This is a genomic window from Variovorax sp. ISS6 (genome assembly GCF_056523145.1).
This window is the reverse complement of sequence record NZ_JAWRZC010000002.1, coordinates 396,588-621,032: the sequence shown is the minus strand read 5'-3', so window position 1 is coordinate 621,032 and position 224,445 is coordinate 396,588. Positions and strand designations below refer to the sequence as shown.

The 224,445-nt window shown below is 70.6% G+C and carries 201 protein-coding genes and 2 pseudogenes (2 of these 203 running past the window's edge); 127 read left to right on the top strand and 76 right to left on the bottom strand.

All coding sequences use genetic code 11. The features are described from left to right. From AC1HIL_RS34495 to AC1HIL_RS34475, 5 genes are all read left to right on the top strand, one after another. Positions 1-2,323: the 3' portion of an efflux RND transporter permease subunit gene (locus AC1HIL_RS34495; RefSeq protein ID WP_479668997.1), read on the top strand. Its footprint begins 773 nt before the window's first position; only the last 2,323 of its 3,096 coding nucleotides appear in the window; its start codon lies off the left edge, out of view; the stop codon is at positions 2,321-2,323. A 15-nt stretch (positions 2,324-2,338) separates the two neighbouring features. Next, complete coding sequence (locus AC1HIL_RS34490) at positions 2,339-3,835, top strand: efflux transporter outer membrane subunit (protein ID WP_261217617.1); 1,497 nt, start codon at positions 2,339-2,341, stop codon at positions 3,833-3,835. Next, positions 3,832-4,203, top strand: a complete 372-nt coding sequence (locus AC1HIL_RS34485) for a RidA family protein (protein WP_057595081.1) — start codon at positions 3,832-3,834, stop codon at positions 4,201-4,203. Before AC1HIL_RS34490 ends, AC1HIL_RS34485 begins: the two co-directional genes overlap by 4 nt. Further along, a complete protein-coding gene (locus AC1HIL_RS34480) occupies positions 4,203-4,556 on the top strand; it encodes a hypothetical protein (protein WP_261217614.1) in 354 nt (117 codons plus the stop codon). The genes AC1HIL_RS34485 and AC1HIL_RS34480 overlap by 1 nt, the downstream gene beginning before the upstream one ends. A 61-nt stretch (positions 4,557-4,617) precedes the next feature. Further along, positions 4,618-6,222 carry a glycosyltransferase family 39 protein gene (locus AC1HIL_RS34475; protein WP_261217613.1) on the top strand — a complete coding sequence of 535 codons (1,605 nt, stop codon included), beginning with the start codon at positions 4,618-4,620 and terminating at the stop codon, positions 6,220-6,222. A gap of 8 nt (positions 6,223-6,230) precedes the next feature. On the opposite strand, the gene AC1HIL_RS34470 is transcribed toward AC1HIL_RS34475, so the two are convergent. From AC1HIL_RS34470 to AC1HIL_RS34450, 5 genes are all read right to left on the bottom strand, one after another. Further along, a complete protein-coding gene (locus tag AC1HIL_RS34470; RefSeq protein ID WP_261217611.1) occupies positions 6,231-7,622 on the bottom strand; it encodes a sensor histidine kinase in 1,392 nt (463 codons plus the stop codon). Continuing rightward, positions 7,622-8,323 carry a response regulator gene (locus AC1HIL_RS34465; RefSeq protein ID WP_261217609.1) on the bottom strand — a complete coding sequence of 234 codons (702 nt, stop codon included), beginning with the start codon at positions 8,321-8,323 and terminating at the stop codon, positions 7,622-7,624. The genes AC1HIL_RS34470 and AC1HIL_RS34465 overlap by 1 nt, the downstream gene beginning before the upstream one ends. A gap of 64 nt (positions 8,324-8,387) precedes the next feature. Further along, positions 8,388-9,953, bottom strand: a complete 1,566-nt coding sequence (locus AC1HIL_RS34460) for an efflux transporter outer membrane subunit (RefSeq protein ID WP_261217607.1) — start codon at positions 9,951-9,953, stop codon at positions 8,388-8,390. A gap of 16 nt (positions 9,954-9,969) precedes the next feature. Next, complete coding sequence (locus tag AC1HIL_RS34455; RefSeq protein WP_261217605.1) at positions 9,970-13,104, bottom strand: efflux RND transporter permease subunit; 3,135 nt, start codon at positions 13,102-13,104, stop codon at positions 9,970-9,972. Continuing rightward, on the bottom strand, positions 13,104-14,300 hold the full coding sequence (locus AC1HIL_RS34450; protein WP_261217598.1) for an efflux RND transporter periplasmic adaptor subunit: 1,197 nt from the start codon (positions 14,298-14,300) through the stop codon (positions 13,104-13,106). Before AC1HIL_RS34450 ends, AC1HIL_RS34455 begins: the two co-directional genes overlap by 1 nt. A gap of 108 nt (positions 14,301-14,408) precedes the next feature. On the opposite strand from AC1HIL_RS34450, the gene AC1HIL_RS34445 reads away from it, so the two are divergent. The 14 genes from AC1HIL_RS34445 to AC1HIL_RS34380 all read left to right on the top strand — a co-directional run bounded on the left by AC1HIL_RS34445 (position 14,409) and on the right by AC1HIL_RS34380 (position 29,311). Then, positions 14,409-14,846: a hypothetical protein gene (locus AC1HIL_RS34445; protein WP_296736031.1), complete on the top strand. Its 438-nt coding sequence runs from the start codon at positions 14,409-14,411 to the stop codon at positions 14,844-14,846. Between the two features lie 265 nt (positions 14,847-15,111). Continuing rightward, positions 15,112-15,891, top strand: a complete 780-nt coding sequence (locus AC1HIL_RS34440) for a sulfite exporter TauE/SafE family protein (RefSeq protein ID WP_296736033.1) — start codon at positions 15,112-15,114, stop codon at positions 15,889-15,891. A 165-nt stretch (positions 15,892-16,056) separates the two neighbouring features. Then, a complete protein-coding gene (locus tag AC1HIL_RS34435) occupies positions 16,057-17,547 on the top strand; it encodes an ATPase domain-containing protein (protein ID WP_296736034.1) in 1,491 nt (496 codons plus the stop codon). 10 nt (positions 17,548-17,557) lie between these two features. Next, positions 17,558-19,273: a response regulator gene (locus AC1HIL_RS34430; protein WP_296736036.1), complete on the top strand. Its 1,716-nt coding sequence runs from the start codon at positions 17,558-17,560 to the stop codon at positions 19,271-19,273. 57 nt (positions 19,274-19,330) lie between these two features. Beyond that, positions 19,331-20,347, top strand: coding sequence for an AraC family transcriptional regulator (locus tag AC1HIL_RS34425; protein ID WP_479668998.1), 1,017 nt, complete (start codon positions 19,331-19,333; stop codon positions 20,345-20,347). 61 nt (positions 20,348-20,408) lie between these two features. Next, positions 20,409-20,993, top strand: a complete 585-nt coding sequence (locus AC1HIL_RS34420) for a carboxymuconolactone decarboxylase family protein (protein WP_479668999.1) — start codon at positions 20,409-20,411, stop codon at positions 20,991-20,993. Continuing rightward, positions 20,983-22,059, top strand: coding sequence for an acyl-CoA dehydrogenase family protein (locus AC1HIL_RS34415; protein WP_479669000.1), 1,077 nt, complete (start codon positions 20,983-20,985; stop codon positions 22,057-22,059). The genes AC1HIL_RS34420 and AC1HIL_RS34415 overlap by 11 nt, the downstream gene beginning before the upstream one ends. After that, the gene (locus AC1HIL_RS34410) at positions 22,056-22,919 is read left to right on the top strand and encodes an ABC transporter ATP-binding protein (protein WP_479669001.1); all 864 of its coding nucleotides are present in this window, start codon (positions 22,056-22,058) and stop codon (positions 22,917-22,919) included. Before AC1HIL_RS34415 ends, AC1HIL_RS34410 begins: the two co-directional genes overlap by 4 nt. Further along, positions 22,916-24,178 (top strand): ABC transporter substrate-binding protein, encoded by a 1,263-nt coding sequence (locus tag AC1HIL_RS34405; RefSeq protein ID WP_479669003.1) that lies wholly within the window; start codon positions 22,916-22,918, stop codon positions 24,176-24,178. Before AC1HIL_RS34410 ends, AC1HIL_RS34405 begins: the two co-directional genes overlap by 4 nt. 1 nt (position 24,179) lies before the next feature. Then, complete coding sequence (locus AC1HIL_RS34400; protein ID WP_296736052.1) at positions 24,180-24,926, top strand: ABC transporter permease; 747 nt, start codon at positions 24,180-24,182, stop codon at positions 24,924-24,926. A gap of 163 nt (positions 24,927-25,089) precedes the next feature. After that, on the top strand, positions 25,090-26,286 hold the full coding sequence (locus tag AC1HIL_RS34395; RefSeq protein ID WP_296736055.1) for a Fic family protein: 1,197 nt from the start codon (positions 25,090-25,092) through the stop codon (positions 26,284-26,286). Between the two features lie 186 nt (positions 26,287-26,472). Then, positions 26,473-26,703 carry an antitoxin gene (locus AC1HIL_RS34390; RefSeq protein ID WP_296736057.1) on the top strand — a complete coding sequence of 77 codons (231 nt, stop codon included), beginning with the start codon at positions 26,473-26,475 and terminating at the stop codon, positions 26,701-26,703. Further along, complete coding sequence (gene vapC / locus AC1HIL_RS34385; RefSeq protein WP_296736058.1) at positions 26,704-27,108, top strand: type II toxin-antitoxin system tRNA(fMet)-specific endonuclease VapC; 405 nt, start codon at positions 26,704-26,706, stop codon at positions 27,106-27,108. A gap of 70 nt (positions 27,109-27,178) precedes the next feature. Next, positions 27,179-29,311, top strand: coding sequence for a tripartite tricarboxylate transporter substrate-binding protein (locus AC1HIL_RS34380; RefSeq protein ID WP_296736061.1), 2,133 nt, complete (start codon positions 27,179-27,181; stop codon positions 29,309-29,311). A 51-nt stretch (positions 29,312-29,362) separates the two neighbouring features. Here AC1HIL_RS34380 and AC1HIL_RS34375 read toward each other — a convergent pair whose 3' ends face one another. Continuing rightward, positions 29,363-30,454 (bottom strand): NADH:flavin oxidoreductase/NADH oxidase, encoded by a 1,092-nt coding sequence (locus AC1HIL_RS34375; protein ID WP_296736064.1) that lies wholly within the window; start codon positions 30,452-30,454, stop codon positions 29,363-29,365. A 100-nt stretch (positions 30,455-30,554) separates the two neighbouring features. Between AC1HIL_RS34375 and AC1HIL_RS34370 the strand changes: the two genes are divergently transcribed. Beyond that, positions 30,555-30,875, top strand: a complete 321-nt coding sequence (locus tag AC1HIL_RS34370) for an ArsR/SmtB family transcription factor (RefSeq protein ID WP_093345369.1) — start codon at positions 30,555-30,557, stop codon at positions 30,873-30,875. A 10-nt stretch (positions 30,876-30,885) separates the two neighbouring features. On the opposite strand, the gene AC1HIL_RS34365 is transcribed toward AC1HIL_RS34370, so the two are convergent. The 19 genes from AC1HIL_RS34365 to AC1HIL_RS34275 all read right to left on the bottom strand — a co-directional run bounded on the left by AC1HIL_RS34365 (position 30,886) and on the right by AC1HIL_RS34275 (position 48,914). Next, positions 30,886-31,170, bottom strand: coding sequence for a putative quinol monooxygenase (locus AC1HIL_RS34365; protein ID WP_296736069.1), 285 nt, complete (start codon positions 31,168-31,170; stop codon positions 30,886-30,888). Between the two features lie 21 nt (positions 31,171-31,191). Then, positions 31,192-32,280 carry a Gfo/Idh/MocA family protein gene (locus AC1HIL_RS34360; protein ID WP_479669004.1) on the bottom strand — a complete coding sequence of 363 codons (1,089 nt, stop codon included), beginning with the start codon at positions 32,278-32,280 and terminating at the stop codon, positions 31,192-31,194. After that, positions 32,273-33,379 carry an isocitrate/isopropylmalate dehydrogenase family protein gene (locus AC1HIL_RS34355; RefSeq protein WP_296736075.1) on the bottom strand — a complete coding sequence of 369 codons (1,107 nt, stop codon included), beginning with the start codon at positions 33,377-33,379 and terminating at the stop codon, positions 32,273-32,275. Before AC1HIL_RS34355 ends, AC1HIL_RS34360 begins: the two co-directional genes overlap by 8 nt. Continuing rightward, complete coding sequence (locus AC1HIL_RS34350) at positions 33,376-34,443, bottom strand: hypothetical protein (RefSeq protein WP_296736077.1); 1,068 nt, start codon at positions 34,441-34,443, stop codon at positions 33,376-33,378. The genes AC1HIL_RS34355 and AC1HIL_RS34350 overlap by 4 nt, the downstream gene beginning before the upstream one ends. Before the next feature lie 8 nt (positions 34,444-34,451). Continuing rightward, entirely contained in the window at positions 34,452-35,435 is a 984-nt protein-coding gene (locus AC1HIL_RS34345; protein ID WP_296736081.1) for a Bug family tripartite tricarboxylate transporter substrate binding protein, read from the bottom strand. 54 nt (positions 35,436-35,489) lie between these two features. Further along, on the bottom strand, positions 35,490-36,185 hold the full coding sequence (locus AC1HIL_RS34340; RefSeq protein ID WP_479669006.1) for a GntR family transcriptional regulator: 696 nt from the start codon (positions 36,183-36,185) through the stop codon (positions 35,490-35,492). Further along, positions 36,182-37,171, bottom strand: coding sequence for an SMP-30/gluconolactonase/LRE family protein (locus AC1HIL_RS34335; protein WP_479669007.1), 990 nt, complete (start codon positions 37,169-37,171; stop codon positions 36,182-36,184). Before AC1HIL_RS34335 ends, AC1HIL_RS34340 begins: the two co-directional genes overlap by 4 nt. 132 nt (positions 37,172-37,303) lie before the next feature. Continuing rightward, on the bottom strand, positions 37,304-37,990 hold the full coding sequence (locus tag AC1HIL_RS34330) for a DUF2894 domain-containing protein (protein WP_479669008.1): 687 nt from the start codon (positions 37,988-37,990) through the stop codon (positions 37,304-37,306). Further along, positions 37,983-38,657: an OmpA family protein gene (locus AC1HIL_RS34325; protein ID WP_413765235.1), complete on the bottom strand. Its 675-nt coding sequence runs from the start codon at positions 38,655-38,657 to the stop codon at positions 37,983-37,985. Before AC1HIL_RS34325 ends, AC1HIL_RS34330 begins: the two co-directional genes overlap by 8 nt. Then, positions 38,657-41,173, bottom strand: a complete 2,517-nt coding sequence (locus AC1HIL_RS34320) for a DUF802 domain-containing protein (RefSeq protein ID WP_479669009.1) — start codon at positions 41,171-41,173, stop codon at positions 38,657-38,659. Before AC1HIL_RS34320 ends, AC1HIL_RS34325 begins: the two co-directional genes overlap by 1 nt. A gap of 10 nt (positions 41,174-41,183) precedes the next feature. Continuing rightward, a complete protein-coding gene (locus AC1HIL_RS34315) occupies positions 41,184-41,915 on the bottom strand; it encodes a DUF3348 domain-containing protein (protein WP_296736100.1) in 732 nt (243 codons plus the stop codon). A 167-nt stretch (positions 41,916-42,082) separates the two neighbouring features. Further along, entirely contained in the window at positions 42,083-42,736 is a 654-nt protein-coding gene (locus AC1HIL_RS34310) for an aspartate/glutamate racemase family protein (protein ID WP_479669010.1), read from the bottom strand. Then, the gene (locus AC1HIL_RS34305) at positions 42,733-43,443 is read right to left on the bottom strand and encodes a GntR family transcriptional regulator (protein WP_057590138.1); all 711 of its coding nucleotides are present in this window, start codon (positions 43,441-43,443) and stop codon (positions 42,733-42,735) included. Before AC1HIL_RS34305 ends, AC1HIL_RS34310 begins: the two co-directional genes overlap by 4 nt. Beyond that, positions 43,440-44,366 carry a polysaccharide deacetylase family protein gene (locus tag AC1HIL_RS34300; protein WP_296742424.1) on the bottom strand — a complete coding sequence of 309 codons (927 nt, stop codon included), beginning with the start codon at positions 44,364-44,366 and terminating at the stop codon, positions 43,440-43,442. Before AC1HIL_RS34300 ends, AC1HIL_RS34305 begins: the two co-directional genes overlap by 4 nt. Before the next feature lie 2 nt (positions 44,367-44,368). Beyond that, entirely contained in the window at positions 44,369-45,163 is a 795-nt protein-coding gene (locus tag AC1HIL_RS34295) for an ABC transporter permease (RefSeq protein WP_093345404.1), read from the bottom strand. 61 nt (positions 45,164-45,224) lie between these two features. Further along, positions 45,225-46,091, bottom strand: coding sequence for an ABC transporter permease (locus AC1HIL_RS34290; protein WP_296742429.1), 867 nt, complete (start codon positions 46,089-46,091; stop codon positions 45,225-45,227). Then, on the bottom strand, positions 46,088-47,179 hold the full coding sequence (locus AC1HIL_RS34285; protein ID WP_296742432.1) for an ABC transporter ATP-binding protein: 1,092 nt from the start codon (positions 47,177-47,179) through the stop codon (positions 46,088-46,090). The genes AC1HIL_RS34290 and AC1HIL_RS34285 overlap by 4 nt, the downstream gene beginning before the upstream one ends. Positions 47,180-47,189: 10 nt before the next feature. Continuing rightward, on the bottom strand, positions 47,190-48,230 hold the full coding sequence (locus tag AC1HIL_RS34280; protein WP_296742434.1) for an extracellular solute-binding protein: 1,041 nt from the start codon (positions 48,228-48,230) through the stop codon (positions 47,190-47,192). A 174-nt stretch (positions 48,231-48,404) separates the two neighbouring features. Further along, positions 48,405-48,914 carry a DinB family protein gene (locus tag AC1HIL_RS34275; RefSeq protein WP_296742437.1) on the bottom strand — a complete coding sequence of 170 codons (510 nt, stop codon included), beginning with the start codon at positions 48,912-48,914 and terminating at the stop codon, positions 48,405-48,407. A 227-nt stretch (positions 48,915-49,141) separates the two neighbouring features. Here AC1HIL_RS34275 and AC1HIL_RS34270 point away from each other — a divergent pair, with 227 nt between their 5' ends. From AC1HIL_RS34270 to AC1HIL_RS34210, 13 genes are all read left to right on the top strand, one after another. After that, on the top strand, positions 49,142-50,182 hold the full coding sequence (locus tag AC1HIL_RS34270) for a VWA domain-containing protein (RefSeq protein ID WP_261216763.1): 1,041 nt from the start codon (positions 49,142-49,144) through the stop codon (positions 50,180-50,182). Between the two features lie 76 nt (positions 50,183-50,258). Further along, complete coding sequence (locus tag AC1HIL_RS34265) at positions 50,259-51,272, top strand: LysR substrate-binding domain-containing protein (protein ID WP_296742441.1); 1,014 nt, start codon at positions 50,259-50,261, stop codon at positions 51,270-51,272. A 294-nt stretch (positions 51,273-51,566) separates the two neighbouring features. Further along, entirely contained in the window at positions 51,567-52,052 is a 486-nt protein-coding gene (locus AC1HIL_RS34260; RefSeq protein WP_296742444.1) for a thioesterase family protein, read from the top strand. Then, positions 52,049-53,371, top strand: coding sequence for a phenylacetate--CoA ligase family protein (locus tag AC1HIL_RS34255; protein WP_479669011.1), 1,323 nt, complete (start codon positions 52,049-52,051; stop codon positions 53,369-53,371). The genes AC1HIL_RS34260 and AC1HIL_RS34255 overlap by 4 nt, the downstream gene beginning before the upstream one ends. 42 nt (positions 53,372-53,413) lie before the next feature. Further along, a complete protein-coding gene (locus AC1HIL_RS34250; RefSeq protein ID WP_296736128.1) occupies positions 53,414-54,172 on the top strand; it encodes an enoyl-CoA hydratase/isomerase family protein in 759 nt (252 codons plus the stop codon). Between the two features lie 14 nt (positions 54,173-54,186). After that, entirely contained in the window at positions 54,187-54,873 is a 687-nt protein-coding gene (locus AC1HIL_RS34245; protein ID WP_203207648.1) for an HAD family hydrolase, read from the top strand. A gap of 33 nt (positions 54,874-54,906) precedes the next feature. Then, a complete protein-coding gene (locus AC1HIL_RS34240; protein ID WP_479669012.1) occupies positions 54,907-56,037 on the top strand; it encodes a branched-chain amino acid ABC transporter substrate-binding protein in 1,131 nt (376 codons plus the stop codon). Between the two features lie 124 nt (positions 56,038-56,161). Further along, positions 56,162-57,919: a sigma-54 interaction domain-containing protein gene (locus AC1HIL_RS34235; protein WP_479669013.1), complete on the top strand. Its 1,758-nt coding sequence runs from the start codon at positions 56,162-56,164 to the stop codon at positions 57,917-57,919. Between the two features lie 121 nt (positions 57,920-58,040). Continuing rightward, on the top strand, positions 58,041-58,895 hold the full coding sequence (locus tag AC1HIL_RS34230; RefSeq protein ID WP_296736139.1) for an HTD2 family dehydratase: 855 nt from the start codon (positions 58,041-58,043) through the stop codon (positions 58,893-58,895). 22 nt (positions 58,896-58,917) lie between these two features. Beyond that, positions 58,918-60,081, top strand: a complete 1,164-nt coding sequence (locus AC1HIL_RS34225; protein ID WP_296736141.1) for an acyl-CoA dehydrogenase family protein — start codon at positions 58,918-58,920, stop codon at positions 60,079-60,081. A 5-nt stretch (positions 60,082-60,086) separates the two neighbouring features. Next, positions 60,087-61,283, top strand: a complete 1,197-nt coding sequence (locus AC1HIL_RS34220) for a CaiB/BaiF CoA transferase family protein (RefSeq protein WP_479669014.1) — start codon at positions 60,087-60,089, stop codon at positions 61,281-61,283. 13 nt (positions 61,284-61,296) lie between these two features. After that, positions 61,297-62,673, top strand: coding sequence for an MmgE/PrpD family protein (locus AC1HIL_RS34215; protein WP_296736147.1), 1,377 nt, complete (start codon positions 61,297-61,299; stop codon positions 62,671-62,673). A gap of 46 nt (positions 62,674-62,719) precedes the next feature. Then, entirely contained in the window at positions 62,720-63,646 is a 927-nt protein-coding gene (locus tag AC1HIL_RS34210) for a LysR family transcriptional regulator (RefSeq protein WP_296736150.1), read from the top strand. Between the two features lie 50 nt (positions 63,647-63,696). On the opposite strand, the gene AC1HIL_RS34205 is transcribed toward AC1HIL_RS34210, so the two are convergent. Further along, positions 63,697-64,539, bottom strand: a complete 843-nt coding sequence (locus tag AC1HIL_RS34205; protein WP_422099309.1) for an HpcH/HpaI aldolase/citrate lyase family protein — start codon at positions 64,537-64,539, stop codon at positions 63,697-63,699. A 252-nt stretch (positions 64,540-64,791) separates the two neighbouring features. On the opposite strand from AC1HIL_RS34205, the gene AC1HIL_RS34200 reads away from it, so the two are divergent. The 7 genes from AC1HIL_RS34200 (at position 64,792) to AC1HIL_RS34170 (ending at position 71,623) form a co-directional block, all read left to right on the top strand. After that, the gene (locus AC1HIL_RS34200) at positions 64,792-66,081 is read left to right on the top strand and encodes an aspartate aminotransferase type Ic (protein ID WP_413765251.1); all 1,290 of its coding nucleotides are present in this window, start codon (positions 64,792-64,794) and stop codon (positions 66,079-66,081) included. Positions 66,082-66,117: 36 nt separating this feature from the next. Continuing rightward, entirely contained in the window at positions 66,118-67,038 is a 921-nt protein-coding gene (locus AC1HIL_RS34195) for an amino acid ABC transporter substrate-binding protein (RefSeq protein ID WP_296736177.1), read from the top strand. 117 nt (positions 67,039-67,155) lie between these two features. After that, positions 67,156-68,634, top strand: coding sequence for an aldehyde dehydrogenase (locus AC1HIL_RS34190; RefSeq protein WP_479669015.1), 1,479 nt, complete (start codon positions 67,156-67,158; stop codon positions 68,632-68,634). A gap of 45 nt (positions 68,635-68,679) precedes the next feature. Further along, positions 68,680-69,198, top strand: coding sequence for a thiamine pyrophosphate-binding protein (locus AC1HIL_RS34185; RefSeq protein ID WP_296742232.1), 519 nt, complete (start codon positions 68,680-68,682; stop codon positions 69,196-69,198). Positions 69,199-69,206: 8 nt separating this feature from the next. Next, the gene (locus AC1HIL_RS34180; RefSeq protein WP_296742234.1) at positions 69,207-69,812 is read left to right on the top strand and encodes a thiamine pyrophosphate-dependent enzyme; all 606 of its coding nucleotides are present in this window, start codon (positions 69,207-69,209) and stop codon (positions 69,810-69,812) included. A 22-nt stretch (positions 69,813-69,834) separates the two neighbouring features. Beyond that, positions 69,835-70,527 (top strand): carbonate dehydratase, encoded by a 693-nt coding sequence (gene can / locus AC1HIL_RS34175; RefSeq protein WP_057590185.1) that lies wholly within the window; start codon positions 69,835-69,837, stop codon positions 70,525-70,527. A 91-nt stretch (positions 70,528-70,618) separates the two neighbouring features. After that, positions 70,619-71,623: a Bug family tripartite tricarboxylate transporter substrate binding protein gene (locus tag AC1HIL_RS34170; RefSeq protein WP_296742240.1), complete on the top strand. Its 1,005-nt coding sequence runs from the start codon at positions 70,619-70,621 to the stop codon at positions 71,621-71,623. 158 nt (positions 71,624-71,781) lie between these two features. Here the strand turns inward: AC1HIL_RS34170 and AC1HIL_RS34165 are convergent, their stop codons facing one another. The 5 genes from AC1HIL_RS34165 to AC1HIL_RS34145 all read right to left on the bottom strand — a co-directional run bounded on the left by AC1HIL_RS34165 (position 71,782) and on the right by AC1HIL_RS34145 (position 80,481). Then, positions 71,782-73,629: a tannase/feruloyl esterase family alpha/beta hydrolase gene (locus AC1HIL_RS34165; RefSeq protein ID WP_296742242.1), complete on the bottom strand. Its 1,848-nt coding sequence runs from the start codon at positions 73,627-73,629 to the stop codon at positions 71,782-71,784. Positions 73,630-73,823: 194 nt separating this feature from the next. After that, positions 73,824-74,468, bottom strand: a complete 645-nt coding sequence (locus AC1HIL_RS34160) for a Rossmann-fold NAD(P)-binding domain-containing protein (protein WP_296742245.1) — start codon at positions 74,466-74,468, stop codon at positions 73,824-73,826. A gap of 45 nt (positions 74,469-74,513) precedes the next feature. Beyond that, positions 74,514-77,534, bottom strand: a complete 3,021-nt coding sequence (locus AC1HIL_RS34155) for a bifunctional diguanylate cyclase/phosphodiesterase (protein WP_296742249.1) — start codon at positions 77,532-77,534, stop codon at positions 74,514-74,516. Then, the gene (locus AC1HIL_RS34150) at positions 77,531-78,592 is read right to left on the bottom strand and encodes a TRAP transporter substrate-binding protein (protein ID WP_261214669.1); all 1,062 of its coding nucleotides are present in this window, start codon (positions 78,590-78,592) and stop codon (positions 77,531-77,533) included. Before AC1HIL_RS34150 ends, AC1HIL_RS34155 begins: the two co-directional genes overlap by 4 nt. Beyond that, a complete protein-coding gene (locus AC1HIL_RS34145) occupies positions 78,592-80,481 on the bottom strand; it encodes a diguanylate cyclase domain-containing protein (protein ID WP_479669017.1) in 1,890 nt (629 codons plus the stop codon). Before AC1HIL_RS34145 ends, AC1HIL_RS34150 begins: the two co-directional genes overlap by 1 nt. Before the next feature lie 254 nt (positions 80,482-80,735). Between AC1HIL_RS34145 and AC1HIL_RS34140 the strand changes: the two genes are divergently transcribed. Then, the gene (locus AC1HIL_RS34140) at positions 80,736-81,854 is read left to right on the top strand and encodes a Fic family protein (protein ID WP_296723221.1); all 1,119 of its coding nucleotides are present in this window, start codon (positions 80,736-80,738) and stop codon (positions 81,852-81,854) included. A 3-nt stretch (positions 81,855-81,857) separates the two neighbouring features. Here AC1HIL_RS34140 and AC1HIL_RS34135 read toward each other — a convergent pair whose 3' ends face one another. Then, positions 81,858-82,802, bottom strand: a complete 945-nt coding sequence (locus AC1HIL_RS34135) for a LysR family transcriptional regulator (protein WP_296723223.1) — start codon at positions 82,800-82,802, stop codon at positions 81,858-81,860. Between the two features lie 175 nt (positions 82,803-82,977). On the opposite strand from AC1HIL_RS34135, the gene AC1HIL_RS34130 reads away from it, so the two are divergent. The 5 genes from AC1HIL_RS34130 to AC1HIL_RS34110 are packed head-to-tail and all read left to right on the top strand — an operon-like array spanning position 82,978 to position 88,532. Next, complete coding sequence (locus AC1HIL_RS34130) at positions 82,978-83,937, top strand: alpha/beta hydrolase (protein ID WP_422099305.1); 960 nt, start codon at positions 82,978-82,980, stop codon at positions 83,935-83,937. Next, positions 83,934-84,758, top strand: a complete 825-nt coding sequence (locus AC1HIL_RS34125) for a VOC family protein (RefSeq protein WP_422099304.1) — start codon at positions 83,934-83,936, stop codon at positions 84,756-84,758. Before AC1HIL_RS34130 ends, AC1HIL_RS34125 begins: the two co-directional genes overlap by 4 nt. A 5-nt stretch (positions 84,759-84,763) precedes the next feature. Further along, positions 84,764-86,395: a bifunctional 3-(3-hydroxy-phenyl)propionate/3-hydroxycinnamic acid hydroxylase gene (locus tag AC1HIL_RS34120; RefSeq protein WP_479669018.1), complete on the top strand. Its 1,632-nt coding sequence runs from the start codon at positions 84,764-84,766 to the stop codon at positions 86,393-86,395. Next, complete coding sequence (locus tag AC1HIL_RS34115) at positions 86,392-87,243, top strand: fumarylacetoacetate hydrolase family protein (RefSeq protein ID WP_413765258.1); 852 nt, start codon at positions 86,392-86,394, stop codon at positions 87,241-87,243. Before AC1HIL_RS34120 ends, AC1HIL_RS34115 begins: the two co-directional genes overlap by 4 nt. Next, positions 87,240-88,532: an FAD-dependent oxidoreductase gene (locus tag AC1HIL_RS34110; protein ID WP_413765259.1), complete on the top strand. Its 1,293-nt coding sequence runs from the start codon at positions 87,240-87,242 to the stop codon at positions 88,530-88,532. The genes AC1HIL_RS34115 and AC1HIL_RS34110 overlap by 4 nt, the downstream gene beginning before the upstream one ends. A gap of 22 nt (positions 88,533-88,554) precedes the next feature. On the opposite strand, the gene AC1HIL_RS34105 is transcribed toward AC1HIL_RS34110, so the two are convergent. The 13 genes from AC1HIL_RS34105 to AC1HIL_RS34045 form a co-directional block, all read right to left on the bottom strand. Beyond that, positions 88,555-89,508, bottom strand: coding sequence for an ABC transporter substrate-binding protein (locus AC1HIL_RS34105; protein ID WP_296723231.1), 954 nt, complete (start codon positions 89,506-89,508; stop codon positions 88,555-88,557). A 37-nt stretch (positions 89,509-89,545) separates the two neighbouring features. Next, complete coding sequence (locus AC1HIL_RS34100; protein ID WP_413765261.1) at positions 89,546-90,340, bottom strand: ABC transporter permease; 795 nt, start codon at positions 90,338-90,340, stop codon at positions 89,546-89,548. Positions 90,341-90,347: 7 nt separating this feature from the next. After that, on the bottom strand, positions 90,348-91,118 hold the full coding sequence (locus AC1HIL_RS34095; protein ID WP_413765262.1) for an ABC transporter permease: 771 nt from the start codon (positions 91,116-91,118) through the stop codon (positions 90,348-90,350). Continuing rightward, positions 91,115-91,975 (bottom strand): ABC transporter ATP-binding protein, encoded by an 861-nt coding sequence (locus tag AC1HIL_RS34090; protein WP_422099302.1) that lies wholly within the window; start codon positions 91,973-91,975, stop codon positions 91,115-91,117. The genes AC1HIL_RS34095 and AC1HIL_RS34090 overlap by 4 nt, the downstream gene beginning before the upstream one ends. Next, a complete protein-coding gene (locus tag AC1HIL_RS34085; RefSeq protein ID WP_413765264.1) occupies positions 91,972-93,492 on the bottom strand; it encodes an amidase family protein in 1,521 nt (506 codons plus the stop codon). Before AC1HIL_RS34085 ends, AC1HIL_RS34090 begins: the two co-directional genes overlap by 4 nt. A gap of 18 nt (positions 93,493-93,510) precedes the next feature. Further along, the gene (locus AC1HIL_RS34080) at positions 93,511-93,894 is read right to left on the bottom strand and encodes a DUF1330 domain-containing protein (RefSeq protein WP_208512796.1); all 384 of its coding nucleotides are present in this window, start codon (positions 93,892-93,894) and stop codon (positions 93,511-93,513) included. A 126-nt stretch (positions 93,895-94,020) separates the two neighbouring features. Then, a complete protein-coding gene (locus AC1HIL_RS34075) occupies positions 94,021-94,794 on the bottom strand; it encodes an SDR family NAD(P)-dependent oxidoreductase (RefSeq protein WP_413765265.1) in 774 nt (257 codons plus the stop codon). Further along, complete coding sequence (locus AC1HIL_RS34070; protein WP_413765266.1) at positions 94,791-95,585, bottom strand: SDR family oxidoreductase; 795 nt, start codon at positions 95,583-95,585, stop codon at positions 94,791-94,793. Before AC1HIL_RS34070 ends, AC1HIL_RS34075 begins: the two co-directional genes overlap by 4 nt. Continuing rightward, positions 95,582-96,973, bottom strand: coding sequence for a transaminase (locus AC1HIL_RS34065; RefSeq protein ID WP_479669019.1), 1,392 nt, complete (start codon positions 96,971-96,973; stop codon positions 95,582-95,584). The genes AC1HIL_RS34070 and AC1HIL_RS34065 overlap by 4 nt, the downstream gene beginning before the upstream one ends. Next, on the bottom strand, positions 96,970-97,653 hold the full coding sequence (locus AC1HIL_RS34060; RefSeq protein WP_296723246.1) for an HAD-IA family hydrolase: 684 nt from the start codon (positions 97,651-97,653) through the stop codon (positions 96,970-96,972). The genes AC1HIL_RS34065 and AC1HIL_RS34060 overlap by 4 nt, the downstream gene beginning before the upstream one ends. Continuing rightward, entirely contained in the window at positions 97,650-98,894 is a 1,245-nt protein-coding gene (locus AC1HIL_RS34055; RefSeq protein WP_413765268.1) for a Tm-1-like ATP-binding domain-containing protein, read from the bottom strand. The genes AC1HIL_RS34060 and AC1HIL_RS34055 overlap by 4 nt, the downstream gene beginning before the upstream one ends. After that, a complete protein-coding gene (locus AC1HIL_RS34050) occupies positions 98,891-100,261 on the bottom strand; it encodes an aminotransferase class III-fold pyridoxal phosphate-dependent enzyme (RefSeq protein WP_261214642.1) in 1,371 nt (456 codons plus the stop codon). Before AC1HIL_RS34050 ends, AC1HIL_RS34055 begins: the two co-directional genes overlap by 4 nt. Continuing rightward, complete coding sequence (locus AC1HIL_RS34045) at positions 100,258-101,700, bottom strand: NAD-dependent succinate-semialdehyde dehydrogenase (protein WP_261214640.1); 1,443 nt, start codon at positions 101,698-101,700, stop codon at positions 100,258-100,260. The genes AC1HIL_RS34050 and AC1HIL_RS34045 overlap by 4 nt, the downstream gene beginning before the upstream one ends. Positions 101,701-101,825: 125 nt before the next feature. On the opposite strand from AC1HIL_RS34045, the gene AC1HIL_RS34040 reads away from it, so the two are divergent. Next, entirely contained in the window at positions 101,826-102,323 is a 498-nt protein-coding gene (locus AC1HIL_RS34040) for a MarR family winged helix-turn-helix transcriptional regulator (protein WP_057590108.1), read from the top strand. A 5-nt stretch (positions 102,324-102,328) separates the two neighbouring features. On the opposite strand, the gene AC1HIL_RS34035 is transcribed toward AC1HIL_RS34040, so the two are convergent. After that, positions 102,329-102,808, bottom strand: a complete 480-nt coding sequence (locus tag AC1HIL_RS34035; RefSeq protein ID WP_057590107.1) for an SRPBCC family protein — start codon at positions 102,806-102,808, stop codon at positions 102,329-102,331. Between the two features lie 175 nt (positions 102,809-102,983). Between AC1HIL_RS34035 and AC1HIL_RS34030 the strand changes: the two genes are divergently transcribed. From AC1HIL_RS34030 to AC1HIL_RS33990, 9 genes are all read left to right on the top strand, one after another. Beyond that, positions 102,984-103,967: a helix-turn-helix domain-containing protein gene (locus tag AC1HIL_RS34030; protein ID WP_422099299.1), complete on the top strand. Its 984-nt coding sequence runs from the start codon at positions 102,984-102,986 to the stop codon at positions 103,965-103,967. 104 nt (positions 103,968-104,071) lie between these two features. After that, a complete protein-coding gene (locus tag AC1HIL_RS34025; protein ID WP_296723262.1) occupies positions 104,072-105,529 on the top strand; it encodes an amidase in 1,458 nt (485 codons plus the stop codon). A 41-nt stretch (positions 105,530-105,570) separates the two neighbouring features. Then, positions 105,571-106,554, top strand: a complete 984-nt coding sequence (locus AC1HIL_RS34020) for a Bug family tripartite tricarboxylate transporter substrate binding protein (protein WP_057598043.1) — start codon at positions 105,571-105,573, stop codon at positions 106,552-106,554. Positions 106,555-106,658: 104 nt separating this feature from the next. Further along, entirely contained in the window at positions 106,659-107,966 is a 1,308-nt protein-coding gene (locus AC1HIL_RS34015; protein WP_064262180.1) for an ABC transporter substrate-binding protein, read from the top strand. Positions 107,967-107,977: 11 nt separating this feature from the next. After that, positions 107,978-108,727: an ABC transporter ATP-binding protein gene (locus tag AC1HIL_RS34010; protein WP_057590103.1), complete on the top strand. Its 750-nt coding sequence runs from the start codon at positions 107,978-107,980 to the stop codon at positions 108,725-108,727. Continuing rightward, positions 108,714-109,412 (top strand): ABC transporter ATP-binding protein, encoded by a 699-nt coding sequence (locus AC1HIL_RS34005; protein ID WP_057590102.1) that lies wholly within the window; start codon positions 108,714-108,716, stop codon positions 109,410-109,412. Before AC1HIL_RS34010 ends, AC1HIL_RS34005 begins: the two co-directional genes overlap by 14 nt. 10 nt (positions 109,413-109,422) lie before the next feature. After that, positions 109,423-110,289 (top strand): branched-chain amino acid ABC transporter permease, encoded by an 867-nt coding sequence (locus tag AC1HIL_RS34000; protein ID WP_057590101.1) that lies wholly within the window; start codon positions 109,423-109,425, stop codon positions 110,287-110,289. Between the two features lie 6 nt (positions 110,290-110,295). Continuing rightward, a complete protein-coding gene (locus AC1HIL_RS33995; protein WP_057590100.1) occupies positions 110,296-111,354 on the top strand; it encodes a branched-chain amino acid ABC transporter permease in 1,059 nt (352 codons plus the stop codon). Continuing rightward, positions 111,326-112,438: a class II histone deacetylase gene (locus AC1HIL_RS33990; protein ID WP_261214618.1), complete on the top strand. Its 1,113-nt coding sequence runs from the start codon at positions 111,326-111,328 to the stop codon at positions 112,436-112,438. Before AC1HIL_RS33995 ends, AC1HIL_RS33990 begins: the two co-directional genes overlap by 29 nt. Positions 112,439-112,472: 34 nt before the next feature. Here AC1HIL_RS33990 and AC1HIL_RS33985 read toward each other — a convergent pair. Beyond that, a pseudogene (locus AC1HIL_RS33985) lies at positions 112,473-113,029 on the bottom strand (helix-turn-helix domain-containing protein); the annotation flags it as partial. A gap of 285 nt (positions 113,030-113,314) precedes the next feature. After that, a pseudogene (locus tag AC1HIL_RS33980) lies at positions 113,315-113,623 on the bottom strand (molybdopterin cofactor-binding domain-containing protein); the annotation flags it as partial. Positions 113,624-113,862: 239 nt separating this feature from the next. On the opposite strand from AC1HIL_RS33980, the gene AC1HIL_RS33975 reads away from it, so the two are divergent. The 9 genes from AC1HIL_RS33975 to AC1HIL_RS33935 all read left to right on the top strand — a co-directional run bounded on the left by AC1HIL_RS33975 (position 113,863) and on the right by AC1HIL_RS33935 (position 122,602). Then, positions 113,863-114,921 (top strand): porin, encoded by a 1,059-nt coding sequence (locus AC1HIL_RS33975; RefSeq protein WP_057590097.1) that lies wholly within the window; start codon positions 113,863-113,865, stop codon positions 114,919-114,921. Between the two features lie 210 nt (positions 114,922-115,131). Next, positions 115,132-116,373, top strand: coding sequence for an MFS transporter (locus AC1HIL_RS33970; protein ID WP_057590096.1), 1,242 nt, complete (start codon positions 115,132-115,134; stop codon positions 116,371-116,373). Further along, on the top strand, positions 116,370-117,281 hold the full coding sequence (locus tag AC1HIL_RS33965) for a dihydroorotate dehydrogenase electron transfer subunit (protein WP_261214615.1): 912 nt from the start codon (positions 116,370-116,372) through the stop codon (positions 117,279-117,281). The genes AC1HIL_RS33970 and AC1HIL_RS33965 overlap by 4 nt, the downstream gene beginning before the upstream one ends. Next, positions 117,274-118,224 carry a dihydroorotate dehydrogenase gene (locus AC1HIL_RS33960; protein ID WP_057590095.1) on the top strand — a complete coding sequence of 317 codons (951 nt, stop codon included), beginning with the start codon at positions 117,274-117,276 and terminating at the stop codon, positions 118,222-118,224. The genes AC1HIL_RS33965 and AC1HIL_RS33960 overlap by 8 nt, the downstream gene beginning before the upstream one ends. A gap of 14 nt (positions 118,225-118,238) precedes the next feature. After that, the gene (locus AC1HIL_RS33955) at positions 118,239-119,495 is read left to right on the top strand and encodes a hydantoinase/carbamoylase family amidase (protein WP_057590094.1); all 1,257 of its coding nucleotides are present in this window, start codon (positions 118,239-118,241) and stop codon (positions 119,493-119,495) included. Positions 119,496-119,503: 8 nt separating this feature from the next. Continuing rightward, complete coding sequence (pyrC, locus tag AC1HIL_RS33950) at positions 119,504-120,574, top strand: dihydroorotase (protein WP_057590093.1); 1,071 nt, start codon at positions 119,504-119,506, stop codon at positions 120,572-120,574. 89 nt (positions 120,575-120,663) lie between these two features. After that, positions 120,664-121,569, top strand: a complete 906-nt coding sequence (locus AC1HIL_RS33945) for a helix-turn-helix domain-containing protein (protein WP_057590092.1) — start codon at positions 120,664-120,666, stop codon at positions 121,567-121,569. A gap of 17 nt (positions 121,570-121,586) precedes the next feature. Then, entirely contained in the window at positions 121,587-122,279 is a 693-nt protein-coding gene (locus tag AC1HIL_RS33940) for an orotate phosphoribosyltransferase (RefSeq protein ID WP_057590091.1), read from the top strand. After that, positions 122,276-122,602 (top strand): hypothetical protein, encoded by a 327-nt coding sequence (locus tag AC1HIL_RS33935; protein WP_057590090.1) that lies wholly within the window; start codon positions 122,276-122,278, stop codon positions 122,600-122,602. Before AC1HIL_RS33940 ends, AC1HIL_RS33935 begins: the two co-directional genes overlap by 4 nt. Before the next feature lie 47 nt (positions 122,603-122,649). Here AC1HIL_RS33935 and AC1HIL_RS33930 read toward each other — a convergent pair whose 3' ends face one another. Together AC1HIL_RS33930 and AC1HIL_RS33925 are read right to left on the bottom strand one after the other, a co-directional pair. Next, the gene (locus tag AC1HIL_RS33930) at positions 122,650-123,600 is read right to left on the bottom strand and encodes a PDR/VanB family oxidoreductase (protein ID WP_057590089.1); all 951 of its coding nucleotides are present in this window, start codon (positions 123,598-123,600) and stop codon (positions 122,650-122,652) included. Positions 123,601-123,637: 37 nt separating this feature from the next. Beyond that, positions 123,638-126,001, bottom strand: a complete 2,364-nt coding sequence (locus tag AC1HIL_RS33925; RefSeq protein WP_057590088.1) for a molybdopterin-containing oxidoreductase family protein — start codon at positions 125,999-126,001, stop codon at positions 123,638-123,640. A gap of 93 nt (positions 126,002-126,094) precedes the next feature. On the opposite strand from AC1HIL_RS33925, the gene AC1HIL_RS33920 reads away from it, so the two are divergent. The 9 genes from AC1HIL_RS33920 to AC1HIL_RS33880 all read left to right on the top strand — a co-directional run bounded on the left by AC1HIL_RS33920 (position 126,095) and on the right by AC1HIL_RS33880 (position 135,395). After that, positions 126,095-126,760: a GntR family transcriptional regulator gene (locus tag AC1HIL_RS33920; RefSeq protein WP_057590087.1), complete on the top strand. Its 666-nt coding sequence runs from the start codon at positions 126,095-126,097 to the stop codon at positions 126,758-126,760. Between the two features lie 60 nt (positions 126,761-126,820). Further along, on the top strand, positions 126,821-127,183 hold the full coding sequence (locus AC1HIL_RS33915; RefSeq protein WP_082321667.1) for a DUF2946 family protein: 363 nt from the start codon (positions 126,821-126,823) through the stop codon (positions 127,181-127,183). A gap of 155 nt (positions 127,184-127,338) precedes the next feature. Beyond that, entirely contained in the window at positions 127,339-129,525 is a 2,187-nt protein-coding gene (locus tag AC1HIL_RS33910) for a TonB-dependent receptor (RefSeq protein ID WP_409976571.1), read from the top strand. Positions 129,526-129,538: 13 nt separating this feature from the next. Next, positions 129,539-131,077, top strand: a complete 1,539-nt coding sequence (locus AC1HIL_RS33905; RefSeq protein ID WP_261214609.1) for a PepSY domain-containing protein — start codon at positions 129,539-129,541, stop codon at positions 131,075-131,077. Continuing rightward, on the top strand, positions 131,074-131,688 hold the full coding sequence (locus AC1HIL_RS33900; protein WP_057590083.1) for an SCO family protein: 615 nt from the start codon (positions 131,074-131,076) through the stop codon (positions 131,686-131,688). Before AC1HIL_RS33905 ends, AC1HIL_RS33900 begins: the two co-directional genes overlap by 4 nt. 91 nt (positions 131,689-131,779) lie before the next feature. Then, the gene (locus tag AC1HIL_RS33895; RefSeq protein ID WP_064262181.1) at positions 131,780-132,181 is read left to right on the top strand and encodes a RidA family protein; all 402 of its coding nucleotides are present in this window, start codon (positions 131,780-131,782) and stop codon (positions 132,179-132,181) included. A gap of 4 nt (positions 132,182-132,185) precedes the next feature. Continuing rightward, on the top strand, positions 132,186-133,205 hold the full coding sequence (locus AC1HIL_RS33890; RefSeq protein ID WP_057590179.1) for a pyridoxal-phosphate dependent enzyme: 1,020 nt from the start codon (positions 132,186-132,188) through the stop codon (positions 133,203-133,205). Positions 133,206-133,314: 109 nt separating this feature from the next. Next, on the top strand, positions 133,315-134,298 hold the full coding sequence (locus tag AC1HIL_RS33885) for a tripartite tricarboxylate transporter substrate-binding protein (protein ID WP_422099295.1): 984 nt from the start codon (positions 133,315-133,317) through the stop codon (positions 134,296-134,298). Further along, positions 134,298-135,395, top strand: coding sequence for a M14 family metallopeptidase (locus AC1HIL_RS33880; RefSeq protein ID WP_296729330.1), 1,098 nt, complete (start codon positions 134,298-134,300; stop codon positions 135,393-135,395). The genes AC1HIL_RS33885 and AC1HIL_RS33880 overlap by 1 nt, the downstream gene beginning before the upstream one ends. Before the next feature lie 12 nt (positions 135,396-135,407). On the opposite strand, the gene AC1HIL_RS33875 is transcribed toward AC1HIL_RS33880, so the two are convergent. Next, positions 135,408-136,310 carry a LysR family transcriptional regulator gene (locus tag AC1HIL_RS33875; RefSeq protein WP_261214602.1) on the bottom strand — a complete coding sequence of 301 codons (903 nt, stop codon included), beginning with the start codon at positions 136,308-136,310 and terminating at the stop codon, positions 135,408-135,410. A gap of 155 nt (positions 136,311-136,465) precedes the next feature. Here AC1HIL_RS33875 and AC1HIL_RS33870 point away from each other — a divergent pair, with 155 nt between their 5' ends. The 4 genes from AC1HIL_RS33870 to AC1HIL_RS33855 all read left to right on the top strand — a co-directional run bounded on the left by AC1HIL_RS33870 (position 136,466) and on the right by AC1HIL_RS33855 (position 140,126). Next, the gene (locus AC1HIL_RS33870; protein ID WP_261214601.1) at positions 136,466-137,254 is read left to right on the top strand and encodes an aldolase; all 789 of its coding nucleotides are present in this window, start codon (positions 136,466-136,468) and stop codon (positions 137,252-137,254) included. 19 nt (positions 137,255-137,273) lie between these two features. Beyond that, the gene (locus tag AC1HIL_RS33865) at positions 137,274-138,179 is read left to right on the top strand and encodes an amino acid ABC transporter substrate-binding protein (RefSeq protein WP_261214599.1); all 906 of its coding nucleotides are present in this window, start codon (positions 137,274-137,276) and stop codon (positions 138,177-138,179) included. A gap of 14 nt (positions 138,180-138,193) precedes the next feature. Continuing rightward, the gene (locus tag AC1HIL_RS33860) at positions 138,194-138,925 is read left to right on the top strand and encodes an aspartate/glutamate racemase family protein (RefSeq protein WP_296729513.1); all 732 of its coding nucleotides are present in this window, start codon (positions 138,194-138,196) and stop codon (positions 138,923-138,925) included. 109 nt (positions 138,926-139,034) lie between these two features. Further along, a complete protein-coding gene (locus AC1HIL_RS33855) occupies positions 139,035-140,126 on the top strand; it encodes a hypothetical protein (RefSeq protein WP_261214597.1) in 1,092 nt (363 codons plus the stop codon). A 115-nt stretch (positions 140,127-140,241) separates the two neighbouring features. Here the strand turns inward: AC1HIL_RS33855 and AC1HIL_RS33850 are convergent, their stop codons facing one another. From AC1HIL_RS33850 to AC1HIL_RS33840, 3 genes are all read right to left on the bottom strand, one after another. Next, complete coding sequence (locus AC1HIL_RS33850; RefSeq protein WP_057590075.1) at positions 140,242-141,699, bottom strand: catalase; 1,458 nt, start codon at positions 141,697-141,699, stop codon at positions 140,242-140,244. Between the two features lie 163 nt (positions 141,700-141,862). Next, positions 141,863-142,429, bottom strand: a complete 567-nt coding sequence (locus tag AC1HIL_RS33845) for an NADPH-dependent FMN reductase (RefSeq protein WP_479669020.1) — start codon at positions 142,427-142,429, stop codon at positions 141,863-141,865. Between the two features lie 43 nt (positions 142,430-142,472). Further along, positions 142,473-143,453, bottom strand: coding sequence for a Bug family tripartite tricarboxylate transporter substrate binding protein (locus AC1HIL_RS33840; RefSeq protein ID WP_296729345.1), 981 nt, complete (start codon positions 143,451-143,453; stop codon positions 142,473-142,475). Between the two features lie 190 nt (positions 143,454-143,643). Between AC1HIL_RS33840 and AC1HIL_RS33835 the strand changes: the two genes are divergently transcribed. Next, positions 143,644-144,627, top strand: coding sequence for a helix-turn-helix domain-containing protein (locus tag AC1HIL_RS33835; RefSeq protein WP_261214592.1), 984 nt, complete (start codon positions 143,644-143,646; stop codon positions 144,625-144,627). A 9-nt stretch (positions 144,628-144,636) separates the two neighbouring features. Here AC1HIL_RS33835 and AC1HIL_RS33830 read toward each other — a convergent pair whose 3' ends face one another. Then, the gene (locus AC1HIL_RS33830) at positions 144,637-145,659 is read right to left on the bottom strand and encodes a tyrosine-type recombinase/integrase (protein ID WP_057590072.1); all 1,023 of its coding nucleotides are present in this window, start codon (positions 145,657-145,659) and stop codon (positions 144,637-144,639) included. Positions 145,660-145,958: 299 nt separating this feature from the next. On the opposite strand from AC1HIL_RS33830, the gene AC1HIL_RS33825 reads away from it, so the two are divergent. From AC1HIL_RS33825 to AC1HIL_RS33805, 5 genes are all read left to right on the top strand, one after another. Continuing rightward, entirely contained in the window at positions 145,959-146,585 is a 627-nt protein-coding gene (locus AC1HIL_RS33825; protein ID WP_057590071.1) for an ATP-dependent DNA ligase, read from the top strand. 196 nt (positions 146,586-146,781) lie between these two features. Next, a complete protein-coding gene (locus AC1HIL_RS33820) occupies positions 146,782-147,105 on the top strand; it encodes a hypothetical protein (protein WP_261214587.1) in 324 nt (107 codons plus the stop codon). A 5-nt stretch (positions 147,106-147,110) separates the two neighbouring features. Further along, positions 147,111-147,356, top strand: coding sequence for a hypothetical protein (locus AC1HIL_RS33815; protein ID WP_261214585.1), 246 nt, complete (start codon positions 147,111-147,113; stop codon positions 147,354-147,356). A gap of 90 nt (positions 147,357-147,446) precedes the next feature. Beyond that, entirely contained in the window at positions 147,447-147,794 is a 348-nt protein-coding gene (locus AC1HIL_RS33810; protein WP_261214584.1) for a type II toxin-antitoxin system Phd/YefM family antitoxin, read from the top strand. Then, on the top strand, positions 147,794-148,465 hold the full coding sequence (locus tag AC1HIL_RS33805) for an ATPase (protein WP_261214582.1): 672 nt from the start codon (positions 147,794-147,796) through the stop codon (positions 148,463-148,465). Before AC1HIL_RS33810 ends, AC1HIL_RS33805 begins: the two co-directional genes overlap by 1 nt. 1 nt (position 148,466) lies before the next feature. Here the strand turns inward: AC1HIL_RS33805 and AC1HIL_RS33800 are convergent, their stop codons facing one another. Together AC1HIL_RS33800 and AC1HIL_RS33795 are read right to left on the bottom strand one after the other, a co-directional pair. Further along, complete coding sequence (locus tag AC1HIL_RS33800; protein ID WP_479669021.1) at positions 148,467-149,477, bottom strand: transketolase family protein; 1,011 nt, start codon at positions 149,475-149,477, stop codon at positions 148,467-148,469. 16 nt (positions 149,478-149,493) lie between these two features. Beyond that, a complete protein-coding gene (locus tag AC1HIL_RS33795) occupies positions 149,494-150,360 on the bottom strand; it encodes a transketolase (protein ID WP_261214579.1) in 867 nt (288 codons plus the stop codon). Positions 150,361-150,593: 233 nt separating this feature from the next. On the opposite strand from AC1HIL_RS33795, the gene AC1HIL_RS33790 reads away from it, so the two are divergent. The 8 genes from AC1HIL_RS33790 to AC1HIL_RS33755 are packed head-to-tail and all read left to right on the top strand — an operon-like array spanning position 150,594 to position 158,704. Then, a complete protein-coding gene (locus AC1HIL_RS33790; RefSeq protein ID WP_479669022.1) occupies positions 150,594-151,664 on the top strand; it encodes an ABC transporter substrate-binding protein in 1,071 nt (356 codons plus the stop codon). Between the two features lie 11 nt (positions 151,665-151,675). Then, positions 151,676-152,959, top strand: a complete 1,284-nt coding sequence (locus AC1HIL_RS33785) for an ABC transporter permease (RefSeq protein WP_479669023.1) — start codon at positions 151,676-151,678, stop codon at positions 152,957-152,959. Positions 152,960-152,978: 19 nt separating this feature from the next. After that, on the top strand, positions 152,979-153,809 hold the full coding sequence (locus AC1HIL_RS33780) for an ABC transporter permease (RefSeq protein WP_057590063.1): 831 nt from the start codon (positions 152,979-152,981) through the stop codon (positions 153,807-153,809). Then, entirely contained in the window at positions 153,806-154,741 is a 936-nt protein-coding gene (locus AC1HIL_RS33775) for an aminotransferase class IV (protein ID WP_479669024.1), read from the top strand. The genes AC1HIL_RS33780 and AC1HIL_RS33775 overlap by 4 nt, the downstream gene beginning before the upstream one ends. Then, positions 154,738-155,490 carry an SDR family NAD(P)-dependent oxidoreductase gene (locus tag AC1HIL_RS33770; RefSeq protein ID WP_296729360.1) on the top strand — a complete coding sequence of 251 codons (753 nt, stop codon included), beginning with the start codon at positions 154,738-154,740 and terminating at the stop codon, positions 155,488-155,490. Before AC1HIL_RS33775 ends, AC1HIL_RS33770 begins: the two co-directional genes overlap by 4 nt. A gap of 32 nt (positions 155,491-155,522) precedes the next feature. Continuing rightward, on the top strand, positions 155,523-156,560 hold the full coding sequence (locus AC1HIL_RS33765) for a histone deacetylase family protein (RefSeq protein WP_479669025.1): 1,038 nt from the start codon (positions 155,523-155,525) through the stop codon (positions 156,558-156,560). Positions 156,561-156,605: 45 nt separating this feature from the next. Then, positions 156,606-157,649, top strand: a complete 1,044-nt coding sequence (locus AC1HIL_RS33760; protein WP_479669026.1) for an ABC transporter substrate-binding protein — start codon at positions 156,606-156,608, stop codon at positions 157,647-157,649. A gap of 11 nt (positions 157,650-157,660) precedes the next feature. Further along, entirely contained in the window at positions 157,661-158,704 is a 1,044-nt protein-coding gene (locus AC1HIL_RS33755) for a histone deacetylase family protein (RefSeq protein WP_479669027.1), read from the top strand. Between the two features lie 13 nt (positions 158,705-158,717). Here the strand turns inward: AC1HIL_RS33755 and AC1HIL_RS33750 are convergent, their stop codons facing one another. From AC1HIL_RS33750 to AC1HIL_RS33735, 4 genes are all read right to left on the bottom strand, one after another. Further along, the gene (locus AC1HIL_RS33750) at positions 158,718-159,413 is read right to left on the bottom strand and encodes a GntR family transcriptional regulator (protein WP_057590058.1); all 696 of its coding nucleotides are present in this window, start codon (positions 159,411-159,413) and stop codon (positions 158,718-158,720) included. Positions 159,414-159,422: 9 nt separating this feature from the next. Further along, positions 159,423-160,511, bottom strand: coding sequence for an ABC transporter ATP-binding protein (locus tag AC1HIL_RS33745; protein WP_057590057.1), 1,089 nt, complete (start codon positions 160,509-160,511; stop codon positions 159,423-159,425). After that, a complete protein-coding gene (locus AC1HIL_RS33740; RefSeq protein WP_479669028.1) occupies positions 160,508-161,938 on the bottom strand; it encodes an aminotransferase in 1,431 nt (476 codons plus the stop codon). The genes AC1HIL_RS33745 and AC1HIL_RS33740 overlap by 4 nt, the downstream gene beginning before the upstream one ends. 313 nt (positions 161,939-162,251) lie before the next feature. Next, positions 162,252-162,608, bottom strand: a complete 357-nt coding sequence (locus AC1HIL_RS33735; RefSeq protein ID WP_296783416.1) for a hypothetical protein — start codon at positions 162,606-162,608, stop codon at positions 162,252-162,254. 653 nt (positions 162,609-163,261) lie between these two features. Here AC1HIL_RS33735 and AC1HIL_RS33730 point away from each other — a divergent pair. After that, positions 163,262-163,471, top strand: a complete 210-nt coding sequence (locus AC1HIL_RS33730) for a hypothetical protein (RefSeq protein WP_261214553.1) — start codon at positions 163,262-163,264, stop codon at positions 163,469-163,471. Positions 163,472-163,495: 24 nt separating this feature from the next. On the opposite strand, the gene AC1HIL_RS33725 is transcribed toward AC1HIL_RS33730, so the two are convergent. Further along, positions 163,496-164,179: a GntR family transcriptional regulator gene (locus AC1HIL_RS33725; protein WP_057590053.1), complete on the bottom strand. Its 684-nt coding sequence runs from the start codon at positions 164,177-164,179 to the stop codon at positions 163,496-163,498. Between the two features lie 92 nt (positions 164,180-164,271). Here AC1HIL_RS33725 and AC1HIL_RS33720 point away from each other — a divergent pair, with 92 nt between their 5' ends. The 18 genes from AC1HIL_RS33720 (at position 164,272) to AC1HIL_RS33635 (ending at position 183,919) form a co-directional block, all read left to right on the top strand. Continuing rightward, the gene (locus AC1HIL_RS33720) at positions 164,272-165,345 is read left to right on the top strand and encodes a BMP family ABC transporter substrate-binding protein (protein ID WP_261214551.1); all 1,074 of its coding nucleotides are present in this window, start codon (positions 164,272-164,274) and stop codon (positions 165,343-165,345) included. Between the two features lie 9 nt (positions 165,346-165,354). Then, complete coding sequence (locus AC1HIL_RS33715) at positions 165,355-166,041, top strand: Rieske 2Fe-2S domain-containing protein (protein WP_479669029.1); 687 nt, start codon at positions 165,355-165,357, stop codon at positions 166,039-166,041. Further along, on the top strand, positions 166,034-167,848 hold the full coding sequence (locus tag AC1HIL_RS33710) for a 2Fe-2S iron-sulfur cluster-binding protein (RefSeq protein ID WP_479669030.1): 1,815 nt from the start codon (positions 166,034-166,036) through the stop codon (positions 167,846-167,848). The genes AC1HIL_RS33715 and AC1HIL_RS33710 overlap by 8 nt, the downstream gene beginning before the upstream one ends. 9 nt (positions 167,849-167,857) lie before the next feature. Continuing rightward, a complete protein-coding gene (locus AC1HIL_RS33705) occupies positions 167,858-168,502 on the top strand; it encodes a glutathione S-transferase family protein (protein WP_479669031.1) in 645 nt (214 codons plus the stop codon). A 137-nt stretch (positions 168,503-168,639) separates the two neighbouring features. Then, positions 168,640-169,767: a Gfo/Idh/MocA family protein gene (locus AC1HIL_RS33700; protein WP_057590048.1), complete on the top strand. Its 1,128-nt coding sequence runs from the start codon at positions 168,640-168,642 to the stop codon at positions 169,765-169,767. A gap of 50 nt (positions 169,768-169,817) precedes the next feature. Then, a complete protein-coding gene (locus AC1HIL_RS33695) occupies positions 169,818-170,729 on the top strand; it encodes a sugar phosphate isomerase/epimerase family protein (RefSeq protein ID WP_093345684.1) in 912 nt (303 codons plus the stop codon). After that, positions 170,726-171,898, top strand: coding sequence for an aldose 1-epimerase family protein (locus AC1HIL_RS33690; protein ID WP_479669032.1), 1,173 nt, complete (start codon positions 170,726-170,728; stop codon positions 171,896-171,898). Before AC1HIL_RS33695 ends, AC1HIL_RS33690 begins: the two co-directional genes overlap by 4 nt. A 72-nt stretch (positions 171,899-171,970) precedes the next feature. Then, positions 171,971-173,032 carry a LacI family DNA-binding transcriptional regulator gene (locus AC1HIL_RS33685; protein ID WP_057590045.1) on the top strand — a complete coding sequence of 354 codons (1,062 nt, stop codon included), beginning with the start codon at positions 171,971-171,973 and terminating at the stop codon, positions 173,030-173,032. Positions 173,033-173,073: 41 nt separating this feature from the next. Continuing rightward, complete coding sequence (locus AC1HIL_RS33680; RefSeq protein ID WP_296729389.1) at positions 173,074-173,835, top strand: SDR family NAD(P)-dependent oxidoreductase; 762 nt, start codon at positions 173,074-173,076, stop codon at positions 173,833-173,835. Between the two features lie 201 nt (positions 173,836-174,036). Continuing rightward, positions 174,037-175,293, top strand: a complete 1,257-nt coding sequence (locus AC1HIL_RS33675; protein ID WP_479669033.1) for an ABC transporter substrate-binding protein — start codon at positions 174,037-174,039, stop codon at positions 175,291-175,293. Positions 175,294-175,315: 22 nt separating this feature from the next. After that, positions 175,316-176,266 carry a carbohydrate ABC transporter permease gene (locus AC1HIL_RS33670; RefSeq protein ID WP_296729392.1) on the top strand — a complete coding sequence of 317 codons (951 nt, stop codon included), beginning with the start codon at positions 175,316-175,318 and terminating at the stop codon, positions 176,264-176,266. After that, on the top strand, positions 176,266-177,096 hold the full coding sequence (locus tag AC1HIL_RS33665; protein WP_057590042.1) for a carbohydrate ABC transporter permease: 831 nt from the start codon (positions 176,266-176,268) through the stop codon (positions 177,094-177,096). Before AC1HIL_RS33670 ends, AC1HIL_RS33665 begins: the two co-directional genes overlap by 1 nt. Before the next feature lie 170 nt (positions 177,097-177,266). Further along, positions 177,267-178,448 carry an ABC transporter ATP-binding protein gene (locus AC1HIL_RS33660; RefSeq protein ID WP_057590041.1) on the top strand — a complete coding sequence of 394 codons (1,182 nt, stop codon included), beginning with the start codon at positions 177,267-177,269 and terminating at the stop codon, positions 178,446-178,448. A 35-nt stretch (positions 178,449-178,483) separates the two neighbouring features. Continuing rightward, a complete protein-coding gene (locus tag AC1HIL_RS33655) occupies positions 178,484-179,689 on the top strand; it encodes a CaiB/BaiF CoA transferase family protein (protein WP_057590040.1) in 1,206 nt (401 codons plus the stop codon). Then, positions 179,686-180,828, top strand: coding sequence for a carbohydrate ABC transporter substrate-binding protein (locus AC1HIL_RS33650; RefSeq protein ID WP_479669034.1), 1,143 nt, complete (start codon positions 179,686-179,688; stop codon positions 180,826-180,828). The genes AC1HIL_RS33655 and AC1HIL_RS33650 overlap by 4 nt, the downstream gene beginning before the upstream one ends. 32 nt (positions 180,829-180,860) lie before the next feature. Continuing rightward, the gene (locus AC1HIL_RS33645) at positions 180,861-181,628 is read left to right on the top strand and encodes an enoyl-CoA hydratase/isomerase family protein (protein WP_479669035.1); all 768 of its coding nucleotides are present in this window, start codon (positions 180,861-180,863) and stop codon (positions 181,626-181,628) included. Between the two features lies 1 nt (position 181,629). Next, a complete protein-coding gene (locus tag AC1HIL_RS33640) occupies positions 181,630-182,826 on the top strand; it encodes a fumarylacetoacetate hydrolase family protein (RefSeq protein WP_479669036.1) in 1,197 nt (398 codons plus the stop codon). A 46-nt stretch (positions 182,827-182,872) separates the two neighbouring features. Further along, entirely contained in the window at positions 182,873-183,919 is a 1,047-nt protein-coding gene (locus tag AC1HIL_RS33635) for a LacI family DNA-binding transcriptional regulator (protein WP_398493623.1), read from the top strand. A gap of 101 nt (positions 183,920-184,020) precedes the next feature. On the opposite strand, the gene AC1HIL_RS33630 is transcribed toward AC1HIL_RS33635, so the two are convergent. Together AC1HIL_RS33630 and AC1HIL_RS33625 are read right to left on the bottom strand one after the other, a co-directional pair. After that, positions 184,021-188,379: a hypothetical protein gene (locus AC1HIL_RS33630; protein WP_479672803.1), complete on the bottom strand. Its 4,359-nt coding sequence runs from the start codon at positions 188,377-188,379 to the stop codon at positions 184,021-184,023. A 294-nt stretch (positions 188,380-188,673) separates the two neighbouring features. Continuing rightward, positions 188,674-190,113 carry a short-chain fatty acyl-CoA regulator family protein gene (locus tag AC1HIL_RS33625; RefSeq protein WP_479669038.1) on the bottom strand — a complete coding sequence of 480 codons (1,440 nt, stop codon included), beginning with the start codon at positions 190,111-190,113 and terminating at the stop codon, positions 188,674-188,676. 123 nt (positions 190,114-190,236) lie between these two features. Here AC1HIL_RS33625 and AC1HIL_RS33620 point away from each other — a divergent pair, with 123 nt between their 5' ends. The 6 genes from AC1HIL_RS33620 (at position 190,237) to AC1HIL_RS33595 (ending at position 197,664) form a co-directional block, all read left to right on the top strand. Beyond that, positions 190,237-190,632, top strand: coding sequence for an acyl-CoA thioesterase (locus AC1HIL_RS33620; protein WP_208513781.1), 396 nt, complete (start codon positions 190,237-190,239; stop codon positions 190,630-190,632). A 5-nt stretch (positions 190,633-190,637) separates the two neighbouring features. Further along, on the top strand, positions 190,638-191,795 hold the full coding sequence (gene prpC, locus AC1HIL_RS33615) for a bifunctional 2-methylcitrate synthase/citrate synthase (RefSeq protein ID WP_172705295.1): 1,158 nt from the start codon (positions 190,638-190,640) through the stop codon (positions 191,793-191,795). A 120-nt stretch (positions 191,796-191,915) separates the two neighbouring features. Further along, positions 191,916-192,899 carry a tripartite tricarboxylate transporter substrate binding protein gene (locus AC1HIL_RS33610; protein WP_296729407.1) on the top strand — a complete coding sequence of 328 codons (984 nt, stop codon included), beginning with the start codon at positions 191,916-191,918 and terminating at the stop codon, positions 192,897-192,899. A gap of 56 nt (positions 192,900-192,955) precedes the next feature. Then, positions 192,956-195,580 carry a Fe/S-dependent 2-methylisocitrate dehydratase AcnD gene (gene acnD, locus AC1HIL_RS33605; protein ID WP_479669040.1) on the top strand — a complete coding sequence of 875 codons (2,625 nt, stop codon included), beginning with the start codon at positions 192,956-192,958 and terminating at the stop codon, positions 195,578-195,580. Positions 195,581-195,593: 13 nt separating this feature from the next. Continuing rightward, positions 195,594-196,787 (top strand): 2-methylaconitate cis-trans isomerase PrpF, encoded by a 1,194-nt coding sequence (gene prpF / locus AC1HIL_RS33600; RefSeq protein WP_479669041.1) that lies wholly within the window; start codon positions 195,594-195,596, stop codon positions 196,785-196,787. A gap of 16 nt (positions 196,788-196,803) precedes the next feature. Further along, positions 196,804-197,664, top strand: coding sequence for an isocitrate lyase/PEP mutase family protein (locus AC1HIL_RS33595; RefSeq protein ID WP_479669042.1), 861 nt, complete (start codon positions 196,804-196,806; stop codon positions 197,662-197,664). On the opposite strand, the gene pdxR is transcribed toward AC1HIL_RS33595, so the two are convergent. Then, complete coding sequence (gene pdxR, locus AC1HIL_RS33590) at positions 197,655-199,109, bottom strand: MocR-like pyridoxine biosynthesis transcription factor PdxR (protein ID WP_479669043.1); 1,455 nt, start codon at positions 199,107-199,109, stop codon at positions 197,655-197,657. The two genes, AC1HIL_RS33595 and pdxR, sit on opposite strands and share 10 nt — an antisense overlap. A gap of 82 nt (positions 199,110-199,191) precedes the next feature. Between pdxR and AC1HIL_RS33585 the strand changes: the two genes are divergently transcribed. Then, a complete protein-coding gene (locus AC1HIL_RS33585; protein WP_413765303.1) occupies positions 199,192-199,815 on the top strand; it encodes an FMN-binding negative transcriptional regulator in 624 nt (207 codons plus the stop codon). On the opposite strand, the gene AC1HIL_RS33580 is transcribed toward AC1HIL_RS33585, so the two are convergent. Beyond that, positions 199,816-200,700: a LysR family transcriptional regulator gene (locus AC1HIL_RS33580; protein WP_057592609.1), complete on the bottom strand. Its 885-nt coding sequence runs from the start codon at positions 200,698-200,700 to the stop codon at positions 199,816-199,818. 107 nt (positions 200,701-200,807) lie between these two features. Between AC1HIL_RS33580 and metE the strand changes: the two genes are divergently transcribed. Further along, positions 200,808-203,099, top strand: coding sequence for a 5-methyltetrahydropteroyltriglutamate--homocysteine S-methyltransferase (gene metE, locus AC1HIL_RS33575; RefSeq protein ID WP_479669044.1), 2,292 nt, complete (start codon positions 200,808-200,810; stop codon positions 203,097-203,099). A gap of 22 nt (positions 203,100-203,121) precedes the next feature. Here metE and AC1HIL_RS33570 read toward each other — a convergent pair whose 3' ends face one another. After that, positions 203,122-204,474 carry an LLM class flavin-dependent oxidoreductase gene (locus AC1HIL_RS33570; protein ID WP_296729418.1) on the bottom strand — a complete coding sequence of 451 codons (1,353 nt, stop codon included), beginning with the start codon at positions 204,472-204,474 and terminating at the stop codon, positions 203,122-203,124. Between the two features lie 205 nt (positions 204,475-204,679). Here AC1HIL_RS33570 and AC1HIL_RS33565 point away from each other — a divergent pair, with 205 nt between their 5' ends. From AC1HIL_RS33565 to AC1HIL_RS33555, 3 genes are read left to right on the top strand one after another with little or no spacing between them, the layout of a single operon-like run. After that, positions 204,680-205,777, top strand: a complete 1,098-nt coding sequence (locus AC1HIL_RS33565) for a putative FMN-dependent luciferase-like monooxygenase (RefSeq protein WP_413765305.1) — start codon at positions 204,680-204,682, stop codon at positions 205,775-205,777. Continuing rightward, on the top strand, positions 205,774-206,406 hold the full coding sequence (locus AC1HIL_RS33560; protein ID WP_413765306.1) for a CMD domain protein: 633 nt from the start codon (positions 205,774-205,776) through the stop codon (positions 206,404-206,406). Before AC1HIL_RS33565 ends, AC1HIL_RS33560 begins: the two co-directional genes overlap by 4 nt. 5 nt (positions 206,407-206,411) lie before the next feature. Then, a complete protein-coding gene (locus AC1HIL_RS33555; RefSeq protein ID WP_422099286.1) occupies positions 206,412-207,014 on the top strand; it encodes an alkylhydroperoxidase domain protein in 603 nt (200 codons plus the stop codon). Positions 207,015-207,017: 3 nt separating this feature from the next. Here the strand turns inward: AC1HIL_RS33555 and AC1HIL_RS33550 are convergent, their stop codons facing one another. Then, positions 207,018-207,959: a CysB family HTH-type transcriptional regulator gene (locus tag AC1HIL_RS33550; RefSeq protein ID WP_422099285.1), complete on the bottom strand. Its 942-nt coding sequence runs from the start codon at positions 207,957-207,959 to the stop codon at positions 207,018-207,020. Positions 207,960-208,245: 286 nt separating this feature from the next. Here AC1HIL_RS33550 and AC1HIL_RS33545 point away from each other — a divergent pair, with 286 nt between their 5' ends. After that, positions 208,246-209,724, top strand: coding sequence for a SidA/IucD/PvdA family monooxygenase (locus AC1HIL_RS33545; RefSeq protein ID WP_479669045.1), 1,479 nt, complete (start codon positions 208,246-208,248; stop codon positions 209,722-209,724). 151 nt (positions 209,725-209,875) lie between these two features. Here the strand turns inward: AC1HIL_RS33545 and AC1HIL_RS33540 are convergent, their stop codons facing one another. Then, positions 209,876-210,895 carry a tripartite tricarboxylate transporter substrate binding protein gene (locus AC1HIL_RS33540; protein ID WP_422099283.1) on the bottom strand — a complete coding sequence of 340 codons (1,020 nt, stop codon included), beginning with the start codon at positions 210,893-210,895 and terminating at the stop codon, positions 209,876-209,878. 189 nt (positions 210,896-211,084) lie between these two features. On the opposite strand from AC1HIL_RS33540, the gene AC1HIL_RS33535 reads away from it, so the two are divergent. From AC1HIL_RS33535 to AC1HIL_RS33520, 4 genes are read left to right on the top strand one after another with little or no spacing between them, the layout of a single operon-like run. Further along, positions 211,085-213,337, top strand: coding sequence for a rhodanese-like domain-containing protein (locus AC1HIL_RS33535; protein WP_422099282.1), 2,253 nt, complete (start codon positions 211,085-211,087; stop codon positions 213,335-213,337). Next, positions 213,334-214,317 carry an ABC transporter permease gene (locus AC1HIL_RS33530; RefSeq protein ID WP_093345771.1) on the top strand — a complete coding sequence of 328 codons (984 nt, stop codon included), beginning with the start codon at positions 213,334-213,336 and terminating at the stop codon, positions 214,315-214,317. Before AC1HIL_RS33535 ends, AC1HIL_RS33530 begins: the two co-directional genes overlap by 4 nt. 43 nt (positions 214,318-214,360) lie before the next feature. Continuing rightward, the gene (locus AC1HIL_RS33525; RefSeq protein ID WP_422099281.1) at positions 214,361-215,341 is read left to right on the top strand and encodes an ABC transporter permease; all 981 of its coding nucleotides are present in this window, start codon (positions 214,361-214,363) and stop codon (positions 215,339-215,341) included. 1 nt (position 215,342) lies between these two features. Further along, positions 215,343-217,073 carry an ABC transporter ATP-binding protein gene (locus AC1HIL_RS33520; RefSeq protein ID WP_479669046.1) on the top strand — a complete coding sequence of 577 codons (1,731 nt, stop codon included), beginning with the start codon at positions 215,343-215,345 and terminating at the stop codon, positions 217,071-217,073. A gap of 183 nt (positions 217,074-217,256) precedes the next feature. On the opposite strand, the gene AC1HIL_RS33515 is transcribed toward AC1HIL_RS33520, so the two are convergent. The 7 genes in view from AC1HIL_RS33515 to AC1HIL_RS33485 are tightly spaced (at most 55 nt apart) and all read right to left on the bottom strand, a layout consistent with a single transcriptional unit that may run on beyond the window. Beyond that, entirely contained in the window at positions 217,257-217,673 is a 417-nt protein-coding gene (locus AC1HIL_RS33515; RefSeq protein ID WP_422099279.1) for a type II toxin-antitoxin system VapC family toxin, read from the bottom strand. Further along, positions 217,670-217,936: an antitoxin gene (locus tag AC1HIL_RS33510; protein WP_422099278.1), complete on the bottom strand. Its 267-nt coding sequence runs from the start codon at positions 217,934-217,936 to the stop codon at positions 217,670-217,672. Before AC1HIL_RS33510 ends, AC1HIL_RS33515 begins: the two co-directional genes overlap by 4 nt. Before the next feature lie 55 nt (positions 217,937-217,991). Then, positions 217,992-218,402 (bottom strand): VOC family protein, encoded by a 411-nt coding sequence (locus AC1HIL_RS33505; protein ID WP_422099277.1) that lies wholly within the window; start codon positions 218,400-218,402, stop codon positions 217,992-217,994. Between the two features lie 26 nt (positions 218,403-218,428). Continuing rightward, positions 218,429-220,036, bottom strand: a complete 1,608-nt coding sequence (locus AC1HIL_RS33500) for an ABC transporter substrate-binding protein (protein ID WP_422099276.1) — start codon at positions 220,034-220,036, stop codon at positions 218,429-218,431. Between the two features lie 40 nt (positions 220,037-220,076). After that, the gene (locus AC1HIL_RS33495; protein ID WP_479669047.1) at positions 220,077-221,795 is read right to left on the bottom strand and encodes a hydantoinase B/oxoprolinase family protein; all 1,719 of its coding nucleotides are present in this window, start codon (positions 221,793-221,795) and stop codon (positions 220,077-220,079) included. After that, a complete protein-coding gene (locus tag AC1HIL_RS33490; RefSeq protein WP_422099274.1) occupies positions 221,792-223,516 on the bottom strand; it encodes a hydantoinase B/oxoprolinase family protein in 1,725 nt (574 codons plus the stop codon). The genes AC1HIL_RS33495 and AC1HIL_RS33490 overlap by 4 nt, the downstream gene beginning before the upstream one ends. Continuing rightward, a protein-coding gene (locus tag AC1HIL_RS33485; protein ID WP_422099273.1) for a hydantoinase/oxoprolinase family protein crosses the window boundary here: on the bottom strand, positions 223,513-224,445 show its 3' portion. 1,227 nt of this gene lie beyond the right edge of the window; the window shows 933 of its 2,160 coding nt (coding positions 1,228-2,160); the start codon falls outside the window, past its right edge; it ends in the stop codon at positions 223,513-223,515. Before AC1HIL_RS33485 ends, AC1HIL_RS33490 begins: the two co-directional genes overlap by 4 nt.

Genomic DNA, 224,445 nt, shown 5'->3' with positions numbered 1-224,445 from the left:
GCGGCTGCAGTTCGGGCACCAGGAGCGCGGCGGCATCCTCGGCAAGAACACCGACCCCGACACGATCGAGGGCATCGTGCTGATGCTCAAGTACGAGAACCCCTCGCGCGTGCTCGAGGGCGTGCACCGCAAGATCGACGCGCTGCAGGCCGAGCTCGCCCCGCTGGGCGTGCGCATCGTGCCCTACATCGACCGCGACGACCTCGTGAAGCTCACGGTCGACAAGGTGACGCGCACCGTGCTCGAGGGCATGGCGCTGGTGTGCTTCGTGCTCATCCTGTTCCTCGGCAGCCCGCGCAGCGCGGTGGTCGCGGCGATGGCCATCCCGATGTCGCTGGTGACGGTGTTCATCGTGATGCACTTCACGCGCATGCCGGCCAACCTGTTCTCGCTCGGCGCGATCGACTTCGGGATCATCGTGGACGGCGCCATCGTGGTGATGGAGGCGATCCTGCGGCGGCGCGAGGAGGAACCGGACGCCACGCTCACCGAGGGCAACATCCTCGAGACCGTGAGCCACGTCTCGGGGCCGATCTTCTTCGCCACGCTGATCATCATCACGGCCTACTTCCCGCTGTTCGCCTTCGAGCGCGCCGAGGGCAAGCTGTTCCGGCCGATGGCCTTCACCGTCGGCTACGCACTCGTGGGCGCGCTGCTGTGCGCGCTCACGCTGATCCCGAGCCTGGCCTACGTGGCGCTGCGCAAGCCGCAGCGTCCCTTCGTCAACCGGCCGCTGCTGTGGCTCACCGCGGCCTACCGGCGTGCGCTCGACCTGCTGCTGGGCATGCCCGCCATCGCCTACGGCCTGGGCGTGGCCGCGCTGCTGGCGGTGGCCGTGCTCGGCGCCACGGCCGGGCGCGAGTTCCTGCCCGACATCGACGAGGGCGCGCTGTGGCTGCAGGTGCAGCTGCCCTCGGGCCTGTCGCTCGACAAGGCCAGCGAGATGGCCACCGAGCTGCGCCACGTGCTGCTCGAGTACCCGGAGGTTTCGTACGTGGTGACGCAGCTCGGGCGCAACGACGACGGCACCGACCCCTGGACGCCCTCGCACATGGAGGTGCCGGTGGGCCTCAAGCCCTACGCCGAATGGCCCGCGGGCATGCACAAGGCCGACTTCGTGCGCATGCTGGGCGAGCGCTTCGCGCGCATGCCGGGCTTCGACGTGGGCATCAGCCAGCCGATCATCGACGGCGTGAACGATGCCGTCGGCGGTGCCCACAGCCCGCTGGTGCTGCGCATCTACGGCGACGACCTCGCCAAGAGCCGGCGCATCGGCAACCGCATCGTCGAGCTGCTGGGCACGGTGCGCGGCACGGCCTCGGCCTCGCTGCTCCAGGAGCCGCCGATCCCGCAGGTGGTGATCCGGCTCGACCGCGAGGCGGCCGCGCGCCGCGGCGTGAGCGCGGCCGACGTCGCGAGCCTGGTGCAGACCGGCATCGGCGGCGCGCCGGTCATCACGGTGTACGAGGGGGCGCGCACCTACAACGTGTCGGTGAAGCTGCCGCGCAGCGCCAAGGGCGGCACCGAAGCCCTCGGCGCGCTGCTGCTCAACGGTTCCAACGGCACCAAGGTGCCGCTGGCGCAGGTGGCCGACATCCGCCTGCAGACCGGCGAGAGCACCATCTCGCACGAGATGAACGAGCGCCAGATCACGGTGCGCGTGGACAACCGCGACCGCGACCTGGCCTCCTACCTCGAGGAGGCGCGCGCGCGCATCGCGAAGGAGGTGCCCTTCGATCCGGCGAAGTTCCGGCTGCAGTGGGCCGGCCAGTTCGAGAACCAGCAGCGCGCGCAGGCGCGCCTGGGCGTGTCGCTCGCGATCGTGGTCGCGATCATGGCGGTGCTGCTGTTCTTCCAGTTCGGCAAGATCCGGCACGTGGCGCTGATCCTCGGCGTGGTGCCCATGGCCACGCTCGGCGGGCTGATCGCGGTCCACCTTGCGGGCGAGACCCTCAACATGGCGACCGCGGTGGGCTTCATCGCGCTGTTCGGCGTGTCGATACAGAACGGGATCATCATGGTCGCGAACTTCCGCCGCGTGCGCGGCGAGGGGCTGGCGCTGCGGGCCTCGGTGCTCGAGGGCGCGACCGAGCGGCTGCGCCCGGTGCTGATGACGGCCTCGGTGGCCTCGGTCGGCATGCTGCCCGCGGCGCTGGCCACGGGCGTGGGCACCGATGTGCAGCGCGGGCTGGCCACGGTGGTGGTCGGCGGGCTGGTGGTGTCGACCCTGCTCACGCTGTTCATCCTGCCGGCCTTTTATTACGCGATGGAGCGGCTGTTCGAGCGCAAGGGCTGGGGCCTGCGCCCGCGGCGCGATCGCTGAAGGGGAGGGAGCGAGATGAACAAGAGCATCCCTGTTGCATTGGCCGTCGCGCTGTGCCTGGCCGGCTGCGCCGTGGGCCCCGATTACGCGCGTCCCCCGCTGGACTTGCCCGGGCGCTACACGGCCACGCCGCCGGTGGCCGAGGAAGGCGAGGGCGTGCCGCTGCCGCGGCTGTCGCCCGGCCTCGACATCCCGGCCCAGTGGTGGGCTGCCTTCCGCAATGAGCCGCTCAACGCGCTGGTGGCGCAGAGCCTGGCCGGCAATCCCGGTGTCGAAGCCGCGGAGGCGGCGCTGCGTGCGGCGCGCGAGAACGAGGCGGCCCAGCGCGCGGCCTTCTGGCCGGTGCTGACGGCCGGGCTCGCGCCCACGCGCCAGCGGGTGGCGAACGCGGTCGCGAGCCCGGTGTCGTCGAACGCGAGCCTCTACACGCTGCACACGGCGCAGCTCAACGTGAGCTATGCGCCCGACGTGTTCGGCGCCACGCAGCGGCAGGTCGAGGGCGCGCGCGCGCAGACCGAGGCGCAGCGCTTCCAGGCGCTCGCCGCGCGGCTCACGCTCAGCAGCAACGTGGTGGCGGCGGCGATCGCCGAGGCCTCGCTGCGGGCGCAGCGGCGTGCCACGCTGGCGATCGCCGAGAGCCAGGCGCAGGTACTGCAGGCCTATCGCCGCCAGCTCGCGCTGGGGCAGGTCGCGCAGGCCGACGTGGAGGCGCAGGCCGCCCTGCTGGCCGCGACCGAGGCCGCCGTGCCCGCGCTCGACAAGCAGCTCGCGCAGCAGCGCCACCAGCTGGCGGTGCTCGGCGGCCGCTACCCGAGCGAGGAGGTGGCGGCGCGCTTCGAGCTCGATACGCTGGAGTTGCCCGCCGAGCTGCCGCTCGCGTTGCCCGCCCTGCTGGTCGAGCACCGGCCCGACGTGCGCGCCGCCGAGGCCCAGCTGCAGGCCGCGAGCGCGGCCATCGGCGTCGCGGTGGCCGCGCGGCTGCCGGCCGTGACGCTGAGCGCCAACCTCGGTTCCTCGGCCTACACGCTGTCGCAACTGTTCCGTTCGCCCGCGATGTTCTGGACCGTCGCGGCCGGCGTCGCGCAGCCGCTGTTCGACGCCGGCGCGCTCGGCCACCGCGAGGCGGCCGCGCGCGCCTCGTTCGACGAGGCGGCCGCGCAGTACCGCGCGACCGTGCTCGCGGCCTTCCAGGACGTGGCCAACACGCTGGCCGCCATCGATGCCGACACGCGCGCGCTGCAGGCATCGGTGCGGGCCGAGCGCACCGCCGCGCAGGCGCTCGCGCGCACCCGCGCGCAGCTGCGGTGGGGCGATGCCAGCGCGCTCGCGCTGCTGCTCGCGCAACAGCAGCAGGCGCAGGCCGAGATCAGCCTCGTGCAGGCGCGCGCGCAGCGGCTCACCGACGCGGCCGCGCTGTTCCAGGCGCTCGGCGGCGGCTGGTGGAACGCACCCGCCGATCCGGCGTCGCCGACGCTTTCCTCCATCGCATCCTCTTCGTCCGCAACGCCATGAACATCGTCCGCCACGAGATGGGCCCCCGCTTCAGCGAGATGGTGGCCGTCGACCTCGGCACCGCCCGCCTGCTCTACCTGTCGGGGCAGGTGGCCGAGAACCCCTCGCTCGACGTGACCGGCCAGATGCGCCAGGTGCTGCGCCAGATCGACGACCTGCTCGGCACCGAGGGCGCCACGCGCGAGAACCTGGTCAGCGTCACGATCTACCTGCGCACGGTGGGCGACTATGCCGCGATGAACGCGGTGTGGGACGAATGGGTGCCCGCCGGCCACACGCCCGCGCGCGCCACCGTGGGGGCCAGGCTGATCGATTCGGAGTACCGCGTGGAGATCCAGGCCACGGCCGCGGTGGGGGCACGCGGCTGATGCGTGGCATCGCCTGCGCGCTGGCGCCCGGCCTGCTCGCGCTGGCCGGCTGCGCCGGGCTCGGGACCAGCCATGCCGACTTCGTCGCGGGCTGGCGCACCGGGCGCGTCGAGGCCCTGGGCCGCGCCGGCGAACTCGCGCATGCCATGTACCGCGACTGCGCGCCGCAGGCGGGCGCGAACGAGCCCTATGCGGTCGTGCGCTACCACGACGGCGGGCTGCGCACGCGCGCACTCGGCACCACGCGCCTGCCGCCGGACCTGCGGGTCGGCGACACCGTGCGCGTCGACGTGCGCGATTGCAGCGCGCCGCTGGAGCTGCTCTCGCGGCCGGCGCCCGCCGACGCGTCATGAGGGCTGCGCGACGCGCCCGAAGTCAGGCGGCGGTGGGGTGCGGTCCCTATAAATCCCGCCCATGACTTCCGGATCGACGCCCGTGCCGGGCCGCTTTCTTCCCGCCGCCGCCGCGGCCCGCGAGCCGATCGAGCGCTGGGTGCCCGCGCTGCTCGTCGCGCTGGTGCTGGCGTGGGCCTGGCCAATGGTGGCGCTCGATGTCACGCCGCCCTGGGACAACGTGGAGGAGCTGTTCTGGAGCGGCAGCCTGCAGTGGGGCTACTACAAGCATCCGCCGCTGCCGAGCTGGCTGCTGAGCCTGCCGCTGGCGCTGTTCGGCCGCCAGCCGTGGCTGACCTACGTGGCCGGCGTGGGCTGCGGCGTGGGCGCGCTCTACCTGCTGTGGCGCTGGTCGCGCGAGATGATGACGCCGGCGCGCGCCGCCTTCGCGCTGCTGCTGGGCACGCTGGTCACCTACCACGTGCAGCGCGCGGTGGTCTACAACCACAACACGGTGCAGCTGCTGCCGCTCGCGGGCTACTGGTGGATGCTGTGGCGCGTGCTGCGGCCGGCCGGAAGCGGGCGCGCCGACTGGGTCTGGCTCGGGCTGTTCGCGGCGCTGTCGGTGCTCACCAAGTACAGCGCCGCGGTGCAGTTCGCCGTGGGGCTGGGCTTCGTGGTCCGCCAGGGCCTGTGGCGCGACGCGCGCGTGCGGCGCGACCTGTTGCTGGCCACCGGCCTCGCGCTGCTGCTCTTGTCGCCGCACCTGTGGTGGGTGCTGCAGCATGGCGACACCACGGTGGCCTATGCGCGCCATTCGGTGCATGCGGTCCATGGCCCGGGCGGCGGGCACCTGCTGCCGCGGCCGCTGCGCGTGCTGCTGGTGCAGCTCGCGCGGCTGTCGCCGATGCTGCTGTTCGTCGGCTGGGCCTGGATCGCGCAGCGGCGCGAGGCGGCGGCGGGGCCAACGGCACCGATGCCCGCGGCCTTCGACCGGCGCTTCCTCGCCTGGGCGACCCTCGGTCCCACCGCGCTGGTGCTGGCGGCCTCGGTGCTGCTGCATTCGCGGCTGGTGCCTGCCTGGCTCACCACCTTCTTCCTGCCGGCCGGCGTATGGGTGGCGGCCGCGCTGCCCTGGCTCGACGCGGAACGCTGGAGCCGGCGCCGCTGGAGCGCGATGCTGGCAGTCGCAGCGCTGTTGCACGTCACGGCCGCCTGGGCCTGTGCCTGGGTCGACGGCGTGGGGAGCACGCGGCTGGGCCACGTCACGCGCGCCAACCTGCCGACGCAGCGCATCGCGGACGCGGTCGAGGCGACCTGGCGCGCGCACCGGGGCGAGCGGCCGCTGCGGCTGCTGGTCGGCGACACCTGGTTCGCGGGCGCCATCGCGCTGCGCATGGATCCCGGCGTGCGCCTGCTGATCGATGGCGACGAACGCACCTCGCCGTGGCTGGCACCGGGCACGCTGGCGCGCGAGGGCGGCATGGTGCTGATGCTCGATACGCCGGCCTTCCGTTCCGAAGGTCCGCCGCTGCAGCCCCTGATGCAGACCGTGGACTGCGGCGGGGCGATCGAGCTGCCCTGGGCCGGCGAGGGCCCCGAACGCAGCGTGCGCATGCGCTGGGGCATCGTGCTGCCCGACGACGAGCGGGCAGCACCCGACATCGCCTGCGGCCGCGGGCCCTGAGCCCGTACTCAGTCGCCGGCCGGAAAGCGCAGCGTGACCGCGAGGCCGCCCCAGGCGCTGTCCAACAGCGTCACCGTGGCGCCGTGCATCGCCACGATGTCGCGCACGATGGCCAGCCCCAGGCCGCTGCCGTCGCCGGTCGCGTCGCGGCCGCGCACGAAGCGCTCGAGCACCGCCTCGCGCTCGTCCTCGGGAATGCCCGGCCCCGAGTCGCTCACGCGCAGCGCCGGCGGCGCGGTCTCGAACTCCACCAGCACGCGTCCGCCCGGCGGCGTGTAGCGGATCGCGTTGTCGAGCAGGTTGCTCAGCGCATCGGCGATCAGCTCGGGCTGCACCGCGACGCACACCGGCCGCTCGGGCGCGGCGAGCTCCAGCTCGATCGCGCGCGCCGACGCCTGCTCGATGTGGGTGGCGCCCACGTCCTGAGCGAGCGCGACGAGATCGATGCGGCGCCGGTCGAGATCGGCGCGCGCCTCGGGGTCGAGCGCGCCGAAGCTCAGCAGCTGCTGCACCAGCCGCCCCGAGCGCTGGATCGAGCCGCCGAGCTCGTCGACGATGCGCCGCATCGCCTGCGGATCGGGCGCCTCGGTGGCGCGCGCCAGGCCGAGCTGCAGGCCGGTCAGCGAGGTGCGCAGCTGGTGCGCCGCCGTCGCGGCGAACTGCCGCTCGCGCGCCAGCATGGTCCGGATGCGCGCGAGCAGCTCGTTGTGCGAACTCGCGAAGGCCTGCAGCTCGCGCGGCACCTCGTCGACGCCGATCGGGTCGAGCGAGGCATGCGAGCGCTCGTTCCAGCGCGTGGCGATGGCCTGCAGCGGTCGCACCGTGCGGCGCACGGCGATCGCGATGGCCAGCGCGGCGGCCACCACGAGCGCGACGACGGGCCACAGCAGCACCCAGAGTTCCTGCTCGGCGCGATGGCGCTTGGTCAGGGTCTCGCCCATCAGCATCGTGACCGGCGCGGCGCCGGGGCGCGTCAACTCCACGCGCACCACGCGCACCGGCTGGCCCAGGTAGGCGGCATCGAAGGCTTCGCCGCGGCGGTAGTGCACGCGCGCGGTGCCGCCGTCGGGCAGGCCGGGCTGCCCGGCCAGCAGCCGGCCGGACTGCGTGACGCTGAACCAGTTCTGGTCGATCTCGTCGAACAGCAGCATGGCCTTGAGCTGCGGCGACATGTCGATCGTCGCGACGCCCCGGTCGTCGTAGCGCAGCAGCGCGATGCTCGAGCGCGCGGCATCGAGCAGCCAGCGGTCGAACACGCGCTCGATGACCTCGTGCGTGTAGTGGAGGCCGAAGCCGCCGGCCACGGCCATCATCGTGATCAGTGGCAGCATCAGGCGCAGCAGCAGCTCGCGCCGCAGCCAGCGGATGCGACGCGGCGGTTGCGGCGGCAAGGCTTCCATCAGGCCTGCGGCGCGCCGGGGGCGGCCGTGTCGAGCACCAGCATGTAGCCGAAGCCGCGCATCGTGCGCACCTGCACGCCCGCGTCGACCAGCTTGCGGCGCAGGCGCGACACGTAGATCTCGGAGGCGCTGTCGCCGAGCTCGATGTTGCGTTCGGCCAGCGCATCGATCAGCGCGCGCTTGGCGACCAGCCGCGGCGCACGCTGCATCAGCAGGCCCAGCACCTCGAACTCGCGCGGCGCCAGGTCGAGCGCTTGGTCGTCCACATAGGCCCGGCCCAGGTCGCCGCGCCAGGTCAGCCGGCCGTAGTGCAGGTGGTCGCCGCGCGCCACCTGGGCGCGGCGGCCGAGCACCTCGATGCGCGCGTCGAGTTCCTCGGGCGCGAAGGGCTTGACCAGGTAGTCGTCGGCACCGCCCTGCAGGCCCAGCACGCGGTCGGCCACGCGGCTGCGCGCGGTCAGGATCAGCGCGGGCGTGAGGCGGTCGCGCTGGCGCAGCCGCCGCAGCCAGTCCAGACCGTCGCCGTCGGGCAGGTTGAGGTCGAGCACGATGAGCTCGAAATCCTGCACCTCGCGCTCGGCGAGCGCGCGGTCGGCCTCGGCGAGGTCGCCGCAGCCGCGCACCACCCAGCCGCGCTGGCGCCAGCGCAGTTGCAGTTCCCGCGAGATCACGGGGTCGTCTTCGATCAGCAGCAGGAGCATCGCGGTGCGAGGCGGCGGGGCGGGCGAGCGGGTGGGCCGCCATTGTCGGCCAGCGGCGGCGCGTTCACGACTTCGGCGTGCGCTGCCACCAGCCGCCGCCCGAGGCCTGGAACAGCGCGGCGCTGTCGCCCAGCCGCGCGGCCTGCGCCTGCACGCGCGCGAGCACCGCCTGGTCGTGGGCCTGCTGCGCGTTGAGCAGCGCGAGGCGATCGACGTCGCCGAGCCGGAGTCGGCGCCGCGTGAGGTCCAGCGCGACGCGGGCCTTCTCCTCGGCCAGTGCCGCGTCCCGCAGCGATTGCGCGTTGGCCTGGATCGACTGCAGCGTGTCGGCCACGTTCTGCAGCGCCGCGATCACGGTCGCGCGGTATTGGGCATCGGCCTGGCGCAGCCCCTCCTCGGCGGCGCGCTGGCGATGCGTGAGCGTGCCGCCGTCGAACAGTGTCTGTCCGACACTGCCCGCGAGGCTGAAGAAGCGCCCCGACTTCAGGAACATCTCGCCGAGCCGGCTGGCCGCGCCGCCCCAGCTCGCATCGATGGAGAACTGCGGCAGGCGGTCGGCCACCGCCACGCCGACCTGCGCGCTGGCGGCATGCAGCTGCTCCTCGGCGGCGCGGATGTCGGGCCGCTGCTCGACCAGGCGCGAGGGCAGGGCCAGCGGCAGCTCGCGCGGCAGCACCAGCGCATCGAGGTCGAAGTCGATCGCGAGGTCCTCGTCGGGGCCGTCGCCGGCCAGCGCGCGCAGCAGGTTGCGCGTCTGCTCGCGCTGCTTGCGCAGCGGCGGCAGCTGCTGGCGCGCCTGCGCGAGCGCGAGCTCCTGCTGCGCCAGGTCCTGCCGTGCCGCGTAGCCGGCCCGCAGCTGGCGCTGCAGCAGCGCCACCGCCTGCTCGTTGGCCTCGACGATGCCCTCGGCGATCGCGAGCTGCCGGCGCAGCAGCGCCTCCTGGATCGAGGCCGCCACCAGGTTCGAGGCCAGCGTGAGGTAGGCGGCCTCGAGCTGGTAGTGCTGCATCCGCGCCTGCGCCTCGAGGCTCTCGAGCTGCCGTCGCTGGCCGCCGAAGATGTCGGGCGCATAGCCGACCGTGAGCTGCGCGGTGTGGAAGTTGTAGATCACCGGCGCGTTGAAGGGCGCGCTGCCGCCCTCGCTGGCCGGCGTGCCCTGATAGGTGGAGATCACGCTGCCGTTGCCCTGCACGCCCGGCGAGTTGCCGCCGAGGTTGCCCGCGATCTTGGTGCGCGCGGGCGAGTAGCCGATGCCGACCGTGGGATAGAAGAAGCCGCGCTGCGCGTAGACGTTCTCCTGCGCCGCGCGCAGCGCCGCCTGCGCGGCCTCGAGCGTGGGACTGCGCGCGAGCGCGCGCGCGATCAGCGCGTCGAGGCGCGGCGAGCCGAACAGCGTCCACCAGTCGGCCTGGATGTCGCGCCCGGGCGCGAAGCGCTGCGCGTCGCCGCCGGGCACCGGTGCCGACACGGTGTCGAGCGGCAGCGCCGACGGGGCGTAGTCCTTCGCCATGGGCGGATCGGGGCGCCGGAAATCGGGGCCGACCGTGCAGCCGGCCAGCAGCGTCGCGCAGGCCAGCGCGAGCATCGATCGAACGCGGGGACGGAACGGGGAGGTGGAGGCGTGCTTCATCGCGGACTCCGGTGCATCAGGGCGCGGCCGCCGGGCGCGCCTCGCGCGCCTGCTGCGGCTCGTCGTAGAAATCGCCGAAGCGGCGGATCGCCACCGGCAGCACCAGCAGCGTGAACAGCGTGCCGGTGACGATGCCGCCCACGATCACGCAGGCGAAGGGCCGTTGCGTCTCGCTGCCGATGCCGTGCGAGAGCGCGGCCGGCAGCAGGCCCAGGCCCGCCATCAGCGCCGTCATCAGGATCGGGCGCAGCCGCGTCGTCGCGCCTTCGACGATCGCCGTCGCGACCGCCGCGCCCGAGCGCACGCGCGCCATGATCTCCTCGACCATGATCACGCCGTTCTGCACCGAGATGCCCGCCACCGCGATGAACCCGACCGCGGCCGAGACCGACAGGTGCAGGCCCGCGAGCCCGAGCGCCGCGAGCCCGCCCACCAGCGTGAACGGCACCATGCCCAGCACCAGCGAGGCCAGCCGCACCGAGCGGAAGGCCCAGAACAGCAGCGAGAAGATCAGCAGCGCCGTGAACGGCACGATCACCGCGAGCCGCGCCGCGGCCCGCTGCGAGTTCTCGAACTGACCGCCCCACACCAGCTGGTAGCCCGGCGGCAGCGCGACCTGGCGCGCCACGGTGCGCTGGGCCTCTTCCACGAAGCTGCCCTGGTCGCGGCCCAGCAGGTTGACCTTGACGATGACCATGCGCGAGCCCGACTCACGGAAGATGCGCGAGGCGCCCTGGCGCACCTCGACGTTCGCGACCTCGCCCAGCGAGATGGTGCCGGGGCCGTTGCCGACCTGCGTGCCGGCCACGGCGAGCTGCAGTCCGCGCACCGCGTCCACGCTGTCGCGGTGCGGCTGGGCGAGCCGCACCACCACGTCGAAGCGGCGGTCGGCGTCGTAGAAGCTGGTGGTCGAGCTGCCCGACATCGACTGGCCGATGACGTTGTCCACGTCGTTGACCGTGAGGCCGTAGCGCGCGAGCCGCGCGCGGTCGGGCGTGACGACCAGCTCGCTCTGCCCGCCGATGCGCGTGCTGTCCACGTCGGTGGCACCGGGAATGCCGCGCAAGGTGGTGGCCACCTTTTCGCCGAGCTCGTCGAGGATGTCGAGGTTGTTGCCGATCACCTTCGCGACGATCTCGCCGCGAAAGCCCGACAGCGACTCCTCGACGTTGTCCTGGATCACCTGCGAGAAATTGGTGCTGATGCCGGGGATGTCTTCCAGCCTGGCCGACATGTCGGCGATCAGCGCCTCCTTGCCCGCGAAGCGCCAGCCCGAGCGCGGCTGCAGATCGACCAGGATCTCGAGGTTGTTCGGCCCCTTCGGGTCGGAGCCGTCGTCGGGCCGGCCGACCTGGCTGATCAGCCGCGCCACCTCGGGATACGTCAGCAGGGTGGCGCGCACGCTGCGTTCCACCTGCTTGGTGGTCTCGAGCGCGGCCGAGGTCGGCAGCGTGATGGTCAGCCAGATGTTGCCCTCGTCGAGCTTGGGCAGGAATTCGCTGCCCAGCCGCGGTGCCAGTCCCAGCGCGAGTGCCACGGGCAGCGCCGCGAGCCACAGCGTGCGGCCGGCGTGGCGCATGGTCGCGGCGAGCAGGCCGCGGTAGCGCGCCTGCAGCCAGTCCAGCCAGGGCTTGTGCTTCTCGGCCAGGGTACGGCGCTGCAGCACCGTGGCCAGCAGCGCGGGCAGGTGCGTGAAGGTCAGCAGCACCGCGCCGAGCAGCGCGAAGCTCAGGGTCAGGGCCACCGGCGTGAAGATCTTTCCCTCCACGCGCTGGAAGGTGAAGATCGGCACGAAGGCCAGGATGATGATCGCCTTCGAGAACAGCACCGGGTGCGCGAGGTCGCTGACCGTGTGGTGCAGCACGCCGAGGCGCTGGTGGCGCGCCTCGGGCGTATCGGCGTCGAGCGCGGTCTTGGCCGCGAGCCGCACCATCAGCGCCTCGACGATCACGACCGCGCTGTCGATGATGATGCCGAAGTCGACCGCACCCAGCGAGATCAGGTTGGCCGACACGCCGCGCGCGGTGATCAGGATGAAGGCGAACAGCAGCGCGAGCGGGATCACGGTGGCCACCACCAGCGCGGCGCGCCAGCTCGAGAGGAAGACCACCAGCACCGCCACCACCAGCAGCGCGCCCACCACCAGGTTCTCGACCACCGTGGCCACCGTGTGGTGCACGAGCTGCGTGCGGTCGTAGATGGGCACGATCTTCACGCCGGCCGGCAGGCGCGGCTCGAGTTGCGCGATGCGCTCGCGCAGCTCGGCGTTGATCTTGGCCGGATCGCCGCCCTTGGTCATCGAGACGATGCCCTCGACGATGCTGTCGCGCTGGCCCGCCGCGGCAATGCCCAGGCGCGGGCGCTCGCCCTCGCGCACCTGCGCCAGGTCGGCCACCGTCACGGGCCGGCCCTGGCGCGAGGCGACCACCGCCGCGCGGATGTCGGCGAGGCTGTCGAACAGCCCGCTGGCGCGCACCACCAGCGAGGTGTCGCCGCGGCGCATCAGCCCGCCGCCCGCGCTGCCGTTGGCGTTCGAGACGGCCTGGCCGAGCTGGTCCAGCGTCACCTGGTACTTGCGCAGCGCCACCGGGTCGACCTCGATCTGGAATTCCTTGAGCGCGCCGCCGAAGGTGACGATGTCGGCCACGCCGGGCGTCATGCGCAGGAACGGGCGCACGGTCCAGTCCTGCAGCGTGCGCGCCTCCACTTCCGACAGGCCCGGCGCCTCGAGCGTGTAGCGGTAGATCTCGCCGACGGCCGTCGACAGCGGCGCGAGCTGCGGCTGCACGCCGGTGGGCAGGTCGACGGTCGAGAGCTTCTCGAGCACCTGCTGGCGCGCGAAGTAGTCGTCGGTGCCGTCGGCGAAGGTCAGGGTCACGATCGACAGCCCGGTCATCGTGACCGAGCGCACGTTCGACAGCCGCGGTATGCCGGCCACCTCGCGCTCGATCGGCAGTGTGACCGAGCGCTCCATGTCCTGCGGCGCCGCGCCGGTGCGCTGCGAGATCACGCGCACCTGCACGTCCTGCACGTCGGGGAAGGCCTCGATCGGCAGGTTCGAGGCCGCGTAGCCGCCGAAGCCGACCAGCGCCGCGACCAGCACGAACACGAAGACGCGCTGCGTCAGCGCGAAGGCGATGAGCCGCTGCATCACGGCCGCTCGCTCGCGCGGGTCGTGAGCTCGGCGTCGAGCAGCAGCGCGCCCGCCGTCACCACGCGCTCGTTGCCGGCCAGGCCTTCACGCACGTAGCTGCGGTCGCTGCCCTGTGCCAGCAGTTCGACCTGGCGGCGCCGGAACGCACCGGGCGACTCCTCGACGAACACATAGTTGTGCACGCCGCGGTTGACCAGCGCCTCGTTGGGCACGCGCACGCCGCTGCCATCTTCCTGCAGCAGTTGCGCGCGCACGAACATCTCGGGCAGCAGTTCGAGCCCGGCGTTGTCGAGCTGCGCGCGCACCGGCACGCGCCGGGTGTTGGTGTCGACCGCATGGCCGACCTGGCGCACCGTGGCGGCGAAGCGCCGGCCCGGATAGGCATCCGACTCCACGCTCACCGCACTGCCGAGCTTGATCCGGCCCAGCAGTCGTTCCGGCAGGTCGATCATCAGCCACAGCCGCCGCGGATCGGTGACCACGAACAGCGGCGCCGCCATGCCCGGTGCGACCTCGAGTGCCGGCGTGGCCGTGCGCTCGGCGACCAGCCCGTCCATCGGGCTGACCAGCTGCAGGCGCTGGCCCTCGCCGCGCAGCCCGCGCGGATTCATGTTCTGCAGCCGCCGCCGCGCGCGCTCCACTTCCTCCGCCGCCTGCGCATGGTCGGCCTCGAGCGCTTCGAGGTCCTTGCGCGGAATCGCGTCGCCCGGCGCCAGCTCGCGCCCGCGTTCGGCCGCGAGCTGCTTGCGCTTCTCGTCGGCCAGCGCCTTGCCGAGGTCGGCGCGCGCCGTGCCGTAGTCGGGCGAATCGATGTCGGCCAACACCTGGCCCGCGCGCACGCTGTCGCCGGGGCCTACGCGCAGCGCGACGATGCGGCCCGAGAAGCCGACGCCGATGCGTGCCGTCGCGTCCTCGTCGTAGACCAGGCGCGCGCTCAGCGGTTCGGCCAGCGGCAGCGGCACGCGCGGCATGGCCTCGGCGCGGATCATCGCGAGCTGGGCCGCGCCCTTCGGATAGCGCAGCTGCTCGGGGTCGGTGGCGGTCGCGGCGTTGCCTGCGCCGGTGGCCGGCGCGGGCGGCGTGGCGTCGGACCGTGTCGCGCGCCAGGCGAGGAAGGCCCCGCCGGCGACGGCCAGCAGGGCAAGAAGGACCAGGAGGACCCGGCGGCGGGAGGCGGGAGGACGCAGGCTCATCGGTGCGGCGGCAAGGACCGACCGTGCGGGCACGACGTCGGAGAAGGAAGGAGCCGACCAGCCTAGGCAGCGAAGCTTTCGGGAAGCTATCTATCCGGGGCGCGCGCCATGGCAATCGCCACCGGCTTGCGAATGCGCGATCGATGGGCGATCCTGAAAGGCACGCCGCCGTGCGCCGCCCGTCGCGGCCCCGGCCTTCCCATCGTCAATGGAACCCTTTCCAGAACCATGAGCAAACTGGACCTCAGGCAGGTCGAGCTGCGCCGGCTGCTGTCGGACGCACGACCCACGCAGGTCTTCGAGGACCTGCTGCAGCGCGGGCTGGTCGCCCGTCGGCAGGACTTCGGCTCGCTGCTGCTCGAGGTCTTTCCGAACATCGATTCAACCGTGGTCGCGATGCTGTGGCGCTGGCGGCGCGACGGGGAGTGGCATCCGGCGTTGTCGGATGCGCATGTGGATTCGCAGGTGAGGCGGCTGTTGCTGGAGGCGGGGTACCTCGATGCCATGGTGCAGGGGGCCGGGAGCGAGAAGGCCGGCGGCGCGTAGGAGGCGTTTGGTTTGGCGTCCAGGGCACCCGAGGTGCCCCACCTATAATGGCGTGCCGATGTCGCCGCCGACATCGGCCATGCCTGCAGGCGCCTCCATGCCGCGACCGCGCCTCCCCCCGCTTTCCCCATGTCTTCGCCCGTGTCCTCGTTCGTTCCCGATCCCGCCGGATCGCTGTCTCGGCGCCCTCGCGCGTTCCCGCCGCTTCGCAAAGCCTCCGACGCCAGGCAAGGCCTGACCGCCTCGCGCCGCTGAAGCCCGCCCCGTGCAAGACCTCCTCTCCGGCGCTGGCCCGGTGCTGGCCTTCATGGCCTGCGTCGCCCTCGCCACCTACGCCCAGAACCTCACCGGCTTCGCCTTCAGCCTGATCCTGCTGGGCCTGGTCTCGGTGTTCCATATCGCGAGCGTCAGCGACGCGGCCAATGCGGCCACGGTGCTGAGCCTGATCAATGCCTGGACCTACTTTCGCGCGCGGCCCGGCCCGGTGCCCTGGCAGCTGATGAAGCCGGCGCTCAATGGCAGCACGGTGGGCGTGATCGTCGGGCTGATGCTGCTGACCTGGCTCAGCGGCAGCGCGGTCGACTGGCTGCGCGCGCTGCTGGGGGTGTCGATCCTCGGCTGCGCGGTGCTGCTGGTGCTGCAGGCGAAGCCGCTGCCCGCGATCTCGGGGCGCAAGAGCTTCGCCATCGTCGGCTGCCTGTCGGGCGTGCTCGGCGGGCTGTTCTCGAGCTCGGGGCCGCCGATCGTGTTCCACATGTACCGGCAGCCGCTGGACCGCGAGCTGGTGCGCCGCGCGCTGCTGCTGATGTTCGCGTTCAACTCGCTGGTGCGGCTCGTGATCGTGGTGCCGACCGGGCACTTCTCGTGGCACGCGGCGCTGCTCGCGGCCTGCGCGATGCCGGTGGTCTATGCCGCCACGCGCTTGCATCACCGGCTGCCCAACCGGCTGCAGCCGCGCACGCTCAAATGGCTGGTGGGCGGGCTGCTGGCTGCCGCGGGCTCGACGCTGTTCGCCGCGGCTTGGGCCGCGATCGCGCACGGCTGAGCGCCACCGATCGCGGTGGCACGGCGCCGCCGCGCGGCGCCTTCACGAGGCGGCGGCTTACACGCGAAGTGCCCGAACCGCCCCTCTGGCGGCGCAGGCGGCACGGGAAAATCCGTGCAGGAGCCCCCAAAGGGCTTTGCTTCCAGAAAAACCGCCCCCGCTGTCATGCCATCCTCACTCACCTCCACGGGCATCCCCGGCCTCGACGACATCCTCGGCGGCGGGCTGCCCGCGCAACACCTCTACCTGGTCGAGGGCACGCCGGGCACGGGCAAGACCACGCTCGCGCTGCAGTTCCTGCAGGCCGGCCGTGCCGCGGGCGAGCGCGGGCTCTACGTCACGCTGTCCGAAACCTCCGAGGAACTGGCCGAGGTGGCTGCCTCGCACGGCTGGTCGCTCGAGGGCATCGAGGTCTACGACCTGGTGAGCGACGAGGGACTCAGCGAGGAGGCCGAGCAGACGGTGCTGCATCCCTCTGAGTTCGAGCTCGGGGAGACCACGCGCGACGTGATGCGCCTGGTCAACGAGCAGAAGCCGCAGCGCGTGGTCTTCGACAGCCTGTCGGAGATGCGGCTGCTGGCCCAGAGCGCGCTGCGCTACCGGCGCCAGATCCTCGCGCTCAAGCGCTTCTTCGCGCAGCGCGGCTGCACGGTGCTGATGCTCGACGACCGCTCGGGCGGCGATGGCGACCAGCACCTGCACAGCATCGCGCACGGCGTGCTGCACCTGGACCAGAACACCAACGACTATGGCGCCGACAAGCGGCGGCTGCGCGTGGTGAAGCTGCGCGGCGTGAAGTTCCGCAGCGGCGAGCACGACTTCAACCTCGACCGCGGCGGGCTGCAGGTGTTTCCGCGGCTGGTGGCCAGCGAACACGAGCAGCGGATCGACGAGCGCGTGGTCTCGACCGGCACCGCGGCGCTCGACGCCCTGCTGGGCGGCGGCCTGACACCCGGCAGCAGCCTGCTGCTGGCGGGCCCTGCGGGCGTGGGCAAGACCACCACCGCGATCAGCTGCGCGGTGGCGGCCGCGCGGCGCGGCGCGAAGGTGGCCTATTACCTGTTCGACGAGGGCCTGGGCACGCTGCGGCAGCGCTCGCGGGCGCTGGGGCTCGACGTCGAGCCCTACATGAGCTCGGGCCACATCACGATCCGCACGCTGGACCCGGCCGAGGTCTCGCCGGGCCAGTTCGCGCACTCGGTGCGCATGGCGGTCGAGCAGGACGGCGTGCAGATGGTGGTGATCGACAGCCTCAATGCCTATCTGCACGCCATGCCCGGCGGCAAGTACCTGGTGCTGCAGATGCACGAGCTGCTGGCCTACCTGAACCTGCGCGGGCTCACCACGCTGCTGATTCTGTCGCTGCACGGCACCGTGGGCGAGGTGCGCGCCGACGTGGACCTGAGCTACCTGAGCGACGCGATGCTGAACTTCAGGTACTTCGAGGCGCGCGGCAACCTGCTGAAGGCGATCTCGGTGATCAAGAGCCGCACCAACGCGCACGAGCAGTCGATCCGCGAGTTCCGCCTCGGACCGCACGGCGTCGAGGTCGGCAAGGCGCTGACCGACTTCCAGGGGGTGCTGTCGGGCGCGGCCCGCTACACGGGCACGCAGCCGCTGCTGGGCGATAGCGATATCGCCACGCCGTCCGCATGAAAGGGGCGGCGTGGAAGACCGCATCCTGATCCTCGCGCCGCGCGGCCGGGATGCGCAGGTGATCCGGGCCGTGCTGGAGAGCCAGGGCATCGATTGCCTGGTCTGCCCCGACACGGCATCGCTGCTGGCGGAACTGGAAATTGCCGCCGCGGCGGCGATCGTGACCGAGGAGTCGCTCTCGGGCGGCTTCGACGGCGCGCTCGGCGCCTGCCTGGCGCGGCAGCCGGCCTGGTCCGACCTGCCTTTCGTGGTGCTGGCGATGCGCCAGTCGGGGCGGCGTTCGGCCAGCGCGCAGGCCTCGCTGCAGCAGCTGGGCAATTCGGTGCTGCTCGAGCGGCCGCTCAATCCCGAGACGCTCGCGAGCGCCGCGCGCTCCGCTTTGCGCGCGCGCCAGCGGCAGTACGTGACGCGCCGCCACCTGAACGACATCGAGGCCGCCAAGGCCACGGTCGAGCGGCTCAACGCCGAGCTCGAAGGGCGCATCGCGACCCGCACGGCCGAACTCGCGGGCGCCAACGACTGGCTGATGCGCGAGATCGCCGAGCGCGAACGGCTGCAGGCCAACGTGGTGCAGGGCCAGAAGCTCGAGGCCATCGGCCGCCTCACGGGCGGCATCGCGCACGACTTCAACAACCTGCTGCACGTGGTCAACCTCAACCTGGAATTCATCTCGCGGCTGGCGCCCGAGGGCAAGCTGGCGGATTACGCGCGTCGCGCGAAGGAATCGGTGGCGCGCGGCTCGCGCCTGACCGGGCAGCTGCTGTCGTTCGCGCGAACGCGCAGCCTGGTGCCGCGGCTGCATGGCGTGAATGCGCTGGTCACCAACCTGCGCGAGCTCATCGAGGTCTCGGTGGGCTCGAAGGTGCGGGTGAGCTTCGAGCTCTGGCCCGGCGAACTCTGGGTGATGCTCGACGGCGCGCAACTCGAGATGGCGCTGCTGAACATGTCGGTGAACTCGCGCGATGCGATGCCCGAGGGCGGGAAGCTGGTCATCGGCACGGCATTGGCGAGCGCGGCCGACGGTTCCCCGCAGGTGCTGGTGAGCGTGCGGGACACCGGCAGCGGCATACCGAGCGCGGTGCTCTCGAAGGTGTTCGATCCCTTCTTCACCACCAAGGCCAATGGCCATGGCACGGGGCTGGGGCTGAGCCAGGTCTACGGCTTCGCGAGCCAGTCGGGCGGCCAGGCCGAGATCCGCAGCACGCCGGGCCAGGGCGCGACCGTGACCCTGCGCTTTCCTCTGTCGCAGCCCGAGCCGGTGGAGGATGCCGCATCGCCGGCCGGGCGCGAGGGCGCCGCGCCCGCGCGGGACGATCCGCGCAGCGAGGTGCTGGTGGTGGAGGACGATGCCGAGGTCCGCCAGGGCATCGCCGAAGGCCTGCGCCTGCTGCAGTACACCGTGCGCGAGGCCAGCGATGGTCACAGCGGCCTGCAGGAGCTGCAGCGCCGCCGGCCCGACCTGCTGATGGTCGACTACCTGATGCCCGGCATGAACGGCGCCGAGCTCGTGGCGGCCGCGCGCCGGCTCTATCCGCAGATGCCCGTGCTGGTCGCCACCGGCTATGCCGACATGGCGGAGGTGCAGAAGGTGGTGGGTTCGCATTCCGTGCTGCGCAAGCCCTTCGACCTCGAGACGCTCAGCGGCGCGGTGAGCGCGGAGCTCGGTCGTGCGCGGATGACGGCGCAGGCCGCGGACGAGCGCGAACGGATCGTTTCCGGGTCATAAGCTCACAGCGATTCGTTCTTTGGCGCCACGCGCGGCCTCGGCCACACTGGCGGGCCCATGCCTTCCCTCTCCGTCATTCCCGACGTTGCCAGCCCGTCGGCCGATGCCGGGTTCGATGCCCAGGCCGACCGGGTGGCCGACTGGCTGCTCGGCAGCCTCGAATGGAACGCCACGCTGTTCCACGTGGGCCAGTACTGCGGCCGCTGGCGCGCCTCGACGGCGGGCCGTGCGCGCGCGAGCTTCCACCTGATCCTCGAGGGCCGCTGCTGGCTGCACCGGCCGGGGCTCGCATCGGTGGCGCTGTCGCCGCGCGACGGCGTGTTCCTGATGCGCGACGTGCCGCATTTCCTCTCGCCCTATGCCGACCCCGGCATCGACTGCGCGCCGCGCGCGATGCAGCCGCTGTCGGCCAGCCCCGCGCTCGGCGAAACGGCATTGGCCTGCGGCTTCTTCTCGTTCGACGGACCGCTGCGCGACCTGGTCGCGCAATCCTTTCCCGACTGCCTGGTGCTGCGCGCCGACGACCTCGCGATGGCCTCGGCCGCGACCCTGTTCGACCTGATGCGCGGCGAGGCGCTGCGCGCCGGCACCGAGCCCTCGGTGCTGATGGACCGGCTGGCCGGCCTGCTGTTCTTCTACGGCCTGCGCCACGTGGCGCGCAGCGACGCGAACGCGCGCGGCTTCTGGGGGCTGCTGCGCCGGCGCGGCTTCGCGCCCTTGCTGGCGGCGCTGCTGCAGTCGCCCGAGCGGCCCTGGAGCGTGGCCGACATGGCGCAACGCGTGCATCTCTCGCGCGCGGCCTTCTTCCGCCAGTTCGGCGAGGCCTGCGGCCAGTCGCCGCTGCAGTTCCTGCAGCTGCTGCGCATGCAGATCGCGGCGCGCAAGCTGGCGCAGGGCGAGTCGATCGCGCAGGCCGCTGAGGCCGTGGGCTACGACTCCTATGCCGCCTTCTCGCGCACCTTCAAGCGCGTGATCGGCGAGCAGCCGGGTGCCTGGCAGCGCGCGCATCGGCTCGACCGTACCGAAGCGACCTGCGAGACGAACCGGCACAGATCCGAGACGCCCGGTCATTGATGCCCGCGGGCGCGCCGCGAAGAATCGGTGCCAGTTCCAGCATCCCACGAGCCGCACCGACATGACACGCCTGACCCTGCACACCGAGACCTCCGCGCCCGAAGCCAGCCGCGCGCTGGTGGCGCGCGCCGCCGCCAACAACGGCTTCCTGCCGAACCTGATCGGCATCCTCGCCAATTCGCCGCAGGCGCTCGAGACCTACCTCGGCGTGGCCCAGACCACCGCGCGCGGCGAACTCACGCTGGCCGAGCGCGAGGTGCTGCAGATCACGGCCGCGCGCATCCATGGCTGCGACTTCTGCGTGGCCGGCCATTCGGCCGCGGCGCTCAAGCAGGCGAAGCTGCCGGCCTCGGCCGTGGTGGCGCTGCAGCGCGGCGAGGCCACGAGCGAGGCCCGGCTCGATGCGGTGCGCGCCTTCACCGAGGCCGTGATCGCGAGCCGCGGCAAGGTGAGCGACGAGGCGCTCGCGGCCTTCCGCGGCGCGGGCTTCTCCGAGCGCCAGGTGCTCGAGGTGGTGCTGGGCGTGAGCCTGGCCACGCTGTGCAACTTCGCCAACAGCCTGGCCGGCAGCGCGGTCAACCCGCAGCTGCAGCCCTACCTGCCCGAGAACCTGCGCGCCGACGCAGCGCCCGCCCATGCTGGCTGAGGCCGACCGGCACTGGCTCGACGCGCAGGCCGAGGCGCTCGACAGCGACAACGCGCAGGCGCACGCGGTGCTGCCGCGGCTCGCGGGCGCGCAGCTGTTCGGCCTGGGCGTGCCGCGCGCGATCGGCGGGCAGGGCGGCGACACGCGCGATGCCATCGAGGCCATCGCCGCCGTGGCCGGCCATTCGCTGGCGGCGGCCTTCACCTTCTGGGGCCAGCGCGTCTTCATCGAATACCTGCTGCAGTCGCCCAACCAGGCGCTGCGCGAGCGCTGGCTGCCCGCGCTGCTCGACGGCTCGCTGGCCGGTGCCTCGGGGCTGTCGAACGCGATGAAGTTTCTCGGCGGCATCGAGGCGCTGCAGATCACGGCGACGCGGCAGGAGGGCGCGCCCGGCTGGCGGCTCGACGGCAGCGTGCCGTGGTGCACCAACCTGCGGCCGCAGGGCTTCGTGGCCGCGGTGGTGGTGCAGCGTGCCGATGGCGGCGCGCCGCTCGTGGCCGCGCTGCAGAGTGAGCAGGCGGGCGTGGAGCGCAGCGCCGACCTCGACCTCATCGCGCTGCGCGGCAGCAACACAGCCTCGCTGCGCATCGAAGGCGCGCGGCTCGCGGCCGACGAACTGATCCACGACGAGGCCAACCGCTTCCTGCCGACGGCACGGCCCGAGTTCCTCGGCCTGCAGTGCGGGCTGTCGATCGGGCTCGCGCGCGCCGCGCTCGCGACCGCGGCGCAGATCGGCGGCGCCGGGCGCGCGGTGCTCGACGCATCGCTCGTCGAACAGCGGCAGGCGCTCGATGCCACGGTCGATGGGCTCTATGCCGGCATCGCCGATGGCCGCTTTCGCACCCAGCCCGAGGCGCTGTTCCGCGCCCGGCTCGCGCTGGCCGACATCGCGCAGGCCGCGGTGCAGCTCGAGCTGCAGGCCAGCGGCGGCCGCGGCTACCACCGCGACCAGCCGCTGAGCCTGGCGCGGCACTGGCGCGAGGTGGCGTTCGTGCCGATCGTGACGCCGAGCGTGGTGCAACTGCGTGGCGAACTCGCGCGCCGCGCGGCGCAATCCGCATCGTGAGCGCCTTGGCTGCCGAGATCGGCCTCGACGAGGCCGCGAACGCGCCGCACCCGGTGCTCGAGGCACGCGATCTGGCCTTTGGCTTCGATGCCGCGCGGCCGGTGTTCAGCGGCGTATCGCTCGCGGTCGCGCCGCGCGAGATCGTCTGCCTGCTCGGTGGCAGCGGCTGCGGCAAGTCCACCTTGCTGCGGCAGCTCGCGCGGCTCGAGGTGCCCGGCGTCGGGCATGCGCAGGGCGAGATCCGTTTTCTCGGCGAGGCCTCGAGCGCGCCGCATCCGCGCGCGGCGCTGGTGTTCCAGCAGCCTGGCCTGCTGCCATGGCTCGATGCGGCGCGCAACGTGGGCTTTGGCCTCGACTTCGCGCGCCAGCCGAAGCTCGAACGCGAGCTGCGCGCGCGCCGCGTGCGCGATGCGCTCGCGGCCGTGGGGCTCGCGGGGCAGGGCGGGCTCTATCCGTCGCAACTGTCGGGCGGCATGGCACAGCGCGTGGCGCTGGCTCGGGCGCTCGCGCGCGAACCGGTGCTGCTGCTGGCCGACGAACCCTTCTCGGCGCTCGATGCCATCACTCGCACCGAGATGCAGGAACTGCTCGTCGACCTGGTGCACCGCTGGCGCACCGCCGCGCTGCTGGTCACGCACGACATCGACGAGGCGATCCTCGTCGGCGACCGCATCCTGCTGATGGGCGAGCGGCCCGGCCGCATCGTGCGCGAGTGGCGCGTCGACATGCCGCGCCCGCGCAGCGATGGCGCCGCCTTCACCACGCTGCGGCTAGACATCCTCGCCGCGCTGCAGGCCACGCGCCGTCATTCCTCCATCGAATCGCCACCCGGCATGCCAGAAAGAAAGCCCGTCGAATGACCGACCCGAATCCCGCCCACGGCGCCGCGCTGCGCGCCACCCATGTCTGCGCCTCGTCCGCCTGCGACTGCGGCCTCACGCGGCGCGACATGCTGCGGCTGTCGGCCCTGGCCGGCGCGGCGGTGGCGGCGCCCTTTCTCTCGGCCGGCGATGCGATGGCCCAAGGCTTCAAGGGCGACGACCAGCCCGTGAAGATCGGCTACCTGCCGATCACCGACGCCACGCCGCTCCTGATCGCGCATGCGCGCGGGCTGTTCGACAAGGAAGGGTTGCGCGCCGAGGCGCCGCGCATGTTCCGTTCGTGGGCACAGATCGTCGAGGCCTTCGTCGCGGGCCAGGTCAACGTGATCCACCTGCTCACGCCGGCCACGCTGTGGGTGCGCTATGGCTCGAAGTTTCCGGCCAGGATCGTGGCCTGGAACCACATCAACGGCTCGGCGCTCACCGTGCTGCCCGAGATCGGCAAGCTCTCCGACCTCGGCGGCAAGACCGTGGCGGTGCCTTTCTGGTATTCGATCCACAACGTGCTGCTGCAGGACATGTTGCGCGCCGAGGGCCTCAGCGCCGTCACCAAGGGCGCGGGCGCCGGCGGCGGCGTGGGCCCGAAGGAAGTCAACCTCGTGGTGCTGGCGCCGGCCGAGATGGTGTCGGCGCTGGCCGCGCGCTCGATCGCGGGCTTCATCGTGGCCGAGCCCTTCAACGCGGCGGCCGAGATCGCGGGCGTGGGCAAGGTGCTGCGCTTCTCGGGCGATGTCTGGAAGGACCATGCCTGCTGCGTCACCTTCCTGGCCGAGCGCGACATCGCCGAGAAACCCGAGTGGGCGCAGCGCGTGACCCACGCGATCGTCAAGGCGCAGCTGTGGACGCGCGACAACCGGCTCGACGCGGCGCGGCTGCTGTCGAACGCGGGCGAGCGGCGCTACACGCCGCATCCGCCGCAGACCCTGGCCAAGGTGCTGGCCGCCACCGATTACGCGAGCTACGAGGCCAGCGGCGTGGTGCGCCACAAGGGCTGGAGCCAGCGGCGCATCGATTTCCAGCCCTATCCCTTCGCCTCCTACACCGAGCAGCTGGTGCGCGCCGTGCAGGGCACCCGGATCGAGGGCGAGAACGCCTTCCTGCGCGCGCTCGATCCGAAGTTCGTGGCGCGCGACTTGGTCGACGATCGCTTCGTGCGCAAGGCGATCGAGGCCGTGGGCGGGCCGCAGGTGTTCGGCGTGGCGCCGGACTACCAACGGCGCGAGACCATCGCGGTCTGACGTGGGCCGCCGCCTCGGACTGCCGCTGGCCGGCCTCGCGCTCGCGCTCGTGCTGTGGTGGGCCGGCAGCGCCTGGCTCGCGCAGCGCACGCCGATCGCCGCGGCCTTCGCGCCCTGGCCGTCGGCGCTGGCGCTCGTACGTCTCGTCGCCGGCCCCGACATCTGGCAGCACGCGCTGCTGAGCCTGCAGCGCGTGGCCATCGGCCTGGCGCTGGCGATCGTGTTCGGCGTGCCGCTGGGCGTGCTCACCGGGCTGTGGCGCGGCTTCGCGCAGGCCAGCACGCCGGTGTTCCAGTTCCTGCGCATGATCTCGCCGCTGTCGTGGATGCCGATCGCCGTGATGGTGCTCGGCGTGGGCGACCTGCCGGTGTATTTCCTGCTGGCCTTCGCGGCCGTGTGGCCGATCCTGCTCAACACCGCGGCCGGCGTGGCGCAGCTCGACCCGCACTGGCTCACGCTCGCGCGCAGCCTGTCGGCCACGCGCCGCGAGACCGTGCTGCGCGTGATCCTGCCGGGCATCACCGCACACCTGCTCACGGGCGTGCGGCTGGCCATCGGCATCATCTGGATCGTGCTGGTGCCGGCCGAGATGCTCGGTGTGTCGGCCGGGCTCGGGTACTTCATCCTCGACACGCGCGACCGGCTCGCCTATTCGGAGCTGATGGCGGTGATCGTGCTGATCGGGGCGCTGGGGTATCTGCTCGATGGGGTTGCGCGGTGGTTGCATGGGCGGTGGACGCATGGGTGAGGGGGAGCGCGCGACTGGCGGGGCAAGCGAACAGGAAAACCAACCGGAAAAAGCAGCCTTCCTGATGGCGCCAGAAATGAATATAAGGCGTTGATATATATTGATTTTTTAAGCAGAATGAACCGGCAAAAGAACCGGAAATCATGAGCAAAAGCCGATCCCCTTGACCGTCTACGACCAGCCGCATCGGTTCGAGCCGCTGCTGCCGGCGACGCACTTGCCGGAGTTGGGCGAACTGCGGGATCTCACACGTCTTGTCTTCGAGAAGTCCGCGGGATTGAAGGCCTCGGCCAGCCCCCAAGCACGTGCGGCACTTTGCGAAATCGTGCGTTCGATGAACTCGTACTACTCGAACAGCATCGAGGGGCAGGGCACCCATCCTGCCAATATCGCGCGAGCGCTGAACCAGGATTTCTCCGACAAGCCCGATGTCGCGAGGCGACAGCGTCTGGCGCTTGCCCATATCGAAGCGGAGCGCGAGCTCGAGGCGACCCACGCGACGGAAGCCGAGGCGCTGACCAGCGGTTTTGTCCGCCGGGCGCATGCGAGCCTGTACAGCCGGCTGGCCTTGGGCGACCGTACGACCGAAGACGGCCGTGAAGTGATGCCGGGCGAGCTGCGACACCATGACGTCGCGGTGGGCAGGCATCAGCCTCCCGCATGGCAGTCGGTGCCGCTGTTTCTATCGCGCATGGATGAGGTGTATCCCCGGCTCAGGGGCGTCGATGCCGTGCTCTACACCATTGCATCGGCACATCACCGCATGGCCTGGACGCATCCCTTCGAGGATGGCAACGGGCGCGCCGTTCGCCTGCAGACACACTGCGCTCTTTTTCCGATCAGCGCGGGGCTTTGGTCCGTCAACCGCGGATTGGCTCGGCAGCGCGATCGCTACTACGCGATGCTCGACAGTGCCGACGCCGCGCGGCAGGGAGACCTCGATGGACGCGGAAACCTGAGCCAGAAGATGCTGGTGGCTTGGTGCATCTACTTCGCGGAACTCTGCCATGACCAAGTGAGCTTCATGACCACGATGCTGGATCTGTCGAAGCTCAAGGAACGCATCCGCGCCTATGTCCTCGTGCGCCGTACGGCCGAGGGCATCACCGAGTACCGCGACGAGGCAGTGCTTCCGTTGCAGACGATCGCGGTGGCGGGCCCGGTGTCGCGCGGGGACTTCATTCGGATGACCGGCCTGGAGGAGCGCACCGCGCGAAAGGTCATCTCGCGCTTCATCGCAGACGGCATTCTTCGAAGCGAAAGCCATCGCGCGGAATTGAGCATCGGCTTTCCCTTCCAGTCACTCGGTATCCTGTTTCCCAATCTCTATCCCGAGGCTTCGACGATTCCGACGGACTGAATTCACGCCTTCGCAAACCACGCCAGCGCCACCGCCGGCATCGCGAACCCGATCCACGACGCCAGCGGTCATCCGCCCTTTGCATAGGCCCAGGCACCGGCCAGCAGCGACATTTCGTGCCCGACCAGGATCGTTGACTCGGAGGCTTACGGCGTATATACTTTTTGTATATACAAAGGAGGGCCCATGACCCATGCCCGTGTCTTCCAGTCAGGCAACAGCCAGGCGGTCCGCCTGCCGAAGGAATTTCGATTCGCCTCCGACCAGGTGGAGATTTTTCGCCGCGGCAACGAAGTCGTCCTGCGAGAACTGCCGGCCAGCGCGGCGACCATATTCGACGCACTCGCCGAAATGCCCCCGGACTTCATGGCGGACGGCCGCGGCGATGCGCCTCCCCAGGAACGGGACGGGTTCTGAATGGCCATCCGCTACCTGCTCGACACCAACATCTGCATCTACATCGCCAAGCACAACCCGGCCAAGGTGCGAGCGCGTTTCGAGCAACTGCCCGCCGACGCGCTGGCCATGTCGGTCATCACGCTCGGCGAGCTGCAGCATGGGGCGGAAAAAAGCCAAGCCCGTGCGAAAGCCCTGGCCGCATTGCACCAGCTGCAAAGCGTCATCCAGGTCATGCCGCTGACGAAGGCGGTCGGGCAGCACTATGGCGAGATTCGCAGCGACCTCGAGCGCAAGGGCCGGCCGATCGGCAACAACGATCTATGGATCGCTGCCCATACGCGTGCCGAGGCGTGGATCCTGGTCACGAACAATGAGCGCGAGTTCAGCCGCGTCGAGGGTCTGTCGGTCGAGAACTGGGCCTGATTCGGGTGGCAGCCAACGTGCGGCATCGAGCATCTCTCCCGAGGCAGGACCCTTGTTTCGCGTCCGCCCGATGAAGCGTCTGCCTCTCTTCGCAGTCCTGCTGTGGCTCTGCATCGCGCTCGGCTCGGCCAACGCTGCGCCGCCTAGCTACCAGGATCTGCAGGCCAATCCAGGTGCGGTGCCGATGCAGCCGACTTGGCAGTTGCGGCCAGTGGATGCGCCAACGCCGCCCTGGAAGGACATCTTCACGTTCACCATCGGCATCGCCCCGGAGCGCATCGAACGCGTGCGTTGGCTGAGTCTGAATCCGGGCCAAGGCAGCGAGCGCGCCCCCGCGTTGTTCGACGCCCTCGACGGGCGCGTGCTTTTTCTTTCACCGACGGCGCGCAGCTTTTGCGATGGCCGCTGGCAGGTCGCATGGCTGGAAAGCATCGGCATCATCGGCGTCGGCACCGCGCTCCAGCCCGCGTTCAAGGTGTGGCTGGTGGAGCAAAAGCCCGAGAGTGGTCCACGGACCACCGTGGGCATCGGGCGCATCGATGCGCAAGGGCAGTGGGCCGTGCCGCCAGTGCGTTGCGACGGCAAGGACACGACATCCATCGACTCTCCCGCCGCTCTTTCCTACCTGATGCCCGACGAATCCGGGTCAGCGGCTTCCGATCTGCAGGTGGACACGGTCTACGCACAGCCCGGCCTGCGCGATGCCGCGGGGCAGTGGCGCACGCCGCCGCCGCCGCGCGACATCGCCACCGCGCAATGGATGGACTATCAGCTGCAGATGCCGACACCCGGCTCCACAGGCTCGGGCCTCATCGACGCGCGAGGCAGGATGGTGATCCCGTTCATCTTCGGCGGGCTGCCCGACGCGACGGCCCAGCGACGCATCCGGCTGTGCACCGCCGTCGGACTCGATCGCCAGCGCAACGCCAGCACGCCGCGCGCGTGCCGCTGGCAACGGCTGCGTGGCAGCAACACCGACGCCGCACTGCGGCCGGCCAAGGACGTGGACACCGGTCGATGGGGTTATCGGAACGCGCAGGGCCAATGGGCGATCGCGCCGCAGTTCCAGGAGGCGCGAGCGTTCCGCCATGGCTACGCCGTCGTCGCGGGCGCGTTCCCCCAGGACTGGCGGCCGCCCGGTTGGCAGGACGAGCGGCCGATCATTCGGCAATTCCATCGCATGGGTCGCCACTGGGTGGCCGAAGCCCTGGTGCGCAATACGTCCACCGCCGGTGCATGGGAGATTCGCTACGGCCTGCTCGACGATGCGGGGCAATGGCTGGCCGTCGTGCCGCAGCCCACGCTGCACGTGACCGTGCCGTTTCCGCCCGGTGGCCGCAGCAGCCACTATGCCGCGATGCTGGCGAGTCACCTGCCCAGGCTGCTGGGACGCGGCGTGCAGGTCGATCATGTGCCGCAAGCCACCGAGGCCGACTACCGCCGGCTGATGACGCAGGGCGGCAACGAGAAGGTCCTGCTCGCGGCGCTGAGGCTGCCGCGCGGAGGGATCGAAGGCGTGCACCAGGGCCCGCCGATCGATGCGCTGATGCAGTCCCTTCGCCCCGTCACGCTGCTGGCGTCGCAGCCGCTGGTGCTGGCCATCGACAGCGCGAGGGCCGACGCACTGGGCATTCACAGCACCGATGACCTGCTCGCCTACGCGCGGGCCCACCCAGGCAGCCTGCGCATCGGCACGGGCGAGGACGGCTGGACCGGTCATCTCGCCTTCGGCCAGTTCCGTGCGCTGAGCGGCGTCGACGTGCAACGCGTGGTCTTCAAGGGCATGTACCCCGACTCGGACGTCATCACGAAGGCGCATGCGGTGGACCTGCTGTTCGCGCCCGTGAACGGCGTGGCGGTTGCGGTGCGGCGCGGCCAGTTGCGCGTGCTCGGCACCACCGCCGATCCGGCGCACCCGCAGAGCTTCGACGGTGTGTCGTGGCCGACGCTGGCCTCGAGCGCGCCCTTGAGCGGCTACGCAACGTACGACCATTTCAGCCTCTGGGCACCGACGAATTCGGATGCCGCGTCCAATCGCACCGTGCAGGAAGCCGTGGCTCAGGTGCTCGCCAGGCCCGAGGTGCGAAAGCAGCTGCAGGACCTTCAGGTGGTCGGCGGAGGCGGTTCGCCCGAGAGCTTGCTGGCGCTGGAGGACGAAGAGCGCGAACGCTGGATGCGTGCGCTGTCCTCGCCGGCGCGTTGATGGCCGCGAACATGCCCTCGCAAACCCGGCCAGCGGCCATCCTCCCCGCAATCACGAAGACCGATAGCGCTCCAGCCAGTGCGCGTAGGGCGCCGGCAGGGTCCAGGCCGCCTTGTCCACGCCGAGCTCGAGCGCGGCGCGGTACGGCCAGTGCGGATTCGCGAGCAGCGGCCGGCCCAGCGTGACCAGGTCGACGGTGCCGCCGGCGACCAGCTCGTCCGCCTGCCGGGGCTCGCTGATGAACCAGCTCGTGGTGGCGGGCAGGCCGGTTTCGCGGCGCACGCGCTGCGCGATCGGCGCCATCAGCGCCGGGCCCCACGGGATCTTCGCGGTGGGCGTCGAGAAGCCGATGCTGACGTCGATGAAGTCGAGGCCGGCCGCCTTGAGCCTGCGCACGAGCTCGATGCCTTCCTCGAGGTCGTCCTGGCCGGCGAACTCGGTCACGCCGAAGCGGGCCGCCAGCGGCAGCCGTTCGGGCCAGACCTCGCGCACGGCGGCGAGCGTCTCGATCAGGAAGCGCGCGCGGCCTTCGAAGTCGCCGCCGTAGGCGTCGGTCCGCTTGTTGGACCAGGTCGAGAAGAAGCTCTGCGCGAGGTAGCCGTGCGCGAAATGCAGCTCGAGCCATTCGAAGCCCGCGTCGAGCGCGCGCCGGGCCGCGGCCACGAAGTCGGCCTTGACGCGCTGGATGTCAGCCAGGGTCATGGCCTCGGGCACCTTCGGCAGGCCGCCGCCGAACGCGACGGCCGAGGGGGCGATGGTCTGCCAGCCGCGCGCGTCGTCGGCGGCGATGTGGTCGTCGCCTTCCCAGGGCCGGTTGGCGCTCGCCTTGCGACCGGCGTGGGCGATCTGGATGCCTGGCACGGCGCCGGCGGCCTTGACCGAGGCGACGATCTTGCGCCATTCGTCGGCCTGCGCGTCGGTCCAGATCCCGGCGCATCCGGGCGTGATGCGGCCCTCGGGCGAGACGGCCGTGGCTTCGGCGATGACCAGGGCCGCGCCACCGCGCGCGAGGCCCGACAGATGGACGTGGTGCCAGTCGTTGACCACGCCGTCGACGGCGGAGTACTGGCACATCGGCGAGACGACCATGCGGTTTTTCAGCGTGACGTCTTTCAGGGTGAAAGGCGAGAAGAGGCTTGACATCGGATCCCCGGTGAACGTGTGAATGACAGGATTCGATAGTACTCTAGTTCGATAAATATCGAACAATAGGACAAATCGCGATCCGTGCTATGGTCGCGCGATGCGCAGCCTCAACCATCCGGCCCTCGACGATGTCTCGCTGACCCAGGTCCTCTATGCCCTGAGCGATCCCGAGCGGCTGCGCGTGGTGCACGAGCTGGCCGGTTGCGGCGAGGCCAGCTGTGCCGCGCTGGGCGGAGGCCGGGCGAAATCGAGCATGTCGCATCACTTCCGGGTGCTGCGCGAGGCGGGCATCGTGCGCACGCGCACCGACGGCCCCGCGCATGTGAACGAGCTGCGCCGCAAGGAAGTGGACAAGCGCTTTCCCGGCCTGCTGAAGGCCGTGCTCGCGGCCCAGGAGCCGGCCGCGAAGCAGGGTTGAGGGCGCTGCCTCAGACCCGCTCGAAGCTCTGCACCTGCTTCGAGACCACCCAGTCCGTCGTCAGGCTGTTGAAGCTCTGGAAGTGCGCGCTCGCCAGATGCGCGTCGAAGGCCGCGCGGTCGTCGTAGACCTCGTAGAGGAAGACATGGCCCGCGTCCTCGGGCGCCACGCAGACGTCGAACTGCCGGCAGCCGGGCTCGTGCTCGACCGAGCGCGAGGCGTTGGCCTTGATCTCGCGGAGGAAGTCTTCCCGGTGTTCGGGGGCGATGTGGAAGTGGACGGTGACGATGTGCATGGCGAATGGATTCTCGATGGATCAGAAGACCGGCCGCAGATGCGCATCGGCCGCAGGCTCGAAGTCGCTCATGCGGATGCGCCGGCCGCTGCGGTGGGATTGGTAGACGGCTTCCTGGATGCGCAGATTCTGCAGATAGTCCGAGGCGTTGTTCTCGGGCGCGATGCCGCGCTCCAACGCGTCGAGCACATGGGCCTGCAGGGCGGCCACCGCGCCGCCGCCGAATTCGCTGGACGGCCCGCTGTCGTAGGCGAGTTCGGCCTCGGGCTCGCCATGCGGCTTGAGCCACAGGCGCGCATCGCCATCGAGCCGCAGCACGCCGCCTTCGCCCTCGAGCCACATCTCGCCCATGGTGCGGCGCTGGTTCGCGGCCGGGTGTTCGTTGAGGCGATTGCCGTCGATGAGGCCGATGGCATCGCCGGCGAAGCCCAGTTCGATCGTGGCGGCATCCTCGCCCTGGATCGCGGGGTTGAGGCGCCGCAGCCGCGCCGAGACATCGGCCACCTCGCCGAGCAGGAAGCGGAAGCTGTCGATCAGGTGGATGGCGGTCTCGGCCACGAGCAGCCGCGGCATCTGCTGGAAGTAGGGCTGCCGGTCGAGGTAGGCGCGTGGCCCCTGTCCGTCACCGGGCCGAAGCCGGAAGCTCGCGCCGTGCAGGCGGCCCAGCCGTCCCGTGTCGATCAGCCGCCGGGCCTCGCGGAACCAGGGCATGAAGCGGAAGTTCTCGTGCACGACCAAGGGCACGCCGGCTCGCGCGAAGCGTTCGCTCTGCTCGCGTGCCTGCGCGTAGTCGGTGCAGAAGGGTTTCTGGCAGATGGTCGCGATGCCATGCGAGAGCGCCTGCGGCAGCAGCGTCGCATGGCTGGCCGGCGGCGACACGATGTCCAGCAGCGTGGGCGCCGTGGCGTCGAGCATCTCGTCGAGGCGCGAGAAGGCGCGCGGCACGCCGAAGCCGCGGGCGGCCTCGGCCGCGCGCTCGGGCTGCGCATCGCAGAGCCCGACGAGCTCGACACCGGGCAGCGCCTGCCATGCGCGCAGATGGAACTGGCTGAAGTAGCCGGCGCCGACCACTGCAACCCGGTGGCGTGTGCCGCCGCGCGCCTCAGGCATGGCGCAACTGCTCCAGCACCGCCTCGGTGATCGCGCGCGTGCCGTCGCCGCCGCCGAACTCGAAGGGCAGCACGCTGCCGCCGGCGAACACGGCCTCGACGGCCTGCTCGATGCCGCGTGCCGCGTCGCCCAGGCGCGCGTCGCCATGCCGCTCGGCCAGCCAGTCGAGCATCATCGCGGCCGACAGGATCATGGCCGTGGGATTGGCCTTGCCCTGGCCCGCGATGTCGGGCGCGGTGCCGTGCGCGGGCTGGAACAGCCCATGCCGCTCGCCGAGGTCGGCCGAGGGCGCCATGCCCATGCCGCCCACCAGCGCGGCGATCAGGTCCGAGAGGATGTCGCCGAACATGTTCTCGGTCACCAGCACGTCGTAGCTCCACGGCTTGAGCACGAGGTTCAGCGCCATCGCATCGACATAGGCGCTGTCGGCACCGATCGCCGGGTGCCGCGACGCGACGTCCTCGAACACCTCGCGGAAGAAGGCCATCGACTCGAAGACATTGGCCTTGTCGACGTTGGTGACCCGGCCCGCGCGGCCCAGCCGCTCGGCGCGCCGCTGCGCGAGCTCGAAGGCGAACGCGCAGATGCGGTCGGTGCCGTGGCGCGTGATGCGCATGGTGTCGAAGACCTCGACGGTGCGGCCTTGCGCATCGCGGCGCGCATCGCCGCGCCCGCGCGCATAGAACAGGCCCTCGGTGTTCTCGCGCACCAGCACCAGGTCGATCTGCTGCGCGCGCGGGTCCGACAGCGGCGTGCGCAGTCCGCGGAAGGTACGGATCGGCCGCACGCCCGCGTAGAGGTCGAAGTGGAAGCGCAGGTCGAGCTGCGGAATGACCTCGGTGCCGTCGCTGCCGCGCACGTGCGGCAGGCCCATGGCGCCGAACAGGATCGCGTCGGCGCGTTCGCACACGGCCAGGGTCTCGTCGGGCAGCGCGACGCCGCTGTCGAGGTAGTGCTGGGCGCCCGCGGGGCGGGTGTCGAGCTCGAAGCCGATGCCGGCCCTGGCGCCCGCCGCATGCAGCACCTGGGCCGCCGCGTCCATGACTTCGCGGCCGATGCCGTCGCCGGGCAGCACGGCGATGTGGTGGCTGGCCTTCATGCCGCACCCCCGGTGATTTCCTTGAGCTTGCCGAAGAAGGCCTTCTTGCGCGCCGAGCCGATGCGCCAGTCCACCGGCAGCGACTGGAAGCCGTCCTCGAGCTTCTCGCGCGAGCGCCGGTAGTCGAAGTAGCCCCAGCCCGCATAGCCCTCGACGGCCGCGAGCAGGTGGTTGTCCTCGTGCTCGAAATCGAAGTGGTCGTCCTCGTTGTAGAAGATCGGCTGGCCGCGGTAGGCGGGCGAGTTGCGCAGGCGCAGCAGCTGCAGCCGGATGCCGTCGGGGTTCGACTGCTCGCGTCCCGCGAGGCCGTTGACGTGGTTGCCGTGCGGCAGCAGGAAGTCGCTCGCGCCGATGATGTTGTGCGCGTCGGTGCGCGGCTTCAAGAGGCTCGCGCCCACCAGCAGCCGGCCGGCCGGCGTGTCGAGCCGCCCTTCGGAGCGCCGCTGTGCCTGTTCGATCAGCTCGTGGCAGCGCGGCGCCTCGATGATGCGGTGGTGGTAGACGGTGTGATCGATCTCGTTGCCGATCTCCAGCAGCACGTTGCGTGCACCTTGCGTCGCCAGCCAGTCCACGCTCTGGTCGACCGCGCGGCGCACCGCCTGCTCGTCGGCCAGGTGGCGCGTGGCGGGGCCGTAGAACAGGCCGAGCACGACCACCATGCCGAGCCGGTCGGTGGCCTCGAGCACGCGCCGCAGCCGCTCGGCCCACGCGGCCTTGAGCGTGCCGTCGGCCTCGAAGGCGCTGATGGTCCAGGGCTGGATCTGCGAGTAGCCGTGCGGGCTGCCGCCCTGCAGGTTGAGGCACACGCCCAGCAGGCCGTGCGCGCGGTACTCGGGCAGCGCCTCGCAGAACTCGCGCGTGTTGCGATCGGCGTCCCACGGACCGTCGCGGTAGGCCCAGACGCCGCGCGTGCTCGGGTTCTCGTCGTCGGCGATGGCGTTGGCCATGCGGCTGTTGAACAGCAGGCCCTGGATCTTCTGGTCCTTCCAGCGGCGGCCCTCGTAGGTCGGCCGGCCATTGATGAGGATCTGGTCGCCCTGGATCGAAACGGTGGTGTCGCTCATGCTCTCTTTCAGTCTGCGGTGATGCCCGCGGTTCGGATGACCTCGCCCCAGACGGCGCTCTCGTCCTTGATGCGCTGCGTGACGGTCTCGGGCGAAGCCCATTTGGCGACCGCGCCGCGCTCGGCCATGAAGTCGGTCCAGTCCTTCTTGTCGACCACGCTCCTGGCGGCGGTGCGCAGCTTCTGCAGCACCTGCGGCGGCGTCCTGGCCGGTGCCAGCAGCGCCTGCCAGCCGATGGCCAGCAGCTTGGGGAAGCCGGCCTCGGCGGTGGTCGGCACATCGGGCAGGTAGGACACGCGCTGCGGTCCCGTGACGGCCAGCACGCGCAGCTTGCCGCTCTCGACCTGGCCCTTGACCTGGCTCACGTTGTCGATCATCAGGTGCATGCGGCCCGCGAGCATGTCCTGGATCGCCGGGCCGGTGCCCTTGTAGGGCACGTGCACCATCTGCAGCGACTCTTCCTTCTTGAAGAGCTCGAACACGATGTGGGCCAGCGTGCCGACGCCGCCCGAGGCGAAGTTCATCTCGGTCTTGGGCGCGCGCGCCAGCGCCACGAATTCCTTGAGCGTCTTCACTCCCAGCGAGGCCGGCACGATGACCGCCTGCGGCGTCTCGGTGATGCCGGTGATCGGCGTGAACTCCTCGAGGTAGTTGGGCACGCCCGACTTGTAGAGGAAGGGGTTGTTGGTCGCCATTGCCGAGTTCATCTGCAGCAGCGTGTAGCCGTCGGCGGGCACGCCGGTGGCGACGTACATCGCGGCCAGGTTGCCGTTGGCACCGGCCTTGTTCTCCACGATCGTGGCCTGGCCCAGCGCCTCGCCGAGCCGCTGCGCGAGCGGGCGCGCCACCAGGTCGACGCCGCCGCCGGCCGAGAAGCCCACGACGATGCGCACGGGGCGCGAGGGATAGTCGTTCTGCGCGAAGGCTCGCGGCCCCAGTGTCGCGGCCAGGGGCGCGGCGGCGCCCGCACGGATGAAAGTCCTGCGTTTCAAGTCTGTCTCCTGTCGATTTTTGGATGGGGCCCTGCATGGCGCCCCCGGGGTGCATCAGAGATGCTGGAAGCGGTAGTGCTCGAAGATGGCCAGCAGCTCGCGGCTCGCGCGCCGGCGGTGCTCGAGGTTCACGCGGGCTGCGCCTTCGGCGTCGCCCTCGCGGATGCGCTCGACCAGTTCCATGTGTTCCTGCGTCGAGTTGTGGGGCACGGGCCGCAGCCGCAGCGAGACCATGCGCGCGCGGTGCGCGCGATCCCAGTGGTTGAAGACCGCGTCGGCCAGCAGCTTGTTGCCGGCCATGGTCACGAGCTGCGCATGGAAGGACTCGTCGGCCCGCGCCCAGGCGTCGAGGTCGTTGGCCTGCAGCGCGGCGGCCATGGTCTCGGTGGCCTCGACCAGCGGCTGCAGCTCGGCCGCGTCGGGCTTCCTGCGCGCCAGGTTCTCGGCGGCGGCGCTCTCGAGCGCGCCGAGGATCTCGTAGATCTCGCGCATGGCCGTCGGCGACACCGGCAGCACGCGCATGCCGCGGCGCGGGATCACCTCGATCAGGCCTTCGCCATGCAGCCGCATCAGCGCTTCGTGCACCGGCGTGCGGCTCATGCAGAGCTGCAGCGCGATCTCCTGCTCCATCGCCTGGTAGCCGGGCGCCCAGACGTTGTCGAGGATGCGGCGGCGTATCGCCTGGTAGGCGCCATCGACGAGCGTGGTGGTGTCGGCGCCCGCGGCGGTGGTGGAGGGCTTGGTGTTCATGCGTGGTTCCAGTGAAGGGGCGGCAGGCCGGCGACCGGCATGCGCACGGTGGCCAGCGTGTCGCCGAGCAGGCAGCCCAGGTAGCCGGTGCGCAGGTCGGGCCCGCCGAAGGCGAGGCTGGAGATGTTGCGCAGCGTGTGGCCGTGCACGGTGTCGAGATGCTCGCGGCCCATGCGGTGCTGTTGGAAGGCGTCTTCCACCGCGTCGAGGCGCGCCGGGTCGGCGTCTTCGAGCAGCACCGACTGCGCGCCGTCGCGGCCGACGCGGATCAGGCGGTTGCTCACGATGCTCGTGATCCAGAAGTCGCCATCGACGTCCTGCGCCAGGCCGTCGGGAAAGGTGCCGGCGCCGAAGCGGGCCACGGTCTCGCGCGCGCCCAGCGAACCACCGGGCCGGATCGCGAAGCGAGAGAGCCGGCGGCCGAAGGTCTCGTTGACGTAGAGAAAGGCGCCGTCGCGGTCGACCAGGCACTCGTTGGTGTAGCCCAGGCCGTCGGCCACGATGCGCGCGCCGCGCGCGTCGACCAGCATCACGAAGCCATCCGCCACATCGTGGCGATAACCGAGCGCGTGCGGCGTCTGCCGCGTGCTGACCGTGATCCAGAGCCGGCCCTGTGCATCGGGCAGCACGAAGTTGGTCGGCGGCAGGTCGAGGCCGTCGACCGTGCGCAGCAGCGGTTGCACCCGGCCGTCGCGCTCGAGCGCGAACACGCCGCCGGTCTGCGCGCCCAGGTGGGCGATCAGGAAGCTGCCGTCGGCGCGCAGCGCGATGCCGTTGGGCTTGAGGACCTCGCCGTCGATCTCGTGGCCGAGGTAGGTGGTCTGGGTGCCGTCGGGGTGGATGCGCGTCACGCCGCCGCGCCAGTCGGCGCAGTAGAGATCGCCAGCGCGCGTGGCCAGCACGCACTCGGGGCGGTGCAGGCCGGTGCCGGTCCAGGCGGCGCCGGCGGGGGAGAGGCGCGGGATGTCAGGTGGTGGGGTGCTCATGCATTTATTAATGTATGCATTGATGCACGCGTCACTATCTGGGGTAAACCCGGGGCACGCGCATGCGCCCGAAGTCACGAAGCGGGTCGATGAGGCTGGAGAGCCGCGTGGGCTCGAGGGGGGAGTGCCCGCTCAGGGCGTCTTGCCGCGACCGGATTTCCTGGCGCCCTCGGCCCGCGCCGCGGGCGCCGAAGCCTGGCTGGCCTGCAACTGCTCCACCCACAGCAAGGTGTCGACGTAGGTCATGAAGCGGTTGAGGTACTCGGGCGAAAGGTCGCGCATGAGGATCAGCGCGCGGTGCACGAGATGGTGCGAATTGAGCGGACCCGCGTTCTCGGGCATCTTCGCGAGCGACTGCGTGAGCCGGCGATCGGCGCTCAGGCGCGACCAGGTGCCGCGGAAGTAGCGCATGGTCTTGAGTTCGGCGGGTGCGGCGGCGGCGGACGGTGCGGGGCTCGCTGAAGTGGCGCGAGCCGGCACGGCACCACCGCTGGGTGCCGGTGCTTCCTCGGACAGCGGCGACTGGCGCGCGATGTGCTCGACGAGTTCGGCGAGCGCGCTGCGTGGCAATGGCCGGGCCGCCGCGGCCGGCGCCTGCGGCACCGCCTTCTCGAAGTCCTCGCCATACGCGCTCAGCAATTGCCGCAGCCGCTCGTCGAGCAGCCGCCTGGCCTCGCCACGCTGCGCCGCGGTGCGTTTCGCGAGCGTCTCGATGAAATGCAGCCGCACGGGATCGAAGCGCTCGGCCCCGCGCGCGCGCCAGGCCGCGACGACCGCGAGCGGGTCGTCGTTCGCGTCGATGGGCGCGTCGTTACTCACGGGCCTTCGCTGCAGTGCCGGTGGTGCTCGCCGCATACGACGGCCGCGGCGTCGGCGCCATCTCCACGCGCCGGTTCTTCGCGCGGCCATCGGCATCGGCATTCGAGGCCACGGCCTGTTCGGCGCCGAAGGCCGCGGCGAACACCGCGGACGAGGGCACGCCTTCCTCGATCAGCGTGCGCGTCACGGTCAGCGCGCGCTGGGCCGAGAGCTCCCAGTTGTCGGCGAACAGGCGCGCGCCCTCGCGCATCTGGCGGTTGTCGGTGAAGCCGCTCACCATCAGGATCTCGTCGCGCGAACGCAGGTAGGTGGCCAGCGGCGCCGCGAGGCTGCGCAGCACCTGCCGGCCCTCGGGCTGCAGGTCGGCGGAGTTGAAGGCGAACAGCACGCTGCCGCTGATGCCGATGCGCCCGTTGTTGAGCGTGACGCGGCCCGCGGCCAGCGGCCCGGCCAGCGCCTTCTCGAGCGCCTCCCGGCGCTGCGCCTCGGCCTGGCGCTGCTTGACCTCGGATTCGAGCCTGGCCGCGAGGTCGAGCTGCATGCCGATCGCGCAGACCAGGATCAGCACGAAGGCGCCGAGCAGGCCCGACATCAGGTCGCCGAAGACGGCCCAGACCGGCACGCTGGTGTCGAGGCCGGCGTCGTCGATGTCCATGTCCTGGCGCATCACGCCTCGCTGGCCACGGCGGCGGGCTGCCGGCTGGCGATCTGCTGCAGGTCTTCGACGATCTGCTTCTGCGACATGATGCTGAGGTCGATGACCTCGCGCGCCTGCGCCACGTAGTAGGCCAGCTGTTCGTCGCTGCGCGCCATCGACTTGCCGAGCGCGCCTTCCACGCGCTGCAGGTGCGCCACCAGCTTGTCGTTCGATTCGCCGAAGCGCTGCACCGCGAAGCCGAAGGTCTCGCCGAGGCTCGCGACCTCGACCGCGCTGCCCGTGACCTGCGCGGCCACCTCGGCCATCTTGCCGGTCTGCGTCTCCACCTGTTCGGCGAAGCGGCTGCCCGCGCGTTCCATGGCCTCGGCCGAGGCCGCCACCAGCGCGTCGACCGCGCTGCGCTGCTCGGTCGACGCATGGTTGACCGCGTCGAGCAGCGTGCCCAGCGTCTCGAGCAGGCGGTTGCGCTCCTCGAGCATCGCGTTGTCGCGCGCCATGCTGTCCGACAGCTTCTGGCGCAGTTCCGACACCACCTCGGCGGCGGCGCGCGGCGCTTCGGCGGCGGCCTGCAGCAACTGCGCGATCTCGGTGACGGTGCGCTTGGCATGCGCCTCGTTCTGCGACGACATCTCGCCGGCGGTCTTCGTCAGCGCATCGAGCAACTGGCGCTGCTGGTCGGCGCTGTGCGCACCGGCCTGCCGCCATTCACGCTGCAGCGAGGCGGCCATGGACTCGAGCGAACCGGTCCAGGCGGCGAGGCGCTGTTCGTCGCGCGACGAGAGGTCGACCTGCGTCTCGAGCAGCTTCTGTTGATGGTTCAGCGCATGGGCGCCGGCCTGTTGCCATTCCTGCCGCAGCGACGCAGCCATGGCCTCGAGCGAGCCGGTGAAGGCCGCGAGGCGCTCCTCGTCGCGCGCGGCGAGGTCGGCTTGCGTTGCGAGCAGCTTCTGCTGATGGCCCAGCACATGGCTGCCCGCCTGTTGCCATTCCTGCTGCAGCGACGCGGCCATCGCCGCGAGCGAGCGGGTCCAGGCCGACAGCCGTTCCTCGTCGCGCGATGAGAGATCGGCCTGGGTGTCGAGCAGCCTCTGCTGATGGACCAGCGCCTGCGCGCCGGCCTGCTGCCATTCCTTCTGCAGGGCCGCGCCCATCGAGGTCAGCGATTCGGTCCAGGCCGCGAGGCGCTGTTCGTCGCGCGCGGCCAGCGCGGCCTGCAGCTCGCCCTGCGCGTCGCCCACGGTGCGCAGCAGCAAGGCCGCATGCGCCTCGAAAGCCGTGGCGGCGGCCGACAGCGCCTGTTGCGCGTCGCCCGAGAGCCTGTCGCTCGTCTCCTGATGCCGCGCCAGCGCCTGTTGCCAGGTGTCGGACACCTTGCCGACCGTGGTCTCGAGACGCGTCGACACGCCATCGACCAGCGCGGTCGAGCGCTGCTCGAAGCTCTGCGCGAAGCCTTCGAGCGAACCTCGCAGGTCGCTCGACAGCGCCTCGCTGGTGCGCTGGTGCGCGGCGAGCGCGCCCTGCCAGGTGTCGGCCACGCGGCCGGTGCTGGCCTCGAAGCGCGACGACAGGCCTTCGAGCTGCTGCTGCACCGTCTGCGCGATGCTGCCGTGCAGCGAGGCGGTCTCGCGCGCGATGCCGGCCATGGTGGCCTCGACCACCGGCTGGATCGCGGCGCCGGCGACGCGGGCGCTCTCGATCAGGCTGTGCTTGAGCGACTGGTCGACCGAGCTCGCGAGGCCGGCGTAGACCGCCTCGGCCTTGCCGTGGAACTCGGCCTGGTTGCCGATCAGGCGCTCGCTGAGCACCTGGGTCTGGCGCTCCATCGCGCCCATCATGGCCTGCAGCTGGCCGACCAGCTCGGGCATCAGGTCGGCCTGGCGCTGCAGCAGCTTGAAGGATTCGTCGCGCCGGTGCGCCTGCGAGTGCACGCGCAGGGTGCTCGCGATCTTCGCGTCGAGCGCCTGCGAGGCCTGCAGCCGCTCGCGCCGGTACAGCGCCGACACCAGGCCCAGCGCCGCCGAGGCCGCCACGCCGGCCACCGAGGTGCCGAAGGCGAGGCCCAGGCCGCGCACCGGGGCCGAGAGCGATTCGCGGATCGCCTCGAGGTCGGTCGCGCCCTGCAGCGCCGCGCCGGTGCCGTTGAGCGTGACCACCATGCCGAGGAAGGTGCCGAGCATGCCCAGCAGCACCAGCAGGCCCGCGAGGTAGGGCGCCAGCGCCGGCCCGGGCAGGCCCACGCGTTCGCCCTCGACGCGCAGGCGCACCGCGTTGCGCAGCGAGGGATGCAGCGAGGCGAGCCAGTCGCCGAGGCTGGCCGGGGGCTCGGACAGCGCGTTCGTCGCCTGCACCAGCGAGCCCGTGGCCTGCTGGAAGCGGTGCAGTTCGAGCCCGCCCATCAGGTAGAACGCGGCCACGAGCCCGGTGACGGCCAGCGCCAGCGTGTTCGTGCCGATGTAGCCGGCGCCGACCCAGCCGACGACGGCCAGGCCCGCGACGAACACGGCGTGATGGAGAAATCGGGTCATGTGTATCCAGTCAGCCCTTGTGACCGGCGCGCAGGGCTTCGAGCAGCCCGTCGACCGGTTGAAATCGAAAGTCCAGTTCGGCCTGCAGCACGTCCTGGATGTCCTTGCGGAAGACCGCGAGCCAGTCGGCATGGCCGCCGGCGGCATTGTCTTCCGCGCCCGTTTCTTCGTCCTGGCGGGCCTTGCGCAGCCGCGCGAAGCGCTTCTCGAGCGCCGCCGGCACGCTCGCCAGCAGGCTGCGTTCGCGCGCGCCCAGCACCTGTTCCATCACCACGTCGACGGCGGCGAGCCGCGCCATGTCGTGCGAACCGGCCGCGAGCCGCGCGCGCAGCCGGCCGCGCAGCGGGCCGATGGCCGTCTCCATCGCCTGCTGCCGCGCGAGGTAGCGCTGGCGCATCGGCGCGAAGTCGGGCGGCGTCTCGGCGTCGGCGGTGGCCGCGGCCGCGCGTGCCTTGGCGGGCGCGAAGCTGCTGTCCTCGGCGATCGCCTGGGCCAGCGCGGCGCGCACGCGCGCGCATTCGCTTTCATCGGCGCGCACCGAGCCCCGCGGGGCCGGCGGCAGGCTGGCCGGCGTGCCGTTGAGGGCGGCCGACAGCGAGATCGCGTCGGTCCAGCCGAACCATTGGCTCAGCCGGTCCGCCGAAGCCTGTTCGGATTCGCGGATGTCGCCATCGGTCAGTCGGGAGAGCAAGCGGACGAGCGCCGAACCGTTGAAACCAGTGCGCTGTGGAACGTGCGCCATGCCAGAGTCGGAAAAACCCGGCAGTCTACACCGCCGACCCTCGGGGGGATCCAGGGGCCGGGCCCGCTGGCAGTGGCGCGGACGGCGTTTCGCCAGGGGCGGCGCGGGCCAGCGACCGGGGCACGAATTTGTATCGAAATCCAACCCACCCGCGCCGGGCCCGGCGCTCAGGCCGGGGGCTTGGGCAGCGCGTGTGCGAGCAGCGCCACGGCCGCCTCGACCGGGCGGTCCACCGCCAGGCCTTCGGCCCAATCGAAGCGCAGCCCTTCGAAGGCCGCGCCGCCGGGCACCAGCCGCCTTGCGCCGGCCGCGCGCGCGCGGGCCGACAGCTCGCGCACCTGGGCGCGGAAGCGCCCGGGATCGGCCCGCAGCGCCGCGCCGTCGCCGTCGAGCGCGAACACGCCCGCCAGCAGGTGCGCCGCGCCGCCGGCCGCCACGCAGTCGGTCAGGATCGGCACCCAGGCCGCGCCCGCCGTGAGGATCGCGAAGCGCTCGCCGCGTTGCCGCGCGGCTAGGATGGCGGCCTCCGCCAGGCCGGTCACGGGCACGCCGGCGCGCTCGCGCAACACCGCCAGCCCGGGGTCGCCGAAGCAGGCCAGCAGGATGGCGTCGGCGCGCGGCGCCTCGGCCAGCAGCGCCGGCATCGCGGCCGCGGCCGCGTCGTAGCTCGGGCGGTCCTTGATCACCGGCGGGCCGGCGGAAGCGGTCCAGCCGATGGCCCGCAGGGCCGGCGGCAGCAGCGCGCGGGCGGCCGAGACCACGGCCTCGGTCATCGCCTGGCTGGTGTTCGGGTTGAGCACCAGCAGCGAGGCGTCGCTCATCGGCCTTCGTCCGTGGACTGCGCGGCGCGCTGCCCGGCCCACATGCGCAGCAGCACGCCCACCACGTCCTGCGAGGGCGCGGCCGCGCCGGGTCGCAGCCGGGTCTCGACCAGCGACAGGTGCGAGCGCATCGCGCGCGCGGCACCGCCGCCGTCGCCCTTGAGCAGCGAGGTGAAGATGTCGCGATGCTCGTCGCAGGCGCACTGCGCCGAATGCGGCGCCTCGTACATCGCCACCAGCATCGAGGTGCGGCTCACCAACTCCTGCATCTGCTGCAGGATGAAGGTGTTGCCCGTGGCCTCGGCCAGGATCATGTGGAAGTCGGCCGACAGCCGCACCGAGGTGGCGCGGTCGCCCTCGGCCAGCGCGGCCTGCTCGCGCTCCATGTGCTCGCCGAGGCGGCGCAGCGCCTCGGCACCCGCGTTCTGCGCCAGGTGGGCGACGATGCCGCCCTCGAGGATGCGGCGCGCGTCGTAGATCGAGCGCGCCTGCTCGAGCGAGGGCGCGGCCACGAAGGCGCCACGGTTCGGGATCATCTCGATCAGCCGGTTGGTGCCCAGCCGCAGCAATATCTTGCGGATGCGCTCGCGGCTCACGCCGAAGACCTCGGCCAGCGCGGTCTCGCGCAGCGGCGCGCCGGGCGCCAGCGCGCCGGCCAGCAGCGCGCGCGAGAGCGTGTCGTAGACCGCGTCCTCGCGTTCCTTCATGCGGCCGTGCCCTCGTCGGTGTGCGCCAGCCAGTGGCGGGCGATGCGTTCGCGGCTGGTCACCCAGGCGCCGCCCTTGTCGTGGAGGTGGCGCAGGATGCGCTCGAGCGCGCCGATGCGCCCCGGCCGGCCGATCATGCGCAGGTGCAGGCCCACCGACAGCATGCGCGGCGCGTGGCCGCCCTCGCGCCACAGCCAGTCGTAGGCGGCACACACGTAGTCGGCGAAGGCGTCGCCGGTATCGAAGCGCTGGGTGTTCTGGAACTGCATGTCGTTGGTGTCGAAAGCATAGGGCAGCACGAGGTGCGGCCGGCCGTCGACCGCCACGCGGTAGGGCGTGTCGTCGTTGTAGGCGTCGCTGTCGTAGAGGAAGCCGCGCTCCACCAGCAGGCGGCGCGTGTGCGGGCTCGGGTTGGAGCGCGTGTGCCAGCCCACGGGGCGGCGCCCGGTGGCGGCCTCGATCGCGGTGCAGCAGCGGTCGATGGCCAGCCGCTCCTCGTCGAGCGTGAGGTCGATGCCGCGCTCCCAGCGCCAGCCGTGCGCCGAGACCTCGTGGCCGGCCTGCGATGCGTGCCGCGCCAGCCACGGCGAGCGCTCCACCGCGCGGCCGCAGGCGCTGAGCGTGAAGTGCCCGCCATGCTGCTCGAACAGGTCGGCGATGCGCCAGTAGGCCACGCGCGTGCCGTACTCGAAGTGGCTGTCGATGCAGCGGTCGGGCACCGGCTGGCCGTCGATCACCTCGTAGATGGCCTCGTTGCGGCTGTCGCCGTCGGTCATGGAGAACTCCGCGCCCTCCTCGAAGTTGACGACGAAGGAGACGGCCACGCGCGCCGCCTCGGGCCAGTGCACGGCGGGCAGGTCGCGGCCGTAGCCGATGAAGTCGCGCGTGGAGGGTGGAGTGGAAGCAGGGGATGAATCGGCCATGGTCAGAACTGGGCCAGCCGGCGCAGGCCGACCAGCCTTTCGGCGATGAAGAGCACCACGGCGGCCAGCAGGATCAGGCAGGCCGAGATGGCGGCGATGGTGGGGTCTGGCGACTCCTCCAGGTAGTGCAGGATCTCGATCGGCAGCGTCTTGCTGCGCGCGTCGGTCAGGAAGATCGAGATCGGGTAGTTGTCCATCGAGGCGAGGAAGGCGAACAGCCCCGAGGTCAGGAAGGCCGGTGCCAGCGCCGGCACCATCACCTGCAGCAGCGCGCGCGGGCGCGACAGCCCCAGGGTCTGCGCCGCCTCGAGCAGCCGGGTGTCGAACAGCGCCAGGCTCGCATGCACCGTGCGCGTGACGTAGGGCAGGGTGATGACCACGTGCCCGATCAGCAGGCTCCAGAACACGTTGGCCAGCCCGACCGCGCGGAAGGCCTGCAGCAGCGCCACGCCGATCACCAGCCCCGGCATCATCAGCGGCGAGACCAGGAAGGCCAGCAGCGCCTCGCGGCCGCGGAAGCGCCCCTGCTCGATCGCGATCGCGCACAGCGTGCCGAGCACCAGCGCCGCCAGCGTCGCGCCCGCGGCCACCGCGGCCGACAGCAGCACGGTGTCGGCCAGGCCCTCCTTGGCCAGCATCGCGCGGTACCAGCGCAGCGACCACTGGCCCTCGGGCAGGTTGAACACCGGCGAGGGGCTGAACGAGACCAGCACCACCACCACCAGCGGCGCGAGCATGAAGACCGCGGTCGCCGCCATCAGCAGCCCGCCCGCGAGGCGGTTCCAGCGTGTGCTCATCGAAGTACCTCCGTGCTTCGCACTGCGGTGCGAGCTTGCTTGGGGCGGCCCGGCGCGGCGCTCATGTCGTGGCTCCTTGTGGCTGCGCGCGCGCCTGCAGCCGGCGCGTGAGCAGCGTGCTGCCCACCACCACCGCGACCGCGATGGCCAGCAGGATCACCGCGAGCGTCGAGCCCGACTGCCGGTCGCGCATGAACAGGTAGGCGCGCGCCAGCAGCGCGGGCAGGGTCTGGTAGCGGTCGCCCACCAGCAGCGCGGGGATCACGTACATCGACACCGCCATCGAGAACACGAAGGCCGAACCCGCCACCACGCCCGGCAGCGACAGCGGCCAGGTCACGCGCGCGAAGGCATGCAGCGGCGCCGCGCCGAGCGTGGCGGCGGCCTCGGCCAGGCGCGAGTCGATCTGGCGCGCCACCGTGAACACCGGCAGCACCATGAAGGGCAGGAACACGTGCACCGCGGCGATCACCAGCCCGCGCTCGTTGAACAGCAGCCGCGCCGGCTCGTCGACCAGCCCCAGGCCCAGCAATACCTGGTTGACCAGGCCGTTGCTGCGCAGCAGGATGGTCCAGGCGAAGCTCTTGACCACCACGCCCACCGACAGCGGCAGGATCAACGCGAGGAACATCAGCCCCTGCACCGGCAGCGAGGCGCGCGCCATGGCGAAGCCCACCGGGTAGCCGATCAAGAGGCACAGCAGCGTGACGAGCAGCGCGATCTTCAGCGTGTTCCAGACCACGACGGCGCTGAAGGGATCGGTCGCGAAGCGCGCGTAGCCCGCGAGCGAGAAGCCGCCCTGTTCGCCCTGGAAGCTGGTGGCCAGCAGCGCGGCCAGCGGCAGCACGAACAGCAACACGAGGTAGCCCGTGCCCGGCACGGCGAGCCAGCCCGGCGATCCTTCGGCGCGGCGCATGGTGCCGCTCATGGCGCCGCCTCGGCCGCGAACAGCAGCGTGTCGGACACCGGCCATTGCACCGACAGCGTCTCGCCGGGGCGCGGCGCCAGGTCGTCGTGGGCCGGGAATTCCGCGAGCAGCGTCGCGCCGCCGCCGGGCGCGCTGAAGTAGACCAGCCGGTTGGCGCCGCGGTAGACCGTCTGGCTCACCACCAGCGACAGCCGGTTCATGCCCGCGGCCGCGGGCTGCGGATCGCGCGAGGCACGCAGCCGCTCGGGCCGCACGCCCACCAGCACCTCGTGGCGCAGGCCGCCCGCGCCGACGTCGCGCGCGCGCTCGGCCGGCACCTCGATCTCGCCGCAGGCGGTGCGCACGCGCGCGCCCTCGAGCGTGCCGCGCCATTGCGAGGAGAGGCCCACGAAGTTGAGCGCGAACTCGGTGCGCGGCTGGCCGTAGATGTGCTCGGGCACGTCGAGCTGTTCGATCGCGCCGCGGTTCATCACCGCGATGCGGTCGGACATCACCAGCGCCTCTTCCTGGTCGTGCGTGACGAAGATCGCCGTCATGCCCGCGTCGCGCAGGATCTGGCGCAGCTCGACCTGCATGGTCTCGCGCAGCTTGCGATCGAGCGCCGACAGCGGCTCGTCGAGCAGGATCAGCCGCGGCCGCGTGGCGATCGCGCGCGCCACCGCCACGCGCTGCTGCTGGCCGCCCGACAGCGCCGAGATCGGCCGGTCCGCGAGCGCCGCGAGCCGCACCGAGCGCAGCGCCGCGTCCACCGCCGGCGCGAGCTCGGCGCGCGGCGTGCCGCGGGCCTTCAGGCCGAAGGCGATGTTCTCGCTGACCGTGAGGTGCGGGAACAGCGCATAGCTCTGGAACACCACGCCGATGTTGCGCTGGTGCGCGGGCAGCGCGGTCACGTCGCTGCCGCCCACGCGCACCGTGCCGGCGTCGCACGATGCGAGCCCGGCGACGATGCGCAGCAGCGTGGTCTTGCCGCAGCCCGAGGGTCCGAGCAGCGACACGAATTCGCCGGACCCCACCTGCAGGTCCAGCCCGTCCACGACCGTCTGCGCGCCGTAGCGCTTGACGATCCCGCTCAGTTCGAGGGTGCTCATGCGGCGCGCCTCACAGCGCCATCTCGCGGTCCCAGCGCTCCACCCAGGCCTTGCGGTTCTCGGCGATGTAGGCCCAGTCGGGAATGAACACCTCGCCCTTGGGCAGGCCGGCCGGCGCGGCCACGCCGGTGTTGGTGGGCATCGCGAGCGAGATCTCGGCAATCTGCTGCTGCCAGGCACCGAGCATCGCCTCGACGAAGGCATTGGCGAGGTCGGCCTGCGGCCCGCCCCGGACCTTGGCGATGCCGGTCGGCATGGCCATGCCGCCTTCCTTCGGCAGCACGAAGTCGATCGGCGCGCCCTTGGCCTTGCGGTCGAAGGCGTTGAATCCGATCATGCCCGCGATGGCCGTGGCCTCGCCCTGCTCGAGCAGGTTCAGCGCCTGCGGCAGCTGGGTGTAGACGGTCAGCAGGTTGGGCTTGAGCGCCTTGAGCTTGCGGAACGCCGCCTCGGGCTGGTACTGCGAATCCTTCATCGGCTTGCCGGTCTCGAGCGCGGCCGCCACCAGGAACATCGACAGGCCCTCGGTGTTCTGCAGCGAGGGGATCACGACCTTGCCCTTGTTGGCCGGCTCCCACAGCGCCGCGTACGAGGGCAGTTGCTTGAGCTTTCCGGTGTTGACCGCCACGCCGGTGGTCGACTGCATGTAGTTGGCCCACATGCCGTCCATGTGGACCGTGCCGGGCTTGAGCTTCGCGAGGCTGGGGATGTCCTTGGCGGTGAGCGGCTCCAGCACGCCTTCCTTGACGGCCGGGATCATCACCGGGTCGTCCATCAGCACCACCGACATGTACTGGCGGCCCTTGTTGTTGACCATCTTCTCGAGGTTCACGAGCGAGCGCGTGCCCTCGAAGATCACCTTGCAGCCGGTCTGCTTCTCGAACACCGGGATCAGCGGATCGAGGAAGGCCTTGTGGCTGCCCGCGCCGCCGACCACGAGTTCGCGGCCCTTGCCCTGGGCGCGCACCCAGGCCGGCGCGGCCAGCGTGGAAGCGGCGAGGAGTCCCTGCCCGAAGGCGCGGCGCGAGAGGCCGGATGCTGAGCGATTCATCTGCATGTCCTTGGGGGGCGATGCCCCAAATGGGTGGATGGAAGGCCGTGGCAGCCGCCAGTCAGCCCAATAATTGTGCGCTCTTCAAAAGAAATTGTGCACAATTCATGCAGCAAGCCAAATCCGTGCCAACCCCCAGGCGCGGGGTGTAGCGGAAAGAAAACGGGGAGGGCGCTACCTGCGCAACCGGCGCGCCGGCTCGGCCTCGTGCAGGTAGGCCGTGAAGGTGTCGCGCGGCGACGAGCCCGTGTGGCGCGTGAGGATTCGCCCCACCTCGCCGCGGTGGTAGCCGCCATGCGCGATCACGTGGCCCAGCATCTCCTCGCGCGACATGCGGCCGGCCGAGCCGTCGGTGAAGTCGAAGTCGAGGCTGGCTGCCAGCTCGTCGTCGCCGATCGCCTGCACATGCGCCAGGAACCAGCGGTCGTTGTCGCGCACCGCCTGCAGCAGGAGTCCGGGCGCGAGCCGCTCGGGCGAGTGGGTGCCGCCGTAGCCATGGGGCCGGCCCTCGAGGTGGGCCCTGAAGATGCCGTCGACCGCATGGGCGTGGTCGAGGGTGGCCCAGGCCGCCTCGAGGTCGTCGTCGGGCAGCCGGCCCCGCGCGGCCAGCAGGCCCGCGAACAGGCCCTCGTCGGCCCAGGCCTTGTAGCGGAACATCGAGGTCAGCAGCGTGCGTGCGCTCATCGGGGTCTCCTGGCGAGGCGCCGCGGCGCGGCGCGCTTCGGGGCAGGATGATCCCCGGCGCCCATGGCGCGGTCCAATGAAATGCAGCCGCCCCACTGATAAGAGCCCCGCATCAATGCAGGGACTGGCCGGCCGGCCGATTGCGCGGGCGCGGCTTCATGGGCACGATGCTTGCGGATGCGCCGGCGTACGGCCGATCCGCATCCTCCACCTCCAAGGCAGCGCCGATGTCCTTCCTGTGGCCCGGTTACCTCTGGTTCCTGCTGGCGCTCGCGCCGCTGCCGCTGGCCTATGCATGGCTGCTGCGGCGCCGCGGCCGGCTCGCTCAACGCTATGGCCGGCTGCAGACCGAGGGCGCCGCGACGCTGCGGCGCGGCTGGCGCCGGCACCTGCCGCCCGCGCTGTTCCTGCTGGCCTGCGCCGGCCTGCTGTTCGCCGCGGCGCGGCCGGTGGCGCGCGTGCCGCTGCCCTGGGCGCGCACCTCGATCATGCTGGCGATGGACGTCTCGCTGAGCATGCGCGTGAACGACGTCAAGCCAACTCGGCTCGAGGCAGCGCAGGCGGCGGCCAAGTCCTTCCTGCGCGAGCTGCCGCGGCGCATCGAGGTCGGCCTTGTCACCTTCGCCGGCAGCAGCCAGGTCGCGCAGCGCGCCACGCTCGACCGCGATGCGCTCGCGGCCAGCATCGATGCCTTCCAGATGCAGATGGGCACCGCGGTCGGCGATGCGATCGTGCTGTGCCTGGCCGAACTGTTCCCGCAGGACAACATCAGCCTCGGCGAGATGACCTTCGGCGGCAACGCGCCGCGCGGTCGCAGCCTCGACGACAAGGCGAAGCCGCCGCCGCGCCAGATCACGCCGGTGGCGCCCGGCTCCTACGATGCCGCCGCGATCATCCTGCTGAGCGACGGCCGCCGCACCACCGGCATCGACACGCTCGAGGCCGCGAAGATGGCGGCCGACCGCGGCGTGCGCGTCTACGTGATCGGCATGGGCACGCTCGACGGCGACATCGCCGCGCCCGACGGCATGGCGATCTACATGAAGCTCGACGAGCCCACCCTGCGCGAAGTGGCGCGCATGACCGGCGGCGAGTACCACCACGCCGGCACCGCCGAGGCGCTGCACGGCGTCTACGAGAAGCTCGGCTCGCGCGTGCAGGTGCAGCCGCGCGAGAACGAGCTCTCGGGCCTGCTGGCGCTGCTGTCGGCGCTGCTCGCGATCACGGGCGCGGCGCTGTCGGTGCTATGGTTCGGGCGCATCGTCTGAGCCGCGGTTTGCCGCCCGTCACGGGGCGGCGCCACAATCGCGGCCGTACCCGGTGGCCTGCCGGCCGACTCCCTTCATGCAGCACTCCCCATCTCCCTTGCGCACGCGTCCCATCGGTGCCGGCCACCTGCGCGCCTTCGAGGTCGTCGCGCGGCACCTGAACTTCCGCGCCGCGGCCGAGGAGATGGCGCTCACGCAGCCGGCCGTGAGCCGCCAGATCCAGGCGCTCGAGGAGGAGGTCGGCGTGCGCCTGTTCCTGCGCCACACGCGCGCGGTCGAGCTCACGAGCGCCGGCGCCCAGCTGCTGCTCGCGGTGCAGCAGGCGCTGCCGCGCATCGACAGCACCATCCGGCAGATCCGCCAGAGCGCGTCGCGCCGCAGCGTGGCGCTGACCACCTTCGCCTCGTTCGCCTCGATGTGGCTGATCCCGCGGCTGGAGGCCTTCCAGCGCGACCATCCCGACATCGACATCCGCATCGATGCCTCCGACGCGGTGATCGATCTCGAGGTCAGCGACATCGACCTCGCGCTGCGCTACGGCCGCGCCGAGCACATGCCCGAGGGCGCGGTGCGGCTGTTCGGCGAGCACCTGATGCCGGTGGCGAGCCCCTGGCTCATCAAGAGCAGCCCGCCGATCGAGAAGCCCGAGGACCTCGCGCGCTTCACGCTGATCGAGGTCGGCGACGCGCATCCGAGCTACGTCGAGTGGCTGGTCTGGCGCCGCTGGTTCGAGACCAACGGCCTGGCCCGCATCCAGCCGCGCCGCTGGCTCTACTTCAACTACGACTACCAGATGGCGCAGGCCGCGCTGACCGGCCAGGGCGTGGTGCTCGCGCGCAGCCCGCTGATCGCCGAGAGCCTCGCCAACGGCGACCTGGTCGAGGTGCTGCCGCGCCAGCGCATGGATTCGCCGATGGCCTACTGGCTCGTGAGCGGCCCGCGCGATGGCGACGGCCGGCCCGAGCTCCAGGCCTTCGGCGCATGGCTGCTGGAGCAGGCGGTGGCCACGCGCGCCGTGATCGGGGACGCGGTCGGCGACGAGGCGCCGGCGGCACGACGCCAGAGCGCCGCGTCGACGACGGCACCCTGACTGCGCCAGGGCGGCATCGTTTCGCCACGCCGTTCGTCGAGATCCGCTACGCGACCATGACAGCCACGCCGACGGCGGTGGTGGGGCGCGAGCACATCCGCCGCTGACGGGCCACCGTGGCGGGTGGGTCGAATGCTGCCGCCCGTTCAGAAGCTGAACGTTCAGGAGTTGTTCGGTGGCCGCGCGCCGAGGGCCTGACGGCCGCCAAAAGGCCCCAAAAAGCCTCGTAACCACTGCTTTCGGCGCGCAAAAAACGGTGTTTTTCCTTGGCACGGCGCTTGCCATGTCGTGTGCATGACCTCTACCACAGCCACCCCCGAAACACCCGGCGCGCACGGCGCCGATCCCGACGGCCGGCCCGCGCTGCGCGAGGGCGCGACCGGCAGCGCCACGCTCGTCGTCGCGCCGAAGCACCTGGCCAGCGCCTTCGCCGAAGAATCCGGCGAGGCCTATCCGCGGGTGCTCGCCACGCCGGCCCTGGTCGGCCTGCTCGAGCGCGCCTGCGCGGCCATCCTCGTGCCCGCCCTGCGCGCCGGCGAGATGTCGGTCGGACACCGGGTCCAGCTCGTGCACGGCGCGCCCACGGCGCTCGGCCAGGTGGTCCGCGCGAAAGCCACCTTGCTGCGCCGCGAGAAACGCCTCTACGTGTTCGGGGTCGAGGCGCGTGACGACGCGGGCGTCGTGGCCACGGGCGAGCATGCGCGCGCGATCGTGCCGGCCGCCGCGGTCGAAGCCACGGCGCTGCACCGCGCGAACGGCGCCGCGGAGGCCGCGCGATGAGCACCGCCGCGATGCTGCATCCCGAGGTCGAGACGCTCTCGCCCGCGACCCTGCGTTCACTGCAGGAAGCACGCTGGACCGAGCAGTGGCGCTACGTGCGCACCCGCTCGGTGTTCTACCGGCGCAAGCTGTCGGGCTGGCTCGACCGCGCGCTCACCCTCGACGAGCTGCAGGAGCTGCCGCTGACCGAGAAGGACGAACTGCGCCTGAGCCAGGAGGCCGACTACCCGCTCGGCGACTACGTGGCCTGCGCCGAGGGGCGCGTGGTGCGGCTGCACCGCACCTCGGGCACCACGGGCCGGCCGCTGATCCTCGCCAATTCGCGCCGCGACGCCGAGATCGTGGCCGAGGTCGGCGGCCGCTCGATGTGGGCCTCGGGCCTGCGGCCCAGCGACCGCGTGGTGCATTGCCTCAACTACTGCATGTGGACCGGTGGCTTCACCGACCACACCACGCTCGAGGCGGCCGGCGCCACCGTGCTGCCCTTCGGCGTGGGCAACACGCGGCAGCTGATCGATGCCATCCTCGACCTGAAGATCACGGCGATCTCGTGCACGCCGTCCTATCCGGCGCTGCTCGAGAGCGTGCTGCGCCAGCACTATCCGGGGCTGCAGCCGGCCGATCTGGGACTGAAGCTGGGCCTGTTCGGCGGCGAGGCGGGGCTCGACAACGCCGAGTTCCGCGCGCAGATGGAGGCGCGCTGGGGCTTCAAGGTGCGCAACGCGAACTTCGGCCTGTCGGAGGTGATGAGCATCCTCGGCGGCCAAACCGACTGGACCACCGACCTGCTGTTCCACGCCGGCGACGTGGTGTTTGCCGAGATCCTCGATCCCGCCACCCTGCAGCGGCTGCCGATCCGCGAGGGCACGGTCGGCGAGCTGGTCTGCACCCACCTGTGCAAGGAGTGCCAGCCGCTGGTGCGCTACCGCACGCGCGACGTGGTGACGGTGACCGGCACCGAGCCCGGCCCCGACGGCCGCACCGCCTGGCGCTTCCGCGTCAGCGGGCGCACCGACGACATGTTCAACGTGCGCGGCATCAACGTGTTCCCGAGCGCGGTGCGCGCGGCGATCGAGTCGCTGCCCGCGCTGAGCTCGGGGCACTTCCGCATCGTGCTGCGCGGGCCCGGCCCCTACGACCGCGTCGAGCTGCGGGCCGAGGCGGCCGCAGGGCTCGCGCCGGCCGACTGGGAAGCGGCCGCGCGCCGGCTGGAGATCGCGGTGCGCGAGCGCGCGGGCGCGAGTGCGCTGGTGGAAATGGTGCCGTTTGAGTTCTACGAACGCACCGACGGCAAGACCCAGTGGGTCGAGAAGCATTGAAGACCCGCCAGGGACCAACAAACGAGCAAAGGAATTTTCGCCATGGACTACGTCACCCTCGAAACCAGCGACGGCATCGCGCACGTGCGGCTGCAGCGGCCCGAGCGACTCAACGCCATCAGCGCCGTGGTGCTCGACGACCTGCACGAGGCGCTGCGCGAGGCGCAGTCCTCGGCCGACGTGCGCGCGATCGTGTTCTCGGGCGCGGGCCGGGCCTTCTGCGCCGGCGACGACCTCAAGGAGTTCGGCGAGCAGACGCGCACGCCGGCCTCGATCCGCCATCACATCGAGCGCATCCAGACCATCACGCGCGACCTGATGTTCGGCGGCAAGCCAGTGATCGGCGCGATCCACGGCTTCGCGGTCGGCGGCGGCTTCGAATGGCTGCTGAACTGCGACCTGGTGGTGGCCTCCGAGGACCTGGTGTGCTTCTTCCCGGAGATGGACTGGGGCCAGTTCGTGACCGGCGGCGTGACCTGGCTGCTGCCGCAGGCCGTGGGCCACCAGCGCGCGATGGAGCTCTGGCTGCTGGGCGAGCGCCAGTCGGCCGCCGACCTGCTGCGGCTGGGGCTCGCGAACTGGGTGGTGCCGCCCGAGCGCGTGCTGGCGCGCGCCTTCGAGGTGGCGGCGGTGGTGGCTTCGAAGTCGCGGGGCTCGGTGTCGCGGCTCAAGCGCGTGGTGACGATGCAGGCGCAGTCGAACCTCGCGGTGGCGCTCGAGCTCGAGCAGGAGGCCACCGTGGCCGCCTTCGCCACGCCCGACGCCGCCGAGCGCGTGCTGAAGTTCGGGCGTCGCGCCTGAACGGGGAGACCGCGATGAACGTCCGGGCCATCACCTTCGACTACTTCGGAACCCTGGTCGACGTCGACCGCGGCGGCATGGCCGGCATCGAGGCCGTGCTGGCCGAAGCCGGCCTGCGCACCGAGCGGCCGCTGTTCGAGCTCTACCTCGACTGGGACATCCGCAACGTGCAGCGCTACCGCGGCGGGCGCTGGCGCCCCTATCGCCAGGTGGCGCGCGAGGCGCTGCGCGAGACGCTCGAGGCCATCGAGCCCGGCGTCACGGCGCGGCTCGACATCGACCTGCTCAACGAGCTCTACCTCGGCCACCTGGTCGAGTCGGCGCCGCCGCATCCCGAGGTCGAGGCCATCCTGCAACGGCTGGCCGAGCGCTTTCCGCTGATGCCCATCACCAACATGGACAGCGACCTGTGGCAGCGCAGCCAGCTCGTGCGTTTCTTCGACCAGGTCACCACGGCCGAGATGGCACGGGCCTACAAGCCTTCGGAATCGATTTTCAGGCTCGCGCTCGACCGCCTCGCGGTACCGGCGGAGTCGGTGCTGCATTGCTCGCTGGCGAGCTGGGCCGACATCGACGGCGCCAAGCCGCTGGGCATGCAGGTGGCCTGGATCAACCGCGGCGCCGAGCGGCTGAGCGTCTGGCAGCCGCGGCCCGACCACGAGTTCCCCACCCTCGAGGGCGTGCTCGCCCTCCTGGACTAGTCGGTTTCTTCCATTCACTTCGAGGTACAGAACATGCGCCGTTTCCTGCTTCTTGCTGCTTCCCTGGGCCTGTGGGCCTCCCTCCTGCCCGCCAGCGCGCAGGACCTGGTCGTCAAGATCGGCCATGCCGGCCCGCTCAGCGGTTCGCAGGCCAACGCGGGCCGCGACAACGAACGCGGCGTGAAGCTCGCCATCGCCGATCTCAACGCGCAGGACTTCCGGATCGGCGGCAAGCGCGCGCGCTTCGAGTTGGTCTCGGAGGACGACCAGGGCGATCCGCGCACCGGCACCCAGGTGGCGCAGAAGATGGTCGACACCGGCGTGCGCGCGGTCATCGGGCACTACAACTCGGGCGTCTCGATTCCCGCTTCGCGCATCTACAGCCAGGAGGACATCCCGATGATCACCGGCGCGTCCTCGAACCCACAGCTCACGCGCCAGGGCTTCGCGAGCACCTTCCGGCTCGCTGCCAACGACAACGTGATGGGCGCGGCCATGGCCGAGTTCGCCGCCTCGCGCGGCCTGCGAAAGGTGGCGGTGATCGACGACCGCACCGCCTACGGCACCGGCGTGGCCGACATCTTCGTGCAGACCGCCAAGGGCCTGGGCCTCGAGGTGGTGGGGCGCGAGTTCACCAACGACAAGGCCACCGACTTCACCGCCATCCTGACCAAGTTCAAGGGGCTCGCGCCCGAGGCGGTGTTCCTCGGCGGATACTACGCGCAGGGCGCGGGCGTCGCGCGCCAGATGCGCCAGCTCGACATCAACGCGCTGCTGCTCGGCGGCGACGGCATCTGCACGGCCGAGGTGGTGCCGCTGGGCGGCAAGCTGCTCGAGGGCCGCTACTTCTGCGCGCAGAGCGGGCGCCCGCTCGACAGCCTGCCGGGCGGCCCGGCCTTCCGCGAGCGCTTCACCAAGACCTTCGACGCGCCGATCGACGCCTATGCGCCGGCCTTCTACGTGGCGACGCTGGTGGTCGCGCGCGCGATGCAGCAGGCCGGCAGCGACGAGCCGAAGAAGGTCACGGCCGCGCTGAAGACGCTGAAGATGGATTCGATGCTCGGCCCGGTGCAGTTCGACGCCACCGGCGAGTGGCTCAAGGCGCCGGTCACGGCCTACCAGATCGCCGGCGGCAAGCTGGTGCCGGTCGAGCGCAAGCAATGAGCGCGCGTGTGCCGAGGGATGGCGCCAGCGTTCCGCCGCCCGCGCTTCCTTGGCAGAATCGGCGCGACCGGTCGGCCGCGGCGTCCTCGCCGCGCGCGCCGGGCTGACGAGGACAAGGAACGCGATGACGCCGATGCTCGACGAGGTCTGGAACGTGCTGGTCGAGCGGGCGGTCGCCCAGGGCCACGGCGCGCTGCTGTTCGGCGCGGGTCGCGTGCCGCGGCGCGCCTGGACCGCGCCCGGCATCGAGGCCTCGGTTCTGGTGGCCGCGCTGTCGGCTGAGGGCGTCGCGGGGGCTCCCTGCCTGCCGGTGGCGCAGCCGCGGGGCTTCGAGTGCCTGCACCTGCGCGCCGCCGACTCGAAGACCGGCGAAGCGCTGTTCGTGGCGCTGCTCGCGCGGCCGGACAGCGCCGACCTCGGCGACGAACTGCGCCTGCTGGCCCACCTGTGGGCCGCCGCGCATTCGGCCGAGCTGGTGGCCGAGCAGCAGGGCGCGCTGCTGCAGGAGCAGTCCGCGATCGTCGAGCACATCACCGACGGCCTGCTGGTGGTCGACCGCGACCTGATGGTCAAGCACATGAATGCCGCGGCCGGCCGCATCCTGAGCCTGCATCCGCGCGAGAGCATTGGCAAGCCCTTCGGCTCGCTGCTCGATTTCGCGCCGATCATCCAGCCGCTGCTGGAAACCGGCGAGGGCTACATCGACCGCGAGCTGATCATCGACTCGCCGCAGCGGCACCTGCACCTGGTCGACACCGCGGTGCCGATCAAGAACGCGGCGGGCCAGGTGGTGTCGATCGTGAATTCGTTTCGCGAGATCCAGCGCGCCCGCCGCATGGCCGACCGCATCGCGGGCAACCATGCGCGCTACAGCTTCGACGACGTGGTGGGCACGGCGCCGCCGTTGGTGGCGGCCGTCGAGGCCGCGCGCAAGGCCGCGCGCGGTTTCGCCAACGTGCTGCTGATCGGCCAGAGCGGCGTCGGCAAGGAGGTCTTCGCCCAGGCCATCCACAACGCCAGCGCGCGCGCCGCGGGGCCATTCATCGCGATCAACTGCGCCGCGCTGCCGCGCGACCTGATCGAGAGCGAGCTGTTCGGCTATGCGCCCGGCAGCTTCACCGGCGCCACGCGCGAGGGCCGGCCCGGCAAGTTCGAGGCGGCCAGCAGCGGCACCATCTTCCTGGACGAGATCTCCGAGCTGCCGATCGACGTGCAGGCCAAGCTGCTGCGCGTGCTGCAGGAGCGCGAGGTGGTGCGCGTGGGCGACACGCGCAGCATCCCGATCGACGTGCGCGTGATCTCGGCCAGCAACCGCGACCTGCAGGCCATGATCGAGCGGCGCGAGTTCCGCGAAGACCTCTACTACCGCTGCCACGTGATCGGGATCGAGCTGCCCTCGCTGCGCGAGCGGCCCGAGGACGTGCCCGTGCTGGTGCACCACTTCCTGCGCAAGTACGCGCAGCTGCTGCGCAAGAACGTGTTCCGCGTCTCGCCGGCCCTGATGCAGCGGCTGGTCGCGCATCCGTGGCCCGGCAACGTGCGCGAGCTCGAGAACACCGTCGAGCGGCTGGTGAACATGACCGATGCCGAGACCGCCTGCGTCGACGACCTGCCCGCGTGGTTCTCCGGCGGCCAGAAACCCGACGCCGTGCCGCCGCCGCCGGTGCGCCCGGCCTCCGAGGTGCGCACGCTCGAGGAGGTCGAGAAGGAGGCGATCGCGAATGCGCTGCGTGCCTGCGGCTTCAACGTGACCGAGACCGCGCGCCGGCTCGGCATCGCGAAGCCCACGCTCTACGCCAAGATCCGCGGCAATGGGCTGCGGCTGCAGCGCGGCGGGCGTGGTGCCTTCGATGCCGAGGAGGCGCGGCCGGCCGGCCACTGACCCGATGTCAGGGCGCGAAGACGCCCGGCACCGGGTGGTAGCCGGCGCGTTGAAGGCTCAACAAGACGCACTTTGCGAATCCCAAATTGCGCGTTTCGCCGGATCGGGCAATGCTGCGGTCATGACCACCGAGACCTCCGTCGATCTCCGGACCTGGATCGGCCGCACCGAGCGCAGGGGCGACGACGTGGGCGCTGCGCCCCTGTCGGCGCTGGCCGCCACGTTCAACCGGGACGACCTCGCCTTCAACCTGGGCAGCGACGTGCCCCCGCTGTGGCACTGGCTGCATTTCATCCCGCTGGCGCGCCAGGACCAGATCGGCGCCGACGGCCATCCGCTGCGCGGCGGCTTCCTGCCGCCGATCGCACTGCCGCGCCGCATGTGGGCCGGCGGCGAGCTGCAGTTCCACCATCCGCTGCAGGTGGGCGACGAGATCGTGCGCCAGTCGCGCATCCTCGACGTGGATGCCAAGGACGGCAAGAGCGGGCCGCTGGTCTTCGTCAAGGTGCGCCACGAGATCTCGAATGCGAGGGGCATCGCCATCACCGAGCAGCAGGACATCGTCTACCGCGGCATGCCGGTCGCGGGCGCGCCTGCCCCGGCGGAAAAAAAGGCGGCCACGGACGAGGACTACCGCGAGACCGTCGTGCCCGATCCGGTGCTGCTGTTCCGCTATTCCGCGCTGACCTTCAACGGCCACCGCATCCACTACGACCGGCCCTACGCCACCGAGGTGGAGGGCTATCCGGGCCTGGTGGTCCACGGCCCGATGGTGGCCACGCTGCTGTTGGGGCTCGCGAGCCGCCAGCTGCCGCGGCGCCGCGTGCGCGGCTTCGCCTTCCGCGCCGTGCATCCCCTGTTCGACACCGCCGCCTTCGAGCTGTGCGGCAAGGCCGAGGCCGACGGTTCGCAGAAACTGTGGGCACGCAACCATGACGGCGCGCTGGCGATGGAAGCCCGCGCCAGTTTTTTCTAACCAGCAAGCAAGCAGCGATCCAATGACGAAGAACGCCGTCGACAAGTACCAAGACATCCGCGATGCCGTGCGCGCACTCTGCGCCGAGTTTCCCGACGAATACCACCGCAAGATCGACGAGCAGCGCGCCTATCCCGAGGCCTTCGTCGATGCGCTGACCAAGGCGGGCTGGCTCGCGGCGCTGATCCCCGCCGAGTACGGCGGCTCTGGCCTGGGCCTGACCGAGGCCTCGGTGATCATGGAGGAGATCAACCGCTCGGGCGGCAACTCCGGCGCCTGCCACGGACAGATGTACAACATGGGCACGCTGCTGCGCCACGGCTCCGAGCAGCAGAAGCAGCTCTACCTGCCCAAGATCGCCTCGGGCGAATGGCGCCTGCAGTCGATGGGCGTGACCGAGCCCACGACCGGCACCGACACCACCAAGATCAAGACCACGGCCGTGAAGAAGGGCGACCGCTACGTCATCAACGGCCAGAAGGTCTGGATCTCGCGCGTGCAGCACTCCGACTGGATGATCCTGCTGGCACGCACCACGCCGCTGGCCGAGGTCAGGAAGAAGTCCGAGGGCATGTCGATCTTCCTGGTCGACCTGCGCGCGGCCGAGAAGAGCGGGATGACGGTGCGGCCGATCCCGAACATGGTGAACCACGAGACCAACGAGCTGTTCTTCGAGAACCTCGAGATCCCGGCCGAGAACCTGATCGGCGAGGAAGGCCAGGGCTTCAAGTACATCCTCGACGGCCTGAATGCCGAGCGCACGCTGATCGCGGCCGAGTGCATCGGCGACGGCTACTGGTTCATCGACCGCGTGACCAAGTATGTCAACGAGCGCGTGGTGTTCGGCCGCCCGATCGGCCAGAACCAGGGCGTGCAGTTCCCGATCGCCGACGCCTACATCGAGGTCGAGGCCGCCAACCTCATGCGCTTCAAGGCCTGCGAGCTGTTCGATGCGCACCAGCCCTGCGGCGCGCAGGCCAACATGGCGAAGTACCTGGCGGCCAAGGCGAGCTGGGAAGCGGCCAACACCTGCCTGCAGTTTCATGGCGGCTTCGGCTTCGCGAACGAATACGACATCGAGCGCAAGTTCCGCGAGACGCGCCTCTACCAGGTCGCGCCGATCTCCACCAACCTGATCTACGCGTACGTCGCGGAGCACCTGCTCGGCCTGCCGCGTTCCTTCTGAGCGCCATGGCACGAACTTCCGGCAGGCGCCCGCTCGAAGGCATCACCGTCGTCACGCTCGAGCACGCGGTCGCGGCGCCCTTCGCCACGCGCCAGCTCGCGGACATGGGTGCGCGGGTCATCAAGATCGAGCGCCCGGGCGTCGGCGACTTCGCGCGCGCCTACGACCGGCGCGTGCGCGGCGAGGCCTCCTATTTCGTCTGGATCAACCGGTCCAAGGAAAGCATCACCCTCGACGTCAAGCATCCCGAGGCGCGACAGGTGCTCGCCAGGCTGCTGGGCCAGGCCGACGTGCTGGTGCAGAACCTGGCGCCTGGCGCCGCGGCGCGGCTCGGCCTGTCCGAGGAAGCGCTGCGCCCCACGCACAAGCGCCTGATCGTCTGCGACATCTCGGGCTACGGCAGCGCGGGACCGTTCCGCGACAAGAAGGCCTACGACCTGCTGATCCAGGCCGAGGCCGGCCTGCTGTCGGTGACCGGCTCGCCCGAGGAGATGGCGCGCGCCGGCATCTCGGTGGCCGACATCGCCGCCGGCATGTATGCCTACAGCGCGGTGCTGGCGGCACTGATCCAGCGCGGCATCACCGGCGAGGGCAGCCACATCGACGTGTCGATGCTCGAGTGCCTCGCCGAATGGATGGGCAACCCGCTCTACTACGGCTTCGAGGGCCAGGCGCAGGCCGCGCGCGCGGGCGCCAGCCATCCGAGCATCTATCCCTACGGCCCCTTCACGGCGGGCGACGGCAAGACCGTGCTGTTCGGCCTGCAGAACGAGCGCGAGTGGAAGGCCTTCTGCGAACAGGTGCTCGCGCACCCGGAGCTGGCCACCGACGAACGCTTCGACGCCAACGCCAAGCGCAGCGCCCACCGGGTGGAACTCAAGCAGCGCATCGAGTCGCTGCTGCAGCCGCTGACGGCGGCCCAGTGCATCGCGCGCCTCGACGCCGCCAACATCGGCAACGCCAGCGTCAACGGCATCGCGGACGTCTGGGCCCATCCCCAGCTGCGCGCTCGCGAGCGCTGGCTCGAGGTGGGTTCGCCCGTCGGGCCGATCTTGGCGCTGAAGCCGCCGGCCGACAACGACCGCTTCGCGCCGCGCATGGACCCGGTTCCTGCGCTGGGCGAGCACACCGACGCCATCCTGCAAGCGCTGGGCTATGGCCCCGAAGAGATCGCGCGCCTGCGCGACAGCCAGATCCTCTGAAAGAACATTCGACATGACCACCTCGAGCACCCCCGAGTCCATCCTGGCCAGCTTTGCCGCCGACCTGAAGGCCGAAGACATTCCGCCGGCGGTGCTGCGCCGCGCCGAGGACCTGCTCCTCGACTGGGTCGGCTCGGCACTGGCCGGCAAGGGCGCGCGCCCGGTCGAGAGCATCACGCGCTTCGCGTCCGCCATGGGCGCGGGCGACGGCCGCAGCGAGATCCTGATCCACCGCACGCGTTCCAGCCCCCTGATGGCCGCGATGGCGAATGCTGCGGCTTCGCATTTCGCCGAGCAGGACGACGTGCACAACGGCTCCGTGTTCCATCCGGCCGCCGTGGTGTTCCCGGTGGCGCTCGCGATCTCCCAGGCGCATGGCCTCAGCGGCGCGCAGTTGCTGACCGCGGCGGTTGCCGGCTACGAGGTCGGCATCCGCGTCGGCGAGTTCCTGGGCCGCTCGCACTACAAGATCTTCCACACCACCGGCACCGCGGGTGCCGTGGCCGCCGCGGTGACGGCCGGCCACCTGCTGGCGCTCACGCCCGACCAGATGCTGCATGCGATCGGTTCCGCGGGCACCCAGGCCTCGGGCCTGTGGGAGTTCCTGCGCGACGCCGCCGATTCGAAGCAGCTGCACACGGCGCATGCGGCCGGCGCCGGCCTCACGGCGGCCTACCTGGCCAAGGACGACTTCACGGGCGCGCGGCGCATCCTGACCGGCGCGCAGGGCATGGCCGCGGGCATGTCGAGCGATGCCGATCCGGCCCGGCTCACGGACGGCCTCGGCACGCGCTGGGCGCTGGCCGAGACCTCGTTCAAGTTCCACGCTTCGTGTCGCCACACGCATCCCGCGGCCGATGCGCTGCAGCAGATCCTGCAGCGCCACCAGCTCGCGGCCGGCGACGTGAAGGCGGTGACGGCGCAGGTGCACCAGGCGGCCATCGATGTCCTCGGCCCGGTCACCGATCCGCAGACCGTGCACCAGTCGAAGTTCTCGATGGGCACCGTGCTCGGCCTGGTGGCTGTGCATGGCCGCGCGGGCCTGTCGGAATTCGACGGGCACTTCAAGGACGCCGCGGTCTCGGCCTTCCACGACAAGGTGAGCATGGTTCTCGATGCCGAGGTGGACCGGGCCTATCCGGCGCGATGGATCGGCAAGGTGCATGTTGATACCATCGACGGCCGCCGCCTCGAGGGCCGCGTCGACGAACCCAAGGGCGATCCCGGCAACACCCTCGAGCGCCATGAACTGGAAGAGAAGGCGACGCGCCTGGCGCTCTACCGCCACGGCGCCACGGCCGCCGAGATGCAGAGCGTCATCGGCTGGGCCTGGTCGCTGATGTCGGTGGCGCGCGTCGGCATCCTGCTGGAGCCGGTCGATTCCCGATGAGCTCGCGGGCCGGGGCGGCGGGCGAGCGGCAAAGTCGGAAAGCAAGATGATCCACTTCGATCTGGTAGACCTGCGGCTGTTCCTGGCCATCGCCGAGGCCAACAGCCTCACGCGCGGCGCCGAGGCCACGTTCATGTCGGTCTCGGCGGCGAGCATCCGCGTCAAGAACCTCGAGGAAAGCGTGGGCACCAAGCTGCTGTACCGCAGCAGCCAGGGCGTGACCCTCTCGCCGCCGGGTCAGGCGCTGGCCTATCACGCGCGCCTGGTGGTCGGCCAGCTCGAGCACCTGCGCAACGACCTGCAGGAGTACGCGAGCGGCATCAAGGGCCATCTGCGCGTGTTCGCGAGCACGACGGCCATCACCGATTTCCTGCCGGCCGTGATGAGCCGTTACCTCATCACCCATCCCGACGTGAACGTCGACCTGCGCGAGCGCGGCAGCGGCGACATCGTGCGCGCGGTGTCCGACGGGCACACCGACATCGGCATCGTCTCGGGGCGCGTGCGCACCGAGGGGCTCGAGGTCGTGCCCTATCGCGAGGACCGGCTGGTGCTGGTGGTGCCCGACGGCCATGCGCTCGCGGTCCGCTCGCCGGTGCCCTTCGCCGAGACCCTCGAGTACGAGCACGTGGTGCTCAACGAGGGCACGGCCATCCATTCGTTCCTGAACCAGATCGCCCGCGACATGAACCGCGTGCTCAAGCCGCGCATCCAGGTCGGCAACTTCGAGGCCTGCTGCAAGATGACCGAATCGAACGTCGGCATCAGCATCATGCCGGGCACCTCGGCCGAGCGTTACCGGCAGTACATGGCCGTCCAGGTCGTCCAGCTCGAGGACGACTGGGCGCTGCGCAACCTGCAGATCTGCTTTCGCAGCCTCGAAGCCTTGCCGGGCTTCGCGCGCGACCTGGTCGAGCTGCTGAAGGCCGATGCGCTGTCGGCCACGCGGTCCTCGGGCGGCGAGGCCGATTGATTTTCAGCCCCCCGGGCTTGAGCAGCGCGCAAGCACCGGGTCGGTCTTGTTCATGACTGCGCCGCTGCCGCGCCGGCCAGTCGCAACGCACGTTCACCTGCTTCCTGCACGATCGCCTGGGCACGCATCATGACGGGGCGGTCCACCATCCTGCCGTCCACCGCGACGGCGGCGCCCGCCGAACGCGCGGCCGCCTCGAGCACGCGGCGCGCCCAGGCGAGTTCCTCGGCGCTGGCACAGAAGGCCGCGTTCACCGCGCTCACCTGCTTCGGATGGATGCACAGCTTGGCGCCGAAGCCGAGCCGCCGCGAACGCAGCGTGTCGGCCGTGAGCGCGGCCTGGTCGTCGATGGAGGTGCTGACGCCGTCGATCGGCGCGCCCAGCCGGGCCAGGCGCGAGGCCATCACCAGCTGCGCGCGGTAGGGCAGCAGTTCGAGCTCGTCGCCCGAGATGCCCAGGTCGAGCTGGAAGTCGATCGATCCGAACACCAGCCGCTGCACGCCCTGCGCCCGCGCGATGGTGTGGACGTTGTGGAGCCCGGCCGCGGTCTCGATCATCGGAAACACCGCCGTGCCCGCGCCGATGCACGACACGCTGAAGACCTCGTCGATGCGTTCCGTCTTGGGCAGCATGACGCCCGCGACACCGGGCAGCCGGGCCAGCGCCAGGTCGTCCTTGAACCAGGGCGTGTCGGCCGCGTTGATGCGGATGATCACGCGATGGTGGGCCGCCAGCCAGGCGGCCACGGAATGGCGCGCCTCGGTCTTGTTCTCGGGAGGCACCGCGTCCTCGAGGTCGATGACGACGGCATCGGCGCCGCAGGCCAGCGCCTTGTCGAAGCGGTCGGGACGGTTCGCGGGCACGAAGAGGAAGGAGCGTTGGGGCAGTGTCATGGTTTCGCCAGTGAGTTCGCCCTGAAGAATGCCCACCGCGCGCGGGCCGCGCAATTTGCGCTTCCACAAGCCGCCATTTCGCGTGGCCAAACACCGGCCGGATGAGCAGGCCCTGTTCGACATCGACCCCGCACCGCTCCTGCCTTGAGGGCTCGCGAAGTGCCCGTTTGCGAATCTCAAATAGCGCGCGGCGCACGGATCCAGGAAGCTCCGCGCGCCGGCATGCAACGCCGTGCGCAACACCACGGACCCATGAACGAACTGATCCACGCTTCACCGGCGGCACTCGACACCTTGCATCGACAGTGGGCGCAGGCCCATGAAGCGCTCTGCGCGAATCCGCTGAAGCTCAGCATGGCGCGCGGCGTGCCGTCGGCCGAACAGGTCGCGCTGTCCGAGGGCCTGCTGGCGCTGCCCGGCACGCAGGACTTCCTCGCCGAGGACGGCACCGACTGCCGCAACTACATGGGCCTGCAGGGCCTGCCCGAAGCGCGCCGGCTGTTCGCCTTCATGCTCGGCGTGCCGCCCGAGCAGGTGGTCGCCGGCGGCAACTCGAGCCTGTCGATGATGTACGACTGCGTCTCGCACGCCTGGCGCGCCGGCGTGCCCGGCGGCAGCGAGCCATGGCATGCCGTGCCCTCGGGCGTCGCCTTCCTCTGCCCGGTGCCCGGCTACGACCGCCACTTCGCGATCTGCGAGGCCTTCGGCATCCGCCTGATCCCGGTGCCGCTGCACGACGACGGGCCCGACATGGAGGCGGTGCGCGCCCATGTGCGGGACCCGTCGGTGCGCGGCATGTGGTGCGTGCCCAAGTACAGCAACCCGACCGGCGCCGTGTATTCGGATGCGGTCGTCGAGGCGCTCGCGTCCATGCCCACGGCCGCGCCGGACTTCCGCCTGTTCTGGGACAACGCCTACGGCCTGCACCACCTCGGCGTGGAGGAGGTGCAGATCGCGAACATCGCCGAGCGCTGCGCGGCGCACGGCCATGCGAACCGGCCGCTGGTGTTCGCCTCCACCTCGAAGATCACCTTCGCCGGTGCCGGCGTCGCGCTGTTCGGCGCCTCGCCCGAGAACCTGCGCTGGTGGCTCGGCCATGCGGCGGTGCGCAGCGTGGGTCCCGACAAGCTCAACCAGCTGCGCCATGTGCGCTTCCTGCGCGATCGCGTGGGCCTCGAGATGCTGATGCTGCGCCACCGCGCCCTGCTGGCGCCGCGCTTCGACCGCGTGCTGGATGTGTTCGAGCGCGAACTGGGCCCGCTGGGCATCGCGCAATGGACTCGCCCGCGCGGCGGCTACTTCATCGCGCTCGACGTGCAGCCGGGCACGGCCCGCCGCGTGGTCGAGCTCGCGGGCCGCGCGGGCGTCACGCTCACGCCGGCCGGCGCGCCGTTCCCGGGCGGCATCGATCCGTTGGACCGCACGCTGCGCATCGCGCCGTCCTCGCCGTCGATCGAGCAGCTGGGCCGCGCCGCCGAAGTGGTCGCGCTGTGCGTGCGGCTGGCCGCCGCCGAACAGCTGGTGGCGGCGCGCGCTGCCTGAACTCCCTTTTTTCCCATCCTCCGCTGGAGCTCCCGCATGAAGAAGAAACAAGCATCGATCCTGGCCGTCTCCGCGTTGGCGGCATCGGCCGCGCTGACCGCCGGCAGCGCGCTCGCGCAGGCCAACGACACCCTCGCCAAGGTCAAGGCCTCGGGCGCCATCACCGAGGGCGTGCGCGAGTCCTCGGGCCTGGCCTACACGCTGGGCAACGGCCAGTACACGGGCTTTCACTTCGACGTCTGTGCCAACATCATCAAGGACCTCGAGAAGTCGCTCGGCCGCAAGCTCGAGGTCAAGTACCAGCCCGTGACCTCGCAGAACCGCATTCCGCTGGTGCAGAACGGCACCGTCGACCTCGAGTGCGGCTCGACCACCAACAACGCCGCGCGGCAGAAGGACGTGGCCTTCGGCGTGACCACCTACATCGAGGAGACCAAGATCCTCGTGAAGGCGAATTCGAGCATCCATGCGCTCGCGGACCTCAAGGGCAAGACGGTCGTCACCACCACCGGCACCACGCCGCTGCAGACCCTGCGCAAGCAGAAGCGCGCCGAGAACCTGAGCTTCTCCGAGGTCTACGGTAAGGACCATTCCGACAGCTTCCTGCTGCTCGAATCCGACCGCGCCGATGCCTTCGTGCTCGACGCCTCGGTGCTGGCCTCGCTGGCGGCGAAGTCGAAGTCGCCGAAGGACTTCAGGCTGCTGCCCGACGTGCTGGCCGTCGAGCCCATCGCGATCATGATCCGCAAGGACGACCCCGCGTTCAAGGCCGCGGTGGACGAGAGCATCAAGGCCCAGGCCAGGTCGGGCGAGCTCGCCAGGCTCTACGACAAGTGGTTCCTGAAGCCGATCCCGCCCGTGGGCGTGACCATCAACCTGCCGCTGGGCGAAGCCACGAAGAACGCCTGGGCCAATCCGAGCGACAAGCCGGCGGAAGCCTACGTGGCCAAGGAATAGGCCCGCGCAACCGTCCCATGCCCTGTTCGTCGCGCCGCCTTGATCACTCCTGAAGTGCCTGTTTGCGAATCGCAAATGGCGCCGCGCGCATCGATGTAGGAAGCTTCGTCCACCGATATGAAACGCTACTCACACTGGATCGACGGACAGGAAGCCGCCCCTCTCGGCGGTACCTGGTTCGAAACACACAACCCCTACACCGGCGAGGCCTGGGCCGAGATCGCCTCGGGCAGCGCGGCCGACGTGGACGCCGCCGTGCAGGCGGCGCACCGGGCCTTCACCGAGGGCCCCTGGGCCAGGCTCACGGCCACCGAGCGCGGTGCGCTGCTGCGCCGCGTCGGCGACCTGATCGCCCGCGATGCGCGCCGGCTGGCCGAGATCGAGGTGCGCGACAACGGCAAGCTGCTGGCCGAGATGCTGGGGCAGCTCGACTACATCCCGCAGTGGTTCTACTACTTCGGCGGCCTGGCCGACAAGGTCGAAGGGCGCGTGATGCCGCTCGACAAGCCGGGCTACTTCAACTTCACGCGCCGCGAGCCGCTCGGCGTGGTGGCCGCCATCACGCCCTGGAACTCGCCGCTGCTGCTGGCCACTTGGAAGATCGCGCCCGCGCTCGCCGCGGGCTGCACGGTGGTCATCAAGCCCTCGGAGTTCACCTCGGCATCGAGCCTGGAATTCGCCCGGCTGTTCGAGGAGGCGGGCTTTCCCGCCGGCGTGATCAACGTGGTCACGGGCTTCGGCCGCGAGGTGGGCGCCACGCTCGTCGAGCATCCGCGGGTCGCGAAGATCACCTTCACCGGCGCCGACGCCACCGGCCGCGCCATCAACGAGGCGGCCGCGCGCCAGTTCAAGCACGTGAGCCTGGAGCTCGGCGGCAAGTCGCCCAACATCGTCTTCGCGGACGCGAACCTCGACGACGCCGTGAACGGCGCGGTCTCGGGCATCTTCGCGGCCACCGGCCAGACCTGCATCGCGGGCTCGCGCCTGCTGGTGCAGGACGCGGTGTACGACGAGGTGGTCGAGCGCCTGCTTGCACTGGCGCGCACCGCGCGCATGGGCGACCCGATGTCGATGGACACCCAGGTCGGCCCGGTGACCACGCGACCCCAGTACGACAAGGTGCTGAGCTACATCCGGATCGCGAAGGACGAGGGTGCCCGGCTGCTGCTCGGCGGCGGTCCCGCCACCGGCGAGGCCTGCGGCACCGGCTGGTTCGTGCAGCCGACGATCTTCGGCGACGTCGACAACGGCATGCGCATCGCGCAGGAAGAGGTCTTCGGCCCCGTGCTCTCGATCATCCGCTTCAAGGACGAGGACGACGCGGTGCGCATCGCCAACGACGTGCGCTTCGGGCTCGGCTCGGGCGTGTGGACGCGCGACATGGGCCGTGCGTTCCGGATGTCCGAGCGGTTGCAGGCCGGCATGGTGTGGATCAACACCTACCGCGCCGTGAGCTTCATGTCGCCGTTCGGCGGCTACAAGGATTCGGGCCTGGGCCGCGAGAACGGCATTGACGCGATCAACGAATACCTGCAGACCAAGAGCGTCTGGATCAACACCGGCGCGGCGACGGCCAATCCCTTCGTCATGCGCTGAGCATCGATCCCTTCTTTCCATCATTCACCACCTCCACTCACTCCCATGTCCACCATCGATTGGCCTCAGCAAATCTTCGAAGGCTTCAAGAACCTCGGCGTCCGGCAGGTCGCCTACGTCCCCGACGCGGGCCACAGCCAGCTGATCCGCATGTGCGAGGCGGACCCCGGGATCCACGCGGTCTCGCTCACCACCGAGGAGGAGGGCGTCGCGATGCTGGGCGGTGCCTGGCTCGGTGGCGACCGCGGCGTGCTGCTGCTGCAGTCCAGCGGCGTCGGCAACTGCATCAACATGCTGTCGCTGCAGCACGAGACGCGCATGCCGCTGTTCATGGTCGTGACGATGCGCGGCGAATGGGGCGAGTTCAACCCCTGGCAGGTCGCGATGGGCAAGTCGACGCAGGCGGTGCTCGAGGACTCGGGCGTCTACGTGTACCGCGCCGATTCGCCCGAGGAGGTTCCGCCCACCGTGCTCGCCGGCGCGAAGTTCGCCTACCAGACCGGGCGCAGCGTCGCGGTGCTGATCGGGCAGCGCGTCATCGGCACGAAGAATTTCAACAAGTGAGCATCGCCATGTCATCCACAGCAGAGAACCAAGCCGTCCTGAATCGCCGCGAAGTGGTGGCGCGCATCCTTCGCGACCGGGGCGAGGCGCTGGCCATCACCAGCCTGGGAAACCCGACCTTCGACGTGGCCGCCGCGGGCGACGGTCCGCAGAACTTCTACCTCTGGGGCGCGATGGGCGGCGCCGTGATGGTGGGCCTGGGTCTGGCCCGCGCGCAGCCGAAGAAGCGCGTCATCGTGTTCGTTGGCGACGGCGAGATGATGATGGGCCTGGGCTCGCTGGCGACCGCCGCGGTCGACCGCACCGAGAACCTCACGGTCGTCGTGATCGACAACGAGCACTACGCGGAGACCGGCATGCAGCCGGCCCATGCGGGCCGCGGCGTCGACATCACCGAGGTGGCCAAGGCCACGGGCTTCCCGCAGGCGCTGACGGTGCGCACGGCCGCGGAGCTCGAGGAGGCGGTCGACAGGATCCTCCACGGCCAGGGCCCGGTGCTCGCGACCATCAAGGTCACGACGGATCCCGCGCCGACGGCGCTGCCGCCGCGCGACGGCCCGTTCCTGCGCAGCCGCTTTCGCACCGCGCTGCTGGGTGCCGAAGCGCACGTCTGAGGCCCGCGGCCCCGCGCAGACCATGGACGCGCTGAGCAAGCTGCTGGCGAAGAACCGCGACTGGGCGAGCGAGGTCGAGACGAGCGAACCCGGCTTCTTCTCGTCGCTGCTGCGCCAGCAGGCACCCAAGTACCTGTGGATCGGATGCGCCGACAGCCGCGTGCCCGCCAACGAGCTCGTGGGCCTGCGGCCCGGTGAGCTCTTCGTGCACCGCAACGTCGCGAACGTGGTGGCGCATTCGGACCTCAACTGCCTCGCGGTCGTGCAGTACGCGGTCGACCTGCTGAAGGTCGAGCACGTGATCGTGGTGGGCCACTCGGGCTGCGGCGGCGTCGGCGCGGCGCTCCGGGGCCTGCGCATCGGCATCGCGGACGCATGGATCCGCCACGTGGCCGACGTGCTCGAGAAGCATGCCGCCTGGTTCGACGAGGTGCCCGAGGAACGGCGGCTGGACGCGCTGTGCGAGCTCAACGTGGTCGAGCAGACGCTCAACGTCTGCCGCACCGGCGTGGTCCAGGACGCCTGGCGCCGCGGCCAGCCGCTGATGGTGCATGGCTGGGTTTACGGGCTGCACAACGGCTGGCTCAACGACCTGGAGATGACCGTGGCGCGCCCCGAGGACATCGAGCGCTTCCATGCGTGCGCGATCGCGTCGATCCGATCGCGCCACACGGCGCCGGCCCGCGTGCCGGAAGCAGCCGTCGAGACGAGCTGATCTTTCTGTTGCCGCGAGGACACCTTGCCGCCGGACCGCCGGCGGCCGGGGCGCGGCCGCCTGCCACACAACAACCAACCGGAGACATCACATGCACCCCATCCAGCGCACACCGAACACGAAGCGCCGCGGCCTCGCCGCGGCGAGCCTCCTGGGCCTCGCGCTCGCCTCCACCTTCGGCCTGCCGGCACGCGCCGACACCGACTACCCCGACAAGCCCGTGCGCCTGATCGTTCCCTTCCCGCCGGGCGGCGGCGGCGACAAGCTGGCGCGCGTGTTGGCGCCCACGCTCGGCGAGCTGCTCAAGACCAGCGTCATCATCGACAACCGCGCGGGCGCCAACGGCAACATCGCGCTGCAGGCGGTGGCGAAGTCCAGGGCCGACGGCTACACGCTCGGCCTCACGCTCACCGATCACATCGCGCTGAGTCCGTCGCTCTACGACAAGCTGCCCTTCGACCCGGTGAAGGACTTCCAGCCGATCGGGCTGATCGCCTCCACGCCCTATGTGTTCACGGTCGACGCGGCCAGCGGCGCGGCCCATCTCGGGGCCGCCATCGCGAAGGCGAAGAAGGACCCGGGCTCGGTGAGCATCGGCTATCCGACCGTGAGCCCGCTGCTGGCGACCGAGCTGCTGCAGAAGCAGTCGGGCGCGAAGTTCAACCTGATTCCCTACCGCGGCATCGCCCAGGGCATGCCCGACATGTTGGGCGGCCGGCTCGACGCCTGGGTCGGGACCAGCGTCACGATGCGCGGCTTCATCGAAGGCGGCAAGGTGCGCGGCATCGCCGTCACCTCGGCGCAGCGCTCGCCCGCGCTGCCGGGCGTGCCGACGATCGCGGAGAGCGGCTTCCCGGGCTTCGAGCTCGTGAGCTGGTACGGCATCGTGGCACCGGCCGGAACGCCGGCGGCGATCGTCGCGGTGCTGAACGCCAAGCTCAACGAGACGCTGCGCACGCCCGACGTGAAGGCCAAGCTCGAGGCCGATGGCGCGCTGATCCTCGGCGGCGCGCCCGAGCAGCTTTCGCGTGCCCTGCGCGCGGACATGGACCGGCTGGGCCCGCTGATCAAGGCCGCCGGCATCAAGCCCGAGTGACGCGCTGGGTGCAGTCCGCATGAACCCGGTCGACTTCATCGCCCATCTGCGGTCCGTGCTCGGGCCGACCCAGGTGCTCGGCGCCGACCTGGCGGCCCACGGCGGCTCGATCTCCGCAACCTGCTGACCCCGGGCGGCTGCTCGAACCGGACTGAACGCTACGAGCAGGTGTAGCTCGCGGCCGATCCCGCATCGCCGCTGGTGTAGGCGATCTTCTTCGGGTACACGCAGATCGGGCGGGTCTTCGGCGCCGCGCCGGGCGACTGCAGCGTCAGCGCCTCGGGCGCCTTGCCTTGTTCCACCCAGGCCGTCAGCGTGTCGTAGAACTGGGTCGGCGCGAAGTACGGAACCGCCGCGCCCGGGTTCGAGGTGCCGTTCGGGTCGCCGTGGCCGGCGCCCGGCACCAGGTAGAGCCGGTAGAAGCCCTGCACGTCGCTCAGTCCGCCCATCTTCGCGACGACGCTGTTGTAGTAGTTCACCGTGCCCTGCGGCATGATGAGTTCGTCCGCCAGGCCGTGCCAGGTCAGCAGCTTGCCGCCGCGGTTCCTGAACGCCGAGAGGTCCGGGTTGTCGGTGTTGATGTTCCCGAACTCCGCTTGTAGCGCGAGGCCGCGGTCGTAGGCATTGCTCAGTTGCGCGTAGCTCAGCTGCTTCCAGAGCGACTGGCCGTTGCCGGTCGCGTTCAGGAACGAGGGATCGCCGAGGGTGGAGTTCTGCAGCTCGAGCGCGACCTGGTCCGAGGCGATGGGGAAGGCGCCGTTCGGGCTTGCGAGGCCATTGAGGCCGAAGGCGGAGAACATCGCGCCATAGAGCGAAGTGCCGCGCGTCAGGCCGTACCAGCGCTGGTTGCCGGTGCCGAGCAGCGTGGAGGACGAGGCCGCGGACCAGCCGTTGTCCGCCGCGGGCGCCGGCGCCGAGCCGTCGGCCGTCATGCCGTACCAGATCTTGTTGATGGCCCGCGCCTGTGCCTTGCTCACGCAGGCGGCGGTGGCGTTGCTGCCGCCATCGGCGGTGCAGAGCACGCTGGCGTCCGTCGTCGGGTCGTAGCTGCAGGACTGCGGATCGAGCACGTAGCCCAGATGCTGGCCGCCCACCAGGTCGCAGGCGGCGATGGCCGCGTTGGAGACCAGGTCCTGCTGGGCCTGCGTCGGTGCGACGCCGCCCAGGTCGCGCTGGAAGACGATCTGGGGATAGAGCTCCGCCGTGATGAAGCGGCTCCAGTGGATGGCCGGGTAGTTGGCGACGATGCCGTCGAAGTCGGCGGGATGGTTCTGCGCCAGGTTCAGGCCCTGGCGACCGCCCGTGGAGCCGCCGTCCCAATAGGCGTACTTGGGTGCCGCGCCGTAGTAGGCCGCGGCCAGCGCCTTCGTCTTGACGGCCTGCTCGTGGATGCCGCGGCTGGCGAAGTCGGTCCACAGCGTCTTGTTGATGGTGCCGTCCGGATTCATCGCGAACGAACCGCCGGCGGACGAGGCATGGCCGGTGTCCGTGGTCGAGGAGACCGCGCCTTCCTTGCCGGCGACGCCGGCCGCGTCGGTGCTGGCGATGGCGCTCGCGCTGCCCGCGGCGCCGCCCTGCCAGCCGCCGCCGCCCAGCGCGTGGACGCGCGAGTTCCAGGCCGCCTTCGCGGGCAGCCAGACCTCGATGCCGATGCCCGGCGAAGTCGAGGGCGCGTCCGCGGGGCCGGGGTTGCCGGGCCCGACATTGAGCTTGACCATGCAGACGTCGTTGGCGGCCAGCGGCGTCGCGCCGGTTGCCGTGCCGCCGAGGATGAGCGCGTCGCCCTTCTTGAAAGCCTTGACCGCCACCACGGTGGTCAGCGCATCGGGCTTGAAGTTCGCCTTGAGCGTGTCATCGCAGGCCAGCGGCGCGGCGCTCGCGGGAGGTGGCGGCGTGCCGGTGGCGATCGGCAGGAACGCGTTGTGGCTGCCGCTGCCGCCACCGCAGGCGGTGAGCAGAAGCGCCGCGAGCGCGGCCGGGAGCATCGATGGTGGGTTTGTTTTCATGGGTCTCCATCCAGGTGTATGCGTGCAATAAAGTGCATTCACGTAACTGTGACTGCCGGCACGCATGCAGTATTGAGCCTGTCTGGATGGGACGTCGCCGTACAGGTAAACCCTTCGATAGGGAATACGCCGTGCAATGGAAGTGAAATTCCGCGGCCGCGCCGCGACCCTGAAAACGCCCCCGGGACCGGGTGTTATTGAAAAATATATTGCATGTCTTCGGAGCGAATCCAATGACAGCCAGGCTTGGCGGCGACCGCCGCGCCGAGCAGCGCCGCGGCGATGGCCTGTGCCGGGTTGACGCGCCATCGCGCCGGCAGGACCGGCCCCAGGCGCCGCGCCAAGGTCAGCGCCATGCCTTCCGCGCGCCTTTCTTCATGGCGCTCGCCACCGATCAGGCTGGGCCTGCAGATCGTCAGCGAGCGGAATCCGATCGCGCGGATGTCCCGCTCCACTTCGCCCTTGGTGCGCGGGTAGAAGAAGAGGGAGCTGGCCGACGCGCCCATCGCCGTGACGATCGCGAAGGTGCCCACGCCGGCGGCGTGCGCGGCCCGGCCGAAGGCGAGGGGCAGCTCGTGGTCGACGTAGCGGAAGGCCTCTTTCGAACCGGCTTTCGCCTGCGTCGTGCCTAGCGCGCAGACCACGGCGTCGGGCCGTTGCGCGATGCAGGCCGGCACCAGCTCCTCGAGCTTCGAGGCGACCGGGTTGACCAGCCTGGCGTGGGCCGCGAGTGGCGTTCGCGTCGGCGCGATCACCTCGGAGAAGGCATCGTCCGAGAGCGCGAGCTGCAGTGCCCGACCGCCCACCAGACCCGTCGCACCCAACAGCAGCAGTTTCATGTCGATCGCCTCGCGCGGTTCACCGGGGGCCATTGTGCGGGCCGATCAGGCCTGCGCGTCGAGGTCGCGCTCGTAGGCTTCCAGCGCCTTGGGCTTGCCAAACAGGTAGCCCTGGTACAGGTGGCAGCCGTGGCGCTCGAGGAACTCGCGTTGCGCCTGCGTCTCCACGCCTTCGGCCACGATCTGCAGCTCGAGGTTGAGCGCCATGCCGATGATGGTCTGGATCACCAGCTCCACCTTCGGGTTCAGGCCGATGCCGTGCACGAAGTACTTGTCGACCTTGATCTGGTTGAGCGGCAACTGGATCATGTACGACAGCGACGAGAAGCCGGTGCCGAAGTCGTCCATCGAGAACTGGATGCCCATGCCGGCCAGGGTCTTCATCTTGGCGATGGTGTCGGCGACCTTGAACTGCAGCAGGCTCTCGGTCAGCTCGAGCTTGAGCTGGCGCGGATCGGCGCCGGTGCGCTCGAGCACGCGGGCGACCTGCTTGACGAAGTCGTCGGTGCGGAACTGCCGCGCGCTCACGTTGACCGACAGCTGCAGGTGCGCGCGCCGCGGGTCCTCGCTCCAGGCTGCGAGCTGGCGGCAGGCGGTCTCGAGCACCCACAGGCCCAGCGGGATGATGAGCCCGGTGTCCTCGGCCGCGGCGATGAATTCGCCGGGTGCCAGCAGGCCGCGCAGCGGATGCTGCCAGCGCACCAGCACCTCGGCGGCGACCACGCGATCCTCGCTCGTGACCTGGCTCTGGTAGTGCAGCACGAACTGCCGCTGCTCGACGGCCGCGTGCAGCTCGTTCTCGAGCGCCGCGCGCGCGGTGATGCTGGTCTGCATGCGGGTCTCGAAGAAACGCAGCGCGTTGCCGCCGGCGGTCTTGGCGTCGTACATCGCGATGTCGGCCTGCTTGATCACCTCGTCGAGCGAGGCATCGGCGGTGTCGAACAGCGCCACGCCGATGCTGCAGGTGCTGTGGTGCTGCTGGCTGCCGAGCTGGTAGGGCCGGTTGAGCTGCTCGAGGATGGCCGCGCCGATGGCCTCGGTCTCTGAGGTCGCGATCAGCCGCCGTTCGTGCAGCTCGGCCAGCATCACGACGAACTCGTCGCCGCCCAGCCGCGCCACGGTGTCGCCGCGGCGCAGGCAGGCGGTGAGGCGCTTGGCCACCTGCTTGAGCATCACGTCGCCGGTGTCGTGGCCGTGCGCGTCGTTCACGGTCTTGAAGTTGTCGAGGTCGAGGAACAGCAGCGCGCTCCAGCGCGAGCGCCCCGGCGCGGCATCGATGGCCTGCTTGATCCGGTCCACCAGCAGCCGCCGGTTGGGCAGGCCGGTGAGCGTGTCGTAGAAGGCCAGCTGCTCGACCTCGTCGGCCGCCCGCTTGCTCTCGGTGATGTTGCGCAGGATCACGATGAAGCGCGGATCGGCCTGCGCGCCGCTGGCCTTGCGCGAGACCGAGATCTCGAACCAGGCCTTGCTGCGCGCGTAGCGGCGCTCGAACTGGCGCCCGCTCGAGCGCCCGGTCTCGTTGGCTTCCTTGAGCGCCGCCATGACCTCCGCGCTCGCCTGCGGCGGCAGCAGCTCCTGCAGCCGCCGGCCGGCCGGCTGGTCGACCTGGATGCCCGGCAGCGGTACGCGCGGCGCATGGTGGCCGTGGCAGATGCCGTCGAGCCCGACCTCGAGCAGCAGGTCGGGCAGCGCCTCGAGCGTGGCCTGCAGCTGCGCCTTGCTCTCGACGATGGCGGCCATGTGGCGCCGTTTCTCGGTGATGTCCTGGTAGACGCAGACGGTGCCGCCGTCGGGCGTGCGGCTGCGCGTGGCCTGCGTGACCCGGCCGTCGTCGAACACCGCCTCCTGCTCGGAATGCTCGCGCGCGAGCTGCGGCATGTTCAGGTCGAGCCAGCCGCCCGGCCCGCCTTCGTGCACCACGTGCTTCGCGGTCTCGGCCACCAGCTCGCGAAACGGCACCTGCGGCGCGAGCAGCGGCCGCACCCACGGGAACATCGCGACGAAGCTGTGGTTCCAGGCCAGCACGCGGTCGTCGGCGTCGAGCAGCACGAAGCCGCCGATCATCGACTCGAGCGCCTGGTCGAGCGTGGCCTTGGAGCGGACCAGTTCCTGCCGCGCCTGCCATTGGCGCCGCAGCTGCAGGTGGGTGAAGGCCGCGATCGCGAGGATCATCGCGCCGACCAGGACGCCGGTCCATGCGATGCGGTCGCGCTCATGGCGCCAGTCGTGCAGCGCCGCGTCCAGCGGGATGCTCGCGACGATCAGCAGGTTGCGGTGCAGCGTGGGGCGCGCCACCAGGATCGCGGGCACGCCGCTCAGGCGCGCGGCCATCTGCACCGGGCGGCCGTCGCTGGTCTGCTCGCTCAGCGGTGGCTCGAGCTGCCGGCCGAGCAGGTCGTCGCGCGCCGGCACGCTCACCAGCAGCGAGCCCGCGTCGCGCTCGAGCGTGACCTCCAGGCCCGGGATGACGGCGCCCTGCATCGTCACCAGCGCCAGCAGCGAGATCTGCACCTCGGCCACGGCGAGGATGCGGCTGCCGTCGGCCAGCGGCACGGCGCGCGCGAAGAACACCACCTGCTGCAGCGTGGCGGGGCTCGAGATCGGCGCGCTCACCGCCATGGTCGACAGCGGCTGCGCCAGCACGTCGTGCGCGAAGCCCTCGGGCAGCGCCATCGGGATCTGGGCGCCGCGCCGGTCCGACGACGCGATGGGCACGCCCTGCGCATCGACGAAGGCGACGAAGCGCACCAGCAGGTTCTGCCGCACCAGGTTGCCGACCAGCCGCCGCACCTCGGGCCGGTTGGCATCCTCGGCGATGCGGTCGCGCGGGGATTCGCGCAACTGCTCGCCCGCGCCGGCGAGCATCATGTCGATGCTCAGCAGCGCGCGGTTGAGCGCCGCCTCCGAGCCGCCGACGAAGCGCGTCGCCTGGGTCTGCGCATTGGCGATGGCCTTGCCGCGCGCGTCCCAGATGATGCTGCTCGCCACGGCCGCCAGCGTGCCCAGCAGCAGCAGGGCCACGCCGTAGACCACGGCCACCACGCGGCGGGAGAAGCGCTGTGTCACCGGGCGAGCGGGGCGCGGATGCCGACCGCGGGGCCGACGGTGTCGTTCCAGACCTGCGCGCAGACCGGGCCGCAGCGCTGCAGCCAGCCGGGCAGCACGCGGGTCGCGAAGATCTCGCGCCGGCGCGCCTCGTCCTGGGGCGAGGGGGCGACCGCCGTCATCCGCCCCTTCACGGGCCGGGTGCAGCCGGCCGCGCCGGTGTTGCAGGCGATGCCCTCGGTGGTCTCGCGCTCGGACTGGTCCCAGACCGCGGCCTCGAGCTTCGGCAGTTCGGTGCGCAGCAGCGCCTGCAGGTCGGGCGGGAGCGCCTCGAGGTTCTCGCGGTTGGCCGCGAACACCGCCAGGCCCCAGCTCAGCGGCATGGTGTAGAGCGAACTCGTCACCGCGTGCAGGCCCAGCGTGTGGCCCGACATGGTGCCGGTGATCGCGCAGTCGGTGTTGCCGGTCGTCATGTTCGACATGATGGCCGCGAATTCGGTGTAGACGGGCGTTGCCCCGAGCGCGCGCATGAAATCGGCCTGCGTCGCGCTCGACACCCGCACGCGCCGGTTCGCGAGGTCGGCCAGCCGCGCCACGGGCCGCGCGCAGAACACGGCCTGCGCCGGATAGGTGTAGATCGCCAGCAGCTCCGCGCCGTAGCGCTCGCGCAGCGTGCGCGCCAGGTAGGGTCGGAAGGCGCCGACCACGCGGCGCAGCGTCGCGATGTCGGGATTGAGCCCGGCCATGTCGGGCGTGCCCAGCTCGGGGAACTGCACCGCCATCTGGCTCATGAGCGCGGTGCCGAAGGGCACCACGCCGAGCTGGATCAGGCTGAGCATCTCCTGGCCCGGCACGCCGGCGCGGTCGAAGGGCACGATGCTGGCGCTGTAGCGTCCGCCGGTTCGCGCGGCGAGCTCGCGGGCCCAGAAGTTCTCCTCGTGCCGCGTGTACTGGGTGACCCCGGCGAGGCCGCCGACGATGCGCAGGCGCTGTGCCGGCACCTGCTGCGGCTGTGCCTGCGCCTGGCAGGCGAACGACGCCGCGAGAAGGAGAAGGAGGGCGTGGAACAGTCGGGGCATCAGGCGGCACCGCTCCCGTCGGCCACGGGCGCGCCCGGCGCCGGGCGCGCCGGTTCCACCGGGGCGTCCGAGAAGAAGGCGAAGCCGGGTCCCTGGCGCTGCTGCTTGACGCGGTACATCGCCTGGTCGGCGCAGCGCAGCAGCTGCGCCAGCGTGCGGCCGTCCTCGGGGTTGCAGGCGATGCCCAGGCTCATGCCGACCGACACCTCGGCGCCATCGGCCTCGATGGGCTGCAGGCCGGCGTCGACGATGCGGCGCGCCATCTGCGCGAGCGCCGCGCGGGAGGGCCGGCCCGGCACCAGGATCGCGAACTCGTCGCCACCCAGGCGCGCCACCGTGTCGCTCGCGCGCAGCTGCGAGCGCAGCCGCGCCACCGTCTGCACCAGCACCGCGTCGCCGACCGCGTGGCCGTGGCCGTCGTTGACTTCCTTGAAGCCGTCCAGGTCGAGCAGCATCAGCGCGAAGGGCTGGTCGCGGCGCAGCCATTCCTCGCCGCGGCTCTCCAGGCCGGCGCGGCTGGCGGCGCCGGTCAGCGCGTCGGTGCCGAGCGCTTCCACCAGCTGCTGGGTGCGCGCCGTCAGCGCCTGCTCGGAGCGCAGCACCAGCCGCAGCCGCGAGGCCATCGCCACCGCGAACACCACCAGCTCGACCACCAGCGCCGCCTGCGAGACGTTCATCTGGCCGGGCGCCCACTCGATCCAGCCCCAGCTCGCGAACACGATCGCGCCGATGCCGGCCAGCAGCAGCCCGACCCCGATGCAATAGAGCACGGCCGGCCAGTAGCGCCGACGGATCGCGAACATCGCGCCGATCACCATCACCGCCGTCGAGGCCACCACCGACATCTGCACCAGCCGGAAGGTGATCAGCGGATGGGCGCCCCAATGCGCGTAGGGAATGGCCAGCAGCAGCGCGACCGAGAAGGCCTGCACCAGCCGGTCGAGCAGCGGCGCGAAGTGCGACAGCCGCAGCAGCCGCCGGCCGAACTGCAGCTTGCACAGCGCCCACAACGCGGGTCCGGCCGTGTAGGCGAAGCCGGCGCCGGCCGGCCAGTGCGCGAACGGGTAGCGCAGCGCATGGCCGTTGATGCTCGCGAGCGCGAGCAGGCCGCAGAGGCAGGCCAGCATGTAGTAGGCGTAGAGCGCCTCGCCGAACACCACGAACAGCACCAGGCCGTAGACCATGAGCCCGAGCAGCAGGCCGTAGCTGACGCCGTCGAACATGCGCTTGTCCTGCGTCGACTGCAGGTAGTCGGCCGGGTCCCAGAGCGTCACGTCGTAGATGCGCGCGAAGGTCGACTCGACGCGGAAGTACACCGTGTAGACGCCCGGCCCCGGCAGCTCGAAGCGCCAGGCCATCTGCTCGGAGGCGGCCGGCCGCGTGGCCCAGGGATGGCGCATGCCGGTGACCACCGGCTCGGCCAGCGCGTGGCCCGTGGTGTCGAAGGGGCCGTAGAAGCGGATGTCGCGCGTCGACACCGTGGGCACCAGCATCAGCCATTCGCGCGCCGCGTCGGCCGGGTCCTGCAGCTGCATCTGCAGCTTGAACCACAGCACGCGGTCGGATTCCCGGCCGCGCAGCGGCTGGTCGGGCAGGGTGAAGCGCGCTTCCTGCGCCGGGGTGCGTACCTCGTCGATGCCGAGGGCGCGGGTCGTGTCCTCGAAGAACTGGAGCTGCTGCACGGCGGGCAGGCCGGTGCCCTGGCGCGAGAGCGAGAGCACCGGCTGGCGCGCGTCGGCCGGCGCCGCGCCGAAGGCCGGGTTCAGCACGGCGAGAAGCAGCAGCGCCAGCAGCCACTGCCAGAGCGCGCGATGCGCGGCGCGAGGGCGTGCCGGCCCGTACCCTGGCGCGAAGGCGCGAGACGGAACGGACGCGGATTCCAGGGACATGGGGCGAACGAAGGCGCGCCGCTGGCGGGCGGTGTGAATGAGGAAGTTTGCAATTGTGTCCTACGGACTTCGGTGGGTGGGCGGGGCGTGGCCTGGTTGCCACGGGTGGCCGACGAACGGTTCGGGGGCCTTCCCGAAGGAGGCCGGAACGGAGGCGTTCCCGCCATTTCATGCGGTGATTGAATGTGCCATTCACCGCAAATATTGCGGTGAATGAGTTTGCTCCTGTGGTGAACACGGCGTCTAATCTCCGCATGAATAGCGGAGAAAACCTCTATATCTGGCAAGCCGACGACTGGCCCGGGTGGCGCTATAACCTGTCCGCCCTGGCCCAGCCCCTGGCCGATGTCAGCCGCGCCCAAGGCGCCTTGCTGGGCCGGCTGGCAGACGTCGGGCTCGCGCTGCGCGACCAGGCCAGCCTGGCGGCGCTGACCGACGACGTGGTCAAGACCAGCGAGATCGAGGGCGAGGTGTTGGACGTGGCCTTGGTCCGTTCGTCGATCGCGCGCCGGCTCGGGCTCGACATCGGCGCGCTGGCGCCCGTGGACCGGCACGTGGACGGCGTGGTCGAGATGGTGCTCGACGCCACCTCGCGCAGTGGCGAACCCCTCACCGCCGAGCGCCTTTTCGGTTGGCACGCGGCGCTGTTCCCGACCGGCTATTCGGGCCTGTCGAAGATCGACGTGGGCCGCTGGCGCGACGACGCGGCCGGTCCGATGCAGGTCGTCTCGGGCCCCGTGAACCGGCGCAAGGTCCACTTCGAGGCACCGCCGGCGGACACGTTGCCCGCGCAGGTGGAAGCTTTCCTGGCCTGGGCCAACCGGGAGCCGGACGAACCCGTCCTCCTCAAGGCGGGCCTGGCGCACCTGTGGTTCGTCACCTTGCATCCCTTCGACGACGGCAATGGCCGCATCGCACGCGCCGTCGGCGATCTGTTCCTCGCCCGTGCCGATGGCACGGGGCAGCGCTTCTACAGCCTGTCGGCGCAGATCCAGCGCGAGCGCAAGGCGTACTACGACATCCTCGAGCGCACCCAAAAGGGCTCGCTCGATGTCACCGCATGGCTGGCCTGGTTCCTCGACACGCTGGGCCGAGCCACCGCCAGCGCGCAGCTCACGCTCGACGGCGTGCTGACCAAGGCGCGCTTCTGGCAGCGCTGGGCCGGCACGCCGGTGAACGAGCGCCAGGCGAAGCTGCTCAACCGCCTGCTCGACGGCTTCGAAGGCAAGCTCACCAGCAGCAAGTGGGCGGCTATCGCCAAGTGTTCGCCGGATACGGCGCTGCGCGACATCACGCAGTTGCTGGCGCTGGGGGTGCTGAAGAAGTCGGCGGGGGGTGGGCGCAGCACGGGGTACGAGCTGATGGACTCCTGAGCCTCAACGCGCACCCGTGGCCTGCTTCCCGTTCGCCGCCGCCGGCAGCCGCTCGTCGCGCGCGAACATCTGCGCCACCAACTGCCGCAGCCACACGTTGCCCGGATCCGCATGCTGGCGCTCGTGCCAGTGCAGCCGCACCGAATAGGGCGGGAACGCGATCGGCGATTCGAGCACGCGCAGCTTCTCGCTTTCCGCGAAGGCCTCGCCAAGGCTGCGCGGCACCACCACCAGCAACTCGGTCTCGGCCACGATGCGCGACACGCCGAGGAAGCTCGGCACGCGCAACCCGATGTTGGGCTTGATCTTCAGCGCCGCCAGGGTGCGCTCGACGATCGACGGACCGGTGCCCGACATCGTGACGAGGATGTGGCTCTCGGCGAGGAAGGCGCGCTTGTCGATGCGCTTGCGGATGCGCGGATGGCGCTCGGACACCAGGCAGACGAAGCCCTCGTCGAGCAGCGTGCGCTGGAAGAACCCGGCCTCGAGCTGCGGCATGTAGCCGATCGCGAGCTCGAGCCGGCCTTCCTCCATCAGCCGCGGGCTGTCGCTCGAGATCGTCTCGGCCTCGATGCGCACCGCGGGCGCGATCTGCTTGAGCCGGTTCACCAGCAGCGGCAGCATCACCACCTGGCGGATGTCCGTCATGCCGACGCGGAAGACGCGCGCCGAGGCCTGCGGGTCGAAGGCGATGCGCTCGCTCTGGGTCTGCTCGAGCAGCTCGAGCACCTTGCGGATCGAGGGCAGGATCTCGCTCGCGCGGGCGGTGGGCTGCATGCCCGAGGGCGTGCGCGTGAACAGCTTGTCGTCGAAATGCGCGCGCAGCTTGTTCAGCGCGATGCTGGCCGTCGCCTGCGCGATGCCGAGATGCTCCGCGGCGCGCGAGACGCTGCGGGTCTCGTAGACCCGGTCGAACACCGAGAGCCATTCGAGGTCGAGCTTGGACATGGGTGGGTGCGATCGGTCGGAGGACGAAAGGGGCTTGATGCGGCGCTCGGGCATGCGGCGATGGTTGCCCGCCGCGCGCCGCGCGCCTATTGCAAAACGCAATTCTAGGAATCGGGCCGGTGGTTTGACGCAGCGGCGGGGCAAATCAACACTTGCCCGAACCCTTCGACACACCATGCCCGACATCTTCAAACGACACCTGTTCAAGGCGGCCGCCGCTTCCGTGGCCATGGCCGGCGGCCCCGCTTCCGGCGCGCGCCGAGACGAAAGAGCCGCCATCGTCCTCGTGCACGGCGGCTGGCACGGCGCCTGGTGCTACGAACGTGTGCTGCCGCTGCTCGCGGCTGGCGGCGTCGCCGCGGTGGGCCGCGACCTGCCCGGCCACGGGCTCGCAGCGCGCTTCCCCGCCAGCCATGGCCGGCCCGGCCAGGAGGCTGCCTTTCTCGCCGAGCGGTCGCCGCTCGCGGGCATCGGCCTGGACGACTACGCCGACAGCGTGATCGCCACCATCGACGCGCTGCGCGCCGCCGGCCATCGGCGCGTGGTGCTCGCGGGCCACAGCATGGGCGGCATCGTGCTTCATGCGGTGGGCGAGCGCGCGAGCGAGAAGATCGCGGCGCTGGTCTACATCGCCGGCAACATGCCCGGGCCCGGCGTGCCGATCGGCGCGTACTTCGGGCTGCCCGAAGCGGCCTCCGCGCGCGTGAACCCCGTGCTGCTCGGCGACCCGGCGGCCACGGGCGCGTTCCGCATCGACCCGCTCGCCACCGGTGGCGCCTACCGGGCCGCCTTGCGCGAGGCCTTCTACAACGACGCCTCCGATGCCGACGCGGCGGCGGCGCTGCACCTGCTGTCGCCCGACATGCCGTTCGCACCCATGGCCACACCTATCGCTCTAAGCGCGCGCCGCTGGGGCGCGATCGAGCGTCACTACCTGCTCTGCCTGCGCGACAACGCCGTGCCGCCGTCGCTCGCGCGCCGCTTCATCGCCGACGCCGACGCCTTCGTGCCCGCCCACCGCACGCGCGTGCACGAACTCGATAGCGGGCATTCGCCCTTCCTCACGGCACCGCGGGCGGTGGCGGACCTGCTGCTCGGCATCGCCGCATCGGCCGCGAGGGAGCACCGCGAATGACGCTCGGTGCCGTGCTCGACGCGATCGAACTGACCACGCCCCAGCCCGCGCTGGCGGCCGATTTCTACGCGCGCGCCCTGCGCTGCGAGACGCAGCCCGCGGGCGGGAACGGGCTGCGCTGCGTGGCGCCGCAGCGCGTGCTGGCGCTGCACGAGGGCGCGCCGAACCAGCTCGCGCAAAGCCGCTTCCGCTTCGCCGACGAGGCCGCGCTGCGCGCCTATTCCGGGCGCTTCGCGGGCCGCGCCTTCGCGCGCTTCGAGGAGACGGGCGAGCCGGGACCACGGCTCCTGCTCGACGATCCCGAGGGCCGGCGGCTGTGCTTCATTGCCGGACCGCCAGCGGCTCCGCCGCCAGGCGATCGCGCCGAGGCGCGGCTGCAGCACTATGCGGTGCGCACGCCCGACCCCGAGCGCCTTGCGCGCTTCTATGCCGACGAACTCGGCTTCGTCGTCTCCGACTTCGTGCGCGATGCCGCGGGCGTGCTGCGCGCCGCCTTCCTGCGCACCGACCATGAGCACCATGCGCTCGCGATCTTCCATGCGCCGCAGGTGCGCTTCGACCATTTCTCCTGCGAGACGCGCGACTGGGAGCGACTGCGCGACTGGGCCGACCACATGGCGGGCGAGCGCATCGCGCTGGTATGGGGCGTGGGTCGGCACGGGCCGGGCAACGACACCTTCTTCATGGTGGCCGATCCCGACGGCAACCTGGCCGAGATCTCCTGCGACCTCGAGTCCTGCCCCGAGGACCGCGAGCCCGGCCTCTGGCCGCACCACCCGAGCACGCTGAACCGCTGGGGCATGGCGATCATGCGGAGCTGAGCGGCGTGCGGACTTCCAGCGATTCTCCAACCCTGCGCGCCGACGTGCTGATCGTCGGCGCCGGCCCCGTGGGCCTGATGCTCGCGAACCTGCTGGCCGGCCACGGCGTGCGCACGCTCGTGATCGAGCGCAACCAGGCCACCGTGCGCGAGCCGCGCGCCGTGACGCTCGACGACGAGAGCCTGCGCACGCTGCAGTCGGCCGGCCTTGCGGAGGCGGTGGTGCGCGACCTGGTGCTCGGCTATGGCGTGCAGTACTTCTCCTGGCGCGGCAAGCCTTTCGCGAGCATCCAGCCGACGCGCCAGGAGTACGGCTACCCGAAGCGCAATGCCTTCAACCAGCCGCGGCTGGAGCGCACGCTGTGCGAGGGCCTCGCGCGCTTCGAGGAAGACGCGCGCGTGCTGTTCGGCCACGCGCTCGAGTCCTTCGATGACGAAGGCGAAGGCGACGGCGTGCGCTGCCGGGTGCGCGGCCCCGCGGGCGAGCTGCGCGTCGAGGCGCGCTGGCTGGTCGGCTGCGACGGCGCGCGCAGCCGCGTGCGCGAACTCTGCGGCATCCGGCTGCAGGGCGACACCCATCCCGAGCGCTGGCTCATCGTCGACCTGGCCGAGCGCACCAGCAGCCTGCGCCATACCCAGACCTTCTGCGATCCGCTGCGCCCCGCGATCCGGCTGCCCGGACCGCACGGCACGCTGCGCTACGAATTCATGCTGCATCCGGGCGAGGACGATGCCTTCGCGCTCGACGAAGCGCGTTTTCGCGGCTGGATGGCCGCGCGCCATCCCGAAGACCGCGCGCTGCCGCTGGTGCGCAAGGCGGTCTATACCTTCCATGCGCGCGTGGCCGAACGCTGGCGCCACGGCCGTGTGCTGCTGGCCGGCGATGCCGCGCACCTGACGCCGCCGTTCGCGGGCCAGGGCCTCAACAGCGGGCTGCGCGATGCCGCCAACCTCGCCTGGAAGCTCGCGGCCGTCACGCGCTGGGGCCTGCCCGAGGAACTGGTCGACAGCTACGAGACCGAGCGCCGCCCGCATGCGCAGGCGCTGATCCGCATGGCACTGCGCATCGGTGCCTTCATGCAGCCCAAGAGCCGCGCGGGCGCGGCCGCGATGCAGACGCTGCTGCGTGTCGCCTGCCTGGTGCCGCCGCTGCGCGACTACGTGCTGCAACTGCGCTTCAAGCCCAGGCTGCGGTTGCGCGACGGCTGGTTCGAACTGCACCAGCCGCTCGACCGGCCGGCCTGCCGTCCCGAGCTGCTGCCGCAGCCGATGGTCGATCTGCCCGATCGCTCGCTGTGCCGGCTCGACGAACTGCTCGGCACCGGCTTCGCGGTGATCGGCTGGGATTCGCCAGCCTTCCGCGCCCAGGCCCGTTCGCTGGCACCGCCCGGCGTGCCGCTGCGCGTGGTCGCGCTGCGCCGCGCGCGCGAGGATTTCCTGTCGTTCGCGGCGAACCCCGAACTGGCGCAGGCGCGCGACGGCAGCGGCGCGCTCGATGCCTTCCTCGACGCGCTGCAGGCCGAGGCCCTGGTGCTGCGGCCTGATCGCTACTGGTCGCGCGTGGTGCCCATCGGCGAACTGGGCGCGGCATCGGCACGGGCACCCCTTTTCCTGAACTCCATCGAAAGCACTCCATGAAACTCTTCAGCTACAGCATCGAAGGCCGTGCCTCCTACGGCCTTGAGGTTTCCGGCGGCCTGCTCGATCTCGGTCGCCGCTTCGCACCCGAATGGCCCACGCTCAAGGCCTTGATCGCGGCCGATGCGCTCGCGCGGGCCGCCGCCCTGCGTGCGGAGGCACCCGACCTGCGCTTCGATCAGGTCGAGCTGCTGCCGGTGCTGCCCGATCCGGGCACCATCGTCTGCATCGGCCTCAACTACGAGGAACACCGTGCCGAGACCGCGCGTCCGGTCGCGCCGCATCCGACGGTGTTCCTGCGCATCGCTGAATCGCTGCAGGCGCACGGCTCGCCGCTCCTCATTCCGCGCGAATCCTCGCAGTTCGACTACGAGGGCGAGCTCGCGCTGGTCATCGGCAAGGCCGGCCGCCGCATCGCCGAGCACGAGGCCTGGGCGCACGTCGCCGGCGTGAGCTGCTTCAACGACGCCAGCGTGCGCGACTGGCAGAACCATACGCATCAATTCGGACCCGGCAAGAACTTCCCGCATACCGGCGCCTTCGGTCCCGCGCTGGTGACGCTCGACGAGCTGCCGGCCGACCGCGTCGTTTCCGTCGAGACGCGCGTGAATGGCCGCGCGCTGCAGCAGTCGTCCACCGACCGGATGATCTTCCCGGTGCCCCGGCTGCTGGCTTACGTGTCGACCTTCATGACGCTGCAGCCCGGCGACGTGGTCGTCACGGGCACGCCGGGCGGCGTGGGCGCGAAGCGCCAACCGCCGCTGTGGCTGGCCGAAGGCGACGAGGTGGAAGTCGAGATCGGCCATGTCGGCGTGCTGCGCAACCGCTGCGTGAAGGAGGCGGCATGAAGGAGCCGCGGCGCATCGAATCGTTGCCGGGCCAGCCGGCGCGGCGCGTGCTCGAGGCCGACCTCTGCGTGGTCGGCGCCGGCGCCGCCGGTGTCTCGGCGGCGGTGGAGGCGGGCCGGCTCGGCTTGCGAGTGGTGCTGGTGGACAGCCTCGCGCAGATCGGCGGACAGTCGGTCAACGGCTTGATCGGCACGCTCTGCGGCTTCTTCTCGATGGGCGATGCACCCTACCAGCTGAGCTACGGTTTCGCGGGAGACGTGCTGGCGGACCTGCAGGCAGCGGGCGCGCTCGCATGGCGGCCGGGCCGGCGCAGCTTCGTGGGGCTGTACGACGAGCACGAGCTCGCCGGCAGCTATGCCAGGCACCTGCGCGCCGCGGGCGTGGAGGTGGTGCTCGGCGCGGTGCTGGCCGAGGCGCGGCGCGAGAGCGACCGGCTGCGGCGCATCGATGCCTGGACCCGCCATGGGCCGCTGTCGGTGACGGCGCGTTGCTTCGTCGATGCCAGTGGCGATGCCGCGCTCGGCGCGCTGGCCGGCGCCACCTTGCAGCAGGCCGAGCTGCCCGTGTATGGCACCAGCATGTTCTCGATCGCCGGGCTGGGCCGGCCCGTGCCCACGCGCGCCGCCGTGATCGAGCGCCTCGAGCAGGCCGCGCCGCGCTACGGGCTCGCGCGGCGCGACGGCTTCGTCTTCGAGTTTCCGGGCCGCGACCTGTGCCTGGTGAACCTCACGCATTTCCAGACCCCGCTCGATGCCGTGGCGATGTCGCGCGTGGCGCTCGAGGCGCGCGGCGAGATCGACCGCGTCATGGCCTTCCTGCGCGGCGAGTTTCCGCAGGCCTTCGGCGGCGCGCGCATCCAGTCGGTGGGCCAGCCCGGCGTGCGGCAGACGCGCGGCATCGCGGCGCTGCGCACGCTGTCGACCGCGCAGGTGCGCAGCGGCGAACGGTTGCCCGACGCCATCGGCCGTTGCGCCTGGCCGATCGAGTTCCACGGCCGCGAGGAGGGCGTGCACTGGGAGACCTTCGGCGACGAGCACATCACCTGGATCCCGCTGGGCGCCATGGTCTCCCGCGATCTGCGCAACCTGGTCGCGGCCGGCCGCTGCGTCGATGCCGAGCCCTTTGCGCTCGGCGCGATCCGCGTGATCGGATCCTGCATGGCAATGGGCGCCGCGGCCGCGGCGGCCGCCTTCCTCGGTGGCGACGACCTGCATGCGCTCGACGTGGCGAAGGTGCAGGCCCTGGTGGCGGACAACCTCGAGCGCCGCGACCCCGGCCCCGCCGCCTGAAGCGGCGTCGGGCCGCCCCGTTTCAATTGCCCGCCGCCGGCACGTTCACGAAGCGCTCCACGTCGGGCAGCTTCGCGAGCATGCCGTTGTCGCGCATCAGCTCGGCCGTCTTGCGGATCTGCGCCACCTCGATCTGCGTGGGCATCGGCGGCAGGTTGATCTGCTGCAGAACCGGCACCGGCAGCTTCGTGAAGTCCGACACCACCTGCAGCGCCTCGGGCGAACGCAGGTTGGCGTTGTACCAGTCGATGCCGCGGCGCAGCGCGCGCGTGAACTTGCGCAGGTTCTCGGGATGCTGCGCGGCGTACTTGCCGGTGGTCAGGTACTGGCCCGCGTCGGCGCCCGGCTGCACCTCGTTGAAGGGCGAGCCCACCACGGCCAGCTCGGCATGGCGCGCCGCCGCGCTCTTGAAGGGCTCGACCATGAAGGCCGCGTCGACGTTACGCCGGCGCACCGCGTCCTCCATCTGCGGGAACGGCACCTCGCGAAAGTTCACCTTCGCGGGATCGCCGCCGCGCGCCTTGACCCATGCACGGGCATAGAGCCACACGATGCTGTTGCGGTTGTTGACGCCGATCGACTTGCCCTCGAGGTCGGCGCCGCTCCTGAACGTCTCGCCCTTGCGGCCCACCATCTCCGTGGTGGGGGCCTGCGGCTGCATCTTGGCGCCCGGCGCGATCGCCTGCACGTCCAGCCCCTGGTGGAAGGCCAGCAGGCCCGACACCGTGTTGCTCTGCGCGATGTCGTAGGCCCCGCCCACCAGGCCGGGAATGCCGACGGCGCCGCCGGCCGAGGTGCTGGTGTCGACCTCCAGCCCTTCCTGCGCGAAGTAGCCCTGCCGGATCGCGACGATCACGGGAACGCAGTCGATGATGGTCTGCACGTTGACGCGGACCTTGGCGAGCTCGGCGGCCTGCGAGGCGCCGCCGCAGAGCGACGCGCAGGCGAAAGCCAATGCGGTGAAAGCATACTTCATGGGGATCTCCGGAGTGAGGGAAAGAGGAAGCGCGTTCTCAGGCGCGGCCGTGCCAGGGCAGCGCGGTCTTCTCGAGGCGCAGGATCGCGCGGTTGAGCGCATAGCCCGCGATCGACAGGCACAGCACGGCCGCGTACATGGGCGCGGGCTGCATGGCGTACTGGGCCTGCACGATGAAGTAGCCAATGCCGCTGGCGCCGGCGACCATCTCCGCGATGATTGCCACCACCAGCGCGATGCCCAGGCTGGTGCGCAGCCCCGCGAAGATCGCGGGCAGTGCGCCGGGCAGCACCAGCTTGCGCAGCGTGGCGGCGCGCGACAGGCGCAGGGTGCGCGCTGTCTGCCGCAGCACCGGACTGCCGTCGCGCACCCCGGCCACGGTGTTGATCAGCACCGGAAAGAAGCTGCTGAAGGCGACGATGAAGATCTTGAGCGCATCGCCCACGCCGAGGAACAGGATCAGCGGCGGCACGATCGCGGAGATCGGGATCGGCCTCAGGGTCTCGACCAGCGGGCTGAAGATGCGCATCAGCAGCGGCGAAAGGCCCAGCAGCAGGCCCAGCGCGATGCCCGCCGCGCTGCCGGCTGCATAGCCGGCGAGCATGTAGCCCAGGGTATTGCCCAGCAGCGCGGGCAGCTCGCCGGACCGCAGGCCGTCGCGCAGCGCGGCCAGCACCGCGGTGAAAGGCGGCCAGTTGAGGCTGTCGACCCAACCGAGGCGGGCCGAGGCTTCCCACAGGGCCAGCAGCGCGATCACCAGCGCGATGCCGGAGGCGGTGCGCGCGAGGCGCGGCAGGGCGCGCGAGGAAGAAGAGACGTGCGACGCGGTCATGGCGACCTCAGGACAGGTGGGCGCGCCACGGCAGCGCGCGGCGTTCGGCCCATTCGAAGGCGCCGTTGAGCAGCAGGCCCAGCAGCGCCAGCACCACCAGCCAGGCGTACATCTTCTGGATCTGGAACGCGCGCTGCATGTCGAGGATCAGGAAGCCGACGCCGTTCTCGCCGGCCAGCATCTCGGCCACCACCACCAGCGTCAGCGCGAGGCCGAGGCTCACGCGCATGCCGGTGGCCACCATCGGCAGCGCGGCCGGCAGCACCACCCGCAGCACCGTCGCCCGGCGCGACAGCCGCAGCGTGCGCGCGGTATCCAGCAGCACCGGGTCGACCCCGCGCACGCCCTGCACGGTGTTGATGAGCACCGGAAAGAATGCGGCCAGCACCACGATGAACAGCATGGTCTGCAGGCCGATGCCGAGGAACAGGAACAGCGGCGGGATCAGCGCGGGCTTCGGAATCGGCCGCACCAGTTCGACCAGCGGTTCCATCAGCGCGTGCACGGCCTCGCTGCGGCCCATCGCGACACCGAGCGCGATGCCGCAGGCGCAGGCGATGAGGTAGCCGGTGGCCATCAGCGCCAGCGTGCGCGCGATCGGCTGGGCCAGCGCGTCTTCGCGCACCACCTCCACGAGCGTCGCCAGCACCACCGACGGCGCCGGCAGCAGCGCCGGGTTCAGCGCGCCGCTGCGGCCCAGCAGTTCCCAGGCCGCGAGCACGCCCGCGACGGCGAGCGTGCCGGGCAGCCAGCGTTCGACAAGGCCTGCGCGCCTCATGGCCGCGGCTCCCGTCCCAGCAGCCGTTCCATCAGCGTGTGCCGAAGTTCGAGGAAGCGCGGCAGCTCGCGCGTCTCGATGGCGTCGCGCGGATGGGGGATGCGGGTCTCGACGATCTCCTCGACCACCGTCGGCCGCTTTGAGAGGATCGCGATGCGGTCGGCCAGGAACACGGCCTCGTCGACGTCGTGCGTGACCAGCACCACCGTCAGGCCGCGCTGGCGCCGCAACTCGAGCACCAGCGCCTGCAGTTCGACCCGGGTCAGCGCATCGACCGCGCTGAAGGGCTCGTCGAGCAGCAGCACGCGGGGCTCGGCGGCGAGAGCGCGCGCGATCGCCACGCGCTGCTGCATGCCGCCCGAGAGCTGCCAGGGATAGTGCTTCTCGAAGCCCGCGAGACCGACCAGGCCCAGGTACTCGGACGCGCGCGCATGGACCTGCTGGCGGGCGAGGCGGCGGTCGGCCTCGAAGGCCAGCGCCACGTTGCCCGCGACGCTGCGCCAGGGCAGCAGCGACTTGGTGTACTGCTGGAACAGGTAGACCATGCCCTCGGGTGGCTCGGTCACCGGCCGGCCGCGAAACAGCACCTCGCCCGCGCTCGGCGCCAGCAGGCCGGCGACGATCTGCAGCAGCGTCGACTTGCCGCAGCCCGAGGGGCCGAGGATCGCGAGGAACTCGCCCGCGCGCACCTCGAGCTCGATGTCGCGCAGCGCGGTCAGCTCGGCGTCGCCGCTGCCGAAGCGCCGCGCCAGGTGGGCGAGCCGGATGCCATCGGCTCGTGGTGAATCGGGTGTGGAATGCGTGGGTGGCGGCGCGGTGCCGGTGGTCCGCACCGCGCTGAGCTGGAAGTTCTTCATGGCAGGGCCTGTGGTTCGAGGGTGTGCACGGCGCTGCCCGGCATGGCACCGGGTGCGCCTTGTTCTGGGGGGTGTTGCAGCGCCTGCTGCAGTGCCTGGGCCAGCGCGAGCAGGCGCGCGTCGCTGCCGTGCGGCGCATCGAAGGCGATGCCCACCGGCAGGCCCTCGCGCGTGAAGCCCGCGGGCAGCACCACGCTGGGCAGGGCCGCGATGCTGGCGGGCGAGACGTTCTGGCCGAAGGCTTCGCGTGCCGTCATCAGTCCGCCCGCGGCCAGCGGCACGGCTGGCGCCGGCGAACGGCGCGCTTCGGGCGCGCTGGCCAGCGGTGCCGCCACGCGCGCCACCGGATGCACGAGCGCGAGCACGGCGTGCTGCGCGAAGTAGCGCTGCAGCGCGCCGCCGAGCGCCATGCGCCGCCGCAGCGCGGCCCGGTAGCCGTCGCGCGCGGCCGGGCTGTTCACGGCCTGCTGCGCGGCATGCAGCGCCTCGTGCAGGTCGGCACCGGCCTCGGCCATCAGCCGGTCCATCGAGACGCCGCCGGTGCGCGCCGCCAGCCAGTCGGGCAGGGCACGCGCCGATTCATGGCCGATCAGCGTGGGCGCGATGCCTTCGGCGAGCGCATGCAGGTCCGGCACGTCCGCCTCGACCCAGCACACGCCGTGCGCGGCGAGTCGGCGCCGCGCACTCTCGAACGCGCGCTCGACCTCGGGCTCGAGCCGCGACAGGTAGTAGCGCGGCGAGAGCGCGAGGCGCACGCCCGCGAGGCCGCGCGGCGGCGCCTGCGGCGGCTGGCCCGACATCACGGCGTCGAGCAGCGCCAGGTCGGCGGCATTGCGTGCGATCGGGCCCACCGTGTCGAGCGTGTGCGACAGCGGCACCACGCCCTCGGTGGGATAGCGTCCGACCGAAGGACGGAAACCGGCCACTCCGCACAGCGCCGCGGGAATGCGGATCGAGCCGTTGGTGTCGCTGCCGATGGCCGCGGGCACCATGAACGCAGCGACCGCCGCGGCGCTGCCACCGCTGCTGCCGCCGGCGATGCGCTGCGGCGCGTGCGGATTGCCGACCCGGCCGAAGTGCGGGTTGTCGCTGGTCCAGCCCATCGCGAGCTCGTGCATGGTGTTCTTGCCGAGCAGCAGCGCGCCCTCGGCATAGAGCCGTTCCGCCACGCCCGCGTCGCGGGCACCGGCCGCGGCGGGCGCGCCCGCCAGCGCCGCGGTGCCGGCCGTGGTGGGCAGCCGCTCGCTCGCGATGTTGTCCTTGAGCGCCAGCGGAATGCCGTGCAACTGGCCCAGCGGCTGGCCGGCGGCGCGCGCCAGGTCCGCCTCGCGCGCCGCGGCGAGCACGGCCTGATCGTCGATGGCGCTGAAGGCGTTGAGCCCGGCGCCCGCATGGCAGCGTGCCAGCAGCGCCGTTACGTAGTCCTCGGCGCGCAGCGCGCCGTCGCGCAGCAGAGAAGCCGCCTGCACCAGCGTGAGCCGGTGCGGCGCCTCGGACGAGGCGTCGGATGCTTTCATCGCGCGTCCTTCGGTGCCTCAGGCACCCCAGATCACCGCGCCGTTGGCGTCGACGCCGATCTCGCGCGGACCGCCCGAGGTGGCGCCGCCGGTGGTGGCGCTCTGCGCCACGCCCTGGATCGCGATCGCGCGGGCGGGCTTGCCGGCGGTGCCGGCCAGGCGCTTGCGCTTGAGGGTCTGGTTCGGTTCCGAGTGGTAGTAGCGCTCCACCGCGTCGAGGTCGGGGAACTCGATCACGATCAGCCGCTTGGGATGCCAGTCGCCCTCGATCGGGCGGTAGTCGTTGCCGCGCACGAGAAAACGGCCGCCGGCGGCCACCACGTGTTCGGTGACCTCGCGTTCGTACTCGGCCAGGCTGGGGCCGTCCTCGACGTCGAGTTCGATCACGAAATAGGCGGTCATACTGGGGTCCTTGAATCGGTGTGCGGCGCTGCCGCGGGGGTGCGATTCAAGTGTCAGCGTCGTGAAAAGCAGCGTCAAACCGCCGCGGCGATACGCTCCATAGCAAAACGCAATAGGCGTGTCGCGCTACCCCGCCCGCGCCGACGCCGGCACCCGCGCCCCCCCATCCGCCACCAGCGCCGCACCCGTCACGAACGACGCCTCGTCGCTCGCGAGGAACAGGCACGCGCCCGCCATCTCCTCGGCCGAGGCCATGCGCCCGAGCGCGATGCGCGCCACGGTGCGTGCATGCGCGGCTTCCTCGGAGATGCCGTGCTCGGCCGCGAGCTCGCGCATCTCCTGTCGGCTCATCGGCGTGTCGACCCAGCCGGGGCACAGGGCGTTGACGCGCACGCCGCGCGGTCCGTAGGCCTGCGCGGCCGAGCGCGTGAGCGCGACCACGCCGGCCTTGCTGGCGGCATAGCTCGCCATGCCGGCGCCGGCATTGAAGGCCGCCACCGAGGCGATGTTGACGATCGCGCCGCCGCCTTGCGCCACCATGCCCGGCAGCACCGCGCGCTGGCAGCGCATGGTGCCGCCGAGGTTGACCTCGTGCAGCCGCCGCCAGTCCTCGTCGTCGATGTCGGCCGCGTCGTCGTTGCGCACGATGCCGGCGCAGTTCACGAGCACGTCGATGCGGCCGAAGGCCGCGAGCACCGCGGCCACGGTCGCGCGCACGGCGGCGTCGTCGGTCACGTCGCAGTCGAGCGCGGGTCCGTCGCCCACCGGTTGCGGCCGTGGCCAGCCGGCGACCGCGACGCGCGCGCCCTCGCTCGCGAAGCGCGCGGCCACCGCGGCGCCGATGCCGCTCGCGGCGCCGACGACGAGGCAGGCCTTGCCTTGCAACCTTCCGTTGCTCATGCCTGCTCCGCGAAGAAGGGGCTCTCGGGCAGGGTCGAGCCGCCGTCGACCACGAGCGTCTGCCCGGTGATGTAGCGCGCGGCGGGGCTCGCCAGGAAGCGCATCGCCAGGGCGATGTCCTCGGGCCGGCCCAGCTCGCCGATCGGGATGTGGCGCGCGATGCGCGCGGCCTTCGCGGGATCGGACAGCAGCGAGCCGCCCTGCTTGGCGATGTAGCCGGGCTCGACGCCGTTGACGGTGATGCCCTCGCGCGCGTACTCGAGCGCGGCGCTGCGGATGAAGCCGTTGACGCCTGCCTTGCTGGCCGCGTAGTGGGCGCTGCCGGGCATCGCGACGCGCGGGCCGGTCACGGAGGAGGTGACGAGCAGCCGTCCGCCGCCGCGCGCGCGCAGGTGCGGCACCGCCGCCTGCGCGAGCCAGAAGCAGGCCTTGAGGTTCACGGCCAGCGTGCGCTCGAGCTGTTCGTCGCTCATGGCATCGATGGCGGCCCAGGGATTGACGGCGGCGTTGTGGACCACGATGTCGAGCGCGCCGAAAACGCGCACCGCCTCGGCCACCGCGCGCTCGGCCTCGTCGCGCCGGCCGATGTCGCAGGCCAGTGCCTGCACGGCGAAGCCGCGCGCGCGCAGCTCGGCCGCCACGGCCTCGCCGGCGCTGCCGGTGCGGTTGGCGATCAGCACCGAGGCGCCGGCCTCGGCGAAGGCCTGCGCGATCGCGGCGCCGATGCCGCGTCCGCCGCCGGTGACCAGCGCGACCTTGCCCTGCAGACCGAAGGGATCGTTGCCGCTCATGCGCTGCACTCCCGCGCGAAATCGGCAAAGGCCGCATCGTGCTCGTCCACTTCGCGTTCGGTGGTGCCGGGGCAGCACAGCATCATGTTGTGGAAGGGCGTGATCAGCACGCCGCGGTTCATCATGTAGAGGTGCAGCAGCGCCTCGAGCTCGCCGTCGCGCGTGCGCCGCACGTCGGCGGCGTTGCGCGGCGCGTCGGGGCAGAACAGGGTCTCGACGCGCGCGCCGACCTGGGTCGCGTGCCAGGGCAGGCCGGCTTTGGCGATGCTCGCGTTCACGCCATCGGCCAGCCGCTCGGCGAGCGCGAGCATGCGATCGAAGGCCTCGGGCGTCAGCACCTGCGACAGCACCGCGCGCATAACGGCTACGGTGAGTGCATTGCCGGCCAAGGTGCCGCCGAAGCCGGCGTGCGCCGACTGCCGCTTGGTCGGATGCAGCTTGGGCAGCACCTGCCACACGCGCTCGGCGGTTTCGGCGCTGAGGCCGAAGGCCGCGGCGGGAATGCCGCCGGCGATGGCCTTGCCGATCACGAACATGTCGGGCGCGAGGCCGTGCGCGCGCGTGTAGCCGCCGGGGCCGCTCGAGATGGTGTGGGTCTCGTCGATGACCAGCAGGGTGCCGGTCTCGCGCGTGAGGCGGCGCAGCGCATCGTGGAAGCCGGGCGCGGGCGCGATCATTCCGTAGTTGGTCATGGCCGGCTCGGCCAGCACGCAGGCCACGTCGCCCGCGCGCAGCGCGCGTTCGAGCGCGGGCAGGTCGTTGAACTCGACCACGGCCGACAGGCGGTCGTGCGGAAAGCCGTTGGGATGGATGTCGTTGCGCATCGCGACGGTGCCATCGCGCAGCTCGACGTGCGCCTCTTCGACCGAGCCGTGGTAGCAGCCCGAGAACACCAGCACGCGCGGCCGGCCCGTGACCATGCGCGCGAGCCGGATGCAGGCGCGGTTGGCGTCTGAGGCCGAGGTCGTGAGGTTCCAGTAGGGCAGGCCGAAGCGGCGCGCGAGTTCCTCGCCGACCCAGGCCGCGTCGTCGGTGGGCAGCATCAGCGAGCTGCCGATGCGCGCCTGCCGCGCCAGTGCCTCGACCACCGCGGGGTGGCCATGGCCGCACATGCCGCCGGTGTCGCCGAGGCAGAAGTCGGCATAGCCGTGGCCGTCGACGTCGACGAAGCGCGCGCCGTAGGGCAGCTTCGCGTCCTGCACGTAGAGCGGCCAGCCGCCGATCCAGCGGCGCATCCAGTGCGAGGGTGCGCCGTAGAGCCAGGCCTGCTGGCCTTGCGCGAAGAGTTCACCGGATCGCGCATGGGTGCGCGCGTAGCGCTCCTGCTCGGCGCGCATCAGGGCCTGCACGCGTTCGCGCGGCACGGTGGGTTCGAAGGTCGGGGTCATGGTCGTTGCGAAGAGGAAGAGGGAATGCCCAGCAGCGCGAGGGCCTGCGCGTAGCTCGCGGCGGGCTGCATCACGTCGAAGTGCACGCAGCGCAGGCCCACGCGCTCGGCGCCGGCGATGTTGCGCAGTTGGTCGTCGACGAACACGCAGGCCTCTGCCGGCAGGCCGAGTTCGTCGAGGCACTGCCGGTAGGCGCGCGCATCGGGCTTGAGGATGCCGGTGTGGGTGGCGTCGACCACCACGTCGAAGGCCGCCATGAAGGGCAGGCGGCGGCGGAAGTCGGCGCCGTAGAACAGGTCGAGCTCGTTCGAGAGGATCGCGAGCCGGCAGCCCGCGCGGCGCGCGGCTTCGATCGCGGCCAGCGCCTCGGGCCGGATCGCGGCCTCGGGATCAGCGCCGCGCGCGCGTTGCACGAAGGTCTCCATCGCCTCCCAGCGCTCGCCCACCAGCGCGCCGACCTCGCGGGTGCGCGCCATCCAGTAGTCGCGCTCCGAGAGCTTGTCGGCCTGCATGTCGCGCCACAGCGGATCGCTCGCGAGGTCGAAGGGGCCGCGCCAGGTCAGCGTGCCGCGCGGCAGCGCGAGCGCTTCCTCGGTCAGCGCATGGGTCTCGAACAGCGTGCGGCTGATGACGCCGCCGAAGTCGAGCACCAGGGCTTGCGTTGCGTGCTCGGTGCTCATGCCGGCCTCCCCGCGGGCACGGTGCCGTCGGCGACCCAGGCATCGAACACCCGCAGCGCGGCCTCGCAGAAGGCGGCGTCGTTGATGTGCGCGTCGAGCTCGATCATGCGCGTGGCGCCGACGCTGTCGCGCAGCGCGCCGGTGAAGGCGGCCAGGCCCTCGGGATCGTGCAGCGGCTCGCCGGGCCGGTCCCAGCCCTCGATGCCCTTCAGCGGCAGCAGCACGCAGGTGGCGCCTTCCGCGCGCGCCAGGCGGCTCGCGATCTCGGTCGCCACGCCGCGCCGGAACGCGGGCGCGCTGAGCGCCGAGGCCAGCAGCCGGTTGTGCGTGTGGGCCGGCCGGCCTTCGAGGCCTCGGGGCGTGGGTTGCCAGGCCGGGAAATCGAGCATGTCGATGGCGCCCGGCGCCACGATCTGCGGCGTGCCGGCGCGGCCGGCGCCCAGCAGCCGGTCGGGCCCCGCGGTCACGCAGGAGCCGCCGAGCTGGTTCGCCAGTTCCTGCAGGCTGAAGTCCATCACGGCGCAGAAGCGGCCCTCGGCGGCCAGCGCCTCGAAGGCGCGCCCGCCCATGCCGGTGGTGTGGAACACCGCGACCTCGTAGCCGCGCGCCTCGAGCGCGGGCTTGAGCGTCTTCATGTAGGTCAGCGCGCTCGAGCCCAGCGAGGTCATGCCGACCAGCGGCCGCTCGAAGGCCGGCGCGCGCGCCTGGCGGCAGGCGCCGAGCACCGCGCCCGCGGCCTGACTCAGGGCCGAGCGGCACAGGCTGTTGAGGCCGTAGAGGCCGCCGGCCCACAGCACCATGATCAGGTCGGGCGGTATGCGTTCGGGCGGCAGCAGGTGCGAGTAGGCGATAGTCGAGACCACCACCTTCGGCACACCCAGTGGCAGCGCCTGCGCCACCTCGAGCGCGAGATCGGTGCCCATGGTGCCGCCGAGCGCCAGCAGGCCGTCGATGCGGCCCTCGGCATGCCAGCGCGCGGCCAGCCTGGCGGCGCCGCGCGCCATCAGGGTCATGGCGCTGTTCTCGTCGCCGCTGGCCGCCACCTCGGCCACGCTGCGGCCGGCAGCCGTGGCCACCTCGGCATTCGTGATCTCGGGCACGAAGGGCGCGCCGTCGAGCACGCCCACGTCCATCACCGCCACGCGGCCGCCGCCGGCCTCGATGCACTCGCGCATGAACAGCAGCTCGGCGCTCTTGGTGTCGGCGGTGCCGATCAGCAGGACGGTCGGCACCTTGCTCACAGCGTGGCTTCCACGTCGGCGAAGGCGCCCTCGAGCGCATCGACCATGTAGTCGACTTCCTCGCGCGTGATGACCAGCGGCGGCGACAGGATCAGGTTCGGGCCCGAGATGCGCACCATGAGACCGCGCTTGTAGGCCGCCTGCGCCACCTTCGCGGCGATCGGGTTGCCGCGCGGCAGCGTGGTGCGCGTGGCCTTGTCGGCCACCATCTCGATGCCGAGCATCAGGCCCATGCCGCGCACGTCGCCCACGAAGCTGAAGCGGTCGACGAAGGGCCGCACGCGCGCCTGGAAATGCGCGCCCACGCGCGCCGCGTTGCCGGGCACGTCGAGTGCCTCGATCTGGTCGAGCGTGGCGAGCGCCGCGGCCGCGGCCACCGGATGCGCGCTGTAGGTGTAGCCATGGCCCACCGCGGCCTGGCCCGTGGGGTCGTCGAGGAAGACCTCGGCCACCTTGGCGCCGATGGCGGTGGCGCCCAGCGGCACGTAGCCCGAGGAGATGCCCTTGGCCAGGCACCAGAGGTCGGCCTTGACGTTCCACAGCCGCGTGCCGAACAGCGCGCCGCCGCGGCCGAAGCCGGTGACGACCTCGTCAGCGATCAGCAGCACGCCGTACCTGTCGCAGATCTCGCGCACGCGCGGCCAGTAGTTGGGCGGCGGCACGATCACGCCGCCGGCGCCCTGGATCGGCTCGGCGATGAAGGCGGCCACGGTATCGGGCCCCTGGAACTGGATCTCGCGCTCGAGCAGCGTGGCGCAGATCTCGCCGAGCGCCTCGGGGTCCTGCGTGTAGGGATTGCGGTAGAGCCACGGCGTGTCGACGTGGAAGCAGCCGGGCAGCAGGGGCTCGTAGGCGCGGCGGAAGTTGAGGTTGCCGTTCACGCTCATGCCGCCGAAGTGCACGCCGTGGTAGCCCTGGCGCAGCGCGATGAACTTGTGGCGGTCGGCCTGGCCCTGCAGCTTCCAGTACTGGCGCGCGAGCTTGAGCGCGCCCTCCACCGCGTCGGAGCCGCCGTTGCTGAAGAACACCGCGGCCACGCCGTCGGGTTCCATCGTCTGCACGATGCGCTTCGACAGCTCGATCGCGCGCGGATGCGTGGTGCCGCGGAACACGTTGTAGAAGGGCAGCTCGTCGAGCTGCGCGACGATGGCGTCGCGCACGGCCTGGTTGCTGTGGCCCAGGTTCGCGGCCCACAGGCCACCGACGCCGTCGAGCATCTTGTGGCCGTCCACGTCCCAGATCCAGCAGCCCTGGCCGCGCGCGACGATGTCGGGCTTGCTCTTCTGCATGGTCTGCGGATGGGCCATGGGGTGCCACAGGTAGCGGGCGTTGTCTTCCTTGAGTGCGTCGATGTCTGTTGTCGTCATGCGGGGACTCCCACGGTGATGGTCTTGAGTTCGGTGTAGTGCAGCAGGCCCTCGGCGCCCATCTCCTGGCCGATGCCGCTCTGCTTCCAGCCGCCGAAGGGCATCTCGGGCTGCGAGACGCCGAAGTGGTTGATGCCGACCATGCCGGCCTCGAGCGCTTCGCCCAGGCGGTGCGCGGTCCGCAGGTCGCGCGTGAAGGCATAGGCGCCGAGGCCGTAGGGCAGGGCGTTGGCGGCGGTGATGGCTTCGTCGAGCGTGTCGTAGGGCTGCAGCACCGCGATCGGGCCGAAGGGCTCCTGGCGCATCACGCGGCTGTCGTCGGGCGCATCGGCGATCACCGTGGGCTCGAAGAAGTAGCCGGGCCGCGCGATGCGCCGGCCGCCGCACAGCAGCCGCGCGCCGCGGTCGACGGCATCGTCGACGAAGCGCTGCATGTCCTCGATGCGGCGCGCATGCGCGAGCGGGCCCATCTGCGTCGCGGGATCGGTGCCGGCACCGATGCGCAGCGCGCGCGCGGCCTGCACGAAGGCCTCGGCCCATTCATCGAAGCGCGCGCGCGGCAGGTAGAAGCGGATCGGCGAGGCGCAGACCTGGCCCGCGTTGCGGAACTTGGCGGCGATCGAGTTCCTGAGCGCGAACGCGAAGTCGGCGTCCTCGCAGACGATCACCGGCGCGTGGCCGCCGAGCTCACCCGTGAAGCGCTTGACGTGGCGCGCCGCCTGTTCGCCGAGCAGCTGGCCCACCGCGACCGAGCCGGTGAACGAGACCTTGGCGATCGCGGGATGGTCGATGAGGAACGAGGACACCTCGGCCGGATCGCCGCACACCATGTTGAGCGCATCGGGCGGCACGCCCGCGTCGAGGAAGGCGCGCACCAGCAGCATGCAGGTGCCCGGCGTCTCCTCGGCCGGCTTGATGACCACGCTGCAGCCCGCGGCCAGTGCGCTCGCGAGCTTGCGCGTCGGCAGGTTGGCCGGGAAGTTCCACGGCGTGAAGGCCGCCACGGGGCCGACCGGCTGGCGCGTGACCGCCTGCGAGAGGATGCCCTCGACGCGCGGCGGCACCAGCCGGCCGTACAGGCGCTTGGCTTCCTCGGCCTGGAAGTCGACGATGTCGGCCGACAGCGTGACCTCGCGCAGCGACTCGGCCAGCGGCTTGCCCTGTTCGAGCGTGAGCACCTGCGCGATGGCCTTCGCCCGGTCGCGGATCGTCTGCGCGGCGGTGCGCAGGATGTTGCAGCGCTCGAGCGCACTCTTCGCGCGCCAGAGCGCGAAGCCGCGGCGCGCGGACTCGGCGGCCTGCGCGAGTTCGTCGCGGCTGGCGAGCGGCAGTTGCGCGAGGGTGGCTTCGGTGGCGGGATCGACGACGGCGCGCTGGCCGCCCGCGGTTTGCGTGCGCCATCGGCCGGCGATGTGCAGGGCGAGTTCGGGATAGTCCATGCCGCGACGATAGGGATCGCACCCCCCGCCGCGTTATCGAAAACTGGCAAACCTCGTGCGTCCATCGTCGCGATGGATGAACGCGTTCCTATACTGTCCGCGCACTCCACCTCCTCACTCGCACCGTGCCCCGTTCACGCAACTCCTCGCCGCCGCGCTCGATCGCAGATGCCTTCGACCTCGAGACCTTCCTGCCGTTCCAGCTCTCGGTGGTCGCCAATCGCGTGAGCCAGTCGGTGGGCCAGGCGATCGCCGGCCGCTTCGCGCTGCAGATCCCCGAGTGGCGCATCGTGGTGGTGCTCGGCAAGTACGGCGCGCTGTCGGCGCTCGAGATCGCGCGCAAGACCAGCATGGACAAGGCGCGCGTGAGCCGCGCGCAGCATCGGCTGGTCGATCTCGGCCTGGCCAACATGCATCCTTCCGCCGAGGACCGGCGCAAGGTCATCGTCTCGCTCGAGGAAGAAGGCCTCGCGCTCTACCGCGACATGGTGCCGCTCGCGCACGACACCGCGCAGCGGCTGTTCGCGCAGCTCACGGCCGACGAGCGGCGCGTGCTGCAGGCCCTCGTGCAGAAGCTGTTCGACAGCACCTCGGGTTTCGAGCCCAGCGGCGAGCTCGAGTAAGCGCGTTACAGGCCCTGGAGGTAATGGGCCTTCTGCGCGGGGTAGTAGTCGCCGAAGGACGGCAGCGCGCGGCCCTCGCGCGCGGCGACCAGCATGTCGAGGTAGTACTCCCAGCCCGGCCCCACCTCTGCCGCGAGCGCGGGATCGCTCAGTCGCTGCACGAAGCGCAGCGTGGTGACGTCGTTCTCCTGCGCGAGCGTCAGCTCCATGCGCCACTCACCGAACTCGTCCACGGTCGCCACCGCGAGGCGATGTGGCGCCTCGCAGGCATCGATCCTCAGGTCGGTCCAGGGCTGGTCCTTTTCGTGCACCAGCTGGAGCCGCACCGTCATGCCCTGGCCGGCCTCGCCTTCCCAGGGCCCGAACCAGAGGGCGGTCTTCTCGGGCCTGGTGACGCTGGCCCAGACGTCGTCGATGGGCGCGCGAAACCTGCGCTCGATGATCAGGTCGTTTCCTTGAAGCCGGCCGGTGGCTTGGGGGCTCATGCAGTCTCCTGGCGTTCGTGGATCGCCAGGCATTCTCTTCGGGGCGCACGGATCCGAAGGCATTCGGACCTGGGCGCCGAGGGTTTCTCCCGGTGCTTTGAGATCGTTGTCAACGAAACAATCTGGTCTGGAGCTTGCTTCGGTCCAGGGGATCCCCGTCCCGTGGATATCCGCCATGAACTGCCAGACCGCCTCCACCCCCTGCCTTCCCATCGAGCGCTGGACCCTGACCACGCACGACATCGACGCCTATGCCAGCAGCCAGAGCGGCTGGCACCTGGAGTGCGACATGCTCTCGGGCGGCAGCTTCGCGGGCTTTCTCGACCATGTGCAGCTGCCGGGCCTGCGGCTGGTGCGCGAGACCACCAACCGCGCGCTGCGCCAGCACGGCGAGATGAATCCGGAGTGCTGCGGCTTCGCGCTGACCTGCCGGCAGGAGGGCGAGGCGCGCTTCTCGGGCCAGCGGCTCGACACCGGATCGGTGATGGTCGGGCGCTGCGACGAGCTCGACCTGTGCAGTCCGCCGGGCTTCGAGCTGATGGGCATCGTGGTCGACAACGCGCTGCTGCGCTCGCTGGCCGAGCGCCTCGACGAGCGCGGCCCGCCGGCCTGGCTGGCGCGGCGCGTGGTGCTGCACTTCGACGACGCGACCATGCGCGCGCTGCGCGGCACGCTGCTCGGCGCCTTCGCCGCGCTCGACGCGATGCCCGCTCTGCTCGCCGACCCGACCGCCACCACGCAGCTGCGCGACGACGTGCTGCTGGCCTGGCTCGAGGCGCTGCCCGAGGACGTGGACCTGCGCGAGCTGCGCTCCACCGAGGCGCAGCGCCGCGTGGTGCGCCGTGCCTGCGAGCTGATGATGTCGCGGCCCGACGAGCCGCTGTCGATGCTCGAGGTCTGCAGCCGCATCGGCGCGAGTCAGCGCAAGCTCAACTACTGCTTCCAGGAAACGCTGGGCCTGAGCCCTGCGCGCTACCTCAGGGCGTTGCGCCTCAACGGCGTGCGGCGCGAGCTCAAGCGCCTCGGTGCCGGCTCGGTGCAGGACGTCGCGGCGCACTGGGGCTTCTGGCACCTGAGCCAGTTCGCGACCGACTACCGGCGCCAGTTCGGCGAGCTGCCGTCGCAGACGCTGCGTGGCGCGGCGCTGATGCACCACTGAAGGGCCCACCGGGCGACCCAGGGGAATCCCGGGGGCCGCGGCACGCCAGGTTTGCCAATTCTTGATATCCGCTTCGCGGCGCGATCGCTATCGTCGATCGCCATATGTCGTCCTTTCCGTCCACCTTGCCGAGCGCCCGCGCGCTCGCCGCCGCGCTGAAGCGCCGCGAGCTGTCGTGCCGCGAACTGATGCAGGCCTGCCTGGCGCGCATCGAGAGCCTCAACCCGAAGGTCAATGCGCTGGTCTCGCTGCAGCCGCCCGAACGGATGCTGCGCGAGGCCGATGCCTGCGACGAGCAGCTGGCGCGCGGCGAGCCGGTGGGCCGGCTGCACGGCTTTCCGATGGCGCCCAAGGACTTCGTGGCCACCGCCGGCATTCCCACCACCATGGGCAGCCCGCTGTTCGCCAACCAGCTCGTGCCGCACGACGCGATCATGGTCGAGCGGCTGCGCCGCGCCGGCGCGATCTTCGTCGGGCGCAGCAACACGCCCGAGTTCGGCCTGGGCTCGCACACCTACAACACGGTGTTCGGCACCACGCGCAACGCCTGGAACCTCGACCGCGCGGCCGGCGGCAGCAGCGGCGGTGCCGCGGTGGCGCTTGCGCTGCAGATGCTGCCCGTGGCCGACGGCAGCGACATGATGGGTTCGCTGCGCAATCCGGCGGCCTGGAACCATGTCTACGGTCTGCGGCCCTCGCTGGGCCGCGTGCCGACCGGGCCCGGCCCCGAGCTGTTCTTCCAGCAACTGGGTTGCGAAGGGCCGATGGGCCGCACGCCCGAGGACGTGGCCTGGCTGCTGTCGGTGCAGGCCGGCCACGATCCGCGCTCGCCGCTGAGCCTGGCCGGCGACGGCGAGGCCTTCGCGCAGCCGCTCGATGCCGAGCTGCGCGGCACGCGCGTGGCCTGGCTCGGCGACCTCGGCGGCCACCTGGCGATGGACCCCGGCGTGATGGCGCTGTGCGAGGCGGCGCTGCGCCACTTCGACACCCTGGGCTGCACGGTCGAGCCGGCCGTGCCCGATTTCGACTTCGACGCGCTGTGGACCGCCTGGCTGCGCCTGCGCGGCTTCATCGTGGCCGGCGCGCTGCGGGGCCTGCATGCCGATCCGGCGCTGCGCGCGAAGCTCAAGCCCGAGGCCTGCTGGGAGATCGAGCAGGGCCAGCGGCTGGCCGTGCCCGCGCTGCACGAGGCCGCGGTCACGCGCACACGGTGGCATGCCACGCTGCTGAAGCTGTTCGAGCGCTTCGACGTGCTGGTGCTGCCGGCCGCGCAGGCCTTTCCGCTGCCGGCCGAGCTGCACTGGCCGCGCGAGGTCGGCGGCCGCGCGATGGACACCTACCACCGCTGGATGGAAGTGACCATCGGCCCCTCGCTCGCGGGCCTGCCCGCGATGGCGGTGCCGGCCGGCTTCTCGCCCGACGGCGCGACGCGCGGCCTGCCGATGGGCCTGCAGCTGATCGGCCGGCCCGGCGCCGACCTCGAGGTGCTGCGGCTCGCGCACGGCTGGCACCAGGCCGTGCCCTTCGCCGATGCGCGCTCGCCGCTATTGGCCGTGGCCTGAATTTCCGAGAACAGACAACAACCACCCGAGGAGTAAAGCGCATGCGCAGACGTTCGATGATCGGTGCCGGCCTGGCGGCCGGCCTGTCCACCATGGCCGGCTCCGTCCTGGCCCAGGGGCTGGCCGGCAAGACCCTGAACCTGATCGTTCCCTACCCGGCCGGCGGCGGCTCCGACATCAACGCGCGGCTGGCCGCGCCCGAGCTGTCGCGGCTGCTGGGCCAGCCGGCCGTGATCGACAACGTGCCCGGCGCCAGCGGATCGCTGGGCGTGATGAAGGCCGCCAACGGCGCGGCCGACGGCTCGGTGCTGCTGATGGGCTCGCCGATGGAGCTGATGCTCACGCCGCTCACGCTCGCGAGCGCGCGCTACAAGGCCGAGGACTTCCGCCCCATCGGCATGATGGCCGTGACCTCGATGGTGCTGCTGGCGCGCAAGGACCTGGGCCCGGGCAGCGTCGACGAGCTGATCGCGCAGCTGCGCAAGCCCGACGCCAAGGAGCTGAGCTACGGCAGCATCGGCCCGGGCTCGCTCTACCACCTGCTGGGCGAGCGCTTCACGCAGCAGACCGGCACGAAGATGCTGCACGTGCCCTACAAGGGCTTCGCGCCGATCATCAACGACCTGCTCGGCGGCCAGATCGACCTGGTGTTCGCGCCGCTGGCCGGCAACGTGCCCGACCTGCTGGACGCCGGCAAGGTCAAGGCGCTGGGCATCGCGGCCGCCACGCCGCACGAGCGCTTCGGCGCCATTCCGCTGATCCGCGCCAGCAAGGGGCTCGACGACTTCGTCTACAGCCTCTGGGCCGGCGCGCAGGTGTCGCAGCGCGTGCCCGAGGAGACGCAGCAGCGGCTGCACGTGGCCTTCAACGAGATGATGCGCAAGCCCGAACTGCGCCGCGCCATCGAGCTCGGCGGCAGCAAGGTGGCGCCCGAGCAGACGCTGGCCGAGCTGCGCCGCGGCTACCAGGCCGACGTGGAGCGCTACCGCGCGATCGCCAAGTCGGTCAACCTGCGCCCCGAATGAGGGCGGCGGCTGCGGCCTGCGATTTGCCAGTTTTCGATAACGGCGAGCCGGCGCGCGGAGGGAGGATGCGGCCCTGTCCATCCTCCATCGCCAAGGAGCATTCCATGCCCGCCGCTTTCCCTTTTGCAGCCTCCGGCGCGCTGACGCGCCGCCAACTCGTCATCGGCGGCGGCGCGGCCGCGCTGGCCGGCGTGCCCGCGCTGTCGCACGCGCAGTCTAAGACGATCAAGATCGGCTACCTCACGACCTTGTCGGGCGTGCGCGCCAATTTCGGCGAGGCCGACCCCTGGAGCCTAGAGCGCGTGCGCGCCGCGCTGAAGGACGGTCTCACCATCGCGGGCACCAATTACAAGGTCGAGATCGTGGTGCGCGACACCCAGTCCGATGCCAACCGCGGCGCCACGATGTCGAGCGAGCTGCTGCTGCGCGAGAAGGTCGACCTGCTGCTGGTGCAGGACAGCGACGCCGCGCTCGCGGCCGGCCAGCTCTGCGACGTCAACGGCGTGCCGATGGTCTCGACCATGGGCCCGTGGCAGGCCATCACCTTCGGCCGGGGCTCCACGCCGCAGAAGGGCTTTCCGTTCTCGTTCCATTTCTTCTGGGGCGCCGACGACGTGCTGAAGAACTTCTTTGGCATGTGGGAGCCGCTGAAGGTGGAGCGCTCGCTGGGCACGCTCTACATCGACAACGGCCCGGGCCATGCCTTCGCCGATCCGACCAACGGCATCCCGGGCGGCGCGAAGCAGCGCGGCTACAAGGAGACCAACGGCGGCTTCTTCAAGATCGCGACCGACGACTTCAGCAACCAGGTCTCGAGCTTCAAGGCGGCGCGCGCGAATATCGTCTCGGGCTTCGCCTATGCCAACCACTTCGCCACCTTCTGGAAGCAGGCACAGCAGTCGGGCTACCGGCCCGAGGTGGTGACCATGGCGGCGGCCTTCCTGTTCCCGAGCGCGGTCGAGTCGCTGGGCGCGGCCGGCAACGGCATGTCGACCGAGGTCTGGTGGACGCCCAACTTCCCGTTCAAGTCCTCGCTGACCGGCCAGAGCGCCAAGGCACTGGCGGCCGACTGGGAGAGCTCCACCGGCAAGCAGTGGACCCAGCCCATCGGCTACGGCCATGCGCTGTTCGAGGTCGGCATCGCGGCGCTGAAGAACGCGACCAATCCAAAAGACAAGAAGGCGGTGCGCGATGCGCTGGCCAATCTGCAGCTCGACTCGGTGGTCGGGCGCATCGACTTCAAGGGCAGCCCGATCAAGAGCGTGGCCGTCACGCCGATGGTGGCGGGCCAGTGGCGCAAGACCGCCGCGGGCGCGAAGTTCCCGTACGAGCTGGTGATCACGCACAACAGCACCGCGAAGCAGATCCCGGTGGAAGACGAACTCAAGCTGCTGTCGCAGCTCAAGGCCTGAGCCCGCGACGCATGACCGATTGCCTCGTCATCGACGGCCTGTGCAAGCGCTACGGCGAGATCGTGGTGGCCGACGGCGTGTCGCTCGCGCTCGCGCGCGGCCAGTGCCTCGGCGTGGTCGGCCCCAACGGGGCCGGCAAGAGCTCGCTGTTCAACCTGATCACCGGCGTGGCCGTGCCCGATGCCGGCAGCATCCGGCTCGAGGGCCGCGAGCTGGTGGGCCTGCGCGCCGATGCGCGCGCGCGGCTGGGCGTGGCGCGCGCCTTCCAGATCCCGCAGCCCTTCGCGCACCTGAGCGCCTACGAGAACGCGCTGGCCGCCGCCAGCTTCGCGGCGCGGCTGCCGCGCGCGCAGGCCGCGCAGCTGGCCTGGGAGGTGCTCGAGCGCACCGGCCTGGCCGACCGCGCCGAGTTGCCCGCGGGCCGGCTGCCGCTGCTCGACCGCAAGCGGCTCGAGCTGGCCAAGGGCCTCGCGGCCCGGCCGCACCTGCTGCTGCTCGACGAGATCGCGGGCGGCCTGACCGAGGCCGAGGTGCAGCTGCTGGTCGCGCTCGTGCTCGAGCTCAAGCGCGACGTGGCGATGATCTGGATCGAGCACATCGCGCAGGCGCTGATGGCGGTGGCCGACCGCATCATGGTGCTGAACTTCGGCCGCAAGCTGCTCGAGGACGCGCCGGCCGCCGCGATGGCCAGCCGCGAGGTGCGCGAGATCTACATGGGCGTGGGAGAAGACGCAGAGGAGGCCGCCCATGCCGCTGCTTGAAGTGCGAGACCTCTGCAGCCACTATGGCGACCTGCAGGCGCTGTTCGACCTGTCGCTCGACGTGGGCGAGGGCGAGGCCACGGCGCTGATCGGCGCCAACGGGGCCGGCAAGTCCACGCTGATCCGCGCCATCGCGGGCCTGGGCCGGCGCAGCCGCGGCACGGTGCGCTTCGACGGCCAGGCCATCGAGGCCGAGCCGGCCGAGCGCATCGCGCGCCGCGGCATCGCGCTGGTGCCCGAGGGCCGGATGCTGTTCGCCTCGCTCACGGTGGAGGAGAACCTGCGCATGGGCGCGCTGTGCGGCCGGGCCGGCCACTGGAACCTGGCCACCGTCTATGCCCTGTTCCCGATCCTGCGCGAGTTCAGGCACCGGCCGTCCACGCGGCTGTCGGGCGGCCAGCAGCAGATGGTGAGCATCGGCCGCGCGCTGATGGCCAACCCGCGGCTGATGCTGTGCGACGAGATCTCGCTGGGCCTGGCGCCGGTGGTGATCGCGCAGATCTACCGCGCCTTCGGCGACATCCAGGCGCAGGGCACGGCGCTGCTGGTCGTGGAGCAGGACGTGACGCGCGCCTGCCGCATCGCGCAGCGCGTGTACTGCCTGCTCAAGGGCCGCGTCACGCTGGCCGGCCCCGCGTCGGACTTCAGCGCGCAGCAGATCGCCAACGCCTACTTCGGGCACTGAGAAAAGCACCATGGCCTGGATCGAAACCCTCATCAACGGCGTGCTGCTCGGCGGCCTCTATGCGCTCTTCGGCCTCGGGCTGGCGCTGGTCTTCGGCGTGATGCGCATGGTCAACCTCGCGCACGGCGAGTTCGTCGTGCTCGCGGCCTACTTCGCGGTGTTCCTGGCCGCGCAGTTTCCGCAGGTGTCGCCGCTGCTGCTGCTGGTGCCGGTGGCGCTGGCCGCCTTCGGCACCGGCTACCTGCTGCAGCGGCTGCTGCTCAACCGCGCGGTGGCGACCGACGATCCGCTCACGCCCGTGCTGGTGACCTTCGGCATCGCGGTGGTGCTGCGCAACCTGATGGTCGAGCTGTTCGGCGCCGACCCGCGCGCGCTCGACGGCGGCGCGCTGGCCACGGCCGGCTTCGAGATCGGCGGCCTGCGCATCGGCTGGTATCCGGTGCTGGTGCTGGGGCTCGCGGTGCTGGCCTTCGGCGCGCTGCAGTGGCTGCTGCGGCACTCGCGCTTCGGCCTGATCGTGCGCGCCACCTCCGACCACCGCGAGATCGTGCGCACCATGGGCGTGCGGCCGCGCCATGTGTATGGCGTGGTCATGGGGCTGTCGCTGGCCTTCGCCTCGGTGGCGGGGCTGCTGCTGGCGCTGCGCAGTTCGTTCACGCCGTTCTCGGGCGTGGAGCGGCTGCTCGGCGCCTTCGAGGTCGTGATCATCGGCGGCATGGGCTCGTTCTGGGGCGCGCTGGCCGGCGGCATCGCGCTGGGCGTGGCGCAGCTCGCGGGGCAGCGCCTCGATTCCAACGCGGGCGCGCTCTATGCGCACCTGCTGTTCTTCATCGTCCTGATGGTGCGCCCGAACGGCATCGCGGGCCAACGGGCCTGACAGCCGATGCGCAACCCGTCTCTTCTTCCCTCGATCGGCTTCCTTGCGGCGGCCCTCGCCATCGCCTTCGCGCCCACGGTGGCTGATGCGGGCCTGCTGCGCCTGCTGAGCGAGGTGCTCCTGGTGCTGGCCATGGCCCAGATGTGGAACCTGCTGGCCGGCTACACCGGCCTGGTGTCGATGGGGCACCAGGCCTTCGTCGGCATCGGCGCCTACCTGGTGTTCGTGGTCTCCGACCGGCTCGAGCTCTCGCCCTACTGGATGGTGCCGCTGGCCGGCGTCGGCGCGGCGCTGCTGGCGGCCGCGGTGGCGCCGCTGATGTTCAGGCTGCGCGATGCCTACTTCTCGATCGGCATGTGGGTGCTGGCCGAGATCGTGCGGCTGCTGGTCGCCAAGTTCCCGCTGTTCGGTGGCGAATCGGGCGTGCCGCTGCAGGCGGTGCGGCTGGTCGATGCCGAGACCTTCCAGCGCAACGCGTTCTGGATCTCGGGCGCAATCGGCCTCGCGGCCGTGGCCGGCGTCTACCTGCTGATGCGCTCGCCCTTCGGCCTGGGGCTGATGGCGGTGCGCGACAACGAGCTGGCCGCCACCAGCATCGGCGTGAACGTCTGGCGCAACCGCTTCATCGCCTTCGTGCTCTCGGGCCTGGGCTTCGGGCTGGCCGGCGGCGCGCATTTCATGGGCACGATGTTCGTCTCGCCCGACTCGGCCTTCGACATCAACTGGGTCGTGACCGCGATGTTCATCGTCATCATCGGCGGCATCGGCACCATCGAGGGCCCGCTGATCGGCACGTTGATCTACTTCGGCCTGCGCGAGCTGTTCAACACCTGGTTCGCGATGTCGGGCGGCTGGTACCTGATCGCCATGGGCAGCATCGCGGTGGCCGTGATGCTGCTGGCGCCGCGCGGCCTCTGGGGCCTGGCGCGCGAGCGCTGGGGCTGGCGCGGCCTGAGCGTGCAGCGCCATCCGCCGCACGGGGCGGCATCGATTTCTTCCTCTTCTTCCATTTCCCACACCATCGAGGACGCAACGCATGAAGAACACCGCCTTCTTTCACGATGAACGCACCTTCTGGCACGTGCCGGGCGGGCTGCACGCCCTGTTCCTGCCGGTCGGCGGCTGGGTCCAGCCCATGGCCGGCAGCGGCATGGCCGAGTCGCCCGATTCCAAGCGCCGCATCAAGTCGCTGATGGACGTGTCGGGCCTGAGCGCGCAGCTCGACCTGCTGGGCGCGCCGATGGCGAGCGAGGAGGACCTGCGGCGCGTGCATCCCTCGAGCTATCTCGAGCAGTTCAAGGCCGCCAGCGATGCGGGCGGCGGCGATCTCGGCGAGGTCGCGCCCTTCGGTCCCGGCAGCTACGAGATCGCCAAGCTCTCGACCGGCCTGGCCATCGCCGCCATGGACAGCGTGCTGCAGGGCCGCCACCGCAACGCCTTCGCGCTCACGCGGCCGCCGGGCCACCACTGCCTGCGCGAGCACAGCATGGGCTTCTGCCTGTTCAACAACATCGCGGTGGCGATCGAGACCATGAAGGCGCGCCATGGCGTCAAGCGCGTGGCCGTGATCGACTGGGACGTGCACCACGGCAACGGCACGCAGGCGATCTTCTACGACCGCCCGGACGTGCTGACCGTCTCGCTGCACCAGGAGAACTGCTTCCCGCCCGGCTACAGCGGCGCCGAGGACCGCGGCGAGGGCGAGGGCCTGGGCTTTAACGTCAACGTGCCGCTGCAGCCCGGCGGCGGCCATGCGAGCTACATGTATGCCTTCGAGCGCATCGTGGCACCGGTGGTCGAGCGCTTCCGCCCCGAGCTGGTCGTGGTGGCCAGCGGCCTCGATGCCAACGCGGTCGACCCGCTCGCGCGCATGCAGCTGCATCCGGAATCGTTCCGCCAGATGATGAAGCAGGTCAACGCGCTCGCGGCGCGGCACAGCGAGGGCCGAGTGGTGGTGGTGCACGAGGGCGGCTATGCCGAGGCCTGCGTGCCCTTCTGCGGTCTCGCGGTGGTCGAGGAACTCTCGGGCCATCGCACCGAGGTGCAGGATCCGTTCACCGACTTCTTCGGCCTGCAGCAGCCCTCGGCGCGCTTCGATGCGTTCCAGCGCGGGCTGATCGACGAGATGGCGGCGCTGCACGGGCTCTGAGCGCGAGGCCGGCCGCGTTTCTCGTTGCCGGCGCTCAAAGCAGATCGGCGCGCAAATCGCGCACGCCGCGGCCCAGGCGTTCGCGCAGCAGCGCGCCGAGCGTGGAGCCGTCGGCATAGCCGACCTCGGCCGCGATGGCCTCGAGGTCGCTGCCATGCACCAGCGAGCGCGCGCGCTCGATCCGCAGGTCCTGGATGTAGGCCAGCGGCGACTTGCCGAGCACGGCCTGGCAGCGTCGCTGCAGCGTGCGCGGACTGGTCGCGAGCGCGCGCGCCGCCGTGTCGAGCGAGAAGCCCTGCTCGAGGTTGTCGCGCGCCCAGCGCTCGAAGCGCAGGATCGCGGGGTCGCGGGGTCGGCCTGCGCGAGATGGTGGGGCACGATGTACGGCGCCTGCGAGGAGCGCAGGTCTGCGAGCAGGTAGCGCGAGACCATGGCCGCGAGCTCGGGGCTGGCCTGCTAGATCAGCCACAGTGCCAGATCGAGGTGCCCCATCGCCGCGCCGGCCGTCACCACCCGGCCCGAGGGCACCAGCATGCGCGATTCGTCGAGAGCGACCTTCGGATAGCGCTGGCGGAACAGCGGGCCTAGCCACCTCGCAGGCATCGGGCCGCACGTGCACGGTGCAGTTCACCGGCTCCATCGGCGCCTGCGCGAGCAAGGGTTGCTGGTAGACCGCATCGACTGTCCGCGCGGCGCCGCGCGCGGCGGCCACCGTGTCGCCTTCCTTGCGCGCCACGGCGCCGGTGCGCGACGAGGCGCTGGCCAGCGCGGCGATCAGCTTCTCGGTCGAGTAGTCCGTGTTGGCGCCTTCGTCCCAGCGGATCTCGAGCGCGGCCAGGCCCTTGCGCGCCGCACCCATGTGGTCGGCCACCACCGCGCCTCGACCAGCAGCAGCCGGGCCGTGGCGCCGGCGCGGCGCATCGGCTCCCAGGTGCTGCGCACCGAGGTCGAGCCGCCCGTGATCTGCCCGCCGGTCAGCGGGTTCGAATAGCGCGTCTCGTCGGCGGGCGCGTGTTCGAGGCGAACGTGCCGAGGATCGATCTCGAGCTCCTCCGCGATCAGCAGCGCGAGGGCGGTGTAGATCCCCTGGCCCATCTCCACGCGCGGCATCACCAGCGTGACGAGGCCGTCGGTGCCGATGCGGACCACGGCGTTGGGCGCGAAGGCCTCGGGCCGGCCGGTCTCTTCGTCCCCGCGTCGAGCGCACGCGAATAGCGCGAAAGCGCTCGGCCCCGACCGCTCGAAAACCCTTGGCATCGATCTTGCGGAATCGCGCCAGAATCCAGTCTCGTTTTTGATCCTGGTTTCTTAAATGGTGCTTTTTGGTCGGGAATGCCGATTTTTCGAGGCGATGCGCCTCATGGCGGTGCACCCGCGCCAGAGCCACCGATCCATTCCCTCGAGTTTTGAGAAGTGAGCCACCTATGAAGAGTCTTGTAGTTGCCGCCGTCGCGCTGTCGACGGCTTGCTGCGCCTGCGCGCAGAGCAGTGTGTCGGTGCAGGGATTGATCGACGAGTACGCGGGATCGATGCGTTACGCGGGTGATCTCGGCCGCACCAAGGTCCTCGGAAGCGGCGGCATGACCACCTCGTTCTTCGGCTTCGCCGGCGGCGAGGACCTGGGCGGCGGGCTCAAGGCCTACTTCGCACTCAATTCCTTCTTTCGCGCCGACGCCGGCAAATCGGGCCGCTTCGATGGCGACCCCTACTTCGCGCGCGATGCCAACGTCGGCATCGCCGGTGCCTACGGCAGCCTGCAGCTCGGGCGCGCCGCGGCGCCGAACTTCATTCCGACGGTGCTGGTCAATCCCTTCGGCAACTCCTTCGCGTTCTCGCCGCTGGTGCTGCATGCCAACGTCAACACCGCGCGCTGGCTGTACCGCACCTCGCCGTCCGACACCGGCTGGAGCAACCAGCTCATCTACAGCACGCCGAACTTCGGCGGCCTGCGCGTGAACCTGCACTACCAGTTCGGCGAACAGTCCAGCGACACCGGCTACAAGGGCAAGAACAACACCGGCATCAGCGCGAGTTACGTCAGCGGGCCGCTCACGGTCGCGGGCTTCTACGAGCGCGATCAGATCTCCAACCCGGTCAACCCGGGCGTCATCACCGCCACGGTCGCCGGCGCGGTGGTGCCCACCACGTGCAAGGACTGGATGCTGGGCGGGGCCTACGACTTCGGCCTGCTCAAGGCCTATGCAAGCTACGGCCGGTCGAAGGCCGAGGTGACCGGCTATCGCGGGACCACGACTTCCCTCGGCGCCAGCGTGCCGGTCGGGTCGACCGCGGGGCAGATCCTCGCGGCCGTCGCGAGGACGAAGATCGCCGGCTCCTACGACGGCACCCGCACGACGGTGAGCCTGGCCTACGATCACTACCTGTCGAAGCGAACCGACGTCTATGCCGTCCTCATGCGCGATCTCGCGACCGCCATGGCGGGCGGCAATAGCTTCGGCGTCGGCATCCGCCACCGCTTCTAGCGGCCGCGCGAGCCGACGCCAGGCTCGATCCCCCGGTTTCCCTCGTTCCTTCCATCCATCACAGAGACAACCCGGTGAACTTTTTCTTGATTGATATCTTTTTCGATACTAGTATCGCAAATGAGCGAAACGGACTCCATGTCGAGACCGTTTCCATGGCCCATCCATCCGCCGGCGCCGGGCTTTCCGCGTCGAACCAGGAGTCCTGACGTGTCATCCACACTAGATTCGACCGCCTCCGCGCCGCGCGACGACGCCGTCTCGGGCTACGCCTGGAAGGCGCTGGCCGGTTCCGCCATCGGCTATGCGATGGACGGCTTCGACCTGCTGATCCTGGGCTTCATGCTCACGGCCATCTCGGCCGACCTGCACCTCACGCCGGGCCAGGCCGGCTCGCTGGTGAGCTGGACGCTGGTGGGCGCCGTCGTCGGCGGCATCGTCTTCGGTTCGCTCAGCGATCACTTCGGGCGCATCCGCGTGATGACCTGGACCATCGTCCTGTTCGCGGTGTTCACCGGCCTCTGTGCCTTCGCGCAGGGCTACTGGGACCTGCTGGTCTACCGGACCATCGCGGGCATCGGCCTGGGCGGCGAGTTCGGCATCGGCATGGCGCTGGCGGCCGAGGCCTGGCCCGCCAGGCATCGGGCACGCGTGTCTTCCTATGTGGCGCTGGGCTGGCAGCTGGGCGTGCTGGGCGCCGCCTTGCTCACGCCGCTGCTGATGCCGCACATCGGCTGGCGCGGCATGTTCCTGGTCGGCGTCGTGCCCGCGCTCGTGGCCTGGGTGATCCGCAACAAGCTGCACGAGCCCGAGGTGTTCGTGCGCAAGCCCAAGGTCCGGGGCTCGCGCCTGAGGTCCTTCAAGCTGCTGGTCAAGGACGCGCGGACGACCCGCACCAGCCTGGGCATCGTCGTGCTGTGCGCGGTGCAGAACTTCGGCTACTACGGGATCATGATCTGGATGCCGAGCTTTCTGGCCAACAAGCTCGGCTTCAACCTCACGAAGTCGGCCATGTGGACCTCGGTGACCATCCTCGGGATGATGCTGGGCATCTTCGTCTTCGGCCAGCTGGCCGACCGCATCGGGCGCAAGCCGAGCTTCCTGCTGTTCCAGGCCGGTGCCGTGGCGATGGTGCTGGCGTACTCCCAGCTGTCCGACCCGGTCTCGCTGCTGTGGGTCGGTGCCGTGCTCGGCATGTTCGTCAACGGCATGCTGGGCGGCTACGGCGCGCTGATCTCCGAGGCCTATCCCACGGAAGCACGCGCCACGGCGCAGAACGTGCTGTTCAACCTCGGCCGCGGCATCGGCGGCTTCGGCCCGGTGGTGGTCGGCGCGATGGTCGCCGCCTACTCGTTCCAGATCGCGATCGCGCTGCTCGCCGCGATCTACCTGGTCGACATGGTCGCCACCTACTTCCTCATTCCCGAACTCAAGGGCAAGGAGCTCGAATGATGCTCGCCGCCATCGACCACCAGTCGCCCGCGTGCAGGCCCGTGCATCCGCCGGTGCCTCAGGGTGAAGGCGCCTGCTTCCAGCGCAACGCGCAATCCGTGGCCTCGTATCGCTGCGAGGTCGCCGAGCACCGCTGGGTCAACGACCGGTACAAGTACCTGAAGCTCAGCGCGCCGGCCGACCTGGCGGGCGCGACCAGGCCCGGGCAGTTCTACCAACTGAAGTGCCCGACGACGAACGACCTCCAGCCCTTCCTGCTGCGCCCGATGAGCGTCTACGGCGTGGGGCCGGAGGCGGGCACGATCGAGTTCCTCTACAACGTCACCGGCACCGGAACCCACGCACTGGCCTCGCTGCCCGTCGGCGGCGCGATGGACATCGTCGGCCCGCTGGGCAACACCTTCACGCTGCCGCCGGGCGACGAACGCATCATGGTCGTCGCGCGCGGCGTCGGCCTGGCGACGATGGCGCCGCTGCTGCGGCAGGCGGCCAGGATGGGCATCGCGATCACGGCGGTGATGTCGGCGCGCGCGCCCAAGGACCTGATGCGCGACGAGTTCCTGCGCGGCGCCGAGGCGGACGTGCATTGCGTCTACGACTCCGACGGCAGCTCCTCGGTGGAGGCCATGGACACGCTGGTGCGCCGGCTGCTCGGCGAACGGCACCACGACGCCGTCTACACCTGCGGCTCGCACCGCGTGCTGATGCTGCTGCAACGCATCCTCGCCGACCATCCGGCCACCCGCGGCGAGGTGGCGATGGAACAGCGCATGGCCTGCGGCATGGGCGTGTGCCTGTCCTGCGTCCGGCTGTTCGACCGCGCGGGCGACAAGCAATTCCTGCGCGTCTGCCGTGAAGGTCCCGTGTTTCCCATCGGCGACGTGGTCGGGGAGGTGGAGTTTGGCTGATCTCAACGTCAGGGTCGGCGACGTCGGCCTGCGCAACCCGGTCATGCCGGCCTCGGGCTGCTTCGCCATCGAGTACGCGGAAGCGCTCGACTTCAACCGGCTGGGCGCGCTGGTGATCAAGAGCGTCTCGCCCAAGAGCCGTGCCGGCAACCCGACGCCGCGCGTGGCGGAAACCCGCGGCGGCATGCTCAACGCCATCGGCATTCCGAGCAAGGGCCTGGACTACTACCGCGAGACGGTGCTGCCGCCCTACACGCGCTTCGACACGCCCGTCGTGGTCTCGATCTCGGCGGACACGGTCGACGAGTTCGCCGACGCGGTGGCCGAGATGTCGCTGCCGGAAGTGGCGGTGATCGAGGCCAACATCTCCTGCCCCAACCTCGAGGCCGACGGCATGGCCTTCGCGATGACGCCCGAGACCACCTACAAGGTCGTGAGCGCAATCCGCCGCCGCACCCATCATCCCGTGTGGGCCAAGCTCACGCCCAATGCCTCGCATGTGGCAACGGTCGCGAGGGCCGCGGAAGAAGCCGGCGCCGATGCGCTCGTGATGGGCAACACGGTGCTGGCCATGTCGATCGACGTGCGCACCCGCAAGCCCATGCTCGGCAACGTGATGGGGGGGCTGTCGGGGCCGGCCATCAAGCCGATCGCGCTGCGCATGGTGCACCAGTGCTATCGCAGCGTGCGCATCCCGGTCATCGGCTGCGGCGGCATCGCGAGCGCGCACGACGCGGTCGAGTTCATGCTGGCCGGCGCGAGCGCGGTTCAGGTCGGCACGGCCTCCTTCATCGACCCCGGGGTGATGCAGAAGATCATCGACGGCCTGGTCGTGTACTGCGACGAGATGGGTGTGAAGAAAATCCGCGACCTGACCGGCCAGGTCAAGCTCGATCGCCAGCTCTCGGACCGCTGGCTGCGCTTCGCGCAGCAGTCGGGCTAGGGAGGGCAAGGACGATGAGCCTGCCGGGACTTCGCCCCATGGCCGAGAAGCTGTTCTCCGACGTGCGCGAGCTGACCTTCGACGGGGTCGGCGTCACGCGGCAGAGCTACGGCCGCGGCGAATCGGACACCGCCGACTATCTGCGCGCCTTCGCCGCGAGCGAAGGGCTCGAGGTCCGCGCCGACCGGGCCGCGAACCTCGTGTTCGGCCTGCCGCAGACCGCGGCGGCGAGCGCGGTCACGTGGTGCGGATCGCACATCGACTCGGTGCCGCAGGGCGGCAACTTCGACGGCTATGCGGGCGTGGTCGCGGGCCTCCTGTGTCTCGTCGCGCAGAAGGCCGGCGGCACGCCCTACGCGCGCCCGCTCGAGGTGATCGCGTTTCGCGGCGAGGAGAGCGCCTGGTTCGGCAAGGCCTACATGGGCTCCGGCGCGCTGTTCGGCAAGCTCAGCGAGAGCGACCTCGCGCTCAAGCAGCGCACCACCGGCGAATCGATGGAGGCCTGCATGCGCCGCTGCGGCGCCGACGTGGAGGCGATCCGCGCGCAGCAGCCGCTGCTCGACAAGGCGCGGATCAAGGCCTACCTCGAGCTGCACATCGAGCAGGGGCCGGTGATGGTCGCGCGCCAGCTCCCGCTGGCCGTGGTCTCGGGCATCCGCGGCAACGTGCGGCACAACCGCGTGGTCTGCCACGGCGACGCGCAGCATTCGGGCGTGGTGCCGCGCTGGCTGCGCCACGACGCCATGTTCGCAGTCGCCGACCTGATCATGCGCATCGACGAGCACTGGCGCGTGCTGTTGGAGCGCGGCACCGACCTGGTCGTGACCACGGGCATCGTCAGCACCGATCCGGCCGAGCATTCGATCTCGCGCATTCCGGGGCAGGTGAGCTTCAGCCTCGAGGCGCGCAGCAAGAGCACGGACACGCTCGAGGCCTTCTACCAGCTGATGCGCGCCGAATGCGGCTCGATCGAGCGCGAGCGCGGCGTGCGCTTCGAATTCGATCGGCGCCTGCTCAGCGATCCCGCGACCATGGACGAGGGCCTCTGCAGCGTGCTGTCCGAAGCCTGCGCCGCGCAAGAGGCGGCCTTCGAGCTCATTCCCAGCGGCGCGGGGCACGACGCCTCGCTGTTCGCCAATGCCGGCATCCCGAGCGGCATGTTGTTCGTGCGGAACCAGAACGGTTCGCACAACCCGAACGAAGCGATGGACATCGAGGATTTCATGCTCGGCGTCGGCGCGATGGATGCGGCCTTCGCCCGATTGAAGTGAGCCTTGCCATGACCCACCGTATCACCCTGCGCCGCCCCGACGACTGGCACCTGCATCTGCGCGACGGCGCCATGCTGCAGACGGTGCTGCCCTACAGCGCCGCGCAGTTCGGCCGCGCCATCGTCATGCCGAACCTCAAGACCCCCGTGACGACCACCGCGCTCGCGCGGGCTTACCGCGAGCGGATCGTGGCGGCCTTGCCGCCGGGCGCCGACTTCGTGCCGCTGATGACGGTCTACCTGTGCGACGGCACCTCCGCCGACGACCTGTGCCGGGGCTTCGAGGACGGCGTGCTGACCGCGGCGAAGCTGTATCCGGCCGGTGCGACCACGCAGTCGGAGCATGGCGTCACCTCGATCGCGAAGGTGGCACCGGTGCTCGAGACGATGCAGGCCATCGGCATGCCGCTGTTGCTGCACGGCGAGAGCACCGATCCGGCCGTCGACGTCTTCGACCGCGAGGCGGTGTTCATCGAGTCGACCCTGCGTCCGCTGCTGCACGACTTTCCCGCGCTCAAGGTGGTGCTGGAGCACATCACGACCGAGGAAGCGGCGGACTTCATCATGGCCGATGCGAGCGGCCGTCTCGCCGCGACGATCACGCCCCAGCACCTGATGTTCAACCGCAACGCGATCTTCACGGGCGGCATCCGGCCGCACCTCTATTGCCTGCCGGTGCTCAAGCGCGAGCGTCATCGCCTCGCGCTGCGCAGGGTGGCGACCTCGGGCGATGCACGCTTCTTCCTCGGAACCGACTCCGCGCCGCACCTTCGCACGCTGAAGGAGGCGGGTTGCGGCTGCGCCGGCATCTTCAACGCGCCGGTCGCGCTGCAGAGCTACTGCACCGTGTTCGAGGAGGAGGGCGCGCTCGACAAGCTCGAGGCCTTCGCGAGCCTCAACGGTCCGCGCTTCTACGGCCTCGCGTCCAACGAGGCGCGCGTGACGCTCGAGCGCGCGCCCTGGGAGGTGCCGCAGGACGTGGCACTTGCGGGGGGCGGGGCGCTCCATCCCTTCCTCGGGGGCAGCCGCCTGCCGTGGGCTCTGCGGGACGCGCCCGTGCCCGAGCCGGTCGCGGCGTGAATTCCCGTACCGCCTCGCGCCTCGCCGGTGACCGCGGATGTCGAAACTCGCCTATAGTTTCTTTTTCGATCCATAAAGTGGAAAACGAGATGGAAGCTGCGAATTCGACCTTCAAGTCATCGATCGACTACGTGGCGCTGGGCAACCGCCTGCGTGCCTACCGGGTGGGCGCCTCGCTGCTGGCCGAGGACGTGGCCGAGCGGCTGGGCATCTCGCGCGCGGTCGTGTACCGGCTCGAGAAGGGCGAGATCGTCAAGATCGAGACGCTCGAGCGCCTGGCCCACCTGCTCGACACCACGCTGGCGTCGCTGCTCGGCGTGGAGGTGGAGTACTACTCGACCGCGCTGGGCCTGTTCGAGCGCATGCGCCAGCTCGAGGAATCGTCCGACCGCATCCTCGCGCACTTCGAGCCGATCTCGCTGCTGCTGACCTCCGAGGACTACCTGCCGACCCTGCGCCAGATGCTGATCGAGGCATCGCCCAAGGGCGCGGGCAAGGGGCCGACCTCGGCCGACATCGACAAGATGCTGCAGATCATGCAGGAGCGCCGGGCCTTCTTCCAGCGCCGGCGTCCGCACATCGTGAGCCTGATCGGGCTGCGCGAACTCGAGCGTTTCGTCGATACCGGCCTGGTCGGCCGCATCGACCTGCCCGAGAGCGTGCGCACCGAGCGCCGGCTGGCGGCGCGCCGCGAGGTCGAGCGGATCGCCGACCTGATGGAGAGCGAGCCGATCGACGTGCAGATCGGACTGATCGACGACGCCATGCCGACCGCGACCTTCCAGGTGTTCTCCGGTCGCGCCGGCAGCGTGCTGGCCGTGAGCCCGTTCCGGCTCGGCGAGCTGCCCAACGTGCGCAACGGCATCGCGACCGTGACCGCCTCGCCTGAGGCGGTGCGCATGTACGAAGCCATGATCGGTAGGCTCTGGAAGGCCGCCTACAAGGGCAAGGCGGGTGCGACGCACCTGCGCAAATTGCTCGACCGAATTCACTAGCCAAAGGCTCGACCGCCATGACCATTGCCCCAGACCCGATCCGCCTCGAGGTCGCCGCCCGGCTGCTCGATGCCGGCTGCGTGACCTTGCGCACCGACGAGCCCTTCCGGCTTCCTTCGGGATGGGCGACGCCGGTCTACATGGATTGCCGGCGGCTCGTTTCCTTTCCCGAGGCGCGCCGCGCGCTGGTGGACCATGCCATCGAGCTGCTGAAAACCGATGGCTGCCTGGCCGGTGTCGGCTCGATCGCGGGCGGCGAGTCCAGCGGCATCGCGCTGGCGGCCTGGATCGCGGATGCGCTGGACCTGCCGATGCAGTACGTCCGCAAGCGCGCGATCGGCGCCCGCCAGGTCGAGGGCGTGGTGCGCGCCGGCGAGCGCGCGCTGCTGGTCGACGACATGATGGCGGCCGGCGCATCGAAGGCCAATTTCGCGCGGGCGCTGCGCGGCGTGGGTGCCGAGGTCAGTGATGTGCTCGTGCTGTTCGACTACGGCATGTTCGGCGCCGGCCGCATGCTGGCCGCACTGGGGCTGAAGGTCCACGCGCTGGCGAACTGGCACGACATCCGCGCGGTCGCGGCGCAACGAGACAGTTTCGGCCGCGAGGTGATCGCCGAGTTCGACGATTTCCTGCGCGATCCGGTCGCCTGGTCCGAGGCGCACGGCGGCAAGGGTTTCATCACTGACCACATCGAAGGCAACACACCATGAACTTCCAGGAAATCAGCACCCGCTTCGAGAACGACCTGTCGGGCTCCGACGCCTTCAAGCTGCTGTACCGCGGCGCCTTCGACCTCATGAAGTCGGATCTCGACAACGCGGGCCTCTACTTCGTCATCGGCGTGGCGGCGCAGGCCTTCGTCCAGAAGTACGAGGACCAGGGCATCACGGTGGAGTTCGCCGACAACGCCAAGGCCACGATGGTGGCCCTGAATACCCGGATCCTGGCCGCGCTGGCCGCCGAGCCCGCGCAGCGCTTGCGCATCCTCGGCGAGGTCGCGACCGAGTACGAGTGGAACGTCACGGCGTTCTGAACGCGTTCCGTTGGTCATTGCGCGCGCTTGCGTCATGACCCACTCGCTCAGAGATCGAGGACGAGCCGCGCGGAACAGCTGCGCGACACGCACGGCAGCATCAGCGTGCCCGATGCCTTCTCGGGCTCGGTGAGGAAGGAGTCGCGATGCTCGGGTTGGCCCTCGAGCACCGTGGTCATGCAGGTGCCGCAATGGCCTTCCTCGCACGAGGTCTCGATATGCACGCCGTGGGCGCGCAGCACCTCGACGATGCTCTGGCCCGCTTCCACCCGCGCCGAGATGCCCGAGGCGGCGGCGCAGACCTCGAATGCGGCCTGCGGCGCCAATGCGGCGGGAGGTGTCGAGCCCGCGCCGAAATACTCGAAGCGGACCTGGTCGGCCGGCCAGTTCGCCGCGGCCTGCCGCACGAGCTCCATGAAGGGGCGCGGTCCGCACAGGTAGAGGTACTTGCCCGGCGCCGGATTGCCGACGATCGATGCCAGCAGCTCGGGCAGCGCGTCGGGGCTGTAACCCTGGTGGTGCCGCACGGAAGGGGCCAGTGCCGCGCCCTCGAGCTGCCGACGGAAGGCGACGTGTTCCGCCGACTGCGCAAAGTAGTGCAGCTCGAGCGCTCGTCCGGCGCCGCTCAGGTGCGAGGCCATGCACAGCAGCGGCGTGATGCCGATGCCGCCCGCGACGAGGATGAAGCGCTCGCCGTCCGGCGCGAGCGGGAAGTGATTTCTCGGCGCGCCGATGGTGAGCACATCGCCTTCCTTCACGGACTCGTGCATGAACCGGGAGCCACCGCGCGAGCGCGGATCGCGCTTCACGCCGATGACATAGCGCCCCTCGCCATGGGGCGCGCAGAGCGAATACTGCCGGGTCTCGCCGCCGCCCACATCGACGTCGATGTGAGCGCCGGGCTCGTAGGGCGGCAGCGGCTCGGCGCCGATGGCGACCAGCTCGAAGGAACAGATGTCGGTGGCCTCGGGCACCTTGCGTTGGACTTTGACTTGCATGGGTATCGACGGAGTGGGTGGTGAGTGAATGGGGTATTCAGGCGGCGGGCCCGGCTTCGGCCGCGACCTCGCAGATGTAGGAGCGGTGCGGCGCCGAGCCGCTGATCGGGTCGAGATCGCCGTCGTCGACCAGCAGGTTGAAGTTGGAGCCCTGATCGGAAAGCGGTGCGTGCGCAGGCAGGCCCAGCTGCTCGTTGCCCTGCCACCAGCCGTACTGCGCGCAGACCACGCGCGGATCGAGGCTGGGATCGAGCGTGGCCTTGAAGCGCACCGAGCCGCTCGGCGAGCGCACGCGCACCCACATGCCGGGCTTGATGCCGCGCGCGGCGGCGGTGGCGGGGTTCATGGCCACGAGCGGGTCGGGTGCCTTGCTGCGCAGCGATGCGACCTGCCGGTGCTGGCTGTGGCAGTACTGCGGCAGCTTGGCCGAGGTCAGCACGAGCGGAAAGTCCGGGCTTCCTTCGCGAAGCCGCAGCTTCGGTAGCGGCGGCACGTACACCGGCAGCGGCGACTGGCCATTCCGGTGCAGCAGCGCCGAATAGATCTCGACCTTGCCGGTGTCGGTCGCGAAGCGGAAGCCCGCGCCGTGGTGCTTCTGGTAGCGCGTCTTCAGCGGATAACGGATGCCTTCGGGGTGCTGCCTCAAGGCCTCGAGGCCGATCCCCAGCGGCTCGAGCATGTAGCGCATACCCTCGTCGATGTCGCCGCCCCAGAACCGGTCGGCCAGCCCGAGCCGCTTCGCGAGCTCGAAGACGACCCAGGCATCGGAGCGACTCTCGCCCACCGGCGCCACCATCCGCGGTCGCAGCTGCACCAGTTCCTCGGCACCCTGGTTCACCTCGAAGCCGATGCGCAACGCCTCGCGCTCCCAGGGCGTGCCGATCGGCAGCACCACGTCGGCGTATTGGGCGGTCGGGGTCAGCGTCAGGTCGGCATGCACGAAGAAGTCGAGCTGGCGCAGCGCCTCGGCACCGCGCAGCGGGTTGGCATGCGCGAGCAGCAGGTTGGCGCCGAAGCCGACCACGCCGCGGATCGCATAGGGCTTGGCTTCGAGAATGGCGCGGTACAGCGTGTCGCTGCCGATGCAGCCCTGCGCGGCCGGGCCGAGTGGAAGCTCGTCGATGCCCACGCACTTCGCGAGCTGCGCCGCCGACAGCAGCTCCTTGCCCGATGCCTTGCGCGCCGGCGGATGCGCGAAGTCCACGTTGCCGCCGGCCGCGTCGAAGCTGCCGGTGAGCGCATAGAGCAGCGCGATGGCGCGGTCGGTCTGCGTCGCGTTGGTGTGTTGGCCGACGCCCGACCACGCGTAGTAGCTGACGGGGCGGTGCGCGAACAGCAGCCGTGCCGTGTCGCGCACCTGCTGCGCGGGGACCCAGCACAGTTCCTCGGCGCGTTCGGGCGACATGGCCTCGCACAGCTCGGCATACAGCGCGAAGGCGGGCCGGCATCGAACGGGGCCCGTGGTCGCCTGCAGCGTCCTGGTGCCGAAGAGCGCGAGGGTGCAGTCCTGCGATGCGTAGCTGGCCGTGCCGGTGTCGTAGGGCACGATGGATTCGCTCGCCTCGTCGAAGGCCACGAGCCGCTGCGAGGCGAGGCCCGTGATATCGGCTTCGCGCAGGAACGCGCCCGTGTCCTCGCGCACCAGCAGCGGCCCGTTCGAGTGCCGGCGGATGAAGTCGATGTCGTATTCGCCGTTGCGGATCATCTCGCCGGCGATGGCCAGCGCCAGCGCGCCGTCCGAGCCCGGCCGCACGCGTAGCCATTGGTGGGCACGCATCGCGAAGCCGGCCTTGCGCGGATCGACCACGACGATCTTCGCGCCGCGCGCGAAGGCCTCCGTCACGCCCGTCGCATGGTCGAGCCAGGTGGCCGACGGGTTGTGGCCCCACAGCACGATGCACCGCGTGTTCGAGAAGTCCGGCGCGCCGATGCCGCGCCCGAAGGTGAAGCCGTGGGCGACGTCCTTGTGCCAGTTGCAGATCTCGGTGCCGCGGCACAGGTTCGGGCTGCCGAAGGCATTGACCAGACGTTCGATCCAGACGATGCCGTCGGACAGCGGCGAGCCGCTCGGCGAAGTGATGGCGAAGGACACCGACTCGGGACCGCGCTCGTCGCGGATGCGCCCGATGCGTTGCGCGACGAGGTCCAGTGCCTCGTCCCACGAGGCCTGGCGCCAGAGCGGATCGGCGGCATCCTTCGGCGCCGTGCGTATCAGCGGGTGCAGCAGCCGCTGCGGATTGGCGACCAGCTCGGGCGCCGCGCGGCCCTTCACGCAGAGGGCCTTGCCGGTCGGGTGGGAGGGGTTGGCTTCCTGGGCGATCAGCACGCCGTCCTCCACAACGCTGATCGAACCGCAGCGCGAGCGGCAGAGGGCGCAGAAGCCAGGGATTTTTTCGGCCATAGTTCCAGTGCCCAGGCGGACGCGGAAGTCCGGCCCGGCGCATGATTATATATAAAGTGAAGAAAGTATATATACTTTGAGAAAAGGCGCAACATGAAGGAAAGCAGCTCGCAAGTGGCCGCGGGGTCGGTCTACGAGACGCTCCGCTCCGAGATAGCGATGGCCGTGCTCGAACCCGGCGCGCCGCTGAAGCAGGACCACATCGCGGCGCGCTTCGGCGTCAGCCATGTGCCGGTGCGCGAGGCGCTCTCGCGGCTCGTCGCCGCGGGGCTGGCCACGGCCCGGCTCAACAAGGGCACCTCGGTGGCCTTCCTGAGCGCGCGCGAGGCGGTCGAGCTGATCGAGCTGCGCTGGCTGCTCGAAGGGCGGCTCATCGAGCTGGCCGTGCCGCATCTCTCGCGCGCCGACATCGCGCGCGCCACCGGGCTGCTGGACGAGCTCGGCAAGGCCAGGCAGGTCGAGGAGGTGTTCCGCCTCAACCACGAGTTCCACGCGAGCCTCTATGCCAAGGCCGACCGGCCGCTGCTGTTGCAGTCGGTCGAGTCCGCGCGGCTCAACCTCGGGCGCTATCTCTACCTACCGTGGAAGTCGAAGACCAACGTCGATCGCTCCGAGGCCGAGCACAAGAAGCTGCTGCGCCTGTGCCTGGCCGGCGATGCGCAGGGCGCGAAGGCGATGGTGATGGAGCACGTCATGCACACCGGCCAGCTGATCGTGGAGATCATCGAGCAGCAGAAGGCGAGCATCGCCATCGACTAGCCACAGAGGAAGCACGGGCTGTTGCTTCGCGATCCATGATTCGTCGCGATAATGGCACCCGTGCACGCCCTTCGAAAACTCTCGACCCTGCATCGCCTCGTGCTGGCGTGGTTCGTGCTGTCCCTGTCCGTCGCGGTCGCCTCGCCGATCGTCAAGCCTCAGCAGATCGACATCGTGTGCTCGGCCTCGGGCCACGTCACGATGGTCGTGCAGACCGAGGATGGCGCGGTGCCGATGGGCAGCATGGGCATGGACTGCCCGTTGTGCGTGATCGGCGGCCTGCCGCCAGCGATCGCGCAGGTCGAGGTGCCGATGCCGGCACCGCTGTCCTACGCCCTGCGTTCGATCCCCGCCGCGCGCATCGCCGCGGCCACCGCCGCGCCGCTGCCGGCGCGCGGGCCTCCTTCCTTCCTCTTCGCCTGAACCGCTGAATCCGTCGCGCGACGGACCCTGGCGTCGCCTCGCGGGCGCGCCGGTCCGCGCGCGGCGCCCATCGTTCGTCGACGGCATGCGCGGCCACGCGCCGCCGCGCCGTCAGCGCAGCCATGCGCTGCGAGAAGAGAGATCCCGTGCCTTTCATTGCCATTTCCCACGGCCGTGGTGCCGAGCGCCTGCGCGCGCGTGCGCTGTCCTGCTTCGCGCTCGGCGCCTTCGCCGCGCCGTTCGCGCAGGCCCAGGTCCAGACCACGCTGCAAGCGATCGAGGTCGACCCGCCAGCCGCGCCCGCGCCCAACGGGCGTCTCAACCTCGACACGCCCTCCGACACCGGCAGCCGCCTGGGCCTGACGCCGCGCGAGACGCCGGCCTCGGTCAGCGTGGTCGACCGCGCCACCATCGAGGCGCGCGGCGCGCAGGACACGCAGGAGATCCTGCGCGCGGTGCCCGGCATCACCGCGCACAACGCGCCCGGCAACATCGGCGTGAGCTACCGCGGCTTCGGCGCCGGCTCACTGAGCCAGATGTTCAACGGCATCAACGTGCAGTACTCGATCGCCGCGCGGCCGGTCGACAGCTGGATCTACGACCGCGTCGAGGTCATCGGCGGGCCCTCGAGCTTCCTGTTCGGCGCGGGCGCGGTCGGCGGCTCGATCAACTACATCAGCAAGCTCGCCGAGCCCGGCGACCTCACCGAGGCCCGGCTGCGTCTGGGCACGCAGCAGCTCAAGGAGGCCTCGATCGGGCTCAACCGCCGCATCGCGGGCGACGGCGGCGCGGGCAGCCACTACGCGCGCATCGACCTCAACCGCAAGGACGCCGACGGCTGGACCGACGGCACGCGCACGCGCGCCACGCAGCTCGCGGCTTCGCTGCTGTCGGACTTCGGCGGCGGCGTCACGCACACGCTGGCCTACGAATACCAGGACGAGTGGGTGGACCGCCCGTACTGGGGCACGCCGCTGCTCAATCCCGTGGTTGGCAGTCTGCGCGTGGACCCGGCCACGCGCTTCAGGAACTACAACAGCGCCGACGGCATCTACGCGCAGCGCGTGCAGTGGCTGCGTTCCATTGCGGACTGGCGCGTGTCCGGGGCGCTGCAGCTGAAGAACACCTTCTATGCCTACGACGCGCTGCGCGACTACCGCAACGTCGAGAGTTACCGCTTCAACGCGAGCAACACGGCCGTGATCCGCTCGGGTGCCCTGCTGCAGCGCCATGACCAGCAGGTGGTGGGCGACCGCATCGAGGGCCTCTACAAGGGGCAGCTCGCGGGCCTGCGCAGCGACTGGTCCTTCGGGCTGGACTTCAGCGTCAACAAGCAGACGCGCTTTCCGAACAGCCTGCCGGCCACCGTGAGCACGGTGAATCCGTACCTCTTCGCCACCGAACCTTTCTTCGCGGTGCCGGGCATGCGGCCGGGCTTCAATCCCGACCGCGACAACAAGGTGACGACCACCGCGCTGTCGATCGAGAACCGCACGGCGCTCGCGCCCTCGCTGCACCTCGTGAGCGCGCTGCGCCACGATCGCATCGAGCTCGAGCTGACGAACCGGCGCGCCATCACCGCCGCCGCGCCGGCCAGCTACCGGCGCAACTACAACCCGACCACGGGCCGCGTCGGCCTGGTGTGGGACTTCGCGCCCGGCGCGAATCTCTATGCGCAGTACGCGACCGCGGCCGACCCGCCCTCGGGCGTGCTGTCGACCGCCTCGTTCGCCGACGTGATGAACAACAGCGAGCTCACGACCGGTCGGCAGGCCGAGGTCGGCGCCAAGCTCGACTTCTGGCAGGGCAAGGGCACGGCAACCGTGGCGGCCTACCGCCTCTCGCGCAAGAACATCGCCACGCAGGACCCGAACAACAGCGCGCTGACCGTGCTCGTGGGCGAGCAGTCGTCGAAGGGCGTGGAGATCGCAGTGGGCCTGCAGCCCACGCCGCAGTGGTCGCTGCAGGGCAACCTGAGCCATGTCGACGCGAAGTACGACAACTTCGTGCAGAACGGCGTGTCACTCGCGGGCCGCACGCCGACCAACACCCCGGCCGTGGTGGCCAACCTCTGGGTGTCGTACGCGATCACGCCCACGCTGCAGGCCAGCGTGGGGCTGCGCCACGTGGGCAAGACCTACGCCGACGCGGCCAACAGCGCGCGCTGGCCTTCGTACACGCTGGTCGACCTGGGCCTGTCATGGAAGATCAACCGCTCGGTCACGCTGGTGGGCCGCGTGCGCAATGCCACCGACCGCATCTATGCGGCCAACCTCGGCAGCACCTTCGCCTACCTGGGCGCGCCGCGCACCGGCGACCTCAGCCTGCATGTCGCGTTCTGAGGAGGGCTGGTCGATGGCCCATTTCAAGCGCTGGCTGTTCCTGCTGCACCGCTGGCTCGGCATCGTGGTGTGCGCCTTCTTCGCGATGTGGTTCGTCTCGGGCGTGGTGATGATGTACGTGGGCTATCCCAAGCTCACCGAGTCGGAGCGGCTGCAGCACCTGCCGCCGCTGGCCGCCGATGCCGTGCTGCTCGGGCCGCACGAGGCGCTCGACGCGGCGGGTATCGCGGGGCCGCTCAAGGAGCTGCGCCTGGCCGTTGCGAGCGGCGGTCGCACCGTGTACCTCGCGCAGCCGGCGGACGGCAAGGGCAGCATCGTGATCGACGCGGCCACCGGCACGCCGCTGCGCCATGTCGACCGCGAACTCGCGATGGGCAGTGCCGCGGCCTTCGCCGGGCCGGGCGTGGGCCTGGTGTACGAGGGCACGCTCGACGAGGACGCCTTCACCCATTCGCGCGCACTCGATGCGCACCGGCCGCTGCACCAGGTGGCGCTGGTCGATGCCGCGCACACGCGGCTCTATGTCTCGGGCCGCACCGGCGAGGTGGTGCGCGATGCGCCGCGCGCCGAGCGGCTGTGGAACTACGCGGGTGCGTGGATCCATTGGCTGTATCCGTTGCGCGGCGGCGCGCTCGATCCGTACTGGGCCGACATCGTCAACTGGCTCTCGATCCTGGGCATCGCGGTCACGCTGATGGGCACGGCCGTCGGTCTCCTGCGCTGGCGCTTCGCGGGCCGCTACCGCAGCGGCTCGCGCTCGCCGTACCGCGGCTTCATGATGCGCTGGCATCACATCACGGGCCTGCTGTTCGCGGCCGTCACGCTGACCTGGATCTTCAGCGGCCTGATGTCGATGAACCCCTGGCGCGTGTTCGACAGCGGCGCGCCCGCGCTGCGCACCGAGGCGATGAATGGCGGGCCGCTCGGGCCGCCGGCCGGCGCCGCATCGCCCCAGGCGCTGATCGCGGCCGCGGGCGGCACGGTGCGCGAGCTGCACTGGACCCGCACCGCGGGACGCGATCTCGTGCTCGCGCGCGGCACCGCGCTGCGCCCCACGGTGCTCGATGCCGCGAGCGCCGCGCCCACGGCGCTGGATGCCGATGCGTTGAAGGCCGCGGTCGCGAGGCTCTCGAGCGCGCCGGTCGCGCGCATCGAGGTGCTGAACGCCTACGACAGCCACTACTACACGCGCGAGCCGCACACCATGACCGGCGGCGGCGACAAGCCGCTGCCCATCTGGCGCGTGGTGTTCGCGGACGAGGCCGGTACCTGGGCCCACGTCGATCCGCGCACCGGCGCCTTGCTGAACCGCAGCGACAGCCATCGCCGCGCCAGCCGCTGGCTGTTCGCGATGCTGCACAGCTGGGACTGGCGCCCGCTGCTCGAACGCCGTCCGCTGTGGGACCTGGCGATGGTGCTGCTGAGCCTCGGCGGCGCGGCGCTGAGCCTCACGGGCGTGGTGATCGGCTGGCGCCGGCTGGGCCGCAAGCTGGCACCGAAGCCGGCGGCCCGGCGCATTCCCCCATTCACTCCCTCGAAGGAACATCCATGACCCGCGTACTCCCGACGACCCGCCGCCGCCTGCTGCTGGGCACAGCCACGCTGCCCCTGTGGGCCGCGCTGGCCGCCTGCGGCGAATCCGAGCCGAAGCCGAGCTTCACCGGCACCGACATCACGGGCGCCAACTACGGCCGCGACTTCGCGCTCGCCGATCCCGACGGCAAGCGCCGCACGCTGGCCGACTTCAAGGGCAAGGTGGTGATGATCTTCTTCGGCTTCACCCAGTGCCCCGACATCTGCCCGACCGCGCTGACGCGCGCGGCGGAGGTCAAGCAGCAGCTGGGCGCGGCCGGCGACGACCTGCAGGTGATCTTCGTCACTGTCGACCCGGAGCGCGACACGCCCGAGGTGATGCGCGCCTACACGGCCGCCTTCGACCCGAGCTTCCTCGGCCTGCGCGGCGACCTCGCGCAGACCGAGGCGACCGCGAAGGAGTTCAAGGTGTTCTACGAGAAGGTGCCCACGCGCACCTCCTACACCATGGACCATTCGGCCTTCACCTACCTGATCGACCGCAAGGGCCGCATGCGCGTGGTGATGCGCCATGCGCAGAGCGCGAGCGAATTCACCGCGGACGTGCGCGCGCTGCTGGCGGCGGGCTGAGGGAAAGTCCTCATGCGCGGCGTCGCTCGCGCATAAGTTTTTGCCCGTCGCGCAAAAGACGCGCCGCGCGGCCGTCTATAGACTGCCCCGCATGCAGACCGACCCGACGCCCGCTGTGGCCCCACCGTTCTTCTCCCCCTCGCGCCGCGAGGGCGAGCTCGTCTTCGTCAGCGGCCAGATGGCCTTCGACGCCCAGTGGCGCATCGAGGGCGACACGGTCGGCGAGCAGACGCGGCGCTGCCTCGGTCGCATCGGCGAGATCCTCGCGACCGAGGGCCTGGGGCTCGCCGATGTCGCGAAGACCACCGTGTGGCTCTCGCGCGTGGAGGACTTCGCCGAATTCAACCGCAGCTATGCCGAATGCTTCGACCCCGCCGCGGGCCCCGCGCCCGCGCGCTCGACGGTGCGCGCAGACCTGATGGTGCCGGGCGCGCTGGTCGAGATCGAAGCCATCGCGCATGCACGCCGCGCCCACCGCGCACCTGGAGCCTGACGCCATGAGCACCGTATCCCCCGCCGCCTCCGAGCTGCCCGACCTCGACCTCGAGGCCATCCGCGAGACCGCGCGCGCCAATGCGCAGGCACTGCTGCGCACGCCGGTCGCGCCGCTGCACGGACCCACGGTCGAGCGCCTGCTCGGCCGCGCCGACGTGCACATGAAGCTCGAGCTGTTCCAGCGCACCGGCACCTTCAAGGCGCGCGGCGCGCTCAACGTGGCGCGCCGGCTTTCGCCCGAGCAGAAGGCGCGCGGCATCACCGCGATGAGCGCCGGCAACCACGCGGTGGCCGCGGCCTTCGCGGCGCGCGAGGCCGGCGTCTCCGCGAAGATCGTGGTGCAGGCCTCGGCCAACCCGGCGCGCGTGGCGATGGCGCGCGCCTACGGCGCCGAGCTGCTGATCGCGCCCGACGGCGCCACCGGCTTCGCGATGGCCGAAGCACTGGTGCGCGACGAGGGCCGCAGCTTCATCCATCCCTTCGAGGGCGAGGGCACCTCGCTGGGCACTGCCACCGTGGGGCTCGAGTTCGCCGAGCAGGTGCCGGGCCTCGACACGGTGCTGGTCGCCGTGGGCGGCGGCGGCCTCGGCAGCGGCGTGGCCACGGCGATCCGCAAGCTGGTGCCCGGCTGCCGCGTGATCGGCATCGAGCCCGAGGGCGCCGACGTGATGCAGCGCAGCTTCGAGGCCGGCTCGCCGCAGCGCATGGAGAAGCTCTCGACCATCGCCGACAGCCTGGCGCCGCCGATGACCACGCCGATGGCCTACGGGCTGTGCCGGCGCCACATGGAGCGCATCGTGACCGTGAGCGACGACGAGATCTGCCGCGCGATGGCCGTGATGTTCCGCGATGCCAAGCTGGCGGTGGAACCGGCCGGCGCGACGGCGCTGGCCGCGCTGCTCGGGCCGCTGCGCGAGGAATTGCGTGGGCAGCGCACCGGGCTGATCGTCTGCGGCGCGAACCTCGATGCCGAGACCTACGTGCGCCAGCTCGCGCGCGGCGAGCAGTTGCTCGAGGCCTGAGCGCCGGCTTTTCCTCTTCGTTGCGTTCGTTGTTCCGTGGCCGGTGGGCGCGCGTCGCGCCCGCCAGCCGCCCGTTGCCGTCCGTCCCTTGTCTTTCGGAGATGTCCCGATGAAGCGTCGCGCCTTCCTGCCCCTGCTGCCCGCCGGCGTGATCGCCGCTGCCTTGCCGCCCCTGGCCGCGGCACAGCCTTCCGCCACGGCCGGACGCACCATCCGTCTGGTGGTGGGCTATCCCGCGGGCGGCACGGCCGACGCGGTGGCGCGTCTCTATGCCGAGGAGCTGCAGAAGCGCCTGGGCGCCACCGTGGTGGTGGACAACCGCCCCGGCGCGGGCGGCCAGATCGCGGCCGAGCAGTTCCGCGCGCTGCCGCCCGACGGCAGCGCGCTGCTGCTGGGCAACAGCCACATGTTCTCGACCCTGCCGCTGACCTCGCGCTCGGTGAAGTACGACCCGGTGAAGGACTTCGCGCCGGTGGCGCGGCTCGCGACCTTCGAGGTGGCGCTCGCGGTCAGTGCGGCGCAGCCCGCGAAGACCTTGCAGGAGTACCTCGCGCTGGCGCGCGCGAAGCCCGAGGCGCGCAGCTTCGGCGTGCCCGCCGCGGGCAGCTCGCCGCACTTCGTGGGCTACGTGGTCGGCAAGAAGGAGGGCATCGAGCTGCTGCCCGTGCCCTACAAGGGCGGCGCGCCGCTGCTGGCCGACCTGATGGGCAACCAGATTCCGGCCGCCGTCGATGCGCTCGGCGGTTTCCTGGGCGCGCACCGCGCGGGCAAGATCCGCATGCTGGCCGTGACCGGCCCGCGCCGCGCGGCCAGCGTGCCCGAGGTGCCGACCTTCGGCGAGCTCGGCTTCGGCGCGCTCGGCAGTTCGAGCTGGGTCGGGCTGTTCGCGCCACCCGGCACCTCGCAGGCGCTGGTCGATCGCGTCAGCGCGGCCGTGGCCGAGATCGCGGCGCTGCCGTCCACCACCGCGGGCCTGGCCAACGTGGGCTTCGATCCCGCGGCCGGCAATCCGCAGCAGTTGCGGGAGACGGTGCGTGGCGAACTCGCGCTGTGGCAGCCGATCATCCGGGAATCCGGCTTCCAGATCGATTGATGAGCGCAGCGCCGATAATCCCGACCGACACGCTGTTCAGCGCCGACTACGCGACGGCGCGCCGCAAGTTCCTCGCCGCCTGCGCGCTGCGCGGTCTCGCACCCGAGGTGCATGGCCATCCGCTCGCGGGCGCGCAGGGCGAGGCGCTCGCCACCGACGTGGTGCGCATCGGCCCGGCCGACGCGCAGCGCGTGCTGGTGCTGACCTCGGGCGTGCATGGCGTGGAGCTGTTCGCGGGCTCGGGCTGCCAGATCGACTGGCTGCTGACGCAGTCGGCCGACGACCTGCCGCCCGACACCGCGGTGGTGCTGGTGCATGCGATCAATCCCTGGGGCGCCTCCTGGCTGCGGCGCTACACCGAGGACAACGTCGACCTCTGCCGCAACTTCATCGACCACGCGCAGGCGCCGCCCTCGCACAAGTACGCGCCGCTGCATGCGGCGATCGCGCTCGATCCCGGCGATGCCTCGGCCGTGGCCGCGGGCGATGCGCTGCTCGCGGACTTCGCGCGAGTCCATGGCAGCGAGGCGCTCTACAACGCGCTGATGGCCGGGCAGTACAGCTTCGCGCAGGGCATGGGCTTCGGCGGCCAGGCGCCCACCTGGTCGCGCCTGACCATCGAGGCCGTGCTGCGCCGCCATGGCGCCTCGGCGCGCGAAGTCTGCCTGGTCGACTACCACACGGGGCTCGGCCCCTACGGCTACGGCTCGCTGGTCGCGCTGCAGCAGGGCGAGGCGCTGGCGCGCATGCGCGCGGCGTTCGGCGAATGGGTGGTGGCGGTGCACGAGAGCGGCGCGCCCGAGGATTTCGCGCCGGTCACGGGCCACAGCACGCCGGGCTACGAACGCGCGCTGCCGCAGGCGCGCGTGACGGCGGCCGTGCTCGAGTTCGGCACCGCGCGGCCGCAGCGCATGCTCGAGCTGCTGGTGCGCGACCAGCGCGAATGGGCGGCGGGCATCGGTCGCATGCAGCTGTCGGACACGCGGCGCGAGCTGCTGCGTTTCTTCTACCCGGGCGAGCCCGCGTGGCAGCGCAGCCTGGTGGACCAGTCGCGGCAGGTGATCGCGAACGCGTTGCGCTGGTTGCGCGCGACCTGAAGCCGCGCGGTCCTAGGCGTCGTCGACCTGCGCCAGCGAAGCGCGGAAGGCCTGCAGCAGGTCGTCGAAGTCGGCGCGCCTGCGGCCTTCCGCGACCGACAGCGCCGACACCGTCACCGGGATGCGCGGCGAGACGCTGCGCACCGACAGCGATTCGCCGCGCGAGAAGCCCGCGGTGAAGGAGTCGATCACGCAGGGCCCGAAGCCGTCGAGCGTGAGCAGCAGCGCGGACTGGTAGGTCTGCGCCGAGAGCCGCGTGCCCGCGAACACCGCGCTCTCCGACAGCAGGCCCAGCAGGGCCTTGCCGACGAGGTCGTCCTTGTCGATGCCGATGAAGTCGCGCGCCGCGATCTCGGCGATCGGCATGTCCGCAATGTCGGGGCGTTTTTTCGCCCCGGCTTCGCGGCGCTCGACCCACACCAGGTGGCCCGTGCCCACCACCTCGGCATCGACCGGAGGCGCGTCGATCTCGCCATAGGCGATGCCCAGGTCGCATTCGCGCAGCGCCACCGAGCGCGCGATCTCGTCGGAATGGAGGATCTTGATCGAGACCGCGCTGCGCGGATGGCGGGCCTTGAACGACGCGAGCGCGCGCGACAGGCAGGTGGTGGACAGCGAGGGCACGATCGCGACGCGGAACTGCGCCAGGTGGTCGGGCCGCAGCGACTGCGCGAGGCGCCGCAGTTCGTCGACCTGCTCGAAGATCTTCTGCGCCCGCAGATGCAGCTGCCGTGCCTCGGGCGTCGGCTTCATGCCGCCCTTGTCGCGCACGAACAGCGCATAGCCGAGCTGCTGCTCGGCATGCTTGAGCGTCTGCGTCACCGCGGGCTGCGTGACGTTGAGGATGCGCGCCGCGGCACTCACGCTGCCCGACAGCATGATCGCGTTGAAGACCTCGATGTGCTTGAGTTTCATAGGGGGGCCATTAGAAGACCTTATCGCGTTGCGTCAAATTCTGATTTGACGCTCCCGGGCCCCGGATCGGAGACTTCGATGCATGGAAGACAGACGGGGCGCGCCGATCATGGCGCACGCCGGAAGTCGATGGCAACAACCGGCATCGGGAACCTATGGCGCATTCATTGGCGGTGGACGACACCGCACGACACGAGATCGATCCAGGCCTGTTCGACACGCCCGAGGTGCGGCAGGCCTGCGTCGACCTCGCCGCCTGCTTTCGCATGGCTGCGAGGCTCGGCATGGAAGAGGGCATCTGCAATCACTTCTCGGCGGTGGTGCCGGGCTTCGACCACTGCTTCATCGTCAATCCCTTCGGACTGGCCTTCGAGGAGATTCGCGCTTCCGACCTGATCATCTGCGACTTCGACGGCCGCGTGCTCAAGGGCGACCGGCCGCCCGAGATCACCGCGTACTACATCCATGCGCGGGTGCACAGGAGCCTGCCGCGCGCCCGCGTCGCGTTCCACACGCACATGCCGTACGCGACCAGCCTCGCGATGGTCGAGGGACAGCCGCTGCAATGGGCCGGGCAGACCGCGCTCAAGTTCTACGGACGCACGGCAGTCGACGACTTCAACGGCCTCGCGCTCGATGCGATGGAAGGCGACCGCATCGCGGCCGCGATCGGCGATGCCGACGTGGTGTTCATGCGCAACCACGGCGTGATGGTGGTCGGCGCGACCATCGCCGAGGCCTGGAACGACCTGTACTACCTCGAGCGCGCCTGCGAGGTGCAGGTGCTGGCCGAGTCCACGGGCCGCAAGCTCAGTCCCGTGCCACCGGCACTGGCCGCGGCCACCTATGCGCAGATGCGCAGCGGAGGCAACGAGAGCGCGGTCCAGCATCTCGCGAGCATCAAGCGCCGCCTGCTCAAGACCGACTCCGATTACCTGCTCTGAACGTCACCCCGTACCTCACATGAAATCCCGTCTCCCGCACTTCGCCCTCGCCGCCCTCGCAATCGCCAGCCTGGGCGCGCACGCCGCCGAACTGACCGGCCGCCTCAAGACCATCAAGGAGCGCAACACCATCACCGTGGCCTACCGCGAGTCCTCGATCCCGTTCTCCTACCTCGGCGGCAACGGGCAGCCCATCGGCTATGCGCAGGACATCTGCCAAAGAATCGTCGAGGACATCAAGACCGCCATCGGCAGCCCGGACCTCGTGGTGAAGCGCCAGGCCGTGACCTCGCAGAACCGCATCCCGCTGATCCAGAACGGCGCCATCGACCTCGAGTGCGGCACGACGGTCAACAACCCCGAGCGGCAGGCGCTGGTGAGCTTCAGCACCACCTACTTCGTGGTCGGTACCAAGTTCGTTTCGCGCAAGGCCGACAAGCTCGCCACGCTGCAGGACCTCAAGGGCAAGACCGTCGTGGCGACCACGGGATCGAACACCGTGATGCGCCTGCGCGGCATCGACCGCAAGGAAAGCCTGAACCTCAACCTGATCCAGGCGAAGGATTTCTCGGACAGCATGCTGACCTTCACCTCGGGCCGTGCCGATGCCTTCTTCGAGGACGACATCAACCTGGTCGGGCAGATCTCGTTCTCGCTCAACCCGGCCGATTTCGCCTTGAGCACCGACACCCTGAGCCGCGATCCCTATGCGGTCATGCTGCCGCGCGGCGAGCCCGAGTTCAAGGCCGTGGCCGACAAGGCCATCGCGCGGCTGTTCGCCAGCGGCGAGATCAAGGCGCTCTACGACAAGTGGTTCCAGTCGCCGATTCCGCCGCGCGGCGTGAACCTGCATTTCCCGATGAGCGATGCACTGGCCAAGGTGATCGCGAAGCCGACGGATTCGCCGAATCCCTCGGACTATTGAAGAAAGGGATCCGCATGCCCGGCACCCGCAAGGTCGGCATTCTGGGCGGCATGGGGCCCGCGGCCGGCGCGGATTTCCTGCGGCTCTTCGTCGGCGCCTGCGAGGCGCGGCTGCGGGCCAGCGGCAGTCCCGTTTCCGACCAGGCCTTTCCAGAACACTGGCTCGCGCAGTTGCCGGTGCCCGACCGCACCCTGGCGCTGCTCGAGGACGGCCCTTCGCCCGTCGAAGGAATGACGAGCGGCATCGAGGGCCTGCGCAGCCACGGCGTCGCGAGCATCGCGATCGCGTGCAACACCGCGCATGCGTGGCACGCGAAGCTGCAGCGCTCGCATCCCGACGTGGAGCTGCTGCACATCGTCGAGGAGACCGCGAAGTACCTCGCGGCCCAGCGCATCGAAGCGGTGTGCCTGCTCGCGACCCAGGGCACGTACAGCCTGGGGTTCTATCAGGCAGCATTGGCGGAGCGCGGCATCGACTGCCATCTGCCGACGGAACCGGAGAGAGAGCAGGTCATGCGCGGTATCCGCGATGGCGTGAAGGCCGGGGATCTCGGGCTCGCGACGCGGTTGTTTGCCGAGGTGGCGCGGCGGATGGTCGAGCGGCATGGGTGCGACAGCCTGCTGCTGGCTTGCACGGAGATACCGCTGGCGCTGCATGGGGTGCCGGGGCATGCGGGGGTGCGGTTGGTGGATCCGGCGGAGGTGTTGGCGAGGGCGTTGGCGGGGCGGGCCTATGCGGTGGGTTGAGTTCGGACATGGCGCTCCTCCATAAGGAGGAGTGGCAATCCGGAAGTCGGGAACCGCTCATCCTCTGATGTAGCATCCGCGCGCTCGAATCAAGAGGGAGAGGTTTCCGATGGAAAGAGGGTTGCGTTTCTCGCCGGTCGTCATTGGCCTGGCGGTTTTGCTGACGGCATGTGGTGGGGGCGGTGGAGGAGGAGGTGGTGGTTTCCCCTTGGTGGGCGCAGCTCCTTCGACCACACCGACGTCTTCGGATCCGACATCCACGCCAAGTCCCGAAACGCCATCGGGGCCTTCGGAGCCCACGGGGCCTTCAGGTCCCACGCCCGGTACGGATCCCGATCCGGGTTCTCCCAAGCGGACGACTCCCTATTCATACAAGGTCGGAAGCGCCACCTACGAGAACCGCGAGGCGTTCCTGGCCGAATTGAGCAGCCCGACGATGGCGGGAAGTCTCTTTTTCTCGACCACGGGTGCCGTGGAGGGCGGGCAGACGGTCGTCAAGGCGGTCTACGAAAAGAAAGGCAACGCCACGAAGTACGAGCATCGCATGGCATTGGCGACCGAATCCAGGTCCGCCGCAGGCCTCAAGGCGCAGGGGGCCGAAGGCTTTATTCCGACCGCTATCTGGGTGGATCCTCTCAAGCCGTGGATGGAAGCGATTTTCAGCAAATCGCTGGATGTTCCAACGAAGTACGAGTACGTCGAAGTCGACGATCTGACTGGCAAGGTCGATCCCGAAGCCGTGGCGCCGCTGAACGTGCTGGGACAGCAGGGCTACTGCAAGCTGGATTTGACTTTTGATGGGAAGACGGTTCTATCGAGGGAGTCGCCTACATCGGCGCGGTGCACTTTCGAGCTGCAGCCGACGCGTTCATTGGTGTTTCGCGAGTTCGTGGGCCAGTTGAACGATCAAGGCCAGCGAGGCTACAAGTTCGCCTACAACACATCGACGTTCACTTCCACGGGCGCCAAGTACGCGACGATTTTCGTGCGAGACGAATCACAGAAGACGACGTTCCGCTACGAGATCGAAGCCAGTACGCTGGCTGGCCTGGGCACCCAGCAGGCGACGGAAGAATATCTGGCGGTACTGAATCGCCATGGTGCGGCAGGCGCCCGGTGGGTGACCGATTTTTCCGAGGACGGGAAGAGTTTCCGGGTTTTCATGACCGCCTACGATTGCAGTGGCCTCTTGTGCAATTGATTGGAGGTGGTGTTGATCGGCACAGACCTTCTCTGCTCACCGATCAACACCCCTCGGCATGAAACAGACAGGGACCGCAAGCCCCTGTCGTTGACCGCGTCTCTCGCGGGCTGACTCAGAGCCCCAGCGCCTTCGCCACCCCCGCCCCATACGCCGGATCGGCCTTGCTGCAGTTGTCGATGTGCCGCCGCTTGATGAACTCCGGCGCATCGCCCATCGCGCGTGCCGTGTTGTCGAACAGCGCCTGCTGCTGCTCGGGCTTCATCAGGCGGAACAGGTCGCCGGGCTGCTTGTAGTAGTCGGCGTCGTCCTCGCGGAAATTCCAGAAGTCGGCGTCGCCGCGCAGCTTGAGCGGCGGCTCGCGGTAGTCGGGTTGCTCCTGCCACTGGCCGAAGCTGTTGGGCTCATAGTGCAGGGTGCCGCCGTAGTTGCCGTCCACGCGCATGGTGCCGTCGCGATGGTTGCTGTGCACCGGGCAGCGCGCGGCGTTGACCGGGATCTGGTGGTGGTTGACGCCAAGGCGGTAGCGCTGCGCGTCGGAGTACGCGAACAGGCGCGCCTGCAGCATCTTGTCGGGCGACACGCTGATGCCGGGCACGAGGTTGTTGGGCGCGAAGGCGCTCTGCTCGACGTCGGCGAAGAAGTTCTCGGGGTTGCGGTTGAGCTCCATCACGCCGACCTCGATCAGCGGATAGTCCTTCTTGGGCCAGACCTTGGTGAGGTCGAAGGGGTGGTAGGGCACCTTCTCTGCATCGGCCTCGGGCATGACCTGCACGTAGAGGGTCCACTTGGGGAAGTCGCCGCGACCGATCGAATCGAACAGGTCGCGCTGGTGGCTCTCGCGGTCGCCGCCGACGAGCGCGGAGGCTTCGGCGTCGGTGAGGTTCTTGATGCCCTGTTGCGTCTTGAAGTGGAACTTGACCCAGAAGCGCTCGTTGGCCGTGTTGACGAAGCTGTAGGTGTGCGAGCCGAAGCCGTGCATGTGGCGGTAGCTGGAGGGAATGCCGCGGTCGCTCATCACGATGGTGACCTGGTGCAGCGCCTCGGGCAGCGAGGTCCAGAAGTCCCAGTTGTTGGTGGCGCTGCGCATGTTGGTCTTGGGATCGCGCTTCACGGCCTTGTTGAGGTCGGGGAACTTGCGCGGATCGCGCAGGAAGAACACGGGTGTGTTGTTGCCCACCAGGTCCCAGTTGCCTTCCTCGGTATAGAACTTCAGCGCGAAGCCGCGGATGTCGCGCTCGGCATCGGCCGCGCCGCGTTCGCCGGCCACGGTGGTGAAGCGCGCGAACATCTCGGTCTTCTTGCCGACGGCGCTGAACAGCTTGGCGCGCGTGTACTTGGTGATGTCGTGCGTGACGGTGAAGGTGCCGAAGGCGCCGGAGCCCTTGGCGTGCATGCGGCGCTCGGGAATGATCTCGCGGTTGAGGTTGGCGAGCTTCTCGATCAGCCAGACGTCCTGCATCAGCAGCGGGCCGCGCGGGCCGGCCGTGAGGCTGTTCTGGTTGTCGACCACGGGCGCGCCGAAGGCGGTGGTCAGGGGGGTCTTGTTCTGGGGATCGGATGGGTTGCTCATGGGGCGTCCTCTCGTCGTGGGTTGAAAGCGGGTCCACTCTACGAGCATCCGATGACCTTTCCAAACGACCTCCGTGGGGGGACGGGGGATACGATGGAATGATGCGGCGAGGCGCGGAATGGAGTAGGCAATCGGTCCGGCCCTCCGCGCGCCATCGCCGGCCCTAGCCGCGCATTCGTTCGACCGCGTCGATCCAGCGCACAAAGGCCGCCATCTGGTCGGTGACGAACTTGCGCGTGGTGTCGTCGGTGCAGCGGCCGCTCTCGGCATCGAACTTGGTGGGCGCGTGGCCGATGAAGACCTCGGGCTTGACCAGCGGCATGGCGTTGAGGAAGAGCATGACCTTGCGCAGCTCGTACTGCACGCGCGCGCCGCCCAGCGGGCCGGGCGCGGCGCTGACGATCGCCACCGGCTTGGCGTTGAAGGGCTGGTCCTCGCCGCGGCTGAGCCAGTCGATGAGGTTCTTGAGCCCGCCGGGAATGCTGGAGTTGTACTCGGGCGTGGCGATCAGCACGCCGTCGGCGGCGCGGATGCGCTCGCGCAGCGCGGCCACAGGCGCCGGCAGGCCGCGCGCGTAGTCGTCGGCATCGAAGACCGGCACCTCGCGCCATTCGAGCAGGGTGAGGGAGGCGCCCTCGGGCAGGACCTCGCGCGCGAGCTGGACCACGTGGCGGTTCACGGAGGCGGCGCGCAGGCTGCCGCAGAGGGCGACGATGTCGCGGGTTGTCATTCGGAATCCTTGGAGCGTTGGAACGGGGAAGGGATGAGCGGGCTCACTCGAGCGTGATGTTGTTGTCCTTGACGACCTTGACCCAGCGCTTCGACTCGGTGCCGACCAATTGGGTGAAGTCCGCTGGAGAGCCGCCGACGGGGATCAGCCCGAACTCGCCGAGGTAGCGCCGGTATTCGTCGGATTCGGCGATGCGGCGCGACAGGCTGGCAAGCAGGTCGACGATGGGCTGCGGCGTGCCCTTGACCGCGAACACGCCATGCCACGAGTCGCCCTCGAAGCCCGGGAAGGCCTCGGCCACGGTCGGCACCTGCGGCAGCGACTCGAGCCGGTGCGTGCTCGACACGGCCAGCGGCCGGACCTTGCCGGCCTTGATGTAGGGCAGCACGTCGGCAATGGGCGAGAACGCGGTGCTGACGCGGCCGCCGAGCACGTCGGTCAGGCCGCCGTCGCGGTAGGGCACGTGGTTGAGCGCGAGGCCGGCGCTGTTGGCGAAGTAGGCCATCGACATGTGCGGCACCGTGCCCACGCCGTACGAGGCGTAGCTGACCTCGCCGGGGCGGGCCTTCGCGTCCTTGATCAGGTCGGCGAGCGTCTTGTAGGGCGACTGCACCGGCACCGAGACCACCAGCGGGATCGACAGCATGCGCGTCACCGGCACCAGGTCCTGCGGCTGGTAGGGCAGCTTCTTGTAGACGAAGGGGTTGATGGTGAGCGTGCCGCTCGCGGTGTAGAGCAAGGTGTAGCCGTCGGCGGGCGCGGTGGTGACGGCCTGCGTGCCGACGATGGTGGAGGCGCCGGCGCGGTTGTCGATCACCACGGGCTGCTGCAGCTGCTTGGAGATGCGGTCGCCCCAGTAGCGCGCCATCACGTCGGGTGCGGTGCCGGCGGGAAACGGCACCACCACGCGGATCGGCTTGCTCGGGTACTTGTCCTGCGCCTGGGCGCAGACGAAGGCGGCGAGGCCGAGGACCAGCGTCCAGGCGGCGCGTTGGAAGAAGAAGGGACGGATCGCGGTCGGCATGGTGGTCTCCGGTGCGCCGGACTTGGGTGCCGGCTGGTTGAAGCGCGGGGTGCGCACGGTGCCAGCGAATCTAGGTGTTCCATCGCGCGCAATGAAGCGCCCCCGGCGGAAAGCTTTGTTCCGCCTGCAGGAAAACTCGGGTGCGGGAGTATCCTCGGCGCCTCTTCGAACCCGCCCACGGACCCAAGCGATGGACACGCCGTTCAGCCTGCCTTCCGCCTATCGCCTCGCCTCGACCCGCCGCTGGGGCCGCACCCAGGGCCTGACGGTGACGCCGACCGGCGCGGCGCGCGGGCGGCGCGAGTTCCTGTGTTTCCGGCCCGGCTTCTATCTGTCGCTGGGCCATGTCACGCACCTGGAAGAGAGCCGCGAGGTCTACCGCAGCGGCGACTTCATCAAGCTGCATTTCCGCCTCGAGGGCGAGAGCCGGGTCGGCCAGCCTGGCAGCACGGGCGCAGAGACGGTGAGCGCGATGAGCGTGAGCACCCTGCTGCAGCCGCCCGGGGCGGCCAAGGAGGAGTTCTTCGCGAGCGAGGTGCGCGAGCGCTCGGTCACGCTGTGCTGTTCGCGCGATTTCCTGTCGGAGGAACTGGGGCTGCTCGAGCTGCCGCTGGACGGGCCCTTCGGCGCCTTCATGCAGGCGCGGCCCGATCGTTTCGAGCTGCTGCGTTTTCCGCTGAGCACGGCGCAGCACGGGATCGCCGATGCGCTGCTCGACGATGGATCGGGCGATCGCTTTCGAGGGCTCTATGCCGAGGCCAAGGCCTTCGAGCTGCTGCATGGTTTCCTGACGCGCGGTTTCGGCGATGCACCGGTCGATGGCGCCACGGCCGCGGCTCGCGAGCGGCTGGCGCCGCTCAAGGACCATATCGACATGCATTTGGGCGAGGTCTTCGACATGCGCGGCCTCGCGCGCCGTTTCGGGCTCAGCGAGAGCCGCCTTGCGCGCGGCTTCCGGCAGGCCTATGGCAGCTCGCTGTTCGAGTACGTGACCAGGGCGCGGCTGGCACGCGCTCGGGTGCTGCTGGAACAGGGGCGCCAGAGCGTGACCGAGATCGCGCTCGACGCGGGCTACGGGCATGCCGCGAACTTCAGCACCGCGTTCAAGCGCCACTTCGGGTTGAGCCCGCAGGCGGCGCGGCAGGCTTCGCGCTCAGGCCAGCGCGAGCACTGACGCGACGGTTCAGACCACATCGGCCGGGGCGATCAGCACCCGCGTGTACTTGTTCATCGCCTCGACCTCGAGGCCGAGCCAGCGCGCGACCTGTTCGACCGACGTGCCGCGGCGAAGCTGGCGCAGCGCGAAGGTGTGCCGCAAGCGGAACGAACCGCCTTCTGCGCTGTCGAGCCCGGCCTGCGCGAGTAACTCGCGGGCGCAGCGGTATTGCGATTCCTTGCCCCAGGGCTTGCCGGTACGCGTCGAGGGAAAGAGCTGCTCGCCCGGGATGCCCAGTTCGGCGCGGACCTGCAGCCAGTGCTTGAGCAGTTCGGCGGCCCAGGGCGCGATCGGCGTTTCGCGCGGCGGCAGGTTGCCGTTGCCGGGCACGGCGATCTTCCAAGGGCGGTCGGCCACGCGGCCGCCCGCGATGGTGGGTGCGTCGAGCGCCAGCGCGCGCACGTCGCCCGGGGCGAGGCCGGCACCGAGCTGCAATCCGACGGCCGCGTGGTTGCGCAACTGCTGCCAGGTCAGCGGCTGGCCGCGGCCTTCCGACGAAGCGCCCGGGCGCGGGCGCGCGCGCGAGAGAAACAGGATCAGGTGCTTGGCCTCGGACGCCGACAGGAACTCGGGCGGTGGATCGGCACTGGCCGCTTCGGCATAGCGGATCTCGGGATGGGCCAGCAGCCAGTCGGCCGCCGCCGTGCTGGGCGGCAGGTCGTGCATGGCGCAGCGATGGCGCAGCACATGGTCGATCAGGCGCACCAGCCGCAGCGCATGGCGCGGCGAGAGCGACAGGTCGCTGCTCTTGATGCCGTAGCGCGCGGCCTTGAAGGCGTCGAGGTCGGCGGGTGAGAGGGACTCCAGCGTCACCCGCGGCGACTGGCCCAGGCACCACGAGGTGAAGCCGTTCCACATGTCGCGGTAGACCGCCATCGACGAGGCCTCTCGCAGGGTGCCCGCGGCGCTGCGCGCCGCAAGCCATTCCTCGAAAGCCGATTCATGGGGGGTGCCGACGGGGTCGGTATCGAAGAGGGAAGGCGTGACCATGGAAATACGCTAACGGCCTGCGTTTGGGTTTTGAGGAACGGCCTTGGACTTGATGAGCAATTTAGCTCCCTGAAATCCAATTACGGCCGTTAGTTTATTTATAGGGATGGAATCCTGCAGCAACAAGACATCCGGCGCGAGCGCTTTCGCGACCTGTATTTCCGAATTGCCGCGATCCGATGGTTGGACCCACTGTTTTCGGTTGGCAACTTATCGGGCAGCCGTTTTCAAGAATCGCCGTGGGCTGCCGAGGCCCCCGCTGACAGGTCAGGGGCCCGGCACACGGCAATTTCCGCTGCATGCTGAGCCTGAACACCCTGTCACCCATGCTGGCCGCCTCGCGCCCCATCGATCTGCGCGAGGAGGGCTGGGTCTACGAGCAGCGATTGAGTGGCTGCCGCCTCCTGGCGCAGACGCGAACGCCCACGCGCTCGGGCAAGGTGCAACTGCAGACGCGCGATGGGTCGGACGCGACGGGTTGGTTTCCCGAGGTGGTGGAGAGTCTGGCCCAGTTGAAGGAAGGCCCCTGCATCCTCGATGGGGTGGCCTGCGTGCTCGACGACAAGGGCCGCTGCGATGGCGAAGGACTGAGCGAGCGCGCGAGGCGGCGCGGGTGGTATCGCGGTGCCCGGCCCGTGTTCTATTTCGTCTTCGATCTGTTAATGGCGCAGGGCGCGGACGTCACCGGCGAACCGCTGTCGCAGCGCAAGCAAAGGCTCTCGCGACTGCTCGGGACGCCCCTGCTCAATGTGATCCCGGTCCATCACTACGAGCGTTCCGAAGCCATGGCCCTGCTGCGCCAGGGAAGGAACCAGGAGGATTTCGCGGGCTTGATGGCCAAGTGGAGAACGAGCGTCTATCGCCCCGGTGTTCGTTCGGCCGATTGGGTGGCGCTCAATGCGCGGGAATCGCACGCGGGCCTCTAGCGAGGTGTTTGCGCGGAACCAGTCCGGGCTTTCGCGAGTCGCATCCGGCGATCGGCGGGCCACCGGCTTGCGTGTGTCGGCATCTTTTCCGACAGGCGCGTCGAGGGCCGCTGACTACGCTCGTCGGCAGTTCCCGGGTGATACCGGGTGTTCCGATTCCAGCCAGCCTGTTCCTGTGTCACGCGACATGTCCTCGATGCCTCTGCCTCCGTCCCTCCATCCGTTCTTTCTCCGGAAACAGCCGAAGGCGCCCGCATCGGGCGGCACCGGGCGCGATGCGCTGTCGCATTCGGAGCGGCATCAGGACTGGGAATTCCACTACAGCCTCGCACCGGTGCCCGCGCGCGCCACCTTCTCGGGCACCGCGCAGATCCATCGCCAGGGCGAGCGCCATTGCGAACTGCCGATCTTCGAGCCGCAGTGCAATACGCTGGCATCGATCGACCTCTTGCGCGAGCAGTGCCTGGCGTGGATCGAGAGCCGCTCGGCGGCCGCGGGTCCGCCACCTCCCGCCAACTGAAGCGCATGGACTGGATCTCCTGGCTGCAGTGGCCCGCCTTCGTTGCCTCGGTGGGCGCCTCCTGGCTGGTGGCATCGAATGCGAAGGACAGGCGCAACGCGGGGTTCTGGGTCTTCCTCGCGAGCAATGTGCTGTGGGGCATCTGGGGCGTGTATTCGAGCGCCTGGGCGCTGATCGCGCTCCAGGTCTGCCTGGCCGTCATGAACCTGCGCGGTCTCGGCAAGACCAAGGAGGCCTCCTCGCAGAACTGAGCGGCAACGGACTTGGCGCGGAAAACAGCCTCATCGGTCAAAAATAGCCAATAGGGCTAAAATGGCCAGATTCCTCCCTCGGAGAAGTCCATGGCTGCCCTCTGGCCCCCGCTCGATCAATTGCCGCGTCAGAACGCTTCGCAGGTCAAGAACCGCTGGGGCGAGGTCGTGCGTCAGGTGCGCCAGTCGGGCAGCGTGGCAATCACCCACCACGCCAATGTCGAGATGGTGCTGCTCGACGCGGCCACCTACGAGCAACTGACCACCGACCTGCAGGCCCTGCGCTCGCGCGAGGCCAACGTGCTCGAGGAACTCGGCGCGCGCTTCGACGCGCGGCTGGCGGTGCTGCAACAAGAGGACAGCGCTGGCAAGCTCGACAGCCTGTTCGAAGCGCGCGGCAAGCAGCGCCAGCGTCCGCGGGCCGGCGAAAGCTTCTGATGGGCGCCGCCGCGGCACGGCGGCCGTTCATCTTCGTGCTGGCCGGCGTCAATGGCGCCGGCAAGAGCTCGGTCGGCGGCGCGATGCTGGCCGAGCACGGCCTTGACTGGTACAACCCCGACCGCTTCGCGCGCGAGCTGGTGGCCGCGCTGGGCATCGACATCGCCGATGCCAACGGCCGAGCCTGGGAACACGGCCGCGCGCGGCTCGAGGCCGCCATCGAGAGCGGCCGCAACTTCGCCTTCGAGACCACGCTCGGCGCCCGCACCATCCCCGACCTGCTGGCGCGCGCCGCGCGCAGCCATGACGTCTCGATGATCTTCTGCGGCCTGGCCTCGCCCGAGCTGCATCTGCGCCGCGTGCGCGCACGCGTGCTGCGCGGCGGCCACGACATCCCCGAAGCGAAGATCCGCGAGCGCTGGACCGCCTCGCGTGCCAACCTGATCCGGCTGCTGCCGAATCTCGCGCGGCTGCAGGTGTTCGACAACAGCGCCGAGGCTGCGCCGGGCGAGGAGATCGACGATCCCGTGCTGGTGCTCGAAGTCATCGGTGGCCGGGTCACGCATCCGGCGCCCGAGGACACCGCGGCGCTGGCCGCCACGCCCGCGTGGGCGCGAGCCATCGTGCAGGCGGCGATCGAGCGCGCTCGGTCGCCGGACGGCACCGCCTGATTCAGGCAGGCACAGCGCCGGGCCGAACCGTCTCGCCCGCGATCGCGCGCCGCGCGACATGGGCCACGCCCTCGGCATCCAGCAGGTAGTGGCGGTACAGGTGCGTGGGCGGCGCGATCAGGCTGTACTCGTCGTGGATGCCGTGCCGCACGAGCCGCACCGCCCCGCCGACATCCGACAGCACCTCCGCCACCGCGGCGCCGAGGCCACCGAGCACGTTGTGCTCTTCCACCGTCATCAAGAGCTTCGATCGGCCGGCCGCCTCGAGCACCGCCGCGCGGTCCAGCGGCTTCACCGTGGCCATGTCGAGCACGCCGACCGACAGCCCCTCGGCGCGCAGCGCCTTGGCCGCCTCGAGCGCGGAGTGGACCGGCATGCCGCAGGCCATGATCGTGAGATCGGTGCCCTGACCATGCGCGATCGCCTTGCCGATGCGGAAATCGATGCCACCCGCGTAGATCTCCGGATCGCGGCCGCGCCCGATCCGGAAATAGATCGGCTCGGGCCAGTCGACCGAGGCCTTGATCGCGGCCTTCAGCTGGTGGCCGTCCGCGGGCGAGATGATCGTGAGCCCGGCGATCGAGCGCATCGTGCCGATGTCCTCGGTCGCATGGTGCGAGGTGCCGTAGAAGCCGAGCGAAATGCCCGTGTGGTGGCCGATCAGCCGCACCGGCAGCGCGCTGTAGGCCACGTCCATGCGGATCTGCTCGCAGCACAGCAGGCCGAGAAAGGAGGCGAAGGTCGCCACGAACGGCATCTGGCCCGTGGTCGCGAGGCCTGCCGCGGCCGACACCATGTTCTGTTCCGAGATGCCGAACTGGATGTAGCGCTCGGGAAAGGCGGCCGCGAACTTGTTGAGGCCGTTCGAATACTGCAGGTCGGCCGAGCCGGCCACGACCGGATGGCCGGCCTCGGCCAGTTCGATCAGGGCGTCCGAGAGCATGCTCAATCCGGGCGTGGTGGCGTTGAGCGAGCGGTACTGCCAGCTTTCGGGGGAAAGGGGTTGGGACATCGGGTGGGCCTCGTGGTCAGATTTCGGTTTGCATGATTTCTTCGATCGCGCGCGCGGCGTCGTCGGGCGACAGGTAGCCCAGGTGCCAGCCGGGCTCGGTCTCCATGTACGACACGCCCTTGCCCTTCACCGTGTGGGCGATCACGCAGGCGGGCCGCTCGCGCCGCGCGTCCTGCTTGAGGCGGCGCAGCAGTTGCGTGAGGGCCGAGAGGTCGTGGCCGTCGACCTCGTGCGTCTCCCAGCCGAAGGCGCGCCACTTGTCGGCCAGGCCCTCGATGCCGATCACGTCGTCGACGCGGCCGTCGAGCTGGAAGCCGTTGCGGTCGACGATGGCAATGAGCTTCGAGAGCCGGTAGTGGGCCGCGAACATCGCCGCCTCCCAGACCTGGCCCTCCTGCATCTCGCCGTCGCCGAGCATCACGAAGGTGTCGAAGCCGCGCTTCGCGATGCGCCCGCCGAAGGCCATGCCGGCACCGGCCGACAGTGCGTGGCCGATCGAGCCCGAGCTGAAGTCGATGCCCGGCACCTTGCGCATGTCGGGGTGGTCGCCCAGCGGATTGCCCAGGCGGGTGTAGCCGTCGAGCGTGGCGCGGTCGATGTAGCCGTACTCCGCGAGGATCGGGAACAGGCCCACGGCCGCATGGCCCTTGCCCATGAGGAAGCGGTCGCGATCGGGCCAGCGCGGCTCGTTGGCGCGGATGTCCATCACGTCGTAGTAGAGCGAGGCGAACAGCTCGGCGGCGGAAAACACCGAGCTGTAGTGGCCGACCTTGGCGATCTCGATCAGCCGGATCGTTTCGAGGCGGATGAAGCGGGCCTTCTCGCGCAGGCGTTTCAGTTCGTCGGCGGACGGGGCGGGCGGTGATTCGGACGGAAATGGCATATCGGTTGCGTGGCTAAGAGGGTGAAAGAAGCCCGCGCGCATGGGCATGCGGCGCGGGCGGGCGTGGGGTTCGGGAGCGTCGTGCCGGGCCTGCGTCCTCCATCGGGTTTTCCATCAACGGGTCGGGCGAAAAAAGACTTGTCTCGCTCGAAATCAACATATAGGATATATCCTACATCACCGATCGAGACCTGCAAAGTCCGATTTCCCACCCACTGTCCAGAAGGTCGTCCATGACAGTCGTATCCGCGCGTTCCCGCTGTCGCGCAGGCATTTCCAAACTCGCCGCGCTGCTCGCGCTGGCCGCTGCCGCCACCGCGTCGATGGCGGCCGATCTCACGGTCGTCGGCTTCGGCGGCGCCTTGCAGGAAGCGTTTCGCAGCGCCTACTTCGAGCCGTTCAGGAAGCAGGGCGGCATCGCGCTGGTCGAGGACAGCTACCCCGGCGGCTATGCGCGGCAGAAGGCCATGGTCGAGACCGGCAACGTGACCTGGGACCTGGTGCAGATGGACGAGAACGAGATGGCCTCGGCCTGCGAGCAGGGCCTGCTCGAGCCCATCGACCGCAAGCAGTTCGCAAAGGCGCAGGACATCAACCCCGCGGCCTTCGCCAAGTGCGGCGTGGGCGCCTTCGTCTGGTCGAAGGTGCTGGCCTACGACGGCCGCAAGTTCGGCGACAACGGGCCGCGCACCTGGGCCGAGTTCTGGGACACCCGGCGCTGGCCCGGCAAGCGCGGCCTGCGCAAGCAGCCGCGCATGACGCTGGAGATCGCGCTGCTCGCGGACGGCGTGCCCGCCGCCGATGTCTACAAGGTGCTCGCCACCAGGGCCGGCCAGGACCGCGCCTTCGCCAAGCTCGACCAGCTGCGGCCTTCCATCGTCTGGTGGGAATCGGGCGCGCAGCCGCTCGAATGGCTCGAGAGCGGCACGCTGGCCGCCACCGCCGCCTACAGCGGGCGCATCGCCTCGGCCAACCAGCAGGGCAAGCAGTTCCGCTTCAGCTGGGACGGCCAGCTCTACAGCATGGATTACTGGACCATCGTGAAGGGCAGCCCGCACCGCCAGCAGGCCTACGCGCTGCTCGACTCGATGTTCGACGCGCAGCGCCAGGTCGCCTTCGCGCAGGCCATTCCCTACGGCGTGACCAACACCCGCGCCGCCGCCGCGATGCCCGAGGCGCTGCGCCCGCTGCTGCCGACCTCGCCGCAGAACCTGCGCAACGCGCTGCTGCTCGACACCGCCTTCTGGGTCGACCACGAGGAAGAGCTGCTGCAGCGCTTCACGCGCTGGGTGTCGCAACGTTGAGGCCCGCGACGATGTCCACCGGTTCCTCCGCCGCCTCGCTCGCCGTTCCCGCCCTGCCGGCGGGTGCCGGCGCGGCCCTCAGGCGCTCGACCCACCGCGCGGGCCGGCGCCAGCGGCTGGTGTCGCTGCTGCTGGTCGCGCCGCTGCTGCTCTACGGCGCCGTCTTCTTCCTGCTGCCGCTGGCGATGATGGTCCATCGCGCCATCGACAACCCCGAGGTGCGCGAGGCGCTGCCGCGCACCGCGCAGGTCCTGGCCGACTGGCAGCCCGCGGCCGCTTCGCTGCCCGCCGACCCCGCCTTCGCCGCGCTGGCCGCCGACATGGCGCAGGCCCAGGGCACGCGCGCCATCGGCGAGCTCGGCCGTCGCATGAACTACGAGATCAGCGGCTACCGCACGCTGGTGATGAAGACCGCGCGCCGCGCCGGCACCGACGCGCCCGCCGCACCCGATGCCAGGGCCTGGCTGCTCGAGGTCGATCCGCGCTGGGGCGAGTCGGCCTACTGGAGCGCGCTGCGCCGCGCCGCCACGCCCTACACCGGGCGCTACCTGCTGGCCGCGCTCGACATGGCGGAGAACGACGAGGGCCGCATCGCGCGCGCCGAGCCCGACCAGCGCATCTACCTCGACATCCTCTGGCGCACCCTGTCGATCGCGGGCGCGGTCACGCTGGCCTGCCTGCTGCTCGGCTATCCGCTCGCGGCATTGCTCGTGAAGGCACCGAAGCCGATCGCCTTCGCGATCATGCTGGCGGTGCTGCTGCCCTTCTGGACCTCGCTGCTCGCGCGCACCACGGCCTGGATCGTGGTGCTGCAGGAGAACGGGCTGATCAATGCGCTGCTGCAGGCCATCGGCGTCGTGAACCAGCCGCTCGCGCTGATCTTCAATGCCACCGGCCTCTACATCGTGATGGTGCACATCCTGCTGCCCTTCGCCGTGCTGCCGATCTACAACAGCCTCAAGAGTATTCCGCCGCACCTGATGCGCGCCTCGTCCTCGCTCGGCGCGCACCCGGTGCGCGGCTTCCTGCACGTCTACCTGCCGCTGAGCCTGCCGGGCGTGGCGGCCGGCGGCCTGCTGACCTTCATCGTGGCCGCGGGCTACTACATCACGCCCTCGCTGGTCGGCAGCGCGCGCGAGCAGATGCTCGGCTACTTCGTCGCCTTCTACGCCAACAACACCGTCAACTGGGGCATGGCCTCGGCGCTCGGCCTGATGCTGCTGGCCTGCGTGATGGCGGTGTACCTGGTGGCGGCTTCCACGCTCGGCGTGAAGCAGCTCGCGGGCATCAAGTGAAAGACGGGAACCCCTTCGCATGACCCACCGCCAATTCGCCCGTGCCGCCGGCGCCGTGCACTACCTGTACGGCGCGCTGATGGTGTGCTTCCTGCTGCTGCCGCTGCTCGCGATGACGCCGATCTCGCTGAGCGCCGGCTCCTTCCTGTCCTACCCGCTGCCGGGCTTCTCGACCCAGTGGTACCAGCGCGTGTTCTCGCCCGGCCCCTGGCTCGACTCGCTGCGCAACAGCCTCGTGGTCGGCGTGTGCTCGACCCTGATCGCCACGGTGCTCGGCACGCTCGCGGCCTTCGCCTTCGCGCGGCGCAACCTGCCGGCGCGGCGCACGCTGCTGGGCTTCCTGATGGCGCCGATGATCGTGCCGCCCGTCATCACCGGCCTGGGCATGTACTTCCTGTTCTCGCGCATCGGGCTCACGGCCTCGCTGCCGGGACTGGTCATCGCGCACGCGGTGCTGTCGACTCCCTTCGTCGTCATCACGGTCACGGCCACGCTGCAGCAGTTCGACATGGGCCTGCTGCGCGCGGCCTACAGCCTGGGCGCCTCGCCCGTGCGCGCCTTCTTCACGGTGGTGGTGCCGATCGTCATGTCGGGCATCGTCTCGGGCGCGCTGTTCGCGTTCATCACCTCGTTCGACGAGGTCGTGGTCGCCATCTTCATCGGCGGTCCGGGTCAGCGCACGCTGCCGCGCCAGATGTTCGACGGTATCCGCGACACCATCGACCCCTCGATCATCGCCATGTCGACCTTCCTGATGGTCGTCGCGGCGGTGGCACTCACGCTGTCGGCCTGGCTGAGCCAGCGCTCGGCCCCTGTTCAACGCCCCCAGGACCCCGGAAGCTCCACATGAACCCAGACTTCTCCGCCGGCGTCGCCCACGTCGACGGCCAGTACGTCGCGCTGCGCGACGCCCGCATCCCCCTCGTCGACCGCGGCTTCGTGCGCTCCGACGCCACCTACGACGTGGCCCACGTCTGGCAGGGCCGCTTCTTCCGGCTCGACGACCACATCGACCGCTTCCTGTGGTCGATGGGCGAGCTGCGCATGAGCCTGCCGCTCTCGAAGAAGGAGATGCGCCACATCCTCGAGCAATGCGTGGCACTGAGCGGCCTGCGCGACGCCTATGTGCAGATGACCTGCACGCGCGGCGTGCCGCCGCCGGGCTCGCGCGATCCGCGCGAATGCCAGAACCGCTTCTATGCCTTCTCGCAGCCCTTCGTCTGGATCGGCACGCCGGCGCAACAACGCGCGGGGCTCGCGATGGTGATCAGCCAGGTGCAGCGCATCGCGAGCGCGGCGATCGACACGCGCGTGAAGAACTTCCACTGGCTCGACCTGACCATGGGCATCTTCGAAGCCTACGACCGCGGCGCGCTGGTCGCGGCGCTGCCCGATGCGCAAGGCAACGTGACCGAGGGCGCGGGCTTCAACATCTTCGGCGCCAAGGACGGCGCGCTGTTCACGCCGCGGCGCAACGTGTTCGAGGGCATGACGCGGCGCACCGTGATCGAGCTCGCGCGGCAGCTCGGCATCGGCTGCGAACTGGCCGACATCCCCGTGCAGCGGCTGCGCGAGGCCGACGAGATCTTCATCACCAGCACCGCCGGCGGCGTGATGCCCGTGACCCGGCTCGACGGCGCCAGCGTGGGCAACGGCGAGGTCGGTCCGCTGACGCAGCAGCTGCAGCGCATGTACTGGCAGCGCGCGGCGGACGACCCGCGCAACACCCCCGCGCCCTACGAAAACGTGGCCGCCGCGCGCGGCGGCAAGGAGCTCGCATGATCGTCGTCACTGGAGGCACCCATGGCATCGGCGCGGCCATCGTCGCGCAACTGGCCGGCCATGGCGAGCAGGTGCTGTTCACCGGCCGCGACACCGCGGCCGGCGAGGCGCTCGCGCAGCACACCGGCGCCCACTTCGCGGCCGCCGACGCGTCCGACCCCGCGGCCGTGGCCGAGGTCGTCGCGCGTGCCGAGGCGCTGGGCGGCGGCGTGATCGACGGGCTGGTCAACAACGCGGGCGCCGGTTCGCGCAGCGCCTTCCTCGAACTGGGCGTTGACGACTGGGACCGGCTGATGGCGGTCAACCTGCGCTCGGTGTTCCTGTTCAGCCAGAAGGCGCTGCCGGCGCTGCGGAAGTCGCAGCGTGGCGCCGTCGTCAACGTGGCCTCGATCGCCGGCAAGGTCGGCGAGGAGGGGCTCGCGGCCTATTGCGCCTCGAAGGGTGGCGTGATCGCGCTCACGCAGGCGCTGGCGCTGGAGTTCGGCGAGCGCGTGCGCTTCAACGCGGTGTGCCCCGGCCAGATCGCCACGCGGATGATGGCGCGCGTGATCGCCGACGCCGACCGCCTGGCCGCGCTCACGCGGCGCATTCCCGCCGGCCGGCTCGGCGAGGCCGGCGAGGTGGCCGACACGGTCTGCTGGCTGCTCTCGGCGCAGGCCAGCTTCATCAACGGCGCGGTGCTCACGGTCGACGGCGGCGAAACCGCCGGCTACCGCACGCCGCCGCTGCCCGGCGCAGCGCGCGCCTGAACGCTCCTCCCTTCGACAGCAAGACACACGCAATGCTTCCCGTCCTCTACACCCCCATCCACCGCGAGCACGAGCCCTCGTTCTTCTTCGTCACCGGCCGCTTCACGCCCGCGCAGGAGCGCATCGACCGCGCGGAGCAGCTGCGCGACGCGGCCGTGCAGGCCGGCTGCGAACTCGTGGCCGCCGCCGAGCATGGCCTGGGCCCGGTCGCCGACGTGCACACGCCCGACTACCTGTGCTTCCTGCAGGACGGCCACCGCCGCTGGTCCGAGATCCCGGGCGCCGCGCCCGAGATCGTGCCCAACGTGTTCGCGGTGCCGGGACTGCAGCACGGCTATCCCGAGCGCGTGGTGGGCCAGGCCGGCTACCACATGCAGGACCTGGCCTCGCCGATCGGCCCGGGCACGGCCGCCGCGGCCTTCGCCTCGGCCAACCTCGCGGCCGATGCCGCGCAGCGCGTGCTGCAGGGCGCCAAGGCGGCCTACGCGATCTGCCGGCCGCCCGGCCACCACGCCTACCGCGAGCGCGGCGGCGGCGTCTGCTATCTCAACAATGCCGCGATCGCCGCGCAGCTGCTGCGCCGCCATGGCCGCCGCGTGGCCGTGATCGACATCGACGTGCACCACGGCAACGGCACGCAGGGCATCTTCTACGAGCGCTCCGACGTCTACTTCGTCTCGCTGCACCGCGACCCGGCGAACTACCACCCGTACTTCTGCGGTTACGCGCAGGAGCGCGGCGCCGGCGCGGGGCTGGGCTACAACCTGAACCTGCCGCTGCCGGCCGAGACCGACGACGACGCCTACCTGGTGGCGCTCGAGCACGCCTGCCGCCGCCTCGCGGCCTACAGCCCCGACGCGCTGGTGATCTCGCTGGGCCTCGATGCGCACGAGCACGATCCGTTCAAGGGCCTCAAGGTCACGACCGAGGGCTTCCGCCGCATCGGCGAGCGCCTGGGCCGGCTCGGCATGCCGAGCGTGATGGTGCAGGAGGGCGGCTACGACTGCGACCACATCGGCGCCAACCTCGTGCACTTCCTCGACGGCTTCACGGGCGGGCTGCGCGCCTGAGCCCGTTTCTCTCTTTCCTCCCCGTTCCTTTCTCCCGGAGTTCCCATGAACCTTTCGCTTTCCCTGCGCGGCCTCGTCCTGGCCAGCCTCGCCTTCGCCGCTTCGTGGACCTTTGCGCGCGACCTGACCGTCGTGAGCGTCGGCGGCGCGCTGCAGGAGTCCTTCCGCAAGGCCTACTGGCAACCCTATGCCGCCGCGAAGTCCGAGAAGCTGGTGGAGGACAGCAACGTGGTCGGCCTCACCAAGGTCAAGGCCATGGTCGAGTCGGGCAACGTGATCTGGGACCTGGTGCAGATGGACGAGGAGGACGTGGTGGTCGGCTGCGACTCGGGCCTGCTCGAGAAGATCGACTGGGCCAGCGCTGCGCCCGCCACGCGCGACCTGCCCAGGGAGCTGATGAATCCCTGCGGCGTGCCGGCCATGCTGTGGGCCAAGGTGCTCAGCTACGACAGCAAGCGCCTGCCCGACGGCCCGAAATCGTGGGCCGATTTCTGGGACACCAAGCGCTGGCCCGGCAAGCGCGCGCTGCGCAAGCAAGCCAAGCAGACGCTAGAGATCGCGCTGATGGCCGACGGCGTGCCGGCCACCGAGGTCTACAAGCTGCTGGCGACCAAGGCCGGCCAGGACCGCGCCTTCGCCAAGCTCGACCAGATCAAGAAGGACGTGCAGTGGTGGGAGGCCGGCGCGCAGCCTATCGAGTGGCTGGCCTCGGGCGCGGTGGTGATGGCCTCGGCCTACAACGGCCGCATCGATGCCGCGAACAAGGAAGGCCGTTCGCTGGCCATGGTGTGGAAGAACCAGGTCTACGGGCCGACCGACTGGGTGGTGGTGAAGGGCAGCCCGAACAAGGCCAAGGCGCTCGCGCTGATCGACTACATGAGCGCGCCGGCGCAGCAGAAGCTCTTTGCCGAGACCATTCCCTACGGCCCGGCCAATCCGAAGGCGCAGGCCCTGCTCTCGAAGGCCGTGCTCGACAAGCTGCCCAACGCGCCGCAGAACATCGACCAGCCGCTGCTGCAGAACACCGCCTTCTGGGCCGACCACCTCGACGAGCTGCAGCAGCGCTTCGCGAAGTGGGTGTCGAACTGAACGCCACGGCGATGGCGGATGACGCCGGCGGGTTGCAGATCCTGCACACGCCGCTTCATGCGCTGCACCGCCCGGGGTTGCTGGGCGCGCGCGGCGGATGGCGCACCTCGCGCGACGTGCCCGAGCGCGTCGACGCGATGCGCGCCGCGCTCGGCGAGGCGGGCTTCACGGTGCAGGACGGCACGGTCTCGCACGGACTGGCGCCGCTGGCGCGCGTGCACGATGCGCGCTATCTCGACTTTCTCGCCACCGCGCATGCCGAGTGGTCGGCGCTGCCGGGCGCTTCGGCCGAGGTGCATGCCAACGTGTTCGCGATGCGGCGGCACGGCGGCGGCTATCCGCGCTCGGTCGAGGGCCGCGCGGCCTTCCACTTCCACGACCAGCTGGCCCCGATCGGGCCCACGACCTGGGAGGCCGCGCGCGCCGCCGCGGACCTGGCCGTCGAGGCCGCCGAGCGCGTGCTGCGCGGCGCGCGCTGCGCCTATGCGCTGTGCCGGCCGCCCGGCCACCATGCCTATGCCGACATGGCCGGCGGCGGCACCTACCTCAACAACGCGGCGATCGCCGCCGAGCATCTGCGGCAGCGCTTCGCGCGCGTCGCGGTACTCGACCTCGACGTGCACCATGGCAACGGCACGCAGGACATCTTCTGGCGCCGCGCCGACGTGCTCTTCGTCTCGCTGCATCGCGACCCGGTCGACTACCACCCGTTCTTCGCGGGCCATGCCGATGAGCGTGGCGAAGGGGAGGGCGAGGGCTACACGCTGAACCTGCCGCTGCCCCCGGGCACGGGCGACGCGGACTACCTGCTGCAGCTCTGGTCCGCGCTCGAGCGCATCGACCGCTTCGCGCCCCAGGCGCTGGTGGTGTCGCTGGGCCTCGACGCCCACGAGTCGGACCCGGCCGCGGGACTGCGGCTCACCGAGACGGGCTTCGCCGGCATGGGCCGGCAGGTGGCATCGCTGGAGTTGCCGACGGTGCTGGTGCAGGAGGGCGGCTACAACCCCGCCGTGGTCGGAGCGTCGCTGGTGGCGTTCCTCGACGCCTGGCGCTGAGCGCGCGGGCCGATCAGGCCTCGGCGGCCTCGAGGCTCTGCTCGTATTCCTTGAGGAAGCGCTCGATGCTCGGCCCGGCCGACATCAGGTCGGCCCGGATGGCCGTCACGGCGGCGGCCGGGTCGCGGCGCGCGAGCGCGTCGAGCAGCGCATCGTGCTGGCCGTAGCCCTGGTCGTACGAACCGTCGGACTTCTCGTAGAAGGCGCGCAGGATCGGGCCCATCGAGGCCCACATGTTCTCGATCATCGACAAGAGCCGCGGCAGGCCGCAGTGCTCGTAGACGCCGAAATGGAACTCGCGGTTGTAGCGCAGCTGGTTCTCGGGATGGTGCGCCGCCTCGGCCTGCGCGAACTTCTTGTTGATCCGCACCAGCTCCGCCACGTCCTTGTCGCTGACCTTGAGCGCGGCCTGCTCGACCGCCGCGCTCTCGAGCGCCACGCGCACCGTGCGGATCTCGATGTAGCGCTCCAGGCTCAGCGGCGGCACGATGATCTGCTTGGCCGTCTCCATCTCGAGCGCATGCTCGCTGACCAGCCGCAGCAGCGCCTCGCGCACCGGCGTGTCGCTGGTGCCGAACATCTGCGCCGCCTCGCTGATGCGGATCCGGTCGCTGGGCATGAAGCGCCCGGCGATCAGCGATTCGCGCATCTCCGAGTACACGCGCGCGGCGAGGTTGGTCTTGTCGATGGGTTTGATCTTGGGTTTCACGGGTTCTTTTCAGGCGGGTCGCGCGAAAACGAGCATATCGCGGGATTGCCATCCCAGAGCGACGTCCGCGCCCACCACGGTATCGCTGGGCAGCGTGCCGTGGCCGAGCTTGGCCACGATCTGGTCGCCGTTGCGCAGCCGCGCGATCAGCCGCGTGTGGTCGCCCAGGTAGACCAGGTCGACCACCTCGGCGCTGACCTGCACGCCCTGGCCGTCGGCCAGCCGCACGCACTCGGGCCGCACCAGCGCGCAGCCCGCGCCCGCCGGATGCGCTGCCTGCCCCTGGCCGGTCTCGGGCAGCGGGATCCGCAGGCCGTCGCGCAACTGCAGCACGCCCGCTGCCTCGATCGTGCCGTCGAGCCGGTTGTTCTCGCCGATGAAGGTGGCGATGTAGTCGGTGGCGGGCGCGTCGTAGATGGTGCGCGGCGGCGCCAGCTGCTCGATGCGGCCGTCGTGGAAGACCGCGACCCGGTCGGACATCGTCAGGGCCTCGCCCTGGTCGTGCGTGACGTAGACCACCGTCACGCCCAGCTCGCGGTGGATCTGCTTGATCTCGTACTGCATGTGCTCGCGCAGGTTCTTGTCGAGCGCGCCGAGCGGCTCGTCCATCAGCACCAGCTCGGGGTCGAACACCAGCGCGCGCGCCAGCGCCACGCGCTGCTGCTGGCCGCCCGAGAGCTGGCCCGGCTTGCGCTCGGCCATGCCCGCGAGCCGCACCAGCTGCATCGCGCGATCGACCTTGTCGCGCAGCGCCTGCCCCGAGATGCCGCGCATCTTGAGCGGATAGGCCAGGTTCTGCGCCACGCTCATGTGGGGGAACAGGGCGTAGTTCTGGAACACCATGCCGATGCCGCGCTTGTGCGGCGGCACGTCCTGGATCGGCCGGCCGTCCATGAGGATGCGCCCGCGCGTCGGGTTCTCGAAGCCCGCCAGCATCATCAGCGTGGTGGTCTTGCCCGAGCCCGAGGCGCCCAGCAGGGTGAGGAATTCGCCGCGGCGGATCGCCAGGTTCAGGTCGGGGATGACGAGGTGCTCGCCGTCGTAGCTCTTCTGGACGCCGATCAGCTCGATCAGCGGACGTTCGGCCGTGGTGTTCACGCTGCTTCCTTTCGCGCCGCGGCGGGTGTCTTCCAGGGATCCCGCGCGGCCACCGCGTCGAGCGCGGCGCCGAGGGTATGTGCCATCCATTCGACCTGGGCCTCGTCGAGCACGTAGGGCGGGCTCAGCGCGATCACGTCGCCCATGTTGCGCACGATCAGGCCGCGCTCGCGCGTGGCCTGCTCGACCTGGGCGCCCACGCCCTGCGCGGGATCGAAGGCCTCGCGCGCGTCGCGGTTACGCACCAGCTCGATGCCCGCGATGAAGCCCTTGCCGCGGATCTCGCCGACCAGCGGATGCGCGGCCAGCGGCGCCAGGCTCGCGTGCAGCCGCTCGCCGAGGCGCCGGGCATGGGCCGGCAGGTCCATCTGCTCGTAGATCGACAGCGCCTCGAGCGCCACGGCCGCGCCCAGCGGATGGCCGGAGTAGGTGAAGCCGTGGCCGAAGCCGCCGGTGCGGCCGCTCTCGGCCTCGATGACCTCGTAGACCCGCGGCGCCACCACCACGCAGGAGATCGGCGCGTAGCCGGCCGACAGCCCCTTGGCGCAGGCCATCATGTCGGGCTCGAAGCCGAAGGACTGCGCGCCGAACCATTCGCCGGTGCGGCCGAAGCCGCAGATGATCTCGTCGGACAGCATCAGGATGCCGTGGCGCCGCAGCACCGCCTGCACGCGCGGGAAGTAGCCCTCGGGCGGCACCAGCACGCCGCCGGCGCCGATGATCGGCTCGGCGATGAAGGCCGCGATGGTGCCGGCGCCCTCGCGCTCGATGGTGTGTTCCAAGTCGGCCAGCAGCCGGTCGACGAAGGCCGCGTCGCTCTCGCAGGGCAGGGCGTGGCGGTAGGCGGAAGGGCATTCGAGCCGCACGATGCCGGGGATCGGCAGGCCGAAGGCGGCATGCATGTTCGGCAGGCCCGAGAGGCTCGCGCCCATCACCGTCGAACCATGGAAGCCGCGCTGGCGCGCGAGGATCTTGCGGCGCGCCGGCTCGCCGCGCGCGATGTGGAAGTTCCAGGCCAGCTTGACCATGCTGTCGTTGGCCTCCGACCCCGAGGTGGCGAAGAACACGCGTGCATCGCGCATCGGCGCCAGCGCCGCGACCTTGGCCGCGAGCAGCGAGGCGACGTCGGTCGAGCGGTGATTGAAGGTGTGGTAGTAGGGCAGCCGGCGCATCTGGCGCAGCGCGGCGTCCACCAGCCGCGACTCGGAGAAACCCAGCGAGGCGCACCACAGGCCGGCCATGCCCTCGAGGTAGCGCTGGCCGTGCTCGTCGAACACATAGGCGCCTTCGCCGCGCACCATCACGAGCGGGCCGCGGCTGCGATGGGTCTGGAGGTTGGTCTGGGAATGCAGGTGGTGTGCCGTGTCGGCCTTGCCGACGGCGCTGTGGCGCGCCGTGTCCGGGGAGAGGGTTTCGATGTCGGTCATGGTCTGGGTTTGGATGCAGGATATATCCTATATGACGAATCGAAACGGTGCAAGCCGATGGCTGGCGGCGTGAAAATGCTGCTCGTCGAGGTGTTGCGGGCACGCGAGGGCCCATGCGCGGCGCGCCCGGGCCGAAGCCGACCGGGCGGAGGGAATACCAAAGGATGAAGGGATTCGGCGCTTGCGCCCTCAGCGGTGGAGGGCGTTCGTCAGGGAAAAGATGGCGCCAGGAACCTGCCAGACAAAGCTGTGCACCGCACAAACTTTAAGCAGACTGTTGTTTCTCCTTTGAAAACAACAACTTAAATCGCTTTTACAACGCAGTACCTGAGTTATCCACAAAGTTGCCCACGGAAAATGGGGAGCACTTGGACATCATCAGCTCGCGCGCGGAGAAGGCACGGCGAAGGTGGGGCCGCGGCAACGCGAAGGTCGGGCGGTCGCGCTCCTCGATCCAGTGCGAGCCCGCGCCATAGACCGCGTTCTGCACCTCGCACACGATGCGCGCCTCGCGCCGCGCCGCGGCCGTGGCCGGCACCCACATGCCGCCATCGTGATGCTCGTCGTCCTCGTGGTGGCGCACATCCCAGCGCCAATGGACGCGGATCTGGGCGGTCTCCACACCCGGAAAGATCTCGGCGATGAAATTGTTAAAAATCATTAACTGCATGCTAGGCAGGCCCGGCGGAGGCACAAGGGCCGCCGGCGAAAGCTGCCGTCAAGGCTGTGCAGTTTTCCTCACTTTTTGACACAAGTTTGTTCCCGTCACGTCCGATTTGTTCCGATGGGAACGTAACGCCCGTAACGCCGGCGACCAGGAACACGGGTTACGAGGTCGCCGGGCGCCCCAAAAAAAACACCCGCCGAAGCGGGTGTGCATCCCTTGCGGGCCCGGAGGGAGGTTCTTCTTGCTCTTCTTGGCGCCCTGGTGCGTGACAGCAACGCCATGTTCGACGCCAGGCCGTAAGAGACGCGTCAGTCTTTGGCCAGCAGTGCGTGTAGGCCATTGAAAGATTCGTGAAGAATTGCTCATGATTCTTCATATGGGATGCCAAAAACCGCTGCCTCCCATAGAAATGTCGGTGTCGTCTGACGTGAGACGACTGTTTCAGGGTCGAACATCCTTGTGTCCGGCCGTTCCTCCCTCGGCTGGGCGCCTAGTGTGTGACAGCAACTTAGGCTTCGCGCCCGGCCTCGTGCCGGGCGCTTTTCTTTGTGCCGCCCGCTGTCGACCCGATCCCAGGTAAAGCTTGTGTGAAATCACGCCAATAAGAATCATTCTTATTAAAATGATTTCAATAGTGTTACAGCCGAGGATCAGGCATGGACAAGTTCATGGCACGTGCCGAGTGCGAATGGCTCGCACAGTTTTTCTCCGATCCGCAGACGGATGCTGCGCCGGCGTCGCCGGGCCAATGCGGGGAGGCCCGTCCCAAGGAAGAAGCGGCTGCGGGCCGCGCGCCCTGGCATCGGGCGATCCTGTCGTCGGTCGCGCGCGTGCTGCGCCCCGGCATGCCCAAGGCGGGCACCTGAGCCACCGCGGGCCCGGCGCCGCACTCAGCGCCGGCGCAGGGCCCGGCTCAGGTGCGGATCGGCTTCCTCGTCGTCGGGCGCATCGGCACCCAGGCTGACCTCCACGGTGTGGAGGTGGCTGCGCAGCAGGGCCAGCGCCTCTTCGGTCGAGCCGCTTTCGATCAGGGCGATGAGTTGCGCATGCTCGTCCTGCAGGCACTCGGTGTGCTTGTCGTATTCGTGCTGGTAGAGCAGCAGGATCAGCGCGATCCGTCCGACCAGTTGATCGAGCGTCTGCGCGAGCAGGTCGTTGCCCGCGAGCCGCGCGAGCAGCACGTGGAATCCCGCGCCGAGCCGGCGCACCTCCTCCATGTCGTTGCCCACGCGCGCCGCGCGCTCCTGCTTGACGTGTGCGCGCAGCGCCGCCAGGTCCTTCCTGGTATGGGCCTGCGACAGCTTCTCCAGTGAGTGGCGCTCGATCGCCCAGCGCAGATCGAAGGTGTCGCGCGCCTCCTTCGGCGTGGGCTTGGCCACCGAGGCGATCTTGCCCGGCGTGAGATCCACCAGCCCTTCGCGCGCCAGGCTCTGCAGCGCCTGCCGCACCACCGTGCGGCTCACGCCGTAGAGCTTGCCCAGGCTCACTTCTCGCAGCTGCGTGCCCGGCAGCAGGCGATGGGCGGCAACCGCTTCCCGGATGCTGTCGCTGATCTCTTCGTTCTTGGTAGACATGGTCCGGGATTGTAATTAGACTAAATCGGTATACCGATATAGAGTACCGACTCGGAATTCAGACTCCCCACCACCCTCGAGGACAACGCCCCATGATCGAATTTCGCCCGGCTGTCGCAGCCTTCGCGGCCTTCTTCTGCGCCGCATCCGCAATCGCGGCCGAGCCGCTGCAGGTCGGCTTCGTCTATCAAAGCCCCGTGTCCGACGTCGGCTGGGTGGCCGTGCACGAAAGCGCGCGCAAGCAGCTCGAGAAGGAATTCGGCAACCGCATCAAGACCCAGGTGGTGCAGGACGTGAAGGCCGGCCCCGATGGCGCGCGTGTGATCCGCGAGCTGGTCGGCAACGGGGCCGGGCTGATGGTGCTCGGCAGCTTCGGCTACATGAACGACGGCCTGAAGGCGGCCGCCGAGAACCCCAAGGTCAACTTCGTCCACGCGAGCGGCTTCAGGCAGGCCGCCAACTTCGGCACCTACAACGCGCACTGGTACGAGGCCGCCTATGTGGCCGGCCTGGTGGCGGGCAAGGTCACGAAGTCGAACAAGCTCGGCTACGTGGGCGCGCTGCCGATCCCCGACGTGGTCTCGACCATCAATGCCTTCGCGCTCGGCGCGCAGAAGAGCAACCCGGCCGCCAGGGTCTCGGTGGTGTGGGTCAACGAGTGGTTCAACCCCGGCAGCGAGCGCGACGCCGCCAACACGCTGATGCAGCAGGGCGCCGACCTCATCGGCTCGGGCTTCCAGGACAACCCGGCCGTGCTGCAGGCGGCCGAGGCCAAGGGCGTCTGGTCGATCGGCATGTTCTCCGACCATCGCAAGTCCGCGCCGCAGAAGCTGCTGACCTCGCTCACGCACGACTGGACGCCCTACCTGCGCCAGGCCGTGCAGGACACGCTCGACGGCAGGTTCAAGGGCACGGCCTATGCCGCGACCCTGGCCAACGGCGGCGTGAACCTCGCGGACTGGAACCCCGGCGTGCCGGCCGAGGTGGTCCAGATGGCGAAGCAGGCGCGCGCCGACATCGTGGCCGGCAAGCTCAAGGTGTTCGCCGGACCGCTCAAGGACAACACGGGCAAGCAGCGCGCGGCTCCGGGTGCGGCGCTGTCCGATTCGGAGATCGCCGGCATGAACTGGTTCGCCGAGGGCATCCAGGGCGCGATCCCGCGCTGAGGCCCGGCCATGAACCAGACCGCAGACGCGACGGCGGCGAGTTCCGCCGACTGGTTTCCCGTGGAGTTCTCGCGCAACCTGCTCCCGGGGCAGGTGCTGCAGTCCACGCTGCTCGGCCATGAACTGGCCCTCTGGCGCTCGGCCTCGGGCGCGATGGAAGTGTGGGAGAACCGCTGCCCGCACCGCGGCGTGCGGCTCAGCCTCGGCTTCGTCGTCGGTGAAGAACTGGTCTGCCGCTACCACGGCTGGCGCTACGGCCGCGACGGCCACTGCGTGTCGGTGCCTTCCTCGCCGAAGGACGCGAGCCCGCCGGCCGCCTGCGCGCGCACCTACCTCAGCCGCGAGAGCGACGGCATCGTCTGGGCCAGCCTCGCGCGCATGCCGGCCGGCTATCCGCCGCGCCTCGGCGAGGACCTCGTGCCGTCGCGCAGCTTCACGGTCGATCTCGATGCCGACACCCTCGTGCCGCGGATCGAACGCGCGGGCTGGTCGCGAGGGCAGAGCACTTGCGTCTGGCAGGAGGGTGCATCGGCCCTGCTGATCCAGCCGCTGTTGCCCGGCACCTCGATCGTCCACCTGCTCGTCGCGCGCGGCTCATCGAGCCCCGACAAGCAACGGGCCATCGCAAGCATCAAGACGCACATCGCCCGATGGACGGCCGCGACCCACGCCCCGAGGGAGAGCGAACATGCCTGACACCATCGACCCCGCGATCGCGTCCGACTGGCTCGCCATCGGCGACAGCCTCGGCCTCGTGCCCGGCACGGGCCGGCGGGCCCGACTGCTGGGCCACGACCTGCACGTGCGCCGCCGGCCCGACGGCGCGCTCGAGGCCCGGTTCGAAACCGAACCCACGAGGCCTTGCCACGCCACCGACCACTGCGGCTTCATCCTGCTGTGCCTCGGCGACGAGCCCAGGCCGTTGTTCGAACTGGCGGCCTTCGCGAACCCCGCGCGCCGCTTCCTCTACATGGGTGGCTTCGGCATCCACAGCGGTCCGCTGCGGGTGGTGGAGAACTTCCTCGACATGGCGCACTTCCCCTTCGTCCATGCCCATATCCTGGGCTCGGAAGAAGCGACCGAGGTGCGCGGCTACGAGGTCGAGCTCGACGCCCGCCAGGAGCTCTGGGCCCGCGACTGCAAGTTCATCCAGCCGCTGGCCTCGGCGGATGCGAAGGGCGGGGCGGACGTCGACTACGTCTACCGCGTCGTCAACCCGTTCTCGCCGATGCTCTACAAGCACCCGGCGGGCCGTTCGGCCGAGCTCGCCGACATCATCTTCCTGTTCATCCAGCCCACCGACGAAGAGCGCTGCATCGCGCACTTCGCGATCAGCCTGTTCGATGCCGAAAGCTCGAGTGGCGAAATCATGGCTTTCCAGCAGAACATCCTCGGGCAGGACAAGCCGATCCTCGAGAACCACGTCCACAAGAAGCTGCCGCTCGATCCGCGCATCGAGGTGCCTTCGCGCGCCGACGCGGCCTCGAGCACCTTCCGCCGCTGGCTGCGCGACATCCATCTGCGCTGGGGCATCGAGGCGCAGGGCACCGAGCCACGGCCACGGCTCAGCGTGGAGGTGGCGGAAAAAAGAACCGTGGCGCAGGACATCGTCGAGTTCAGGCTGCGCTCGCCGCGTCGCGGCCCCTTGCCGAGCGCCGCCGCGGGCTCGCACCTCGACGTGCACCTGCCGAACGGCCAGATCCGCCAGTACTCGGTCTGCGGCCAGGACGACGAGGGCTACACGATCGCCGTCAAGCGCGAGGCCGATTCGCGTGGCGGTTCCATCGCCCTGCACGAGTCGGTGCAGGCCGGCATGCAGCTCGAGATCGGGCTGCCCAAGAACAACTTCCGGCTCGACCCGCGCATCGAACACGCGGTGCTGATCGCGGGCGGCATCGGCATCACGCCGATCCTCGCGATGGCGCGCGATCTCGCGGCAAGGGGAAAGCGGCCGGTTCTGCACTACTTCTGCCGTTCGGCCGAGCATGCCGCGTACCGCGCCGAGCTCGAAGCACTGTTGGGCACGAACCTGCATCTGCACCTGGGCCTGTCGCCGCAGCAGACCGAAGACCAGGTACGGCAGGCGCTGCAAGCCGGTGGCGACGCGCATGCGTTCGCCTGCGGGCCCGCGCCGCTGATGCAATGCATCGAGCGCGTCGCGGCAGAACGCCATTGGCCCGCCGATCGCGTGCACTTCGAATACTTCCGACGCACCACGCCCGTCGAGGCCACCGGCCCCGCCTTCACCGTCGAACTCGCACGCAGCGGCCGCCGCGTGCAGGTGGCGAGCGATACCACCATCGTCGAAGCACTGCGCGCGATCGACATCCACCTCGACACCAGCTGCGAGCAGGGCGTGTGCGGCACCTGCCTGTGCACCGTCATCGACGGCGAGCCCGATCACCGCGACCAGTACCTGAGCGCGGGCGAGAAGGCGTCCCACATGCAGATGCTGCCCTGCGTCTCGCGGTCGCGCTCCGCGACGCTGGTGCTCGATCTCTGAGGGCGCGCGATGATCAGGCTCTACAACGAACAGCTGTCCGGCAACTGCTACAAGCTGCGGCTCTTCATGGCCTTGCTCGGCATCGCCCATGAGCGCGTGCCGGTCAACTTCCACCCCGGGCGAGAACACAAGCAGGCCGATTTCCTCGAGCTCAATCCCTTCGGTCAGTTGCCGGTGATCGACGACGACGGCTTCGTGCTGCGTGACGCGCAGGCCATCCTCGTCTACCTCGCGAGCCGCCACGACAGCGCCGGCACCTGGTTTCCCGCCGATCCGAAGCGCCGCGCCCGGGTCATGCTGTGGCTCACCGTGGCCGAGGACATCACGCGCAGCGCCTCGGCCGCGCGCCTGCACGATGCCTTCGGCTACGACCTCGACGCACCGGCCTGCCGCGCGGCCGCGCACAGGCTGTTCGCGCACATCGAGGACCACCTGGGCGACCGCGAGGCCGCGGAGGAGGGCTGGCTGGTCGGCGCCACGCCCACGCTCGCCGACATCGCGTGCTTCCCCTACATCGCGCTCGCGCCCGAGGGCGGCATCGCGCTGACGCGCTATCCCGCGCTCAGGCGCTGGATCGCACGCGTCAAGTCGATCCCAGGCTTCATCGGCATGCCGGGCATCTTCGCGCTCGGCATCGACGCCGAAGCCACCTGACGCGTCGCGGGATGCCCCGCTGATTCGCCTCAAAAAACCTCATCCCGGTCGATTGGTCCGGGTCGTCGCGTCCCTTAACCTCGGTCGCGAGGCAGCAAAGCACTGCCTCGTTCAGCACCCAGGACAGGAGACAAGCCATGACCCCAACGAGCGCGACCGCCGCGCCGGCCGCCGATGCCCGCGGCTTCGAGCCCGACGCGCCGATCCGCCGCCGCGACTTTCGCATCGGTGCCATCGGCGCCGGCTTCATCATGGCGGACGTGCAGCTCGCGGCCTATCGCGAGGCCGGCTTCCCCGTGGTGGCGATCGCCTCGCGCACCCGTTCCAAGGCGGCCGATGTGGCGCAGCGCTGGAACATCCCCACGGTGCACGACACGCCCGAGGCGCTGATCCGCGACCCGCAGGTGCAGATCGTCGACATCGCCTTCCCGCCCGACCGCCAGCCCGAGCTGATCCGCCTCGCGCTCGCGCAGCCGCACGTGAAGGCGGTGCTCGCGCAGAAGCCGCTGGCGCTCGATCTCGAGACGGCGCGCGCGCTGGCCGAGGAGGCGCGCGCGGCCGGCAAGCCGCTGTCGGTGAACCAGAACATGCGCTTCGACCAGTCGATGCGCGTGCTCAAGCAGCTGCTCGATCGCGGCGAACTCGGCACGCCGGTGCTCGCCACCATCGAGATGCGCGCCATCCCGCACTGGCAGGAGTTCCTGCGCGGCTACGGCCGCCTCACGCTGGCCAACATGAGCGTGCACCACCTCGACGTGCTGCGCTTCCTGTTCGGCGAGCCCGAGGACATCTACACCGCCGCGCGGCCCGATCCGCGCACCGGCTTCGAACACAGCGACGGCATCGTCTGCTCGACCCTGCGCTTTCGCAGCGGCGTGATGGCGCTCAGCATGGAGGACGTCTGGACCGGCCCGCACGGCGAGGGTTTCGATGCCGGCATCTTCATCAAGTGGCGCGTCGAGGGCACCGAGGGCGTGGCCGAAGGCACGATCGGCTGGCCCGACTATCCCGAAGGCAGCCCGAGCACGCTGCGCTACAGCTCGCGCCACGGCACGGGCGGCGAATGGATCGCACCGAGCTGGTCCACGCGCTGGTTCCCGCAGGCCTTCGCGGGCGTGATGGAACAGCTGCAATGGGCGCTCGCCCAGGGCGAGGCGCCGATGCTCGACGTCGCCGACAACGTGAAGACCATGGCGCTGGTCGAGGCCGGCTACCGCTCGCTCGAAGAGCGGCGCGCGGTGCCGCTGGCCGAGTTCGGCGTCTGAGCCGCGCGCTTTCCCCCGCATTCCCACCCACAAACCATCGGAGACAACCCATGATCCAAGTCGGCATCTTCAGCGGCTACTTCCCCTATGCCCTCGAGGAGTCCGCGCGCCGCATCAAGGCGCAGGGCTTCAACACCGTGCAGCTCGACCTCGCGTTCAAGGACATCGACTTCTCCACGCCCGAGGCCATCACGCGCGAGAAGTGCCATCGCGTGCGCGACACCTTCCGCCGCCACGACCTGCCGATCAGCTGCATGTCGGCCTACACGAACATCGTCCACCCCGACGCCGGCGAGCGCAAGCGCCGCAACGACTACCTCAAGGCCACCTTGCGCCATGCGCGCGACTGCGGCACGCCCTACGTCATCAGCGAGACCGGCACCGTCAACCCCGACAGCGACTGGTCCTCGCACCCCGACAACAAGAGCGAGCGCGCCTACGCCGACTGCGTGAAGGTGGTGCGCGAGCTCGCGCAGGAGGCGCACGACCACGGCGCGGTGTTCCTGGTCGAGACCTACGTCAACAACATCATCGGCTCGGTCGAGGAGACGCTGCGCCTGTTCGCCGACGTCAACCATCCGGGCCTGGGCCTGCTGATGGACCCGACCAACTACTTCGAGACCCACAACATCGACCGCATGGACCAGGTGCTCAACCAGATGTTCGACGCGCTCGGCGACAAGGTCCGCATCGCGCATGCCAAGGACGTGAAGCGCGCCGCGGGCGACGACAAGAGCGAGAAGTTCGCCGACATCGACGCCTCGGAGGCGCACCAGTTCCGCGGCGTGGGCGAGATCGAGCTGCCGGCGCCGGGCCTCGGCGCGCTGAACTACGACCTCTACCTCAAGCGGCTTGCGCAGCACCATCCCAACATCCCGATCATCATCGAGCACCTCGACGAATCGGACGTGCCGCGCGCCAAGCGCTTCCTCGACGACAAGCTGCTGGAGGCCGGCGCGTGACCCAGCTCTACGGCCGCCACTGGAACCGGCGCGAGCTGCGCGAATACGCGGGCACGCTCGCGCAGTTCGCGGGCGTGCGACTGGTGACGCTGGGCGACGGCGTGGAACGCGGCATCCGCTGCCTCGAGTTCCGCACTGGCACCGGCTTCGCGTTCCAGGTGCTGGTCGACCGCGCGATGGACGTCGGCGCCTGCGAATACCGCGGCGCCGCCATCGGCTGGCAATCGCCCACGGGCTTCCGGCATCCGGGGCTGCACGAGAACGCCGACGAGGGCGGCCTCGGCTGGCTGCGTTCCTTCTCGGGCCTGCTCGTGACCTGCGGCCTCGACCACACGCTGTTCATGGACAGCGACCCGGCCGGCCACTACCACTACACGCCGCGCCAGAGCGTCGACAGCGGCCTGCACGGCCGCATCGCGAACATTCCCGCGCGGCTCACGGGCTATGGCGAGCGCTGGGAGGGCGACGACTGCATCCTCTGGTGCGAAGGCGTGGTGCAGCAGTCGGCCGTGTTCGGCGAGGACCTGCACCTGGTGCGGCGCATCGAGGCGCGCGTGGGCGAACACGGCTTCACGCTGCACGACCGCGTGGTCAACCACGGCTTCTACCGCACGCCGCACATGTTCTGCTACCACATCAACGCCGGTCATCCGGTGCTCGACGAGGGCAGCCGCTACATCGCGCCGATCCGCCACACGCCCTGGGCCGCGCATGCCGATGCATTGCGCAGGCAATCGGTGGGCTATCGCACCCAGCCCGGGCCGCAGTCGGACTTCCATGAGCAGGTCTACGAGCATGCGATGGCGGCCGATGCGCAAGGGCGCATCCCGGTCGCGCTGGTCAACGAGGGCTTCGACGGCGGCCATGGCATCGGCCTCGCGGTCGAGGTCAACCGCGACGAGTTCCCGTGCCAGTTCCAGTGGCAGAACTACCAGCGCGGCCAGTATGCGATGGGCATCGAGCCGAGCACCAACCACGTGCTGGGCAAGCCCTTCGCGCGCGAGCGCGGCGAGCTGATCTGGCTCGAGCACGGCGACGAGCGCCGCTACACCACGCGCTTCTCGGTGCTCGACGGGCGCGGCGAGATCGCGGCCTTCGAGGAGCGCGTGCGCGCCATCTGCGCGCAGCCCGCCGACGAGTACCCGGCCATCACCGGCCGCTGGGACTGAGGCGCGAAGAAGATGGGCGAGCCGGTGCGGACATCGCGGCAGGGCGTTTCGTTGCGCGGAATACTCGGCGACATGAAGACGAAGACATCGACGCCCCCCGCCGAGGCCCCCGGCCGCTCGCGCCTGGCCGACGTCGCGCGCGTGGCCGGCGTTTCCAAGGCCACGGCCGACCGCGCGCTGCATGCGCGCAAGGGCGTGCGCTCGGCCACGGTGCAGCGCGTGGTGCGCGCGGCCGCGCAGCTGGGCTACCTGCCCGACGAGAGCCTGCACCAGGTGCTGCGGCCGCGGCCGATGGAGCTGATATTCCTGCTGCCGGCCGGCACCAACCAGTTCATCCGCATGCTCGGCGACTACGTCGGCATCGTCGAGAAGCAGCTCGAGCCCTTCAACGTGCGCTGCCGCCGCGTCGAGATCGAAGGCTTCGATGCCGAGGTGCTCGCCGCGCGGCTGCTGCGCCATGGCCGGCAATGCGACGGCATCGCCTTCGTGCCGCTCGAGCATCCTGCCGTGCGCGAGGCCGTCGCCTCGCTGGCCGACCAGGGCGTGCACCTGCTCACGCTGCTGTCGGACCTGCCGGGCTCGCGGCGCGCCGCCTACGTGGGCATCGACAACCATGCGGCCGGCCGCACCGCGGGCTACCTCATGGGCCGCATGCTCGACCGCAAGTCGGGCAAGGTCGGCCTGATCGCGGGCAGCCTCAGCTACCGCGGCCACGAGGAGCGCGAGGTCGGCTTCCTGCAGGTGCTGGCCGAGCAGTTCCCGGGGCTGCGCGTGGTGGGCCTGCGCGAGGGCCACGACGACGTGGCGCAGAACTACCGCCAGGCGCGCACCTTGCTGCGCCAGCACACCGACCTGGTGGCGCTCTACAACATCGGCGGCGCCTCCGAGGGCATCGGCCGCGCGCTCAAGGAGGCCGGTCTCGACCGCAAGGTGGTCTTCATCGGCCACGAGATCACGCCCGACACCCGCGCCATGCTGATCGACGGCACGCTCGACGCGGCCATCAACCAGAACCCGCAGACCGAGGTGATGAACTGCGTGCGCATCTTCGCCAACCTGCGCGCGGGGCGCGATGCGCTCGCGGGCGTGGAGCCGGTGCGCGCCGGCATCGCGGTGCGCGAGAACCTGCCCTGATCCCTCCTTTCCTCCTACGACTTCAAAGACACGACACGACCATGGACATGACAGGCAAGAAGGTGCTGGTGACCGGCGCCGCCGGCGGACTCGGCACCAGCATCTGCTGGGCTTTCGCGCGCGCGGGCGCGCAGGTGCTGGCGCTGGACATCGATCCGGCCAAGGGCGAGCGCCTGGTTGCGGCCGGGGAGGGCGAGGGCGCCGAGGTGCGCGCGCGGCTGCGCTTCGTGCAGGGCGACCTCGCCGACCTCGGCGCGCTCGCGGCGCAACTGGCCGCGCTGTTCGAGGCCCAGGGCGGCATCGACGTGCTGATCAACAACGCCGCCATTTATCCCTCGCGCAGCATCGAGGAGTTCAGCGTCGAGGAGCATCGCCGCGTGCAGGGCGTGAACGTCGACGCGGCGCTGGTCTGCGTGCAGGCCGCGCTGCCGCACATGAAGCGCCAGCGCTTCGGCCGCATCGTCAACGTCGTCAGCATCACGATGTACGGCGGCTGGCCGCTGCTGCTGCCCTACGTCACCTCCAAGGGCGCGCTGCTGGGCATGACGCGCGCGATGGCGCGCGAGCTCGGGCCGCATGGCATCACGGTCAACGCGGTGTCGCCGGGCGCCTTCCCGACCGATGCCGAGAAGATCCATCCCGACCCCGAGGGCTACGAGCGCTTCGTGCTCGAGCACCAGTCGGTCAAGCGCCGCGGCGCGCCCGAGGACATCGCGAACGCGATGCTGTTCTTCGCGGCCGAGGGCAGCGGCTTCGTCACCGGCCAGACGCTCAACGTCGATGGCGGCTGGGTGATGCAGTAGCCGCCGAAGCCCCCGCCTTTCCGCTCGATACCACCAGCAGCTAGGGAAATCCCGTGATCGCAGCCACGGGCCGGAACGCTAAAGTCGTACTTGTTAGCGCTAACAGTTAGCGCTAATAATCTCACCAACAGCAGCGCGACGGTTTCGGCCGGACGCCTCGAATCCCACGGCAGGGCCTGCCGTCATCGGAGACAGACACACATGAAGCAACGCCTTTTCACCGGCCGCCGCGCGGCCCTCGCCGCGATCGCCATCGTTCCGGCCCTGCAGCTGCTCGCCGCGGGCAGCGCCCAGGCGCAGGCCGCCGGCAAGCAGGTCGTGACCTTCGCCGCATCGAGCTTCGCCGAGCCCGGCCGCGGCGAGAAGATGCGCGCCTGGATCGGCAAGTTCAACCAGAGCCAGGACAAGGTCGAGATCCAGCCCGTCACGATCCCGTTCTCGTCCTTCGCGAGCACCGTCTTCACGCAGATGGGCGGCAATGCCGGCCCCGACCTCGTGCGCTTCGACCTGCCCGAGTTCTATGCCGCGGTCGATGCCAAGCGCCTCGTGCCCATCGACGACGTGATCGCCGACGGTGCCTTCCCGCTCACGGGTCCCGACAAGTACATGAAGATCGGCGGCAAGCGCTACGGCGTGGTGTTCGAGGTCAGCAACTACGCGATGGTCTACAACAAGGCGCTGCTCAAGGGCACGCCGCCTTCGAACTTCGACGAGTTCCTGGCCGCCGCCAAGGCCGCGACCGCCGCGGGCAACTACGGCTACGCCTACCGCGCCACCATGGCCGAGCGCGGCGGCTTCTGGTATGACCTGTGCAACTACGTCTACGGCTTCGGCGGCCGCTGGTCCGACGAGCAGGGCAACCCGACCATCAACAGCGCCAAGGTGATCGAGGGCGTGGCGGCCTACAAGAAGGTCTACGACGCCGGCGCGATCCCCAAGGGCGCCGACGCCGCCACCTACCGGCGCATGTTCGCCGAGGGCAAGATCGCGATGCAGGTCGACAACGGCGGCGTGGCCGCCAACCTCGCGACCCAGGCCAAGGGCTTCGCGTTCGGTGCCGCTCCTTCGCCGTTTCCCACCAAGGCGCAGGGCATGATCCTGGCGCCGATCAGCATCAACGCCAACAGCAAGAACAAGGCCGCGGCCGGTGCCTTCCTGCAGTGGATGCTGACGCCCGAGGCGCAGCGCGAGCTGCAGCTGATCCACGGCGCCTCGAGCGTCGCGATCGCCGTGCCGCGCTCGGCCGAGGAGGTCGCCAAGTGGCCCTGGATCTCGGTCTACGACCAGCAGACCGCCAACAGCGTGCCCGCGCTGCCGCAGGGCCTCGAGGTCAAGGCGCCCGAGATCCAGCAGATCGTGATCGAACAGGTCATCAAGGTGCTGCAGGGCGGCGTCGATCCCGCCAAGGCGATGAACGACGCGCAGCAGACCGTGCTGAGCCGCGTGCTCAAGCGCTGAACCCGAGCCGCATCCCGTGACGATGAACGCCACGCTGTCCTCCGCCGCCGCGGTGGCCCGCCGCGAGGGTGCGCGCCGCCGCGCGCGCCTCGACGGCCACCCGCTCGCGCCCTATGCGCTGGTGCTGCCGGCCACGCTCTACCTGCTCGTGTTCCAGGGCTATCCGCTGTTGCGCGAACTGGTGCTGAGCTTCACCTCGACCTCGCTGCTCGCGGCCTCGCAGGGCGAATGGGTCGGGCTGCAGAACTACGCCGACCTCTGGAACGATCCCGATTTCCACCGCGTGATCTTCACCACGCTGCTGTACACCGTGGCCTGCGTGGCCTCGGCGATCGGGCTGGGCCTGGCCTCGGCGCTGCTGCTCGACGCGCCGTTCCGCGGCCGCGGCATCGCGCGCGCCGCCGTCACCATCCCGTGGGCCGCGCCGCCGGTCGCGGTGGCGCTGATCTTCATCTGGATCTACAACGCCCAGTACGGCGTGTTCGGCCACACGCTGCGCTTCTTCGGCATCGCCGCGGGCAGCGAGAACTGGCTCGACAGCATGCAGCTCGCCATGCCCGCGGTGCTGCTCACCACCATCTGGCAGATCTTCCCGTTCGCCTCGGTGGTGCTGCTGGCGGCGCTGCAGGGCGTGCCGTCCGAGTTGCGCGAGGCGGCCGTGATGGACGGCGCCGACCGGCTCAGCGTGTTCAAGGCCGTGGTGTGGCCCACCATCCGGCCCTCGGTCGCGCTGCTGGCGCTGTTCTCCACCATCTGGTCGCTGCGCCGCTTCGACCTGATCTGGCTGCTCACGCAAGGCGGGCCGGTGGGCGCGACCAACACGCTGGTGATCGATCTCTACCGGCGCGCCTTCGTCAACCACCACCTGGGCCAGGCCGCGGCCGTCGGCATGGTGGGCGTGGCGATCGCGCTGGCCGTGACGCTGGTGTACTTCCGCTACACCGCGCGCGCCGAACGCGAGGGAGAGCGCTGATGCACGCCGCCATGAGCCGACAGGCGCTGCGCATGCTCGCGGTGCTGGTGCTGCTGGGCGCAGCGGCCTTCCCCATCTACTGGATGCTGGTGACCTCGCTCACGCCCACCGAGGCGCTGTTCGCCGACCGGCCGCAGCTGCTGCCCTCGCTGGGGCAACTGCCGGTGTATGCGAGCGTGTTCGCCATCAAGCCGGTGGCGAGCTGGCTCTTCAACAGCGCCTGCGTCGCGATCGGCACCACGGTGCTGAGCATCGCGCTGGCGGTGTTTCCGGCCTATGCGCTGTCGCGCTTCCGCTTCGGCGGCAAGGGCGCGATCGGCTTCGGCCTGTTCGCCACCCAGATGCTGCCCGAGGCGATGCTGGTGGTGCCGCTGTACGCGATCTTCGCGCAGATGCAGCTGCTCAACACCCTGAGCGGCCTGATCCTCGCGAACACCGCCTTCACCGTGCCGGTGATCACCTGGATCCTCAAGGGCGCCATCGACGGCGTGCCGATCGAGGTCGAGGAGGCCGCGCGCGTGGACGGCTGCTCGCGCATCGGCATCGTGCTGGGCGTGGTGGTGCCGCTGATCGCGCCCACGCTGGCCGCGGCCGCGGTGATCTCCTTCTTCCATGGCTGGAACGAGTACGTGTTCGCGCAGACGCTGATCACCGAGGAGCGGCTGCACACGGCCTCCGTCGGCCTGGCCGGCTTCATCGGCGAACTCAGCACGCCGCTCGATGCCGTGATGGCGGTGGGCGTGATGTACACGCTGCCGGCCGTCGTCTTCTACCTGATCGTGCAGCGCCACGTCGTCTCCGGCATGACGGCCGGCAGCGTCAAGGGCTGAGAAGGCATGAATGAACCTGCTGCGCACCCCGATCTCGCGTCTGCGGTCCTCGCCGTACCTGAGTACGGCTCCGGTCCTCGACGCGACCTCGGGGCGCTCGCGACGGTTCCTTCACGCCTTCTGAGCGCCCGTCGAATCCGAATATCCAAACGCACATAGATCTTCAATCCATGGCTTCCATCAAGCTCCAGGACATCACCAAGAACTTCGCCGACAAGCATGTCGTCAAGGGCGTGTCGATCGACGTGCCCGACGGGGAATTCCTCGTGCTGCTCGGCCCCTCCGGTTGCGGCAAGTCGACCCTGCTGCGCATGCTCGCCGGCCTCGAGAGCATCAGCGGCGGCGAGATCCACATCGCCGAGCGCCGCGTCGACGAACTGCCGCCGACCGAACGCGACATCGCCTTCGTGTTCCAGTCCTATGCGCTCTATCCGCACATGACGGTGCGGCGCAACATCGCGTTTCCGCTGATCATGCGGCAGCACCGCTGGTGGTTCCACATCCCGCTGCTCGGCGGCATGGCCAAGCGGCGCATCGAGCGCTCGCCCGAGGTCTCGCAGTTGGTGGAGCGCACCGCGCGCACGCTGGCGCTGACCGACTGGCTCGACAAGTACCCGCGCACGCTCTCGGGCGGCCAGCGCCAGCGCGTGGCGCTCGGCCGCGCGATGGTGCGCGAGCCGCAGGTGTTCCTGATGGACGAGCCGCTGTCGAACCTCGACGCGAAGCTGCGCACCACCATGCGCGCCGAGATCTCGAAGCTGCATCAGCGCGTGGGCGGCACCTTCGTCTACGTCACGCACGACCAGGTCGAGGCGATGACCATGGGCACGCGCATCGCGCTGCTCAAGGACGGCGTGGTGCAGCAGTTCGGCAGCCCGCGCGAGATCTACGAGGCGCCCGCCAACCTCTACGTGGCGCGCTTCATCGGCACGCCGCCGATGAACCTGCTGCAGGCCACGGTGAACGCCGACGGCAGCGCGCTCGCGCTCGGCGGCGAGGCCACGATGCCGCTGCCCGCGCACCTGCGCGGCCTGGCCGCGCCCGGCGCCGCCGTGGTGCTCGGCCTGCGGCCGAACGCGCTGACGGTGGCGCGCGGCGGCCAGGGCCTGGCCGGGCGCATCGCGCTGGTCGAGCACGTCGGCGCCGAGTCGCTGGTGGCGGTCGCGCTCGCCGACGCCCGCACGCTGCACGACGAGGAAGGCGCCGCGAACGCCGACCTGATGGTCACGGTGCCGGGCTACACCGACCTCGCGAACGGCGATCCGGTCGCGGTCGGCTTCGATGCCACGCAGGCCGTGCTGTTCGATGCCGCCACGGGCCGCAACCTCGCCGCCGCGCCGCGCACGCACTGAATTCTTCCCCACCCCTCATCGCCAAAACACACTCCATGAACAAATCCTCCGCCATCCTCGAGGGCTTCCGCGTCCTCGACTGCTCCATCGCCATGGCCGGCCCCTTCGCGGCCCAGCGCCTGGGCGACCTGGGCGCCGACGTCATCAAGGTCGAGCCGGTCGCCGGCGAATGGCAGCGCCATGTCTCGGCCGGCGGCGCGCGCGGCAACCGCATCAACGTCTCCTTCCTCTCGCTCAACCGCAACAAGCGCAGCCTCGCGGTCGACCTCAAGAGCGACGAGGGCCGCGACGCGCTCTACGAGCTGGTGCGCGGCTCCGACGTGTTCCTGCAGAACTACCGCCCCGGCGTGGCCGAGCGCCTGGGCGTGGACTACGCCACGCTGTCGAAGATCAACCCGCGGCTGGTCTACGTCTCGATGTCGGGCTACGGCGAGGACGGCCCCTACAAGCTCTGGCCCGGGCAGGACCTGCTGCTGCAGGCGATGAGCGGCGCCATGCTCTCCACCGGCCGCGCCGGCGAGCCGCCGTCGCCGGCGGGCCAGTACCTGGTCGACGCCATCACGGCCTCGACCGCCTTCGAGGCCGTGATCGCCGCGCTGCTGCACCGCGAGCGCAGCGGCGAGGGCCAGCTGGTGCAGGTCAACATGCTCGATGCGATCGTCGCGCTGCAGATGCAGGAGCTGTCGGTGTTCAGCGTGGCCGGCAAGCCGCAGGAGCGCACGGCCGAGCCTCATGCCCACGTCTACATCCGCGCGCCCTACGGCGTGTTCGCCACGCAGGACGGCTTCCTCGCGCTGGCCTTCCCGAAGATGGCGGCGCTCGCGCAGGCCATCGGCGCACCGGTGCTGGCCGACTTCGACGACGAGCGCGACACCTTCGCGCGGCGCGACGAGATCTTCTCGATCACGCGCGAGAAGCTGCGCCACCGCGCCACCGCCGAGTGGCTCGCTGTGTTCCGCGCGGCCGACATCTGGGCCGGTCCGGTGTACGGCTATGCCGACGTCATGAACGATCCGCAGATCGTCCACAACGGCACCTTCGTCGAGTACGAGCATCCGACCGAGGGCAAGGTGAAGACCCCGGGCTTCCCGATCAAGTTCACGCGCACGCCCTCGAGCGTGCGCCGCGGCGCGCCGCTGGCGGGCCAGCACACACGCGAGATCCTCGGCGAGCTGGGCTGGAGCACCGAGCGCATCGACGGCCTGCTCGCGGCCAAGGTGATCGGGGAAGAGACGCTGTGAGCGGCGCGCCGATCAAGGGCCTGACCTGGGACCATCCGCGCGGCTACGTCGCGCTCGAGCGCGCGGCCGAACGCGCGCGCGCCGAGGGCCTCGACCTGCACTGGGAGCGCCAGCCGCTCGAGGGCTTCGAGTCGCATCCGATCGAGGACCTCGCCGAGCGCTACGACCTGATCGTGCTCGACCATCCGCACATCGGCGACGCGGTGGCCGGCGACTGCCTGCAGCCGCTCGAGTCGCTGTTCGCGGCCGACGAGCTCGCGCGCTGGCGCGCGCAGAGCATCGGCCGCTCGTTCGACAGCTACCGCTATGCGGGCGTGCACTGGGCGCTGCCGCTCGATGCCGCCACGCAGGTGGCGGTGGCGCGCACCGACCGGCTCGAGGGCCCGCTGCCGCGCAGTTGGACCGAGGTGCTCGCGCTGGCCGCGCGCCAGCCGGTGTGCCTGTCGCTGGCCGGCCCGCATGCGGCGCTCTCGCTGTTCAGCATGGCGGCCGCGCACGGCGATGCGCCCGCGGGCAGCGAGCCCGGCCGGCTGTTCACGGGGCAGGGTGCCACCACGGCCTGGGAGCTGCTGTCGGAGCTGCATGCGCTGGCCTTCCGCGGCTGGGCCGGGCTCAACCCGATCGGCATCCTCGATGCGATGTCGCGCGATGCGCGGGCCGTGTACTGCCCGCTGGTCTACGGCTACGTCAACTATGCGGTGGCCTGCGCCGGCACGCAGCCGCTGCACTTCGCCGACGTGCCCGCCGGTTCGCACGGCCTCGGTTCGACGCTCGGCGGCACCGGCCTCGCGGTGAGCCGGCGCGCGACGGTCGGCGATGCGCTGCGCGCCCACCTCGTCGCGCTGATGAGCCCGGCGATGCAGGAAGACTTCATTCCCTTCGCCGACGGCCAGCCGAGCGCGCGCAGCGCGTGGAGCAACGCGCGTGTCAATGCCGCGTGGAACGGCTTCTTCGCGCAGACCGAGGCCACGCTCGAAGCCGCGATCGTGCGGCCACGCCATCCGGGCTACATCCCGTTCCAGACCGCGGCCTCGGCGCTGGTGCGCGAGATGCTCGCCGACCGGCTCGCGGCCAGGGCCGCGCTCGAGCGGCTGCAAACGCTCTACCAGAACCACCGGCCCGCGGGCAGCGAAGTCTGAGCCCGTCTTCCCTTCTTCAGTCCACCTCCGCCATGAACCACATCCTCTTCGAGGTCCGCGACCGGGTCGCGACCCTGATCCTCAACCGCCCCGAGAAGCTCAACGCCGTCACGCCCGAGATGGCCGATGCGCTGGTCGCCCACGTGAAGGACTGCAACGCGCGCGCCGACGTGCGCGCCGTCGTCATCACGGGCGCCGGCGAGAAGGCCTTCTGCGCCGGCAGCGACATCGCCGAGCTCGACGGCTACGACACGCCCTGGACCTTCCGCAACCGGCCCGACTACTGCGACGCGATCCGCGCGCTGCGCAAGCCCGTGGTCTGCGCCATCAACGGCTATGCGCTCGGCGGCGGCCTCGAGACCGCCATGTCCTGCGACATCCGCATCGCGGCCGAGCACGCGCGCTTCGGCGCGCCCGAGGTCAAGCTCGGCTGGATCGGCGGCGGCGGCATGTCGTACATGCTCGCGCACAGCATCGGCGCCTCGAACACCGCGCTGATGCTGATGGGCGGCGATCCCATCGGCGCGCAGCAGGCGCTGCAGTGGGGCCTGGTGAGCGAGCTGGTGCCGGCCACCGAGCTGCTGGCGCGCGCGCAGGCCATTGCCGCCACCATCGCGAGCCGCCCGCCGATCGCGGTCGAGACCGCCAAGGCCAACCTGCGCGCCGCCTATGCGATGCCGCTGGAGACCGCGATCCAGTACGAACGCGACCTGCAGACCGTGTGCTTCGCGACCGAGGACGCGACGGAAGGCCGCGCGGCCTTCAAGGCACGCCGTCCGGCCGTGTTCGAGGGGCGCTGAGATGCAGGCGATTCCCGACATGGTCGATGCCGCGGCCACGCTGCCCGTCGATGCGGAAAGGGCGCTGCTCGTGGGCCGCGCCTGGTTGCCGGGCGGGAACGGCGAAGAGGGCGGCCCGACGCTGGTGACGGTGCGCGAGGGCCAACTGGTCGACATCGGCGCGCTCGCGCCCACCGTCTCGGCGCTGCTCGAGCGCGAGGACGCGGCCGCCGCGGTGCGCGATGCCGAGGGCGTGCCGCTCGGCACGCTGGCCGACTGGCTCGCGAGCACCGCCGCGCACGGCCCCGATCCCGCGCGGCGCCACCTGCTCGCACCCAACGACCTGCAGGTGGTGAAAGCGGCCGGCGTGACCTTCGCGGCCAGCATGGTCGAGCGCGTGATCGAGGAACAGGCGCGCGGCGACGCGAGCCGCGCCGAGGCGGTGCGCCGCCAGGTGGTGGCCGTGGTCGGCGACGACCTCTCGGGCATCGTGCCGGGCTCGCCCGAGGCCATGCAGCTCAAGCAGGTGCTGCTCGCGCAGGGCCTGTGGTCGCAGTACCTCGAGGTCGGCATCGGGCCCGATGCCGAGGTCTTCACCAAGGCCGCGCCGCTGGCCTCGGTGGGCACCGGCGTGCAGGTGGGCCTGCATCCGGGCTCGACCTGGAACAACCCCGAGCCCGAGGTCGTGCTCGCCGTCGACAGCCGCGGCCGGACCGTCGGTGCCGCGCTCGGCAACGACGTCAACCTGCGCGACTTCGAGGGCCGCAGCGCGCTGCTGCTGGGCAAGGCCAAGGACAACAACGCCTCGTGCGCCATCGGCCCGTTCATCCGCCTGTTCGATGCCCACTACGGCATCGACGACCTGCGCGCCACCGTGGTCGAACTGCGCGTGGAAGGCGAGGACGGCTTCGTGCTCGAGGGCTCGAGCTCGATGGCGCAGATCAGCCGCGATCCGCTCGAGCTGGTGCGCCACGCCATGGGCGCGCACCACCAGTACCCCGACGGCATCCTGCTGTTCTGCGGCACCATGTTCGCGCCGATCCAGGACCGCGACGCGCCGGGCGCCGGCTTCACCCACCACGAGGGCGACCGCGTCGCGATCCGCGCCGAGCGGCTGGGCACGCTGTTCAACCGGGTCGGCCGCAGCGACCGCATTGCGCCGTGGACCTTCGGCATCGGCGCGCTGATGCGCAACCTCGCCGCGCGCGGGCGGCTTTGAGCGCGGCGGTGGCCGGGCGCGCTTGGCGGCAGAATCCGGGCCACCCATGACAGAACCCGAAAAAAGACAGGGCCGCCGCCGCTTCGGCACCAACTCCGTCACCATGGCCGACGTGGCCCAGGTGGCGGGCGTGTCGGCACAGACCGTGTCGCGCGTGCTGCGCGACCCCGAGGGCTGCACGCCGCAGACGCGCGAGCGCGTGGAGGCGGCGATCCGCAGCACCCGCTACGTGCAGAACCTCGCGGCCAGCCACCTGGCCTCGAACCGCAGCATGACGGTGGCCGCCGTGATCCCGCAGATCGCGGCCTCGGTCTTCGCCGAGACGCTGCAGGGCCTGTCGAACGTGCTGCTGCAGGCCGGCTACCAGGTGATCATCGGCCACACCGACTACAGCCACGAGCGCGAGGAGGCCGTGGTGCGCAGCCTGCTGGGCCGCCGGCCCGACGCCTTCTTCCTCGTCGGCACGCGCCACACCGACGCGGTGCGCGAGATGCTCGCGCGCGCCGCCATTCCCGTGGTCGAGAGCTGGGCCTGGACGCGCAAGCCGATCGACCAGCTCGTGGGCTTCTCGAACCAGGAGGCGCTGGCCGCGGCCGTGGCCTATGCGCAGCGCCGCGGCTACCGCCATCCCACCTTCGTGGGCGCCGCGCGCCCCGGCGACGACCGCGCGCGCGAGCGCCTGGACGGCTACACCACCGGCATGGCGCGCCACTATCCCGGCCAGGCGCCGCGCAGCCTGGTGGTGGAGAACCTGCCCTACACCATGGGCAGCGGCAGCACCCTGCTCGAGGCCGCGCGCGCACGCTTCCCCGACAGCGACCTGCTGCTGTTCTCGAGCGACCTGCTGGCCTCGGGCGCGCTGCTGGCCTGCCAGCGGCTGGGCATCGCGGTGCCCAGGCAGCTCGCGATCATGGGCTTCGGCGACTACGAGATCGCGCGCGAGCTCAACCCCGGCCTCACGACCATCGCGGTGCCGACCGTGCGCATGGGCGAGGAGGCCGCGCGCATGCTGGTGCAGCGGCTGCGCAGCGAGACGCCGGCGGCGCGCAAGCGCGACCTGGGTTTCGAGCTGATCGAGCGGGGCAGCGCCTGAGCGGTCCGGCGCCCCGCGGGGCGCCATGAGAAAAGGGGCCGACCGTCGCCGGTCCGCCCCTTTTTTTCGTGGCGAGCCGCGGCCGAGGCCGCGGTGCGCGATCAGCCCAGCAGGCCGTGCAGGATGTTGGCGACCGGGGTCACCGCACTGCTCACGGTGTGCTCGACCTGGCTGGTGATCGGTGTCACCACGTCGGTGACCACCGAGCCCACCGAGTGATCGACGTTCTCGACCACGTTGGACACGGTCTCGACCACCGGTGCCGCCGCCGCGGTCGCGCCGGCCAGGATGTCGGTCACGGGGGCCAGGGCACCGGAACTGGCGCTGGTCAGCGTGTCCACCACCGGAGCGAGGGTGTCGCTCAGGCCGCTGGCGATCTCGGTCACCGGCTGCAGGATGTTGGCCACCGGGCCGTCGCCGCCGAGGGCGCCGAGCAGGCTGCCGACGAGACCGTCGTTGCCGAGCAGGCCGCCCACCAGGCCACCGACCAGTCCGTCGTTGCCCAGCAGGTTGCCGACCAGGCCATCGTTGCCGAGCAGGCCGCCCACGAGGCCGTCGCTGCCGAGGACACCACCGAGCAGGCCGCCTTCGCCACCGCCGAGCACGCCGCCGAGGAGGCCACCGTCACCGCCGAGCACGCCGCCCAGCAGGCCGTCGTCGCCGAGGATGCCGCCGAGCACGCCACCCAGCAGGCCGTCGTCGCCGAGGACGCCACCGAGCAGACCGCCGTCGCCGCCGAGCACGCCGCCCAGCAGGCCGTCGTCACCCAGGATGCCGCCGAGCAAGCCGCCGTCACCGCCGAGGACACCGCCCAGGAGGCCGTCGTCACCCAGGATGCCGCCGAGCAGGCCGCCTTCGCCGCCGAGGACACCGCCCAGGAGGCCGTCGTCACCCAGGATGCCGCCGAGCAGGCCGTCTTCGCCACCGAGGACGCCACCCAGCAGACCACCGTCGCCCAGGACACCGCCGAGCAGGCCACCTTCGCCACCGAGCACACCTCCCAGCAGGCCGTCATCGCCGAGGATGCTGCCGAGCAGGCCACCGTCACCGCCGAGCACACCGCCCAGCAGGCCGTCGTCACCGAGGATGCCGCCGAGCAGGCCGCCATCGCCACCCAGCAGGCCGCCAAGCAGGCCACCGTCCGCGGCAGGCGCATCGGCCGCGACCATCAGGCTGGCCGAGGCGCCGGCATCGGCACCACCGCCGAGCAGGCCACCCAGCAGACCGCCGAGAAGGCCGTCGTCGCCAAGGATGCCGCCGAGCAGGCCGCCTTCGCCACCGAGGACGCCGCCCAGGAGGCCGTCGTCACCCAGCACGCTACTCAGGAGGCCGCCGTCGCTGCCAAGCAGACCGCCCAGCAGGCCGTCATCGCCCAGGACACCGCCGAGCAGGCCACCGTCGCCGCCGAGCAGACCGCCCAGCAGGCCGTCATCGCCCAGCACGCCACCCAGCAGACCACCGTCGCCGCCAAGCAGACCGCCCAGCAGGCCGTCATCGCCCAGGACACCGCCCAGCAGGCCACCGTCGCCGCCGAGCAGACCACCCAGCAGGCCGTCATCACCCAGCACGCCACCAAGCAGGCCGCCGTCGCCACCGAGCAGACCGCCCAGCAGACCGTCGTCACCCAGCACGCCGCCCAGGAGACCACCGTCGCCGCCGAGCAGGCCGCCCAGCAAGCCGTCGTCACCCAGCACGCCACCCAGGAGACCGCCGTCACCGCCGAGCAGACCACCCAGCAGGCCGTCGTCACCCAGGACACCGCCCAGGAGGCCACCGTCGCCGCCGAGCAAGCCGCCCAGCAGGCCGTCATCACCCAGCACGCCACCCAGCAGCCCATCGCCGCCGATCAGATTCGCCACGCCATCGGTCAGGAAGTCGACCTGCGTGCCGACCGCGCCCAGCAGCGCATCGGTGGTGCCGGCGCCCAGCAGCTGGTCGGTCAGCGGGCTCAGCAGGTCGCCGACACCGCCGGTGACCTGGCTCACGAGGTCGTCCACCGGATCCAGCACGTTCGGGTCGTTCGGCGTGAAGCTGTCGCCGAGCACCGGGGCCAGCAGTCCGCTCACGGTGTCGGTGAGGCTGTCCGTCAGGCCGACGACCGGGGCGAGCACGTCGCCCAGGCCGAGCTCGCCGAGCAGGCCGTCGTTGAGACCGTCGACCAGGCCGCCGACGATGGTGTCGGTCGGGTCGAGCAGTTGCGCGCCGGTGCCACCACCGCCGCCGCCGATGCCATCGACCAGGCCGCCCAGCAAGCCGCCGAGCAGGCCGTCCTCGCCGAGCAGGCCGCCCACGAGGCCGTCGCCACCCAGCAGGCCGCCGACCAGGCCGTCGTCGCCGAGCAGGCTCGGGACCAGGCCGTCTTCGCCCAGCACGCCGCCGAGGATGCCGCCTTCGCCGAGCAGGCCACCCAGCAGACCGTCGTCGCCCAACAGGCCACCGACCAGGCCATCGCCGCCGAGCAGGCCGCCCACGAGGCCGTCGCCGCCGATCAGGCCACCGAGCAGGCCGTCGTCGGCCAGCACGCCGCCCAACAGGCCGTCGTCGCCGAGCAGACCGCCGACCAGGCCCTCATCGCCCAGCAGGCCACCGAGCAGGCCGTCGTCGCTCAGCAGGCCGCCGAGCGGGCCGCCGGCGCCGAGGAGGCCGTCTTCGCCGAGCACACCGCCGAGCAGCCCGTCTTCGCCGAGCAGGCCACCGACCAGGCCGTCGTCGCCCAGCAGGCCGCCGAGCAGACCGTCTTCACCGCCGAGCAGGCCGCCCAGCGGACCGTCGGCCAGCAGGTTGCCGACCACGCCATCGGGGCCCAGCAGGCTGCCGACCAGGCCGTCCGGTCCGAGCAGCCCGCCGCTCAGGCCTTCGCTGCCGAGCAGGCCGCTGAGCACGCCGTCGCCGCCGAGCAGGCCACCCACGAGGCCGTCCTCGCCGAGCAGGCCGCCGAGCGCACCGTCGTCGCCCAGCAGGCCTCCGAGCAGGCCGCCTTCGCCCAGCGCGGGGCCGAGCAGGCCGCCAAGCAGGCCGTCTTCGCCGCCGAGGCCGCCGAGCAGGCCGCCGTCACCCAGCAGGGTGTCGAGCAGGCTGCCGACCGCGGTGCCTTCGCCCAGCAGGCCGCCGAGCAGGCCATCGTCGCCCAGCAGGCCGCCGACCAGGCCGTCCTCGCCGAGCAGGCCGCCCAGCAGGCTGTGTTCGCCGAGCAGGCCGTCGAGCACCTGGCCGACCACGCCGTCGTCGCCCAGCAGGCCGTCGACCAGGCCATCGATGCCCAGGCCGGTGGTCACGCCACCCAGCAGTCCGTCGCTGCCCAGCACGTTCTCGAGGATGTTGTTCAGTGCATCGGTCAGGTAGTCGACCTGGGTGTTGACCGTGTCGATGATCGCGCCGGTGGTGCCGCCACCCAGCAGGCCGTCGACCACGGGCGACAGCACGCCGCCGAGATTGGTGGTGACGTGGTCGACCACGTTGTCCACGGGATCGAATTCGTTGGGATCGTTGGGCGTGAACTCGTTGCCGGCGATCGGCGCGAGCACGTCGTCGATCACGTCGGTGACGCTGTTGACGATGGGCTTCACCGTCTGCAGCGCGCCGCCCAGGCCCAGGGTGTTGTCCACGGCATCGACCACGTGGCCGACGGCGCTGTCGCCCGGATCCAGCAGGTGGTCGGCATCGGCATCGGCGTCCGCATCGGCGTCAGCGTCGGCATCCGCGTCCGCGTCCGCATCGGCGTCTGCATCCGCATCGGCGTCTGCATCAGCGTCGGCATCCGCATCTGCGTCCGCATCGGCATCGGCATCGGCATCACCGTCCGCATCGGCATCCGCATCCGCGTCCGCGTCCGCATCCGCGTCGGAGTCGCCGACGCCGGGAATGAAGAAGGGAATGGTCGAGTCGCCGCCGCCGCCGCCCAGGGCCGCGGCCAGCGCGATGCCACCGAGCGCGCCGAGCGCGAACTCGCCGAGGCCGAGGCCACCGCCGCTGGCGAGCTTCTTGGTGACGGCCAGCGCCGCCGCATCGGCGTCGGCGTCGGGCGGGGTGACCGCGAGGTCGCCCGAGGCCACGTCGACATTGACCTGCTCGAGGCCGCCCGGCAGCTTGGTCGACGTGACGGTGGCATCGGTGCCGCCCGCGAAGACGCCGGCCAGCGGCGCCTTGTTGGTGGCCGAGCCGGGGAACAGCACATTGGCCTGGCCGCCATCGGGAACGATCACGCGGTCGCCGGCGATCAGCGACTGGTTGCCGTCCACCGGGATGCTCACGCCGTCGCGCACGATGGTCGTGCCCGGGGTCGCGTTCGACAGCGATCCGATGCTGGCGGGCGCGGCGGCCGCGGGTGCGGAGGGAGGCGCCATGGCGGTCGAGCCCATCGGTGCGATCGGCGTGGTGGTGGCTTGCGCGAGGACCACGGGCGCCCCACCGTTCACGGTGGTTTCCGGGGTCGTCGGGGTCGATGATTGAGTTGTAGTCATGGCGGCCTCTGTGACAAAGATGTGGCCTACAGGGGCAACATGCGTGCCGTCTTTGCGCTGCCGCCATGGCGGTCCTCTGTTACGGCACCTCGACCGCCTTATCTCGTTGATTCCAAAGGCTTTTCTCATCCGGGGTAACACGCGGCGGGAACATCCGTAACACGGCTTTTCGCCGCGCGTTACGTAACGTGAGCGATTTTTTTCCCGGAACGCCGGGCAGGTTCCGGGGGCCGTGGCGGTGTCGGCGAAGCGGCCGAAAGAAGGCCGGACGAGGCCTGCTCGCGTTCGGCGGCTTCAGCGCTCGAAGCCGTACGGCGCGAACCGGCTCTGGTTCTCGTCCACGTCCAGCGCCTCGCCGATGAACGGAAAGGCGCGCTGCGGGCAGCGCTCGCGCTCGCAGACCTTGCAGCCCATGCCGATCGGCGTGGCGGCCTCGGGGTCCTGCAGGTCGAGCCCCTTCGCATACACCAGCCGCGGCGCATGGCGGATGTCGCAGCCCAGCCCGATCGAGAAGGTCCTGCGCGGCGAGCCCCAGCCGCGCTGGCCGCGCGAGACCGAGCGCGCGATCCACAGGTAGCGCCGCCCGTCGGGCATGCGCGCGAGCTGCGGCAGGATGCGCTCGGGCTGCGCGAAGGCCTCGTACACGTTCCACAGCGGGCAGGTGCCGCCGGTGCGGCTGAAGTGGAAGTGCGTGGCCGACTGGCGCTTGGAGATGTTGCCGGCCTTGTCCACGCGCACGAAGAAGAAGGGCACGCCGGGCGCGCCCAGCCGCTGCAGCGTGCTGAGCCGGTGGCACACGGTCTCGAAGCCGACGCCGAAGCGCTGGCCGAGCAGGTCGATGTCGTAGCGCAGCGATTCCGCGGCCTCGAGGAAGGCGCCGTAGGGCAGCAGCAGCGCGCCCGCGAAGTAGTTGGCAAGGCCGATGCGCGCCAGCTTGCGCGAGGCCGGGTCCTCGGTGAAGGGCGGCGCGTCGACCAGCGCGTCGATCGCCGCGCCGAGCTCGAGCAGCGCGAGCTGGGTGCCGAGCTGGAAGGCCTGCTGGCCCGGCTCGAGCGCGGGCGACAACCGCAGGCTGCGCTGCGCGGCGTCGTAGCGGCGCTTGCTGACCTCGGTGTCGTCGGTCAGCAGCACGCGCACGCCGTGGCGCTGCCGCAGCCGCTCGACCAGCCATTCGGCGAGATGGCCGCCGTGCTCGCGCGCGCCCGGCGCGGCCTGCGCCTGCTGCGCCTCCCGTGCCAGCGCCTCGGCCGCGCGGTCGAGGGTGTCGAAGTGGTTCTGGTGCGCGAAGAAGAAGTCGCGCACCACCTCGAAGGGCATGGCGCGCGGCGCGGCCAGGCCCGAGCGCTCGTCGCCCAGGCGCAGCGCCATGGTCTCGAGCTGCTCCATCGCCTCGAGGTTGCGCCGGTGCAGCGCCAGCAGCGCGCGGCCCAGCGCGGGCATCTGCGCCGCCACCTCCTGCAGCTCGGGCAGCGCCACCGGCTCGGCGGCATCGGCCAGCGCCTCGCGCATGCCGGCCACCAGCCGCGCCTCCTCGTCTTCCGAGAACTGCTGGATGTCGACGCCGAGCGCGCGGCTGATCTTGAGCAGCACCGCCACCGTCAGCGGCCGCTGGTTCTGCTCGAGCTGGTTGAGGTAGCTGGGCGACAGCTCCAGCGCCTGGGCCAGCGCCACCTGCGACAGGCCGCGTTCCGCGCGCAGGCTGCGCAGGCGCACGCCCATGAATGTCTTCTTCATCGTTTCGCCTTCGCCGCGAATGCGGGGAAATTCGCAAAATTTGCAAATCGGAGGATTGAGGTTCGCAAGAATTTGCCTTTTCAGTCCTTCTGCAAACCGCATTCTCTGCGTAGATTGCGAAGCATGACAACACCCGCTGGAACGACCGAACTGCGCGAACTGGTGCTGCCGGTGCATGCCAACCACCGCGGCACGCTGTTCGCCGGGCAGGGCCTGCAACTGATGACCAAGGCCGCCTTCCTGGCCGCGCGCGGACTCGCGCAGCGCGAGGTGGTGATGGCCGGCGTGACCGGCGTCGACTTCCTCGCGCCGGTGCCGGTGGGCCACCAGTTGCTGCTGCGCGGCTGGGTCAGCCGCATCGGCCGCAGCTCGATGACCGTGTGCGTGACCGGCCTGGCCGACGTGCCGGGCGCGCCGGCCGAAGAAGTCCTCAAGGGCGTGTTCGAGATGGTGGCGGTCGACGCCGCCGGTCGTCCCGCCGCCATCGATCGCGCCTACCTCAACGAAGAAACCGCATGAACCCCATGACCGACACCACCGCACCCGCGGGCTTCCGCCCCAAGAAATCCGTCGCCCTCTCGGGCGTGACCGCGGGCAACACCGCGCTGTGCACCGTGGGCCGCACCGGCAACGACCTGCACTACCGCGGCTACGACATCCTCGACATCGCCGAGGTCTGCGAGTTCGAGGAGATCGCCCACCTGCTGGTGCACGGCAAGCTGCCCACGCGCGCCGAGCTCAAGGCCTACAAGGCACGGCTCAAGGCGATGCGCGGCCTGCCCGCGAGCGTGAAGGAAGCGCTCGAAAGCCTGCCGGCCGGCGCCCACCCGATGGACGTGATGCGCACCGGCGTCTCGGCGCTGGGCTGCGTGCTGCCCGAGAAGGACGACCACAACCTGCCCGGCGCGCGCGACATCGCCGACCGCCTGATGGCCTCGCTGGGCTCGATGCTGCTGTACTGGTACCACTGGAGCACGCAGGGCAAGCGCATCGACGTGGAGACCGACGACGACTCGATCGGCGGCCACTTCCTGCACCTGCTGCATGGCGAGAAGCCCTCCGAGGCCTGGGTGCGCGCGATGCACACCTCGCTCAACCTCTATGCCGAGCACGAGTTCAACGCCAGCACCTTCACCGCCCGCGTGATCGCGGGCACCGGCAGCGACATGCACTCGGCCATCGCCGGCGCGATCGGCGCGCTGCGCGGCCCCAAGCACGGCGGCGCCAACGAGGTCGCATTCGAGATCCAGAAGCGCTACGACAGCCCGGCCGAGGCCGAGGCCGACATCCGTCGCCGCGTGGAGGCCAGGGAAGTGGTGATCGGCTTCGGCCACCCGGTCTACACCGTGAGCGATCCGCGCAACGTGGTGATCAAGGGCGTGGCCCGGCGCCTGTCGCAGGAGGCCGGCTCGACCAAGATGTACGACATCGCCGAGCGGCTCGAGTCGGTGATGTGGGAGGTCAAGAAGATGTTCCCCAACCTCGACTGGTTCAGCGCCGTGAGCTACCACATGATGGGCGTGCCCACCGCCATGTTCACGCCGCTGTTCGTGATCGCGCGCACCAGCGGCTGGGCCGCGCACGTCATCGAGCAGCGCGTGGACAACAAGATCATCCGCCCGAGCGCGAACTACACCGGCCCCGAGGACCTGGCGTTCGTGCCGATCGAGGCGCGCGCCTGAGGCGGGGGCAGCGGCGCGGTGAAGTCCTTCCAGGTCGATGTCGCTCGGAGCACACTCCGCGGTGCCGCCTCCCGTGGGCGGCACGCTCCCACATCGAACGACAACACTGGAGACAAGACCATGACGCTGAACCGCCGCGCCTTCTCGACCGCCGCCCTGGCGGGACTGACGCTGCCCGCCGCCACCCTGAGCCGCGCCCAGGAGGCCTTCCCGAACAAGCCGCTGCGCATCGTCTGCCCCTTCGCGCCGGGCGGCGGCTCCGACTTCATCGCCCGCGTGGCGGCCAACGTGCTGACCCAGCAACTGGGCCAGTCGGTGGTGGTGGACAACCGGCCCGGCGCCGGCGGCACCATCGGCACCGAGTACGCGCTGCACACGCCGGCCGACGGCTACACGCTGCTGCTGATCGCGGGCAGCTACACGGTCAATCCCTCGCTCTACAAGCTGCGCTTCGATCCGGTGGCCGAGATGACGCCGGTGATCCAGCTCTCGAAGGGCGCCTACGTGCTGTGCGTCAACCCGTCGAAGGTGCCCGCGAAGAACCTGCAGGAACTGCTGGCCTTCGCGCGCCAGAACCCCGGCAAGCTGACCTTCGCCTCGGCCGGCAACGGCAGCCACCTGCACATCGTGAGCGAGTACCTGTTCGGCATGGCGAAGGTCAAGGCCACGCACGTGCCCTACCGCGGCACCGGGCCGGCCGTCACCGACCTGGTGGCGGGCAACGTCGACATGCTGATCGCGGGCACCGAGGCGCTGATGCCGCACGTGCAGTCGGGCCGGCTGCGCGCCTTCGCCGTCACCACGGCGAAGCGGCTGCAGGCCTATCCCGACATTCCCTCGATCGCCGAGAGCGGCGGCCTGCCCGACTACGACGTGGTGGCCTGGCACGGCCTGATCGCGCCCCGGGGCGTGCCGCCGTCCGTGCTCGCGAAGCTCAACGGCGCGCTCGACGCCGGGCTCAAGGCGCCCGAACTGGTCGCGAAGCTCGATCCCACCGGCGTGTCGCCGGCCGGCGGCAGCGCCGAGCAGTTTGGCGCGCTGATCCGCACCGAGATCCCGCGCTATGCCAAGGTCGTGAAGGACAACGACATCCGCTCCGAATGAACCCCGCGCGGCCCCTCGCAGCGGGGCCGCATCGCTTTCCTGCCCGCTTCCCCACGATGACTTCAAGCCACAGAAAGAAACTCCCCGGCACCGCGCTCGACTACATCGACGCGCGCGCCGCCATCGAAGCGCTGCGCCCCGGTGCCTGGGACACGCTGTCCTACACCGCGCGCGTGCATGCCGAGAACCTCGTGCGCCGCTGCGATCCCGCGATCCTCGACGAATGCCTGCTGCAGATCGCCGAGCGCCGGCGCGATCGCGACTTCCCGTGGTTCCCGGTGCGCGTGGTCTGCCACGACATCCTGGGCCAGACCGCGCTGGTCGACCTCGCGGGCCTGCGCGATGCGATCGCGGCCGAGGGCGGCGATCCGGCGCAGGTGAATCCGGTGGTGCCGGTGCAGCTGATCGTCGACCACTCGCTGGCCGTGGAGTGCGGCGGCTTCGACCCGCGGGCCTTCGAGAAGAACCGCGAGATCGAGGACCGGCGCAACGAGGACCGCTTCCATTTCATCGAATGGACCAAGCGCGCCTTCGCCAACATGGAGGTGATCCCCGCGGGGAACGGGATCATGCATCAGATCAACCTCGAGAAGATGTCGCCCGTGGTCTACGTGCAGGACGGCCTGGCCTTCCCCGACACCTGCGTGGGCACCGACAGCCACACGCCGCACGTCGACGCGCTGGGCGTGATCGCGGTCGGCGTGGGCGGGCTCGAGGCCGAGAACGTGATGCTCGGCCGCGCCTCGTGGATGCGGCTGCCCGAGATCGTCGGCGTGGAGCTCACGGGCCGCCGCCAGCCGGGCATCACCGCCACCGACATCGTGCTGGCGCTGACCGAGTTCCTGCGCCGCGAAAAGGTGGTCGGCGCCTACCTCGAGTTTTACGGCGAGGGCGCGCGCAGCCTCACCATCGGCGACCGCGCGACCATCTCCAACATGTGCCCCGAGTACGGCGCCACGGCCGCGCTGTTCCACATCGACGAACAGACGCTGGCCTACCTGCGGCTCACCGGCCGCGAGGACGCGCAGGTCGCGCTGGTCGAAACCTACGCGAAGACCGCGGGCTTCTGGGCCGACGCGCTGGCATCCGCCATCTACGAGCGCGTGCTGAAGTTCGACCTCTCCGGCGTGGTGCGCAACATGGCGGGCCCCTCGAACCCGCACCGCCGCCTGCCGACCTCGCAGCTGGCCGAGCGCGAGATCGCCATCGGCCTGCACGAGGCGCGCCAGCAGGAGGCCGCCGGCCTGATGCCCGACGGCGCCGTGATCATCGCGGCCATCACCTCGTGCACCAACACCTCGAACCCGCGCAACGTGATCGCGGCCGGGCTGCTGGCGCGCAACGCCAACCGGCTGGGCCTGGTGCGCAAGCCCTGGGTCAAGTCCTCGCTGGCGCCGGGCTCGAAGGCCGTCGAGCTCTACCTGCGCGACGCCGGCCTGCTGGCCGAGCTCGAGCAGCTGGGCTTCGGCATCGTCGCCTTCGCCTGCACCACCTGCAACGGCATGTCGGGCGCGCTCGATCCGAAGATCCAGCAGGAGATCGTCGAGCGCGACCTCTACGCCACCGCCGTGCTCTCGGGCAACCGCAACTTCGACGGCCGCATCCATCCCTACGCCAAGCAGGCCTTCCTGGCTTCGCCGCCGCTGGTGGTGGCCTATGCGATCGCGGGCACGATGCGCTTCGACATCGAGCGCGACATCCTCGACGTGGTCGACGGCAAGGAGATCCGCCTGGCCGACCTCTGGCCCAGCGACCAGGAGATCGATGCGATCGTCGCCGCCTCGGTGCGGCCCGAGATGTTCCGCCGGGTCTACGAGCCGATGTTCGCGATCCATGCCGACCACGGCGAGAAGGCCAGCCCGCAGTACGACTGGCGCCCGCAGTCCACCTACATCCGCCGCCCGCCCTACTGGGACAGCGAGGGCGTGGGCGCGCTCGCGGCCAACCCGCGCACCCTGCGCGGCATGCGGCCGCTGGCACTGCTGCCCGACAACATCACGACCGACCACCTGTCGCCGTCGAACGCGATCCTGCGCGACAGCGCCGCCGGCGAGTACCTCGCGAAGATGGGCCTGCCGGAAGAGGACTTCAATTCCTACGCCACGCACCGCGGCGACCACCTGACGGCGATGCGCGCCACCTTCGCCAATCCGCAGCTCGTGAACGAGATGGCGGTGGTCGACGGCGTGCAGCAGAAGGGCTCGCTCGCGCGCATCGAGCCCGAGGGCCGCGCGGTGCGCATGTGGGAGGCGATCGAGACCTACCTGAACCGCCGCCAGCCGCTGATCGTCGTGGCCGGTGCCGACTACGGCCAGGGCTCCTCGCGCGACTGGGCCGCCAAGGGCGTGCGCCTGGCCGGCGTCGAGACCGTGGTGGCCGAGGGCTTCGAGCGCATCCACCGCACCAACCTGCTCGGCATGGGCGTGCTGCCGCTCGAGTTCAAGCCCGGCACCACGCGGCTCACGCTGGGGCTGGACGGCACCGAGACCTACGACGTGGCCGGCCAGCCGGCCCCGCGCGCCGACCTCGCGCTGATCGTGCATCGGCGCAATGGCGAGGAGCTTCGCGTGCCGGTCACCTGCCGCCTCGACACCGCCGAGGAAGTGTCCATCTACGAGGCCGGCGGCGTGCTGCAGCGTTTTGCGCAAGACTTCCTGGCCGCGAACACCGCGGCCGCTTGAGAAACCCATCGCCATGGCATTCATTCCCCAGATCAAGATTCCCGCCGTCTACATGCGCGGCGGCACCAGCAAGGGCGTGTTCTTCCGCCTGCAGGACCTGCCGCAGGCCGCGCAACAGCCGGGCCCGGCGCGCGACGCGCTGCTGCTGCGCGTGATCGGCAGCCCCGACCCCTATGCCAAGCAGATCGACGGCATGGGCGGCGCCACCTCGTCGACCTCGAAGACCGTGATCCTCTCGCGCTCGACGCGGCCCGATCACGACGTCGACTACCTGTTCGGCCAGGTCTCCATCGACAGCGCCTTCGTCGACTGGTCGGGCAACTGCGGCAACCTGTCGGCCGCCGTGGGCCCGTTCGCGATCGCGCAGGGCCTGGTCGATCCGGCCCGCGTGCCGCCCGACGGCGTGTGCACCGTGCGCATCTGGCAGGCCAACATCGGTAAGACCATCGTGGCCCATGTGCCGATCTCGCTCGGCCAGGTGCAGGAGACCGGCGACTTCGAGCTCGACGGCGTGACCTTCGCGGCGGCCGAGGTGCCGCTGGAGTTCATCGATCCGGCCGACGAGGGGGAGGGCGAGGGCGGCGGCGCGATGTTCCCCACGGGCAGGCTCGTCGACGACCTCGAGGTGCCCGGCGTCGGCACCTTCAAGGCCACGCTGATCAACGCCGGCATCCCCACCATCTTCGTCAACGCCGCCGACATCGGCTACAGCGGCACCGAGCTGCAGGACGCGATCAACGGCGACCCGAAGGCGCTCGCGATGTTCGAGACCATCCGCGCGCACGGCGCCGTGAAGATGGGCCTGATCCGGGACATCGCCGAGGCCGCGAAGCGCCAGCACACGCCCAAGGTCGCGTTCGTCGCACCGCCGAAGGACTATGTCGCCTCCAGCGGCAAGCCGGTGCGGGCCGCCGATGTCGACCTGCTGGTGCGCGCCCTGTCGATGGGCAAGCTGCACCACGCGATGATGGGCACGGCCGCGGTCGCGATCGGCACCGCGGCCGCGATCCCCGGCACGCTGGTGAACCTCGCGGCCGGCGGCGGCGAACGCCAGGCGGTGCGCTTCGGCCATCCCTCGGGCACGTTGCGCGTCGGCGCCGAGGCGCGCGCGGTCGATGGCCAGTGGGCCGTGACCAAGGCCCTGATGAGCCGCAGCGCGCGCGTATTGATGGAAGGCTGGGTGCGCGTGCCCGGCGACAGTTTCTGAAAGACGGATCCTCCCCATGTCCACCCGCAAGCAACTCAAGTCCCTCGCCGAGGCCCGCCGCGGCCTGATCGTTCCGGGCGCCTTCAATGCGCTTTCCGCTCGCGTCGTCGAGGACCTCGGCTTCCAGGCCATCTACGTCACCGGTGCCGGCGTCACCAACATGTGGTTCGGCATGCCCGACCAGGGCTTCATGGGCCTGTCGGAGATCGCCGACCACACGGCGCGCATCCGCGATGCGGTGTCGGTGCCGCTGATCGTCGATGCCGACACCGGCTTCGGCAACGCGCTCAACGTGCGCCACACCGTGCGCACGCTCGAGCGCGCGGGCGCCGACTGCATCCAGTTCGAGGACCAGGTCGCGCCCAAGCGCTGCGGCCATTTCTCGGGCAAGGAAGTGATCTCCACCGAGGAGGCCGTGAGCAAGATCAAGGCGGCCGTCGATGCGCGGCAGGATGCCGACCTGCTGATCATGGCGCGCACCGACGCGGCCGCGGTCCATGGCTTCGAGGCCGCGGTCGAGCGTGCGCAGCGCTTCGCCGAGGCCGGCGCCGACATCCTGTTCGTCGAGGCCGTGACCAGCGCGGAGGAAGTTCGCGCGCTGCCTCAACGGTTGGACCGGCCACAGCTCATGAACATGGTGATCGGCGGCAGGACGCCGATCTTCAACGCGACCGAACTCGGCGAGCTCGGCTACGGCATCGTGCTCTATGCCAATGCCGCGCTGCAGGGCGCGGTGGCCGGCATGCAGAAGGCGCTGACCGTGCTGCGCGACGAGAAGGAAGTGCGCGAGTCCAGCGGCCTGGTCACGCCCTTCGCCGAACGCCAGCGGCTCGTGGGCAAGCCCGAGTGGGACGCGCTGGAGCAGCGCTACAGCTGAAGCACCGCGGCCAGCAGCCGCACGCCCTGCGCGATCTGCTCGACCGTGAGGCTCGCATAGCCGAGGATCAGGCCACCGCAGCGACCGCCCGCGGCCTTGCCCGCGTAGAGCGGCGACACCGGATAGACACCCACGCCACGCAGCCGCGCGGCGGCGACCAGCGCGGCTTCGTCGCGCGGCCGCAGCCACGGCAGCCACAGCACCACGTGCAGCCCGGCCGCCGTGCCCGCGACCTGCGCCTCGGCCGGCAGATGGCGCGCGATCGCCTCGAGCAGCGCCGTGCGGCGGCGCTCGTTCTCGCGCCGCGCGCGCCGCACGTGGCGCTCGTAGGCGCCGCTGTCGATCAGCGCCGCCAGCACCCGCTGCTCGAGCAGCGGCGCATGGCGGTCGGCCATGCGCTTGGCCTGGCGGAACACCGGCACCAGCTCGGGCGGCAGCACCAGGTAGCCGAGCCGCATCTGCGGCGACAGCGCCTTCGAGAAGGTGCCCACGTAGAGCACGCGCCCGTCGGCATCGACCGCGCGCAGCGCATCGATCGGGCGCTGGCCGTAGCGGAACTCGCCGTCGTAGTCGTCCTCCACGATCCAGGCGTGCTGCTGCCGCGCCCATTGCAGCAGTTCGAGGCGCCGGCCGATGGCGAGCACGCCGCCGAGCGGGAACTGGTGCGAGGGCGTGACATAGGCCAGGCGCGCGCGGCCGTCGCGCGGGAGCGCGGCCGTGTCCAGGCCCTGCGCATCGACGGGCACCGGCAGCAGCGTCGCCCCCGTGGCCTCGAAGCAGCGCCGCGCCATCAGGTAGCCGGGGTTCTCGAACACGAAGGCATCGGCGGGATCGAGCAGCAGCCGCGCGCACAGGTCGATGCCCTGCTGCGAGCCCTGCACCACGACGATCTGCCCGGCGTCGCAGACCAGCCCGCGCGCGCGCCGCAGATAGCCCTGCAGCGCGCGCCTCAAGCCTTCGTCGCCTTCGGGCGGCGCGTAGCTCAGGCTGCGCTGCTGACGCAGCAGCTCGGCCTGGTAGGCGCGCCGCCAGGCCAGCGCGGGGAAGTCGCGCGAGGCGACCGCGCCGTAGAGGAAGTCGATGCGTGGCGGCTCGCTCGGCGCGGCGGACGGTGGCGCCATCGCCGCGATGCGGCGGCCGTAGGCCGACAGCGTGGGCGCGGGCCGGGCGCGGCGGGAGGCGGCCGCCGGTCGTGCCACGGCCGCAGACGGCGGGCTCGCCACGCGCGCCGCACGGCCCGCCGAGGTGAGCAGGTAGCCCTCGGCCGCGAGCTGCTCGTAGACCGCGGTCACCGTGGTGCGCGAGACCCCGAGCTCGGTCGCCAGGGCCCGCGTCGACGGGGCGGGCGCGCCCGCGGGCAGGGTGCCGTCGGCGATCTGGTCGCGCAGCAGCGCGTAGATGCGGCGGCCCGCGCCCTGGCCCGGGGGAAGCGACAACTGGTCCATGCAAAAAGTGGAAAACTGGTTCTTCGCATTGTGCCGGTTCGAGGCGACAGTGAGGCCCCCCACGCTTTGCGAGCCACGCCCGATGTACATCCCCGCGCATTTCGCCGTCACCGATCCCGCCGCGCTCCAGCGCGTCATCCGCGAGCATCCGCTCGGCATGCTGGTCACGCACGGCCCCGCGGGGCTGGACGCCGACCACCTGCCCTTCGAGTTCGATCCCGAGGTCGGCACGCACGGCCTGCTCTCGGCGCACGTCGCGCGCGCCAACGACGTCTGGCAGCGCTGCCCGACCGGCACCGAGGTGATGGTGGTCTTCCGCGCCGCGCAGGCCTACATCTCGCCGAGCTGGTTCCCGAGCAAGCACGAGCTGCACCGCCAGGTGCCGACCTGGAACTACGAGGTGGTGCATGCGCACGGCACGATCACCGTGCGCGACGACGAGCGCTTCGTGCGCGGCATCGTCGCGCGCCTCACGCGCCGCCACGAGGCGGCCGAGCCCAGGCCCTGGAAGATGGGCGACTCGGCGCCCGATTTCATCGACGACATGCTGGGCCGCATCGTCGGCATCGAGATCGCGCTCACTTCGCTGGTCGGCAAGTCGAAGCTCAGCCAGAACAAGGAAACGCGCGATCGCGCGGGCGCCGCCGAGGCGCTGGCCGCGCGCGGCCACGCCGAGATCGCCGAGCGCATGCGGCCGGCCGGCTGATCAGCCGGCCGCGCGCGCCAGCTCGACGAAGGCGCGCAGATAGTCGATGTCGGTGTCGGCCTCGCGCGCGCCCAGGAAGATCTGCTTGGCGATGCCGCGCGCGCCGAGCCGCACCGGCACCACGTCCATCTTCTGCGCGTACTCCTCGACCAGCCAGCGCGGCAGCGCGGCCACGCCGCGGCCGCTGGCCACCATCTGCAACATGATGTCGGTGGTCTCGATGGCCTTGTGCCGCCTGGGCGTCACGCCCGCGGGCATCAGGAACATGTTGTAGATGTCGAGCCGGTCGGTCGCCACCGGGTAGGTGACCAGCACCTCCTGCGTGAGCTGCGCGGGCTTCACGTAGGGCAGGTTCGCCAGCCGGTGGCCGCGCGCCACCGCCAGCACCTGCTCGTAGTCGAACACCGGCTCGTAGTGCAGGCCCGGCTTGTAGAGCGGGTCGGGCGTCACGAGCAGGTCGATCTCGTAGCCGAAAAGCGCGCCGATGCCGCCGAACTGGAATTTCTGCTTCACGTCCACGTCCACGTCGGGCCAGGCCGCGAGGTAGGGCGAGACCACCTTGAGCAGCCACTGGTAGCAGGGATGGCATTCCATGCCGATGCGCAGCGAGCCGCGCTCGCCCTGCGCGAACTGGCCCAGCCGCTCCTCGGCCAGCGCGAGCTGCGGCAGCACGCGGTTGGCCACCGCGAGCAGGTACTGGCCCGCCTGCGTCAGCCGCAGGCTGCGCCCCTCGCGCTGCCAGACCTCGGTGCCGAGCTGCTGCTCGAGCTTGCGGATCGAATGGCTCAGTGCCGACTGCGTGAGGTGCAGCACCTCGGCGGCCGCTGTCAGCGAGCCCTGCTTGTCCACTTCCTGGACGATCGACAGATGGATGCGCTCGAGCATGGTCAATGAGCCAGATTCATGGATGCGTGAAATAAGACCATTTTACTTCACGGGTCGCCACACCTAGGATCGCGCCTTTCCCTGTACTGCCGGACCTTCCGCTACCCATGACCACCACCCACAACCTCGGCTTTCCCCGCATCGGCGCCCGGCGCGAACTGAAGTTCGCGCTCGAGTCGTACTGGAAGGGAGAGTCCTCGCGCGAAACGCTCCAGGCGCTGGGCGCCACGCTGCGCCAGCGCCACTGGAACGACCAGGCCGGCCTCGACCTCGTGCCGGTCGGCGACTTCGCGTTCTACGACCAGGTGCTGGACATGAGTTTCACGCTCGGCAACCTGCCCGAGCGGGTGCGCGGCTTCCATGGCGATGCGCTCGACAACTACTTCCGCGTGGCGCGCGGCCGCTCGGCGCAGTCGGCCGAGGAGCATGCGGGCTGCTGCGGCGGCGTGGCCGCGGGCGAGATGACCAAGTGGTTCGACACCAACTACCACTACATCGTCCCCGAGTTCACCGCGGCCACCGAGTTCAGGCTCGATGCCTCGCGCCTGCTCGAGCAGCTCGACGAAGCCAGGGCACAGGGCGTGAAGGCCAAGCCGGTGCTGGTCGGCCCCGTCACCTACCTGGCCATCGGCAAGGCCAAGGACGACTCCGACCGCCTCGCGCTGCTGCCGCGCCTGCTGCCGGTCTATGCCGAGCTGCTCGACGCGCTCGCGGCGCGCGGCGTCGAATGGGTGCAGATCGACGAGCCGCTGCTCGCGACCGAGCTCGACGCCGATTGGCAGCACGCCTTCAACACGGCCTACCACCACCTCAAGAGCGCGAGGATCAGGATCCTGCTGGCCACCTACTTCGGCCAGCTCGCCGAGAACAAGTACCTGGCCGCCAACCTGCCGGTGGCCGGCCTGCACGTCGATGCCATCAACGGCCGCGACGACGTGCTGCCGCTCTTGAGCATGCTGCCGCCGCACAAGGTGCTGTCGCTCGGCGTGATCAACGGCCGCAACATCTGGAAGACCGACCTGGCCGCCGTGCTCGACTGGCTCGAACCGCTGGCCGAGCGCCTCGGCGACCGCCTGTGGATCGCGCCCTCGTGCTCGCTGCTGCATGTGCCGGTCGACCTGGCGAGCGAGCAGAAGCTCGACACCGAACTCAAGTCCTGGCTCGCGTTCGCGCTGCAGAAGCTCGAGGAACTGCGCGTGCTGGCCAGCGCGCTGCGCGACGGCCGCGCGGCCGTGAAGGAGGCGCTGGCCGCGAACGCCGCGGCGCTGGCAGCGCGCCGTGCCTCGCCGCGCGTGAACAACCCCGCCGTGCAGGCGGCCGTGGCCCGGCTCAACAGCCAGCTCGGCCGGCGCGAGAGCGTCTATGCCCAGCGCGCGCCCAAGCAGGCCGCGTTCCTCAAGCTGCCGCCGTTCCCCACCACCACCATCGGCTCGTTTCCGCAGACGGCCGAGATCCGCCATGCGCGCAGCGAGTTCAAGGCCGGCCGCCTCGACGCGGCCAACTACCAGGTGGCGATGCGCGCAGAGATCGAGCGCAGCGTGCGCGAGCAGGAAGCGCTCGGCCTCGACGTGCTGGTGCATGGCGAGGCCGAACGCAACGACATGGTCGAGTATTTCGGCGAGCAGCTCGAGGGCTATGCCTTCAGCCAGTTCGGCTGGGTGCAGTCCTACGGCTCGCGTTGTGTGAAGCCGCCGATCCTGTTCGGCGACATCAGCCGCCCGAAGGCGATGACGGTCGAGTGGATCCGCTATGCGCAGTCGCTCACGCAACGGCCGATGAAGGGCATGCTGACCGGCCCCGTGACCATCCTCAACTGGTCCTTCGTGCGCGACGACCAGCCGCGCGCCGCCTCCTGCCGTCAGCTCGCGCTGGCCATCCGCGAGGAGGTGCTCGACCTCGAGCGCGCCGGCGTGCGCGTGATCCAGATCGACGAGGCCGCGCTGCGCGAAGGCCTGCCGCTGCGCAAGTCGCAATGGCAGGAATACCTGGACTGGGCGGTGGATGCATTCCGCATCACGGCCAACGGCGTGCGCGACGAGACGCAGATCCACACCCACATGTGCTATTCGGAGTTCAACGACATCATCGCGTCGATCGCCGACATGGATGCCGACGTCATCACCATCGAGACCTCGCGCTCGGACATGGAGCTGCTCGACGCCTTCGACGACTTCAAGTACCCGAACGAGATCGGCCCCGGCGTCTACGACATCCACTCGCCGAACATCCCCAGCCAGGAGCACATCGTGCAGCTGATGAAGAAGGCGGCCGAGCGCATTCCCGCGGAGCGCCTGTGGGTCAACCCCGACTGCGGCCTCAAGACGCGCCAGTGGCCCGAGGTGATTCCGGCGCTGAGCAACATGGTGGCGGCGGCCAGGACGCTGCGCGCCGCCGTATGAGCGGAGGAGAGGCGACGCGCCGCTATGCGGCGCTCACCGCGGCCCGGCGCTGCCCATGCCGCGGCCGCTGCAGCCCCAGGTGCTCGCGCAAGGTACTTCCATCGTACTCGGTGCGCACCAGGCCGCGCCGGCGCAGCTCGGGCAGCACCAGCTCGATGAAGTCCTGCAGCCCGCCCGGGAACCACGGCGACATGATGTTGAAGCCGTCGGCGCCGCCTTCCTCGAACCACTGCTGCAGCTGGTCGGCGATGCTCTGCGGCGTGCCCACCACCTGCTGGTGGCCACGTGCGCCCGCGATGCGCAGGTAGAGGTCGCGGATGCTGAGGTTCTCGCGCCGCGCGAGGTCGAGCAGCAGGCGCTGCCGGCTCTTCGGGCCGTTGGTCTCGGGCAGCTCGGGCACGGGGCCGTCGACCGGCAGGCCCGAGAAGTCGAAGCCGCCGATCACGTTCGACAGCAGCGAGACGCCGACCACCGGGTGCACCAGGTCCTGCAGCAGCGCGAACTTCTCCTCGGCCTCCTCCTGCGTGCGGCCGACCACCGGGAAGATGCCCGGCATGATCTTGATCGACTCGGGCTCGCGGTCGTAGGCCTGGGCGCGGTCCTTGATGTCGCGGTAGAAGCTCTTGGCCTCGTCGAAGGTCTGGTGCGCGACGAAGATCACCTCGGCCGTGCGCGCGGCGAGGTCGCGGCCGGCTTCCGAGGCGCCGGCCTGCACCACCACCGGCCGGCCCTGCGGCGAGCGCGAGACGTTGAGCGGCCCGCGCACCGAGAAATGCTTGCCCTTGTGATGCAGCACGTGCAGCTTGTCCTCGTGGAAGTACTGGCCGCTGTCCTTGTCGCGCACGAAGCTGTCGTCCTCCCAGCTGTCCCACAGGCCGGTCACCACGTCGTGGAACTCGGCCGCGCGCTCGTAGCGCAACGCGTGCTCGAAGTGCTCGTCGCGGTTGAAGTTCTGCGCCTCGCCGGTGCCGCTCGAGGTCACGAGGTTCCAGCCCGAACGGCCGCCGCTGATCTGGTCGAGCGAGGCGAACTTGCGCGCCACGTTGAAGGGCTCGTTGAAGCTGGTTGACACGGTGGCGATCAGGCCGATGCGCTCGGTGACCGCGGCCAGCGCCGACAGCAGGGTCAACGGCTCGAAGTGGTCGCTGCGCGCGGTGCGCGAGAGCGAGGCGAGTTCGCTGCTGCGCACGCCCACCGAGTCGGCCAGGAAGACGGCATCGAACTTCGCGGCCTCGGCCAGCTTCGCGAGCTCGACGTAGTGGCGGAAGTTGCTGCCCGCGTCGGCCTGTGCCTGCGGATGGCGCCAGGCGGCGATGTGGTGGCCGGTCTGCATGAGAAAGGCGCCCAGCTTGATCTGGCGGGAGGAAGTGGCCATGGGAACTCGTGGTCGGAGGGTGCGCGCAAAAGTGCGGCGGCAGGTTAAGTCGGTGTCCGCTCGCGCGGAAAGAAGGGATTCGCACTTCCTTAGGCGCGCGCTGCATTTGGCAAGGCGGTCGGGTGGCGCAGCCTCGGTTTGCGCATATGCATGCGACTTTTTCTTCGCAGCCGGCGCAGCCCCCGGCCGCCACAATTTCCGCTTCATGCCCGAGCCTTCGCACGCACCCTCCGCCCAACGACCGACGGTGCGCAAGCGCCTCGGCTTCTTCAGCCGGCTGCTCGACGACGCCCCCGCGGCCGAGCGCTATCGCCTGGTGGCCGCGCAGATCGCGCACGCCGAGGCCTTCGGCTTCGACTCGGCCTGGGTCGCGCAGCACCACTTCCACGAACACGAGGGCGGCCTGCCATCGCCCTTCGTCTTTCTCGCCCACGTGGCCGCGCGCACGCGTCGCATCCGCCTGGGCACCGGCATCGTGACCCTGCCGCTCGAGAACGCGCTGCGCGTGGCCGAGGACGCCATCGTGCTGGACCTGCTCGCGGGCGGCCGGCTCGAAATCGGCGTGGGCACGGGCGGCACGCCCGAGGCCTTCGCCGCTTTCGGCCTCGATGCGGCCGAGCGTCCGGCGCTGTTCGCGCGGCAGCTCGCCGCCGTGCGCGCGGCCTGGGCCGGCCGGCCGCTCGCGGGCGGCGACACGCTGTACCCCGCGGGCGCCCAACTGCTGGGCCGGATCTGGCAGGCGACCTTCTCCGTCGGCGGCGGCACGCGCGCGGGCCAGGCCGGCGACGGCCTGATGCTCTCGCGCACCCAGCCGCGCACGCTGGAAGCACCCGATGCGACGCTGGCAGAGCTGCAAAACCCGATCGTCGATGCCTACCTCGCCGCGCTGCCCGCCGGCGCCACGCCGCGCATCGTGGGATCGCGCAGCGTCTTCGTGGCGGACACGCGCGCCGAGGCGCTGCGCCTGGCCGAGATCGGCCTGCGACGCTCGGCCGCGCGCTTCGCGGCCTCGGGCGGCGGTGGCCTCGCGGACCGCGCGGGCCCCGAGGCCCCGCTCGAACAACTGATCGCGGCCTACGACGTGCACGTGGGAACGCCCGAGGACGTGATCGCATCGCTTGCCGCCGACAGCACGCTCGCGCGCGTCACCGACCTCGTGTGCCAGGTGCACTCGGTCGATCCGCCGCATGCGGCGATCCTGCGCTCGATCGAACTCGTCGCCACCGAGGTCGCGCCCGCGCTCGGCTGGCAGCGGGACACGGCTGCGGCACCCACCGACCTTCCTTCCCTCCAGACCTCATGACCGCCACCACCACTCCCGTCGCCGACGTGATCGACCAGTTGGTCGGCATCGCGCCCGGCGATCCGCTCGACCGCCTGCGCGCGCAGCGCGAACAGGCACGCCTCAACGCGCAGCAGAGCTACCTCGCGCTGTTCGCGCCCACGCCGCCCGTGCCCGAAGCGTTCGATATCGCGGACCGATTCGCCATCGCGGCCTTCGTGACCGCGCTGCACGAGCAGCCCGAGGTCGCGCGCTTCTACGCGCAGCGCCTGGCCTCGCAGCGCGCACGCGCGGGCCTGGCCGAGGCGGTCGCGGACGAAGCGAAACGCGCCGCCGCCAAGGGCCCGTACGGACGCTATCCCGCCGGCCCGCTGAGCGCCGAGGACACGGCCGGCCCCTCGTACGCGGTCGCCGATGGGAACCGCGAAGCGCTGGGCCCGCGCCTGTCGGCCGCGCTCGTGCATGCGCAGCTGCTGGTGTTCCATCCGCGCGATGCGAGCCCCACCGCGCTGCAGGCCTTGCTCGATGCCGGCTGGTCGTCCACCGGCATCGTGACTCTGTCGCAGCTCGTGGCCTTCCTCGCGTTCCAGATCCGCGTCGTCGCGGGCCTGCGCACGCTGGCGCGCCATCCCATCACTTCCGTCGACTGAACGCCATGGCCACCGAATCGACCCTGAGCTATCCGGACAACGCGCACCCCACGCGCTTCACGCAGGCGCAGCTCGAATGGCTGCCCTGGCTCGAGCCGCTGCCCGAAGCCGAGCTCACCGAGCGCCACCTCGCGGGCCTGGTGGATGCCTCGCGCGCCAAGTCGCCGTACTTCCGGCTGCTCGCGCGCGATCCCGACATCCTCGGCGCGCGCACGCGCACCGACAAGGACATCTTCTACAACCCCGAGGCCGGCCTGCCGCGCGCCGAGCGCGAACTGGCCGCGGCCGCGGCCTCGCGCCACAACGGCTGCATCTACTGCGCCTCGGTGCATGCGCGCTTCGCCACGCATTTCTCGCAGCGTTCGGACGATGTGCAGCGGCTGCTCGACGAGGGCACGGCGGCCGCGCTCGGCGAGCGCTGGGATGCGATCGTCGCGGCCTCGGTGGCGCTGTCGTCGACGCCCTCGAACTTCGGCACGGAACACATCGAGGCATTGCGCGCGCAGGGCCTCGACGACCTCGCGATCGCCGACGTGATCCACGGCGCGGCCTTCTTCAACTGGGCGAACCGGTTGATGCTCTCGCTGGGCGAGCCGCAACAACCCTGACGCTCAGGCGCCGTCGTCCGGCGGCGCCTCCGCGCTGGCGCGCGCGATCGCCTCGCGCGCCATGCCGGGCGCGAAGGCATCGATGAAGGCATGGATGTAGCCGCGCAGGTGCCCGCCGCGGCGCACCGCGAGCTGGGTGCGGTTCTCGCCGAACAGATGGCCGGCTTCCAGCGCGCGCAGGCGCCGGTCGCGCACCGCGTCGTAGGCCAGGTCGGCGACGATGCCCACGCCCACGCCGAGCTCCACGTAGGTCTTGATCACGTCGGCATCCATCGCGGCCAGCACGATGTCGGGCGAGACCCCATGGCGCGCGAAGGCCTCGTCGATGCGCGAGCGGCCCGTGAGGCCGCTGTCGTAGGTGATGAGCGGATGGCGCGCGAGCTTCTCGATGGTGAGCGGCGCCTCGGTCAGCAGCGGATGGCCCGCGGGCGCCACCACCAGGTGCGTCCAGCAGCGACAGGAGATGGCCGCGAGCTGCGGATGGTTCTGCGGCAACTCGGTGGCGATGCCCACGTCGACCTCGCCGTCGAGCAGCATCTGCGCGATCTGGCGCGGCGTGCCCTGGTGCAGGTGCAGCCGCACGCCGGGAAAGCGCAGGCGGAATTCCTGCACCGCGGCCGGCAGCGCATAGCGCGCCTGCGAATGCGTGGCCGCGATCGACAGCAGGCCTTCCTCGCGCGCCAGGAAATCCTGGCCGGCCTGGCGCAGGTTCAGGCTGTCGTCGAGCACGCGCTCGATGATCGGCAGCAGGTGGTCGCCGGGCGAGGTGAGGCCGGTGAGCCGCTTGCCCGAGCGCTTGAACAGCAGGATGCCGAGCTCGTTCTCGAGGTCGCGGATCTGCCGGCTCACGCCGGACTGCGAGGCATCGAGCACCACGGCGGCTTCGCTGAGGTTGAAGCCGCAGCGCACGGTTTCGCGCACGGATCGCAGTTGCTGGAAGTTCATGGCGACGGGAAGAGGCTTGTCTCTGGCGGGGGCATGCGCCTTCCGGGCGCGCACTCGGTGGGAGTGCATGCAGGCTATCGCGCGGCGGGGCCGCGCGGCAAAGAACAAAAACGGATCAACGTATGCGGATTACGTGCTTCGCGAAGCCGGCGCTCTCTTGAAGAATGAGGGCTCTTGCCTTCGAGGGTGAGTGTCTCCTGGTCGCTACGGCGACGCAGTTTCAACGGGCCCCTCGGGGCCCGTTTTTTTTCGCGGCATCCGCCGCGCCACTCCTGTCGACCACCTCATGAGCAACGCCCCCTCCACGCCCCTCGAACCGAACGACCCGCGCGACCGCTTCGCCCACGAGGCCCTGCGCCTGCTCGGCCCCGCGCCCGCCAACTGGGTGCCGCGCCACGATGGCATTGATCACGACGTGCTCGTCGTCGGCGGCGGCCAGAGCGGTGCCGCGCTCTCTTTCGGGCTGCGCCGCGCGGGCATCGCCGAAGTCAGCGTGATCGATGCCGCGCCCGATGCGCAGCGCGCGGGCGTGTGGCTCACGCGCGCGCGCATGCACAAGCTGCGCACGCTCAAGAACCTGGTGGGTCCTGAAGGCTCGGTGAGCGCGCTCGGCTTCCAGGGCTGGTACGAATCGCGCCATGGTCTCGAGGCCTATGCGGCGCTCGACCGCATTCCGCGCACCGACTGGGCCGCCTACCTCGACTGGTTCCGCCACATCACCGCCACCGGGGTGCGTTACGGCACGCGTCTGGTCGGCTTCGAGGCAGCGGGGCAGGGCGCGGTGCCGCACTTCCGCGTGCGGCTCGAGGTCGGCGGCCAGGAGCGCATCGAGACCGCGCGCAAGCTGATCTTCGCCAACGGCGTGGCCGGCAGCGGCGCGCCCTTCGTGCCCGAACTGCTCGCGAATGCGGTGGCCAGCGGGCTCGCGGCCCACACTGGCCATGCGATCGATTTCGCGGCGCTAGCAGGCAAGCGCGTGGCCGTGATCGGCGCGGCGGCCTCGGCCTTCGACGCAGCCGCGGTGGCGCTCGAGCATGGCGCGGCCGCCGTGCACCTGTTCGCGCGCCGCGACCATCTCGCGGCCACGCCGGTGGCGCGCGTGCGTGGCTATCCGGGGCTGTACGACAACTACTTCGCGCTGCCCGATGCCACGCGCTGGCACCATGCGGCGCGCTATCGGCGCCTGGGCACCACGCCGCCGCCCGACTCGGTGCAGCGCGTGCTGGCCTTTCCCAACTTCCACCTGCACCTGGGCGCGCCGTGGCGGGGCGTCACGCAGAACGGCAACCAGCTCGTGGCCCATGTGCACGACGAGCATTTCCACTTCGACTTCGCGATCGCCGGCACCGGCTACAGCCACGAGCTGAGCGAGCGCCCCGAGCTGGCCGGCATCGCCGAGCTGGTGCTGCGCTGGCGCGACCGCTTCGAGGCGCCCGCGCACGAGCGCGACGACGAACTCGCGGCCGCGCCCTACCTGGGCACGGGCCTCGAGCTGGTCGAGAAGACGGCGGGCACGGCGCCGTGGCTGCGCGACATCCACGTCTACAACCCGGGCGGCTTCGCGAGCACCGGCCTGCCGCTGGGCGACGTGCCCGGCATGCGCGGCTACGTGCCGGCCATCGTGCGCCGCATCAGCGAGGACCTGGTGCTGGCCGACCTGCCGCTGCACGAGGCGCGCACGCGCGCCGAGGTGGCGCCGGACTTCGGGCCCGAGCTCTATGCGGGCGCGCTGTGGCAGGGCGAGGAGCGGTTGAAGGCGGCCTGAAAGACGGGAGCGGACAGCCGAACGCAGAAGTCGCGAAGGTTGCGCAGAAGTCGCGAAAGGAAGAAAAGAAAGCTCTTCTCTTCCTTCTGCGACTTCTGCGTAGCTTTTGTATTTCTTCTACGTTCGGCTGCCCGTGTTCGGCTGCCCGCGTTCAGCGCAGCGAGATCCCCGCCGTCTGAATGGTCTTCGCGTAGCGGATCCGCTCCGCCGCCAGCGTGCGCCCCAGGTCGGCCGGCGAGCCGCCGGTCACCTTGAAGCCCATGTCCTCGAGCCTGGCGCGCGTCTCGGGCGACGCGATCACGGCCTGGATGTCGCGGTTGATCTTCGCGACCACGGCCGGCGGCGTGCCGGCCGGCGCGAAATAGCCCTGCCAGCTCTCGACCGCGAAGCCCGGCAGCCCGGCCTCGGCCATCGTCGGCACCTCGGGCAGCGCGCCCGAGCGGTAGTCGGTGGTGACCGCGAGCGCGCGCAGCTTGCCGGCGCGCACGTGATCGGTCACGGCGGCCAGCGTGATCAGCGTGGCGTCGACATGGCCCGCGAGCACGTCGAGCGTGGCCGGCCCGCCGCCCGAGTAGGGGATGTAGTTGACCTGCGCGCCGGTCTCCTGGCCGATCATCTCGTGCGCCACGTGGGCGATGCCGCCATTGCCTGGCAGGCCCAGGCTGATCGAGTGCGGCCGCGCCCTGGCGCGCGCGAGGTAGGCGCGGAAGTCGGCGATGCCGGTCTTCGGATTGACCACCAGGATCTGCGGATTGACCACCGCCTTGATCACCGGCGTGAAGGCCTTCTGGCCGTCGTAGGGCAGGCGGTCGAACAGGATGCCGTTGAGCGTCAGGCCCTCGCCCTGCTGCAGCAGCGTGTAGCCGTCGGCCGGCGACTTGGCCACGCGCGCGGCGCCGATGGTGCCGCTGGCGCCCCCGAGGTTCTCGACCACCACCGACTGGCCCCAGCGCTCGGTCAGGCGCTCGGCGATCAGGCGGGTGAGCTTGTCGGCGCTGCCGCCGGCGGCCACCGGCACCACGATGTGGACCGGCTTCGAAGGGAAACCGGCCGCCTCGTCGGTGGCGGCGCGGGCGGAAACCGTGAAGGCGGCAAGCAGGACGGGCGCGGCCAGCGTGGCGCGCAGCAGGGCGCGGCGCGCGCCGCGGGTCGGGGAGGGCAGGGAGGTCATTGGGTGTCTTGTTCGAGGATGCGCCGACCGTAGGCGCGGGCGCGCGCGCGTCCAACGAAGCAAACCGGATATGCGTAGAAGAAAAACTTCGTTCGGCCGGCCCGGCCCGCCGCATACCCTGCCCACACCGCGGCCCCGAGCCGTGCTTCCGCCTTCCCCGCCTTCCCGCCTTCCCCTCGAAAGTCCCCCATGAGCCTCTCCGAACTCCCCGTCGAAACGTCGGGCAACGACGTCGCGAGCGAGCGCGCGCGCGCCGTCGACGCCTTTCTCGCGCAGGCGCGCGGCCTGCTGGCCGCCGGCCCCGGCGAGGGCCACGCCCAGCTGCAGCCCGTGGCCGATGCGCTGATCGCCCTGGGCCGCCGCGCCGACCTGTTCCCGGCCGCCCATTTCCCCATCGATGCCGAGCGCCCCGCGCAGGTCTACCGGCTGGCCGAGGACGCCGATGGCGGCTTCGCGCTGTACCTCTCGGCGGGCCTGGCCGGCAAGGCCCAGCCGCCGCACGACCACACGACCTGGGCGATCATCGCGGGCGTCGAGGGCAACGAGCGCAACGTGCTCTACCGCCGCGAGAAGACCGCCGACCCCGCGCGCGACGACCTCGTGCAGACGCGCGTGGTCGACGTGGCCGCGGGCAGCGCGGTGGTGCTGACGCCGACCGACGTCCACACCATCGAGCTGGTCGACGGCCTCGACGGCCGGCACCTGCACTTCTACGGCCGCGCGCTCGAGCGGCTCGAGCATCGCGTGGTGTTCGAAGGCACGGCCGGCGGCAGCTATCGCAGGTTCGGGCCGCCGCGCAACATCCGCCATCCGGCGATCGCGCCGGCGGCGCTCAAGGCCGCGCTGTCCGACGGCGAGGAGATCGCGCTGCTCGACGTGCGCGAAACCGGCGTGTTCGTGCGCAGCCACATCCTGCTGGCCGCCTCGGCGCCGCTGTGGCGACTGGAGCTGCTGATCGATCGCCTGGTGCCGCGCCGCGACACCCGCATCGTGCTGACCGACGCCGACGAGTCGCTGGCCCACCAGGCCGCCGGCAAGCTGGTGCGCCTGGGCTGGCGCAACGTGTCGGTGCTGGCCGGCGGCACCGCGGGCTGGGCCGCGGCGGGCTACGAGCTGTTCAGCGGCAGCAACGTGCCGAGCAAGGCCTTCGGCGAGGTCATCGAGCACCGCAAGCACACGCCGTGGATCTCGGTCGACGAGCTGCACCAGCGCGTGGAACGCGGCGACGACATCGTGGTGGTCGACAGCCGCACGCCCGAGGAGTTCGCCGACTTCAGCCTGCCGTTCGCGCACAGCCTGCCGGGCGCCGAGCTGGTCTACCGCATCCATGAATTCGCGCCGCGTCCCGAGACGCTGGTGGTGGTGAACTGCGCCGGCCGCACGCGCAGCATCGTCGGTGCGCAGACGTTGATCGACGCGGGCATCCCGAACCCCGTGGTCTCGCTCAAGGACGGCACCATGGCCTGGCTGTTGGCCGGGCGCACGCTGTCGCACGGCCGCAGCGCGCCGCTGCCCGAGCCCGAGGCCGCCGGCCTCGAGCAGGCGCGCGCGCGGGCCGAGGACGTGGCCCGGCGCGCCGGCGTGCGCCGCATCGACGCCGCGGGCCTGGCACGGCTCGAGGCCGAGGCCGGCGAACGGTCGCTCTACCGCTTCGACGTGCGCACGCGCCAGGAATATGAGGCCGGTCATCTCGAGGGCTGGCGCTGGGCGCCCGGCGGCCAGCTGGTGCAGGCCACCGACGAGTACGTGGGCGTGCGCCGCGCGCGCATCGTGCTGGCCGACTGGGACGGCGTGCGCGCGCTGACCACCGGCGCCTGGCTCGCGCAGCTCGGCGGCCACGAGGTCTTCGTGCATGCGCCGGCGCCGTTGCCGGTGCTGGTGCTCGGCCCCGAGCCCGTGAAGCTGCTGCCGCTGCATGCGCGCGCGCCGCGCATCGCCGTGCGAGAACTCGCATCGGCGCTGGACGCCGGCAGCGTCGCGGTGTTCGACATCGAGCGCCGTGCCGCCTACGAGCGCCGCCATGTCGCGGGCGCGCGCTTCGCGGTGCCCGACCGGCTCGAGGAATTCATCGCCGGCCTGCCCGCCGCGCAGCGCGTGGTGCTGGTCTCGTCCGACGGCGTGCTGGCCGGCGCGGTCGCCGCCGAACTCATCGCACGGCTGGCCCGCGACGGCGGCGCGCGCGAGGTGCTCGCGCTCGCGGGCGGCACCCAGGCCTGGGTCGCGGCCGGCCTGCCCACCGGCCAGGGCGGCGAGGGCGTGCTGACCGGCGACGACGACCACTGGTACAGCCCCTACGCGCATGCCGACCTGGCGGCGCGCAATGCCGGCTTCCAGCAGTACCTCGACTGGGAGATCGGCCTCGTGGCCCAGCTCGAGCGCGAAGGCGACGTGGGCATCCGGCTGGTCGCGCCCGCCACGGCCGACGCGGCGGTGGCGCCATGAACCTGCGAAGCGCCGGCCGAACCCTGGTGCGCACGGCCTGGCAGGCCGTGCCGACCGTGATCGGCGTCATCCTGCTGAACTTCGTGCTGATGCAGCTGATCCCGGGCGACGCCGCCGACGTGGTGGCGGCCGAATCGGGCTCGGCCACGGCCGAGAGCATGGCGCAGCTGCGCGCCCATTTCGGCCTCGACCTGCCGGTGCTGCAGCAGCTCGGCAGCTACCTCTACAACCTCTCGCACGGCAGCCTCGGCGTCTCGCCGCGCTACAACATGCCGGTGGTGGCGCTGATCGGCGCGCGGCTGGGCAACACGCTGCTCTTGATGCTCACCGCGCTGGGCTTCGCGCTCGCCATCGGCATCGCGCTGGGCACGATCATGGCCACGCGCGTGGGCCGCTGGCAGGACCGCACGCTCTCGGTGCTGGCGCTGCTGCTGTACTCCACGCCGGGCTTCTGGCTCGGGCTGATGGCGATCGTGCTGTTCTCGGTGCACCTGGGCTGGCTGCCCACCGGCGGCAGCGAGACCATCGGCGCGGGCTACACCGGGCTGAAGCACGCGGTCGACGTGGCGCGCCACCTGGTGCTGCCCGCGCTCGCGCTCGCGGGCTTCTACATCGCCATCTTCTCGCGGCTCACGCGCGCGGCCATGCTCGAGGTCTCGCGCCAGGACTTCGTGCGCACCGCCGAGGCCAAGGGCCTGCATCCGTGGACCGTCACGATGCGCCACGTGCTGCGCAACGCGCTGATCCCGGTCACCACCGTGGCCGGCATGCACCTGGGCACCCTGCTCGGCGGCGCGGTGGTGGTCGAGACCGTCTTCAGCTGGCCCGGCCTCGGCCGGCTGGCCTTCGACTCGGTGGCCGGACGCGACTACACGGTGCTGCTCGGCGTGCTGCTGATGTCCTCGCTGCTGGTGATCGTGGCCAACATGCTGGTCGACCTGCTGCACGCGCTGCTCGATCCGCGCATCCAGGTGCGCTGAGTTCCGCGCGCGCACCGCTTCACGCTCTTCTGGTTCCTCACCGATGTCCACTCCCTTCCTGCTCGACTCCAACCTCGCGCAAGCGCCCGCGCCGGCAACGGCGCCACGCCGCGCGGAACCGCCCGCGCCGCCGACGCCTGCCTCCGCCATTGCCGCCGTGGCCGCGGTCGACGCATGTCCGGTCTCGGCGCGCCGCGCCGCGCTGCGCGCCTTCGTGCGCAACCCCTCCGCCATGGCGGGCGTGGTGCTGCTGCTGGCCATGCTGGTGCTGGCCCTGCTCGCGCCGCTGCTCTATCCGGGCGACCCGCTCGACATGGTCGCGCAGCCACTGCTGTGGCCCGGCCAGGACGCGGCCTATCCGCTGGGCAGCGATTCGCTCGGGCGCGACGTCGCCGCCGGCATCGCGCACGGCGCGCGCATCTCGCTCGCGGTGGGCGTGGTCGCGGCCGTGCTGAGCCTCGCGATCGGCATCCTCGTGGGCGCCACCGCGGGCTACTTCGGCGGCCGGGTCGACGACGTGCTGGTGCGCATCACCGAGCTGTTCCAGACCATGCCCTCGTTCCTGTTCGTGATCGTGGTGGTGGCGATCGGCCAGCCCTCGGTGCCGGTGATCGTGTTCGCGATCGGCCTGGCCTCGTGGCCCGTGATCGCGCGGCTGGTGCGCGCCGAGTTCCGCGCGCTGCGCGAGACCGAGTTCGTGCTCGCCGCGCGCAGCCAGGGCTTCGGCCATGCGCGCATCATCTTCCAGGAGATGCTGCCGAACGCGCTGCCGCCGGTCATCGTCACCACCTCGGTGCTGGTGGCCAGCGCGATCCTGATCGAGTCGGCGCTGTCCTTCCTCGGCATGGGCGACCCCAATGCGGTGTCGTGGGGCAGCATGATCGGCCAGGGCCGCGAGCTGCTGCGCACCGCCTGGTATCTCACGGCGCTGCCGGGCGCGGCGATCGTCTTCACCGTGCTGGCGCTCAACCTCGTGGGCGACGGCCTCAACGATGCCTTCAACCCGCGTTTGAGGGGCCGTTGAGATGACGCTCGAACAAGTGACGATCGCGCCGCCGCTGCTGGACGTGCGCGGCCTCGATGTCTTCTTCCACGGCTCGAACGGCCCGATCCAGGCCGTGCGCGGGCTGGACCTGACGCTGCAGCGCGGCGAGACGCTGGCGCTGGTCGGGGAGTCGGGCTGCGGCAAGTCGACCACCGCGCTGGCGCTGCTGCGCCTGCTCGCGCCCGGCACCGCGCTGCGCGGCAGCATCCATTTCGACGGACGCGACATCCTCGCGCTGTCGCCGGCCGCGCTGCGCGAGGTGCGAGGGCGCGAGATCGCGATGATCTTCCAGGAGCCGATGACCTCGCTGAACCCGGTGCACACCATCGGCGCGCAGATCGAGGAGACGCTGCGCCGCCACGAGAAGCTCTCGGCCGCCGCGGCGCGCCGGCGCGCCATCGAGCTGCTCGACCTGGTGCGCATCCCCGAGCCGCAGCGGCGCATCGGCGACCATCCGCACAACCTCTCGGGCGGCCAGCGCCAGCGCGTGATGATCGCGATGGCCGTGGCCTGCAAGCCGCGCCTGCTGGTGGCCGACGAGCCCACCACCGCGCTCGACGTGACCATCCAGGCGCAGATCCTCGAGCTGCTCGACGGCCTGCGCCGCGAGCTCGACATGGCGCTGCTGCTGATCACGCACGACCTGGGCCTGGTGGCCCAGTGGGCCGACCGCGTGGCCGTGATGTACGGCGGCGAGAAGGTCGAGGAGGCACCGACCTCGAAGCTCTTCGCCGCCCCGTCGCATGCCTACACCCGCGGCCTGCTCGGCGCCTCGCTGCATGCCGGCAGCGCGCTGCACTACGCGGATGCGCGCCTGCCCGAGATCCAGACCCGGCTCGACCCCGCGACCGGCGTGCGCGACTTCGCGCTGCATGTGCCGCAGCCGAACACGAAGGTGCGTGCCTTGCCCGTGCGCGCCGCGGCCGGCGAGCCGCTGCTGTCGGTGCAGGACCTGCGCACCGACTACCCGACGCGCGGCGGCGGCGTGCTGCATGCGGTCGACGGTGTGTCCTTCGACATCCGCGCGGGCGAGACCGTGGGCCTGGTCGGCGAATCGGGCTGCGGCAAGTCCACGCTCTCGCGCACGCTGTTGCGGCTGGTGGACCCTGCGGGCGGGCGCATCGTGTTCGACGGCACCGACATCGCTTCGCTGTCCGAGAAAGCGCTCAAGCCCTGGCGGCGGCGCGTGCAGATGGTGTTCCAGGATCCCTATGCGTCGCTGAACCCGCGGCGCAGCGTGTTCGACATCCTCGAGTCGGTGCTCAAGGTGCACGGCGTGGACGATCGCGCCGAGCGGCGCAACCGCATCGCCGCCATCCTCGAGCGCGTGGGCCTGCCGGCCGACGCGGCGCAGCGCTTTCCCAACGAGTTCTCTGGTGGGCAGCGCCAGCGCATCGGCATCGCGCGCGCGCTCGTGCTGCGGCCGTCGCTGGTGGTGCTCGACGAACCGGTGTCGGCGCTCGACGTGTCGGTGCAGGCGCAGATCCTGAACCTGCTGGTGGAGCTGAAGGAGGACTTCGGGCTCTCCTACCTGTTCATCTCGCACGATCTGTCGGTGGTGCGGTACATCGCGGATCGGGTGATGGTGATGAACAAGGGGAAGATCGTGGAGACGGGGGGGTATCAGGATATTTGGGATCGGCCGCAGCATGCTTATACGCGGAGCTTGATTGCTGCTGTGCCGGGGGCTGAGCAGAGGAAGGCGGCTTGAGGCTGCTGCGAAAACGCCGGCGGAGGGGATGGGGATTTCGGCCGATGTGTTGATTGGGTTGGCCGAGGAAGAAGCATTGGCGGATTGATGGGGCCACCGGGCCGACGATTCCCGCTGCAGCAAGTCGGATCGGAAACTTCTGCAAGCAAGGGGCGCTTCTCCCGGACCTGGCGGGGATCCGGATCAATGCCCGGTCGGCGCCTGAAGCCAGTTGTCGAGCACCAGGCCGGGCACGCGCGCGAAGTGCCGCGTGTTGTCGGTCACGACGACGGCGCCGACCGCCAGCGCATGGGCCGCAATCATCTCGTCGAAATCACCGATGGGCGTACCGCCCGCCTTCAAGTGGGCACGCAGGTCGCCGTGCCGCGTTGCCGCTTGCGCGTCCCAGGGCAGGATCGGGGCGATGCGCAGGAACTCCTGCACGATCCGATGCAGCCGCACGGCCTCGGGACGTCGGGCAATGCCGAATCTCAGTTCGGAGCAGGTCACGGCGGAAATGCACCACTGTCCTGGCGTCAAGGTTTGCAGGCGTGCGTCGAAAGCGGTGTTGCCGCGGATCGCTTCGCTCGCCGCATTGGTGTCGAGCATGTACAGCGTCATTCCTTCCAGCCTTCGAAAGGATCGCGCTGTTCTTGGCTCTGCTCGCGCCCGGGCAGCGCATCGCGAGGAGCGACACCCTGTTGTTCGCGCATCCGTATGAATGCACGCCAGTCCGCCGGGGCGCGCGTGGACAGGATGACGTCGCCGGTGGCCTCGTCGCGTCGAATGTAGACCTCGGTGGTGCCGTCGAACCGGAACTCGGCCGGCAGACGCACGGCCTGGCTGCCTCCGGTGGCGAAGAGTTTGGCGATGGATTGCTGCATGGCCGTTCCTGAAGATGCGATGTATATATCAATGTATATACATTTCGCAGGACAGTCAAGAAAGCAGGCCCGATGGCCGCTCCCCCACCCTCGCCGAAAACCTCACCAGATACCCATCGGGATCCTGCACCACCACCTGGTGCACCCCCACCTCGACTTCCCCCTTGCGATACCACTTCTCCTCGGCCGCCAGAAACAAAGGCCACCCCGCAAGCGCCAGGGCCTCGAGGATCGGCCCCAGCGCCCGCACGCCCACCTGAAAATTCACACCGCGTCCATACGGCGCCTCCAACGCCCCGGTGACCCAGTTGCGCCCCCGCCCTCGTTCCTCGAGCATCACCTGCGCCCCCTCCCGATCGAGGTAGGCGAACCCCTCGTCCAGCCGGTGATAGACGACCGCGAACCCACAGAGGTCGCACCAGAACCGCAGGCTCGCGCGCACATCCGCGACCAGCAGTTCCGGCACCAGCTTCGCCGGAATGAACGAAGCGCTTATTTCTTCGCCTCGTCGACGTAGACATCCGCCAGATTCGACTCCACCCCATCCGCCGTCAACGAATGGTCATGCACCCGCTGATTGGCAATGGTGATGAACACAGGCTGATAGAGATTCAAATCCGGCACATCCCGCGCCACCGTATCCTGAAACTCCTTGAACAGCTTCAGCCGCCGCGCAGGATCGTTCTCCACCGCGGCATCTTCGAGCAGCTTGTCCACCACAGGACTCTGATAGTGCGTGCCATTCGAGAACGGCACACCCTTGATGAAGTTCTTCGACCAGTACAACCGCTGCACCCCCACGGTCGGGTCGAACAGGTTGCTCGCCCCGTTGTGCGTGAACGCGAAATCGCGGTCCGTGTAGATGCGCTTGATGAAGGCGCTCGGGTCCTGCGCCCGCACCGTCACCGCGATGCCGATGCGCGCCAGGGTCGAGCGCAGGTAGTCGGCCAGGCGCGGGCCGTCGGCGCCGATCGGGTTGAAGTCCAGCGGCACGCTGAAGCGCACGCCGCCGGCCTTGCGCGGATAGCCGGCCTCGTCGAGCAGGGCGTTGGCCTTCTTGAGGTCGAAGGCATAGGGCGAGGGCGCTGGATCGTGGAAGGCCTTGAGGCCGGGGGCGATCGGCGAATAGCTGACCTGGCCGTAGCCGTAGTTCACCACCTTCACGATCACGCCGCGATCGACGGCATGGGCCACGGCCTGGCGCACCTTCTCGTTCTTGAAGTACTCGTTGTCGAGGTTGAACTCGAGCCGGGTCACGTTCGACGAGTAGCTGTTGCCCTTGGTCTCGAAGCGCAGCGCGGGCACTTTCTTGAGCCGCTCGAGATCGGCGAGCGGCACCGGCGTGCGGTAGCCGAGGTCGACGGTGCCGGTCTCGAAGGCCACGGCGGCTGCCGCCGGGTCGGTCACGAAGCGCACGATCAGCTGGTCGATGAAGGGCTTGGGCTTGTCCCAGTACTCGGGATTGCGCTCGTACACGATGTGGCTGCCGCGCACCCACTCCTTGAACTTGAACGGGCCGGTGCCGATCGGCGCGTTGTTGTTCGGGTTGTTCGCCGGGTCGGTGCCCTCGTAGACATGCTTGGGCACGATCGGCGTCTCGGTCGCGACCAGCGCGCGGATCAGGTAGGGCGCGGGCTTCGACAGCCGCAGGATCGCGGTGTACTTGTCGGGCGTGTCGATGGCCGTGAGGTTGGCGAAGGTGTTGCGGCCGCGCGGATGGATCTTCTTCAGCAGATCGATCGAGTAGGCGACGTCGGCCGAGGTGAAGTCCTTGCCGTCGTGCCATTTCACGCCCTGGCGCAGCGTGAAGGTGTAGGTCAGGCCGTCGGGGCTGATGACCCACTTGGTCGCCAGCTGCGGCTGCGGATTGACGTCGTAGTCGTACTTGAGCAGGCCCTCGGTGACCTTGGCGCTGACGCTGAGGATCGGCGTGGCGACATTGCCGATGGTGACGAGCGCGGTCGGCTCGCTGGTCGACAGCAGGGTCAGGGTGCCGCTGTGATTGGGCGGCGCGGCCTGCGTGGCGGCGGCAAGGCCGGCGGCGAGCAGCAGCGCGACGGCGACGCGGCGGAGGTGCGGGGGGCGGAGCAGGGAAGACATGATGGGAGGGGCGAGAACGGAAAGAAGAAGAGGAAAGAAATCAGGCAACGGCGGCATCGGTCGCGGGAACCGGCGCGGCCGTCACCAGCCCTTCGCGCAGGTCGCGCGCGATGGCGGCTTCGGCGCGCCGGGCGGCATCGCCGAGGCCACCGCCGCCGGGCGTCTCGACCACCAGCTTGTCGCCGGCCGGAATGAGCTGGCGCCCCTTGGCGCGCAGCGCGCGGCCCGAGGCCAGCCGCAGCCGGCCCGGCGCGCCGTCGCCGCCGCCGAGCGCGCCGCGCGCCGGATGGTCGACGCGGTCGAAGGCGGCGGCGATCAGGAAGGCCGCGTCGGGCTGCGCATGGCGCACCTCGATCACCTGGCCCAGGCCGCCACGCACGGTGCCGGCACCGCCCGAGTCGACGCGGAACTCCTTGCGCTCGAACAGCAGCGGTGCCTGGGTCTCGAGGATCTCGAGCGAGACGTTGCGCACGCCGCTCGGGTAGGCGGTGACCGAGAGGCCGTCCTTGCCGGGCCGTGCGCCGGTGCCGCCGGTGCTGAAGCTGATCACGTTGAAGCGCGGGCCGCGGCGCACCGCCTCGGCATCGGCCGGCGCGGTGCCGGCCAGCACCTCGCCGCCCACGAGCTGCAGGTTCCACAGCGACGACGAACCCTCGGCCGGCACGCGGTCGGGCCGGGCCTGGCGCAGCGCGCCGAACACGGCGTCGGGCAGCAGCTGGCCGATGACGTGGCGCGCGGTCACGGCCGCGGGATGCAGCGCATGCAGGATGCAGCCCTCGGGCGCGGCGACGCGGATCGGCGCCAGCGAGCCCGCGTTGTTGGGCACGTCGGCGCCCACCAGGCAGCGGATGCCGAAGGAGGTGTAGGCATCGGTGTAGGCCTTGGGCACGTTGATGCCGCGCGCCACCGTGCCCGAGGTGCCGGCGAAGTCCACGTCGATGCCGTCGTCGCCGATCGTCACGGCCACCTGCAGCGTGATCGGCGCGTCGTAGCCGTCGGCCACCAGCGTGTGGTGCCAGGTGCCGCGCGGCCATTCGGCCAGCGCCTCGCGCATGGCCTGCGCCGAGCGCGCGATGACGAAGTCGCCGAGCGCCTCGAGGTCGGCCAGGCCGAACTCGCGCAGCAGGGTGCGCAGCCGCCGGCCGCCGACCTCGTTGCAGGCCACCAGCGCGAACAGGTCGCCCTCGACCTGCTCGGGATCGCGCACGTTGGCGCGGATGATGGCGTGCACCGCCGGGTCGACCGTGCCGCGGCGCACGAAGCGCAGGATCGGCAGGAACAGGCCCTCGTGGTAGATCTCCAGCCCGTCGGGACTCGAGCCGATGCCGCCGATGTCGACCACGTGCAGCGTGGAGGCGAACAGCGCGACCGCGCGCCGCGCCTCGCTATCGCCATGGAACACCGGCGTGACCATGGTCATGTCGAACAGGTGGCCGGTGCCCTTCCACGGGTCATTGGTGAGGAACACGTCGCCGTCTTCCATGGTCTCGATCGGAAAGCGGCGCAGGAAGTGCTTGACCGACTCGGCCATCGAGTTGACGTGGCCCGGCGTGCCGGTCACGGCCTGCGCGATCATCCGGCCGTCCGGCAGGAACACGCCGGCCGACAGGTCGCCGGCCTCGCGCGTGGAAGTGCCGAAGGCGGTGCGGATCAGCGTCTGGGCCTGCTCCTCGACCACCGAGAGCAGGCGGTTCCAGGCGAGCTGGTGGCGGATCAGTTGGCGGCCGGCGGGGGCCGCGGGCTTGGGTGTGGAACTCATGCGTGGTGGTCCGAAAGTTCGGGTGCGAAGGAAGAAAAGGGAATGGAAGCGGCGGCCGCGTGGCTGACCAGCCCGGCCTTGAGGTCACGCGCGATCAGCGCCGGATCGCGATCCGAGGGATCGCCGAGGCCGGCACCGCCGGGCGTCTCGACCACCAGCACCTCGCCGGCCGGCACGAGCTGGCGCCCCTTGCCGCGCAGGGTCGTGCCCGCATGCTTGAGCCGGGCGGTGCCCGGCGCGCCGTCGCCACCGCCGAGCGCGCCGCGCGCCGGAAAGCGCACGCGGTCCCAGGTGGCCGACAGCACCATCGGGTCGCCATCGGCGTTCTCGACCTCGATCACCTGGCCCAGCCCGCCGCGCGAGCTGCCCGCGCCGCCCGAATCGGGCCGGTACTCCTTGCGCCGGAACAGCAGCGGCGCCTGGGTCTCGAGGATCTCGAGCGAGACGTTGCGCACGCCGCTCGGGTAGGCGGTGGCCGAGAGCCCGTCCTTGCCGGGCCGCGCGCCGGTGCCGCCGGTGCTGAAGCTCACGATGTTGAAGCGGCGCGCGCGCCGCAGCGCGTCGTTGGGCCCGCCCTCGATCGGCTGCCCGCCGTACAGGCGGATGTTCCACAGCGACGAGGCACCCTCGGCCGGCACCCGGTCGGGCCGGGCCTGGCGCAACGCGCCGAACACCAGGTCGGGCAGCATCTGGCCGATGGCCGCGCGCGTGGCAACGGCGGCCGGCGGCAGCGCATGGACGATCGAGCCCTCGGGCGCGACCACGCGGATCGGCGCCAGCGAGCCCGAGTTGTTGGGCACGTCCGCGCCGATCAGGCAGCGGATGCCGAAGGAGGTGTAGGCATCGGTGTAGGCCTTGGGCACGTTGATGCCGCGCGCCACCGTGCCCGAGGTGCCCGCGAAGTCGACCAGGATGCCGTCGTCGGAGATCGTGACCGCCGCATGCAGCTCGACCGGCGTGTCGTAGCCGTCCACGGTCATGTGATTGCGCCAGGTGCCGCGCGGCCAGTCGGCCAGCGCGGCGCGCATGGCCTGGGCCGAGCGCTCGATCACGTAGTCGCCCTGCGCCTGCAGGTCGTCCAGGCCGAACTCGCGCAGCAGCCGCTGCAGCCGGGTCGCGCCCACCGCGTTGCAGGCCACCAGCGCATGCAGGTCGCCCTCGACCTGCTCGGGCTCGCGCACGTTGGCGCGCACGATGGCCAGCACCGACTCGTCGAGCGCGCCGTCGCGCGCGAAGCGCAGCGGCGGCAGGAACAGGCCCTCGTGGTAGATCTCGAGCGCATCGGGGCCGGCGTTCACGCCGCCGATGTCGACCACATGCACGGTCGAGGCGAACAGCGCCACCAGCCGGCCGCCGTGGAATACCGGCGTGACCATCACCACGTCGAACAGGTGGCCCGTGCCCTTCCATGGATCGTTGGTGACGAACACGTCGCCGTCGCGCATGGTGGGGGCCGGAAAGGCGCGCAGGAAATGCAGCACCGAGTCGGCCATCGAGTTGACGTGGCCCGGCGTGCCGGTCACGGCCTGCGCCACCATGCGGCCGTCGGGCAGGAACACACCGGCCGACAGGTCGCCGGCCTCGCGCGTCGGCGTGCCGAAGGCGGTGCGGATCAGCGCCTGCGCCTGTTCCTCGACCACGGCGAGCAGGCGGCTCCACACGAGCTGCTGGCGCAGCGCCTGGCGCCCATTGGCAGCATTGGCGGTGCTGGCAGCACTCATGCCGCCACCGCCGCCGCGTGCTCTTCCTCCTCGTGCCGCACGGCCGTGGTGTCGTCGAGCACCAGCGCGCCGAGACGGCTCACGCGCGCCTGGAAGCCCGCGATCAGCTGCGTGGTGGTCTCGTCCTCGACGACCAGCGCCGGGCCTTCGATCCACAGGCCGGGCCGCAGCGCGGCGCGCTCGTACACCGGCACCGCCTGCCAGCGGCCGGTTTCTGCGTCGTAGAGCTCGCGCGTGGCCGAGGCCGTGGCGCGGCCTTCGTCGGCCACGAGCCCGTCGGCCTCGGGCGCGGCGCGGCCGCCGGCTTCCACCGCGACCGACCAGCTCACGGCCTCGGCCGCGATGTGCGGCAGGCTGCGGCCGTAGAGCGCCGCATAGCGCGCCTCGAAGCGCTGGTGCAGCGCGGCGCTGGCGGTCGCGTCGAACGCGCCCTCGGGCAGCTCGACCGGGATCTCGTGGCCCTGGCCCGCATAGCGCATGAACACCACGCGCTGGCGCACCAGCGGCGCGCCGGGCGCGGCGCGCAGCACCACGTCGTCGGCGCTGGCGGTGAGTTCATCGAGCAGGCGGCCCACGGCCGCATGGTCGATGCGGTCGAGCCGCTGGTGCAGGCTGCGCACCGTCTGATAGGCCACCGGCGCCCAGAGGAAGCCCAGCGCCGAGCCCACGCCAGCCGAGTTCGGGATCACCAGCCGCGCGATGCCGAGCTTGCGCGCCAGCAGCGCCGCATGCAGCGGCGCCGCGCCGCCGAAGGCGATCAGCGTGCTCTCCTCGGCCACCTTGCCGAGTTCCGAGGCATGCACGCGCGCCGCGTTGGCCATGTTCTCGGTCACGATCTCGACCACCGCCTGCGCGGCCGCCTCGACCTCGAGCCCGGTCTGCGCGGCCACGCCCTGCAGCAGCGCGGCGCGCGCGCGTTGGGGATCGAG

What these genes read in the sequence shown, in the direction of transcription:
- prpC (WP_172705295.1), top strand. Translation starts at nt 190,638, where the DNA reads ATGACCGACACCACCGCACCCGCGGGCTTCCGCCCCAAGAAATCCGTC.
- pyrC (WP_057590093.1), top strand. Translation starts at nt 119,504, where the DNA reads ATGACCCACCGTATCACCCTGCGCCGCCCCGACGACTGGCACCTGCAT.
- AC1HIL_RS34485 (WP_057595081.1), top strand. Translation starts at nt 3,832, where the DNA reads ATGAACATCGTCCGCCACGAGATGGGCCCCCGCTTCAGCGAGATGGTG.
- AC1HIL_RS34230 (WP_296736139.1), top strand. Translation starts at nt 58,041, where the DNA reads ATGACCACCGAGACCTCCGTCGATCTCCGGACCTGGATCGGCCGCACC.
- AC1HIL_RS34295 (WP_093345404.1), bottom strand. Translation starts at nt 45,163, where the DNA reads ATGAGCACACGCTGGAACCGCCTCGCGGGCGGGCTGCTGATGGCGGCG.
- AC1HIL_RS33635 (WP_398493623.1), top strand. Translation starts at nt 182,873, where the DNA reads ATGACAGAACCCGAAAAAAGACAGGGCCGCCGCCGCTTCGGCACCAAC.
- AC1HIL_RS34110 (WP_413765259.1), top strand. Translation starts at nt 87,240, where the DNA reads ATGAAGGAGCCGCGGCGCATCGAATCGTTGCCGGGCCAGCCGGCGCGG.
- AC1HIL_RS34240 (WP_479669012.1), top strand. Translation starts at nt 54,907, where the DNA reads ATGCGCCGTTTCCTGCTTCTTGCTGCTTCCCTGGGCCTGTGGGCCTCC.
- AC1HIL_RS34285 (WP_296742432.1), bottom strand. Translation starts at nt 47,179, where the DNA reads ATGAGCACCCTCGAACTGAGCGGGATCGTCAAGCGCTACGGCGCGCAG.
- AC1HIL_RS34170 (WP_296742240.1), top strand. Translation starts at nt 70,619, where the DNA reads ATGCACCCCATCCAGCGCACACCGAACACGAAGCGCCGCGGCCTCGCC.
- AC1HIL_RS33920 (WP_057590087.1), top strand. Translation starts at nt 126,095, where the DNA reads ATGAAGGAAAGCAGCTCGCAAGTGGCCGCGGGGTCGGTCTACGAGACG.
- AC1HIL_RS33515 (WP_422099279.1), bottom strand. Translation starts at nt 217,673, where the DNA reads ATGACGCTGTACATGCTCGACACCAATGCGGCGAGCGAAGCGATCCGC.
- AC1HIL_RS33550 (WP_422099285.1), bottom strand. Translation starts at nt 207,959, where the DNA reads ATGAACTTCCAGCAACTGCGATCCGTGCGCGAAACCGTGCGCTGCGGC.
- AC1HIL_RS33495 (WP_479669047.1), bottom strand. Translation starts at nt 221,795, where the DNA reads ATGAGTTCCACACCCAAGCCCGCGGCCCCCGCCGGCCGCCAACTGATC.
- AC1HIL_RS33995 (WP_057590100.1), top strand. Translation starts at nt 110,296, where the DNA reads ATGCGCAACCCGTCTCTTCTTCCCTCGATCGGCTTCCTTGCGGCGGCC.
- AC1HIL_RS33945 (WP_057590092.1), top strand. Translation starts at nt 120,664, where the DNA reads ATGGAAGCTGCGAATTCGACCTTCAAGTCATCGATCGACTACGTGGCG.
- AC1HIL_RS34480 (WP_261217614.1), top strand. Translation starts at nt 4,203, where the DNA reads ATGCGTGGCATCGCCTGCGCGCTGGCGCCCGGCCTGCTCGCGCTGGCC.
- AC1HIL_RS34020 (WP_057598043.1), top strand. Translation starts at nt 105,571, where the DNA reads ATGCGCAGACGTTCGATGATCGGTGCCGGCCTGGCGGCCGGCCTGTCC.
- AC1HIL_RS33535 (WP_422099282.1), top strand. Translation starts at nt 211,085, where the DNA reads ATGAGCCTCTCCGAACTCCCCGTCGAAACGTCGGGCAACGACGTCGCG.
- AC1HIL_RS34465 (WP_261217609.1), bottom strand. Translation starts at nt 8,323, where the DNA reads ATGCTCCTGCTGCTGATCGAAGACGACCCCGTGATCTCGCGGGAACTG.
- AC1HIL_RS33815 (WP_261214585.1), top strand. Translation starts at nt 147,111, where the DNA reads ATGGACTGGATCTCCTGGCTGCAGTGGCCCGCCTTCGTTGCCTCGGTG.
- AC1HIL_RS34355 (WP_296736075.1), bottom strand. Translation starts at nt 33,379, where the DNA reads ATGAAGGCCAGCCACCACATCGCCGTGCTGCCCGGCGACGGCATCGGC.
- AC1HIL_RS33940 (WP_057590091.1), top strand. Translation starts at nt 121,587, where the DNA reads ATGACCATTGCCCCAGACCCGATCCGCCTCGAGGTCGCCGCCCGGCTG.
- AC1HIL_RS33835 (WP_261214592.1), top strand. Translation starts at nt 143,644, where the DNA reads ATGGACACGCCGTTCAGCCTGCCTTCCGCCTATCGCCTCGCCTCGACC.
- AC1HIL_RS33570 (WP_296729418.1), bottom strand. Translation starts at nt 204,474, where the DNA reads ATGGCCACTTCCTCCCGCCAGATCAAGCTGGGCGCCTTTCTCATGCAG.
- AC1HIL_RS33830 (WP_057590072.1), bottom strand. Translation starts at nt 145,659, where the DNA reads ATGGTCACGCCTTCCCTCTTCGATACCGACCCCGTCGGCACCCCCCAT.
- AC1HIL_RS33885 (WP_422099295.1), top strand. Translation starts at nt 133,315, where the DNA reads ATGAAGCGTCGCGCCTTCCTGCCCCTGCTGCCCGCCGGCGTGATCGCC.
- AC1HIL_RS34435 (WP_296736034.1), top strand. Translation starts at nt 16,057, where the DNA reads ATGCCATCCTCACTCACCTCCACGGGCATCCCCGGCCTCGACGACATC.
- AC1HIL_RS34185 (WP_296742232.1), top strand. Translation starts at nt 68,680, where the DNA reads ATGTCCACCATCGATTGGCCTCAGCAAATCTTCGAAGGCTTCAAGAAC.
- AC1HIL_RS34310 (WP_479669010.1), bottom strand. Translation starts at nt 42,736, where the DNA reads ATGAGCGACGCCTCGCTGCTGGTGCTCAACCCGAACACCAGCCAGGCG.
- AC1HIL_RS33620 (WP_208513781.1), top strand. Translation starts at nt 190,237, where the DNA reads ATGACAACACCCGCTGGAACGACCGAACTGCGCGAACTGGTGCTGCCG.
- AC1HIL_RS34375 (WP_296736064.1), bottom strand. Translation starts at nt 30,454, where the DNA reads ATGTCAAGCCTCTTCTCGCCTTTCACCCTGAAAGACGTCACGCTGAAA.
- AC1HIL_RS33925 (WP_057590088.1), bottom strand. Translation starts at nt 126,001, where the DNA reads ATGGCCGAAAAAATCCCTGGCTTCTGCGCCCTCTGCCGCTCGCGCTGC.
- AC1HIL_RS33820 (WP_261214587.1), top strand. Translation starts at nt 146,782, where the DNA reads ATGCCTCTGCCTCCGTCCCTCCATCCGTTCTTTCTCCGGAAACAGCCG.
- AC1HIL_RS34260 (WP_296742444.1), top strand. Translation starts at nt 51,567, where the DNA reads ATGACCTCTACCACAGCCACCCCCGAAACACCCGGCGCGCACGGCGCC.
- AC1HIL_RS33500 (WP_422099276.1), bottom strand. Translation starts at nt 220,036, where the DNA reads ATGTCTTCCCTGCTCCGCCCCCCGCACCTCCGCCGCGTCGCCGTCGCG.
- AC1HIL_RS33865 (WP_261214599.1), top strand. Translation starts at nt 137,274, where the DNA reads ATGAAATCCCGTCTCCCGCACTTCGCCCTCGCCGCCCTCGCAATCGCC.
- AC1HIL_RS33825 (WP_057590071.1), top strand. Translation starts at nt 145,959, where the DNA reads ATGCTGAGCCTGAACACCCTGTCACCCATGCTGGCCGCCTCGCGCCCC.
- AC1HIL_RS34065 (WP_479669019.1), bottom strand. Translation starts at nt 96,973, where the DNA reads ATGACCCCGACCTTCGAACCCACCGTGCCGCGCGAACGCGTGCAGGCC.
- AC1HIL_RS33840 (WP_296729345.1), bottom strand. Translation starts at nt 143,453, where the DNA reads ATGCCGACCGCGATCCGTCCCTTCTTCTTCCAACGCGCCGCCTGGACG.
- AC1HIL_RS33540 (WP_422099283.1), bottom strand. Translation starts at nt 210,895, where the DNA reads ATGACCTCCCTGCCCTCCCCGACCCGCGGCGCGCGCCGCGCCCTGCTG.
- AC1HIL_RS33735 (WP_296783416.1), bottom strand. Translation starts at nt 162,608, where the DNA reads ATGCAGTTAATGATTTTTAACAATTTCATCGCCGAGATCTTTCCGGGT.
- AC1HIL_RS33675 (WP_479669033.1), top strand. Translation starts at nt 174,037, where the DNA reads ATGAAGCAACGCCTTTTCACCGGCCGCCGCGCGGCCCTCGCCGCGATC.
- AC1HIL_RS33765 (WP_479669025.1), top strand. Translation starts at nt 155,523, where the DNA reads ATGCTTCCCGTCCTCTACACCCCCATCCACCGCGAGCACGAGCCCTCG.
- AC1HIL_RS33580 (WP_057592609.1), bottom strand. Translation starts at nt 200,700, where the DNA reads ATGCTCGAGCGCATCCATCTGTCGATCGTCCAGGAAGTGGACAAGCAG.
- AC1HIL_RS33685 (WP_057590045.1), top strand. Translation starts at nt 171,971, where the DNA reads ATGAAGACGAAGACATCGACGCCCCCCGCCGAGGCCCCCGGCCGCTCG.
- AC1HIL_RS34150 (WP_261214669.1), bottom strand. Translation starts at nt 78,592, where the DNA reads ATGCCCCGACTGTTCCACGCCCTCCTTCTCCTTCTCGCGGCGTCGTTC.
- AC1HIL_RS33525 (WP_422099281.1), top strand. Translation starts at nt 214,361, where the DNA reads ATGTCCACTCCCTTCCTGCTCGACTCCAACCTCGCGCAAGCGCCCGCG.
- AC1HIL_RS34270 (WP_261216763.1), top strand. Translation starts at nt 49,142, where the DNA reads ATGTCCTTCCTGTGGCCCGGTTACCTCTGGTTCCTGCTGGCGCTCGCG.
- AC1HIL_RS34280 (WP_296742434.1), bottom strand. Translation starts at nt 48,230, where the DNA reads ATGAATCGCTCAGCATCCGGCCTCTCGCGCCGCGCCTTCGGGCAGGGA.
- AC1HIL_RS34095 (WP_413765262.1), bottom strand. Translation starts at nt 91,118, where the DNA reads ATGAGGCGCGCAGGCCTTGTCGAACGCTGGCTGCCCGGCACGCTCGCC.
- AC1HIL_RS34455 (WP_261217605.1), bottom strand. Translation starts at nt 13,104, where the DNA reads ATGCAGCGGCTCATCGCCTTCGCGCTGACGCAGCGCGTCTTCGTGTTC.
- AC1HIL_RS34370 (WP_093345369.1), top strand. Translation starts at nt 30,555, where the DNA reads ATGCGCAGCCTCAACCATCCGGCCCTCGACGATGTCTCGCTGACCCAG.
- AC1HIL_RS33705 (WP_479669031.1), top strand. Translation starts at nt 167,858, where the DNA reads ATGATCAGGCTCTACAACGAACAGCTGTCCGGCAACTGCTACAAGCTG.
- AC1HIL_RS33665 (WP_057590042.1), top strand. Translation starts at nt 176,266, where the DNA reads ATGCACGCCGCCATGAGCCGACAGGCGCTGCGCATGCTCGCGGTGCTG.
- AC1HIL_RS34325 (WP_413765235.1), bottom strand. Translation starts at nt 38,657, where the DNA reads ATGCGCCAGGACATGGACATCGACGACGCCGGCCTCGACACCAGCGTG.
- AC1HIL_RS34415 (WP_479669000.1), top strand. Translation starts at nt 20,983, where the DNA reads ATGCTGGCTGAGGCCGACCGGCACTGGCTCGACGCGCAGGCCGAGGCG.
- AC1HIL_RS33530 (WP_093345771.1), top strand. Translation starts at nt 213,334, where the DNA reads ATGAACCTGCGAAGCGCCGGCCGAACCCTGGTGCGCACGGCCTGGCAG.
- AC1HIL_RS34380 (WP_296736061.1), top strand. Translation starts at nt 27,179, where the DNA reads ATGAAGCGTCTGCCTCTCTTCGCAGTCCTGCTGTGGCTCTGCATCGCG.
- AC1HIL_RS34200 (WP_413765251.1), top strand. Translation starts at nt 64,792, where the DNA reads ATGAACGAACTGATCCACGCTTCACCGGCGGCACTCGACACCTTGCAT.
- AC1HIL_RS33595 (WP_479669042.1), top strand. Translation starts at nt 196,804, where the DNA reads ATGTCCACCCGCAAGCAACTCAAGTCCCTCGCCGAGGCCCGCCGCGGC.
- AC1HIL_RS33965 (WP_261214615.1), top strand. Translation starts at nt 116,370, where the DNA reads ATGATGCTCGCCGCCATCGACCACCAGTCGCCCGCGTGCAGGCCCGTG.
- AC1HIL_RS33660 (WP_057590041.1), top strand. Translation starts at nt 177,267, where the DNA reads ATGGCTTCCATCAAGCTCCAGGACATCACCAAGAACTTCGCCGACAAG.
- AC1HIL_RS34350 (WP_296736077.1), bottom strand. Translation starts at nt 34,443, where the DNA reads ATGAGCGACACCACCGTTTCGATCCAGGGCGACCAGATCCTCATCAAT.
- AC1HIL_RS34470 (WP_261217611.1), bottom strand. Translation starts at nt 7,622, where the DNA reads ATGGAAGCCTTGCCGCCGCAACCGCCGCGTCGCATCCGCTGGCTGCGG.
- AC1HIL_RS34245 (WP_203207648.1), top strand. Translation starts at nt 54,187, where the DNA reads ATGAACGTCCGGGCCATCACCTTCGACTACTTCGGAACCCTGGTCGAC.
- AC1HIL_RS34010 (WP_057590103.1), top strand. Translation starts at nt 107,978, where the DNA reads ATGACCGATTGCCTCGTCATCGACGGCCTGTGCAAGCGCTACGGCGAG.
- AC1HIL_RS33630 (WP_479672803.1), bottom strand. Translation starts at nt 188,379, where the DNA reads ATGACTACAACTCAATCATCGACCCCGACGACCCCGGAAACCACCGTG.
- AC1HIL_RS33640 (WP_479669036.1), top strand. Translation starts at nt 181,630, where the DNA reads ATGCAGGCGATTCCCGACATGGTCGATGCCGCGGCCACGCTGCCCGTC.
- AC1HIL_RS33700 (WP_057590048.1), top strand. Translation starts at nt 168,640, where the DNA reads ATGACCCCAACGAGCGCGACCGCCGCGCCGGCCGCCGATGCCCGCGGC.
- AC1HIL_RS34490 (WP_261217617.1), top strand. Translation starts at nt 2,339, where the DNA reads ATGAACAAGAGCATCCCTGTTGCATTGGCCGTCGCGCTGTGCCTGGCC.
- vapC (WP_296736058.1), top strand. Translation starts at nt 26,704, where the DNA reads ATGGCCATCCGCTACCTGCTCGACACCAACATCTGCATCTACATCGCC.
- AC1HIL_RS33770 (WP_296729360.1), top strand. Translation starts at nt 154,738, where the DNA reads ATGATCGTCGTCACTGGAGGCACCCATGGCATCGGCGCGGCCATCGTC.
- AC1HIL_RS33795 (WP_261214579.1), bottom strand. Translation starts at nt 150,360, where the DNA reads ATGCCATTTCCGTCCGAATCACCGCCCGCCCCGTCCGCCGACGAACTG.
- AC1HIL_RS33990 (WP_261214618.1), top strand. Translation starts at nt 111,326, where the DNA reads ATGAAGAACACCGCCTTCTTTCACGATGAACGCACCTTCTGGCACGTG.
- AC1HIL_RS33610 (WP_296729407.1), top strand. Translation starts at nt 191,916, where the DNA reads ATGACGCTGAACCGCCGCGCCTTCTCGACCGCCGCCCTGGCGGGACTG.
- AC1HIL_RS33695 (WP_093345684.1), top strand. Translation starts at nt 169,818, where the DNA reads ATGATCCAAGTCGGCATCTTCAGCGGCTACTTCCCCTATGCCCTCGAG.
- AC1HIL_RS33510 (WP_422099278.1), bottom strand. Translation starts at nt 217,936, where the DNA reads ATGCAGCAATCCATCGCCAAACTCTTCGCCACCGGAGGCAGCCAGGCC.
- AC1HIL_RS33585 (WP_413765303.1), top strand. Translation starts at nt 199,192, where the DNA reads ATGTACATCCCCGCGCATTTCGCCGTCACCGATCCCGCCGCGCTCCAG.
- AC1HIL_RS33905 (WP_261214609.1), top strand. Translation starts at nt 129,539, where the DNA reads ATGGCCCATTTCAAGCGCTGGCTGTTCCTGCTGCACCGCTGGCTCGGC.
- AC1HIL_RS34005 (WP_057590102.1), top strand. Translation starts at nt 108,714, where the DNA reads ATGCCGCTGCTTGAAGTGCGAGACCTCTGCAGCCACTATGGCGACCTG.
- can (WP_057590185.1), top strand. Translation starts at nt 69,835, where the DNA reads ATGGACGCGCTGAGCAAGCTGCTGGCGAAGAACCGCGACTGGGCGAGC.
- AC1HIL_RS33780 (WP_057590063.1), top strand. Translation starts at nt 152,979, where the DNA reads ATGACCCACCGCCAATTCGCCCGTGCCGCCGGCGCCGTGCACTACCTG.
- AC1HIL_RS33790 (WP_479669022.1), top strand. Translation starts at nt 150,594, where the DNA reads ATGACAGTCGTATCCGCGCGTTCCCGCTGTCGCGCAGGCATTTCCAAA.
- AC1HIL_RS34135 (WP_296723223.1), bottom strand. Translation starts at nt 82,802, where the DNA reads ATGTCCAAGCTCGACCTCGAATGGCTCTCGGTGTTCGACCGGGTCTAC.
- AC1HIL_RS33715 (WP_479669029.1), top strand. Translation starts at nt 165,355, where the DNA reads ATGAACCAGACCGCAGACGCGACGGCGGCGAGTTCCGCCGACTGGTTT.
- AC1HIL_RS34360 (WP_479669004.1), bottom strand. Translation starts at nt 32,280, where the DNA reads ATGCCTGAGGCGCGCGGCGGCACACGCCACCGGGTTGCAGTGGTCGGC.
- AC1HIL_RS34420 (WP_479668999.1), top strand. Translation starts at nt 20,409, where the DNA reads ATGACACGCCTGACCCTGCACACCGAGACCTCCGCGCCCGAAGCCAGC.
- AC1HIL_RS34195 (WP_296736177.1), top strand. Translation starts at nt 66,118, where the DNA reads ATGAAGAAGAAACAAGCATCGATCCTGGCCGTCTCCGCGTTGGCGGCA.
- AC1HIL_RS33870 (WP_261214601.1), top strand. Translation starts at nt 136,466, where the DNA reads ATGGCGCATTCATTGGCGGTGGACGACACCGCACGACACGAGATCGAT.
- AC1HIL_RS34210 (WP_296736150.1), top strand. Translation starts at nt 62,720, where the DNA reads ATGATCCACTTCGATCTGGTAGACCTGCGGCTGTTCCTGGCCATCGCC.
- AC1HIL_RS34225 (WP_296736141.1), top strand. Translation starts at nt 58,918, where the DNA reads ATGACGAAGAACGCCGTCGACAAGTACCAAGACATCCGCGATGCCGTG.
- AC1HIL_RS33730 (WP_261214553.1), top strand. Translation starts at nt 163,262, where the DNA reads ATGGACAAGTTCATGGCACGTGCCGAGTGCGAATGGCTCGCACAGTTT.
- AC1HIL_RS33785 (WP_479669023.1), top strand. Translation starts at nt 151,676, where the DNA reads ATGTCCACCGGTTCCTCCGCCGCCTCGCTCGCCGTTCCCGCCCTGCCG.
- AC1HIL_RS34425 (WP_479668998.1), top strand. Translation starts at nt 19,331, where the DNA reads ATGCCTTCCCTCTCCGTCATTCCCGACGTTGCCAGCCCGTCGGCCGAT.
- AC1HIL_RS34070 (WP_413765266.1), bottom strand. Translation starts at nt 95,585, where the DNA reads ATGAGCGGCAACGATCCCTTCGGTCTGCAGGGCAAGGTCGCGCTGGTC.
- AC1HIL_RS33975 (WP_057590097.1), top strand. Translation starts at nt 113,863, where the DNA reads ATGAAGAGTCTTGTAGTTGCCGCCGTCGCGCTGTCGACGGCTTGCTGC.
- AC1HIL_RS33880 (WP_296729330.1), top strand. Translation starts at nt 134,298, where the DNA reads ATGAGCGCAGCGCCGATAATCCCGACCGACACGCTGTTCAGCGCCGAC.
- AC1HIL_RS33520 (WP_479669046.1), top strand. Translation starts at nt 215,343, where the DNA reads ATGACGCTCGAACAAGTGACGATCGCGCCGCCGCTGCTGGACGTGCGC.
- AC1HIL_RS34300 (WP_296742424.1), bottom strand. Translation starts at nt 44,366, where the DNA reads ATGGCCGATTCATCCCCTGCTTCCACTCCACCCTCCACGCGCGACTTC.
- AC1HIL_RS34340 (WP_479669006.1), bottom strand. Translation starts at nt 36,185, where the DNA reads ATGAACACCAAGCCCTCCACCACCGCCGCGGGCGCCGACACCACCACG.
- AC1HIL_RS33850 (WP_057590075.1), bottom strand. Translation starts at nt 141,699, where the DNA reads ATGAGCAACCCATCCGATCCCCAGAACAAGACCCCCCTGACCACCGCC.
- AC1HIL_RS33560 (WP_413765306.1), top strand. Translation starts at nt 205,774, where the DNA reads ATGACCGCCACCACCACTCCCGTCGCCGACGTGATCGACCAGTTGGTC.
- AC1HIL_RS33775 (WP_479669024.1), top strand. Translation starts at nt 153,806, where the DNA reads ATGAACCCAGACTTCTCCGCCGGCGTCGCCCACGTCGACGGCCAGTAC.
- AC1HIL_RS33855 (WP_261214597.1), top strand. Translation starts at nt 139,035, where the DNA reads ATGGAAAGAGGGTTGCGTTTCTCGCCGGTCGTCATTGGCCTGGCGGTT.
- AC1HIL_RS33890 (WP_057590179.1), top strand. Translation starts at nt 132,186, where the DNA reads ATGAGCACCGTATCCCCCGCCGCCTCCGAGCTGCCCGACCTCGACCTC.
- AC1HIL_RS33490 (WP_422099274.1), bottom strand. Translation starts at nt 223,516, where the DNA reads ATGAGTGCTGCCAGCACCGCCAATGCTGCCAATGGGCGCCAGGCGCTG.
- AC1HIL_RS34405 (WP_479669003.1), top strand. Translation starts at nt 22,916, where the DNA reads ATGACCGACCCGAATCCCGCCCACGGCGCCGCGCTGCGCGCCACCCAT.
- AC1HIL_RS34305 (WP_057590138.1), bottom strand. Translation starts at nt 43,443, where the DNA reads ATGAAGGAACGCGAGGACGCGGTCTACGACACGCTCTCGCGCGCGCTG.
- AC1HIL_RS33935 (WP_057590090.1), top strand. Translation starts at nt 122,276, where the DNA reads ATGAACTTCCAGGAAATCAGCACCCGCTTCGAGAACGACCTGTCGGGC.
- AC1HIL_RS34475 (WP_261217613.1), top strand. Translation starts at nt 4,618, where the DNA reads ATGACTTCCGGATCGACGCCCGTGCCGGGCCGCTTTCTTCCCGCCGCC.
- AC1HIL_RS33670 (WP_296729392.1), top strand. Translation starts at nt 175,316, where the DNA reads ATGAACGCCACGCTGTCCTCCGCCGCCGCGGTGGCCCGCCGCGAGGGT.
- AC1HIL_RS34075 (WP_413765265.1), bottom strand. Translation starts at nt 94,794, where the DNA reads ATGAGCAACGGAAGGTTGCAAGGCAAGGCCTGCCTCGTCGTCGGCGCC.
- AC1HIL_RS33555 (WP_422099286.1), top strand. Translation starts at nt 206,412, where the DNA reads ATGGCCACCGAATCGACCCTGAGCTATCCGGACAACGCGCACCCCACG.
- AC1HIL_RS34215 (WP_296736147.1), top strand. Translation starts at nt 61,297, where the DNA reads ATGACCACCTCGAGCACCCCCGAGTCCATCCTGGCCAGCTTTGCCGCC.
- AC1HIL_RS34125 (WP_422099304.1), top strand. Translation starts at nt 83,934, where the DNA reads ATGACGCTCGGTGCCGTGCTCGACGCGATCGAACTGACCACGCCCCAG.
- AC1HIL_RS34145 (WP_479669017.1), bottom strand. Translation starts at nt 80,481, where the DNA reads ATGTCCCTGGAATCCGCGTCCGTTCCGTCTCGCGCCTTCGCGCCAGGG.
- AC1HIL_RS34445 (WP_296736031.1), top strand. Translation starts at nt 14,409, where the DNA reads ATGGCAATCGCCACCGGCTTGCGAATGCGCGATCGATGGGCGATCCTG.
- AC1HIL_RS34365 (WP_296736069.1), bottom strand. Translation starts at nt 31,170, where the DNA reads ATGCACATCGTCACCGTCCACTTCCACATCGCCCCCGAACACCGGGAA.
- AC1HIL_RS34160 (WP_296742245.1), bottom strand. Translation starts at nt 74,468, where the DNA reads ATGAAACTGCTGCTGTTGGGTGCGACGGGTCTGGTGGGCGGTCGGGCA.
- AC1HIL_RS34130 (WP_422099305.1), top strand. Translation starts at nt 82,978, where the DNA reads ATGCCCGACATCTTCAAACGACACCTGTTCAAGGCGGCCGCCGCTTCC.
- metE (WP_479669044.1), top strand. Translation starts at nt 200,808, where the DNA reads ATGACCACCACCCACAACCTCGGCTTTCCCCGCATCGGCGCCCGGCGC.
- AC1HIL_RS34080 (WP_208512796.1), bottom strand. Translation starts at nt 93,894, where the DNA reads ATGACCGCCTATTTCGTGATCGAACTCGACGTCGAGGACGGCCCCAGC.
- AC1HIL_RS33805 (WP_261214582.1), top strand. Translation starts at nt 147,794, where the DNA reads ATGGGCGCCGCCGCGGCACGGCGGCCGTTCATCTTCGTGCTGGCCGGC.
- AC1HIL_RS33755 (WP_479669027.1), top strand. Translation starts at nt 157,661, where the DNA reads ATGGCGGATGACGCCGGCGGGTTGCAGATCCTGCACACGCCGCTTCAT.
- prpF (WP_479669041.1), top strand. Translation starts at nt 195,594, where the DNA reads ATGGCATTCATTCCCCAGATCAAGATTCCCGCCGTCTACATGCGCGGC.
- AC1HIL_RS33655 (WP_057590040.1), top strand. Translation starts at nt 178,484, where the DNA reads ATGAACAAATCCTCCGCCATCCTCGAGGGCTTCCGCGTCCTCGACTGC.
- AC1HIL_RS34045 (WP_261214640.1), bottom strand. Translation starts at nt 101,700, where the DNA reads ATGGACTATCCCGAACTCGCCCTGCACATCGCCGGCCGATGGCGCACG.
- AC1HIL_RS33895 (WP_064262181.1), top strand. Translation starts at nt 131,780, where the DNA reads ATGCAGACCGACCCGACGCCCGCTGTGGCCCCACCGTTCTTCTCCCCC.
- AC1HIL_RS33645 (WP_479669035.1), top strand. Translation starts at nt 180,861, where the DNA reads ATGAACCACATCCTCTTCGAGGTCCGCGACCGGGTCGCGACCCTGATC.
- AC1HIL_RS33800 (WP_479669021.1), bottom strand. Translation starts at nt 149,477, where the DNA reads ATGTCCCAACCCCTTTCCCCCGAAAGCTGGCAGTACCGCTCGCTCAAC.
- AC1HIL_RS34015 (WP_064262180.1), top strand. Translation starts at nt 106,659, where the DNA reads ATGCCCGCCGCTTTCCCTTTTGCAGCCTCCGGCGCGCTGACGCGCCGC.
- AC1HIL_RS34275 (WP_296742437.1), bottom strand. Translation starts at nt 48,914, where the DNA reads ATGAGCGCACGCACGCTGCTGACCTCGATGTTCCGCTACAAGGCCTGG.
- AC1HIL_RS33860 (WP_296729513.1), top strand. Translation starts at nt 138,194, where the DNA reads ATGCCCGGCACCCGCAAGGTCGGCATTCTGGGCGGCATGGGGCCCGCG.
- pdxR (WP_479669043.1), bottom strand. Translation starts at nt 199,109, where the DNA reads ATGGACCAGTTGTCGCTTCCCCCGGGCCAGGGCGCGGGCCGCCGCATC.
- AC1HIL_RS34390 (WP_296736057.1), top strand. Translation starts at nt 26,473, where the DNA reads ATGACCCATGCCCGTGTCTTCCAGTCAGGCAACAGCCAGGCGGTCCGC.
- AC1HIL_RS33875 (WP_261214602.1), bottom strand. Translation starts at nt 136,310, where the DNA reads ATGAAACTCAAGCACATCGAGGTCTTCAACGCGATCATGCTGTCGGGC.
- AC1HIL_RS34290 (WP_296742429.1), bottom strand. Translation starts at nt 46,091, where the DNA reads ATGAGCGGCACCATGCGCCGCGCCGAAGGATCGCCGGGCTGGCTCGCC.
- AC1HIL_RS33740 (WP_479669028.1), bottom strand. Translation starts at nt 161,938, where the DNA reads ATGACCGACATCGAAACCCTCTCCCCGGACACGGCGCGCCACAGCGCC.
- AC1HIL_RS33810 (WP_261214584.1), top strand. Translation starts at nt 147,447, where the DNA reads ATGGCTGCCCTCTGGCCCCCGCTCGATCAATTGCCGCGTCAGAACGCT.
- AC1HIL_RS34220 (WP_479669014.1), top strand. Translation starts at nt 60,087, where the DNA reads ATGGCACGAACTTCCGGCAGGCGCCCGCTCGAAGGCATCACCGTCGTC.
- AC1HIL_RS34025 (WP_296723262.1), top strand. Translation starts at nt 104,072, where the DNA reads ATGTCGTCCTTTCCGTCCACCTTGCCGAGCGCCCGCGCGCTCGCCGCC.
- AC1HIL_RS34105 (WP_296723231.1), bottom strand. Translation starts at nt 89,508, where the DNA reads ATGAAGTATGCTTTCACCGCATTGGCTTTCGCCTGCGCGTCGCTCTGC.
- AC1HIL_RS34090 (WP_422099302.1), bottom strand. Translation starts at nt 91,975, where the DNA reads ATGAAGAACTTCCAGCTCAGCGCGGTGCGGACCACCGGCACCGCGCCG.
- AC1HIL_RS34205 (WP_422099309.1), bottom strand. Translation starts at nt 64,539, where the DNA reads ATGACACTGCCCCAACGCTCCTTCCTCTTCGTGCCCGCGAACCGTCCC.
- AC1HIL_RS33760 (WP_479669026.1), top strand. Translation starts at nt 156,606, where the DNA reads ATGAACCTTTCGCTTTCCCTGCGCGGCCTCGTCCTGGCCAGCCTCGCC.
- AC1HIL_RS33720 (WP_261214551.1), top strand. Translation starts at nt 164,272, where the DNA reads ATGATCGAATTTCGCCCGGCTGTCGCAGCCTTCGCGGCCTTCTTCTGC.
- AC1HIL_RS33930 (WP_057590089.1), bottom strand. Translation starts at nt 123,600, where the DNA reads ATGCAAGTCAAAGTCCAACGCAAGGTGCCCGAGGCCACCGACATCTGT.
- AC1HIL_RS34035 (WP_057590107.1), bottom strand. Translation starts at nt 102,808, where the DNA reads ATGAGCCCCCAAGCCACCGGCCGGCTTCAAGGAAACGACCTGATCATC.
- AC1HIL_RS34250 (WP_296736128.1), top strand. Translation starts at nt 53,414, where the DNA reads ATGGACTACGTCACCCTCGAAACCAGCGACGGCATCGCGCACGTGCGG.
- AC1HIL_RS34085 (WP_413765264.1), bottom strand. Translation starts at nt 93,492, where the DNA reads ATGAAAGCATCCGACGCCTCGTCCGAGGCGCCGCACCGGCTCACGCTG.
- AC1HIL_RS33725 (WP_057590053.1), bottom strand. Translation starts at nt 164,179, where the DNA reads ATGTCTACCAAGAACGAAGAGATCAGCGACAGCATCCGGGAAGCGGTT.
- AC1HIL_RS34235 (WP_479669013.1), top strand. Translation starts at nt 56,162, where the DNA reads ATGACGCCGATGCTCGACGAGGTCTGGAACGTGCTGGTCGAGCGGGCG.
- AC1HIL_RS34335 (WP_479669007.1), bottom strand. Translation starts at nt 37,171, where the DNA reads ATGAGCACCCCACCACCTGACATCCCGCGCCTCTCCCCCGCCGGCGCC.
- AC1HIL_RS33900 (WP_057590083.1), top strand. Translation starts at nt 131,074, where the DNA reads ATGACCCGCGTACTCCCGACGACCCGCCGCCGCCTGCTGCTGGGCACA.
- AC1HIL_RS34460 (WP_261217607.1), bottom strand. Translation starts at nt 9,953, where the DNA reads ATGAAGCACGCCTCCACCTCCCCGTTCCGTCCCCGCGTTCGATCGATG.
- AC1HIL_RS34320 (WP_479669009.1), bottom strand. Translation starts at nt 41,173, where the DNA reads ATGACCCGATTTCTCCATCACGCCGTGTTCGTCGCGGGCCTGGCCGTC.
- AC1HIL_RS33955 (WP_057590094.1), top strand. Translation starts at nt 118,239, where the DNA reads ATGAGCCTGCCGGGACTTCGCCCCATGGCCGAGAAGCTGTTCTCCGAC.
- AC1HIL_RS34140 (WP_296723221.1), top strand. Translation starts at nt 80,736, where the DNA reads ATGAATAGCGGAGAAAACCTCTATATCTGGCAAGCCGACGACTGGCCC.
- AC1HIL_RS34100 (WP_413765261.1), bottom strand. Translation starts at nt 90,340, where the DNA reads ATGACCGCGTCGCACGTCTCTTCTTCCTCGCGCGCCCTGCCGCGCCTC.
- AC1HIL_RS33565 (WP_413765305.1), top strand. Translation starts at nt 204,680, where the DNA reads ATGCCCGAGCCTTCGCACGCACCCTCCGCCCAACGACCGACGGTGCGC.
- AC1HIL_RS33680 (WP_296729389.1), top strand. Translation starts at nt 173,074, where the DNA reads ATGGACATGACAGGCAAGAAGGTGCTGGTGACCGGCGCCGCCGGCGGA.
- AC1HIL_RS34180 (WP_296742234.1), top strand. Translation starts at nt 69,207, where the DNA reads ATGTCATCCACAGCAGAGAACCAAGCCGTCCTGAATCGCCGCGAAGTG.
- AC1HIL_RS34115 (WP_413765258.1), top strand. Translation starts at nt 86,392, where the DNA reads ATGAAACTCTTCAGCTACAGCATCGAAGGCCGTGCCTCCTACGGCCTT.
- AC1HIL_RS33845 (WP_479669020.1), bottom strand. Translation starts at nt 142,429, where the DNA reads ATGACAACCCGCGACATCGTCGCCCTCTGCGGCAGCCTGCGCGCCGCC.
- AC1HIL_RS34060 (WP_296723246.1), bottom strand. Translation starts at nt 97,653, where the DNA reads ATGAGCACCGAGCACGCAACGCAAGCCCTGGTGCTCGACTTCGGCGGC.
- AC1HIL_RS34165 (WP_296742242.1), bottom strand. Translation starts at nt 73,629, where the DNA reads ATGAAAACAAACCCACCATCGATGCTCCCGGCCGCGCTCGCGGCGCTT.
- AC1HIL_RS34190 (WP_479669015.1), top strand. Translation starts at nt 67,156, where the DNA reads ATGAAACGCTACTCACACTGGATCGACGGACAGGAAGCCGCCCCTCTC.
- AC1HIL_RS34315 (WP_296736100.1), bottom strand. Translation starts at nt 41,915, where the DNA reads ATGGCGCACGTTCCACAGCGCACTGGTTTCAACGGTTCGGCGCTCGTC.
- AC1HIL_RS34450 (WP_261217598.1), bottom strand. Translation starts at nt 14,300, where the DNA reads ATGAGCCTGCGTCCTCCCGCCTCCCGCCGCCGGGTCCTCCTGGTCCTT.
- AC1HIL_RS34030 (WP_422099299.1), top strand. Translation starts at nt 102,984, where the DNA reads ATGAACTGCCAGACCGCCTCCACCCCCTGCCTTCCCATCGAGCGCTGG.
- AC1HIL_RS33710 (WP_479669030.1), top strand. Translation starts at nt 166,034, where the DNA reads ATGCCTGACACCATCGACCCCGCGATCGCGTCCGACTGGCTCGCCATC.
- AC1HIL_RS33545 (WP_479669045.1), top strand. Translation starts at nt 208,246, where the DNA reads ATGAGCAACGCCCCCTCCACGCCCCTCGAACCGAACGACCCGCGCGAC.
- acnD (WP_479669040.1), top strand. Translation starts at nt 192,956, where the DNA reads ATGACTTCAAGCCACAGAAAGAAACTCCCCGGCACCGCGCTCGACTAC.
- AC1HIL_RS33625 (WP_479669038.1), bottom strand. Translation starts at nt 190,113, where the DNA reads ATGAAGAAGACATTCATGGGCGTGCGCCTGCGCAGCCTGCGCGCGGAA.
- AC1HIL_RS34000 (WP_057590101.1), top strand. Translation starts at nt 109,423, where the DNA reads ATGGCCTGGATCGAAACCCTCATCAACGGCGTGCTGCTCGGCGGCCTC.
- AC1HIL_RS34050 (WP_261214642.1), bottom strand. Translation starts at nt 100,261, where the DNA reads ATGACGACAACAGACATCGACGCACTCAAGGAAGACAACGCCCGCTAC.
- AC1HIL_RS34265 (WP_296742441.1), top strand. Translation starts at nt 50,259, where the DNA reads ATGCAGCACTCCCCATCTCCCTTGCGCACGCGTCCCATCGGTGCCGGC.
- AC1HIL_RS34255 (WP_479669011.1), top strand. Translation starts at nt 52,049, where the DNA reads ATGAGCACCGCCGCGATGCTGCATCCCGAGGTCGAGACGCTCTCGCCC.